We start from the raw sequence: 230,686 nt of genomic DNA, 5'->3' as shown, positions 1-230,686 counted from the left end.
CGCGACTTTACCTTCACCAGCCTGTCGGACGCCGTATAGTTTTTACTTAAACACAGAGACGCAGAGGCCACAGAGGAATGATAAAATCTGTGGCCTCTGTGCCGCACCGGCGGACCGCTCTGTGTTGAAACACCTACCACCATGAATCGTCGAAACTTTAACCAACTCTTAGGCATGGGAACGGCCGGTATTATCCTGCCGAGCCTCCCTGCTTTCTCCCGAACGGTCGCTCCGGAAGCCTTCCTGGAATCGGGCGTAGACGTGGCTACCAAGAAGCGGCTGGCCGATGCGGCTTTGAACGCGGCCAAAAGTAAGGGGGCTACCTACACCGACGTCCGCATCGGCCGGTACCTGAACCAGTTCGTTATTACGCGCGAAGACAAAGTTCAGAACATCGTCAATACTGAATCCTACGGCGTGGGCGTTCGGGTAATTGCCAACGGCTGCTGGGGCTTTGCCGCCGTGGTAGACGCGAAAAATGAAGCCGACACGGCCAAAGCGGCCGAAAAAGCGGTGGCTATTGCCAAAGCCAACGCCAAGCTCATGAAAGAGCCCGTCCAGTTAGCTCCGCAGAAAGGCTACGGTGAGGTAAGCTGGAAAGCACCCATTACCAAGAATGCGTTTGAAGTACCGATTCAGGAGAAGGTGGATCTGCTCATGTCGGTGAACAGTGCCGCGCTGAAGAACGGAGCGAATTTCGTCAACTCCGTCCTCTTCATGGTCAATGAGCAGAAGTACTTTGCTTCGACCGACGGCACCTACGCCGATCAGGACATTCACCGCATCTGGCCCATTTTTAACGTCACTGCCATCGACGCCAAGACCGGCAAGTTCGAAACCCGCCAGGCACTAAGCGCACCAGTCGGCATGGGCTACGAATACCTGCAAACGAATCCGGCCGATAAAGTAACGGGCATTACGACCCGCTACAACAAAGGCTACGACATGATCGAGGACGTGACGGCAGCGGCCAAACAAGCCCGCGCCAAACACACGGCCAAATCGGTCGAAGCGGGCAAATACGATCTGGTGCTCGACCCCTCCCACCTTTGGTTGACCATCCACGAGTCGGTGGGCCACCCGCTCGAACTCGACCGTGTGCTGGGCTACGAGGCTAACTTTGCCGGAACGAGCTTTGCCACCCTCGATAAGTGGAAAACTAAAAACTTCAATTACGGCAGCAAGCAGGTCAATCTGGTGGCCGACAAAACCCAGGTGGGTTCACTGGGTGCCGTGGGCTACGATGACGAAGGCGTGAAGACTAAGAAATGGGATCTGGTAAAAGACGGCACCCTGGTGAACTACCAGGCCATTCGGGATCAGGTCCACATTATCGGAGAGAACGAATCCCAGGGCTGCTGCTACGCTGATAGCTGGAGTTCAGTGCAATTCCAGCGCATGGCCAATGTCTCACTGGAAGCGGGCAAAACCCCACTGTCTGTTCAGAACATGATCAAGGATGTCAAGAAAGGCATTTACATCATCGGCGACGGCTCGTTCTCGATCGATCAGCAGCGCTACAACTTCCAGTTCGGCGGGCAGTTGTTCTACGAGATCAAAGACGGGCAGATTGCCGGCATGCTCAAAGACGTAGCCTATCAATCGAATACCCAGGAATTCTGGAACTCGTGCGTGGCCGTTTGCGACCAGAGCGATTACCGGTTGGGTGGCTCTTTCTTCGACGGCAAAGGGCAACCCCCGCAATCGAGCGCGGTGTCGCACGGCAGCGCTACTACCCGCTTCAACGGGGTCAACGTCATCAATACAGCTAGAAAAATATAGTCATTCAATGGTCATTCGATTGCCATTCGTAGTCATTTGTCGCTTTACCTACCAATCATACGGTTTTAAATGACAACTATATGACTATAAATGACAACCAAATGACTATCAGAAATGCCCCAAAACCATGGCTATCATCCTTACCGAAGCAGAAGCGAAAGCCCTGCTCACCAAAGTTTTAAGCTACTCTAAAGCCGACGAATGCGAGGTCAACCTGCTCGGCGAAGAGCGCGGAAATCTGCGATATGCCCGCAATGAAGTGTCGACCAGCGGTTCATTAATCAATCAGAACATACAGGTTCAGTCGGCGTTTGGCAAGAAAGTCGGCATCGCCACCATTGACGAATTCGATGATGCGTCGATTGAAAAAGTGGTGCGCCGATCGGAAGAACTGGCGAAACTGGCACCCGAAAATCCGGAATATGTCAGCGTACTCGAACCGCAGCAATACCTGAAATCAAGCGGTTTTTTCGATTCGACAGCGAAAATCACACCAGATACTCGGGCGGACGCCGTTGCGAAAAGCCTGCAGCTTTCGCGGGAGAAAAACCTGGTGGCCGCCGGTTTTTTGCAGGACAATTATGGTTACCGCGCCATGATGAACTCGAAAGGGTTGTTTGCCTATTACCCTAGCACCAATGTCAATTTCTCCCTGACCGTCCGTACGAATGACGGTAAAGGCTCGGGCTACGTCGCTCGCGGCTACAGCGATTTTACAAAGCTGGACACAGCAGCCGCAACCCGTATCGCCATCCAGAAAGCGCAGGGGTCGGCGGAAGCCCGCGCCATCGAACCAGGTAAATACACCGTGATCCTGGAACCGACGGCGGCTGTGGTGTTGCTCGAAAATATTTTCTTCGACATGGACGCCCGCTCGGCCGACGAAGGCCGGTCGTATTTCAGCAAGGCGGGTGGCAAATCGCGCATTGGCGATAAGATCGTCGATGAGCGGGTTACAATTTACTCCGATCCTACCAATGCCGAACTGCCAGCGTCACCCTGGTCGGGCGACGGTCGGCCGCAGGAAAAAACCATGTGGATTGAGAAAGGGGTAGTCAAAAACCTGTCTTATTCGCGTTACTGGGCGCAGAAGCAGGGTAAAAAAGCGATACCAAGCCCGAATAATGCCATTATGGCGGGCGGAAATACATCGCTGGAAGACATGATCAAGACCACCCAGCGAGGAATTCTGGTCACGAAGCTCTGGTACATTCGTACGGTCGATCCGCAGACGATTCTACTCACGGGACTGACCCGCGATGGGACCTTCTACATCGAAAACGGAAAAATCAAGCACCCGGTGAAGAACTTCCGCTTCAACGAAAGCCCGATCATCATGCTCAACAACCTTGAAGCGCTGGGCAAGCCGGAACGGGTCGTCAGCACCGAAACCGATCAGAATTATTTGATTCCACCGATGAAGATTCGCGAGTTCACCTTCACGAGCTTATCAGACGCGGTGTAACCGACAGGCGAACCAGGCATACAGTATGGTCATTATTCGGAAAGGTGCTTATACGGATAAGAACGCGATTATCGAGTTGCACCGAACCGTTGCCCGGAGAAGTCAGGGGATTGCCCGAACTGAATCGGAAATAACGGATCAGTACGTCGACGATCTGTTGAAAACGACGGACAGTCAGGGGCTTATGCTGGTTGCGCTTACGCCGGAGAACCAGCTCATCGCCGAAATCCATGCCGCTGCCTATGGTCTCCGTATTTTCGACCATATCCTGACAGGCCTGACAATCGCAGTGCATCCGGATTACCAGAGAAAAGGAATCGGGAAATTGCTTTTTCAGGCCTTCTTAGAGGAAGTACAACGCAGTTTCCCTGAAATCAGCCGGGTTGAACTGGAGTCCAGAGCGTCGAACCAGAAATCACTTGGTTTGTATCGAAGTCTGGGGTTTGTTCAGGAAGGGTGCATGAAGAACAAAACCCGTAATGCCGACGGTTCTTATGAAGACAGCCTGCTCATGGCCTGGACCAAACCGGGTTTTGTTCCGAATACAACGGGGTAATGCGCGATACTTCAGCCACATTCGACAAAAAGACAAACCTCGAAGCCTTACAGACCCTGCTGGCTAAGCCTGTTTAACGCTTAGCCGGTTATAACCCAGTATGATTACCATTACCGAAGCGACAGCTACCGATCTACCCATCATTCAGGACATTGCCCGCCGGACATGGCCCGACACGTTCGGTGAAATTCTGTCCCCTTCGCAGATTGACTACATGCTGGAGATGATGTACAGTACGGAGGCTCTGACGGCACAAATAGCCAGCAAAGGACACGTTTTTCTTCTGGCTCAGGAAACCGACAGCCGGAACTACCTGGGCTACATTTCCTACGAACTGAATTACAAAGGAGAACCGCTGACCAAAATCCATAAGATTTACTTACTGCCCGCCAGCCAGGGGAAAGGCGTGGGTCGTTTGCTGATCGAGCGGGTAGCGGAGGTAGCTACCCAACACGCCAACGTGCGACTAGGCTTAAACGTAAACCGATATAATAAAGCCATTCAGTTTTACGAACGAATTGGATTTTCTGTCGTCGGTACGGAAGACATCGATATTGGCGATGGGTTTCTTATGGAAGATTTTATTATGGAAAAACGGCTAAATACCTAGCTACATAGCGGAGAAAACCGTATTTTTAAGGTTAAAACGTATGCATTTCGATGGGTAGACACATGTATGGAAGGAGTATAAAATTAACCATCGATAGTACTATTTAAGGAGCTGGATTTGGAGAACGCCATCCAGTATCTGTTCATTTTTACTCAGCAAACGCACTTGAAACCTTTCTTTTTCACGCGTATTCAGTACACTTCCGGCGACTGGGATACCGACCAGCGGATGCCTTCCAACCTGATGCATTCGCTGGTCGAGTATACGACGCTGCCGGTCGATCAGAAGGAAAAGGTAGTGCAACTGAGTAGCCCTGATTTGTTTAAAAGCCCATTCTGCTACCTCAGTGGGCACAAGCTGGTGGAGTTCTCGACTCAGGAACGCGACCACTTCAAACGGTACGTCCAGAACGGCGGTTTCGTGTTCGTCGACGACTGCAACCACGACGTCGATGGTCTGTTCGCCAAGTCGTTCGAACAGGAAATGGGCCGCACTTTCGGTCCTAAAGCCTTACAGAAAATACCCAACACGCACCCAATTTACACTTGTTTTTTCAAGTTCGAAGAAGGGCCACCGACCACTTCCTTTGAGCTGAACGGCTGGGGCGACGACCTGGTACACGATTACCTCAAAGCGGTCCTCGTCAACGGGCGAATCGGGGTTTTGTATAGCAACAAAGATTACGGCTGCGAGTGGGACTACGACTTCCGCAACAAACGCTTTCTGGCCGAAGACAATACCAAGTTTGGCGTCAACATTGTTACGTACGCGCTGACGGCTTAGTAATGAATAATGTAAAATGAATAATGAATAACGCAGTTTCCGTCTGACTGTCAAATCGTTATGAAGCTATTCTACATTTTACATTATCCATTATTCATTTTCCATTACTCATTCGATACAACCTTTGGAATCAACAGACTTAACCCATTACAAAAAGCTGGTTGCCAAACTGCCCCAGCTACGGAGCGAAATCGGTAAGGTGATCATCGGGCAGCAGGAAGCCATCAACGAGGTGCTCATTGCGCTACTGGCCGGTGGACACTGCCTGCTGGAAGGAGTGCCTGGCCTGGCCAAAACCCTCATGGTCAAGACGATGTCGGACGCCCTAGCCATGCGCTTCAAGCGGATTCAGTTCACGCCCGACCTCATGCCCGGCGATATCGTTGGAACGGAGATTCTGGAAGACGACCATGAAACCGGCCATAAGGTGTTTGTCTTCAACCGGGGTCCCTTGTTTGCCAACGTCGTGCTGGCCGATGAGATCAACCGGACCCCGCCCAAAACCCAGGCGGCCATGCTCGAAGCCATGCAGGAGTATAAGGTCACGTATAATGGCACGGATTATGCCCTGCCTAAGCCATTCCTGATCATTGCTACCCAAAACCCGATCGAACAGGCAGGTACCTATCCCCTTCCCGAAGCGCAGCTGGACCGATTTCTGCTGTACATCAAGCTCAGCTATCCGTCGGAACACGAAGAGCTGAACGTTCTGAAAAGCACCACCGGTTCGTCGCGCCCGGAACTAAAAACGGTACTTTCAGACGACGAAATTTTGCAACTTCAGACGCTGACGCGGCAGGTACACATCAGCGACGAGCTGATCAGTTACATCAACAAGCTCGTACGCTCCACCCGACCGGCCGATACTCCTTCGGCTTTTGTCAAGCAGTGGTGTCAGTGGGGGGCCGGACCGCGCGCCGGCCAGGCGCTGGTGCTGTGCGCCAAAGCCCGCTCGGTGCTGAACGAGCGGTTTTCGGTGATTCCGGAAGATATTCAGGCGCTGGCCTATCCGATTCTGCGTCACCGGATTGCGCTGAATTTTCGCGCTGAATCCGAAGGCATCACGACGGATCGGGTCATTCAGGAACTACTCAAAGCCATTCGCTAACCCCGTAAATTCCAAAGCGATCAGGCTCTCTGAGTTCGCTGCCCCGTACCGACGGACCGCTCTGTGTTCATAAAAAACGTCCTATGCTTACCAACGATCTCATTAAGCTCAATAACCTGCAACTGGCCGGGAAACTGGTCAGCGATGAACTGATGCTGGGGGTTCAGCTTAGCCGACGGTCGGGCATCGGAACGGAGTTTGAGCAGTTTAGGCACTATACGCCCGGCGACGACCCGAAGCGAATCGACTGGAAGCTTTTCGCCAAAACCAGTCATTACCTGGTGCGCGAATCGGCCACCGAGAGTAACCAGCAAATTCGGTTTCTGCTCGATCTGTCGGGGTCGATGAATTACGCCGAAGCGGGCGTCAGCCGATTACAATACGCCAAAATCCTGCTCGCGTCGCTGGCTTACCTGGGCAACCGGCAGGGCGATCAGCAGAGCTTCTACACCCTGCACAAGGGGTTGGTTCAAACCGAAGTTCCGGCGGGAAAACAGGCCTTTCAGAAAATCGTCGCTACACTTGACCGGGCACAGGCTTCGGGAGCATGGGACCGGCAGGCTGCTTCCGTTCCGGAGTTTGGCCGCAAGCAGAGCGAAATGCTCATTATGGCTTCCGATTTCCTGCAGGTCAACGATGAGTGGGTGGACCTGATTCAGCGTATTGCCAGTCCCCGGCGCGAAATTGTGCTGTTCCAGATTCTGGGCGATCAGGAGCTGGATTTTTCGATGAGTGGCTTCTACCGGTTTCAGGACCTGGAAACGGGCCGCGAAATCGAGCTCCAGGCCGACGCCATTCGCGACACGGTGCGGGAGCGGTCTTCGGCTTACCTCACGGCGCTGGAAGAAAGCCTGCGGATTCCACACGTACGGCTAATTCGAACCCGCCTGAGTGAACCGATTGGATTAGTACTGAAAGAATTTTTGCTGAGTTGATATGCAGTTTATCGAGCCAGTTTACTTGTGGGGCGTGTTGGCCATTGTCATTCCGGTGGTCGTTCACTTCTGGCACCAGAAGCAGGGAAAACCCCTGCCCTGGGCGGCTACGCAATGGCTCACCGAAAAACAACAGCAGCAAAGCCGCGGCTTCCGGTTCGACAATCTACCGCTGCTCCTGGTTCGGTGTCTGCTGCTGATTCTGTTAGCGCTATTGCTGGCCCAGCCCATCCTGAATGCGCTCACGAAAGCGCCGGTCATTCAGAAAGTACACCTGGTGCAACCCAACGCGTCGGTTGCCAGTAACTTTCGATTCGAACTGACCGAAGCACAAAAAAAAGGCGAACGGGTCGCCTGGGCCGATGCGCAACTGGAGCCCGTGGGCGAACAACTTAGCCCCTCGCAAACAGCTACTGCGTTTGGGCCACTGGGGTTACAAACCGCCATTAATCAACTGGATGCAAAAAATACAGACCTGCATCTATACGTCACTTCCAGCCCGGACTTAGCCACCGTGCCCGCCATTACGGTTCCTGAACGTTTTCATCTGCATCCATTCGTCGATTCGACGCGCCAGCCGCGGGCGTTTTTGCGCATCAAGGACAACAAAAAGTTATTCATCAACCGCACCGGAAAACTGACGAGTAGTTCTGTTCTCGACCCAACGCTTCGTTTCCAATCGGCGGCAGTGGCATCGGGGCCGTTTCCTACGCTGCTTTCGTACCGAAATGAGCGGGAGCGTCAGACCGTAAAAGCGGCTCTGGCGGCTCTGATGGATGTGTATGCGCTCGATCTGACCCTGGACGAAAACCCGGTTCCGAACCGGCAATATCGCTGGGTATTGACCGATCACTTACCCAAAAATCCATCTTCGCAAACCCTCTACGTGGTTTCGGGCGTCGAGCAGCCCACGGCTGGGTCCAACGTCATTTTCACGAACGAAACGCTGACTCCGCAAACGTCCGAACGAACCGAGACCGGGCAGCTGCCCGAATGGCTGGGCGAACAACTGCTTCGGTATTACGGCCTCGACACGAACGCGCAACCGTTGAGCCAACAGGATTTGAAGGCACTTTTTATCACCTCGGCCAAGTCAGGAACACCCCAGCAAGCTAGTCTGCATGATGCGTTGTTGCTGGGGTTTATCGTTATTCTAGTACTCGAACGCTGGCTTGCTTTGACTAAAAACGCATGAATGAACTGAAACGCCTGGTCTCGTCGGTCACGTACCAACTGTACGCCAATGCCGTGCTGCGCTGTCTGCTGTTGGCGGCATCGGCGTACCTGCTCACGGCAACATTTACGGGCCCGTCCGTCTGGGCTGGGCTGCTGGGTGCCGTCGGCTTTGCGGCTGGTGTCATGGTCAGCAAACTTTACCAGAACAAGGAACCGCAGGCCATCCGGCTAATTCACCAGACTGTTGGTGATGTGGAATACAGCCTGCCGCTGCTGACCAAACCCCAGCTTAACCTGGCCGAGCAACTGCAGCTCGACCGGCTGAATGAGCATATCCAGGGCGTACGCATACCGGTAGTGCTCTGGTCGAAAGTTGGCTTCTATAGTTTACTTTTGCTGGCAGCGCTGGGCATTCATTACGGATACCCTTTATTGCAGAAAGACGCTCCCGACAGCCCGAAAGAACGCGGATTTCTGTCGACATTTACAACCGAACCAAAGCCCGTAGCGCCCGCTTTTCGTTCGGCCGAACTGCGCGTTCAGCCGCCTGCTTACACGCAGTTGCCGGTGGTCAACTCCACCAATTTAAATGCATCAGCCATCGTTGGGTCGGCGCTCACCTGGCAGGTCCGATTCAGCGATAACCGACAATTATCCGTACGGCTCGTGAGCAGCCGGGGGCAGGAAATTCCCTTCCAACAGACGGGCCAAGACTTTACGTATCAGGATCGGCTGATCAACTCGGGTCTGTACTCGATCAAAGCCTACTGGCGAACGGCTGCCAAACGCGATTCGCTGGTGTACCAGTCTGATTTTTACCGGCTCGAAGCCCGCCCGGACCTGGCTCCTAAAATTGAGCCCGAATCGAAAGAACTCTACCGGTTTCATTACCTGAACGATCCGAAAGCACTGAACATAGCTGCTAAAGTTTCAGATGACTTTCGCATAACACAAGCGTTTATTGTGGCAACTGTGGCGCGTGGATCGGGCGAAAACGTGAAGTTCCGGGAAATAAAAATGCCGCTGGATCAGCGCAATTTCAAGGAAGCCCGGCTGACCAAAACGCTGGACCTGAAGGCGCTGCAATTTGCGCCTGGCGACGAGTTGTACTACTATTGGGCCGCGTTCGACAACCGCCAGCCAGAGCCAAATTTCACCAAGTCGGACACGTATTTTGTGGTGTATAAAGACACGACCCAGGTCGAAGAAAGCGAACTGGCGACGATGGCCGTCAACATCATGCCGGAATATTTCCGCAGCCAGCGGCAGATCATTATCGACACCGAAAAGCTGATCGCGAATCGGAAGAAGCTGGCCGCCCATCCCTTCAAGAGTCAATCCAACGAAATTGGCTTCGACCAGAAGGCGCTGCGGTTGCGGTATGGTCAGTTTCTGGGCGAAGAATTCGAAAAAAACATCGGTGGAGGAGAGCCGATTCCGACGAACAGCGAAGGGGCCGTCGTATCGGGCATGGCTGCGATTCAGGCATACATGCACAAACACGACGAAGGAGAAGGCGAACATACGCCGGCCGCAGCGCCGGTACAGACGCACTCCGCCGACGACGGACACAACCACGGCGGTGGCGGTAAGTCGGACGATAAAGACCCGCTGGCGGCCCTGATGGAACAGTACGTCCATAACCACGACGATGCCGAAACGAACACGTTTCATGAACAATCGACGCGGTCGCTGCTGAAGATGGCGCTGGAGAACATGTGGCAATCGGAACTTCACCTGCGGATGTACGAGCCCGAAAAAGCGCTGCCTTATGAGCAGGAAGCCTTGAAATACCTGAAACTGTCGCAGCAGAAAGCCCGGTCATATGTCAAAAAAACCGGCTTCGATCCGCCCCAGACAAAAGAAAAAGAAACCCGGCTGACCGGTGAGCTGAAGAATGTAACGACTTCGTTTGACCAGACGCGGGCGTACAGCCAGCAACGAATCGAAGCACTGGTTGCCGAAACGCTCGGTTATCTGGACCTGCCCACGCTCAGCAGCCGCCAGCGGCTAACCGTACAGCAGCTTGGCAGTGTCCTGGCCAACAACGTCGTCAACAGCGGTCTGCAGAATTGGTCGGTGCTGGCCAGCCTGCAAAAGCTGGCCATTGGCAAACCGTTAGCCGCACAGGAAAAAACGCAGCTTAAGACAAAATTATACGCGCTGACGAATGCGTCGGAGCAGACTGGCCCATCCTATGCCGGTGATCGCACGCTGCAACAGGCTTTCTGGCGGAAACTGAAGTAGCTTTTGATCGATTCGTATGCACGCTACCCTCGACTGGACAAACAGAATCAACTGGCTCATTGCCTTCCTTTTACTGGTTTTACTAATTGGTCAGCTCTGGCTCATCGTTCGAAACCAAACCCTGGCCCCAGCCCGAAAAGCACTGCGGGCCGCTCTGAACCTGGCTCTCTGGCTGGTGCTGGTGGGCTATTTCCTACAACTTCGATGGTCTGTCGATCGACCGGCTACGCACGTCTTGCTGGTAGCAGACGATGTTCCATCGGCGTTTGTGAATCAGGTGAAAGATAGCCTTCGTCTGCAGGAGAGCTTTACTAGGCGGACGATCAAGCCCGGCTACGACTCGATAACCCTGGTCGGGCAGCGCTTTCCGACCGAAACCCTGACCCAGCTCAGCAATACCAGCCTGCAGTGGGTACCTTACGCGCAACCCGATCAGCTACAGGCCATTCGCTGGAAGGGCATCGTGCGGCAAGGCGAGTTTCAACGCGTAACCGGACGGATTCTGGCGTCGAAAGACGAGACGCTTCGGCTTCGCTTTGGCAACAAGACCCTGGACAGTATGGCGCTTCGGGCGGGCGACAATGCTTTCACTCTTCGGTTTCCGGCGTTTACCCAAGGACGGAGCGAAGCCGAACTGGCTCTGGGGTCAACAACGCTGGATACGATCCATTTTTTCACCCGGCGAACCAATCCGCTTACGGTCCAGTTTGTCCTCAACAACCCTGATTTCGAGAGCAAAACCCTGGCCGACTGGCTGGGCAAACATGGACATACGGTCGAGATATCGGCTACACTTTCTAAAGAGATTAGCAGCAATACCCGTATCAACAAGGCAGGAAAATCAGTCGGTAAGGTGGTTCCGGATTTGATCGTTACCGAACCGGTCAACGCCAATAATGTAGCGATCCGAAAGGCCATCGCCGACGGAAAAGCAGTGTTGTTCATCAACCTGACAACTCCGGAAACCGACTGCCGCCTGATCAACCAGGCCATTGGCAGCCGCTGGCAGGTTCGCAAAACATCGAATGAAGCGACGACTCCGGTAGGAATCGGATTGACGGCATTACCATATCGATTCGCGGAAAATCTAAATCAATTTGCGGTGCCAGGTTACCCGATCGCCATTCAGCAAACCACCGGGCGGGTGGGTGTCAGTTTGCTGAGCGAGACCTACCCGCTGGCGCTCAGTGGCGACAGCATCACCTATAACCGCATCTGGATGTCGGTGCTGGCCCGTTTGTCGCACGCAGACCGGAATACGGTACAGACCAGCGCTCCTGTTTACAACGGCATTCAGCAGGCTATATACCTGAACAACCCGACGACGCGGGTGCGAACCTTGCAGGTCGGGTCTGACACGCTTCCGGTTGTGTACTCCCCCATCAACGACCGGCGGGCAGCGGGCACGTTTACTTTTGGCCCGTCGGGCTGGCAACCCCTGGCCGACTCGCTGGCTTTGTACATCGACGGTTCCAGCAGTCCGCTGCATAGCCGTCAGCTTGTCGACCAATTCGTTCTGGCTCACGCAAAGTCGCACATCCTACCGAACAAGTCTGAACGACCAATTACGACTCAGATACCCGACTGGGCCTGGCTCTTGCTACTCCTGAGTTGCTTCACCGCGCTCTGGGTCGAGCCAAAATTTTAAAGATCAGGGTGTTACCAGACTTTACTGCCCTACCAGCGACAGCAACAGTTCGGGTTCGTTGGTGGTGATGTAATCGACGTGCTGCCCCAGCAACCAGCTCAGATCGGCTTTATCGTTTACGGTCCAGACGTTGGTCGTCAGTTTCAGATTCCGGGCTTCCTGAATCCAGGCTTCGTTCTTTTTGATAATGCTCTGGTGATAATCGAACCCATTCAGGTGATCGGCGGCCAGTTGCTCGGGGGTTTTATCGCCGTTCAGGTACGAAACGGCCGCTTCGGGGCTCAGTTCTTTCGCTTTTTTACAGACGTCGTAATCGAAAGCGATGTAGTCGACCCAGGCCTGCGCTTTCAAGTGATGAACCATCTTTAGTACCCGTTCGGTCAGCGCCAGCGAGCGCTCTTTGCCCAGCTTCGATGTTTTTATTTCCAGGATCAGCCGCGTTTTCGTTTGTTTCATCCCTTCCTGCAGGTAGGCTTCCAGCGTCGGCAGCGGTTCGCCGTTGCTCAGTTTGAGCTTTGCCAGTTCGGCCGCGGGGGTCTTCTCGATCATCTGCCCCTGCACCGCTGGGTCATGGTTGACAAACAGCACTGAATCGGCCGACATATGCACGTCGAACTCGCTACCCATACAGCCTAACTTAACCGCATTCTGGAGTGAAGCAATGGAGTTTTCACTGGTTCCCGACTGTTTCCAGGCACCCCGGTGCGCTATGACCTGGTTGCGGATGAACTGGTCTTTCACCACCCGAAACGTATCCCGCTTTACGCCGTTGGCGCTCTTACCTTCCACGATTACCTCATACCAGGGCTTGTCGGTACGGGCCGCTTCGGCTTTGATGGACAATCGGTTAGCTTTGTCGATAGAAAACAGGCTGGCACTGGCTCCCTGCAGCGTATAGGCTTTAACGGGCGTTTTGGCCTGCAGCGTACCAATGGTCAACTGCGTCGGCGTGTAGGTATAGCCGGTGAGCGAAAAGGGCGAAACTTGAGCCATGGCAGGCATAATTCCGAAAAGAGATAGAACGGCAGATGCCACGATGTTCGATTTCATAAACAGATTCTACGGGAAGTTCTTTCGGCAAAGGTAAACGTCTGCCTTACTCGCGGTGCATCCTGTAGCATTCATAAAAGATTGTTAATATACGTCTCTACTGAGTCGCCAGGGCATTGGCCACTTCGATGGGCAGATCCGATTCCAGCACACTAGCGCCATCTTTGATAATGGCCCGATAGGCGGCTGCCCGCTTTTCGGGCGTATCCAGCTTGTCGTAGGTTGGCGCCGACGAAATCATGCACATCACCCCTTTCTCGTGCAGCAACCGGTACATTTCCTGATTTTCGGGTTTGATGTCCGGACCGATGTACGCAATCATCTGGCGCCAGGGTATCCCGGCTTTTTCGTACTCGGCCATGGCCTGCGGTGTTTTCACAAACGCCGAGAACATCCGGTCTTTGTTGTCATCGTAATAGTAGCGGGCCTGCTCCGCCGTATGGACGGTGAGCATGACAAACGCATCGGCTTTGTGCTTTCGGATGATGGCCGCAATCATCGGAAACGGTACGTCTTTTTTATCGAGATTCAATACGGTTTTTCCGCGCGCCCACTCGATGGCTTCGCCCAGGGTCGGAATCCGGTGGTCGGTTACGTTTCCCTGCGCGTCTTTCAGACGTAGCGTTTGTAGCTCCGCCCAGGTATGATCTGACACTTTTCCGTGCCCGGTTGTCGTGCGATCCAGGGTTTCGTCGTGCATCAGCACAATCACGCTGTCTTTGGTCAGGCGGGGGTCGGTTTCGTAGAAAGCGGGCGTATGCTTCAGGGTGTTTTCGAATGTTGCCAGCGAATTTTCGGGAAAGCCCGGTACCATACCACCCCGGTGCCCGCTGATAATCGGCTTTTTCCGGGCCGACCACTGAAAAAATTCGTGCAGATCCCGCACTGTTTTAATCGGTAAGCGGTGCAGTTCCTGCCCGTATACGACCGGCGAAAAACTGCCTAAAACCAGCACCAGAATCGTTTCTGCAAGCCCAAAGCACATTGTCCTCATACCAGGAGAAGGAAGTGCTGCATCCACTATACTTATGGCAGCATATAAACAAATCGTTATGATTCGATAAAGCTGGAGTCATTCGGTAGTCATATGGTGGTCATTGAAGTTGCCATTTGTTGTCACTGACGTTTTGATGCTAATGACAACGAATGACTACTTTAATGACCACCATATGACGAATCAACTAGGCAATTTCAATCGTTTGTTCCGGCCGGTTCGCTTCGGGCCTTTTGGGCAACGTTACAATGAGGACACCGTTCTCCTGCCGGGCCGAGACAGCTGACACGTCGATTCTATCGTTGAGCTGAACGACCCGCTCGAATGATTTTACCGGGTACTCCTGCCGAACGAACTGGGGTTCTTCGGTCAGCGACCGGGTTCCGCTGATGTGCAGCAGACCGTCGGCAACCGAAACGGTGATGTTTTCCTTCTCGAAGCCCAGCGCATATACATGTATTTCAACGGTTTCGCCTTTGTCGACAATGTTTACCGGGACGTTGTATTTCGGACGACGGAACGGTCCGGCTCCCCGCCAGAATTTTTCGTAAAAAGAAGCCCGGTGCTGATGATGGTCAGGTCCGTAGCCTGCGTGGTGATTTCTGAACATGGTGATTAATTTTAGTGATTGTTTACTGAAAACTATTGGTGTCCGGTTTTACGGGCGACTGGCCCGCCCGTCGGTCCGTGGATTGGTCTCCGCAGCCACCATTCCCGTACCAGCCGTGCGGCCCATAATGGCCATGATGACGATAATAGCCATACCCAACCCAGTGGCGGCTGAACGATCGGGGACCTACGAAAGCCATCAGGCTACCGAAGGTGAGGGCCGCCGTCAGCAGAACGACCCAGGGATTGACGCGTCTTTGCATGTGTGCTATCGATTAAATAGTAGTACTGGTTTGATCCGACGGGCTCTCCGGGGCTTTACGGCCTGGGTTGACACCACAGTGGTCATAGTCGTAGCGTTGCCGGAAGGCAGCGTATTCGTCATCGCTCATCTGCCGAATTCGGTCGGCAAAAGCGGGCATGTAACCGAAACCGCGGCTGCGGCCCCAGCCACCGCGTCGGAAGCGCCCACCGCCAAAGAGCCGAAATAAGGCACTGACGATCAGCAGAAAGACAATCAGCCGGAGTAGAAAGAACGGCATGATAAATAAGGCGGCACCAACCAGCAGTCCGGCCAGTATCGATCGCAAAAGTGTGTTGTTCATTGTGCGTTTATTTGTTGTTCTGATGAGGATGACGCGCCAGTTGAGATATTACTTTACGGATGTCTAAAATTTTTCATTCAGGAAAGTTGGGCCTATGGCTCGAATCGCTAAACACCAGGGGGTAAACCTGTTGTTATACTCCAGGTACCTTATTCCCAAACGCTATGCAAGCAGCAATCATCAACCAGTACGGAACCAGTCAGGAATTACACGTGTCGGACGTACCCAAGCCCGAAGTCGACACGCACGACGTGCTCATTCATGTTCACGCTGCGGGCATCAATCCCATGGATACCAAAGTCCGATCGGGCGCTATGAAGTTGATTTTATCGGGCGCTTTCCCGAAAACCCTCGGGGGCGAGTGCGCGGGGGTAGTGCTGGAAGTGGGCCTGATGGTTACCGACCTGAAGGTGGGCGACCGCGTAGTGGCTTCGCTGGGGGTAACGGGTGGCGGGTATGCAGATTATGCCGTAGCCAAACGAAAAAACGTCATCAAACTGCCTGGCGGCATTCCCTTTGTGCAGGCTGCGGCTCTGCCTGTAGCGGGCCTGACAGCCTTGCAGGCCTTACGGGATAAGGGCCACCTTCGCCCCAGCGACAAAGTGCTCATCAATGGGGCAGCGGGCGGGGTCGGCACATTCGCCATCCAGATTGCCCAACTGCTGGGTGGTCAGGTAACAGCGGTCTGTAGCGCTCAAAATGCAGCGCTGGTTCGCGAGTTGGGTGCCGAACACGTGATTGATCATCGAACAGTCGATTTTACGCACCAACCCGAAAAATACGACCTTATTTTCGACGCGGTGGGGAAGAGCAGCTTCGACGCCTGCCGCCCGGTATTGACCGAAGCGGGTGTTTACGTAACCACCGTTCCCTCACCAAAACAAATCCTGGAACAGGTCGTCACCATCTTTACCTCGCAAAAAGCGGAGTCTCTGATCACCAGTTTTAATCAGGAAGATATGGCCTGGCTGCTCAAACGAATGGGCGATGGCCGGCTGAAAACGATTGTCGACCGGACGTATACTTTGAATGAACTACCACAGGCGCATGCCTACAGCGAGTCGGGGCAAGCAAAAGGTAAGCTGATGCTGAAGCTGATTGAAGATGAATAGGTTATGAAGGCGTCTTAGGTCGCTTTTTGTTCGGCTGACAAAACTTGCTATAAGCGTAACCCGACTAATATATTGGTGTTTCGCTCCCTTGCTAACCCTGTATGACACCCTTGGGGTCACATAGCTATAGAAGATTGTAGACTATAAATATATGGCCCTAACGGGGTCATACACGAAAGTTGTATCTGTACCTCATGGATCGCCCACAAACGCACTTCCTGGTTGATAATTTATAGGGACCTCATCGGCCAAAGTCCGATCGATGGCCGGGTAACCCAAGGCCAGTGACAGCCTGACAGATATCATCGACGGTATGAAATAGCTCGACGCCCGCATAGGCACTGAATGCATCGGCCCGAGTGTAACCCCATCCCACGACCCCACAGGCGATAGCGGCTTCGTTGGCCGCCAGGATATCCCGTATTTCATCGCCGATGCACAGGGTTTCGTCGGAGCGGGCACCGCTTTTGGTCATGGCTTTTTTGAACTTATGCTGTTTCCCGAACAACGAAGTCCCGCATCCGTAATACGTGATGAGAGCGGCATTGTCGGGGCCGAGAACCCGGCGAATGTTCGCTTCGGAATTTGAACTCACAATGGCTAGCCGAACACCCTGCCTCGACAGTTGTTCAAGCAGCTCCGCAATTCCGTCGAACAACCGAATCTGGTCGATATCGCGGGCCATCAGGCGAATGAAGGAATTGGCAATGAGGGGTATTTTCCAGGCGGGCAGCTTCGCGTGCTTCATCATCTGACGGGCATCCAGCCCCCGAAGCCGGTCGACATCTTCCGGATCGATACGCGGAAAGTTGTACGTCTCGGCCAGGATGTTGACCGTACTCAGAAAGTAAGGAAAGGAATCGGCCAGCGTGCCGTCGAAATCAAAAATGACCAGTTTGTACTTCATCGCGAAGTCAGTTTATTTACTCATGTGCTGTCCACGGGATGAACGGCGAAAGCAAGGCGTCTGTTTCGACAGCAATATCGGCATAAATAAAGGTATCGCGGATTTCCATCCGCGATACCTCAACTGTCGTGTCGGCGCCATTTACGCCACTCGTCTTTAAATTTCGACCGTTCTTCGTCCGTCATCTGGTGCCATTTACTACGCCAGTTAGGTCCCGCCCCGTATGAAGGAGGCCCCCCGCGCGGCCCAAACCGGAAACCACCGAACAGAATGCGCGCTAATATCAGCAGACCCATTGCCTGCCAGAGGGTTACGGTACGGACGCCGGTAACGACCACGAGTACGTTGTTCCAGAGCCAGTATACCACGTATGATACGGCCAGCAACGCCAGCAGTATAAACAGAGGAAAGAAGCCAAATCGTCTTCGCCGGAAGGGTGGTCTCATGGTGTTACAGGTTATCGAGTTCGTTATATAGTTTTTGCAGGCGTTTCCGCAGGTGCTGAACGGCGTAGCGCTTACGGGAAATGATCGTTTTCAGATTCTCGCCGGTCTGATCCGCAATTTCCTGTAAGGTTCGGTCTTCGAGCTCGTTCTGTACGAAGACCATGCGCTGATTCTCGGGTAGTTCGTCCAGCGCCCGCATCAGCTCCTCCCAGAACAGGTCTTTAAAAAACTGATCTTCGGGCGTCTGTACGTCGGCCAGCAAAATGTCCCGAAAGTTCGTATCACCGTCGTCTTCTTCCGGTGTCATCAGATCGGACAGCGTATCTTCTTTTTTCCGGCGATACGAATCGGTGATGCGATTGCGGGCCACCTGAAACAACCAGCCACTCATGCTTTCGATGCCGTCGAGGTCAACCACCCGGCTGAGCTGGTACCAGACATCCTGCAAAATATCTTCGGCATCTTCGTCGGACTTCACCTGCCCACGAATAAACCGCGACAGTCGATTTCCGTACTGTTTTACCGTCTCAATGATATTTCGCCTTGGGGTGTCGGCCATATCGCACAAACTACCGCTGGCGGCTAAACGTTCGTCCCGTCATCTGTCGTTACGGTTTTGCCCGTCGGTCCAGCTCACGCAGTACGTCGGCCAGGGTCCGGAAGCGGTTGGCATCGCCAATGAAACCCAGCCCGGCCATGATCAGAGCGTACCCACCTGTACTTACCCAAAACCAGGATTTATCTTTAGCATCCCGGCGCTTGTCGCCCTGCAATAATACGGCTAATCCACTGCCCAGCAGCATAGCCCCGCCCCCACCAAACAGCCAGTACTTAGCCATTAAGTCCTTTTTACGTTTGTGTTTCATCCTGTTTTTTCGGTTATGATTCAATTGGTAATGAAACCCATGTTGACAACCGCAGGTTTACAAAAAAGCGGTATCTTTCTCCCTACTAATTCATTGCCCCGGCTCTTCTAAACGGTAGCGTCGGTAGCCAGAACCACTTCAGGCCGTAATAGGTAAACCAACCCTCATGATGTGAAAAATTGTTCAGTGTTCATCGGCCTGCTCATTGCCCTGTCGTGTTGCAGCAAAAAGCCGCCGGAGCCGCTTATCGACCCAACCGTTCAGACAGTCAATGACATTCTCTATGCAGCGGATAACGTGTCTGTCTGGGAAGCTTCTACAACGGCAGACGTTACAATTACCTATACGTCATTAGACACGACTGCTACGCCAGCCTCAATCGACTGGCCGATCAGTGCGTTATACGCGGAAGGTGACAGTGTCCGATTTTCCTGGGTAACAACGAACTTCCCCGCCCTGATCAAGGTGGAAAAGCGCTGGGTAGCCGGTCTGCAGAAGTGGCAGGCTACCAGCACGTTGATCATCGATCCGAACACGACACCCGCCCAGTTACTACTCAACGCATCGGTAACCTTTCTAAAAGAGAACAAGGCCATTTCCCGAAAAGCACTCCTGTTTTTCAGGACTCAGACAGCGACCTTCGACCTGTTCCGGGTGAATTTTGGCATGAGCAAGGATGAGGTAAAAGCCAACGAACTCTCCCGGCTGGGCCTTGGTAATACAGGCACCGGCGTGTGGTATGAACCCTCACCGTCTCTGGGCGTTCTCAGCAAAAGCAGCCATCTGGCGGGCGGTGGCTATACACTCTATGCGTTTGATAATGGGAAGCTCAAAACCGTATCCGAAACAGCCGCTCAGGAAACCCTTACAGAGCCCCTGCGCCGATTAGCGGTCGAATTAAAAATACCCGAATCGATTACAAACGGCCCGTTGACGAAGGAATATGTGTGGAATAACGGGAAACTGAAATTTTCCTTAACCAGCAAAGAAATCGACCTGGGATCGGGCGTCAAGAAATATGTGCTGTTGACTTACGAAAAAGCATAAAAGCGTGGGTTCCAGCGGATGCACTTTGATAACGCGGCCGGTTGCAGCCAGGGAAACGCGCTTTTCTCCGACACCGCCTAAAACCTTATCCAGTCAAACAAAGTATTTATCACGGGGTCCGGCCTGAAACCGCCTGGGCATCTGCTGAGGGAGTAGCCCCGGATCAGACGCGGCCGGTTGCCACCGCTATCCTGGGCAACCATGCGATCGAGTTCGGCTAGGCGGTCTTCATCGATTCAGTCTTTACTGGTATTATGAAGACCCAATTTCCTCCATTTTTTGCTCGGGCTTCGATTTCTGGCGGCTTTTTTTATCTTTACTGTCGTGAGTACCCGGGCGCGTTTGTGGCCCTGTTAGCCATTTTGCTGAACTATTCCCAAAACTAAACTGTATGCCCATATTCACCCTTGGTATCGAAGAAGAGTTTCAAACGATTGACCCCGGTTCGGGCGAGTTGCGGTCCCACATGTCGAAGATTGTGGATGGTGGCCAGATTGTTCTGCACGAGCGCGTCAAAGCCGAAATGCACCAGTCGGTCGTTGAAGTCGGAACGAATATTTGCAACAACATTCAGGATGCCCGCCAGGAAGTGACCTACCTGCGCAAGATGATCATCGAGCTGGCCGATAATCAGAACCTGAAAATCGCGGCAGCCGGTACGCATCCGTTTTCCGACTGGCAGGACCAGCTCATTACCCCCAACGAGCGTTACGACCGGCTGATCGATGAATTGCGCGACGTGGCCCGCTCGAACCTGATTTTCGGGCTACACGTTCACGTAGGCATCGAAAGCCGCAACGAAGGCATTCAGATCATGAATGCAGTCCGGTACTTCCTGCCGCACATTTATGCTCTGTCGACCAACTCGCCCTTTTGGCGGGGCCGGAATACGGGCTTTAAATCGTACCGGTCGAAAGTGTTCGATAAGTTTCCACGGACAGGTATCCCGGATTACTTCGCGTCGGCGACCGAATACGACGAATACATCAACCTACTGGTAAAAACCGGTTGCATCGACAACGGTAAGAAAATCTGGTGGGACATTCGGCTGCACCCGTTCTTCGACACCATCGAATTCCGGATCTGCGATGTGCCGATGCGCGTCGACGAAACCATTTGCCTGGCCGCTATCATGCAGGCGCTCGTGGCCAAAATTTACAAACTACATAAGCAAAATCTGAACTTCCGACCCTACCGCCGTATTCTGATCAACGAGAATAAGTGGCGGGCCGCCCGCTATGGTATTGAAGGAAAACTGATCGATTTCGGTAAGCAGGAAGAAGTTCCGACGCACCACCTTATTCACGAACTGCTGAATTTTATCGACGATGTGGTCGATGATCTGGGTAGCCGGGCCGAGTGCGAATACGTACTGAAAATTCTGGAAATGGGCACGGGAGCCGATCGGCAACTGGCCGTTTTTCAGCAACATAACGATCTGAAACGGGTGGTCGATTACATTGTGCAGGAAACTTCTTTAGGAATCGTGTAGTTCAGAATAGAGCGGTTGGCAAGCCGCTATTTCTGTTAAGACCACGGCCTTACCGCTGTTTTACACCTATGAGCTTAGTAAAAATTGCCGTTCTGGACATGAATAACGGGCATCCCAACGAAGGTATGCGCTGCATTCTGCAACTGATTCGGAACGTACAAGGCAACGATCCAGCCGAATTGGCATTCGATGTTTTTAACGTTCGGGCTGAAAACGAACTCCCCGGCCTGGGCTACGATATTTATATTTCTTCGGGTGGCCCCGGTAGTCCGATGGCGTCGGATGACGCCTGGGAACAGCCGTATTTCGCGCTTATCGACCAGCTTTTTGCCTGGAATCGGCAGAACGAGCGTAAAAAATTCGTGTTTCTGATTTGCCATTCGTTTCAACTAACGGTACGGCATCTGGAACTGGCTGTACTCAGCAGACGAAAATCGACGTCGTTTGGGATTTTCCCGGTGCATAAAACCGACGACGGCTGTTCGGACTCCCTACTGAACCGCTTGCCCGATCCGTTCTACGCCGTCGATTCGCGGGATTATCAGATTACCGAACCCGATATGAACCAGATGAACAAGCTGGGCGCAACGATTCTGTGTCTGGAAAAAATTCGTCCCCACGTGCCGCTCGACCGGGCGATTATGGCCATTCGGTTTTCGCCTGAAGTTATCGGTACGCAGTTTCATCCCGAAGCTGACAATGAGGGCATGCTGCGGTATTTCAAGAAAGACGAAAAACGGGATCAGATCGTCCGGAATTTTGGCAAAGCCAAGTACGACGACATGGTCGCTTATTTGCAGGACCCCAATAAAATTGCCCTGACCGAATCCGTTATTCTGCCGGGTTTTCTGAGGCAGGCCATCGCAGCATTGTCGCCGTCGGAACAAGTTGTTGAACAAAATTAATTTTCAGACAGGATTAGCAGGATGAACAGGAGCCGACCTTAGTTATGTTACCGAAACAATCCGGCTCATCCTGCTAATCCTGTCGTAAGAAACTCATGATCCAGCCCGTTCGTCAAACCTACAACCAAGCTTTTAGCCCGGAACGCTACCGGGCTTTTTTGGATAAAATCAACACTGATCTGCCCGATCAGTTAGACTTCCGGGTGGCTGAAACGCCGGTTTTTGTTCCAAAAGTTCTGACCGATAAGCTGTTGCAGGCCTGCGATGACATCATTCAGGTCATTACCCGCCCTGATTTCAAGGCGTTGACCGACCAGGCGATTCCGGCCGGGCAGCGGGTTCCGAACGAAGACGCACATACTCAGTTTCTAGCCATCGATTTTGCGGTCTGTAAAGATGCGTCGAACGGTCCGTCGCAGGGCGAACTAGTACCACAGCTGATTGAATTACAGGGTTTTCCATCGCTGTACGGGTTTCAGCCCTACGTTGCTGATTTGTTCCGGTCGATGTACCCGATTCCGGAAGGTCTTTCTCATTTGTTCAGTGATGATACGAATGCCGATTACCTGGAACGCCTGCGCGAACTACTGGTTGGCGATTGCAACCCGGAGGAAGTGATTCTGCTGGAAATTTATCCGGAAAAGCAGAAAACCCGGATCGACTTTGTGCTGACGGAGAAGTATACAGGTGTAGCGCCGGTATGTCTGACCAAAATCCGGAAAGAGGGCCGGTCGTTGTATTACGAGAAAGACGGGCGGCAGATTCGGATCAAGCGGATTTACAACCGGCTGATTTTCGACGACTTACAGAATTTTCCAGATCTTAGGACATCTTTTCACCTGACGGATGATGTCGACGTGGAATGGGTCGGTCATCCCAACTGGTTTTTCCGGATCAGCAAGTATACGCTGCCGTTGCTCCAGAGCCCGTACGTACCCGCCAGTTACTACCTGTCTGAGTTGACCGAGTACCCGGCCGACCTGGAAAACTACGTGCTGAAACCACTGTTCTCCTTTGCGGGAAGCGGGGTTAAATTGAACATTACGACCGCCGATCTCGACGCCATTCCAACCAACGAGCGGGGTGCTTATCTGTTACAGCGCAAGGTGAAATACGAGCCGGTTATTCAGTCGCCCGATGGGCTGGTAAAATGTGAGATTCGCATGCTGTTTATCTGGCCGAAAGCCGATGCCAGACCCACGCTGATCACGAATCTGAGCCGCTTGAGCCGGGGCGAAATGATCGGTGTGAACTTCAACAAAAATAAAGACTGGGTAGGCGGCTCCGTCTGTTTTTTCGAGAAATAGTGTTACTAGTTGATGTTACCGATAACTAAGTTGATAGCCTGTTCTAATTCAAATAGTTAGATAGACACAAGATTTTAATTACATTAACCGTATAATAGAAAGCCATGACATAAATCTACAAATGAGCCATGTTTCCCTGGATATATTACACTATTTCAGTAGGGTTGCTGATTGTGCTTATCCTTCAATGCCAGTCGGTTAGGCCGACAGTAGATACTAAAAATTGGTTTCGGTCAGATGCTTTTTTTGTGGGTCTGGCTCTCGTTGCGCTCACGTTTATGCGGTTGCCGAGTTTACTCGACAACTCCGAATTGAATCCCGATGAAGGCCAGCTAGTTACGCAAGCCATTACGCTAACGCGTGACCCCGTTTTTGGGCGCTCGATCGATGGCACCTCGATCGGCCCTATAAATAGTTACTTGTTATTAATACCTCATCTGTTCGGTTTCCCAATCGATTATACCGATGCACACCTGACCAGCCTTTTACTGATTGCGCTGGCGCTCCTTATTTTTTACGCCGGGCTCAAGCAGTTGTTTTCTCCGTTTGTGAGTCGGGCGACACTACTGATTCTGGTCGTTTTTTTTGCCTGGACAACCGAGAACGATTACCTGCACTACAGCAGTGAGCTGAGTTCGCTACCGATCATTACGACCTGCTTCTACCTGGCCATCCGGATCATCCAGTCGGCTCCGCTCCGAGTTCCTGCCCTTTGGTATCTGAGCTTGGGGTTTTTGGCTGGCCTTATCCCCTATTGCAAGCTGCAGACCCTACCGGTGGTGGGGAGTATAATGGCGGTTGTCACGCTGTATTTGTTTAAGACATACGGCCAGCGGGCCATTCGGCCGGTTGGGCTGATGACTATGTCATTTTTAGTACCTACGCTGCTGGTCTTCGGTCTGGCTTATGGGTTTGGGGTGGAACGATACTTTATCGATTACTACTTCATTGGTAACCTGACTACCTATTCGCAGCTCTACGCCGATTCTCCCCTGGTCCATCGAAATTTCCTGAAAAAGCTGATCGGGTTCCCCATTTTTTCCATTCACCACCCCGACTTTGCGCTGTTCATCCTGTTCAACGGGCTTGCCCTTGTACTGGCTTCGCTATTTACCCGGTGGGCGCTGATGAACCGGCCCCGGGCGCTGGCCATGCCCTCCTGGACGGTTTCGCTGATTCTTGTTACTGCGCTGAGTGCTTTATGGTCGATCATTACCCCCGGTACCGAATTTGGTCACCATCTACTGCTGCTGGTATTTCCGTTCGGCTGGGTAATGGGCTTATGTCTGCAATCCATGCGAACCAGCATACCGGTTCGTTCGCAGGTTCGTTTATCGCTCCTTTTGCTGAGCCTGTTCATTGTCGACATTACATTGTCGAACCATGTGCTGCTGGCCCATATCAAACAGTTTGCGCACCGGTCGGCTACCATGCCTGTCGCTTCGGCCAGTCAGCCCGATCCGACCAGTTTACAGATCCGGAACCCGCCCGTTTTCTGGTTTCCGGCCCGGGTGCGCGTGACGCTGTCGCCGGTAGCTCAGGTGATCAGACGCTATACGACCGATTCCGATAAAATGGCCGTATGGGGCTGGAACTGCCAGTATTATGTCGAAACCCGGCTGGCCCAGGGTGTTAGCGAGAACCACACCCAGCGCAGCATCATCCCGAACCGTATGCGCGATCAGTACTTGAACCGGTATGCTCTCGAATTGCGAAAGAACAAGCCCGCGGTCTTTCTCGATGCCGTCGGTCCAGCCAGTCAGGTACTCAACAAACCCGATCAGCAGCACGAACATTTTGCGTGCGTCGACCACGTGATCAAAAACGACTATGCACTGGTAGCTTCCATCGACAGCGTACGCATCTATATTCGCCGGGATCGCCTAACTTCACAGCGGCTTTTGCCTTCCGAACGGCTTGAGCCCGCTTTATGACTCTTGACAACAATCCATTTGATCTTACCGGCAAAGTAGCCATCATAACCGGAGCCAGTAAAGGCATCGGCGAAGCAATCGCCCGGCTGTTTGCCCGCTTCGGAGCCAGCGTTATCGTCAGCAGCCGAAAACAGGATGCCTGCAGCGCGCTGGCCGATGACATCCGGGCGCAGGGCGGAGAAGCTACGGGCATTGCCGCCCACGTGGGCGATCCGGACCAGTTACAGAGACTGGTCGATCAGAGCCTTGCAACCTACGGCGGCATCGATATTCTGGTCAATAACGCAGCCTCCAACCCCATCTTCGGTCCCTCGCTCGACTGCGACGGTGGGGCTTTCGATAAAATCATGCAGGCGAACGTGAAAGCCCCATTTGAATTGAGCAAGCTGTGCTATCCCAGCATGAAAGCGCGTGGTGGCGGCAGTATAATCATGATGAGCAGCATTGCCGGCCACACCCCCGATCCTGGGCTGGGCATTTATAGTGTCAGCAAAGCTTCTCTGAATATGCTTACTAAAGTGCTGGCCAAGGAATGGGGACCCGACGGCATTCGGGTGAACGCCATCTGTCCGGGGCTGATCAAGACCAAGTTCAGCCAGGCCTTGTGGCAGAACGAAGCAATCCTGGATCACTTCACCAAACGATTACCCATTGCCCGGATGGGCACAACTGACGAGATCAGCCCGCTGGCCCTTTTTCTGGCCTCTGATGCTTCGTCGTACAGCACCGGCAGTTTGTTCTATGCCGACGGTGGAACCATTATTTAATCTTCCTTTCTATGTCTCCCGTTGACACCCGCGAAGTTTGGCTCAGAGGTCCCTTACCCAATATGCCTCCCTTGTTGCAACCCGTCGCTCATGCGCTCCTGCAGGCCCGCAACGAAGTTCAGACGCTCCTGCAGGACTTTCCCGAAGTAGCCCTCTGGGAGCGCTTACCCGATCGCAATGGCGTTCGGCTGGCGTCGGTTGGTTTTCATTTGCAGCACCTCACGGGTGTGCTGGACCGGACGTTCACCTATGCGCGGGGCGAAGCCCTTTCACCTGACCAGTTCAGCGCTTTGGCCGCCGAAGGGAAGGCTGAGTTGTCCTCATCAACCGTTTCGGAACTCGTCCAGCAGTTTCATGAGCAAGTTGACCGGGCGCTCACGCAATTGCAGCATACCGACGAGCAAACCCTGACAGAGTTCCGGGGTGTTGGTCGGGCGCAGTTCCCCTCGACAGTGATTGGCTTACTGGTTCACGCGGCTGAGCATACCATGCGGCACGTAGGCCAGTTGACCGTAACGGCACGGCTTTCAGCAAACCAGACCTCCTGAATTGACACTTCGAGTATTTTACAGTTGCAGGAACGGCGTCCAGTCTTAGTCTACCAGTTACTTTCATTGATGTTCAACAACACCAGGAGAATTTTACGAACAGGTATAATACTGATCGCTTTTTTGGTCTTAAGCAATTTCAGCGTCACGTTTCGGCGATTCGTTATCGGCTGGTTACCGGGCGAAAATATCTACAGGTTCGAGTACACCACGAAGAATGGCGAATTTAAAATGCGCGAAGATTTGTCCTGGAAAGGACTGACAATGTATTCGAAAGTTGAGCATCGCTTTAACCGCTATAAACAATGCTATCCGACAACAACCGACACTATTCTTTATAGAACCTTTAAGAAAAACGGGTGGCAGTTCTGGAACTGGCTGGCCTTCTTCATACACCCCAGATATAAGTTGCTTTATATCGATCCGGATAAAGTACCCGTTGCGGCCAATAAACTCCCACCAACAGTCTGTCCGGGAGAATTTGACTAAGCCATTGGCAACTTTGTTGTCCTATATGTCACTCTGATTACTGCCATCTGCTTTGTTGCTGATGTTACCCGGAAGCGATGGTCTATTCGCCTGCCGATTACCCAGGCAATCGCATCACCCGATTGCAACACGGCGGTCTGTTCACGCTCGGGGCGGCTTAGTTTCAGATCGTTCAACAAATCGCTGATTAATTTATGTCCTGATAAACCCAGCGGCCGAAAACGGTCACCCTGCTGCCAGGGGCGGATGATCAGCGGGAACGTTAATTTCTCCGCATCCAGACAGGCTACGTTCGGATCGGTTTCGGGATGAAATGGATCGGGTTTGGTCATAAGCTGCGCCGACAGGGTAAACTGACCGGCCACCTCCAGCGGAGCCTCTGGCCATTCGTTCAGTTGAATTTCGTAGGCCGATTTTGTGCGTAAGGGCATCAGGAGTAATCCATCACGTTCGTGGGTAATCTGGTGCGTAGGCGACCGAAATAACTGGCCCGTCGGTTGCGTCAGCGCCTGAATCATCTGCCCGGTCTGGTCGGCGGTAAAACCCAGTGGTTTTAACCATTCGAACAACTGAAAGGCTGGCTCCGGTTGCCCCAGCAGCCTGACCGTGGGCAACAGCGTCTGTTCGCCGGTTACCTCCACCAGATTCTGCCAGCTTCGTTCCAGTTCAGTGCGCAACAGGGTTTCAGTAGCCCGCAATCGCTCTACGGTTCGCAGCAGGGTTTGCCAAAAGCCCGGATTCAGGACCGTCAGGACCGGTACCACATGATGACGGATTCGGTTGCGTGCATACTTGTCTTCGGCGTTCGATCGATCTTCCCGGTAGGTTAAGTTTCTCGATTCGGCATACTCGGCCAGCTGGCTGCGTGTCGCGAACAGCAGCGGCCGGACGATACCGTTGTGGCTGGGCGCAATACCGTGCAGGCCTGCAATGCCCGTACCACGTGTCAGGTTCAGCAGCATGGTTTCGAGTACGTCGTTCAGGTGATGCGCGGTAGCAACGCAGGTATACGAGTGCTGTTGCAGTAGCTGGGCGAACCAATCGTATCGAAGCTCACGGGCCACCATTTGAATGGATAAGCCCCGCTCGACAGCCAGTGCAGCAGTGTCGAAGCGAATTACATGGAACGGAACCCCGTACTGCTTTGCCTTGTTTTCCACAAAAAGAGCGTCGGCATCGGATTCGGCATCGCGCAGACCGAAATTGACGTGGCCGATGGCAAAGGGCTGGCCCAGCTGATGGAACAGCTCAGCCATAACAACCGAATCCAGGCCACCGCTAACGGCCAGCAGCACCCGGTCGGTCGGTCTGAACAATTGGTTATCGTTAATAAATCCTAAAAAATCCCGTTCTACCATCTGGTCTGGGTCTTAAGACCGTAGTTTTGTCCGTATGATTCGTTTGATTACCCGTGTGCGGGGCGTGTTTATTTTTAGTTGTTTGGTTCTGCTGTCGACGGGCTTGCTGGCACAGGTCGGCACGCCGTCGCCCAGTCGTCCGCTCCCCGCCGGTGGGGTCTCCGACAAAGTCGAACTATTTCATGCCGACAGTCTGGTGGTTCTCAACGTGCCGGGGCAGGTCGTGCGAAAGTTACACAATAACGTCAGGCTTCGCCACAAAGGGGTGTTGATGTATTGTAACCTGGCCATTCAGAACGTTACGACCAACATCATCGAAGCTTACGGAAACGTCCGACTGGTTCAGGGAGACACGATTACGGTGCGGGGCGATACCATGTTTTATTACGGGAACACCCGGCAGGCCAACCTGCGGGGTCACGTCGTGATGAAAGATCGGAAGATGACCCTGACTACGGCTCAGCTCGATTACGACATGTTGTCCGGAATCGCGCATTATCCGGTTCCTGGCCGCATCGTCGATAAAGAAAATACCCTGACCAGCCGGGAAGGGTATTACGACACGCGCACCAAATTATTCACATTCCGGCAGGATGTTCGCCTGGTCAATCCTAAGGGCACACTCACGGCTGATTCTTTACTTTACAACTCGATCACGCGCCTGGCTACCTTCCAGGGGCCAACGCGCATCAAAAATAAAGACGGGGTATTGACGGCAGTGGCCGGTCAGTACAACACAGTGTCGGGCGTGTCGAATTTTGAACGACGGGCGACGGTCGAAACCCCTAAATACCGTCTGACCGGCGATTCCCTTTATTACGATAACCTGTCGGAGCTGGGCATTGCGAAAGGCAAGGTGATCATGATCGCCAAAGACCGTAAAGCCGTCATTACGGGCGACCATGTACGCTACAACGGAAAAGCGGGTATCTCACGGGTGACGGGCCATGCCGTAGCCAAAAGCCTTGCTAACGAAGCCACGAACGACACGCTTTACCTACGCGCCGACACCCTGTTTTCATTCGATAACAAACTGACCAATACCCGTCGGTTTTTGGGTCAGAAAAACGTATTTGTCTACAAATCGGACCTGCAAAGTAAATGCGACTCGCTGATTTATGACACGGCGGACTCGACAATTTACTTCTACAAGAAACCTATAGTCTGGAGTCAGAACAAGTACCAGATGGAAGCCGATTCGATACGGGCCCGCATGAAGAACAACCGGATTCATACGCTTTACATGAAGACCAAATCCTTTGTTATTTCGCTCGATACGCTCAAGAATTTCAATCAGATAAAAGGCAGGACGATTACGGCTTATTTCGCGACTAAACTGGTCAAACCGGATAGTATTTCAGAAGAATCCGGGCGTTCCGCGAAACTTCAGGCCGGTAAACCCGTCTCAGTATCAGCAACGATTCCAGGGAGTGGTTCGGCAGTTGCAACGAATCCCCCCCCGCAACGCGTAAAGGATCAAAAAAGTACATTGCCAACGTCAACGACGGCTCCGGTTATGGAACAGACCGTTCTGGATCGGGTCATTGTCGAGGGGAACGGACAAAGTCTATATTACGCGCTTGACGAGAAAAACAAAATGATTGGCCTGAACCACGTCGAATCCAGTCGGATGAACATCGATTTTGCTGATAACAAAGTCGGCCAGATTCGGTTTTATGGCCATCCGGATTCGCAGTTGATTCCGCCCAAAGAAATTACCAGCGATGTCCAGGAACTAGACGGATTTCGCTGGCGTGAAGTGGAGAAGCCAACCAAAGGGCAGGTACTCTGGCTCGAAACACCACCTGCGGAACGGCCTCTTGCCAAAAAAACACAAAAAAATAAGTCTACAGTTAAACCATTGGCTAAAAAACTCGTTCAAAGAAGTATTAAATAACCCTTTTAACAATTTTTTAGACAATCGTCCGTTGACTTTGTCTTTTAAGATGAATAGGTTTGTGGTGAAAACGTGTGTACCTGAATAGAATTTCATGAAACAAATTATACTTTTTAGTGTATTGACGGGCTTGCTACTGGTAACGGCCCCGCTCCGAGCGCAGGTCGCTCAGCGGGATTCGGATGCCAGAAAGGGAAGCCGGCTCGAACTGGGTCGAACGTCATCGACACGAAAAACCACCTCATCCGGGCTCCCGTCGCAACGATTTTCGATGACTCAGGAAGCCGGATTATCGGGTCTCGACCGGTCGATGTCCCTGAACAAAAACACGGCCATCAACGCTCATTACCGGTCGCTGCTGATGAACCCCTCGGCCGCTAAACCGACAGCCAGAGCGGCCTCGGCCGAAAGTGCACCGGTGGCAGCCAGTGATCTGCGGCCAGCCGCTGTCCCGGAAGTGAAAGAAGAGAGCTTATTGTATACCAGCGAAAAGATCTGGGTATCAAACGCTTACCCGAACCCCGCTGACGATTTTGCTGAACTGGACTATCAGTTTACCGGGCCTGTTAACGAAGCCAAGCTTACCTTATTGAATGTACTGGGAGCGCCCGTAGCCGCGCATGAACTGGACCGGAACGAGCGTAAGGTTCGAATTGCCACCCGGCATCTCGATATGGGGTATTATTTATACCAACTTTCTGTTGACGGCAAAAAAGTGGCCACAAAACGATTGCTGGTTCGTCACCAATAGTAGCTGGCTGCATTTGTTAAAATACCCTAAATAAGGGGTAGTCCTTTATAAAATTCAGCACTACAGCAGGCTGCGTCGTCGTTACAACGGTGTAGCCTGTATTTTTTTTGTATCTTTGTAACGATATGCAACACCGTCGTACCCTCACGATTCTGCTGGGAATTTCAATCGCGTTTCTGCTTGGCGCGTGTGGTTCCTTTTCGAAACTCCAGAAAAGTGGAACGGATGATGAAAAATATAAAGCAGCGGTTCAGTATTACAAAAAAGAGGACTGGTATCATGCTGGCCTACTCTTCGAAGAGCTGATTCCGGTGCTCAAGGGAAGCACGGAGTCCGAAATGGCGCAGTTTTATTATGCCTACACGCAGTATCAGCAGCAGCAATACCTGCTAAGCTCTACTCTGTTCAAGAAATTTTACGAAACCTTTGCCCGTTCGGACTACGCGCAGGAGGCTATGTATATGTATGCCTACTCGCTGTACAAAGACACGCCTGCTTTCAATCTGGACCAGTCGAATACCCTAACGGCAACGTCGGCTTTGCAGGACTTTATCAATCTGTACCCAGACAGCAAGTATAAAGATGAGGCCACCAAGCTGATTCTGGACCTACGGTCGAAACTGGAGCGGAAAGCGTATGAGAAAGCGAAGCTGTACTTCAAGACCAGCGGCTTTAACATTGCCTCCTATAAGTCGGCGGTCATCTCGATCAATAACTTCCAGAGAGATTTTCCGGATTCGGGTTACAATGAAGAGCTAGCCTTCCTGAAAGTCGATGCTGAATTCAGCCTTGCTCAGAACAGTCTGGAATCCAAGCAGAAGGAACGTTATCAGGAAGCAATCAGTTATCATCAGGCGTTTGTTGACAAGTATCCCAATAGCCAATACCTGAAGCAGTCGGAAAAAATGTACGACACTAGCCAGAAGGAGATTGAGCGGCTGGATAATCTGGAGAAGGAACGCGAGAAAGAAAAAGAAAAACTCAAGAGTGCTCCCGCCAAAGTTACGGCGGCCAATAAATAATATTCATCCGTTGATACCCAGTCATTCGTACGCAACGATCAACTGCTGACTCAAGACTATCGACTAAATTATGGCAACCAATCAATCGATCATTACCCGCAACAACGACAAAATTGCGGCTCAAACCGGTAACCTCTACGAATCTGTTTCGATTATTTCGAAGAGAGCCCGGCAGATTGCATCGAAAAACAAAGAAGAACTAAGCAACAAATTGTCGGAGTTCGTTTCGGCGGTAGATAACCTCGAAGAAGTATTCGAAAACCGCGAGCAGATTGAAATTTCAAAATTTTACGAGCGGATGCCAAAACCGACTTCCATTGCCACCGACGAGTTTCTGGAAGGTAAGGTGTTCTGGCGTTACAATGACGAAGAAGCGCAGCAATAAGCCCTTCGCTTCACGTATGTTATTCATGACCGCACGGTAATCTATCGTGCGGTTTTAATGTTTTTGATTAGTTGACAGTCGTAACCGAGTAGTAAATTGACTACTAATCACTATCGACTAACCTACTCCTATGTCTGTAGCGGGCAAACGAATTCTTTTAGGCGTAACGGGTAGTATTTCTGCCTATAAATCGGCCTTGCTGGTCCGACTGCTGATAAAAGCGGGAGCCGAAGTGCAGGTCGTCATGACCGAATCGGCGCAGGCTTTCCTTACACCTCTAACCCTGGCGACCCTCTCAAAGCGACCTGTTCTCTCCAGTTTCGTTTCGGCGGAGACAGGCAGCTGGAATAATCATGTCGAGTTAGGGCTGTGGGCCGATGCTCTCGTCATTGCGCCTGCCACCGCACACACCCTCGCCCGTTGCGCAACCGGCCTGTGCGATGACCTTCTATCGGCTGTTTATTTATCGGCCCGCTGTCCGGTGTTTTTCGCGCCGGCCATGGACGTCGATATGTACCAGCATCCAACAACGGTCGAGAATTTACGCCGTCTCGAATCGATAGGTAACTACCTGATTCGCGCCGAGCACGGCGAACTGGCCAGTGGTTTAGTCGGCGAAGGTCGTCTGGCTGAACCCGAGCATATCATGCAGGTGCTTGAGAAATTTTGGTCGACCACCTCAGAGCGCACTGCGCTGAACGGAAAGCGAATATTGATAACCGCAGGCCCGACGCAGGAGCCTATCGACCCGGTCCGGTATATTAGCAATCATTCGACGGGTAAAATGGGCTATGCGCTGGCGAAGGCTTTTGCCGATGCTGGTGCCCACGTGACTCTGGTGAGTGGGCCTACGACCTTACCCCTACCCGCTCCGACCGTCCATCGGGTTGATGTCCGTTCGGCTCAGGACATGTTCTCAGCCGTACAAAGCGTTTTCTCCACTGCCGACATTGCCGTATGGAGTGCCGCCGTGGCAGATTACACCCCCGCTCATCCTGCCGCCCACAAGATCAAAAAAAAAGAAAGTACGTTTGCCCTTGAGTTGACTAAAACGCCCGACATTGCCGCCACGATGGGAGCTCAGAAACGCCCGGAGCAATGGCTGATGGGCTTTGCACTCGAAACCAATAACGAACGCGATAACGCTCTGGGCAAACTGCACGCTAAAAATTTAGACTGGATTGTTTTAAATTCACTTCGTGATGCCGGAGCCGGTTTCGGGCACGATACCAATAAGATCACCGTTATTGATAAAGACGAACAAATCCATGAATTTGGGTTAAAACCCAAGACGGAAGTCGCTCAGGATTTGGTAAATTTGATTGCCGATTCGGTCCTCCGTCCAGACCGTCGCCGGTCTTAATTTCCTTAGCCGGGAGTACCTCTGCTAACCCGCAGATTCCCAGAGACAGCACCCATGAAAGCGCTTTATATTTTCTTATTCGTCAGTGGCCTCTTCGCTTCGGCGCAAGCTCAGGAGCTGAACTGCCAGGTGACGGTCAACTCTGATCAGTTGTTTGCGCAGCAAAAAACTGATTTTTCGTACGTAAACCAACTAAAGGGCATCATTACCGAGTTCATGAACAACCGGCGCTGGAGCAACGACCAGTTTACGGTAGCCGAGCGGATCAACTGCTCCATGAACATCAACCTGATCAAATCACTCACACAGGGTGCTTTTGAAGCAACGGCGCAGATTGTCGTAACGCGACCAGTGTATGGAACAAATTACGAAAGCACCATTTTCAGTTACGTCGATCGGTCCTTTAATTTTGTTTATTTGCCCACTACCCCCGTTTACTTCCGGGATAACCAATACTCAGACGATCTGACGTCGCTGCTGGCTTTTTATGCCAATGTTATCCTGGCGGTCGATTATGATTCGTTCAGTAAGCAGGGGGGCAGCCAATTTATTCAGCGCGCTTACAGCATCACGAATCTGGCTCAGCAAGGATCGCCTAATGCGGCCTGGCAGACCGGGGGCGACCGCCGGAATCGATACTGGCTGGTCGAGAATCTACAGAATCAGCAGTTGATCCCGTTCCGCGATGGCATGTACACCTACCACCGTCAGGGTCTGGATGTTTTTGCGGCCAATCCGGTGCAGGTGCGTAAACAAACCCTGACGTTGCTGAACACCATTCGTACCATTGGGCTTCAATTGCCCAACTCAGTCCTGATAAATTCGTTCTTCGACGCCAAATCGCAGGAATTATACAATATTCTATACGAAGGTACGCCCAACGAGCGCAAGCAAGCCTTCGATTTACTTTCGTACTTAGATCCGGCCAAAACCGAAAACTATCGAAAACTAATCCTTGATGGCCAGTAGAGAATACCCAATTGTCTGTTGACAGGAGATGCTCTGGCTATTCCATGCCGACTAACAACCAGCTACTATCTACTACAAACTGATCCCTGATTTTGCTGTCGCATCTACTCATAAAAAATTACGCACTGATCGACGAACTGGAACTCATGCCCGACCGTGAACTCAACATCATCACGGGCGAAACGGGAGCCGGAAAGTCTATCATGTTAGGCGCTATCGGTCTGTTGCTGGGCAACCGGGCCGATACGCGGGTCTTATACAATCCCGAACGTAAATGTGTCATCGAAGGAACCTTTGGTGTAGCGGGTTACATCATTGAACAGATTTTCGAAGACGAAGAATTAGATTACGCCAGCACCTGCATCGTGCGTCGGGAAATTAGCGTCAGCGGAAAATCGCGGGCCTTCGTCAACGATACGCCGGTGAATCTGGAGACCCTCCGCCGGGTAACGAGCCAGTTGATGGACATTCACTCGCAGCACGATTCGGTCCTGCTGGGTTCGAACGAATATCAGCTGGAAATTGTCGATACCTACGCGCAGAACGACTCGCTGCTACGTATCTATCATGCTGATTTTCAGAACTACCGCGCCAAAAAATCGTTATACGATCAGTTGCTGGCCGAGGCTGCCTCAATGCGGAAAGAGTTCGATTATAACAATTTCCTTTACGAAGAACTGGTTAAAGCCCAGCTTCAGCCCGACGAGCAGGAGTCGCTCGAACAGGAGCTGACCATTCTCGAAAATGCCGAAGAAATTAAAGAGCGGCTGCAACTGGCCTATGAATACTTAGACAATACCGAACAATCGGTCATCGACTTTCTAAAAGGAACCGTCAGCAACCTGGCCTACATCAGTAAGCTGTCCAACCAGTATGAGCAGTTACAGCAGCGCGCTCAAAGCAGCCTGATCGAGTTGCGCGACCTGGCCGATGAGATCAGTACCGAGCAGGATCGGGTCGAGGTTGACGACACGCGGGCCGAAACGATTCGGGAACGACTGAACCTGTTATACCAGCTTCAGACCAAACATCAGGTCAAGGACATCGCCGGGTTGATCGGGCTACGGGACGAGCTGAGTCAGAAAGTTAGCCGGGTCCTGAACCTGGACGACGCGCTGGCCGATGCTAAAGCCCAGGCCGAAGCCGCCCGCGGTCAGTTACAGATTAGTGCCGAAGCGTTGTCAGAATCGCGGCTCATCGTACTGTCGAACATCGAGACGGAGATCGGTAACCTACTGCACGACCTGGGTATGCCGAATGCCTCCCTGAAAATAGCGGCCGAGAAAGCAAAACCCACACCAACGGGTATCGACACAATTTCGTTTTTGTTCAGCGCCAACAAGGGTATCAAACCCCAGCAGTTGAAAAACGTGGCGTCTGGCGGTGAGTTTTCGCGGCTGATGATGGCCATCAAGTACATTCTGGCCAGCAAACGCTCGTTGCCAACCATTATTTTCGACGAAATCGACACTGGAGTTTCTGGTGAAATTGCGATCAAAATGGGGAACATGATGCGCGATATGGCCCATAGCCACCAGATTATTGCTATCACGCACCTGCATCAGATAGCCGGTCAGGGAACGGCGCATTATTTTGTGTACAAAGATCACTCGGCCGATAAAACCGTCAGCCGGATCAAGAAGCTCACCCTGGACGAACGTATCCATGAGATTGCCCAGATGATCGGCGGAAAGAACCCGTCGGCCAGCGCTCTCAAAAACGCCCGCGAAATTTTGAAACAACGCCCGGCAACTGTAAAATCGACCTAAGCAGAAAGTCCGCAAGGCTTTCAGTCAGGTTGCTAATCTTAGCCATTTTTTCACTATACTCTATGCGCAGACTTGTACTTGTAGTTACAGGCTTATTTCTTCTCAGCGGTCTCTTCCCGGGCTGTACGTCCGACCAGGATACCGTTAAGGAAGCCGAAAATGAAGTGTTCGATATTCACGACGAGGTAATGCCCAAAGCGGGCCAGATCATGAAGCTGCAAAAGCAGTTGAAACAGCGCATCAGCTCGCTGGACAGCCTTAAAGCCAGTGGTTCGGCGGCCACCGATCTGCGTTCTGGTGAAGACAAAGAACAGGCGTTGCGTTTAAGCCGCGACCTGACCATCGCCGACAGTCTGATGATGGCCTGGATGACCCATTACAACGGGGACACGCTGGCTAAACTCTCGTCGGAGGAAGCGTTGAAATACCTGGCCGCCCAAAAAGATCAAATCTCAGATGTCAAAACAAGAATCAATACCAGCATTGAACAGGCCAAACAGTTTCTGGGTAAAAATTAGCGGATTTACACTACTGACTACGCTGATCCTTTTTTTCTGGAACTGCGGTCAGCATCCGGATAAACTTCCCATTCTGGGTCAGCGGGAGTTGGTGACCAAACAGGTCGGTGGCAAAACCGTTACCGACTCGGTCTACCAGTCGATTCCCGATTTCAAATTTGTCAGTCAGTACGGCGACACGGTTACGGCAAAAACCCTCGACAACAAAATTTACGTCGCTGATTTCTTCTTTACGAGCTGCCCTACCATCTGCCCAAAAATGAAGGTGCAGTTGAAACGGGTTTACGAGAAGTTCAAAGGGAATCCCAACGTGATGCTGCTGTCGCACACCATCGACCCGGCGCACGATTCGGTGGCGGTGTTGAAGGAATTTGCGGACAACCTGGGGCTAACGGGTCGGCAATGGCTGTTCGTGACTGGCGATCGGGAGAAAATCTACGACATCGGCGAGAAGAGCTACATGGTAACAGCCCAGGCCGACGAGTCGGCACCGGGGGGCGTCGTTCATAGCGGAGCGTTTATCCTGGTCGATAAAGCCAAACACATCCGGGGTATCTACGACGGAACCACCGAAGCCGGCGTCGACAAGTTGATGAACGATATGGAACGGCTGCTGGCCGAGTACCAATCATGAGGTATACGCTCCAACGGCTCCTGCTTTTTTCCGTCTTTCTTTCGTCACTGGCTTGTCAGACTGAAGAGGAGATCAAGCGGCAGCGCTACATCACGGAGGGCATTCTGGTGTACAAGAACAACTGCGCCAACTGTCATCAGGAAAAAGGAGAAGGCCTTTCGGCGCTTTATCCGCCCATTGCCAAGTCCGACTTTTTAAAGCACAAAAACACGGTGATCTGCCTGATTCGGTACGGCCAGCAGGGCCCAATCGTCGTAAACGGAAGGCCATACAACCGGCCCATGCCCCCGCAACCCCAACTGAGCGACCTGGAAGTCGCCGAGCTGGTTACGTACATCTACAACGAGTGGGGCAACGAAAAGAAACTGACCGGCGTCAAAGAAGTAACGCCGGTTCTGGAAGCCTGTAAAAAATAAATGGGGAGCGGTCTAAAGGCCTCCTTCCACGTTAAATACGCCCGTCGGCTTACGGATAGAATATTGGGTAAAGTCCTGATTGGCGTCCAGACCCATTCCGTAAAGTTTTTCGCCCGTCGCTTCGCTTAAAACAGTCACCTGCTTGTCTGTGTAAACTTTCTTGGTCACCGGATTCCAGGTCAGCTCAGGTGTCAGCAGTTTTTCCTGTTTTTGCTTATTGACTACCACCACATGGCCCATCACCGTATACAAGTCTTTGGCCTTGTTGTACCGGCCCGAATCGGAACGGAGGGTTGTGGCTTCTTCGCCAGTAGGGCCGTAAAAAACGATGTTGACAGGCTTGGGGTAGGTGCGGTTTTCGTTGCTATAGCGCAGTTGCTTAGCCGTTGTCAGACGAACCTTGATCACTGCTGCTTCGCTGTAGAGCAGTTTCACATCATTGATTTCTTCGATTGGACCGGCATAAGGCTCTACTTTTTTAACCTGTTTGGCTTGTTCGCAGGCAACGAAAAAAAGTGATGAATGAAGCATGATGAGTGATGAATAAATAATAGACTGCAACCGTCCGGTCATTTTCCACCGACGCTCTTCCTTAGTATTCACCATACACTCTTCACTCTTCATTCGATTTAATTTAATCGACGACTTGCTTACGGAACCACCAGTCATTGAGTGAGAACCCTAAGGCCATTCGTACATATTGCTCACGAATCTGTGTACCTGTCAGCACGCCCCGCTGACCACCGACGACAGACAGGGTTACGTGATTGACCAGATACGAACCCAGCGGCAACGACAATCCTATACTTCCGTTGATATCGTTGATCTGCGTCCCGTTTACCAGATACGGCATGCGATTATACTGAAATCCAGCCCGGTAAGTGATCAAATCCCGGTACCGGTTTGAATTGATTTTGGGCGTGTACTCGACGCCGGCGGCAATGTTTATCCCATCCCTGAGGCTGCCAGAAGCATTGTCGGACGTACGGTACTGGCTCCACTGCTGGAATCCAACATCAACACCTACTAGGAGGGTATTGTTCTTTTCCACACTTATTCCGAAGTTCACCTGATGCGGTAACGTAGCCTTACCACTCGAATTCAGCCGTAGTGTATCGGCGACGGCCCCGAGATACGATTTCTGATAAATATCCGTCTGCGTACCCTTAATCCGGGTTTGCGGATCGAAGGTAGCCCCAAGATTCAGCGTCCACGTGTCATTGATTTTAGGACGCCAGGCGGCTCCGAGCTTCCAGACAACATCGCTATAGTTTATCCGGTTCAGGTGCCCGACACCCACATCCTGACTGCTGTTGGTATTCACAAGCGCATTCGACGAGTAAGTGATATTCCCGAACAGAAAGGAAGCTTCTATGCCAGCGTAGAGGTTTTTCGTAACCCGAACCCCGTTCGAAAAACTGGCCTTGTTTAAGCCGCCCCGACCGGTATAGCTGTACTCCGCTTTATACGGTGAGCCAGGGATGGCTGTTTCCTGCTGGGTCGTGTAATTTACATACGAGTAGGGTTTCAGGCTGATGGCCATGTTCCAGCGTGAGTTAGCCGGAAAGGCCAGTGCCAGATAGCCCAGATTGACCGCCGTTGCCCGCTGGCTTTGCAGACTGTTGCTGATGTACTGGCTGAGGCTTTTAGTTTCCCCGATCAGGCCCACCTCAAAGACCGTAAACCGCGTACGACGAGCCAGCAAAGCGGGGTTTTGCAGGTTCATATAAAATGAGCTGGCATTGCTGATGCCTACCCCGCCCATCCCCAGGTTGGTTACATTTCCCTGGCTGTACAGCTCACCGATGCCCAAAGCTGAATAAGGTGAATTACCTAATCCCTGCGCCAGTACCATTGGCGACGTCGCGGCCATGGCCAGCAAACTATGCGTTAACGTCTGGCGTATCCGCTTGTAAATTCTCAACATTATAGCGTAAAATTCGATTCAATCCAGTCAGCACCAATTCGGGCACTGCAAATATCGGGGGTTTCAAACGACTTTCAAAGGCGGGCATGTCGCCACCGCAGGCTAACACCACCACGTCGGGCTTCTGCTGACGATACACATCGATCAGGCCGTTCATTTCAAACAACAATCCATTCATTACCCCGCTCTGCAAGGCCTGCTGCGTATTCGTTGCCGTTAGCGTAGGCCACTCAACCGGTGCTTCGACCCAAGGCAGCCGGGCCGTCTGCTCATGCATAGCCCGGAACCGCATCCGCAATCCGGGGGAAATCGATCCACCCCGAAACACCGCATCTTTATCCACAATGTCCGCTGTCAGGCACGTACCCAGATCGAGCACCAGGCAATCCTGCCCCGGAAACATCGCCGTTGCACCGACCGCAGCCGCTACCCGATCGGCCCCGAGCGTACTGGGCGTATCGTAGGCCTTACGTATGGGCACAAGCGTTTGGCTGTCCAGCAAACGAACGTCAGTGGCAACCTGGACCAGCAGGGTGCGTATTTCTTCAGCTGGCTGACTCGTAGACGACACCAGTACATAGCCAACCGTTCGGTTCCTGAGAGCCTCCAGCAGAGCCTGAGTCGACCGATAGCGGTTCACTTCAACTAGCGAGGGCCCATTGAACCACCCCACTTTCAAACTGGTGTTTCCCCAATCAATGACCAGATTCAGATCTTCTGATGGTTGGGTATATATAGAGTCGGTTCCCATGGGCTATACGATGCTGTCAACGTCGATCGAATCGACAAAATTTGCAATTCTCCGTTGTTTTAAGGATTTTTAACGACGGAACTTTCGTGAGTGCGAAAATCGGCGCCGGATGCTTTGAACTTAGCTGCCGTTGACCCGTCAATAAATTTTATCCACGTGCTGGAAACATTTGATACCAATTAACGTTCTCTTGACAATACCGGATCAATCTACTACCTTTGCTACCATCAATCTGGCGGTAGGTAGTATTTTCAGAAAAGCAGCCTAAAGCTACGGCCGACCGTCGCAATAGCAAACTTTCCGTTTCCAAACGTTTTGATAACCCCCACGTCTGGTCCCACCAGGCATGTCTGTTTGGATTAGGTATTTCATCCCAGTTCATACGTTTGACTTATTTTCGTCGCATAACTACTTGCAGTCTGTCGAAGTAAATTTGATTGATCAATCTGTGGCCCCACTGTCAGGCTTATCTGGGCTTGTATATCTCCCTATCAAAACCGCCGTTTCTAATTTCAACAATCCCCAAGTTCCATCCTTACCGCACCAGCGGTCATTTTAAGGTTTATTGCTAACCTGACCTGTATGTTTAAGAAAGAAGATCTAGATGCGAAGCTTGTTGCGGAGCTTCAACCCATTGCCGAACAATTCGGCATTCGTAATATTGGTAAGTACACGAAAGAAAAACTGGTTTACGAAATATTAAAGCAGCAGTCCGAACAACCGGGAGCCACCGAAACGGCACCCGTTGAAGAAGCGCCCAAACGCGCCCGCCGGACGAAAGCCGCTCCTGCCTCTGAAGCGGCCGAACCCAGCCAGCCCACTGTCGGTACGACCACGACGGCCGAAACGAACACGCCTACCCGCCCGCGTACCCGTCGGGAGACGGCACCAGTCAGTCCGGCTGAAACGCCAGCTTCCGTTACCGCGAGCAATGCAGACGCTGCTGTAGAAGCCCAGCCAACGGAGCCCGTTCCGGTGGTAGCGCCCGCCGACGTACCCTCCGCCCCGCCGACCAGCGAGGCAACGTCGGAAAGCAAGCGGGAAAACTCGTCAAGCCAACCCATTCGAAACCGCAATGAGAATGGGCGCGAACGGTATGATACCAACACGAATAACCCGAATAATCCGTCGCCGACCGATCGGACGAACCGGCCGAATAATCTCCGCAACGATCGGCCACAACGCCAGGACCTGACCCAGCAACGCAGCCCCCGCCCCGAAGGGAATCAGGCCGGGCCCCGCGACGCACGGCAACGGATCGATACCAACCGGGACCGTCCGAACCGCGATAATGGAACCGGATCAGGAGGCCAGCGGGATAATCTGCAACGGCGCGACCAGCGTCCTCGAACCCAACGGGTCATTACCGACGAGACAGGCCTGAACTATGGTGGCCAAACGGAAGACGAGTTTCTGACGCCAACGGTCATTACGGAAGACTCCGCTCCGAATACGCAGTCGGTCACCGAATCGACCGATGTAATCCCTCAGACTGCCGTTACCCCGACTGACCTGCCGAATGGTACGCAGGCGGAGCAACAACCACAGCCGGATACCGGTCAGGCAGCTCAGCCCCAAATCCAGAGCCCGTCTCGCGAGGCTCAGGAATACCAGAACCGCATCCGTCGGCAGTATAATCAGCACATTCGTGAATTCGACGGCATCATCGACAACGAGGGTGTACTGGAAATTATGCAGGATGGCGGTTATGGCTTTCTACGATCGGCCGATTATAACTACCTGGCCAGTCCCGACGATATTTATGTGTCGCCTTCGCAGATCAAATTATTTGGTTTGAAAACTGGCGATACGGTTCGGGGAGCCATCCGTCCGCCGAAAGAAGGAGAAAAATATTTTGCCCTGCTTCGTGTGTCGACCGTCAATGGGAAAACCACGGAAGAGATTCGCGACCGGATTCCGTTCGAATACCTGACTCCGCTCTTCCCCGATGAGCAACTGCACCTGAGCAACCGGCCCGAAAACTATTCATCCCGTGTGCTGGACCTGTTTGCCCCAATTGGTAAAGGTCAGCGGGGTATGATCGTAGCGCAACCCAAGACGGGTAAAACGGTGCTGCTGAAAGAGATTGCCAACGCCATCACCAAAAACCACCCCGAAGTATACCTGATCGTTCTGCTGATCGATGAACGCCCGGAAGAGGTGACCGACATGGCCCGCAGCGTGAACGCGGAAGTAATTTCCTCGACATTCGACGAGCAGGCCGACCGGCACGTGAAGGTATCCAGTATGGTGCTCGAAAAAGCCAAGCGGATGGTCGAATGCGGCCACGACGTAGTGATTCTGCTTGATTCGATCACGCGGCTGGCGCGGGCCTACAACACGGTGGTACCCTCCTCGGGTAAGATCCTCTCCGGGGGTGTCGACGCCAACGCGCTACACCGACCCAAACGTTTCTTCGGGGCGGCACGCAACGTGGAAAATGGTGGCTCGCTGACGATCATCGCTACGGCTCTGATCGATACGGGGTCGAAAATGGATGAGGTAATCTTCGAGGAATTCAAAGGTACGGGCAACATGGAACTTCAGCTCGACCGTAAGCTGGCTAACAAACGCGTTTACCCAGCCGTCGATGTACTATCGTCCGGTACGCGTCGGGAAGACCTGCTCCTGGATAAAGAAACCCTGCAGCGTGTCTGGATTCTGCGCAAGCACATGGCCGACATGAACCCGATGGAAACCATGGACTTCCTGCTGGATCGCATGAAAGGCACCCGGACCAACGAAGAGTTTTTGATCTCGATGAACCGGTAGTACTTAGTCATTAAACACAGAGCCACAGAGCGCACAGAGTTTTCTCCGTGTTCTCTGTGGCTCTGTGTTTAAATCCAGTAACTTGCATAAAAGTCAGAAATAGTATGAGAGATCTGATTCAGTATGCCATTCCGGGATTCGTGATTCTGCTGGTAGCCGAAGTACTTGTGACAGCCAGGCAACAAAAAGACTATTACGACGCCAAAGATACCGCCAGTAGCCTGTCGATGGGGATCGGCAACGTCATCATCGGTTTCGTGGGGAAAGCGATTGTGTTTGGGGCTTATTCGCTCGTGTATCAGTTTCGCCTGTTCACCATCGACATGACCCAGTGGTGGGCGATTTTGTTTTTTGCCGACGATTTCAGCTACTATTGGTTTCACCGGATCAGCCACAGCAGTCGCTATTTCTGGGCTTCGCATGTGGTGCACCACTCCTCCATGAAATACAACCTGGGAACGGCGCTACGGCAAACCTGGACAGGCAATCTTTCGGGTGCGTTTATTTTCTGGATCTGGATGCCCCTGATCGGGTTTTCGCCCGTGGCGGTGATGACTATGCAATCCATCAGCCTGCTCTATCAGTTCTGGATACACACCGAACTCATTGACAGGCTCCCCGCTCCCATCGAATTTATCTTCAACACGCCCTCTCACCACCGGGTACATCACGGCTCGGACCTGGCGTATCTGGATAAGAACCACGCGGGTATACTGATCATCTGGGATCGGTTGTTCGGCACCTTCGAGCCCGAACGCAAGCGGCCTACGTATGGTCTGACGACCAACATCAATTCCCACAACCCCGTCAGAATTGCGTTCCATGAGTGGACGTCCATTGGCCAGGACATCCGCCGGGCCGGATCTATACGCAACGCGCTGGGGTATCTGTTTGGGCCTCCCGGCTGGAGCCACGACGGATCTAGAAAAACGACCCGGCAATTACGCGCACAGCAGCAACTTCAGGTACCGCAGCTTCAGGAGCATAAATAGCAGTAAATCAGCTGTTTAGAGCTAGAAAAACTACTTCAAACATGCTTCTTTCCTGTCCGTTTTTTGTCCGCATGACACCCTGCCACGGCCTCTTTTAGGGAACAAAAGCCGTTTATTTAGTTTTAAAAGTTAAACCTGTCGGCAAATTAGTGCTCTAACCCACACGATGCGAACGACAGTTCGTACGGGCTGGAGGTGAATTTTCTGGCGGGTTAAATAGTCTCGCTTTCAAAACAGTTTTCATTTTAACGATCAATTGTTATGAACACTATCTTAAAAAGTTGGCTATTCATTTGTTTGTTTTTCGGGTCTGTGGCCTATGCCGACGCGCAGGTTTACGTGCGCCGACGACCACCTCATCCGCGGGTTATCATCGCGCGCCCGCCGGCTCCCCGGTATGTGCGGCTTGCCCCTACGTGGCGCCCTTACCGGCCTGCTTATCGCTGGCATACCAACTACCGGGTGGTTACTCCCCGGCCACGCGCCATTTGGGTGCCTGGCCACTGGATAGCGCGCCGACATGGTAATGTCTGGCAACCCGGTTACTGGCGCTAGAATCAGTAAATAGAAATGATGCAAAACGGGGCCGGTTATTAAGCCGACCCCGTTTTGTTTAGGAATGATGCGGTACTTTTACCGTTTTCGACTCATGACGGGCCAGCTCTTTGCGCGCCCGTCGACTATGGATCAACTCGTACGTGACAGGCAGAATCAACAGCGAGAGCACCGTACAGGTCATCAGACCGCCGATCATCACCGTAGCCAGCGGTTTCTGGGTTTCGGAGCCAATGCCGGTCGACAGGGCAGCGGGCAGAAGACCCAGCGAGGCCATCAGCGCCGTCATCACCACCGGTCGGACCCTTGTCAGCGCCCCTTCCCGGATGGCCTCGCTGATGGGCAGCTTGTTGTGCAGGTTTTCCTTGAATCGGTTGATCAGAATGACCCCGTCCTGCACCGATACGCCGAACAGACAGATAAACCCTACCCCCGCCGATATGCTGAAGTTAATTCCGGTCAGCCAGAGGGCCAGCATACCCCCGATCAGGGCGAAGGGAACGTTCAGAATGATCAGGGCGGCATCCAGGGCGCTGCCAAACGTAAAGAGCAGAATCAGGAAGATGATCGTGATGCTGATGGGCACCACGATGGCCAGTTGCCGCTCGGCCCGCGTCTGGTTCTCGAACTCGCCCGCCCAGCGCATCTGAAATCCTTCAGGCAGTTTCACCTGGTCGCCTACACGCTTCTGGGCATCGGCAATGGTGCTGCCCAGGTCGCGGTCGCGCACCGAAAATTTGATGGCGATGAACCGGGCGTTGTTTTCACGGTAGACAAACGCCGGGCCGGAGCGGGTGCCGATTTCGGCCAGCTCTTTCAGCGGAATTTTACTACCCGACCGCGTCGGCACCATCAGATTCTCGATCAATTCGGGCGAGTAACGAAAGCGCTCGTCGTAGCGCACCTTGATATCGAAATGGCGTTCGCCTTCGTAATACTGGGTCACGGCTTTACCACCGATGGCCGTTTCGATCACCGACTGAGCAACGTCTGTAGGTACGTTATAGAGCGCCAGTTTCTGCGGATCGAGCTGGATTCGAAACTCCGGCTGACCCAGATTTCGGAAGACCCCGAGGTCGCTTACGCCCGGCACCTGTTTCATAACGTTGAATACTTTGGTCGCTTCTTTATCCAGTACATTCAGGTCCTGACCAATGATCTTGATTGCCATAGACCCTTTGACCCCCGATACAGCTTCTTCAACGTTGTCGGAAATGGGCTGCGAAAAATTAAAAGAAACCCCTTTAAAGCGGGCCAGTTTCCGCTGCATTTGCTCAACGAGTTCATCCTTTGTGACATCCCGTTTCCACTCTTCCTTGGGGTATAGATCAACAAAGAACTCGTTGTTGAAAAAACCGGTCGGGTCGGTGCCGTCGTTCGGGCGTCCGGTTTGCGAAATAACCCCGCGCACCTCCGGAAACTCTTGGAAAATAGCCCGGAATTTGCGGGTGTACGCGTAACTCTCGTCCAGCGAAACCGAGTAAGGTAAGCTCGCCCGCACGTAGATGGACCCTTCGTTCAGTTGCGGGAGAAACTCGGAACCGATGTGAAACAGGAAGAGGTAAACGGCAAGACCCAGGGAGCCAAGGGCAATGCCCATAATGGAACGGGGTTGCCGAATGGCCCAGTTCAATGCCGGTACGTAGGCCCGTTCGAGACCGCTGACTACGGGGTTATGCCGTTCGCGCACCTGCTTGTTGAGCAACAGGCTACACAACAGCGGAATCAAGGTCAGGCTCACGATCAGCGAACCTGTCAGCGCAAAACCGATGGTCCAGGCCAGCGGACTGAACAATTTCCCTTCGACCTTTTGGAAGGTAAAAATGGGCAGCAGAGCCGTGATGATGATAATTTTAGACGTAAAGATCGACTTACCCAGTTCCGTTGCATTCTGGGCAATCCAGCTCAGCTTCGACCGGCTGTTAAATTTCATCATCCCCATTTGCTCGGCCCGGTGCGCCAGCATCACAAACAAGCCCTCGACCATCACCACGGCGCCGTCGATGATAATTCCGAAGTCGAGCGCTCCGATGCTGAGCAGGTTCGCCGTCATACCTTTCAGCCGCAGGCAGATAAAAGCAAACAGCAGCGCCAGCGGAATCACGATGGCTACGGTAAGCGTCGTTCGCCAGTCGGCCAGGAAGATCAGCAGAATGAGCGTGACCAGGAAAATACCCGTCAGCACGTTTTCGCCCACCGTGTGCAGGGTGTAATTATTTAGTGTCGTGCGGTCATAGAAGGTTTTGATCTTGACGTCTTTGGGCAGAATCTGATTATTCAGCTCGTCGATTTTCGCCTTCAGGGCCGGAATCACATCGTTCGGATTCTCGCCCTTGCGCATCACCACGATACATTCCACCACGTCGTCCTGCCGGTCTCGCCCGACAATACCCAGGCGGGGCTGAAATCCTTCTTTCACCGTAGCCACATCCCGCACTTTGATCGGCACGCCGTTGACGTTGTCGATGATGATTCCCGCTACGTCCTCCGGCTTGGTCAGCAGGCCGATCCCTCGTACCACCAGCGACTGATTGCCCTGTTTGATGACGTCGCCCCCGACATTGATGTTACTCGACTGAATGGCCTGATCGACGTCGATTGCCGTAAAACCGTAGTTGGCCAGCAGCGTTGGGTTCAGATCGACCTCAATGGTTTTTACCTTTCCCCCAAAACTCACCACGTCGGCAATACCCGGTACGCTCTTGATCTGACGTTCGATGACCCAGTCCTGCAGGGTTTTCAGCTCGGTGATGTCTTTGGTTTTGCTCTCCAGTGTGAAGCGATAAATCTCGCCGGTCGGTCCGTACGGCGGTTCCACTTCGGCACTGACGCCGTCGGGCAGGTCGACAGCCGCAATCCGGTTGGCCACATTGGTCTGGGCCGTAAAGTTGTCGACCCCGTCCTCGAAGATCATCGTAACGACCGACAGGCCAAACAAAGATACCGACCGCAGCGTGCTTTTGCGCGGCACCGAGTTCAGTTCGGTTTCGAGCGGCAGGGTGACGAATCGTTCTACTTCTTCGGCCGAACGGCCCGGCCACTGCGTAATAACAATGACGTTGGTGTTCGTTACGTCCGGGAAGGTTTCGACGGGGGTGTTCAGGAAAGCGACGACTCCGCCCACAATAATGATCCCGATACCGAAAAAGACGGCAAAGCGGTTGACCAGCGCGAAGGTGATGATGCTGCGGATGAATTTGTTCATGAGCGGTGAAGAATGGATAATGAATAATGTAAAATGGATAATGAGCCCCTACCTACATCGACTTTTCGCAGGCATTATCCATTGTTCATTATCCATTACTCATTCACAAGATTAGTCCGTTAAATCGTTGTATAACAACAAACTACCTTCCGTTACGACGATATCGCCGGGCTTGAGGTTCCCTCCTTCCACAAAGGCATAGCGGGTCGTATTTTTCAGGACTTTTACCTCCCGAACCTCGTATTTATCCTTACCCGTCTGGACAATGACGTAGTAGTGATCGCGGTCGAAGACCACCGCTTTCTGCGACACCGCCAGGGCTTTTTCCCCGCCCGTCGCGCTCGTATTGGGCAGGTGCACGTGTACCGTTGCGAACATATCCGGTCGCAACAGCCCGTCTTTATTGTTCAGCACAATCCGTACTTTCAGCACCCTCGCCTGTTCATCCAGCACGCTGCTTACGTTGCTGATGAGGCCCTTGAAGATCTTGTCCGGGTAAGCCAACACCTGAATATCGACCGATTGCCCCTGTTTTATTTCAGGGATATCCTGCTCGTACACGTTAGCCAGCACCCAGATTTGCTGCAGGCTCGAAATGGTATACAGTGGATTCTGGTTATCGGCCCGCAGGTCCTGACCGGTATTGACGTTTTTCTCGACGATGTACCCCGCAATCGGTGCTTTGACCGAAAAATAAGGTTGTCCGGTACCGGCGGTGCTGCCTCCGTAAACCCGCAGAATATTCGCCGATTTACTCAGTTCGTCTTCGGCTTTTTTGACGTTGTTTTTGGCGGTCAGAAAATCCGTCTCCGACGCAAACCCCGATTTATACTGCGCCGACACGTTTTTATACTGCTGTTGCGCCACTTCCAGATCCGACTTATCTGCCTGGTAATCATTTGTATAAGTCGAAATATCGCCCGACCGAATCAGCGCCAGGTCCTGTCCTTTCTGCACGTAAGCGCCCAGCGAAGCCGTCGTTTTCTCGACATTCCCGCTCACCAGCGGAAACACCCGCACGACATTATCCTGGTCGAAGGTAACCGTGCCGTTTAGCGTCAGTTCATCTTCCGGATTCATGCGCCGAACCGAGTCGGTCAAATAACTGCTCGATGAATCAGCGCTGGAGGTAGGCGCTTTGGCACTTTCTTCGTTTTTGTGACCACAGGCGGCCAGTGCCAGCCCCATGACCACCGTACAGATTACCGGTCTCATGAATCAGAAGAATCGCGTGTTTGTCGTGTAGTTCAGCAATTGCTGGGTATTGAAAACATTGTTCAGCAGGTTGATATTATTGAGCTGCGCCTGCTGGTAGGTCCGGATTTTGTCCAGGTAATCGAGCAGCCCAATCGTGCGGGCGTTGTAGGCTTTGGTGGCTTCTACGGAAATATTCTGAATTCGATCCAGGTAGCCTTCGGGTCGGGCCGCCAGTTGCTCGTAGTAGGTATTGAGCTTGTCGTAGGCGTTCAGTACATCACTCTGGACAATGGTCTGCTGGTTTTCCAGGCCACTCGTCACGCTTTTCAGAGTTGTTTCTGCCGCCCGGATAGCGCCCTGATTCCGGTTCCGGATCGGTAGGTCCATCGACGCCTGGAAACCAAGAAAGTTTATGTACGCATTCCCGTATTTCTCGTATAACAGCCCGGTAGTCAGATCGGGCGTCCGGCGGGATTTTTCGAGGGCCAGGCTGCGTTCTGCGTTGTTGATCTGCTCCTGCGACAGCCCAATATCGGGCCGGTTAGCCTGCGCCGAATCGAGTGCGCTGGCCAGGGCCGGCACGGTAGTCCGGAGCGGAGGGAGCTCGGTCGGTAAAATAAATCGGTTGGCGGGCTGGCGCAGCAATACCCGAAGGGTGGCCTGTTCATCGGCGATTTGTGTGCGGTAATTCGCACTGTTGGCCTGTAAATCACGGATGGCTACTTCGAGCCGGGTAACTTCGTAAGGGGCTACCCCCCCGGTGCGAAGCGCAATCCGGTACGACTCAATCAACCGCTGCTGCCGGCTCAGCTCATCGTCGAATAACCGAAGCACCTGCAGGTCGTAATACAGATTGGCATAGGTCGTATACAACTGATAATGCAGCGTCCGCATGATATCGCGAAACGCCAGCCGGGCCAGCGATCGGTTGCTCTCGGCCAGCGCCACCAGCTTACTACGCTTGCCCGCCAGCAGAATCACCTGCTGCAACTGAACGGCGTAATAGCCGCTGTTGAAGACGCCCGCGTCGATATCGGCCTGGGAGGGTCGGCCAAACGGCAGGACTTTATGCGTTTGAGGGTTATAGAGGTTGCCCTGAAACCACAGATTGGGGTTTGGGCGAAGACCCGCCTGCGTAATCGACGCGTCGGCAATGTCGATCTGGTAGCGCTGGGCCAGCAGTTGAAAATTACGCTCCACAAACTGTTGTTCGAGTTGCGGCAGGCTCTGCCGTAGTGTGTCGACGGCGGGGAGCGCGGGGGCAGATGGCGTTTGGGCGGACACGAGTGAAAATCTACTCAGGCAACTTAGTCCAACACCAATGATACAGAGGGCGGTGAATCGAAAACAAGACATAATTTAGGGCGGGATAAGCTTAAATCCGGCTGATTTGGCGGCAAATAGCCATGTGGCTGTTAAGGCGTTGTTAAACCATCATTAATTATCGCTTAAAAAAGAAACCCGGCAGCATACTGAAGCAATGTTACCAATTGACCGGGTATAAATACTCATAAACAGCAAATAAATTTTAAAGGAGATTTAATTCAACTTTAAACCCGATTTAAAGTCCGTCCGGGACATTTGCTACGAGCACTAATCCGGTTGGGTATCGGCATATGAAAATATTACTTATTCAAAGCGACCATTCGTATCTCGATTTACTACACGAAACCTTGGGCGAACGCCATTACAACATGAAAATGGCAACCGACGGGTACACGGGTCTGGCCATGGCCCTCCATGCCCGCTTCGACCTCATCCTGATGGATACTCAGCTGCCGCGCATGGATGGCTTCGACGTAGTCAGGCGGCTGCGCCAGGAAAACGACTCGACCCCGGTCATGCTTCTGTCGAGTCAGCGCACCCCGGCCGATACAGCCAAGGGCCTCTACGCGGGAGCCGACGATTATGTGGTGCGCCCGTGTGATCTCGACGAACTGCTGGCTCGTATTTACGCCCTGCATCGTCGACGAACGGGCGGCTTCAATGCGCCTACGGTTCTGAGTGTCGATAATCTGGAGCTTAATCTGGCCGAAAAAGCCGCCTATCGGGCCAGCAGACGCATCAGCCTGACCGCCCGTGAGTTTCAGCTGCTCGAATTTCTGGTGGAAAATGCCGGACGCGTGGTCACGAAAGCGCAGATTCTCGAAAAAGTATGGGACAGTAACAAAGCCTGTAATACGAACAAGGTAGAAGTGTATATCAATTTTTTACGCAAGAAAATAGATCGGGAATTCGACCATAAACTAATCCATACGGCTATGGGGGTGGGGTATCTGCTCAAAGCAGGTTTATAAAAACAGCCTGTTCGCCTAGCACTATGCCACGGTCATCGGTACCGCATAAACAAACCGTGGTTCGTCGCAGCGGTTGCACGGTACTAAGCGAATATCCTGAAAACACATGCTTCATTTTCCGGATTATAGTAGGCATGGTACATGCGCTACGACCTTTAGGCTGGTGTTTACTGACTTTTTACCTGATCGGAACGACCGCTCAGGCCCAGCAGGACAACAACAATAATTACCTCGACTCGCTCCAGAACTGGAGCCTTCATTTTCAGTTCACCACCATCGTTCAGGGCCATACACGCTTCAACGGCGCAGGCTACGACGGTCGCAACACCCTGAGCGAACAGCCCGATACGGCCTTATCGGTGACTACAACCCTGTTTTTGGGCCGACGCCTGTGGCGGGGAGCCGCCGTTTACCTCAATCCCGAACTGGCGGGTGGACGCGGGGTCGGGCACCGCGACAGCCAGGATCCCGACAATGAAGACCTTTACGCACCAGCGGTCGGTATCGCAGGTTTTCCAAACGGCGAAACCTTCCGCATCGGCAGTGCACGTCCGGCGCTGTACCTCGCCCGGTTTTACATCGAACAGGTTATCCCGCTGGGCAAGAGCGCCCGCAACGAAGCGGAATCGGAAGCTAACCAGATCAGAGACTCCATTCCGGCTTCGCGTCTGGTAATCACGGCGGGCAAATTCTCCATTGCCGACATCTTCGACAACAACGCCTACGCCCACGACCCACGCAGCCAGTTTTCCAACTGGTCGCTGATGAACATGGGGGCCTGGGACTATCCGGCCAACACCCGCGGGTATACCTGGAGCCTGGCCGTCGAATACATCCGGCCTACCTACGCCATACGGGCCGCGGCTTCGCTGATGCCTATTGCGGCCAATGGCAACGTGCTGGACTGGAACGCAACCAAAGCCAATGCGCTGACGCTGGAGCTGGAACACAAGTTCAGGCTGTTGCGCCGGGCAGGCACGGTCCGTTTACTGGCTTTCCGGAATGTAACGAAAGCTCCGACCTACGTGTCGGCAACGCAGTTATTACAGGCCAACGCGTATCCGGCCGATCCCCCTTACATTTCTACCGGAACCACCTATGGCGGGGTCAAATACGGCTTCGGCCTGAATGCCGAACAGCCACTTGGCGACGTAGGTGGCCTTTTCGGCCGGGTAAGCTGGAACGACGGCCAAACGGCGACCTGGGCGTTCACAGAAATTGACCGTAGCGTTACCCTGGGCATTTACATCGGCGGTACGCGCTGGAAACGCCCCAACGACGTGATCGGTGTTGCCGGTGCGAAAAATGGCATTTCGGCCGAACATGCGGCTTTTCTGAATGCAGGTGGGATCGGCTTCATCCTGGGCGATGGCCGCTTGCCGAACTATAAATCCGAGAACATCCTGGAAGTTTTTTACAAAGCCCGGCTGGCCCATACGCTCTACCTGACGGCCGATTATCAACTAGTGCAACATCCGGGTTATAACGGCGACCGGGGTTCCGTAAACCTACTCGCTCTGCGAACCCATGTTGAGTTTTAGTAGTCATTGGTCATTAAGTGGTCATTGGTAGTTATTGGTTGTCAGTCAATCGTCCTCGTTACGACCAGTACCTATCAATGACCACTTAATGACCACGAATGACTATCAATGACCACTGACAACTAAAATCTATTTTTCTGGTTAGTAGAGCATTATGATTGCCGTTGGCCTGCTTACATTCCTGTTACTGACGCCCCGACTCGATTCGATTCCGTCGGCCGATACCCTACAATTCAAACGGGCTAAAATCAGACCGACCTTCAACCTCGATTTTCGCGACTCGTTTCTCGAACGCCAGCACGTAAATATCTGGGGGCTCAACGCCGGGATCGAGCTGGGAGAAAAGCGCCATCAGCTGACGCTGGGTTATTACTGGATCAGTTACGCCACCTACCTGAAGCTGATCGACTGGCGACGCGATGCCGCCCGACGCATCAACCTAAACTATTACACCCGGACCGACCTGTGGTTTATGAACCTGATGTACTGGTGGAATATTACCAACAACAAACGCTGGCTCATCAGTGTCCCGGCCGAGATTGGGGGCGGTGTGGCCTACGCTTTACCGACCCGGCTCAGTACCGAAACCGTCATCGACCGGACGAAGCGTAGCTTTCTGGTTCCGGTTCAGCTCGGTGCTTACGCCCAGTGGCGGGGCACACGCTGGGTGGGTCTGAGCGCGCAGATCGGCTACCGGATCTCGGTCTTCCAGACGGCCATCAATCAGAATTTCAACGGGAGTTACTACAGCATTGGCGTAACTGTCTATCCAGCGCTGTTGACGGACGTGTGGCGGTGGGTGCGAAAAAAAGACCGAATTTCGCCCCTGCATCCGCCCCAACCGCGCGTTCCATGAGCCATCCGAAAAAGCCTGCTCTCTCCAAATTATCGCTGCACCAGATTATCATGCTGGTCCTGTCGGTCTACGTCGTTCTGGCCCTGCTGGTTCGCGAGCTTGTTCCCATCGATAGCCAGGGGTATGAGTTGCTCAATCAGATCGATACGGGGATTTGTCTTTATTTTCTGTATGATTTTTTTCTGCGACTCTACCGGGCACCCAACAAACTGGCCTTTCTGCGCTGGGGCTGGATCGATCTGCTTGCCAGTATCCCGGCGTTCGACTGGTTCCGGCTGGGGCAGTTGGTCCGGGTATTCCGGATTCTACGGATGGTCCGTTCGTTCCGGTCTATCCGCGATTTCCTCAACCACCTCTTTCGGGACCGGGCCAATGGCACCCTGGCCGTAGTGCTGCTCAGCTCGGTACTATTGATGATCTTCGGGGCCATTGCCATTCTCTACGCCGAGCGGGTACCTGAGGCAAATATCAAAACCCCTTCCGACGCGCTCTGGTGGGCTTTCGTCACCATCACGACGGTAGGCTACGGCGACCGGTTTCCGATCACGACCTTCGGCCGGCTTATTGCGGCCGTTCTGATGGTGGCCGGAGTAGGCCTGTTCGGTACGTTTACGGGCTACGTAGCGAATTTCTTCGTGGAAGATGAGCAGGAGCAAACCGACAATGACCTGCAAATCCTGATCGGCGAAGTACGACAACTCCGCCAGAAAATTGAAGAAATGGAGCAGAAGATGATGAATGAGAAATGATGAAGCTTTCAACGCTGAGGTGTACTCGTTTGACCGTTAAATGAGTGACGTTGTCATTCCGACGAAGGAGGAATCTTGAGGGTTACTTTAACTCAAGATTCCTCCTTCGTCGGAATGACAAATCCATCCGCTGATCCGCCATGGCCTTTATTAAAAACGGAAGACAATCGGCGCTGTAGCATCCGTCGATTCACTTTTCGTTTGCCAGACTGGCAGGTAAATCGTATAAGAGCCAGGTTTTATTTTTGATGAAGGGCGATTTTTGTCGGATCAGGCTTATAAAATCCATGATACCCAGCGGTTCGTTGCCGTTGGCGTGAATGAGGACCAGACTCCCTTGTTTCGGCGACTGATTCTTGGCTAACCAGGCATCGCTGCCGATGGGAAGCAGTCCGAACGACAGAATCCGATCGAAGACCGCCTTATCGGAAACCAATCCCGGAAACCGGAAGAAAATGGCCGGCGTCAGGCCATTTTTGAGCATGGCCTGCTCATTCAGGAGTACCTCGTCGCTGAGGTTAGTGTTGGCTTCGAGCAGAAAATTGGTCGAGAGTGGGAGCCGGGGATTGTACCGGTGGTGATACGAATGATTCACCCACGTGATCGCCAGTTCGCCCCGGCTGACCAGATTTTTCAGATACGTAAGGTCCTGCGTATGATTTTCCATCCAAAGCCCCGTAATCGTAATGGTTACAGGAATCGGCTTTTCTGCCGGCTCAAACGCCTGAACCAGTTGTTCGAACACTGAGCGGGTCAGCGGCTTGGTCGACGGGCACAGGTCGATGGTTAGGCTGAAGCCCCGTTCGGTCGTGTCGGTCCGTTCGATACCCGCGTCCTGCAGATTGGCGTCACGCTGCTGCTCCGCCCGTAAAGCTCGTCCGTACGGCGTCTGCCGAACCTGCTGCATCACGTCTGGCCAGGACAAGGGCCGGACCCCATCCTTCAGCAGCGCGACCACCGAGGTTTCGAGCGTTTCCGGATTCAGCACCAGGTAGCGCGTCTGGGTTTGCTGCTGCCATTGGCGAAGCACCACCTGCTGGGGCCGGCGGGTGGTCAGCCCAAACCACACCCGATACCCGGCCAGTTGACCGAATGCGTCATGACCCAACCCGAGAACCAGGCTGGCAATAACTAAAAAACGGTTCATCCGGCAGCTTAGAAATCATTCGGGTTATAAGCGGTCGATACAACCCGGTTCCAGGCGGGGTGACGTTTGAGGTAGACATCCACAAACGGGCAGAGCGGCACGATTTTGAGGTTGTTCGCTTCGATGTACGCTAAAGCGCCCTCGACCAGTTTCGAACCGATTCCGTGCCCTTCGAGGCTTGGGTCGACTTCGGTATGCACGAGCGCGAGGGTATCGTCGTCGACGTGTTCGTAGACCAGAATGGACAGTTTGCCGTCAGTTTCTAATTCGAAGCGTTGGCGGTGGGTGTTGTTGTGAACGAGCGCGTTGTTCATGAACGATGGTATAAAAAAGCGAAAACCGGTCGGCCAGCATTACCGCCCGGAAAATGGATGGGTTAGAACCAGTAAACAAAAAAAGCGCGACTTGTTCACTTGAACAAACGTAATTTGCAAACAGACATCCATCGTCCTGCCATGAACCGACTTGACCGTCTTACTGCCATTCTGATCCACCTGCAAACCAAACGGGTCGTGCGGGCGCAGGAACTGGCCGACCGCTTTGGAATCAGCCTGCGAACCGTATACCGCGATGTGCGGTCGCTGGAAGAAGCCGGTGTGCCCATCGGAGCCGAAGCGGGAATCGGTTATTTCCTGACCGACTATCATCTGCCACCGGTTATGTTTACCAACGCCGAAGCCAGTTCGTTGCTGCTGGGCAGCAAGCTCATTGCCAAATGGGCCGATGAGTCGGTGCGGACGGCCTTCGAGTCGGCGCTATTCAAAATAAAGTCGGTCATGAAGCGGGCCGATCAGGAACATCTGGACGATCTGGATGCGCATATTCAGGTGGCCGACCCGGTGCACCGACAGCCTTATTCCGATGGCTTATTGACTCACATCCAGTACGCCATTGCGCAGAATCATGTGCTGCTGCTTCAGTATCATTCGCAATATAACGACGCCGAAACCGAGCGCGAAGTCGAGCCGGTGGGTCTGCATCATTACCGCATGGGCTGGCACCTGATCGCATTTTGCCGTACCCGACAGGATTACCGCGACTTTCGGGTCGACCGCATCCGGCAGTTGACCGACACAGGTCAGCGGTTTGCCCGACCGGAGCGGCTGTCGCTGCAGGAATATCTCGACCGGATTGGTGAAGACTGGAATCTGGCCGAAGCCATTCTGGTATTTCCCAAATCCGTTACCCGATTCATGCAGGAGCAACGGCACAGCTATGGCTTTCAGCGCGAAGAGGACCTGGGCGATCGTGTCCGTATGGTTTTCCAGACGCCTTACCTCGAAGGTCTGGCCCGCTGGCTGCTGATGTTCGGCAAGGCGGTCACGATTGAAGAGCCCGTCGAACTCCACAACATGATGCAGGCGCTGGCCCACGAAATCCAGTCGCATTACGCACCCTATGCCGTAGAGCGGCAATCCTGAACGGCCTGCTTTCAGGGTAATTAGAACACCTGCTGACAGGCTGTTGTCAGTTGTCTGGTCGACCTTTGCCCAAAACCAACGAATAAGTATGACTGAGCTAATTGTCAGAAACCGTATTAGTCTCGATTCTCCGGTTGCAAGCGTATGGGATGCATTGACCAATCCGGAACAAACCCAAAAATACATGTTTGGCTGCAAAGCGCTTTCGGACTGGACAGTAGGCAGTCCGCTACTCTGGACAGGCTCCTGGGAAGGGCAGGACATGGTTTTTGTGAAAGGCACGATTACGGCGATCACGCCCGAAGCGTTCCTGGCCTACACCACCTTCGACCCGAATTCCGCGCTCGAAGACATTCCTGAAAATTACGTGACGGTTACGTATACCTTGACTCCACAGGGAAATCAAACCATACTGGACGTTACCCAGGGCGATTTCGCTACGGTAGCCGATGGCGAAAAGCGGTACACCGAAACTTACAATAACGGCGAAGGCTGGAACCCGATTCTGGTCGAAATCAAAAAACTGGTCGAAAATCCGTAGCTGGTATTTTTAAACACAGAGCCACGGAGTACACAGAGTTTAATAGAAATCCTCTGTGTGCTCCGTGGCTCTGTGTTTAAATCCAAGTTATTTAAACGCCGGGATACCCGTAATATCGGCGCCCAGAATCAGCAGTTGAATGTCGTGCGTGCCTTCGTAAGTGCTCACCGATTCGAGATTCATCAGATGGCGCATGATCGGGTACTCCCCTGAAATACCCATGGCGCCCAGAATCTGGCGGGCGTCCGACGCTACCCGCTGGGCCATTTCGACGTTATTCCGTTTCGCCAGCGAGATCTGCGCATTCGAGGCCCGGTCTTCGTTTTTCAGCATGCCGAGCCGCCAGCACAACAGTTGGGCCTGAGTGATACCCGTCAGCATTTCGGCCAGTTTTTTCTGGATGAGCTGAAAACTGGCGATGGGCTTGTTGAACTGTATACGCTCCAGGGCATACCGACGGGCTACTTCGTAACATTCCATGGCGGCACCCAACGCACCCCAGCAGATACCGTAGCGGGCCTGTTCGAGGCATTTCAGCGCACTTTTCAGTCCGTAAGCTTCAGGCAGGATATTCTCCTTGGGCACCTGCACATCCTGAAATATCAGTTCGCCAGTACTGCTGGTGCGCAATGACCATTTGTTTTTTATTTCATTGGTCGAAAAGCCGTCCATACCCCGCTCGACAATCAGCCCCCGAATTTTGCCCTGTTCATTGCGGGCCCACACGACGGCGATATCAGCAATGGGTGCGTTGGTAATCCAGAGCTTCGAGCCATTCAGCAGGTAATAGTCGCTGCGTTCGATAAAATTGCTTTCCATACCGCCGGGGTCCGACCCGTGGTTGGCTTCGGTCAGACCAAAGCAGCCGATCAGTTCCCCTTTTGCCAGGCGGGGCAGGTATTTTTTCTTTTGTTCTTCGCTGCCGAAAGCCCAGATGGGATACATAACCAGTGAACTCTGCACCGACACGCACGAGCGCATGCCCGAATCGCCCCGTTCGATTTCCTGGGTCATCAGGCCATACGAAATCTGATCCAGCCCTCCCCCACCGTATTCAGTCGGGATGGTGGCGCCAAAAACGCCGATCTGACCAAATTTCGGAATCAACTGCGTTGGAAATTCGGCCCGCTGGGCGTACTCCTCCACAATAGGTGTAATCTCGCGTTTTACAAAGTTGCGCACAGCCGACCGAACAAGCTTGTGTTCGGCCGTCAACAAATCGTCAATACAGTAGAAATCCGGCGACTCGAACGAGTCGACCTTGTTTCGGGGCGAAGTTAGGGTTGCAGCTTGCATACAGCTTCAACTCCAAAACGGGCTCCTTGTTACCAATAAGCGGCTTTTTTATTAATGTAAGGCGTTTTGTTGAGCGTACTGGCGGAGGACCGACCGAATCGACTGACGAGCTGGAATCTGGCTTTAGCCCATTGCGCTTATCGATACACCCGTACGTAGTCGACTTCCATGCGTTGGGGCCAGATGGTCTCGTCGACGCCTTTCTGACCACCCCAGTTGCCGCCAACGGCCAGATTCAGGATCAGGTAAAAGGGCTGATCGAACGGCCATTGGGCTTTGGTATCACCTAAAACAGTCTTCTGAACGCTGTAGTACTGCTGGTCATCGACAAAAAAGTCGATCCGGTCGGCGGTCCACTCGATGGCATAGCGGTGAAAATCGGCCGTGACGTTCTTGATCGTAACCGCTTTCCCTTTCTCGGTCTTTTTTGCATGGTTATACGCTTCGGTATGAACCGTACCGTGAATGACTCCTTCATCGAAGCCCACGTGCTCCATGATGTCGATTTCACCACAGAGGGGCCAGCCGGCCGTTGGAATATTCTTGCCCAGCATCCAGATGGCAGGCCAGGTGCCCACGCCTTTTGGCAGTTTCGCCCGGGCTTCGATACGACCGTACGTCCAGTCGGCTTTCCCACGCGTAAACAACCGGGCGGAAGTGTAGCGGTTACCCTGATAGGTTTCTTTACGGGCTTCGATAATCAGCTTTCCGTTCTCGATGCGGGCATTTTCGGGTCGCCGGGCCGTATAATATTCCAGTTCGTTATTACCCCAGCCGTTCCCGCCGACCTCATACGCCCATTTGGTCGAATCGGGCAGGCCTGCGTTGTCGAACTCGTCGGACCAGACCAGCTTGCGCGTCGGGGGGCGGGACGATGAAACAGCCTCCGGCGAAGAGCCGGCCAGCCAAACCACCAGGTATAAGGCCTCTATTAGTAGCAGGGTTTTCATAGGAGTACGGGGTTCTGTTTATCGCTTACTGAACCGGAAAGGCCCATTTCAGAAAATCCGGCATAACAGCACTCCAGGTTTGCTGGTTGTGCTGGCCGCCTACGATCTCCACATACCGAATGTCCCGTTCGCGCTGATATCCTTTTCTAACCAGCTCACCGATCAAGTCGGTCGTGTCGTCGATCGAGTCGATGATGCCATTGTTGTTGCGGTCGCTGGTTTCATCGTCGGTGCCCGTCTCGAACCAGAATTTCAGGTTGGCGCTGTAAGCTCCTTTCCGAACCAGGTCGTGCATAATCCGGTCGGTCTCGTCGCGGTAGCCATCTTCCGTGCTTTTGCTCCGCCACCAGAACGACCCCGAAAACACACCCGCCCGGCCAAAGCGGTCCGGATGGTGAAACACAATATCGAAGGCCGACAAACCACCTAACGAAAAGCCGGCGAAGGCCGTATTCGCCGGTTCAGCGCTAATGCGGTAGTGGGTCCTGATGTACGGCAGCAGTTCGGTAAAGACAAAGTCGGTATACAGGCCGGCTTTACTGCCCCGATTCATATAATCGGCCTGAGCTGCCGTGCCATACTCCTGAATCCGATCGCCCGCGTGGATCGCCACCAGCACAAACGGCTGAATGACTTGATGGGCATACAGCGAATCCAGGATTTCCGTCATGCGCAGCCGGGGTAAGTCCTGGCCGTCGTTCAGATACAGCACGGGGTAGACGCGGTTCGAGGTTGCATAATCAGCGGGCAGAATGATATCCAGCCGCACGGAGCGTTTTAGCGGAACGGAGTATAACGAATCATCGCGCCGGACCACGACGGTAGGCGGTTCGGCAGAAACAGAGGCCAGTAATGAGTCAGCCATATAGGTTAAAAACAGGAGAAGCAACGGTGTCATCAAGTTGCAAAATAGGGATTTTTTAGCCGTAGCTCCGCACAGGCATTGCCGTTGCCAGCTATTTCCTCTATTTTCAACCGAATTTTGACCGTTCTCTTCAACTACAGACAGTCGTGCAGGAAGATTATCGAAAATGGTACTCGCACCACCTGGGTCGCGATATCGAGATGCTGGTTTATGGCAACTGGGGCTACCCGGTATTGCTGTTTCCAACCTCCATGGGGCATTATTACGAATACAAAACCTTCGGCCTGACCGAGACCGCCCGCTGGTTTGTGGAGACAGGCCGGGTGAAACTTTACTGCATCGACAGCATCGACCGCGACAGCTGGTATGCCAAACACCTGCACCCAGGTACCCGCATCTGGAATCATGTTCTCTACGACCGTTTTCTGCACGAAGAGTTGGTGCCCGGTATTCAACGGGAGTGCAACGTCCGCAAAGTCGGCGTATCGGGTGCTTCGTTCGGCGGGTATCACGCTCTGAACTTCGCGTTCCGGCATCCCGAGCAGGTAGGCCATCTGATGACCATGGGCGCAGCCTTCGACATCCGGACATTTCTGAATGGGTATTACGACGATAACGTGTATTTCAACAACCCGCCCGACTTTCTGCCCAACGCGCAGAACGACGAGTTTTACCACATCAACATCGTGCTGGGAACGTCGGAATACGATTTTTGCAAAGATGCCAATTACCAGATGTCAGCTATTTTGAACCGCAAAGGCATCCGTCATCAACTCGATGTAACGCCCTGGGGCAACCATGACTGGCCCGTCTGGAAAGACCAGTTTCCGCGCTACTTAAGCCAGATTTAAGCAGTTAACTAATGAGGTGGCGTAGTTGACCCGAACGGTATCCTATCGAGAGCCTCAGGATCGGCTTGCTTTCTTAGCAACGAGCCTGTTTAGGCTTTTCAACTTGATACCTATTTAACTCACTCACTTTTCAAAACCTAAACAGCTTTAACGTAATCCGGGCGCTCCCCGAACGCCGGGATAGCGGCCAACCCCATTCTTCATGGACGTACTCGATCGGCTCCGTACCCATCTGATTCAGGTTCCTGCACAATTGGGGGCTTTATCTGAGGCAGAACTGACGCAGAAGATACCGGACAAATGGTCGAAAAAAGAAATACTGGGGCATCTGATCGACTCGGCCATCAACAACCTCAAGCGATTTACCGATGCGCAGTTCATGCCCGAACCGTACCGGCTCCAGCGCTATTCACAGGATCGATTGGTCATCGTCAATCGCTATCAGGATTTGCCGCTGGATCACCTGCTGACGCTCTGGACAAGCCTAAACAGGCAAATCGTCTACGTAGCTGAGGCTATCCCCGCCGAAACCCTGCGTCGACCGATCGATCCGGGCGATGCACCGACGCAATCGTTGGCGTGGCTGATCGAAGATTACGTGCTTCATCTGGAGCACCACCTGAAAACGCTGCGGTAATCACAGACCAGGCTCTTTTTCACCTTCCTCTTCCTGTCATTTCATCCGACGGTTTTACCCGTTGATAACCCGGTTTTGCCGGTTGGTACGACACGCCCTTCTCTCCGGGCGAAGCAGATGCCACCTTTGCATCACCAGACCGGCAGGTGCCGGTCGAGCATCTTCCTCTTTTTAACTAAACATTCTGGAACACACCATGAAAACATTCGTACTGTTTCGTCGTTCGGCCCTGCTGGCGCTGTTATTTGCGGTTTCTCTATCGGCCTGTAAAAAATCCAACTCCGATCCGGCCCCCGATCTGGCCAGCCGCGTAGCCGGTACGTACACTTACTCCGAATTCGTGACCGGTGGCAAATCATATCCGGCCAGCGGCACCAACCTGAAAGGCACCATCACGGTAACCCGCCAGACTGCATCGACGGTAGACATGAAAATGAACCTCACGCTGAAATCGACCGGCGATGTGTTTGCCGACGACGCTGCCAGCAGCGTGAACGTGACCGAAGCCAGCGGGGGTAACATCGAGCTGACTTACCAGGGTACGGTCATTGCCCGCGTTAACAGCAACAAAATCAGCGTCGATGGCGAAGATCCGCAGTCGGGTACGTTCACGATCAATGCCACGAAATAGCCCACGCTGGGCCATCCGGAGGCCAATCCGCAACTTCATCAGCAAGACTTGAACCGCGGAATTTTAAACTAAAAAAGGCCGTCCCTACCGAACTTCTGTTTGGTAGGGACGGCCTTTTTTAATTAAAGCCAGGTATCACGGGTTTAACCCGTTTTTTGTGAGCCTAAACCGGGTTAAAACCCGTGATAACCACGGCTCCGTTGTATCGAACAAACCAGCGATCATTAGCATGTAACACAAAAACGTTGCCCCGAAGCAGAGCTTCAGCGTTACAGTGTAGTGCCGAAACTCTGCTTCGGCCGGGTCATGTTATTGCTTTTGGTAAAACGAAAAACCGCAACACGAGTCACTTACACTACTGGTTATAAGCAGGACAAGAATTCTGCATACTCAGGCCCGGACGGGCTTCAGGAGAGGTAGGATAACGGTAAAATGCTCGTCGTCGGATAAGACGATGGGGTCGGTTTGGGCCAGCAGCCGGTATTTGGCGGCAATATTCGATAAGCCCACCTGATTGGAAGCGATCCGCCCACCGGTTCGGCGCTGGCGGTTGTTACGCACCTGAAGCTGCTCGCCGTCGGTCGTGCCAATCTCGATCAGCAGGGGTTTGCCCGCGTGAATGACGTTGTGCTTGACGGCATTTTCGACCAGCATCTGAAGCGTCAGCGGGGGTAACTGATACTGACGGGCGTCCGGCGGTACGTTTACTTCGAGTTCGATGCCGGCACCGTAGCGGGTTTTGAGCAGGTGATAATAGGAATCGATGAAGGCCAGTTCCGTGTCGAGGGTTGTCAGGACATCCTCGTTGGTTTGCAACAGATACCGGTACACCTTCGCCATCTCATCGACAAACTGCTCGGCTTTTTTGGGTTCGTCATCAATAAGCGACGACAATGAGTTGAGGCTGTTGAAGAGAAAATGCGGATTCACCTGGTTTCTCAGACTTTCGAGCTGGCTCTGGATATTGATTTTCTCCAGCTGTTCTTTTTCGAGCGTGTTTTCCCGCCACTTTTTCATCGAATACGTACTCTCGTCGATACCCACCGACAGCAGGTTCGCCACGATGTTCACCAGTGCAATGCGGCCCAATGACAGCCCACTCTCGGCGTAGCTGTAACCGAACAGATGAAAATAATTGTAAGCGCCGATGGTGCCAAAGACAAAACAGGGCGTAACGAGCATAAACAGGGCCAGCAACCGCCAGACACGCGGCCAGGTCTGACCTAGATTAGGATACCGGCTGACGATCTTCTGCGTGAACAGATCCAGCGTCAACAGGCAGCTGCCCGCGATGGTCAGGTTCAGGAGAGTAGCCGGGAAGAAAACCCAGGCCTCCGTCCAGTAGCGCGTGCCAATGACCCAGTACGTCAGCAGCGGAATAAACCACGGAAACAGCAGCAGAAAATGCCACTGAGTCTGCGGTCGGATGCGCGGTAGTCGTCGGTATAGGTCAGCAGCAAACTGCTTCATCACGTTAGTGTATGGTTCAGGTCGAAAGCGTCGGCAAATTGCGCCCGCTTTCCGTTAACTCAACTCGTCAGTGTCTCCAAGTGTCTTTTTCGCCGATTGTTTTGTACAAACCCGCGTAAGAGTTGTTCACGTTATCCACCAGTCACGGCCGTTCGTAAACAGCGTCCGCCGATCCGTACATTCCCGGCATTATCGCCTTCCCGATCGATACCGGTGGTTGTTGTACCATCTTCAGGTCTGCCGGATGCGCTGGCTTACCAGCAGGGGCAGCCATACCCGAAAATGGGTTGCGGTCTCCGTAACCTGAATAGCTTCCTGGCTCAGCAGTTCGTACTTCTTCGTCAGGGTCGCCAGATTCGCCTGCGCCGTTTCGACTTTAACGACTTTCCGCTGGAGGTTGTTTTCGACCAGAAGCGTTCCCTGGGGGGTTGTCTGAATACGAATTAGCAGCGGCTTGGCGGCCGACATACCATTGTGTTTCATGGCGTTATCGATCAGAATCTGAATACTCAACGGCGGCAGCGCATAATCCAGATAAGCCGGATCGATGGCCTGCGTAATCGACAGGCTGGCACCGTAGCGGGTGTGCAGCAGGTTGCTGTAGCTGGTTATGAACGTCAGTTCCGTTTGCAGACTGACCAGCTCGTGCGGATTGGCCTGCAGCAGATAGCGGTATACTTTCGACAGCTCGTCTACGAACTGCCCCGCCAGTTGTTTGTTTTCGCTGATGAGCGACGAGAGCGACGTCAGGCTGTTGAACAGAAAATGCGGGTTGATCTGGGTTTTCAGGGCATCGAGCTGATGCTGATACGTTTCTCGCCGAAGGTGCTCGGTGGCTGTCTGATCTTTGTGCCACTGCTGATAGGCATAAGACAGGCTGAGGACTGTGCAGAACGAGAAATCGAACAACAGCGTCAGAATCATGACGGGGCGAATGAGCGTCCAGGTAAACGCCGTACCGAAAGCCGGAATCAGGCTGTACACAAATACGTCGAACATAACCGCCAGCGCCGACAAGCTACTCAGAACAACCAGCACCGCCAGCGTTCGCTGGGTCGACTGTTCGACGTCGGGGTAATGGCTCATGGCCCAGCGCACCGCTTTGGCAATAACCCAGGTCGAGAGCAGGTACAGGATGATCAGCAGGCCAGTTCCGCTTACCAGCAGCCGCCCATCGGAAAAATAAGCCGGCCCGATGAAGTAGTAATTGCAGATCGGAATCAGAACAGGAATGAACAGCACATGATACCAAAGCTCCCACTTCGAGAAACTGGTGGTCAGACGTTGGTAAATGGCGCGAACCATAGGTATCGGTACGGAAAGCAGTCAAGTGGTGGTTTGAGCGCCTAAATTACGCAGTTTTGGCCAATTACGGCTCGAAGTAACTGATTTACAAAGCGATCGTTGACGGTACCGCCCAGCATCGGACGGGGCAACGGACAGTTCATACGGCATTTTTCTCAATTCATACACCATTTTTTACAGTTGATGCAGGTCTGACCTACCGATTCGTAGGGCACCGGCCAATTTTGAGGGTTCATTCCATGATACCCCTACGTACGCACTGGTCACCGCTCAGCACCCTGGATAACTACCGCCCCCGCTTCTTCCTCCGGCGCGACTGGCGCTGGCACGTGCTGCTGGTTCCGGTGTTGTTTCCACTGGCCAACTATTACTTTATCGGAGCCTCGTATTTCACTGACCTGAAGTCGTTTCTGGCCGGCACTTTCCTTGCTTCCGGGCTCTATGCGCTGTCGGTTCTGCTGCTGACGTTTACGGTGCAGTGGGCCATTCGGCATTTTCCGGGCATGCAGCAAACCGTGGCACGCACGCTGACCATGCTGGCCTGTATGGGCAGCCTGACCATCGCACTTGGGGTAACGTATGTCTGGGTATACAGCCTGTTTCCAATAACGGGGGTTCGGTTCAGCTGGCTGGTCGTACGGCCCATCTGGGTGGTCGGTCTGATTTCCGACGCTTTTTTATGCGTATCGCTCGGGCTGTTCTATACCTACGGACAATGGAAACTGGAACTACAGGAAGATGAACAACTTCAGCGGCAGGCGCTCCAGAGCCAGTACGACAAGCTGAAAGGCCAGTTGAACCCGCATTTTCTCTTCAATGCGCTCAACTCGCTGTCGGTGCTGATCGGCGAAGAACCCAAACAGGCCGAACAGTTTGTCGACAAAATGGCGCGGGTTTACCGCTACATGCTGCAAAGCGGCCGGTCGCCGGAGCGGGTACGGGATGGCTACGAGCCAGCCGCAGCAACCCGCGAACACAACGAACTGGTTACGGTGCAGGCAGAACTGGAGTTTATCAATCTCTACGCCGATTTGTTACAGGTTCGCTATCAGCAAAGCCTGCGGATCGATCGGCTGATCGACTGCAACAACCTTTATCTGAACCATTACCTGCTGCCGCTCAGCCTGTTGACGCTGGTCGACAATGCCGTCAAGCACAATACCATGTCGACGAGTAAGCCCCTGGTGATCAGTATCGAGATTACCGCCGGCGGCTGGCTCCAGGTCACCAATACCCGCCAGTTGAAAACCATCCGGCTCGAAACCATCCGGGCGGGGCTGGTTAGTCTGATGGCTCGCTACGATCTGGTCAGTCAGCGGGCGGTGGTCGTGGAAGCAACGGATACGTATTTCCGGGTGGCGCTCCCTTTACTCACCCAGGCCGCCTGATCGTGGCACGGCTCGCCGGACCAGCGCGAAACCCGGTTTCAATTAAGTTTATTATTTACGCAACTCACCGCTTCGATCCCGCAATTGATACAACCCAACCGGCCAAATATACCATAAGACCGCTATCTTTATCACCCATAGCGCCACGCTACCGACGAGACGACCATCCATGAAACGAATTGTATTTGACCAGATTTGCCATTACCTGCGCATCACCACGCGCGGGGGCTGGTCGTACGTTCTGTCGATGCCCTGGTTTGTTCCGTCTATCAGTTATCTGCTCATCGGAGCCCCTTATCTGCACCACTGGGACACGTTTGTGATGGCCACGCTATTGGTCTGGGCGCTGGCTACCATTGCGTTCATCGTGCAGGACTGGGCCGCCCATGCCATTGCTCAGGCCTACCCCGAACTACGCCAGACGATGATCCGGGCGGGCATGACCGTATTGGCTTTCGTGGGGCTGTCGGGTCTGTTTCTGACACTTTACGCCTGGCTTTTTATGCAGTTTCACTTGTTTGCGTCTCAGCTTCGGCCCGACGCCGTGCTGCGGGTATATAGCTTCGATCTAATCGCGATCATCCTGCTGATGGGCGTCTATGAAACGTCTTATTCGCTGAGCCGGTGGCAACAGCACCAGGTCAACAAGGAAAAGCTCAAGAAAGAAAACCTGCAGGGAAAGCTCCAGGGCCTGAAGAGTCAGGTAAATCCGCATTTTCTGTTCAACAGCCTCAACTCGCTCTCATCGCTGATTGCCGACGAGCCCAAACGGGCCGAACAGTTTGTCGATCAGATGGCGAAAGTGTACCGGTATATGCTCCAGACGAACCGAACCTCAGGCGATGAATCGTCGGCGGACGATAGCGACGAACTGACGACCCTCGATGTCGAGCTGGCCTTTATCGACTCCTATTACCACCTGCTGAAAACCCGGCATGGAGCAGGTCTGCACCTGAGCGTTCGGGTGGAAGATCAGTATCGCCAGCACCGGATACCACCCCTGACATTGCAGTTACTGGTCGAAAATGCCGTCAAACACAACGTCATTCTGGCCAGCCGTCCGCTGTGCATCGACATCATGACCACCGTGGATGGTCAGTTGCTGGTCAGCAATAACATCCAGAAAAAAACCGTCCGGTCGGACCTGGCCCGGGTCGAGTCCACGCAGGTTGGATTGCCTAACATCCGGGCGAAGTACCAGTTACTGGCTCAGACCGAACCCATCATCAACCCCGGACCCGATTCGTTTACTGTCATTTTACCTCTCCTCCAAAAAGCCCTGATCAACGCATGAACGCTCTGATTGTCGAAGATGAAGAATTAGCGGTACGCAAGCTCCAGAAGTTACTCCACGAAGTATCGCCTACGCTCCAGGTCATGGGCGTAACGGCCAGTATTGAAGATACCGTAAGCTGGCTCGAAAACAACCGGTCTACGGGGCAGCCCGACCCGGACCTGATTTTCCTGGATATCGAGCTGGCCGACGGCCAGAGTTTTGAGATTTTCGAGCGTACGCCCGTTCGCAGCACGGTTATTTTCACTACCTCCTACGACGAGTACGCGCTGCAGGCCTTTAAAGTCAACAGCATCGACTACCTGCTCAAACCCGTGCAACGCGAAGATCTGCAACGAAGCCTGCAAAAATACGAAGACCTGCGCGGCCAGTCGGTCGAAGCACCCGAGTTCAAGATCGAGAAACTCCTGCAACAGCTGCAGGGTCAGGCTCCACGCAACTACCGGCAGCGGTTTCTGGTCCGTCAGGGCCAGCGCATGCTTTCTGTCGAGGTGGGCGACATTGCGTATTTTTACACCGACGAGCGCTATAGTTTCTTTGCCATGCACTCGGGGCAGAAATTTCTGGTCGACTACACCCTCGACGAACTCGCCGACGCCCTGGACCCCAACCGTTTTTTCCGCATCAACCGGGGGGTTCTGGTAACGCATCAGGCCGTCGAACAGATTCAGCCCTACTTCGGCAACCGACTGGCGCTGAGCCTTCGCCCGGTTTTCGATAAAGAAGCTCTCGTCAGCCGCGAGAAGGTCAGCGACTTCAAACAGTGGATGGGGAAATAACTACGTTATTGCAGAATATCGGGAATCTCCGTATTTTTGAGCAATGCATTTGTCAACGGACCCACTGTCCTTGTCAATAGCTTCACCCCCAGGTCCTGTAGCTCAGTTGGATAGAGCATCTGCCTTCTAAGCAGACGGTCAAGCGTTCGAGTCGCTTCGGGATCACGTTAAAAGCAAAGAGTTACACTAGCGATCAGTGTAACTCTTTTTTATTACTGTCCCTTTTATAACCGTGGCTGTCATCGAACAGGCTGACCTTGCCGAAGCTGACTGTTGGGCCAATACGTTAAGCCAGGTTGGTCAGCAGGTTCACGAGCTCATGCTGCAGAAAAGGTTTTCGGAGAAAGCCTTTGAACCCAACCGTTTTTACCCGCTCCAGGGTCTCCTCGCTGTCATCGGCCGACAGAGCAATGAGCGGTACACCCGGCTGAAGGACCTGCAGGCGCTGGGCCAGTTCATATCCGTCCAGGTCGGGCATGTATAAATCCAGGAGCATACCGCTATAGGCCGTATGGCGAGCGGCTTCGAGTGCTTCGAGCGGTGAATTGAAGACCGCGACCTGGCCGCCCTGTTTGGCAATAAAATGGGCTAACACTTTGGTGTTCATCGGGCTGTCGTCTACCGCCAGTAGCTGGCCATTGGTCCACGACTTCGGTTTCGCCAGGCTTTCCGCATCGGCTTCATGCCTGGGCAGACTGACACGGAAACTAAAGCAGGACCCCTGCCCTTCCTGACTCTGAACCTCCAGTTGACCGCCCATCAAATCGAGTAGCTGACGGGTTATCGCCAGCCCTAAGCCGCTCCCGCCGTAAAGCCTCGTCGTAGAAGCCGACACCTGCGTGTATTCGTTGAAAAGCAAGGCCAGCGAGGTCTGGGGAATACCGATGCCGGTGTCGGTGACGTCTACCTGGAACGTAACAGCCGATGCGGCTTCAGATACGACCTGCACCCGCACACCCACTTCGCCCTGGGATGTAAATTTAAGCCCGTTGCTGATCAGATTGAGCAGCACCTGCAACAGCCGGGTGGCGTCTCCCTGCAATCGGCGCGGTAGCTTTTCATCGATCTGGACCGTGAGCTGAAGGTTTTTCTGGTGAGCTTGCCAGATCTGAATATCGACGGCCTGCTGAATCAAGTCCTGCAACGAGAAGGGAATTGCTTCCAGCTCCACTTTACCCGCCTGTAACTTACTGTAATCGAGTATGTTGTTTACCAGACTGACCAGCGTACGCCCAATAATCTGGAGCCGGTTCAGATTGGGCTGCTGATCCGAACGCGGCTGTTGATCGAGCAAAAGCTGGGTGTAACCCTCCAGAGCGTGCAGGGGCGTCCTAATCTCGTGGCTCATGGTCGCCAGCAGATGCGCTTTCTGACGAGCCAGTTCTTCGGCCTGCGCCCTCGCCCGGAGAAGTTTATTGTTGGTTCGGCGGAGTTCCATCAACAACACTACCTGGTCGGCCAGCGCCTGCAGGGTAATCTGTTGAGACCGGTTCAGCTGACGGGGTTGATGATCGATTACGCAGATGGACCCGATGGCAAACCCATCGGACGAGATCAGGGGCACACCCGCGTAAAAAATGATATATGGCTGGCCGGTTACGGCCGGATTGTCCCAGAAACGATCATCCTGGGTGGTGTCCTCAATGATTAAGGGGTGGTTGAAATTGATCGTATGCGCACACAGAGAAACTTCGCGGGGAATGGATTCTACCGCCAGTCCATAATACGATTTGACCCATTGCCGCTGCTGATCGATCAGGCTCACCATCGCGATGGGGGTTCCGCACAGTTGAGAAGCAATATGAGACACCCGGTCGTATTCGACTTCCTGGGGCGTATCCAGTAATTCATACTGGCTCAGTGACTCAAGTCGCTCGTGTTCATTAGCGGGGATTGGCGCAATAAGCATCGTATAACAAAACAAATAATGAATTTACCTTTCGAAAGTACGCCAATTATTGCTTATTCGTATACAATATTGCTATTTAACGCATCATTTTAGAAAAAATATACACAGTATTGCACTCTACGGAAAGGTCGCTACTTTCTAGGCCTCTGCACACGAATCCGCAGGCACTTACCGTTCAGACATAGCATGACCTGCAACTTGCCCTATGAAGATCCTTTTGGTAGAAGATGAACTACCATTACAAAAATCGGTGCGGGAGTATCTGGAAAGTGAAGGATACACCGTCACTACGGCGGACACCTATGCGCAGGCAACCGAAAAAGCGCATGACTATGACTACGATTGCGTCGTTGTCGATCTGATGCTGCCGGGTGGGCACGGGTTCGATCTGGTCCGCATCCTGAAAAAGCGGCAATCCGTGGCTGGCATCATCGTCGTAACGGCCAAAGATACCCTGGCCGATAAAGTAGCAGGCCTCGAGATCGGGGCCGATGATTACCTGACCAAACCATTTCATTTGCCCGAGCTAAACGCCCGCATTCGGGCCGTGCTGCGTCGGCGGCTGTTTGGCGGCCAGGAGCAGCTGAAAGCCGGGGAGATCATGCTGTGGCCGAATCAGCAGCGGGTGAGCATCCACAATACCGATCTTAAACTGACGGGTAAAGAATACGAGTTACTCCTGTTTCTGGTGATCAACGCCGAGCGGGTGCTGTCTAAATCAGCCATTGCCGAACACGTGTGGGGCGACGCGATGGATGCGGCCGACTCGCACGAGTTCCTCTACACGCACATAAAAAACCTGCGCCGGAAATTGCTGGCGGCCGGTTGCCCCGACTACATCCAGACCCGCTACGGAACCGGTTACCTGTTCTCGACCCAAACGGTATGAGTTTGCTCGGTCAAACAGCGCGCTACCTGCTGCTGGTCGCCTGCGGCATTGCCCTGATCGGGTCGGTTGCCTTTTATGAACTCATCCACCAGAAAATTCAGTATGAAGTCGATGAAATTCTGCTGAATGAAGTGCAGAAAACCGGGCAACGGCTTCAGACACAGCCCATAGGTACGATCGTAGACTGGGACGACAATCCGCATATCGAGCGTATTGCCGGGCCTGTTCCGGCTCAATTCAGCGACATAGTGCTAAACGATTCGTTAACCGATAACCAGCCGGTTGCCGTACGCCAGTACCAGGCATCGGTAATGGCCAACGGCCGGTGGTACCTGGTCCGGTATCGGCAACCGTACCTGGAATTCAGCGAACTGACCCAGCATTTATCCATCGGTGTCATTATCGGCTTTTTACTGCTGATGGGCCTGTCGGTAGCGGTTGGTCTGGGCTTTGCCCGCCGGTTGTGGCACCCTTTCTATGCAACCCTCGACCAGCTCAGCAACGTTCAGCTCGACGGGCCCGTTGCTCCTTCCTTTCCCGACGATCGCATCCGCGAGTTCGCCTTACTCAACCGGTCGCTGGGGGAGTTGACGACCAAATTGCGGGCGCAGTTTACGGTCCAGAAGCAGTTTACCGAAAATGCCTCCCACGAGCTCCAGACCCCTTTAGCCATTGCCACTGCCGAGCTGGATTTATTGCTTCAGTCGCCCAGGCTGGGTCAGGAAGATCATTTGCATCTGCAGCGGGCTACCGATGCGCTGAATCGCTTAAGTCAGCTCAACCGGTCGCTGCTGCTGCTGATGCAGGTCGAAAACAACCAGTTTGCCATTGACGAACAACTCGACATCAGTACCCTGGTCAGGCAGTGCACCGATGAGTTTACGCCGTTCTTTGCGCACAAACGACTGGCCGTTACCCAGTCCATCACGCCGGCCGTCAGGCTTCGCATGAACCGGCAACTGGCGGGTGTTCTGCTGACGAATCTGCTGAAAAATACCGCCCGGCACACCCCCGTCGGTGGTAATGTAAACGTTTCTCTCACGCCCGATGCCCTGGTCATTGCCAACACGGGGCAGCCACTGCCTTTTGCGGCTGATGAGTTGTTCAACCGCTTTGTCAAAGACCCTACCCACTCCGATTCGCTCGGTTTGGGGCTTGCCCTCGTGAAACAGATCTGTGATCGATACGGTTTGCCGTTGCAGTATCGGTACGACTCCGCCCGGCAACTGCACACTTTTCAGGTCGGTCTTCGGCCCCTGCCTGGTCGTTAGTCTTCAGATTTCCTTAATTCCTCGTGCCGTATTTGCCCCCAAATACAGCATGTGATGAAAACATTTATTATTGGCCTGGTATCGATCTTGCTGGCCGCTTCAGCTTTCGGCCAGAGCAGGCGCATCGTTCGCGTCGAAGACAGCTTAACCCACGCTCCCGTTATCGGCGCTACCATCCGAACGCCATCGTCCGGCAAACCCATTCTCGGTGCCGTCACCGATGCCGACGGCGTCGCCACGATGCCCGTCCTGCCCGGCAGCGTTACGACCCTGACGGTCAGCGCAATCGGGTATGAAACCGAAACGTTTTCCATTACGACTGGCAGCGATACCCTTGTTTTTCGGCTTCATAGTCAGGATGAGTCGCTGGACGAGGTAACCGTCACGTCTACCCGCACAAATTCGCGTATCGACGATCTGCCCATCAAGGTGGAGGTGCTAGGACAGGAAGACATGGACGAAGAAAGCGCCGTCGTGCCGGGAAACGTCAGCAGTATCCTGGGCGATATTTCCATCATTCACGTACAGCGCACCTCGGCCGTCAACGGCAATCAGGCCATCCGAATGCAGGGACTCGATCCGAAATACACCCAGATTCTGCGCGACGGATTGCCGCTCTACGAAGGTTTTTCGGGAAACCTCGGGGTGTTGCAGATCCCTCCGCTGGACCTGAAGCAGATCGAAGTCGTAAAAGGCTCTGTGTCGACGCTCTACGGGGGCGGAGCGATTGGCGGCATGATCAACATCGTCTCGAAAACGCCCACGTCCGACACGCCCGAATTCACAGCCTTGCTCAATCACTCGAATCTGAAAGAAACCAACCTGAATGCGTACTATTCGCAGCGGTACGGCAAAACCGGGCTGACGCTCTTTAGTGGCTATACCGACCAGCAGGCTGTCGACGTGACCGGCGACGGCTTTACCGACAGTCCACAGATCCGGCAGTTCAATTTTCACCCCCGCTTTTTCTGGAATCCATCGGCAGCTACCAAATTTGACGTCGGCTATGCCCTGACGACCGAACACCGCGAAGGCGGTTACCTGCCGGCTCTGGAAGGCAATGCCGTGCCCAATGGCTACCGGAACCTGACAGACCTGCAGCGCCATACCGTCGATTTCAACACCAGCCACCAGACCTCGACGTCAAATACGTTGACGATCAAAGGCGCGTTGAGTACGTTTCACCGGCAGAATACCGACTACCAGAAGCTATCCGATGGACGACAATCGTCGGTTTATCTGGAAGCTAACGACCTGGTTCGGTTCGGAAAACACCAGCTGATCGGCGGGGCGAACCTGACGATCGACGCTTTCCGCAAGAATCCTGACAGTACCCGCCTGGTCGATTACACCTATTCGACGGTCGGCGCGTTTGTTCAGGACGACTGGCAAGTGGGCGGGAACGTGGCGTTTCAGGCCGGGCTGCGTTTCGACCATCATAACACCTTCGGTAACTTTTTCCTACCCCGGCTATCGGTAAAAATTAAACCGTCGGATCCGTGGACGGTACGTCTGAGCGTGGGTACGGGCTATAAAACCCCTAATCTGTTTGTCAACCAAACGCCGGGAGCCCTGAACGTAAGTTTGATTTTTCCGCGCCTGCTGCCCATCGATGTGGCCACGGTGAAAGCGGAGCGGTCGGTGGGTGCGAACGTGGACATCGCCTATTCGAAGAACTTCGAGAGCGGCTTTTCGGTGCAGGTCGATCAGGCCTTTTATTATACCTACGTTCATTCGCCGGTCGTATCGGCCTTCGCCAGCCTGTCGAGCAATCTGGGCGCGTATACGCAACTGATCAACGCCCCCTACAACCTGTTCAGCCTGGGCACGGACACCTACGTGCGGCTCGAATACAAAGCCTACGAACTCTATTTTGGCTATAACCACACCCTCGCCCGACGCGACGGTCCCACCGACCAGACCTACCTGCCGCTGGCTCCGCAGGACAAATTCTCGACTACGCTGGCCTGGGAGAATGACCATTTTCGGTTTGGCATCGAAAGTAGCTATGTGGGTACGCAATATCTTTATGACAACCAGAAAGTGGCCAATTACTGGTTCTTCGCCGGGGCGGCCGAATACCATTACAACGATCACTGGCGGCTGGTACTGAACGGCGAGAATCTGTTCAATATCCGGCAGGCCAACTACGAAACCGTCGTGCTTGGCGCCAATCGTGTCGTACAGCCCACGTTTCGTCCGGTCTGGGCTCCGCTCGAAGGCCGAATCGTGAACGTGGCGGTAAAGTTCACCTTGTGAGCGATAACGGTTCTAGTTTTACAATCAGGAGCTGATGTATTATTTCGATGCAGATCAACGGCAGGTTAGCGGATGAGGTGTTCACTCATTTCGGCCCCTGGCCAGTTTCCGCATTTTATTGATTACCCACTACAAGCATCTCTAAAGGCTGAAAGCCATTGCCTGCTCATACCGCGTTGTGAACGCGTTGCCTGGAGTCAGCGCCCTTCGCGGGCGAATAAAAAAAGCCAGTTTAACGACTGGCTTTTTTTTATGACTTGTGTATATCCTGGCTATACGCTTCGCCCCTGAATCAGGCGTAGAATAATCATGATGACAGCGATGACCAGTAAAACGTGAATGATGCCGCCCAGGCCAAAACTGTTGAAGCCCAGGAAACCCAGCAGCCAGATGATGATCAGCACCACGGCTATTGTATACAGAAGATTACCCATGATTGTGTTAGTTTAATTAGGTTCTGTTACGAAGAACCCTTTATATATCAATATGTTTGGACCGGTTGATCAATTTTACTGACCAGCCCGGTTTTCTTTACTTCCGTTTGGCATCCCCGAAAAATCGGACGAGATCAGTTACATGAACGATCGGTCAACTCGCTTCAGAATTGCTTCAGAATTATGAAATACATTTAAAGCCCGAAAATTCATGGGTATAAACTCGTACACTTCGTTTCATATTACCCCTGATTAATTAACATCAGAAGACTCAAAGTTGTCGAGTATCATTATCCGTACCAGGTGAGAGGTTGCTTTTTTTCGCTTTAAACAACCACTTAGCTATTTATGCCAGGTCGAAGACCAGGGTGCTCTATGATAACTCAACGAAAAGAAAACAGCGAATTTCGCATACCCGGCTATCGACAGATGCCGCATCCGCAACGGTTGATCGTTCGCCTGGAAGGCAACGGCAATTATACGGTCGTTCATTTTGGCGATAGCCAGAAACCCGTGCTGGTCAGCCAGACACTGAAGTATTTCGAGTCGCGTCTGCCGACGTTCATCCGCGTCAGTAAATCGACTCTGATCAATCCGGAAAAAATAACCCAGATAACCCGGCTGAACGCTAAAACGCTGTACATTCAACTATCCGATCGGGTTATTATCCTCGTATCCCGTCGTCGTGTTGCGGCCGTAACCATCCGGCTGGTGGCCCACGGTTCGCTCATTACCGACTAATTTTTCTCCTCCTCAACCCAGCAGATTCGGCCGGGGGCTACACGGTTTGTACCTTTTCTTTACTTAACTTAACATACTCCGGCGGGTGTCATGCCCGCTGCGGATTTAGGCAATTTACTCATGGATGATGACAAGCGGAACCGACAGAAACGCTCTTTTCCTCTACTCGTGGTGGAAACGAATGAAGATCATCAGCTAGTTATCCAATACAGTTTACTGCACAGCATGCCCCAGGCCGAAGCGGTTTATACCTCGACTGCCGAAGAAACCCTGCGCTATCTGCGCATTGCCAGCATCACCCGGCTCAATTTCCCGCGTGTCGTACTTCTGGACCTTTTCATGCCGGCCCCGGAAACAGGCTTTCAACTACTGGCGGAAATCCGGCAAACCTACCCCCGGCTGCCCATCATCGTATTGAGCGGGTCGCAGGAAGAAGACCTGATCCGACAGGCGTATGAACTGGGAGCCAGTTCGTACCTGAGCAAACCCACGAGTCTGGACGCCTGGGAACGCTGCTTCCTGGTCTTCAATCTGTACTGGTCCGGCACAGTCACCCTACCCCCGAAGTAGGAAAAGCGGCCAACAGGCATATCATGACATCGAAGACAATGTTCCGAGCGAATTAGCGATCGAAAAGCGGACGCCTTCCAACCGATCGGAGCCAATTGCGGTCCTGACAGAAACGAACGTTCCGGAATGAGACAGGCACTGACATTGGGCTGGTTACTACTGCTATTAGGCTGCAACGGCCCGGGTATCGAAGCGGGCGAAGTAGCGGCCACGCTAACGGGCGAAGTGATCATCGATAACTGGTCGAAGTACTGTAGCAGCGGGGGGCAGCAGATTTCGATCGACAACCATGGGTATCTGATCAGCCATCCCATACCCGACGCCTTCACCCACTCCTACCCCCTATCGGTCTGGGTCCGCTACGAACCCGCCCCACCTGACACCTGTGCCCCCGCGGTGGATCGGGTTAGGATTTTGACAATACGAAAGCAGTAAAAGCCAACGGATCAGCCTACCGAATTGCCTGGTTCTCGTAAACGCGGTAGTTCAATGCACCGGCTATAATTTTTCGTAGGTGATGCAAACGTGGCGTTTAGTACCTGTGGGTAATTGAAAATCTTTACTGTGCAACGTGAGTTTTACTTTTCCTTTTTTCCAGGTATACTCTTTGGCCAGCTCCTCCCCTTTTATAGCATTGTTGTACCGGGTCTGTATCGTTTCCGGAATTTTATACTTCAAAGCCACTTTTTTGAACCGATCATCGTAGTAGCCTGACGACGATATTTCAGAAATAGCCTTGAGGCCGTGCTTATCGAACTCGTAGAACGTACCGTCCAGATTTGAACTGGTGGCTATAGCGCTCAGGGTCGGCGTAAAGTCCGTCCATCCACTTATGTTGGTAGCTACCAGCCGCCCCATTTCATTCTTTTTGACTTCCTCCCGGCTCATTCCAAAATTTACCCGAAACAGATCGAACGTATAGTTCGTATGAGCTATGGTCAATACCGTTTGCCGGGTGACCGATTTCTTGCTGTTTAAAAACGTAACGGACGCCGTCAGGGTCACGGGGGTAGGCGCTTTCGACGGGTTGAAATAGAGCGTACTCGTGCCCAGCCACTTTTGCATAGTGGCATACCACCCTTTTTCTACTTTCACCACCGGTGAGATATGGGGCGTAGACCAGGTAAACCGTACACTGTCCCCCTCATCGTACAGCGCATGAATGGGCCAGGCGAGCACCGTAAGGGTTGAGCCAGTATCTAAGGACGTGTAGAAAGTACCGGTGTTAAAAGTTCTGGAAGACTCCCAAAGCGATACGTTGTCGTCAGCCAGTTGAATACCCCCGATCGACGTAGGCGGATTAGGGTCGACATTGCCCTGGCTGGGCCTTTTGCCGCAACTGAACAAAGTTATGGAGAGAAAAACCGCCAATAACAACTTTTCCACAGCAAATCACAATTTTGTTACCCATAACCTAATTTATTTAACAAAATAAGTGAATTTTGCGGATAGCGCCCTCTTATCACTGATGATTTTCAACGTTTACGGCATTGTGGTTCTACTCTATCGTCCAAAATAGTAATAGTCTATTAGAATACGTTGTGGGGATAGCGTCAGGCAACTAAAGAACCATCTCCGACCGAATATATTTAGGATTAGGAATGGATGATTTGTTATACTAACAGACGTAATTACATACAATCGATGTATCTAATTTAAGAGCGCGTTTGGGATTGAGAAAGGGTAAGGGTCGTGATTACCTCATATAGACCAAGCGTTGACTGGATGAGACATCGATTTTGACAAACTTCACATCTAGAATTGGTCCGAGGTTTTGGGCCATTAGTCAAGCGGTGGTTTGTTGAACATAGTATCCGTATAGCAATTTCTTTCGACGCATTGTCAAGAATTATAAGTACACGGTATCTTCTGAGGTGAGTTGGCCCTATTTAGCCATCATTCAAATCATGCTACAGGGCCTTTTACTGCTTGAACAAAGATAATTCCCCGACACACTCTTATATTATTTGCCACAAAGATTCTTGGCAAAAAACATTAAATAAAACTGCTTAAAGCAACTCCATTATTTTCGCTATAACGGCAAGGCTTTTATGTATTCTAAGAAAGGTGAGTTTTCCTTAATATATGTTTCTGAAAGGAATGCACAAGGTAAAGAGAGTGAATAGTTTAACAGATCTTTATAGAGACATGTTAAATACTCAATTAGAATAAACGGTATACTAATCTTATATCCATTATGAACAACATTGCTACGAAGCCTAAATATTTTACCTACATGGAACTGAGACTCTGTTTTATCAACGGGTATATTATATGCTTGTGCAAGTGCATTTCTTAGTGGTTTGAGGCTTGTTTGCCCTTCCAAAATAAGCGCTTCAACAGCAATCCACAAACTTATTAATTTATTGACATTCGATCCCTCGATGCAGCCGAGAAACCAGGTTAGTGAAAGTTCTATTCTATTAAACAGGCTGAGGTTTATTGTTTCTAATTTTTTCAGAGTATGATATGTCTCACCTACAGACCATAATGTTTTTGAATCTATTTTAGGAATTAAATTGGTAACGCTTATAGTAAATGCTAGTGTATGGCTATAGGATTGGTCTTTATAAGTTAGCTCAAGAGGTTCAGAGAGCACTACTTTTTCAATCGAGTACATTCCTAGCTCAGCTAAGAATATTGCTGGTATTGGCGTTACATCAAATTTTTCCCAATTCTGCTCATTAGCTTTCTCTAGCCTGTGCATCAATAGAAGATAGTACCCCTCCTCTGATTGATGATTTATATTTGCTTCTTGCAATGAGCTATCAGCAGAAAGAGTAATTCCTTGATCATATTTTGATTTAAATTGGTAGTCTAACGAGCCGTATATAATTGTCATATTGATATCGCCGATGCCATACATGGCATAACCAATATTTTCTATTTGCTGAAAGTCTTTTAACCCTTGTTCTAAGGCGTATTTAAATTTTATCTTACATATAGAAACACCAACATAAATTCTGTGCTTAAGCCAGTCTTGTGGCAAGAATTGATAGTATTGAACTTTGTGTTCTTTAATATTGAAAGTAATATACATTGTATGATAAAGCAAGGACAGTTAAGCAGTGAATTATTTAATATATAATCCTTGAACGTACTGTAAACACTCTTTTACTATTTGAAATAACATTTTCCCAGCTTGTATATTGATCAAACAACAAAAGCGGGAAACGCTATGAGCATTTCCCGCTTTTGTGTGTAAAAATGTGTTCAAATCTCGTAATCATTTGATTTACAGACTTGATTGTGGAGACGGAGGGATTTGAACCGCCTACCACTGGGGCCGAAAAACCGCGTTCAAAGGCGTTAAATGGCCTTTTTTGAGTGACAAGCACTTGTCACTTTGTCACTTCTTTAGGCTTATTCTTTGTCACTCATTTGGGTTATACTGATAGTCAATAGGTTAATACCGGGTAGATTAACAAAAAGACTATTCTTACTTCTTATACACATAGACAGGGTTACTTATTCTTACCTGGTTCCCAGTTTGAACCCGTCAGCTTGCCACCCTTCACTCCGAGATTTTCGGCTAATGTACTTTGGCTTACACCTTTACTCTTTTTATGTTCTTGTAATCTTTCGGAGAAAGAGCTCACATTCTATTCCTCTTTATTTCTCTCCTGCGTCAGTTGCTTATTGGCCAAGCGCAACGTTTCAACGTATTCTTCGATTGGGACAGTTATATATCCTGGCTTTGGTTCTTCAACTGCCGGAGGCTTAGTATTTTCTCCGTCAACGAGATATCCAACAGTCGTTCCAAGCACTTCAGCGATTTTTCGTATATCGCTTAGGGTTGGCTCGTTCTTACCTAGCTCCCAGTTCGAAATCGTTTGTTTCCCGCTTCTCACGCCCAGTTTTTCGGCCAGATCTTCCTGGCTTAGCCCCTTTGCTTTACGTAATTCTTTAAGCGTTTGTCCAAACGGATTACTAATCATAAAATTATTATTACAAAAAACGCTTGACAATGGTAAAATTATTACTACATTTGTCATGTAATGATTTGACATGTTAGTTTATTGTATGTAAAAATATGTCGACCAAGTCCCAAAAACAAGCGCCCCCACCGGCTATAGGTCCCCCTATCGGACTACAGGTTTTTTCGAAAGATTACTGGCACGGGCGGTTCAAACAAGCCTTCACCGAATGGGAAGATTTAGCCGAACTGGCCGATACGCTTGGTGAGCACGATCCGGAATACGCCCGGGCGGCTGGCACTCTATTTCTACAACGAATTCAGGCTGGCCGGGCCAAGGCGGAGGTGATCAGTAAGGCGGTCCTCCTGATGGAGCAGCTCCGGCCACCCAAAGCCAGGAAGTCACTGCTATCCCGTCAGAAGATCAACGTCGATTAATCCTCATCCCATTATGGCAGCCCATTCGTTTTCGCCCGGCGCGATCGTTCAGCTTAACTCCGGTGGCCCCCAAATGACCGTGCTGGCCTGCTTTAGCCGAGATGATGTCCCCTGGACGTGTTGTAGCTGGTTCGTTGGTCAACTCGAGCACACAGCGGGCTTTCCAGCGGCTATGCTTCGGCCCCTTAGACCTTTTTTAGATTCAGCGGTCACCCCACTTCGAGCAAACGGTCAGGATTCGGGTCAAATGGAAAAAGCGGCTTATCCTACTGATTTAGCTGAATCCAAGTCGGTCGATGTGCCGTTTCATGGGCCCAATTTTTCCGAGACTCTGTATACGCTGGAGCGCCAGCTCGAGCAGATCTGCGTCAGCAAGCTGCTGGGCCTGTGTTATCTGGACGACGACCGGCGGCTCATTCAACTGATCGACGATGATCCGGCCCTGCGGGAAGCCATCGAGGACTACTACTCGGGCCGCATCCACCAAATGCAGCGGTGGGTAGCTACCGACGAAACGAGCCAGCCAGCAGCTCTTCACTAGCCATTCTTTTTTACTTCTGTATCAATAGTTTCTATGAACAACGCACAACCAACCAAACGGCCCATCGACAAACTAGTCGAGCAGCTCCAGGAGCAGGGCGAAGTCCAGCTCACAGACGAAGGTACCTCCCACGGTACCCAGCGTAAATACCAGATCGAGCTGGTCGGCAAGTTTCAGCGACTAAACTGTCTGTTCGGCCAGAAAGACCTCGAGGTCATTGATTTGGTGACCAAACGATCGGGGAGCGTATGCCGCACGAGCATCAGCGTAAAAACAGCCATCAGCTAAACTCTGACCGACGATGCTCACGCTGCTCACCCGCCTGTTGCCCCCGCCCGCTATGGTTACCAACCCGCAGCGGCTTAAGAACCTGTTTCGCCAGGTGGTTATCACCTTGGAGAATCACCGCGGCCCGCTCTTGGAGATCCACTGGCTGCTCAAAAAGGAGATCTGTATGACGGCTCAGCCCCAGGCCGCGGCCCGCTACCCCTTTACGCCCTACGAGCTGATGGTGCTGCAACTGATGTTGCCCGGGGGCGATCCTCAAGCCGAGATGACCGGCGAGCAGATCGTTTTGAATCACCGTCAGTATATGCTGCTCCAGCGCTATCTGGGTCACCACCTGCTCAAGATGTCGACGCCGATTCCACTGGAGAGTGACCTGCTGGATGCGGACCGCATTTGCCCGCTGTACTACGGCTACCCTACCGAGTGGATCCAGCGAAGTTTTGTGAGCCTGGTCGCCGCGCTGGATAATCGGACTAACCTTCTAACCTGGCCGGATCTATGCAAACTATAAGCGATTTCCTGACTCTCAACGCGCCCTACGGCTACACGGCCCTGGTGGCGATCCTGCTGGGCTTCGCCGGGGTGATGATCATCGATCAGCTCTGGCCGGATCCTAAACTGCTCTCAACCTGTCCCAGACCGATGAGCCAAACCGAGCAAGTGCAGCACATTCTGGCCACAGGCCAGCTCGACGAGTCGACCGAAACGCCGGTGCTGGAAGCGGCCCAGGCCACCCTTTGCATACTGATCCGAGATTTCTCCGGACCAGGCTGGGGACCGGTGGGTCTATCCGCTCACGCCCGCTACGTGGCCATCGCCGATCGGGTGCAGCTTATCTTAAACAGCCGCCGGGGATCGGACGGCATAACGCCCATAACTGTATGATGCCCATCGAGAGTCAAGCCGAATTTGATCGGCAAATCGAGCGGGAGAAGGACACCAATGCGTTTCCTCAGGACATTGGCGAAGGCATGCCCCAATTTGGACTAACCAAGCGGGAATATTTTGCCGCCAAAGCGCTGCAAGGGCTGTTAACACAGTCCGGGGCCTTGCAAGGCAACACGGTATGGGTGACGGCGTTAGCTGTGACGTACGCCGATACGCTTATCCGCCAACTTAATCGGGTCAATCCGATCGCCGACTCCGGATAAGCCATGCCTATCGATCACAGGCGCTACCCGCCCTACTGGAAGCAGCTCAGCACCTACGTGCGCTTCGAGCGGGCGGGTGGTCGCTGCGAAAACTGCGGGGCTACGCACGGCGAGCCGCACCCCGTGACGGGAAAGAAAGTCAAGCTCCAGTGCGCGCATTTAAACCGCACGCCGGAGCGAACCAAAGAGTCGGAGCTGATGGCCCTTTGCGCTCGTTGCCATTTCGCTTATGACCGAGCCGACAACCAGGCAAAACGCCTGTACGGTCGGAATTATAAACAGCAGCAGTTGGATGTCTTTGGACAAAACAGCCCATCTCCAGTGGAAACGGGCTGTGGGTAATCGATATCAATAGTGACTATGCGTCACGTGGCTGCAAGATACAACAAAAATTAGGAAGGGCTCTTGAGCTCATAACGATATCCGCTGCTTACCAACATTCGCAGCGGGTTGGCTGGGACTGGTTCTCATTGGCCCAGCTAATGGTGTGGATAGAAGCGGAGCTTGCGGACCGGATTCGGTCCGCAAGCCTACCATGGGGTAGTTCAGAGGTAGAACACTGGCCGATGCCGGACTTACGGGAGCGGTAAGTCAGGACTAGACGGAAGTGGGTGGTTCGAATCCATCTCCCATGACAACTGGGCAGGGTGCCCGGCTCCGGCAAGCCACCGGATAATCAACGGGCTGCCAATGGTTGAATTGAAGAGGATAAGCCGGGTAAAGCCGGGGGCACTGCTCCCGGCCTTCTTCCCCAAACACGCATTAACGTATGAGTCAATTAGATGAGCTCCCCGTTTATGATTACCAGCAGGAGCCCCACTGGATCGCTAAAGGCTGGATCGCCCAAAAGGCGTACTATGTAAGTCATCCGGATCTGGGAAGTATCGAGCAGAGCGCCTACTGGCCCTACTGTGAGCAGGTGATTTACTCCCACGTGTACAAACAAAATGGCAACGTGGCCGACCGGCGGCAGCGGCTGCTAATTACCATCGGATTCATCACCTCCAGCGCTATTCAGCACGGTCGTTTCAGCGTATGGTCGGAGTATAGCTTTAAAAACACTCGACTGGTCTTAACCAGTATTAACCTTAAAATTCTGGTGGATGGCCGTAGCCAGATAACCTACCATATGTACCTACCCCTTACCCCCGATGAAATAGAAAGTTACCGCCCGGCCGACGTCCAGCCTTAACCCTGCAGCAAGGCCCACCAGAGCCCGCCCGGATCGTGCCCGGATACTGCAGCCACGGTGCCGACAGTGCACCGAGTTTAGTCGCAAATCGCTCGTTATCATGAATCGAAATACTCACAACATCCCCCCCTAGGTCGAGCATGACCATATAGCCCTGGATGCCCATTCGAGTTGCAAATCGAGTGGCGATCGCCTACGCGCATCCCGTACCCGCTACGCCCCCGAAAAAAACAGATTCGGCGGTTGACCGGGAGAACTATAGCCTTTCCGGAATATCCTTTTTTTAGCCCCGACTTTGCAGTTATTCGGTTAGGGTAGAGCTATATAAAAAAGTTAATCTGGTTAATCCACGGTCTCTAAAGTTGATCAACCTTGGTTAACAGGTTAACAGGTTAACAAGTTAGGGCGCTCGCGAAAAAAACGAGTCCCCCCGCCCTTGACGAGCCGCGCCCTACCCTGCCCACCCCTGCGCTTCTAGTGGCCTCCATGTTTCAAACCTCCAATTTTATGTCTTCGATTCCGCCAAATACCATCCCCCGCCGACCCCTAAGCGAGGTCAAATTCCAGGCTGACCCCATCAACAGCACCTTCCGCTGGGAGCTATACCTGACCCCGGGCAAACCCGGCAACCGGGTGGCCCTGATGGATGGCTATTCCAAGGGGCTGGGCTTTGAGAATACCAACAAAGTCGAGCTGCTCTACAAAAAGCTGATCAACCCCATTCTGCCCTATCTCTCGCGCTGCGATAGGATCGTTATCTGCGAGCAGGACAAAGGCCTGCCCAAGGCCTACCACCCGGTGCTGATCGATCTATACCCCCATGATTTTGCGGCTTACGAGTGGGTGAAGGATTCAGCCTTTCTGATGGATTATCTCAAGCGTTACTACAACGAGTTTATCCACACGGGCAAGCTGCCCCCGCTCGAGGATCGGCGCAAGAACGCCCGCCAGGCGGTATATTTCGCCGATTTGGATCATAGTAAGCATACTTTCAGAACCCTTCAGGAGCTCAAGGATTTCTGCGCGGAGAGAAAGCAGAAGTATTCCAATGAGTGCATGGTAGCCTGGTACTACAAGCATGCCGAGTTTCAGCCCGAGCTTTTCGACGTGGACAACACGGCCGATCTGCAGCACATCATCCACACGGCCAAAACGGGCGAAGAGGCCCAGCGCGCCATCGACTCGATGCATGCCAAATTCACCCGCGACAGCAATCCATAGTCATGGATATGAAGCCAACACCCAAAGCGCACCAATTGCGGTGGTGGCAGTAGATTCTTTAAACGGTGAGCCGTCGAACGAGGTTTTATGTAGCGTACCCTTAAAACGCTAATAGCGATGAACGATATTCATAACAAGTTCGAAGAAGAGCGGCTCGACATCGAAAAGCAACTGACCCAGATTCACGACGAGATTCATTCGGCGACCTCCCTCAATCTGGAGCCCGAACGGATCGAGCATTTGCAGGCATCGCTTAGCGGGCTCATCAGTCGTTGTCATGAACTGGATAAGCTGGCCGAATTTGATACGACAATCGTTTCGGATCAGGAGGACGACTCCGGCTCCGGAGAAGAGGTCAAATCAGACAAAATCAATACCCTGGTGAGTGAATGCAAAGCGTATATGATTCGCATTAATACCCTGAAGGATGGAAATCAATAGACGGCTCGTAAGCTAGCCGATTATTCCGGTTAGACGGGCAGCGCTTCTTTGTCATTCTATGGACCAAATGCAAACGTGAGTGCTTCATCGGGTGGCTTCGTTCTGCAAATGAGCGTTTCCAATATTGCGTGTGGTACAACAGGCGGCACATCTGGCACTTTTTTCATTACCAACTGCGGAGGTGGCTACTTTGCTGTCGTTAATAATCCAGCCAGCGATCAGGTTTCGGCATTGTTTGACGCAGCTGACAATGACCAGCAACTACCCGATATGCTTCGGCTGTCCAGTAAAAAAAAGGGTACTGTTAAAGAAGGTAAAGTTCGGGGTCACTATTCAAGCCAATCCGTAAAGGATGGTTTACGGATTGATCTTGACGTGCATTACCTATCACGAGGCACGTATTATCTGCAAGGAATATACAATTCGGAAAAAACGGAATCAATTAGAGTTTTACTGCAATGAAAAATCCTTCATTTAGTCACACGATAACGATATGGTGCATGGCTGTTCTCCTGATCCTAAAAGGCACGGTCGTCTTAGGACAGCCTACTGTCGGCGTTAAAGTAGGCCTTAAAGCGGGCTACAATCTGGCTAACTTTATTGAACCCCAAACCGGTAGTCCGGACCATTTTCTGCCCGGATACACCATTGGCTTAGCCCTCGAAAAAGGCGTCTTTCAGCCCCTTCGGTTGTCGGTAGCTATTGATTTATTATACTCTAAACAGGGTAATCAAACGCCCGTTCAAGGAGCTACTGTGTACCCAATCTTTGATAAGATAATTTATCGACATGATTATGTGTCTTTACCGATCAAAATAAAGTACAAACTTAAACAGCTACCGTTTAGCATTGGCGCAGGAATACAAATAGGTTATCTTATCCATGATGTCAGAGAGTTTCACGTTCCACCGGGTTATCCTGCCGTCAATGGCAGCGGTCCCTATTCGGATCCATTTTTGAAGAAGTTCGATTTGGGTTGGTTAGCTTCAATTAGCTATCCCGTCGGTGACCATATTCAGATTGAAGCTAAATACTACCGCAGTATCAATGATTTAAATAAAGGCTTAAGTGGGCCCGATCCGTTGACGGGACAGACTGTCTTGCAAAGTCGCCTTTACAATCAATTAATCACGGGTAGTCTCAGTTACTATTTTAACTGACAAAAAAATGTCCGGTCATGTTGACCGGACATTTTTTTAAATGCATAGGCTTTTGTATTTATAGTACTACATTGAACGGTAAGTTTAATAAAAGGCAGTAGTAAAGACCCCATTGCCTCATCTGGCAGTGTTTGAAGAGAGGATTACGTTTACTAACTCTCAACTCCCATTTTCTAGCTCACAGACTTTTCCAACAGCCACTGCAATTATGTTAACTTAATCGGTTAACTATATAATGTCTGGCCTTTGCCATAAAAGTAAAATTGCATCATAAACTCATCCTCAAGACGGGAAATGAGATGTTGATTCAAGAGACGCCAATTTGAGATTAATAAACGAAGAAAGGTACGACCGCGACTAAAGCGGTTACCCCTTCTTGTGAAATGGGCCTTTTTCTAAGAATAGAAATGGGTAGTCACAATAGCCGGCTCTTTGAAAAAAAGCCCGACCGAATACGGGGATTCTCCCGTTGCTTACAGTTGGTTAATCAGTCATTTTTGGGCAATCTAACCTTTATAATTATGTATATGTTCAAAATAAACATTCTTCAACTGGGTCTACTTATCGGACTAGCCTCCTGTGGTCAATCGACTGAAAGCTCTAAAAAGGAAAATCCCCAAACATCCCCTGGGTCTGAATTGGAAGCAGAGCCCAACGCTGCTAAAATACCAGCGGTTCTCCTTACACTGGATGAAGCGAAGATTAATTACAAGTCATACTCAGATAAAGTAAAAGCCAGAGTTTTACCCCAACATAAATGCAATAAGGAAACAAGGCCATTGAAGTATATTCGTATACCGAAGGGACACATTGAGGAACATATCCAAATTGCCGAATCACAACTGCCTGAACCAAACAGTAACTATGCTGGTATACGGATCTATCCCTATCTAGATTTAACGAATGTTCCTGGCACACCTAAAACCTATCGATACCTACTATGCTATACAACCCTAATCGATGGCGATTCAACCAGGCATCGGGATAAAAAAGACAATTTCTATCTAATCTCAATACCTGTCGATTTTGATTGGTGTAAGCTGTGGTCAACCACCATTGGCAAGAAACTACACCCTACTACCGTGGAGATAAAGTCTGCGCATCACACGTGTGAACCCGATTGCCCACCAGGAGACCAGGCCCTGCTTAGCTTTTAATCATTTATGTCACTTATCGCCTTTTCGTTTTCTGATCTAACCACGGTTGGGCTCGCCCTTTGCTTTTTAATTGGCCTCTTTTTCTACCAGCGTATAGTCAATCCAGCTATACGCTGGTTAATTATTTACTCAGGTGTTGCCCTTCTTCCTGATCTTTATTATCTAATTGCTACTGATCCTGAGGGACTATATATGCGTATCTTTTACTGCATCATGTTTCCTTTGGAATATGCTTTATACGTCAACATTTTTTATCCCGTCTACAACGACTCTTCTAGACTAAGTCTACTATTAATCACCTCTATAGCTGGCATTCTCTTCTACGCAACACTTATTGTACTGACTAGGATTGGCGAGCGTACCGCTGCCCAAGATATTTTTTGGGTAACTAGCATCGCCAGCCTGCTACTAGCTCTTTTATATTTTCAGAGGATTATACGAAGCGGCCAAATCGTCCAGTTAAACCAAGAGCCGCTTTTCTGGATTGCTACAGGTATTTTGTTTTTCTATACCGGAAATCTGATCGCCACCGGCTTTTATCACCGGCTTTTGGTGCATTCGAAAACACTGGCTAGAAATCTCTACTACCTAAACTACCTACTTAATATCATTCGCTATATTTTGTACAGCATAGCCTTCTACGTAGCTGCCTCCACCGAAGTCCAACGCGATGAACGATAGTTTCCTACTTCTGGCCGTCATCAGCACCGTTGTTTTTTTACTACTGGCTTTCTTCGTTGTCAGCTTTTCCCTTTTGTTTCAACGACGACAGCAACAAAATCTTCGGGAAAAGCTCGAGTTAAAAGCAGCCTACGAAGAGGAGTTGCTAAAAGCCCAACTGGAAGTACAGGACCAGACCATGAAGCACCTGGGGGAAGAGCTTCATGACAACATTGGCCAGCTGTTAGCCGTCACCAAGTTATATCTCGTATCGTTGGAAGATTTGACTCAGCAGGGTGAAGCGTTCGAACTTGCCCAAAATACCACTGGAGTCGTTGACCGGATCATCCAGGATGTACGGGCATTGACAAAGAGTCTGGATAGTAACTTCCTTCAGGAATTTGGCTTGGTCGATACCCTCGCTGTCGATATTGATCGGATTCAAAAAGCTGGCCGGGTCTCAATTGAGTTAAGTACGAATGGGGCAATCGTTTCCCTGGGAACCCGTCGTGAAATTGTGATCTATCGAATCATCCAGGAAATGCTCTCCAATGCCCTTAAGCATTCCCGCGCTAAACATATTCAGGTTGATCTCGACTATCAACCCACCTTAGTCTCCCTCCGCTTTCAGGACGATGGGGTTGGCTTTAATTATGAAGCCAAAATAAACGGCAACCTGAGCCAATCCGGGGCTGGCCTTCGTAACATCGAACGTCGGGCCAAGCTCATTGGGGGTTCGTGTTCGTTTCAATCGGCGCCAGGCAAGGGAACGACTGTACAGATTCTTCTTCCGGTTCCCTAAGAGTCGTCATCACGGATGTGGTACATATGTGTGTTACCGACCAGCCCACTTTCGGATTTCATCGGCCCGATCGGCTCAACTGTGGAGAAAGTGCACGGTTCATTGAAATACTTACCGTCGGGTAACTAGCTGATAACCACAATTACCATTTTGGCAGGTAGATGATCAGCTAAAAGCTGGATCGAGTTGGCCAGAACGATTGACTATCCTCAACTCTTCATTTATAGCTAATTATTAGCGAAGTGAGCAAATCTCACTTCATGTTGATAAGCCGTTTTACGCAAAATCCGTCGTATACAAACGGTTTTTGCTACCCTTGGCTCGGCAGCGGTACACTTGTTAAGGAAACGAGTTTCCAAGAGTACCCTATTCGCTGCATCAGCAAGGTTTGCCGAGTTTTCTGAAACCAAGGATTCATCCTAGCGCTGTACTTCACTGAGCAAGTAACGGTATAGTAGTCACTGGACATCGGTGTAAATTGCCAATCCCCATACTCGACTCGATCCGCTCGTTTTAAGGTTGAATCAGGACTGGTTTGGATAAACTCTTCTACTTTAGTAAGACCCTCATAAGCTGTGGCTTGCATACCATCCTTTGTTGCTCGGAAAAATAGTATCCGCGTATAAGGTAGAGGAGCAACAAACGAAGTCAGCCAGTTGTGATTGGGATTTTTAGCTGCAAAATTGAATCGAACGATTGACCTTTTGATTGCTTCCTCATCGTCAGAATTTTGAGCGAAGCTGGTTAAACTACAGGCTAGAAAACCAATTAGTAAGAAGCGTTGCATATTAAGTAAAGGGGTTAGACGTAAAATAGCCGTATCAATAAGTGGCTTGTTTAGTGCTAAACGTTTGAAAACGAGTTTACTATATATGAATTCGCCAGTAGATTAGCACACGCAAATGAGGGAAGTATGAGTTGTTAAATAAGTACCGTGGCTATCACAAAAGAAAAATTGTGTTTTACACGTCAGGTGGCTAACTCAGCCCTATAACTAGTCGTACGATAACCTTCATTTTGATGGCGTATAATTTGTTGACAGTCAAGTGAGTATTTTGACAGCTGACGATCATCTTTCTATTGCTTCTCAGCTTCTTTACCCATTGATCTACAAAAATGCCATGATGACTGGATTCTATCGCTTCTTGATCGCTACACTACTCAATGGCGCCCTGCCCGGCAAACAATACTGGTCCGTTTACTCACCGTCAACTCACAGCCAAGGCCATTCGATCTTTCAATTCGATCAGTTCAAGAAAGGGACGGTTATGTTTAGGAATCGAACCAGCCGCCAGGTACTGCTGAATTACAACCTCATGCAGGGTCAGTTGCAGTTCATCCATGACAATGGCGATACGCTCCTGTTCACAAATAAATACTTGATTGATAAAGTCGTAATTGATCATCAGGTGTTCGTAGTAGGAGTTACCGACCAGGATCATGATCTTGAACTTGTAAATCTGTACTCGGCTGCCAGTCTCGCGAAACTCACCAAGCTTGTGGCAGGCGGTAGTTCATCGTCGTCCTCGAATCAACAATTTAAAGCCAGTTCCTCCTCAACGCCCAGTTCGCTTTTGGTCAGCAGTCAACCCGGCGAGTTTCAATGGCAAAACACAACTCTACCACTAGACTGGCATCGAAAGACGGTTTATTATTTGATTGATGCCAATGGGCGGTCTTACCCGGCAAGTCAAAAAAGCCTCCACCGCCTTTATCAGCGGCAATGGTCAACAGTACGTGCTTACCTCAAAGCACATTCTATCGATTATTCGGATCTGGAAGATATAAGCCACTTGTTAGCTTTTCTTGATGGGAAGGATTGATTGGGGTTTTTGCAACCGCCACCCTAGCTATAGAACAAAACTTGAAATAATACAAATAATATAGTGATCGGCAAGTTGCGTCTTTTTTCTAAAACAGAACGATTAAAATGTCTCCTAGCATTGACCCTTTCATTTTAAATCAGTTTAAAGCAATATCACTTTTTACTGAATGCGGCAAACCGTTTAAAGGCGAAACACCACCTTTTAACTTTGAGCAAATAACTGATGTAGAGACTGTCAATAAAAATTTAATTTCTAGTAATTGGGAGAACTTTATGCTCGAAGGTAAAAATGTCCTGAACTACTATCTGCAGAATTTTTTTCGTAACAAAGAACAGGAAAAGGAAGCCTTACGCTGGAATCAGATAGTTGATCATTACAAAGAACAACTATCTGATTTAGAAAATTTTACAAAGGGATACCTTGAAGCGTCTGGACTTAATAAAATTATGCTCCATGACATTAATTGGATAGTTCTTAATATGTGTATGGAGAATCATTATCGAAAGCTAGATCCGAAAATTCCTATTCTATTTTTGAATATGTTACCCATTTATACTGCTGGTCATATTCCCTGTGGTTGGCAGGGTGATGTCAAACGGAAAACCGACAGGAAAGCAATGAATATCTCGGAAGGTGTTCTTTTTATCTACTGAATGATCAGCTTACTTTCTCAAGCTCGTAAAGGTGAAAAGTACAAATTTTTCTACTAATTAAATTGTACTTTTTCAACCCCTAATCTATAACTATACATAAAGAGAATAAAGTTAGAATCTCGAAAACTAAGGGCTTCGCTGTATACCGAATTAATACAAGGAGCTATTGAGTTAGTAAAGCCTCAATCTCTTCTTTGGCACCGCCACTGGGACGACGGCAATTGTTCTTGACGATCTTACCTTCTTGATTGATAAGTACGTAATGGGGATACGACTTCACATTATACGTAGTCAGGAGCGTATTTTCCCAGGACTTGTTGGCATACAAGTTCACCGTTTGTAAGTGGTACAACTGACTTACCTTGATCCAGTCGGGGCGTGAGCTCTTGACACAGATATTGACTATTTTAACCGGCTTACCCGTAAAGTACTTAACGAGCTCGTTTTCTAGGGGCATTTCTTGACGACAGGGAGCACATCCTGTAAACCAAAAACTTAAGTAGATTACTTGACCTCGGAAGTCTTTTAGGTAAGTCAAGGAATCGGCTGGATTATCCAGGGCAAAATTAGGCGCTAGCTGATTGGGTTTAAGTGTGTAAGCCTCCCGATAAAAGCTTTTAACCTGGTCAATCCATCGTTTGTTGGTGAACTTAGGATAGTACTTGGCTACCAACTGTTCGCCCCTGGTCGGAAGTCCTGCTAGATATTCACTCAGCAGCCGAGCCATAAAGATGTCCCAAGATAATCCTGACAGATAAGTGGACGCTAGATTTGGGAGGTAGTTAGCGGCTTGCTTGACCCGTTTCTGTTGAAAGTACAGATAAAAAAAGTAATCCGTGAGAAAGTGCTGGTAGTCGACCAAATGCGCTGCTGAAGGATCGTTGAGCAGACTGGGTGTAATAAACTGATAGAAATTCTTCGGTGCTGCATTGGCACTATCTACCTTAATAAATCGTCGGTAGGTGACGGCATTGGTTCGATAGGCTGCATCACTGTAGAGGATCTGTTGCCTTTCTTTCTGGACAAACCAGCTAGGTAGCGAATGCCGTTTGAGATAGTTATTCAGATAGGCCCGCTCTACTTGCAAAAGAGAATCCATCTTTTGCTGGTATACAGCCAAGGTAGGCGTTTCGTTGGCTAGACGCGCTCGACTAGAGGGCAGTACTACTTTCAACTCTCGTGCCTGATCAAAGTAGTACTGATTGATTGACGCGTAGCGTCCCTTGAACTGATACGCTTGCCAAGGGTTAGGGTGGCTTAGATCCAGTGAAAGAAATAAGGTATCATCAGGGACTAGATAGATGGTAGCGCCAAAGTTATCGATCGCGAAGTACCCTTTTTGGGGCGAAGCAATTTCATAGCTGATGCATTTCTCATGGGTTCCAGTCAGTAAAGAATCGTCAAGGCTAAATTCGCCCATATATGGGAGAACATTGTCTGAATATGTTACTAGCGATCTTACTTTGTGGTTCGTATGGTAACTGATCTTTAAGACCGCTTTGCTACGGGGTTTGATTGTGAAGTCAGGTGTCGGTTGGGCTGAACAACAGGTAATAAGCCAATAGCAAAGGATACATAGCAGTGGTTTCATGGCTATTCATTAAAGATTTAGCAATATAGCTCGATTAATAGCTCTCTTACTCACACTGGTTCTTAAAGAGTTATGTATTTTTGTTGTATAAGTGCTGCGATTAGGGTCCGCCGTTACGACCGTCCGCGGTTGCGGTTGAAAAAGTCCAAAATCTACGGCCTCTAGTCATCAAATGAGCCTTTTATGATTAATTTTTGACTTGAAACCGGATGGTTGTTGCGGGAAATCGAGTATACTAAAGACTTTTACAATAGCCATGTAGATTATACTTTAGATCTGATTGGTAATATATGCCTCTGTATGCTTATAAATGGAAAATTTATAGTCCCAAGATTATATCTCATCACTGGGACCGATTGTAGAAATAAAGTATGTCGTATAAGCTTTTGTATACTCATGAGCTTATTATTGTATAGATGTGGAAAGCCAGAGGCAACGCCTGCTCAGGTGACGTTCAATGAAAACGTTTCCTTTAACGGTTGGGGCAGTGGAGGACCTTATTACACTTCCACTCGAAATCACCACTATAAGCTGACTATTGATGGATCAAACAACGAAGTTGTGATCCAGTTGGCTTCGTCTACATTAGACTTAACTTATTTTATATACTCGGAAGCTCAATATCATTCCGAAAATGCTCTTCCTGATATTAATTATACTATTGACGGACAAAAGCAGCAACAGATAGTCTTAAAGAACCAACCTGTAGGCAACTATTTTCTAGTTGTAGGAACATCCCAAATAGGTGATTTAGGGGATTACTCTCTGACTATTGATGGTATTAATATAAGGCCTTCGAAGATTTCTTTTGAATTTTTAGAGAGTTCACATCAGATATGGTCTGATGAGGGTAGCGGAGGATCGGCCATGGGAAACTACAAATCTGTTGAATTCCTGTCGGAGCTAAATCCACGATATATATTTACAGTTAATCAAACAGATTCTTGGGTAGATATAGAGCTGATAGGAGAAAAAGGGGATGTCAACGGAGCTTTATATGACCAGCAGGGCAAACAGCTTTATACTTATGGAGAACGCCATGCAGTGCCAGCTGTACATAGTATACATCATTTGAGAGCCGGGACTTACACTTTACTTGTTGGAAGTTACTACAAAAGTAATTTAGGCACATTTACACTTCGATTAAGCGGGCACACAAGCAATTTGAACAGAAAAGCGACACCCCTGTCTTCGTTCAATGATAGGTGGACACAAGATGGATCATTTGACTATTTCCAAACAAAGTCAACGGGCAAATCCCATCTCTATCAAGTCGATCTTGAAGCTGATTCAACCATACTTGATATAGTCTTAACATCTGGTCAAGACGTTTCTACTAACCTATTTTTAGTCGATCAAAACAGAAAATATTTAAGTGATGATCAAGCTGCTTCCAAAGCATCAATCATAGCTAGCTTAGGAAAAGGTCGTTACTATGTATTAGTCACTACAACTACAGGACTAGGGGGACTATCAGAAATTCCCTACAGGCTTTCTATCTATGGCTATGTAAAGGAAATCAAGAGCTTGTAATGTTTTTATGGAACACTTTTTAAAAAGTAGCGCCAATATGATCTAACCGCTGGTTGGGACACGTAGTCAGAAGTAAGTGCGGATGAACGGTTATCCAATCTCCGGAAGTGGTTGGAAAGGTACAAAAAAAGAACTTCAATTGGGGATCAGCAGAAGCCCTTTTCGATTGGAAAAGCGGAGCAAGTACAATTGTATTAAAATACGATCAATAGTTTTTATTGGAATTCGTCTGTCGAAGAAAAATAGAATAACATAAAATCAGTGGCTGTTGCAAAAGTCCGAATGAAGTCAAATGAACCTGATTTACGGGTTTGTTCAGGGTCATTCGCTAGCTAAAAATTAGCTGTTTATAAAGCAAGTTCGCGTTTGTCTCGACTTTTGCAACAGCCACCCAGATTATACAACAAAAGAAAGCCGCCTAAAACTATGAGCTTTTCAGCATTTTCCCTGTTTTATGGTATTATACTCTGGCTGGTTTTTGGCCAAAAGACGCTGCTCCGTCAGCTAAGCGATAGAAAACAAAAAAGTCCTTTCTGGAAAGGGTTATTCAATTACAGATACGCGCTACTATCGCTTGTGCTCAATATCGTTTTAGAGTTGGCTTTTATTCTGTACAAAGTAGTAAGCAGTTAACATATTGCCACTTATACAACAAGAATGTGTTGGAAAAATTTAAATGAAGTATGATATACTCTTGTCTAGTCTTATGGAGCTTCCTATTTAGAATTTATAGTATCTCAACTGTCAATATTTCAGGTAAGTATTATAGAAAGGAGGCTGACTTAACTTACCGAATTGAATTAGAAGCAGACTATAGTTTCTTCTATTGTAAAAACTATGATGGGTGCATAGAGTATTCACGTGGCAAATGGACTGTCAATGAAGATACGCTGCTGTTAAGATCGGGTGAGCCACCAAGGATTGTAGAACAATCATTAATGCGTGGTCAGTATCTCTCTTTTACTAAACGGCTATTGATCAAGAAAAATGAATTATTAGTGATAGAAGGAAGCGAGCGTTTATATAAAGTAGAAAAATATAAAAAAGATAGATAACTCGTATGGAACGTTAATTCAATATTTCTATATAAAATCGAATAACATAATCGGAGTTATACAACGACTCTTGAAAAAATGCCAGTGGTGACATACTATGTCACCACTGGCATTTTTGTATTTGGCTAATTTATTTAACTGATACTAATAACTCCTTTATAGAGGTAGCAGCATTTAATCTGTCAAGTAATACTTGTTTTGTTCTACCCCAAAAAAGCCGAGTTGCGCCAGGCGAGTTTAGCTTATCTAGTATAAATTGCTTAATATCTTCAAAATCATATCGTTGAGTCTCCTCAAGAGTGTATTTTATTTTGATAGATGTGCCCTTAAAGAAAGGATGAAACCCCCACAGTCCTCTGTATCCTGTTTTCTCCACGTCTTGAATTTTATACCCTTTGCCAAGGGAGTCTATCAGCTGAGTTTTTTTAAAGACTCTTTTTTTTAGCAGTTCTCCGGAAGTGTAATGTATTTCCTTCTTAGAATCGAAGTAATACAGCATACTCTTACCTTCGGAAAACATAATTATAGGGAATTCCACGTCATCCATGAAAGTTGATCTATTTCAAGAGTCGTTGTATAACTCATTTTATGTTATGTAAATCAGGCAAGAATTCCCTGTTTGAAAATACTCTCTGTTACTGAGAATAAATCAATTCTGATGGCCAACCTTCAGGCGGATTCATTGCTAGACTATCAGCGACTGGAGTTTTCCAATCGACTTTAAAAATTGAGTCGCTCTGACAGCTTACATTAACGAAATATTTCTTACCTATATGATACCCACTTGGGTCGTAAATGGGTTGGTAAAAACTAGTTATAACTCTATTCTTATAATGGAATTGAATCGTTCCAAATTTTCCAGTTTTCTTATACTGTGTATCGATTAGCCTAGCTACTGCTACCTTATAGCATTTTGAAATGACATGACGGTTATATAAATCCCTAATAGTAATATACAATATCATTCCAATGACAAAAGCCAATGCCAATAGGTTAGGCCAAGTCCATCCATTTAGCATTTTTTTCATTGCTTGTTATGGCCATTCTAATTTGTTGTATAAGTGCCGTTATGTTAATCAACATACTTATATATCTTTCTCGTGACCTAAATCGGCAACTTTACAACCCGTTCGGGTAATGATTAATAACCCAAAATTATCTGATCCACAAGAGCTCGCTTGGTTGCCTGATTTATCATAGCGTATACACTCTAAATTGGTAATTTCCCCTTTATTATTTCGACTAACGACTTTTACCTCGGCTTTTACTCCATATTGCTGGAGGGCTTGGCGCTCAGTCTTCTTGATCTGACGATCAGATGATGTTCTTGTGACTTTAACAAGTGGTTCATCGAGGTTATTTAGATTTGTGGTGAACCATGTCAATAGCAAAACGATAGCGATCTTCATCTTATTTAGGGTTTAAACTGTTGTATAATCTCCTATATGTTAAGCGAATATAGCTAAATACTTACTTTTCAAGTTGTTGCCAACACTATGAGTAAGTAACATAACTGCTGCTAAGGCTTATAGACTTAGATCTGTTCACTGATGAAACACTCGGTTGCTTTCTTCGCTACTATCAGCTTGAATGCTCTGACGCTGGCCGTTGCCCTGGCGGCTATAAGTAATCACTTTGTGGGTTGGCTAGAAGCCGGGGTAATTCTGAGTGGGCTGTTGCTTCAAGGCCTACTTTGCTGGACTGGACCAGCCAGAGTGAATTGGCTAGTACAGCACAGCATTGTAGGGCGATTAGCTGTACTTGGCGGTATTACGTTGTTAGTTCTGGCTACCTCACCCCATCGAAGTGTGCAGAATCTAAGTTTGTTATTGGGTACTTACACCTTGCTCTCAACCTTACTAAGCCGGAGTTCTAAGCTTGGTTTGTGGAAACAAAAGTGAGGGGTAAAGGCGCTTTTTTCTCGAAGCGACTAAAGAGTATTTTCTTGGAAAAGTTTCTTAACATAAAAACTCTTATACAACTTGACTAGAAAAGTACAATTTATTATCTACTTATTTTCTTCCCCGTCAAACCATAGTTTGGGGGTGGTGGCCGTCTCATACCAGTAGGCGCGAAGTTGCTCGGCATAGGCCTTCCAGTCTGAGTAACTAAACGGCTTCAGGGTGAAGGCACTGGCTCCTCGCCCATACGCTTCTGCTTTAACCGTCTGGTCTTGGCCAGCGGACAGAATCACAACAGGCAGTAAACGCCCCTGCGGATGCCCCCGCAGCAAGCTCAGAAAATCAAGCCCACTCAGCTCACTTCGTAGATCGATATCCAGTAGCACCAAGCGGGGACCCCGGCCAAACAAGCCTTCTAGGTAAGCAGCCGCTTCAGTGAAGCTATTCACCACGGCTAGTTCGGCCTCTGGAAAGCCTAGGCTGATCGCCCGACGAAAGATATCGGATATAACCGGGTCATCATCGACCAGTAGAAGCGGAAACGGAAGCGTCATTTATCGTTGAAAAAGACAAAAATACACGTTAGAGTAAGGTAAACGGCTAATTCGTTTCCGCTAATCGTTGAAGCACCGACTCGATTCGACGGCGAGCCACCGAGAATACTACATCAGGACCTAACTCAATCGATAGCGATTTAGCTCCCTTTTTATGGACCCGGCTAATGAAGCGAGGATTGATCAGGACCGCTTTACTAACACGCACAAAGTGGGGCAGTTGCTGCTCAAAGTATTTTAAGGTTTTGCTCACTAAGAGCGGATTCAAGCTATCCTGTAAATAGATGAGTGTGTAATTACCACGGCCCTCCAGGTAGATTAGATCGAACAGATCTTGAATGTGCCGATAGGCTGGAATTAAGCCTTTGTTGGAGGTGTCTGGGGGTGATGAGTTGGTCAACGTAAACTATGCCAGGCCAATGAGTTGTGCCCTGTATGGGTGAGATTCAAATCACTGCAAATGGTTTAATGGTCAGTAGTCGATTGATAATCAATTTATTTTACAGACCTATTCCTAAACCACGCTTGCGGCTCTGCCCGTGTTGAATGCCAACTTCCCGTTGGGGATCAATTCCATCTTTTTAGCCTGTAGCGGCTAGTTGAGCGCCTTCATCGGTTTATTTCCCTTAATGAATGACCGTTAAACTACCGCTGTGCTGACTTACCTGGCCACTAGCCGACTCCAGCATCAGTTGATAGGCATACACGCCCGTTTGTACCAACTCGCCCTTATAGCGGCCGTCCCAATTCATCAGCTTCTCTAAAGGCGATTTGAGTTCCTGATGAAAAAGGAGTTGACCCCATCGGTTGTAAATACTTACTTGACGAACTCGGCCTAGACAGGGGTCCACGATGACCTGGAACGAATCATTGAGGCCATCGCCATTTGGCGTAAAGCTCGTGGGGACATCGAGTGAGCACGCCAATACATCCACGTGTAAGGGATAGATCATCTGACAATCCGTGTTAAGAATGCGCACCGATAGTTGATAGAGTGTCGGGCCAATGGGACTGGCCCAGGTAAGCGGGCAGGTTGGACAGGATAATCCCGTTTCGGGTAACCAGTGATAGCTGTACTGGGTACCGATGGGTGGGTTCACCCCTAGTAGAAGGCTATCGCCTTGCCGCATCACCGTATCATGGGGCGGGATGAGATCGATTTGTCTGATTTCCAGATGAGTTGTAACCAAACTATCACACAGCGGGGCTGGCCGGACAAGCCGGGTGAGATAGGTGCCGGATTGTGTATACACACGATCCCCAACTACCAGCTGACTACCAGCACAAAGCGTGACTTGTTGAGTGGAACTGGGCGTCGGCAGGACGCTTAGTTCGGTAATCAGCAGGCTATCACAACCCCAAGGCCGATGAAACACCTGACGATAAGTACCCGGCTGGGTGTAGAGTGAGTCTCCGATCCGATACGACTCACCAGCGCAGAGACGTACCTGCTGAATGGTAGGAATCTGAACTTGCTCGACTTGGTAATCTAATCGTACGTTCGTTTGACAAGTGGGATTGAGCGCCGATCGGGATGTCACATCAACCCAGTATGGCGTACCCAGTTTGGGGCTTACCAAGATGGTCTCGGTGGTATCCCCTGTACTCCACCGATACTGATCAAAACCGGCCGGAGCGGCCAAGCGAATCTGACTACCCTGCGGACCACAGATGGATGAAGCCGAAAGGGTGGTTGATAAACACTGGGCATCAAAGTAAGCATAGCCGAAATGTCCACCCTCGGTACAGTCATGAGCGGTCACCTCCAATTGGAGCGTCTGCCCGACATAAGCCCGTAAATCCAGTACATGGCTTGTCCAGTTGCGATACATAAGCCGCTCGGAGGGCTCATCCGACGGTTGATAAACAAAGCCAGCGGTTTGATTGGTGGCCACGGCCTCATAGTAGCCGCAAGGAAGGGTGTCTCCGGACGGGCTGCGCACCAGTAGACTAAAGCCGGGTTGCTGCTCGGGCCGGTGATTGGGGTTCTGGAGCACAACGGCCAGTTGGTAGCGTAGTAAAGGCTTGTCGGCGGGCACCACGAAGCTGGTTCGTAGCTGATCGACATAGCCCCCCGCTTCCAGATCGCCAATGCGAACTGAGTGCTGACTGCCGGGTGCCACCACCGGTATCCGTTCTCGAACATTGGGATCAAACCCATCGCCAGTACTGGTGATGGTATGGCCGTATTTGCCGTTCTCTGGGTGCAGGCTCCCTAGTGCCATTTTGTAGGTGAGGGGGAAAATATAGGGCGATACTTCACCGGTCCAACGCTGCCAGCCCTCAAAACTTCCTGCTTCAAAGCCAATCGTTTGGCAGTCTACCCCCTGGCCGTAACTGGCTAAGGGTAAGCTTAGAGCAAGCCAACTAACGACCAGAAGCCGAATCATAACGCTGATTTTTGTAGAAAACGCTTAACTAGAAAAAACAGTATAGGACGCTATTTTGGAGCTACCTTTTCAAATTCGCTTTCCAGGCTTGGGCGTATTTTTATCCAGCTCATCAACGCTTTGCTGGCCGTGTCCAGCTCGCGCATAGCCGGCATTTCCTGTTGATGTGACTGCACCTAGAATACTAGCCCTGCACCCATCACTATCAGCAGACTAAATACCATTTGGGCAGATTGCTAGCGGGTAAACTCGATTCGGTTCGCCCGCGCATTGGCTTGGCTGCGACTGACTCGATTCGGTGAGCTGCTGCGTTCCGCTTTGTCATGTTACTACTACAGCGCCAATCCTTCCGGTATGATAAAACGGTCGGTTTATCACTCTGCTGAAGATGCTTACGAATCCGCTCCTTTTGGCGTAGAATTGGTTTGATAATCTGGTACGAATAATCTAAGTTTGATAAACTCGTTGGAAAGCTCCAAAATCAAACTAGATGGCCATCATTGCCTATGCCCGCGTTTCCAAAGATGAACAGAATGCCGATCTGCAGCTGGATGACCTGAAGCAGCACGGTTACGATCAGCTCTATTCTGAAAAAGTGTCCGGTGCTAAGAAACAGCGACCCGAATTCGATCAGTTGTTGAAATCGCTCCGAAGCGGTGATCTGCTGATCGTATGGGATATCGACCGGATGGGACGCGATACGGTCGAGATGATTCAGACCATCGATAAGATCATTGCCCTGAAAGTGGGTTTCAAATCCCTTTCTCAATCCTTCATCGATACGACGACTGAGAGTGGCGTGTTTATCTTCAAGCTCTTTGCTCTATTGGCCGAGCAGGAGCGTAATCGCCTGGTCAGACGAACCAACGCAGGCCTGGCTGCTGCGCGCGCTCGTGGCCGAATCGGCGGTCGACCAAAGGGCTTATCAGCGACGGCCGATATGAAGGCCAATGCCGCAAAGACGCTGTACCTGGACGGCAATGGCCCTGGCGTCATCATGAAGCAGCTGGGCATTAAATCCAAGCAGACCCTCTACCGATGGCTTCGGCTCAAAGGAGTTGCCATCGGGCAAGTGGTATAATGGCAATGGGTTAATTCCGGCCAGTGAACGTTTAAAAAGCTTATTGATCAGTAGATCAGTCGACCATCCACATTACTGCAGTAATCACAGTAGTTGTAATGTATTTTATCGGTAAAAGCAATCATGTTTAGATACATAAGTCCTGAAGCGGCTGGGTGGTTGGGTAAGCAAACGATCGCGGACACGTCAAACCATCCCATAATTGTTCACAAGTTGGATTTTGAATTCGACGGCTGGATGGGCGATGATATTCTGGCAACGGTTGCCTGTTACATCGTTACGGAACGACTAAAGCAGGCCATCGAAAAGCAGGCGTTAACAGGGGTTGTCTTCGACGATGTCATCATCTCAAAAAGTAAGACGTTCAATAAGCGTTATCCTGAGCCGCAATTACCAACATTTTACTGGTTGAAAGCGGTCGGCGTACCCCGAGAAGATGATTTTGGGCTTATCGACGATTACCAGCTGTTGATCTCCCATGAAGCGTTTATGCTCTTAAAGGAATTTAATATTAAGTACGCTAAATTTCAGAATGATGATGTATAGGCTGCTTATCTATTGGTGAATTGATATTGATTCGACCCGGTGCAACCACACGTTAGAGCGTTACTATGCTCAGCTAACGTGAGTAATCATTCATCTCCAAACCTATAGGCGGCTAGATAAATAGTTTGTAATAGATCATTCAAACTTTCTCAAATAGGAGGAGAACTCCATACCAAGGACGAACGAGAGTAGGCAGAGACCAATAACGATATAGAGCATAGTAAAGATATTGAGCTAGATAATAAGAAGTAAAGTTAAGTACGCTAGCCAAGGAACTGGATCGATTCATTGTAGCAGAGTATTCTGCTTTTATAGATAGGGTCGGTATATTTTTATAATACAAATACTGCAATCCATTGATGGCCAAAAGAATTGCACCATCGGCATAAGTCAATATCTCCCCGTTTATAAGCTAATCATCTAGTCGATTGCGCTAAACTCAATTACCCCGCCAGTCTATTTAGCCAACGGCATGGCTTCTTTGCCTAACCACACATCAATCAGTTGACTACTAAGTCCGCAGGCGTTGATGGGTACATCTGAAGCGGTATCTAGTTAGCTCAATAAGCCATCTTACTCGATCCCGCTAGCGTGGTGAACCAGACGTACAAATGGCACCCCTATCATATATGCATGGGGTGGGGTACCCTGCAATTGCACTGCGCCGGTAGTGCGTGGCGGGGTCTGGAAACCCAGAAAAGACGATATTTTAAAGTTTTTCACCGGTCGAGGCCTATAAACCAGTCAGTTAGGCCAAAAAAGTTGAAAAATGGGGCAAAATTTTTCTCGCAGATTTGTCACGCTTATTCGTGCAATTCGGCTGATGGCCAACACATTAAGTACCAAAAACACCAAAAATACAAATTGAACGGTTTTTGAGCGATTTTATGAATTGCACACCCAATGTTGGTGCAATTCATAAAATACTGGGGGCGCAGTAAGCTAAAACTAGGCTTTATAAGGTCGCTGCAGAAATGATCAAGCCACTAGGGCAATTGCACTTAATAGCGCACATACCACTGTTTCTCCTGGGCGACAGTGAAGCCGCATTTTATCAGGAGTTCTTCCTGGATCTGCATCGATAGAGCTTGCTGTTTAAACCGGTGGCGAAGCTGGCGACGGTACTCCATGGAATAGCCACTCTTCAGGAAGTGCTCCAAGTAGTCATCACTCGTCAGCAGAAGCCGAATCGCCTGGCGGGTTGTTAGTTTTGCCATAAACTGTTGTAAAATAGATGCCGTCAGTAGAAAATCCGCCTCCGTTGGACTAGTTAAGGCTACACTAATACTAGGTAAATAGCCCCCCATGTTTTTGGATCAACTCTTTCGTTTTCCGCTCACTGTGCTTATAGAATAGGGTGGCTTCTCGTCCCGACGGCCCAATGATATCGCGCTGAATGTAGTTCCTAAATAGGACATAAAGCTTGTTGTTGTGGGCGTACCAGCTGTCAAATATCTTGTATAATTCTTGATCGGTGAAGGTTGTATAATACAAGCCATACTCGTCGGTTTCCTCGTGCGTGGTGACGGTACCGAGTTTAAGTTCTTCGCCCGTATCGTCTATACTCCGTTGGAATTCGCTGGTAACCAGCTGAAGTTTTCGTTGTAAGGATTCGATGTAATCCTGCATCAGATCACGCGTGCGTTCCAGGGCTTGCAATTTCAGGGATGATTCCTTGGCTTGATGAATGGTAAGAGGATTTGGCTGCGATCCGTTTTCTTCTCCCCAGTTGAGTAATTCGGCCAGAGAGACCCCCAGGGCTTTGGCGATTTTTTCAATTAACTCGAAGGACAACTTCTCGCCCCGGTTTTCCATGCGATTATAATTGGACCGTTCCATGCCAATCGTATCCGCCACCTCCGTTTGACTGATCCCTTTCTCCAGGCGGATCAGCTTAATGCGAAAGGACACTTTATCGGTGGTCTGAATGGATGGGGCTTTGCTGGGCCGCGGGCGATTGGCTTTGTCCATGTGTCAAATTTTAAACGTTTGTGCAAAAATGAGTCATTACCGGGTAGAATACACTACCGTTTATTCATAAATCGACAAGCGATCTTCTATATATCTATCCTAGATTTCAGTAAAACGTATACATCTAGAGGTATTTTTGGCTAAATCGTTACTCGTTTTTGTTGCTTTTGTTATTCATAATCATATTTTTGTGATGATTTATCCAATATAGTATCAAAACGAATAATTAGCAATGATCACAGCATCCTCCCCACCCGTTCAACGGCTGATTACCCGTTTTGAGACCAAAACAAACCTTTCGTTCAGGCCCAGAAAGGCCTTTTTCAGTGCCATCCAGATTAACGCGCATCGCTTTGCCCTGTTTACCAAGGGCCAGAAACGGCCGGACGCCGAAGAAATCAAAAAGCTGGTTGCCTTCTTCGGTCAGTTTTTTCCCGTCAAGGCGGAAGATCTTCTCTCCTAATCGATCCCCTACTACACCGATGGATAAAAGCATTCGATCAGCGCTTCGACAAAAAGCCGCCGAGGCCGCCAACGGCTTTGTGGCCCTAAAATGCCACGTGAATTTTTTCGCCTACAAAAGCGAGCGTCTGGATAAGCGCAAACAAAGGATCAGGCCGGTAAAAAGTAGGTATATCCGCTTCCGGGTGGCGATTGCCGGTATGCGCTCATCAGAACGATCGACGAGCATTCGGGTGGCTAACCCACACGATTTTGATCCTCAAACCCTGCTCATCAACGGAGATCCCATTAGCTCGGCCCGGCTGGTGGCGCTCAAAGCCGATGTAGAGCGAATTTTTAACGAACGACTGTATCTGAAGCGGTCGCTTAACCCCATCCACATTGCCGATATGGCCCTGGGTCTGTGTGGCCACGAGGATGAGCACTTGTATACCACAGCCGTTAATGCTCAGGGGGTCAAAGTCGCTGTGCGCGGGGCTAAGCCCGTAGCGCCTAATGTGCTGGGCGCCATTCAGCATTACCTTGACCAAAAAGCCCTGCTGGTCGGCAACGGCATCGCCCCCGTGAGCCTGCAGCGCTACCGGCAATACGGCGTCCTGCTGAGTGAGTTTATTAGCCAGACCTATGGGAAACATACCGCCCTGGACGAGCTGACACCGGCCGTGGAGTATGATCTGCTGGGCTTTTTGAAAGGGGCCCGCAAGTATGTGCACAACTACGCGGCCAAGATCATCCACTTTTTTAAGTCCATTCTCACCTACGCCCATGCCCACCGCTGGGTCGATCGGAACGTGCTGGCGGGCCTGCGGCTCACCCGCCAGCGCAGAGAGGTGAAAACCTTAACGATTAGCGACGTAGAGAAGCTGCAGGCAGGGGAGTTTGCCGAGCCCACGTTAAACCGGGTCCGCGACATTTTTCTCTTCTGTTGCTATACGGGGCTGGCCTACACCGACGTGAAGTCCCTGGCTCCCGAGCACATCGTGGAGGTGGACGGGGTGGAGTGTATCCTCAAGGAGCGGAATAAATCGGGAGTACCCTCGTTTATTCCCCTGTTTCCCGAAGCCATAGCCATTCTCAACAAATACACCGATGACGAATGGCTTCGGGTAAGCAACAAGCTGTTACCCGTGATTTCAAACCCCAAGATGAATGCCTCGCTCAAGCTCATCGGTAACATTCTGGGGATTAAGGAGTCGCTGCATACCCATCTGGCCCGCAAAACCTTCACCTTACTGGCCGAAGAAAAGGGCTTCGATCTGGGCCATATGGCGACCATGCTGGGCCACACGCGCACGAACATGACCGAGCAGCACTACTACAAACGTAGGCGAGATCCGGTGCTCAAAACGTTTAAACAGCTTTATCGGAACGTCGACATCCAACGCCTGGCGAGTTGATGCCTACAAGGGTCGACCTGGGTTTGGCTGGCCTCCCCTTTTGCTCATGCGCTTTAAGGGTCAAACCAAACTACCAAAAGTAGGCGTTTTGATAGTGGCTTCACGCTAATCATCTCCCTGCGCAGAACAATCATTCTGACGCGCATACAACACTTGAACCATTTTTCTCGTCGGATCAACAGCCGGCGGAATCAATCCAGCGTTTATGACCCAAGACAATAAAACGATCCTATTGGATTTCGACGGGTATTCCCATTACCTGGTGCCTTATGGTAACCGGGTTATTCCCAAAGATAAGCCGGTGGATCCTAACTACCGCGTGATCAAAACGGACTATGTGCACCTGCAAGTTACGGTAGCGGACATGGAGCCGACCATTCTGCATGACTCGTTTGCCTACGGCGAAATCGTCGATTGGTCTGGGCTAAAGGCCTTGACCGGCGGCGTATATGCGGCGGCCATGTTGAACTCGGACGGCCGGCAGATCGCGCAGATCGTGGTCGGTCGGCTCAAAGACTCCCCCACCCAGAGTCTAACGCTTTGGTCCGATCGGCCTGGTCATATACCTAAAAAAGTGCTACCCATCAAAAACATCGCGTTCTTATTTCGGCTGACCTGGAGCGCTCCCCGGGAGTTGTATTGGATTATCCCTCGCTAAGCCGGTGACTCCATTCCGAAGACTATCCTATCCGTTGACCCATTTCCATCCTAGCCATGAGCAACGCTAATCAACCCATCGATACTGCATATCTGCCGGTCACCAGCGGAGAAATCTGGGTAGTTGACCCCCTATCGTCTCAAGCGGTCAACGTACACGCATTTTTGAAAGCGTTGCATGCGTTTGAGCCGGAACGGGATGCCCCCTTGAATCAAGGAGCGCTGGACTCGCTCAAGCGCGTGCTTCGTTTTTTAAGCACCGCTGTTTATGATCAATGCTCCACTGACCCTGTAGAACTAGCCAACATTTTTAATGATCTGTGGCGCTTGTGGGATATGTTTGACGCAACGAGTGATCGTACCCCTTCGGCATGATCCGTTAAGCACTTGTCCGATGGCTCAATGGTAGATTTAGTACCGTGGGCACGCTACCGGCGTGGCTAAGCTAACCTGTGGGTAGTGGTAGCGGAAAATAATTCCCCCAGAGGATCGATTCACCAGGTAAGCTCCCAATCTCGAATAATTACCGGCTACACACCGACTACGCTCGGGTGTCTCGGTGAGTGAAACGGCTTTCCAGGTGAGCTTCGAGAGTCGGGCCTACTTCAGCAAATGTTTTCAGGAGCTCTACCAGGTGAGCCCCAGTGCGATGATGACCCAAGGTTGATCAGGCATCTTTTCCTCTTATTTTCTGGTGATTTGGCCCAAAATGAATCATTCGTTATCGTATTTGGATCATTTGTTATCGTCCGATGGGGTACTGGCTGCCTACTTTTGGCCTGGTCATCGACGGGGACTATCCTCCTTTTTTATAAGAGAAATTCAGCCCAACCAACATGCCCACCCGTAGCGTAAAAGACGCGGGCGCGTCATCGGATTGCCGGGTGTTGTGCACATTTTTTTCCTCTAATCACGTATGAAACTACCTTTCCGGCTTACGTCCTCCGCTCTTCAGCGACTCGTTTATTCGACTACCTCTCTGCTCGTGGGGCTGACAGGCTGGTTCTTCTCTCAGCCAGTGCTGGCTCAAAATGTCTTCTCAACCTCCGGCCCAGGCCTCTACACCTACACCGTTCCCATGGGTGGCCCCTACCAAATTCGCGTAACGGCCCGGGGCGCGGACGGGGGCGGGAGAGTGAACTATGGGGGTGTCGGGGCCGTTGTGGGCGAGACCTTTACCGTGCAGAGTGGCGATGTCCTGACGCTGATCGTTGGCCAAAAAGGAGCGTTGGTCTTCACCGATGCCGTTCCTAGTAATGGTGGGGGCGGGGGTGGGTCGGCGGTCGTGCTGACCCATAATGGAACGCGCACTCTATTAGTAGCCGCCGGGGGCGGGGGTGGGTCCGGGACTTTTAGAGCAATTGCTACTCTTCGGGGCGGGGATGGGCAGGGTATAGGGCCAAGCACCGGTGGTGCAGGCGGGACTTCCAACTCTGCTTACAGTAGTGCGGGAGGTGGGGGCGGATTGGCAGGCCCAGGTGGGGCTGGTGGTCGTTCTAGGGAAACAGGTTTACCGGGTGGTGAGGGTGGGGGTGCCGCCAGTTTGACGACAATCAGTCCCGGAGGGACGTATCGCGATTTGGAGAATGGGTATGGGGGAAGTGGGTTTGGTGGCGGGGGGGGCGTGGGTGGCTATGATTCGAGTTTTCCTAATCCGGTTGGGGGGGGTGGGGGTGGCTATGGAGGAGGAAAAGGGGGAGAAGTTTTTATGACCCCTGTCGGCGATTTTGGTATTACTAGTTCTACTGGTGGATACTCGTATACGAGTACTACGGGCAGTGCTCCCACCATAAGCTCTGGCACCGCGGGCGATTACGGTTCGACCGTGGACGGTTTAGTGACCATTGCCTATCTCAATCATACCGCTTCGGCAGCCTTTTCTACGGGTAACCAAAGTATCTGTCCGGGCGGTTCGACCACCCTACAGGGTACGGTGAGTGCGCTGGGCAGTTGGACGCTGGTACTCAGTGATGGCACGGTGAGCACGGGCAGCGGGTCCAGCTTCTCCATACCCGTCAGCCCGGTTACCTCCACGACCTACACCATTGCCTCACTCACCGATCAAACCCTTGTCAAGGTCACCGACCTGACGAGTAAAGTCAGTGTCACCGTCAACCCCCTACCCACGGTGAGTTTGACCAATAACGGTCCTCTTTCTTGTACCCTGACGAGTGTAACGCTGACCGCAACGGGTAATGCGTCGTCCTATACTTTCGCTAGCGGGGGGACTATTTTGCCCGGTAACCCCACCAGCAATACCCGGATGGTGACCAGTCCAGGTGATTATACGGTCCGGGTGACGGGGGCCAATAGCTGTACTAACTCGGCCTTTACGACTGTCAGCCAACGGATGCTAATCCCGTCAGGGGCGGTATTACTCAACGACGGTCCCCTATCGTGTGCCAAACCTACTGTGACCCTAATCGGAGCGAGGGTTACTCCTACGCCAATTGCATCGTATACGTTTACCTTTGGCAACACGGTCTTACCCGGCGACCCTGCCAGTAACAGCCGGACCGTCAGTCAGCCAGGGCAATACCAGGTCCGGGTAACCGATACCAATGGCTGCACCAGCGTAGCCGGAACAGTCGTCGATCAGGCATCCCAGTCACCCCCATCGGTAGAACTAACCAATAATGGACCGCTGAGCTGCACCAGCACCAGTGTGCAGATTTTAGCTACCAGTACGGCTTCGACCTATAGATTCTATTATAATGGTGTGCTCATGGACGACGAGGTGCGCCGAAAATTCCGCAATGTGAGTCAGCCGGGCGTTTACACCGTTGAGGTGACAGATGGTAATCTCTGTACGGGCACAGCCTCCACCACCGTAAGTCAACTGCTGACCCCACTAACGGTGAATCTAACCAACAACGGCCCCCTTAGCTGTGCGCAGCCCAGCGTGACGCTGACGGCCTCAGGAGGCAGCTCCTATACCTTTACCAATGGCAACACCCTCCTGCCCGGCGACCCCAGCAGTAACACCCGCATCGTGACCAGTCCGGGCAACTATTCAGTGGTAGCCGCCCTGAACAGTTGCACTAATGTAGCCGCCACTACCGTTACTCAGGTGGGCCTTACCGTCAGGAATCCGGCTACTATCTCGCTGGTGGTTGACCAGGTGGTTAATCAAGCCTTCACCGCGTCGGGTGGCCCGAGTCCCTACAGTTTCAGTGTGGCCAGCGGCAGCCTGCCCCCGGGGCTGAGTCTGGCCACCAGCGGCCAGCTGACGGGCAGTCCCAGCCAGGTGGGTAGTTTTACGGCCGTCATTCAGGCCACGAATGCGGCTGGCTGCTTCGGGCTGGGGGATCCCTTTATAGTCAATGTGGCTCCCTTCAGCATCACCACTCAACCTCCAGCCAGCCTATCGGTCTGTGCGGGTAGTCCCGTCAGTGTGAGTGTGGGCGTTTTAGGTCACCCCACCGCCTATCAGTGGTACAAAGACAATGTCCCCGTTGCGGGTCAGATCTCATCTACGCTTACGCTGGCCTCGGCCAACCTTCTGGATGCGGGTAGTTATGGAGTGGTGATCACGGGGGGAGGACTCAGTCTAACCAGTACCGCCGTTAGTCTGACCGTTCGGTCCAGTGTGCCCGCCCGGTTGTATGTCAACGCCAGCGCCACGGGCGCCAACACGGGCCTGGACTGGGCCAATGCCTTTACCGACCTGCAATCGGCCCTCAGCGCGGGTACCTTCTGTGGGAATAATCTTAGGGAGATCTGGGTGGCCGGGGGCGTTTATAAACCCACCCCCACGGGTGACCGCACGATCGCTTTTCGGATGCTGTCCGGGGTAGCGATCTACGGGGGGTTTGTGGGGAATGAAACCACCCTCGCCCAGCGTCCTTCGGTCAATCCCAACCTCGGTGGGGCATCACAGCCCAGCAGCAGCACTCTGAGTGGGGATATCGGTCAGCCGGGTAACGCCCTGGATAATAGCCTGGGGGTCATTGCTGGAAGCGATCTGGCCCCCACCACCGTGCTGGATGGCTTTGTCATCACCGCTGGCCGGGCTGAGGCTACTGATGTGCCTATCGGGGGAGGGCTGACGAACTACGCCTATAGTGGCAACAGTAGCCCCACACTGCGCAACCTGTTCTTTACCAACAACTATGCGACTAGTCTGGGCGGAGCCATCGTAAATTATGGGGCGGGTGGTGCGGCCAGTCCGACCATCAGTAACTGCCGCTTTGAACAGAACACGGCGGGTAACGGGGGAGCCATCGCCACCGCTTCGTCCAGCGGCAACAGCGTTCCGGTGATCACCAACTGTTACTTTGCGGGCAATAGCGCTACCCAGTGGGGCGGAGCCATCGCTAATGTTGCGCAGGGAGGGAGCCTGAATGTGGTACTCACCAACTGCGCTTTTCTGAGCAATAGCGCTACCCAGGGTGGCTCCCTTTGGCAAGCCACAGCAGCGGCGAGTGTCCTCAATGCCCTCATTACCAACTGCTCGTTTTCGGGCAACCGGGCGGGAGAGGGTGGCGCTCTTTATAATTCGACCTCCGTACCGGGGGGGGCTCCGGCTGGCGGCCCCATCGGGCTAACGTTGGCCAACAGTGTGCTGTTTGACAACGGCGGAGCCAGCACCTTTTCGAACACGGGGAATGTGACCCTGTCGGCCCGCTATAACCTGCTAGAGGCTTCGGTCACGGGCTATAGCGACGGGGGCAATAACCGGACCACAACCAGCTCGCCCTTCGCCAGTCCCACCAGCCTGCTTTTAGGAGCGGGCTCACCGGCCATCAATGCCGGTGACAACGGGGCCTACCAGACGGCGAATGGTCCTTCCACCGACCTGGCCGGTAACGCCCGGATTCAGCAGACCACCATCGACATGGGCGCTTACGAGAACGCGGCTCAGACGCCCTGCCCACCCGTGGTCTTCACCTCACCGCTGGCGTCGGGCTCGGCTGTCTGCGTAGGCGGAAGCGGGCAGGTAACGGCTACGCTCAGTGGGGTACCCACCGCTTACCAGTGGTACAAAGATGGCGCTTTGCTGGCCAGCCAGACTAGCGCTACGCTGAGTTTGACCGGTCTTCAGCTGAGCGATGCGGGTCGCTACGTGCTGGTAGTAACCGACGGCTGCAATCCCGCAGCCCCCACCAGCCTGACGTCGACGGCCTTCAGCCTGACGGTGACGGCTGCTCCTACGGTCAGCGTCTCCGCATCCTCCACGACCGCCCTGGTTGGTCAGGCGCTCAGCCTGAGCGCCAGCGGAGCCTCCACCTACCAGTGGGCCGCCCCCCCAGGGGCCACCCTGAGCCTGCCCACCACCGCCCCCACTGTCTCGGCCACGCTGACCAGTGCCGGCCGGCAAACCTTCACCCTCACCGCCAGCCAGGGCAGCTGTAGCCAGACGCGCACACTGGCCGTGACGGCCATCCAACTGCCCGACTTGACGCTAGTGCTCTATGCCCGGCCCTCGACGCTGACGGGCAGTACGCCCATCAGTGTGGTGGTCGATGTGTTTGAACTCAATGGGCTGCCTACTACGGCTCCGCTCACCCTGAAAATCGCCAAAGATGCCAAAGTCATGCTGAACTTCGATGCGGGTCTTAGTAGTGTGGGCGGCAAGCCAGTGCAGAACAGTCAGTGGACGTTTGGGGGGCTCTCAGGTGGGTTCTACACCCTGACCAGCAGTGGGGTGCTGAGCGGCAACAGCTTGTCGGTGGGCTTGACGGGGGTGTTGTCGGCAGGGGGTTCAACGGGGGTGGTGACGGTGAGTGCGATGGTGGTGGGGGGCGCGGAGGCTAGCCTGGACAACAACACCGATGCCGATAAGATCGAGTATTTTCAGCAGTGATGAACTTAACAGCCCAGTTAGCCTATGACTGAGATCAGCAACCAAGTGCGTTAGATGAAGGGGTCTTTCTCCGCCTAGTCATCGATCCAATAGTCCGGTCAGCGGGTGGCCTTAAGGCCGCCCGCTGACCGGACTATTGGATCGATGACTAGGCGGAGAGAATTTTCAACCAAATTAATACCATCAAATTAATTCCATGACAAAGCCTGATACCCTAACACTACCGGGTCTTGCTCCGATGGCCCTGAACCTGGTAGTTTACCTGCAAGGAGCCGGCAACTACACAATCGTTCATCTGCTCACGGGTCAGCGTTTTATGCTAGCGAGCACCCTGCGTAAGTTGCAAGCACGTACCGGTTTCTTACGAATCCATAAATCGTTTTTAGTCAATCCATCCCACATCCTAAGCCTTACGAAAGGTCCAGCCCGGCAAGTTAAAACCATTCAACTACAGAATGGACTCAGGCTGGTGGTTTCCAGAGGCCAGTATGAGCATGTATGTAGGCAACTCTATACTCTGCAAGCCAATGAGTTAGTATGATTTTTAGCTCTAAGTCGCCGGTTAGGCTGACCACTCCTTACTTGTCTGAAAAAGTCATCCCAACGAATTACTGAATAACTAGCTAACCTTGTTAGTGCTCAGAGCTATGAATGGCTTTAAGAAGAATCGGCAGGTTATCTTTGGCTGGCTTTGCTAGTCTACTTAGCCGGTCACCCATCGGTTTCAGAATGTCTTAATCTGATTTTATATGGACTGAACCCAAGCCCCCACAACGGCGGTCCAGTAAAAAGAATGCTCCGCCCGCGCCCCCGGAAACAGAATCTTAGAACAATCAAAAGCCTGCCCTACTTACAGGGTCAGGCTTTTTTTATAGCTTTGCCCTGCTCTATTGTCAAGTATGTCTTCAGGGGAATGGTACCACCACGGCGAGTGGGCGGTACTGTTCCCCCGTACTTGTTTACTATAATGGTTCAAGTTATTTCCTGAAGACAGGCAATAGAGCAACGGGTCAGAGCAGTGCCGCCCTTTCGAGAGTCCTTATAAAGACGAAAGAAGAAATTCAGGCTCGTATTGAGGAGCTGCAGGCCGATTCTCCCTGGGCGCTGTTTGAAGATCCTACCCGGGTGAGGGCTCAGATCGAAATACTGGAGTGGGTGCTGCAGGTGTCGTTTTCTGCTTAAGTCTGACTCAGGATCTGCTTCCGGTACCGCTTCACGCTGGATAAGCTGATATCAGTTAGTGATAGAATCTCAGTCACCGACAGCCCCCGTTCGACGGCCTTTTTTACTTTGGCGTATTTCTCCTCGTCGACGCCCGCTGGCCGGCCCATGTGCTTGCCGGTTGCTTTGGCCAAAAGCCGACCCGCCTGGGTTTTCTCCAGAATACTTTCCCGGTCGTACTCGGCCAGAGCGGCAAAGATCTGCAGCACAAGCTTACCGGCCGGCGTGCTGCTGTCGACACCCAGATCCAGCGCTTTGAAGTGAATGCCCTGCCGGGCAAAATCACCCAACAAACTGATCAGATGATCCCGGCTTCGTCCCAGTCGGAAAAACCGTGCCACCATCACCGTGTCGCCAGGCCTGAGGTGATTAAGCAACCGATCGAGCGCCGGGCGGCTGGTTGCTACTCCAGTAATTTTATCCTGAAAGATTTCATCGCACCCGGCCTTATGAAGGGCGTCGAGCTGGGTATCCAGGTTCTGCTCGATCGTCGAGACACGGGCGTACCCAAAGAGTTTATTCACGGCTCAAAAAGTCGGTTTCATAAAGATACAACCGGATTTGTTTCTGAACCCACTTTTTGGCCTATGTTTTTGGCTCAATCCGGAGCGAGTTGTCTTCGGACTTGGCCAGCTCAGAAAGGTACAACTTTCTGGACCGCCCCGGCCGTTAACCATTGATAATATCGAACGTTATAGTAGACACTAAAAGGTCCCGTTGCGACTGCTAATAGGTAATAATTTAGGGCAAGTTGAGCCCTTAATGGAAGCCGTACCCGAAATCATCTAATTCGTTTTGAAACGTCGTTGCCTTTTCTAAAAGTGTCAACTAGGCCCCGTCGTAAACGACACAAAATTCCTTAAAATCAAAGCTTTTACCATTAACTCAAAATATCAACTAATACGTAGCTAATCCATTTAGTATCAGGCTATAATGTTAAATATCTTCCTACACAATGAATTGTTTTTTGCTTATCCCTCTTACTACCATGACACATTTTCTACTTACTCTCCTGCTGGGCATAAGCCTCATCTACCAAAGCCAAATCACCCTGGCTCAACCACTTTCAAGTGAATCGGGTCGCCAAGATGCACCCGCGATTGTCATAGATGGCTTAAAAGCATTTCAAGCCAACGGATCACAGGCAGCCATGAGCGTCTGGCTTAAGGATTCGCCAATTAGTGACAACGTTACCTCGACGGGTCCAATATTGCTTGCACTTCGGGATCTGGATACTAAATATGGAAAGGTTACGGGCTACGAAGTAATAAAAACCATCGCCGTTGGCACGCGCGTACGCCGGGTTTACACGGCTATCTTTTATGAGCGAGGGCCGGTTTTTGCTTACTTTGACTGCTATCAACGGGGCGGTGGCTGGAACATTCCTGTCTTTATCCTTAATCCTCGCCTGTCGGAGGTGCTTCCGGCTAGCATGCTTACTGGTCAATAAGCTATACTGTTGGTCTTGATTAGAGCACGGCTCTTCGCCTTCAATTAAATACAGCAACCGTTCACAAAAACGTCCGTATAAAATAAGGACAAGACACTGACTATCCCCATCAGTTATTGACAGAGAACAGCCAGAGCTGCCTGTAGGAACGTTCGGGTTTGATATAAAATCAAGTTTCCTACCTCAAATTTACGCGCATTGACAAGCCCGCAATGCTCAGCTAAAACGCAGCCTGCGCTCTGACCAACCCGCTTCAATCCCAATCACTGCCGACGGCAATCAGCTAATCTGACCCATCACCTCACAGCAGGCCACCGTGGGCTGAGCCGCAAAATACAGCTCCAGCTGCTGAAACACCGTCTGGCAGGCATGGCTGCTTTGGGCCCCCTGACAGCAGTCTACACTCACCCACAAACTCACCACCAGACACCGATCCTGGCCCGGCTCAGTCAAAAACTGGGCCTCGATAAAACCCGGCTGATGGGCCAGAATCGGACGGAGTGAGGTCTCAAACAAGTGGCTGACTTCCGGCAGGCTGCCTGCCCGTAACGACAGCCATACCAACCAGCCATAACTCAGACAGTAACCCGACATATAAAGAACATAAACCTGCCCGGCCGCCCGGCTCATGGTCCCGGCGGACGGGCAGGTGGGCCTTACTGCTGAAAATACTCGATCTTGTCGGCGTCAGTGTTGTTGTCCAGGCGGGCCTCTTCGCCCCCCACCACCGTCGCACTCACCGTCACCACCCCCGTCGAGGACCCTGCCGACAGCGTGCCTGTCAAGCCCACCGACAAGCTCGTGCCGCTCAGCACCCCACTGCTGGTCAGGGTGTAGAACCCGCCACTGGGACCACTCAGCTGCCACTGGCTGTTCTGCACCGGCATACCCCCCACACTGCTCTGACCCGTATCCAGGCTTAGATTGACCCTGGCATCTTTGGATATCTTCAGGGTCAGCGGAGCCGTGGTGGGAATCCCATTGAGTTCAAACACATCGACCACCACACTGATGGGCTTGCTGCCCGTCAGCGTCGACGGACGCGCGTAGAGCACCGCTGTCAGGTCGGGCAGTTGGATGGCCGTCACGGCCACGGTGGTCGTCTGGCTACAACTGCCCTGACTAACCGTGACGGTAAAGGTTTGCAGGCCGGCACTGGCCAGCGTGGCCGAGACGGTGGCAGCGGTGGCGGGCGAGGTGAGGGTAGCGCCCGGGGGGGCGGTCCACAGATAACTAGTTCCTCCACTGGCCGTCAGGCTAATCACATCGCCCACCAGGGCCGTCGTGGAGGACGCAAAGGCACTGGCCGTGGGCGGAGCAGTCACCGTCAGGGCGGTGGTGGCCGTGGCGACTTGTCCCTGGCTGCTGACCGTCAGGGTGAAGCTCTGCACGCCCGAGCCGCTGGCCGTCAGGCTCCGACTAAAGGTGGGGGTGGTGCCCGATCCGCTGAGGGTGGAGCTGCCGTTGGAGAGGGTGTAGCTGTAGCTGGTAGTGAGATTGCCCACGCTGGCCGTCACCGAGAGGGCTTGGCCCGCACAGACGGGATTGGGACTAGCCGACAGACCCGATAGGGTGAGAGGAAGGGGCCCGTTGAGCCGCACACTCACGCTGGCGCTGTTAGAATTAGCCGTCAACAGGTCCAGATCCCCATCTCCATCCACATCCCCCAACGCCACGCTAGAGGGACCACTGCCTACCTCCGGGTTGGGGTTGGCGGCCGGGGGGGTGAAGCTGCCCGACCCGTTGTTGAGCCGGACACTCACCGTGTTGGTGCCCCCATTAGTGGTCACCAGGTCCAGATCACCATCCCCATCCACATCCCCTACCGCCACACTGTAGGGACGACTGCCTACGCCAGGCTCCGGATTAGTGGCCGGGGGGGTGAAGTTACCCGACCCGTTGTTGAGCCGTACACTCACCGTGTTGCTGTTAAAATTAGCCGTCAACAGGTCCAGATCGCCATCCCCATCCACATCCCCTAACGCCACGCTGACGGGACCACTGCCGACCCCCGGGTTAGGGTTGGTGGCCGGGGGCGTGAAGCTACCCGACCCATCGTTGAGCCGTACACTCACGCTGCCCCCATTAGCGGTTACCAAGTCCAGGTCGCCGTCTCCATCCACATCCCCCAACGCCACACTGTAGGGACCACTGCCTACGCCAGGTTCCGGATTGATGGCCGGGGGGGTGAAGCTGCCCGACCCGTTGTTGAGCCGTACACTCACGCTGGCGCTGCTATAATTAGCGGTCACCAGGTCCAGATCGCCGTCTCCATCCACATCCCCTACCGCCACACTGTAGGGACGACTGCCTACGCCAGGCTCCGGATTAGTGGCCGGGGGGGTGAAGTTACCCGACCCGTTGTTGAGCCGTACACTCACCGTGTTGCTGTTAAAATTAGCCGTCAACAGGTCCAGATCCCCATCCCCATCCACATCCCCCAACACCACACTGCGGGGATAACTCCCTACGCCAGGCTCCGGGTTGGTGGCCGGGGGCGTGAAGCTACCCGACCCGTTGTTGAGCCGTACACTCACCGCGTAGACATTCTCATTAGCGGTCAACAGGTCCAGATCCCCATCCCCATCCACATCCCCGACCGCCACGCTATAGGGCGTGCCGCCCACCCCAGGCTCCTGGTTGGTAGCGGGGGGAGTGAAGTAGCCCTGGCCCGTACCCAACACCCCGGTGGTGAACTGGAAGACCTGACGAGGAGCCGTATTCCCCCCCGTACTCTGGATGGCCGTTGTGCTGGTGACAAACACGGTCTCCCCCGGCTTGAAGTTGGTCGTCGGGTTGAAGCTCAGCCGGTTGGAGCTGCCGCCCGTCAGGCCCGCTACGCTGGCGGTGCCCCCCTGCCCGTGGCGCAACAAACCGCCCCGCTGGGCGCTGAACACCCGCACGCCCCCCAGCGTGGCGGCATTGTTGCTGAGCAGCTGATTGAAGAGCAGGTTCACCCCGGATTGCACCGGCGCATAGCGTTCGTTGGGGTTGGGGGCTGATCCAGTACGGGTGAGGCATTGATTAACCGTCACGGTGGTGGTGGCCGTGGCGCGCTGGTCGGGGGTGGCCACCGTCAGGGTGAAGGTCTGTACCCCTGAGTCCCTGGCTGGCAGGGGCTGCGTAAAGGCCGTGCCGGTGGCCGTGCCGCTGAGGGTGCTGCTGCCGTTCGAGAGGGTGTAGCTGTAGCTGGTAGTGAAATTGCCCACACTAGCCTGGAAGGAAACCGATTGCCCCGCACAGATGGGGTTAGGGCTGGCCGATAGCCCCGACAGGGTGACGCATTGGCTGACCGTCACGCTGGTGGTGGCCGTGGCACGCTGGTCGGGCGTGGCCACCGTCAGGGAGAAGGTCTGCACGCCCGAGCCGCTGGCGGTCAGAGATTGACTGAAGGCCGAACTGGTGGCCGTACCACTGGTGGTGCTGCTGCCATTGGTGAGCGTGTAGCTGTAGCTGCCGCTGAGCTTACCCACACTTGCCTGAAAGGCGATGGGTTGGCCCGCACAGGAGGGACTGGGGCTGGCTGATAGCCCCGACAGGGTGACGCATTGACTAAGGGTCACGCTGGTGGTAGCCGTAGCGACTTGCCCCTGGCTATTGATCTTCAGGGTGACGGGCTGCACACCCGGGCTACCCACCGTCAGGCTCTGACTAAAGGTTGACGTAGTGCCCGTGCCGCTGATGGTAGTGCTGCCGCTGGTCAACGTATAGCTGTAGCTGCTACTGCTGAGCTTACCCAGACTAGCCTGAAACGTGACGGGCTGGCCCGCACAGGCGGGACTGGAGCTGGCCACCAGCCCCGTGATGGTGGGCGGAGGGAAAGGCCCGTTGAGCCGTACACTCACCGTGTTGAGGTTGTCAATAGCGGCTAGCATGTCCAGATCGCCATCTCCATCTACATCCCCCAGCACCCCACTATAGGCCACGTCAGATGTATTCACCTCGGAGTTAGTGATTGACGCCGAGAAGCTGCCCAACCCGTTGTTGAGCAGTATACTCACCCTGGGGCCATTAGCGGCTATAATGTCCAGACTCCCATCCCCATCTACATCCCCCAGCGACACGCTAATAGGGGTTTCCCTTACCCTGGGGTTTGGATTGACCGCCGGAGGGGAGAAATTACCCGACCCGTCGTTGAGCAGTACACTGACGGTTCTCGCACCGTCGATTGCGTCAGAGTTAGCGACGATAAAGTCCAGATCGCCATCCCTATCCACATCCCCCAGCGCGATACTTTGAGGACCGGCCAGCCCGGGCACCCCCGAATTGGTGTCCAGTCGGATGAAATTGCCCGACCCATCATTGAGCCGTAAACTCACGCCATTGCCAAACTCATTAGCGGTCAACAGGTCCAGATCCCCGTCCCCATCCACATCCCCCAGCGCGATGCTTTGGGGACCACTCCCCACACTCACCTCGGGGTTGAGAGCCGGAGGAGTGAAGGTACCCGATCCATCATTAAGCCGCACACTCACGGTATAGCTTTCTCCGACGTCATTTTGATCTTTGGCGATGAGCAGGTCCAGATCCCCATCCCCATCTATATCTCCCAGTGCCACATCTTGAGGTCGGTCCGAAAAACTCAACTCCGAATTGTTAGGATGGGGGCTGAAGCTGCCCGACCCGTCATTGAGCCGCACACTTACGGTTTCGTTAGTAAAATTAGCCGTCACAAAGTCCAAATCGCCATCTCCATCCACATCCCCCAGGATTACGCGGATGGGTCTATTGAATCGAGTAGTCCCCACGCCCACGTTCACCTCAGCGTTGGTGGGATGGGGGGTGAAATTACCCGATCCGTTATTGAGCCGCACACTCACACTGCGGTTGTCCCGATTAGCGGTGAGCATATCCAGATCACTATCTCCATCCAAGTCGCCTACCGCAATGCTTCGAGGGCCATCGCCCACGCTCACCTCAGCGTTGGTGGCCGGCACTGTGAAATAGCCCCGGCCCGTACCCCCCACCCGGGTGGTGAACTGGTGGACCTGACCCCGGCTCAGCCGGGCACCACTGGTGCTCCGGATGTCGGTGGTGGCGGTGACAAACACCGTCTCGCCGGGGCGAAAGTTGGTCGACGGGTTGAAGGTGAACGTGCTGCCGCTCACGCTGGCATTGCCCCCCTGACTGTTGCGCAGCAAACCGCCCCGCTGGGTGCTGAACACCCGCAGCCCCCCCGTGGTAAGGTCATCATTGCTGAGCGTCTGATTGAAGGTCAGGGTCAGGTTGGTGTTCGTAACGGCCGTGTTGGTGTTGGCAGAAGGACTCCGCTGGGCAATGGTTAGACTCTGGCCGGATGCCAGCTGGACCAGGGGCCACAAAGCCAGCAGCAGCCCCAGTCGGTAGTAGTTGTGGTTCATACGCGTAGATTACTTGATTGAGTAAGCTCCCGGCGGACGCTATACCCCAGGGCATCGGCCGCCACCCGAGCAGCCGACTCAGACCCGTGTTTTTCTCTTCCGGGACTGGCTCAAAAGTAGGGCGTGAGTACCCCGTCAGACGATAACAAATGATCCAAATACGATAACAAATGGTTCATCCTGGGCCAAATCAACAGAAAAGGCGCAAAAAGGCCCTCGATTTAGCCTTGCGCAGCCACCTCACTGGGGCTCACCTGGTAGCGCTCCCGAAAGCACTTGCTAAAATAGGCCGCACGCTCGAAGCCCACCTGATAGGCCGTCTCACGCACCGAGACGCCCGGGCGCAGCCGCTGAGCCGCTTGTTTGAGCCGGTAGTTGCGCAGCCGCTCGTGGGCGGTTAGTCCCGTCAGGGCTTTGACTTTGCGGAACAGGGCCGTGCGGCTCATGCCCAGTTCACGCATCAACTGGTCGAGGCCAAAGCCCATATCGCTCAGCTTGGCATCGAACAGGATGTATAAGCAAATCAGAAATGGGTCGGTCGATTCGGGGGTTAGCGGGGACGGACGCCGGGTCGGGATTCTGCAGACTGGCCTGCAACCACTCCCGTTGCCGCTGTTTACGCACCCGCAGTTCGGTAATCTGAAAGAGCGTTGCAGAACCCGAAGCCAGCCAGGGTATCATCAGGTCACAGATCACGATGTTCGGCAATAGCCCTGTTGCTTGGTAAGTCGGTAACGGCAAGTGGCTATAAGGTGTACTTTATAGGTATTTGTATGATCTATTCATCGATACTCGTTGCTGAAAAGGCAATCATCTTTACTCATTGAACAAGTCATCGTAAGTTATCCGACCCGGTCAGAAAAACGTCCGTTTTTCCGACCGGGTCGGATTTTAAAAACCCATGTTGGCGGTTAGTCGATTTCGTGCACAAATGGATTTGTAAACATGCAGCTCTTAACTTGAAGCGTGAAAGAGCAAGAGCTGCGCGAGCCCAACAGGGGCGTACTCAATTTTATTCGAGAGAACAAACCCATCCGGTGGGATGAGCCGCTCGAGCTCTGGTACCGTCTCCAGGACTACGAAGCCCAGGAGACGATCGTCGACATCGCCATTCGCGAGCACATGCCGATTTGGGCCGCCGAGCAAACCTTCTTTTCGGCGATCGGCAAGGCGGATGACAGTTGAGGTTTCGGGTTTTTAGTATACCCTCACTAAAAAAAGAGGGTGGGCCATTTGGCTCCAGGTGATTTTACTATCGTGACTCATCCTTCCCCTCTTCGCCATATTACAGTTTATTGCCCAGGCGGTTCTTTACACCGCTGTTGTCACGCTTACTGAACGGCTACTGGATTGGCCGATCCGTTTTTTTTTATCAGTGGCTTGAAAGCCTGCTGCTCAAGAGCCCGCTAAAAGTGGTACCGTAAACTCCGCAAACGGATGTTGTAAGAAAATAAGCCCGGCTGGAAGGACCAGCCGGGCGCATTGGTTTAATTCACCTACTGATCCACCAGCAGCGAAAACGCATCCCCCAACCGGTGCAGATCCCTATACAGATTCGCCAGATCGTGCGGATCAGTTATATAAGGATCATGCACTGTTACATTGAGTAGCCGAAGAGTTCGGGCTATGGTTTGAAGAGCGCCCTCGACGAGGGAGGTGCCAGGCGGAGCGTCCAGTTGAGACAGCTCTTTTAAAAAGGGCTCAATATAAACGAGCCGGTCTTGGCAGTCTGGGTGAGTAACCCAGCCAGGTTCATTTACCATTGTTTACCGCTGAAGTGGATATGTTAGGTTATTGTCTCCTATTCCACTCAATAAAAGAGACTTCCCCTTAACTAACTCCACCAAAGTTTGATTAATGCAACTTAATATTTATTTATTTTAGTATTTAATATATAAAACAAAAGAAAACTACTAGGATCTAGTATTCATACATTTTTAATAATTGGTTAAAAAACAGCCTGTTGGATTACAGAACTGGGAATTTATGAATCTTATCGTCGTCAGCTAGCCGCACGCCCAAATCCCGTAAATATTCGATGGTCTGCTTAATGGTTTTGTGACGGGCCTGCTGGCGCACGAGCTCGATGTCTTTGGTAGCTGTCCACAAAGCGATCGCGCCGGTATGCTTCCAGGAATACATGTCGTGGCCCGATCGGAGCAGATTCATTTTCTCCATGACCTTGACGTGCCGACGGTAAAAGAATTTAGGGCCCACCATCTCGGGACCCGGCTCACCGGCCGCCGAAAAGACAAAGTAGTGGCCAGGGTAATCCCGGATCTTAGCCTGTTGGATCAGCTGCTCGAGCGGCAGGGGAATCTCGACGTATTCGCCCTGGTTGGTTTTGGCCGTTTCACCCGTGACGTAAATCGAGCGGATCCTGACGTCTCTCACCCGCAGCCGGCGCAGCTCCTCGTGGGGGCGCATCAAGGTGTAGTACATCCACCGGCAGAAGGTAAATAAATACTGGAGCTCGGGCTCCTGGCAGATCTCGCGGTACTGGGCCTGCTGGGAAAGTGAATAGGATTGGTGCTTGTTTTGAACCTGGGGCAGCACGCCGATATCAGGATCCTCGAAGGGGTTACCCGACTTCTTTAATTTCTTGGATTTGTCAAGCTTGATGAAGTGGTTAAAAAACGTGGTGGCCGCTCCCTTGATGTTGTTACGGGTCCGGTTGGAAAGCCCCTCGACGATGACCAGCTCGTTTAAAAATTCGGCCGCGTCGGCTGGCTCAAAGTTTCCCAGCGTCGTTTTGCCCCGCCGGTGGCGCTCTAGATAACGCTGGAGCGCTAGCACGGCCGTGCGGTACGATTTAAACGTATTATAAGCCAGCGCTTTTCTGGAAAAGTCAATGTACATCTGAACGGCCGTGCTCACTAGCAAGCTCGGACTAACGACGACTTCGACGGGGGTTTTCTCGTAATTATCCCGTCTGAGATGGGCGGGTTTGGTGCCTAGATACGCTTTGCCTGCCGTTTGCCAGAGCTCGGCGATCACCGCTTCGGCCCGGGCCAAACGTTCAGAAATGGTCGGATCAGCCAGCATCACCCGCTTACGGACCAGCCGGTTTTCGTCGAAGTGCCAAAGCCAGTAGTTGACGCTCCAGGGCTTGGATAGATCATTGTCTTTGGGTTTGTAGAGCCGGGGCTCGCCCCAGGGCAGATTTTCAGGGTCGATTTCAGAATTCACGGAATAGTACAAAATATTTTGTCACAGGATTGTCATTTTTATGCATGACAATTAAAAAAGGCCTGTAAATCGCTGATTTACAGGCCTTTATGCAGTGGAGACGGAGGGATTTGAACCCTCGTCCAGTCAAGGAAACCGTCGTGCTTTCTACATGCTTAGGTATACTTGGGATTGTCGGGAATCGGCCCGGTGTATACCAGACCAAGCGTCATCCGTAGGTGCTAGTGTCTTACTCGGCCGTTAACACCATTAACCGAGCCAGCGCTGCGAGTCGATGCCTCCTGATCCAGCCAGCAGCACGTAGGCCGGGGAGACAATGGCTATTGCTTAATCCTCCGGATTAGGCAGCCATGGCGTAGTTATACTCGCCAGTTATTGTTTTGACGATTTGTTCGGGTCGGGAAATTCCGTCAACTCCCGGCATGCTTACCCGCGACCTCAGCAAGCTGTCAATTCCGGTCGTCCCCAAATTGACACTCCTAAAGAGCGTGTGCAATTAAGGTAACCCAGTCCCTCACTTTTTAGTTCGAAACAAGGCAATAATTCACATTATTCACAAAATCTTTATAACTTAAAGCTTTTAAAACGAGTTACTTCGCTATGCACCCCTACCGGGGTCAGCCTGGCTTCGACCGATGACTATTACGCCTTTTGAAACGAATCTGTATCAGCACCTGGCCCCGTTTTTTATGGGGCACGAGTACACCTTGCTGAGCGAAAAAAAACAGTTTCGCCGGATTACGCAAAGCGGCTTTCAGAATGTCATTCTCTCATCGGTGTTTTATAGCAACGACACCATGCTCGACGTGAACTTCGGCTGCCGCAACGAACAGGTCGAACAGATCGCTCAGCAATTCCTGAACAACCTCCCCGATCTGCGGGCCGATGCCAACACGCTGATCGTTTCCATCAGTCGGTTCAGTGGCTCGCAGCACCCGCGCTACAAAATTCATTCAGACGATGAACTGGCGGACGTCTGCGAAAAAATCGAGCGGTTTTTCGATCAGCAAGGGTTCGATTTTCTGGCATCGGCGTCGGTCCTACCTACGCTCGACCGGCTCCTGAACGAATTTCCGTCTCAGCCCTGTCCGTACGTATATAATCAGACCCACCGTTGTTACAAAGGACTCATTGCGGCCCGGTTGAATCACAATCCCCATTTCGATGGATTGATCGACCGCTACCGGCACCTGCTTTTCCGCCAGACGCAGAACCCCTACGAGCAGATTCACTTTGAGCGCCTGATCGCCTATCTGCAACACTACTCGGCCAATTGACTAACAAGTCGGTACTACAAGTACCAGACAGCGCTATGGCTTCACAAAGGCGGCAATGGCCGTTGGCAGGCCAGGCGTGAGCGGCAACAGCGGATCGTTGTAGGTCTTGAAATTCGCCGTTTGGTCGAGCCCGTCGACATCTTTCAGAATGTGGTTCATCCGGTCGAATACCACTAGCCTGGCGTTCGGGCAGGCCGCTTTCAGTCGTTCGGCATCGGTCATCGATACCTGTAAATCGTTCTTTCCCTGAATGATCAGCACCGGTCCGGCGTAATCTTTAATGACAATCGCGGGGTCGTATTTCATCCAGGATATCAGGGCGGGCTGGGCTTTGGGCGAAAGTTGAGCGCGCAGAATCGGATTCTTTGGGTGTACGGTCTGCCCCGCCTTCAGGGAGTCCAGCGCCTGATCGACTTCGGCCTGCAGTGCAATCGGGTTCCCGGCCATTCGCCCCTGTGCTTTCATCACCTCGGCAATGTTGCGGCCCGCGCCCTCGATCGACACAAAGCCACTGGCATTGGTTCGTTCGGCGGCCAGCAAGCCAACCAGCGAACCTTCCGAATGCCCCGCTACGATCACTTTAGAAAACCGTTTGTCGGCCTGCAATAGCCGAATAAACCCTACGGCATCCGAAACGTAATGATCGAATACGAATTCTTCGGGTTTCAGCGCCGTAGCGGCCGCGTTCAGGTTCGTACCGGAGCCGCGTTTGTCGTAGCGCGCCACGGCAATACCTTTACTGACCAGGCTGTCGGACAGCATTCTGAACGCATTCGATTTCAACCCGTATGGGCTATTACAATCGCGGTCGGTTGGGCCCGAACCGGCAATGATCAGCACCACGGGTATCGCTTTGCTTTTCAGTGGGGGCACGGTCAGGGTGCCTTCGAGCGTCAGGTCAACGCCCGCCGGAACGGCAATTTTGTACTGGATATCTTCGTGTGTCTGCCCGAAAGCAGTCAGGTAAAGGGCGGCAATAAGCCCGCTGGAAAGTAGGAAACGTTTCATAATAGGGAGGTGTACTGATAAGCATAAGACATTGAACAGAGCTTTCCGTGGGTGCCTGACGAGCGTGCTACGGTTTCCGATGCGCAGAACCGTAGGGCGACCGCCGGCCACGAACGAAATACCCGACTGTATTATCCATTGAGCGGGTGCGCTTTTTCCTGCTGATAGGAGATGTACGAATAAATTACCGGAATCAGCGCGGTCGCGAGCATAACCGTTACGACGCTACCGACCCGGTAAGGTATCGGCACTACCAGAGCGAGTATGGCCGCTACCAATCCGCCGAATACCATCAGCCGACCGCCAAGCCGGTGGGTTTTGCGCCAGACCACCTCGCTGGCGAGTGTCCACGGGGTGCGTATACCGACAAACCAGTTGGGCCTGACCGTCGTGAGGTAATTCCCGATTCCGGCCAGCATAAGTCCGGTGATGGCCAGCAGCAGCCCCAGCGACTCCGGCTGGTTTTTCTGGTGAGCGGCCATATACCAGACCCAGCCCACAATGGCCGCGACAGTCAGGGTAATCACATACCGCAGCCTGACAAAATTTACCGACTGCAGCCGCCCTTTGGGGTCGATGGCGGGTAAAAAGCGCAGGAGTACATAGCTCATCACCGACACCACACCCAGCAGCAAAGCGACCGTTTCTTTAGGCATCCAGCCATCCGGGTTTCCGGTCAGGGTGTAATGGATGGCTACTTCCGTCGGCAACTGCTGCCAGATCAGCGCAGCATACGCAAAGGGGGTCAGTAAGGTACCAATCATCAGCATTTCGGGAGCGTAAGACTCTGTTTTCATGGCGGTAAAATTGTTTAATGGGTTGGTTCGGTTTTTTTCGGTTCAGGGGGGGTAGCCTCGGTTTTCTGAAAGCTCATGAGCCAGGCCAGCAACTCATCGAGTACGGTGGTGTTTAGGGTATAGTTGATAAACTGCCCCTGCTTCGTCGCTTCGACTAACCCGGCCTGCCGCAATAAATCGAGGTGGTGCGAAATGCTGGGCTTTGTCATGTCGAATCGGTCGGCAATCTCACCGGCGTTCAGATCACCTTTCCGCAACAGGTCCAGTATCTGCCGACGCGTCGGATCGTTCAGGGCTTTAAAGAGGGTGTTCATCAATAAACTATTAAATTGTTAGACAAATATCTAATTAATCATTTAGACAACTATCTAATCGTTAATGAATGGTAAATTTAAGGAATAAAGGGTATTATAACTTGATGAGTGGCAAACAGTGGTTTCATCAATGAGATATATCCTCCTTCAGATCGTCCCTTCCTCAACAGCGCATCCTACTTTTCTGTCATCCCGACGCAGGAGGGATCTTAATGATTTCCTACACTCTGGTAAGGACATGTTGAGATCCCTCCTGACGTCGGGATGACAGAGAAAACCATAAAATTCTAAATCCGATCCGCTGGTATGACCCCGTCGGGGTCAACTGTTTATAGAAAATCGAATTCACTATAACTATGTGACCCCGACGGGGTCATACCAGCGGATCGGCCCGTTTCTTCTTATCATTGGCAGAAATACAACAGATTGAAACCAATTGGCCCGGGGGCGGTTTGGCCTACAAACCCTCACGAATGGATATCTACCTGATCCGCCACACAGAAGTGGCCGTTGGCCGACAAATTGCCTATGGCCAGACCGACGTCGACCTGACCGACACGTACGACGAACAACTAACCCGGTTGCGCAACCACCTGCCCGATGGCCTGCTACTCCCCCACCCATCGGTGATTTTTTCGTCGCCCCTGACCCGCTGCCGACGGTTGGCCACCGACCTGGCGTCGGCCCTGACCGCCGGTAGTCAGATCGAAACGGCCCCCGGCCAGACCAGGGTTGTCGATGAACAGCCGCCGTCGATCCGGTTCGATGACCGCCTGAAAGAGTACTTTTTCGGCGACTGGGAAATGGTCCCCTGGGCCGATATTCCTGCCGACCAGTTGAGCACTTGGCGAACCGATTTCGTTTCGGTACGAACGCCCAACGGCGAGAATTTTCGGGATGTTTCCGAACGGGTGCAGGCTTTCTGGCAGGAGCAGATTGTACCGCTTTCCAAGTCGGAGCCCCACCAGACCGTGTTCATTGTTTCGCACGGCGGGGTTATTCGGGCTTTGCTGTGTCTGTTTATGGAGTTACCTTTGTCGAATGCTTACCGACTCAACCTTGATTACGGGGCCGTGTCGAAGCTGACCCTGACGAGTTCGTCCTATACAGTTCAGTACATTAACCGTTGATTGTACACCATGAAACCGCTCCAGATTCGCCTGACCACGCTCACCGCCATTGTGCTGGCGACCGCCTTATTTCGTTTAGTGCCGCACTGGTACAACTTTACGCCCGTTGCTGCGCTGGCACTTTTCGGAGCCGCAGCTTTCGAACGCAAATGGCTCGGGCTGGCCGTTCCGCTGGCGGCTATGCTGCTGAGCGATACGCTGATCGGTTTCCACGGGAGCATGGGCGCCGTTTACTTTAGTTTTGCCCTGACCTGGCTGCTTGGGCTGTGGGCCCTGACCGGTCGGTCGGCTCGTCCAACGGCTGGCCGGATCGCACTGGCGTCCATCGCTTCGTCGGTGCTGTTTTTCCTGATCACCAACTTTGCGGTCTGGTATGGCAGTTCGTATTATCCACAAACTCCAGCAGGTCTGATGAGTTGCTATGCCGCTGGCTTAGCGTTTTATAACGGAACGTCCTTTTTCCTGAACGGCCTGCTGGGCGACCTGTTTTTCAGTGGTATCCTGTTCGGTGGTTATTATCTGCTCCAGCAACAATTTGTGGTACTTCGCCCGGCCCGTCGCTAAAGCTATCTAATACAGCCTATACACAAACGATCCCGTAATGAGCAACGTCATTACGGGATCGTTTGTGTATAGGCTTGGGTGTTTCCGGGCGGTGCGATTTGCGCTGGAAGCGTGCCACGGGTATTCGTACCGTCATCAGCAACCGTGGTATGCATCCAGCGCAAATCGTACCGCCTGCTTATTAAAAACTGGTGTATTTCCGGGTAATCAGTTCGGCCACCAGCCCGGTCCATCCCGTCTGGTGGCTGGCCCCTACCCCGCGCCCAGTGTCGCCATCGAAATATTCGTAGAAGAGCACGTAGTCTCGGAAATGGGGGTCCTGGTATTTGGTGTGCTGGCCGAAAGCCGGTCGTCGTCCGGCATCGTCTATCGTAAACAGGCTGATCAGGCGGTTCATCAGTTCATGCGCCACGGCTTTCAGGGTCATCTGCTGGCCCGACCCCACCGGGCATTCGACCGTGAAGTCATCACCGAAATAATGATAAAACCGGTCCAGGCTTTCGACGAGCAGGTAATTGATGGGCATCCAGACTGGTCCGCGCCAGTTGCTATTACCACCAAACATATCGCTGTCGCTTTCGGCCGGGGTATACGTCAGGCGGAAGGTGGTGTTTTCCAGGGTAAACTCATACGGATGATCGCGGTAGACTTGCGAGACGGCCCGAACCCCGTGTGGACTCAGAAACTCGGACTCATCGAGCATTTTCGTCAGCAGCGACCTCAGCCGGAAGCCCCGTAACAAACTGAGCAACCGTTTCTGGTCGATGCCTTTTTCGGTGTACCGCGATACCTGGTGGTATAGATCCGGGCGATGCCCCTGAAACCAGATCATCCGGTTCAGAAAAGCCGGATTGGCTTGCATCAATTCATCGTTCAGGATCTCAACCGCAAACATAGGAATCAAACCTACGATCGTTCGGACGCGCAGCTGGTGAATACTGCCGTCGCTCATCCGGAGCTGATCGTAGAAAAATCCTTCCTCTTCGTTCCACAACCCCAGGTTGTTCTGCCCAATGTTGGTGATGGCCCCGGCGATGTAGAGAAAGTGATCGAAGAACTTGGTAGCCAGCTCGTCGTAGACGCAGTCGTGGCGGGCCAGTTCGAGGGCGATCCGCATCATGTTGAGCGCGTACATGGCCATCCAGCTTGTGCCATCGGCCTGCTCCAGGTGGCTACCGTCGGGAAATACGGTGTTCCGGTCGAAGACGCCGATGTTGTCCAGCCCCAGAAATCCGCCTTCGAAAATATTATTCCCCGATTCGTCTTTGCGGTTGACCCACCAGGTAAAATTGAGCATCATTTTATGGAAAATACCCCGCAGGAACGGCAGATCCCCTTCGGCATTGGGGTTGCGCTTGATCTCCTGGTGGTAAATGCGCCACGCTGCCCAGGCCTGTACGGGCGGATTCACGTCCGAGAAATTCCATTCGTAAGCTGGTAGCTGCCCGTTCGGGTGCATGTACCATTCGTTCGTCAGCAACATAAGCTGCTGTTTGGCGAAAGCCGGATCGATCTGCGCCAGGGTGATGCAGTGAAAAGCCCAGTCCCAGGCGGCATACCACGGATACTCCCACTTGTCGGGCATAGAAATAACGCCCGCGTTGATCAGTTGCAGCCAGGTATGGTTCCGTCCTTTCATCCGCTCGGGCGGTGGCGGGGGAGCGTTGGGGTCGCCCGCCAGCCAGCGCGACACGTCGTAGTAATAGAATTGCTTACTCCAGAGCATCCCCGCAAAGGCCTGTCGCTGAATCAGTTTTTCGTCGGGCGTAGCCTGGCGGGGCTGAATGACCTGGTAAAACGCGTCGGCTTCGGCCTGCCGTTTCTCAAAAATAGCCTCGAACGTATGGAACGGCCTGGTGATTCCCGTGGCTTCGAGCCGCAGGCGGATCGTTGCCGACTCGCCCGCGCCGATGTTCAGGGTATAATGGGCGGTTGCTTTCGTGCCTGTCTGACGCGGATTGACGGTAGGCTTACCATGCAGCAGGTAGTCGTTGATGCCATCTTTTGGATACGGCGATCCAGTATGCGTATTGTAGAGCCGGGCCAGGTTGGTTTCATTCTCGCAGAACAGCCACTCGGGTGCGCCATCGGCGTGTAGCACATATCGCCCCAGGGCCGAATCTTCAACGGATACCATATGGTGCGACAGCCGCACGAGCGTCGGCCGATAGGTCGGTACGGCGTCCGTATCAGTGCCAAATACCCACGTATTCCGGAACCACAGCGTCGGGAGCAGGTGCAGACCGGCCGGTTCCGGCCCCCGGTTGTGCACCGTTACCTGCATCAGAATATCCTGCGGCCCTTCTTTCGCGTATTCAATACATACATCGAAATAGCGGTCGTCGTCGAAGATACCCGTGTCGAGCAGTTCGAATTCGGGGTCCTGCCGCGTCCGGCGACCATTTTCCTGCACCAGCCAGTCGTACGGATAAGCCGCCTGCGGGTATTTATACAGCATGCGCTGGTACGAATGCGTCGGGGTATTGTCGAGGTAATAATACAATTCCTTGACATCTTCGCCGTGGTTTCCTTCCGCGTTCGTCAGGCCGAAAAAGCGTTCCTTCAGGATCGGATCGTTGCCGTTCCAGAGCGCCAGGGCCAGACACAGTTGTTGTTTATCATCGCAGATTCCTCCGATTCCCTCTTCGCCCCAGCGGTAGGTATAACTGCGGGCCATGTCGTGGGTGGTATAATTCCAGGCATCGCCGTTGGAGCTGTAATCTTCGCGCACGGTCCCCCATTGCCGGTCGGATACGTACGGCCCCCACTGTCGCCAGGCAGGGTCTTCTAATCGCTTTTGTTCAGCAGTCATAGGGTGTAATGAACAATGGATAATGTAGAATGAATAATGCACAATGAGCAGGGAATAACGGGGAGTTTGGTCCCGTCACTCATTATTCATTGTGCATTATCCATTATTCATTCTACCTTATCCATTACCAGCGAATCCTTCGAACACGGTCATGCCGCCGTCGATGAAAATGCTGGCTCCGGTGATATAGTCCGATAAGTCGGACGCCAGAAAAACGGCCAGGTTACCGATGTCCTGCGGCTGGCCAATGCGGTTGTAGGGAATCAGGGTCATCAGGCTGTTCAGCGCCTGCGGGGTTTCCCAGGCGGACCGGTTGATGGGCGTTTGAATAGCCCCCGGACAGATGCTGTTCACCCGGATTCGGTGATCTCCGTATTCCTGCGCCAGCGACTGCATCAGCATTTTGACCCCGCCTTTCGACGTAGCGTAGTTTACGTGCCCGGCCCAGGGAATCAGTTCATGGACCGAACTCATGCAGATAATCTTGCCGGTGGCAACGGACACTTCCGGTCGGGGGCCCCGGCGCAGGAATTCGCGAATGGCTTCGCGGGCGCACAGAAACTGGCCCGTCAGGTTTACGTTGATCACGGTGTTCCACTGATCGAGGGTCATTTCGTGGAATTTGGCATCGCGCTGTAGCCCGGCGTTGTTGATCAATATATCGACCGTACCAAATTGGCTCACCACATCGGCAAACATTTTGATGACATCGTCTTCTTTGCTGACGTCGGCCTGCGCTATAATCCCCGTACCGCCCGCGTCAGTAACTTCTTTCAGCACCGCTTCGGCAGCAGCCTTCGTCGCTTCGACGGGATAATTGATAACAACCGTTGCGCCCACTGCCGCCAGCGACTTAGCGACTCCGGCTCCGATGCCGCTGCTGGCACCAGTAATGATCGCAATTTGCCCTTTTAATACCTGATCCATGAATTTTCCAATTCGTTTTTTAGTGTAAGCTTTTTTGTACGCGTTTGTTTGCGGCTTTTAAGGGATCACTACGCGATATACAGGCGCTACCTGCTCATAAAGCAACAGACTACCCATAAATTAATTGCTTGTTAATCCGTGGTCCTGCCGTCGGAAGCCGGGCCTAGGTTGCTGACGATAAGGCCGCGTCTGCCAAATTGCCCGAAGTAAGCCCTGTCAGAAGCCACCGTCGACACCCGCTATTTTTACGGAATTGGATTATGGACATGAAAAGTAGGTACGCAAATCGGCAAAGTCCTATTCTTTAGAAATATTAGAAAAATACAATTCATAAGTAATTTAAAGGGACTTATTGTACTTTTTCAATAATCGCCCTATTCTACCAATAGCAAATTGTCTTTTTAAAAGAATATTAGTCGTAAACGGCTCAGGAGAGCCGCTACCTATTGCATTAAACCCAGATCAGCCCACACCTTTGTAGCGTTAAAACTAAATATTTCAAACCAATGAAACAGTTCCGTTTATCAATTGCTGTCCTGCTATCAGCATGGAGTCTGGCAGGCATGGGAGATGCCAAAGCCGACAATGGATCGGGAATGGGTGGTGTGAAAGTTGAGAAGTCCGAACAAAAGAAAGTGCGCGTCTATACACAACCCGGCGCTTCCGTTGACGTGGCCATTATCGATGCCGACGGTAACGTACTCTACCGGGGTCTGATCTCGAAACACACCAAAGGCGCAACGTCGTTCAACCTGAACAACCTGCCCGACGGTCAGTACTACCTGACGGCTGGTAACAACGCCTGGTGGATGTCGCAACCCCTGACGATCAAGTCGAACGCGGTGAACATCGACCCCCGGAACCTGAAACAGGTAGCCGAACCGACGCTGACGGCTTACGAAAAAAACAAGATCGAAGTGGTGCTGCCCGCTAAGAATCTCGAAGAAGCCAACGTAGCGATCTACGATGCGCAGAACGTACTGGTTCAGACCGATACGTTCAAAGGCTCGACCCGTCGTTTCGATCTGTCGTCGCTGCCCGACGGTGCCTACACCTTCGTGGTTGGCCCGAATCAGAAACAGTTTGTTACCCGTGTCGACATTCGTCACTAAGTCGATACGACCTGAAGTACTCAGCCTGCTGGGCTGATCATTGAATACAACCTCAACTTTAATGTGGCCGGTCTTTTCGGACAAGCCCGACCCATCATTCAACGCTCCGCCCGCCCGCTTCTTCGGAACCGGGCGGGCTTTTTTTATCCCGTCGATGACATTTCCTGGTCAGTATTTCAGCTTGTCGGATCAGGACCGCTTCGCCAGCAGAGCGATGATTTCTTCAGAATTGCCTACTTCACCCAGGCGGGGAAAAATATAGGTGAAGCTATTGTCGTGAACACTCGCTATGGTATCGGTGATGGTATCCTGGGCAAAAGCAAGGTTATACCCTCGTTCGCTGGCGGCCCGGGCCGTACTCTCGACGCCCCGGCTGGTAGCGACTCCTGATAGCACAATCCCCGTTACGTTGCGCTTCGTTAGTTCTTCATCCAGTGGCGTGTCATAAAAAGCGCCCCAGGAATGCTTGGTGATAAAAATATCGTCAGGCCGGGTTTCAATGTCCGGAGCTAGTGCCAGCAAATCGGGCGAAACACCTGCGCCGACGGTGGATTGGTTATTCCGGCGTATGGCTTTATCGGGAGCGGCAGGCTGCACCGTAACGATCACAATGGGTAGATTCGCTCTTCGGAATGCCGTGATCAGTTTGACCGTGCTGGCTAAAAGAGTAGCCGCAGGCGTCAGCAGTGGATACTGAAGCACCGCCTTTTGAAAATCAATTAAAACCAGCGCCGTATTCGGATCGAGTGCGGTTATCATGGTTAGCCAGGTTTACGTGAGACATGACGAAATAAGACTATTGGCTACTCAAACCAACCCTGGATGGCTTTCTGCGACCGGTAGAGCAGCCGCGGGTATTGGTATGTCCGGTACGGGTTTGCGCGAATTCGTTTTTCGCAGAAAGCGCAGATGCAGTAAACCGATCAGCAAGGCCAGTATACCCTCCCCCAGGACGGTGTTCTGCACACCCGAGTAGTGCGACACACTGCCGACAAGCAGACTACCCAGCGGCAACATGGCGGTGTAAGCCATCACGAAAAGGCTAATGACCCGACCCCGCATGGCAGGCGCGACCGTGGTCTGAATCAGCGTGTTGCTGATCGTCACCTGCGACATCATCCCGAAAGCCCCAATGACAATAAAAAACAGCGCCAGTGGATACCAGGTCGTATGGGAAAACAGGATCAGCCCAGTGCCGAAAACGAAGGTATTGACAGCCAGTATTTTGCTGAGGTTAGCGCCGGGTTTCAACGACGCTAAAAAGATGGCACCGATAAAGGCCCCAAATCCAATGGCACTATCGATGAGCCCAAACGTAGACGCCGTACCCTGAAAGACATCTTTCGCATAAACGGGCATGAGTGTCGTGAAGGGCAGAACAAACAGACTCACCAGCGCCAGCATACCAATGATGAACCGGATGGAAGGCGTTTCCCTGACGTACCGAAACCCGTCGCTCAGTTCACTCAGCATGTTTTTAGCGTGCTTTTTCCGTTCGTAAACCGGTAGCCTCATCAGCATGAGCGATCCAATAACCGCCAGGAAGCTGCCGGCATTCAGACCGAAACATACCACTTCGCCAAACTTTTCGATCGCCACACCGGCTACGGCCGGTCCAACGAATTTAGACAGATTGACCATGGATGAATTCAAGGCCAGCGCATTCGGCAAATCCTTTTTGTCGTCGACCATCTCGTATACCAGCGACTGACGGGCTGGGACATCGAATCCATTGATAATGCCCAGCAATACACTCAGGCCGATGATCGCCCAGACGGCGTCGTTTTTAAAGTACACCACCAGCGTAAGCAAAATGGCCTGCCCCATCGATAAAATCTGTGTCGTCAGCAGAACCCGATACCGGTTATACCGATCCGATACGACCCCACCCAGCGACGTAAATACGGCCGAAGGAAACATCGTAGCGAATACGCTAACCCCCAGCATAACCTTGGAATGCGTCTGTGCATAGATCACCCAGCTGACGGCGGTCTTCTGCATCCAGGTACCCAGCAACGAAATCGATTGCCCGGCGAAAAAAAGTTTGTAATTACGGCTCCTGAAAGCCCGAAATGTAGTCAGATTCATAACGTTGGTTTGAGGCTGTTTAGGATTTCGCAGCTGATGTGTGCTCAACCCTTCAGACTGCTTTTTTCAAAATCTTAAGCAGGTTATTCTTGCGCTCCCCGCCAGAAACAGCGTATCTGCCATCAATACTTGGGAGACTACGGTTTCAGCTTATCCACAAAATGAATGCTGCCCATCAGCGACATCGCCACAATGCCTAAAAACAGCGCGAGCATCGACAGTTTGTGCTGCGGTGATGCCTTACTTGCCCGGAGCAGCACGTAACCTACCAGCAGATTGAAACAGGCCCACAACACGTTGACGGTTGGCGATGAAAGACCCTTACCCGGCGGATTGGCAAACGGCGACGGAAACGGGTCACCCGAAATACCATGCACATAATGAGGAACGACGTTGGCCAGGAAGAACCCCGCAGCAAACGCAGCCAGATACTGATACCATTTCATAGTTTAAGAAGTAAGGAGTGTGTAGTTGGGCATGAGTGATCTTTCGTAGCGCAGACGGTCGGCCGCATTACTTTTTTAATCAAAATCGACCAGTTTGGTCAATGGTCCCAGCGCCTGCCGTAGCACAGCCTGATCGTCGGTCGTGCAGGTTTCCCGTATAGCTTTGCTCAGCCATTCGTCGGCTTCATTTCTAACCGAATGCAAAAACGCCTGTCCCGCTTCCGACAACGAAATACTGACTTTACGCCTGTCAGTCTCCAGCGGTTGACGAACAATATAGCCCAGTTCGGCCAGGTGATTTAGTATCTGCGACATCGACTGCGTGGTCACTTTCTCCATCCGGGCGATTTCGCTGGGTAGCAGAGCCCCCTGCTTATCCAACAGCTTAATCACGGCGCGTTCGGTAAGCGAAATCTTACCGTGAGTTGCCGATTCACTCCGTAGTTTCTTGATGAGTCGGGTCAGGATGGTCCGCAAATCGGTGGCTAGTTGGGTTTCGACCTGATGTGAAAGCATACTTATAAGGTAAACTTGTTAATTTACTTTACAAATTTACGATAGTTTTTCGGTTTCACAGGCAGCATCGAAAAAAATTTGCTGAACGATGGCTTGTGGCTTTCCTCCGATGACAGGCGAACCTATACCGAAATCAGGACAACTAACTGCATGTCACCAAAAACCGTCCAATTGTTTGATAAACAACCGGTTAAACGAAATAACTATAGCAGATATGGCAAAAACTATATTTTTTATCAGTTATCCACCTTATAGAATGGGTAACTATAGGAAAGTTCTTAGCTGTTATTATAATTATTTTAGGTCGTGAATAATGGAGAGTCCTGTAGACGCTTATTGTTTTCATCATAGGTTGACAAAGAAATGCTTTCCACGCCCTGCCGGAAAGCATTTTTGTTTCCGTACAAATGATAGGTTGCTACCCAAAGCCACTCAGGCAATCCCTGGTTTATTATAACGATACGTATGGCTGCATTTCGGTTCCGGCTGATCCTTGTTTTCCTGTTTCTTACCCAGTTCGTCTACGCTCAAACCGTCGTTCCGCTCTACACGGGTGCTGTTCCGAACGCTCGCCAGGTGCCAGACCCCGAACGCAGCAATGCCAACCAGGACGCTTTCAGCGTAGCCAACCCAACCCTGACGGTTTATCCGGCGCCTACTCCCAACGGCACGGCGGTTATCGTTTGTCCGGGTGGCGGCTACGGTACGCTCGTGATGAAGCGCGAAGGCTATGAAGTGGCTGAAATCTTCAACAAAATGGGCGTGACGGCCTTCGTTCTAAAGTACCGGTTACCGAGCGACAACACCATGGTCGACAAGTCGATTGGCCCCTTGCAGGATGCACAGCAGGCCGTTAGACTGGTTCGGCAGCGGGCCGCCGAGTGGCACGTGGATCCCGCCAAGATCGGGATGATGGGTTTTTCGGCCGGTGGCCATCTGGTCGCTACCGCCGGTACCCACAGTAACCGTCCCGTTATCGATAACAAAGAGAACCTCAGCCTGCGCCCCGACTTCCTGATTCTGGTTTATCCGGTTATCAGCCTGAACGATAGCCTGGGGCATGGTGGCACACGTAAAAATCTACTAGGCCCTTCACCTTCAACCGAGCAAATACAACTGTATTCCAATGAGTTGCATGTCAGCAAGCAAACTCCTCCCACCTTTCTGCTGCATGCCGGCGACGACCGGCTGGTGCCCGTTGAAAACAGCCTGGTGTTCTACGAAGCCTTACATCGGCATGGGGTGCCGGCGGGTATGCATATTTATCCCAAAGGTGATCACGGGTTTCTGAAAGCGCCACCGCGTGATGAATGGATGGGACTATGCCAACGCTGGATGCAAAGCAACGGCTGGCTCCCGAAGTGAGTAGCCCATTCGTTAGTACATGCTGGTCTTGCCGGATGCTGGCCCGATGGCGGCTACAAAACTGCGGCAGTAAGTTAGGCTTTCCGATCACTTATGTCGAAGCAAACTGTGTTTGACAGGGCTGATGCTTAGATCTGTCAATGCACCCTATCTCTACCATGCAGAATAAAAAAAACGTTAGTAAGCTTCTCAGTCTGGCGCTTCGCCACAATCCGGCGGTACTCGGTCTCACTCTTGACGAGGGCGGCTGGGCTTCGGTTGAGCAGCTCCTGTCCAGCCTGAAACATACGCAAAACGATCCGTTGCTGAACATGGCTTACCTGGAGGAACTTGTAGCCACCAATGATAAGCAGCGCTTCGCCTTCAATGAGGACCGGACGCGTATCCGCGCCAGCCAGGGCCATTCGATCCTGATCGACCTGGGGCTGCTTCGTCAGCAACCACCCGATGTACTTTACCACGGAACCGATACACGGGATGTGCCTTCCATTCTGGCCGAAGGCATCAGGAAAATGAGCCGACAGCATGTGCACCTCAGCCTGGATATGAAAACAGCCCAGATTGTCGGTGCCCGGCACGGTAAACCCAGTCTTTTGCGGATTGATGCCAAAAGCATGCACGAACGGGGAAATGCTTTCTACCGCTCGGCCAACGGTGTCTGGTTAACCGATTACGTAGCTCCGGACTTTCTCCAATTACTCGAACCTGAAACCCGCTAAACCATCTGTATGTTGCTCAGCCGTACCTTTTTGTGGCTATTGTGCCTCAGCCTAAGCGCGATCGCCCGTGCTCAGCTGCCACCCATTTTCGAGCCGGGTCGCGCCCAGAATGCCCAATCCGAAGCGACCGTCCGGCGGTTTCTGCCACCCGTCAGGATGCTGTGGCAAACGGGTACTATCACTCATGTCGAGCAACTCCTGAAACCCGGCAATGGCCAAGCCGACCTGTCAGGAAAAGGCGTCTGCTCGCTGAAAAGCGACGCTACCGGCAAACCGGGAATCCTGTTGGATTTTGGCCGGGAGCTGCACGGGGGTCTGCAAATCGTAACGGGCCAGTGGAGCGTCAGTAAGCCCATCACCGTCCGGATTCGGTTTGGCGAGTCGGCCAGCGAGGCTATGGCCGATATCGAGCCGAAACAGAACGCAACCAACGACCACGCCATCCGGGATATGACCGTTCAGGTGCCCTGGCTGGGGAAACTGGAAATCGGCAATACGGGCTTCCGGTTTGTCCGGATCGATTTAATCGACGCTAATACGGAACTACTGCTCAAGGAAGTGCGCGCCATCTTTACGTTCCGTGATATTCCCTACCTGGGTTCGTTTCGTAGCAGCGACGAGTTGTTGAACAAAATCTGGGCCACAGGTGCCTACACGGTACACCTCAACATGCAGGATTACCTCTGGGACGGCATCAAGCGCGACCGACTGGTCTGGGTAGGCGACATGCACCCCGAAGTGTCGACCATCAACGCCGTGTTCGGGTATAACGACGTGGTGCCCAAAAGCCTCGATCTGGCGCGCGACATTACCCCCCTGCCCGGCTGGATGAACGGCATCAGTACTTATTCGATGTGGTGGATTCTCATTCAGCGCGACTGGTACATGCAGCATGGCAACCTGACTTACCTGAAACAGCAGCAGTCGTACCTCACGGGTTTACTCCAACAGCTCATCCAGAAAATTGACGAGAAAAACAGCGAGAAACTCGACGGTACCCGGTTTCTGGACTGGCCTTCCAGCGAAAACGCCAAAGGCATCCACGCCGGTCTGCAGTCGATGATGGTACTCTCGCTCAGTGCCGGGGCCGACCTGTGCCGCATCCTGAACGAGCCCGAAACGGCCCGAAAATGTGATGTGGCGCTGACCCGCCTGAAGCAGTACGTACCCGACCCCAATGGGTCGAAGCAGGGAGCAGCGCTTCTGGCGCTGGCCAACCTGGTGCCCGCCGAAAAAGCCAATACCGACGTGCTGGCGGTTGAGGGAGCCCATAATTTCTCGACCTTCTACGGGTATTATATGCTCCAGGCCAAAGCCAAAGCGGGCGATTATAAGGGTGCACTGGCGAACATCCGCGAGTTCTGGGGCGGCATGCTGGCACTGGGGGCTACCACGTTCTGGGAAGATTTCAACCTGAACTGGGTCCAGAATGCGGGGCGTATCGACGAGCTGGTGCCGGAAGGAAAAAAAGACATTCACGGCGATTGCGGGGCCTACTGTTACGTCGGTTTCCGGCATAGTCTGGCACACGGCTGGGCCTCGGGACCAACACCCTGGCTGACGGAGCATGTGCTCGGGATTCGGGTGGTCGAGCCGGGTTGCCGAGCCATCAAACTCGAGCCCCACCTGGAAGACCTCAGCTTTGCCGAAGGTACATTTCCAACCCCTTACGGCGTCGTGAAGGTGAAGCATACTAAATTGCCCAACGGTAAGATTCAGTCGGAGGTCAGTGGCCCCAAGGAAGTCCGCATTATCCGGTAAATAAATAGCCGTGCCCCCGATTCAGGAAGAGGCACGGCTCCGAAAAACTGGTATGGATAAAAAGACTTAATTCAGGTTGGTGGTGAGTTGCTGATGGTGCAGGTACTGATTCAGCGTCGAAGTTACCCGACGGCGCGCAATAGCCAGGGTACGGCCGCCCTGCAGTTCGATGGATGCATCATCGCCAAAATTGATGGTACGTACGTGCGCCAGATTCACCACGTGTGACTTATGAATCCGGGCAAACGACGACCCCGTCAGTTCGGCCTCGAACATCTTGAGCGTTTTCGCCATAAGGTAACGTCGTTTGTCACGGGTATGAATATACGTATAGTTGCCGGAGCCTTCCAGCCAGATGATGTCTTCGGTTGCCACCAGAATCGATCTGTTGTGGCAAACGAGCGTAATGCGCTGCTTCAGACGTGGGAGCTTGGCTGCACTGGCCGCAACAACGGCGGTAGACTGGGGTTGAGTGAGCGAGGTCATTGGCTGATAAGGTAAAGGTGAACCTGTTGAATGATGATAACAAACGTACGGATGCCCACGCGTCGGTTCAATAATTGTCCGTTGAACGGTATATTAGGCCGTATGAACCGTACAAAAAGGAGCGTTAACCGTAAGGATCTGTTCACACCTGCGGTACGTCATTCGGCGGCTTTACCACTTCCCCGGCGCTCATCGCCCGATTTATGCCTCCACCAATCCAGACCAACCGGTTTATTTTCTTTCCTCTCCTATGACGCTTCCAGAGAACGAATGGCCCCAAATGTGTCGGTTTGGTTTAATGGAAAATTAATCGATAAAAAGCCATTTCCGGTTTTCGGGGGTTTATAAGGAAACCAGTTACTCGACACCATGAAACGCTTATCTGCCTTTGTACCCCTCTGGCTGCTGGGTTTATCGGCCATAGCCCAGACGCAACCGGCCACAACGACGCCCCCCGCCGTGGTCTCGGCCATCGAGAACATTACCGCCAAACACTTTCAACCCGACACGGCCTACGCTGCCCTGTCGACCGAAGACGCGACCCTGCTGGCCAAGGAACCCATCGCCAACTGGGGGCTGGCGCAGGAATCCGGCGGCATGACCTACTACAACCTGATCGTGGGTACCCGGTCGTATCAACTGATCATTGTCAGACCACCCAAATCGTCTTATCCGCTGGCAACCCTGCTGCGCTTTGAAAATCCGAAGTCGAAACCCGAACCGATTGCCCGCGGAACCCTCCGGCCTAAAGAGGAAGAGAAGCCTAAACAACGTGACTAGGTAATACCGAATCTCCAGATTCGGCCGAGAAGCAGCGCACAGCCCAATCTGGAGATTTGGTACTACCTGGTCAGGGCTCTCCGGTAGATGCTGCCCGTTATGATCGTTTCGCGCTGGTGATCGCGTCCTTAAAGGCTGCCAGTATCCGGTCGTTGCTCTGCGTCAGCAGGCTCTCATTTACCATCAGTTTCATGGCGCCATTGGGGTTCACGCCCGGCAGACCAATATTATGCTTTGTCCATAATACCTCGCCGAACTTCTTCATGTCGACCGTCGGAGCCCATTGGGCATTGTAGATATTCGTGCCGTTTTCGATGGACGTGATCTTCAGCTCCGGTAAGCCATTCAGTTGCGCAAACAACTGGTTGGCCTGGGTGACCGTGCGTTTCAGCCGATCGTCCAGCCCAGTCAGGTGATGCAGTGCCATAGCCGCGTTGGCCCAGTTCATAAACACCACCCCGCCGTGAATCTTGGTCAGGTGTTCCATCCGGTCGATAATCGCTTTGGGTCCGCACAGCACCGCTCCACCAGCCGCGCCGAGGTATTTGTACAGCGAGATGTACACGGTATCGAAATGCGATGCGTATTCCGTAACGGACGTACCCGAATAGGCAGCCGCCAGGTAGATTCGAGCGCCATCCAGGTGCGTTTTATAGCCTTTTTCCCGACAGAAGGCCGTTATTTTTTTGATCTCGCCGATGGGCACATACTGCCCGTCGCAGCGCCGAACGGGGTTTTCGATCGAAACGGCGCCGATACCGCTTTTAAAAACCTCGCCCTGCACCGACTGCTCAATCCCCTGCTGAAGTGCTTCCAGGGTAAAATACGCTTTTCCCGGGGCCAGTGGCATCAGTCGCTTCCCGAAGACCGACTGGGCGGCATCGGCCTCATCCCGGTATACGTGGCTGGTATCCTGCACAAAAACCTTGGTGTTTTCACCGCTCAATACTGAGAGCGCCAGTTGATTGGCCAGCGTACCGGAAGGCATCAGCATAGCCGCTTCCTTACCGGTTATGGCCGCAAATGTTTTCGTCAGTTCGTCGACGCTGCCGCCTTTGCCGTAAAAATCCCACTCGATGGGTTTGGCCTGATTGATTTCCTGCAATTTGGCCATAAAAGCCGTCGGCGAGTACATGGGTCCGTCGCCCGCAAAGCGTACCCGCTCGGGTTCGACGGGAGCCGCAGTTGCGGAGAAATCACCGAAATTCGATAGGGCTGGCGCGGCAGACAGGCCAGATACACGCAGGAAATCTCGTCGGGTAAACATGCTGTTGGTACGGATTGATGAAGGGGTATTGTCGTCTACCGCAAGGTACGCAACGATTAGGATAAAGTTTGCTGTAGCGGTTTAGGGCGATTTCTTTGCCGTTACGATAATGACACGAAAAGGTGTGCAATTGAGCAGCGTTATGTTGACTACTTCGGTATGACCCCTACGGGGTCAAATAGTTATAGGAAATCGGATCTCTATAAACATTTGACCCCGTAGGGGTCATACCGAGCGGTTATCCTTCATTCAACATTGAGCATCGGTAACCGGTCACAAATTACGGTTGGTGAACGAAGATCACGAACCCATTAGCCGGTAAGGTAACCGTAATGGTGCCCTCCGACGATAGCAGCGTAGCTCCGCCATTTCCAACATTGGCCCCGCCAAAATTAGCCGAATCGCTGTTAAACACCTCTCTCCAGCCGCCGTTCGGGAGTCGGTACGCATCGACGGCAAGCCGGTAACCTGGATATGCCTGGTTGTTCCAGCTGGCAACGACCAGCACCTGTTCGTCGCCCTGCCACCGCTTGAAGGCAATGACCCGGGTACTATTAATCGCATGCAGGATGTCGATATTTTTGGTGCGAATCGACGGCAGACGACGGCTCAGACTGATGAGGTCCTGATAAAACCGGAACATGTGCGCACCGACGCCTATGCGGTCGCCAAGCAGGTCTTCTTTGTTGTCGATAAAGGTATCGTAGCGGTAGGGCTTCTGCGCGCCAATTTCTTCGCCCATGAAGAACATCGGCGTTCCGGCAGACAGCAGCGACAACCCAAACGACAGCCGCGAACGCATTTCGGCCCAAAACCGGTTCGCCCCGTCCAGCGATGCGCCATTGACCGCTACGTTCATGGTCCGGGCGGTTCCGGCGGCATTACCGGCTTCATCGTGCGACTCATGAAAAACAACCTTATTCTGTTTACTCTGGGCTAGGTTCAGCGCAAACTGGTCGATAGCCAGCGGATCGTTGTACCCGTATCCGGCTTTCTTCAGGATACCATTGGCATTGTCGGCATCGCCAATCAGCGAATGGTAAAAAGCGGCAAACCAGGTTGCATCGAACCCCAGCCCACCGGCTGCGGGCACTTTCGTGACGGCATCCCAGCCCGTATGGTCTTCGGCAATCAGCATGACGGACGGATGGATCATTTTCAGGGTCCGGCTCCACTCGCGCAGCAGCTTTTGCCCGAACAGATTCGCGCGCCCAACGGAATTTCCATTGGCATGCAGCCGGTTATCGCGGTGAATAGCCTGCGTTAGATCGACCCGCAGGCCGTCTACGTGCATTTCTTCGACCAGAAAGGCCGCGCTGCTGATGAACTGCTGCCGAACTACCTCCTCCCAGAAACGGGGGGTCCATCCGCTCGATCCGTTATCCAGGTAGCCACCATCCGGAGACGGATAATCCGTTGACCGGCCTTCGTACCAGTAATAGATATTATCTTCTGGTTGTATCGAATCATACGCCCACTCGGCCCGGTCGGCATTGCCGTCAAAATGATTGTATACCACATCCTGAATGACCGCCATACCCCGATTATGACATTCGCGGACGAAATGCCGGTACTGATCGCGGCCACCGGCGCTGGACTCGATTACGAAATGGTGCGTATCGCCATAGCCCCAGGCTATATTTCCCGAAAACTCGGCCATGGGCAGTAACTCGACGGCATTGACGCCCAAAGCCATCAGGTAATCCAGCAGTTGAATGGCATCGGCCAATGTACCGGGGGTCTTTCTGCCGAATCCCAGCGCACCAATGTGCAGTTCATAGATGATCAGGTCCTCGACGCGGGTTGGCAGCGGGCGGTTTCCGGTGAACTCATGCGCCCAGAAATCGCTGGCGGGTATTCGGATGGGCGGCTGCCCAGGCGCGGGATCGAAGTCCGGACGAATGGTATCCGGGTCGGTAATCACACTGCAACTGACGGTGCCGTCCAGCGTGGCGATGGTGCCGTCCCAGCTGGCGTCGGTTGCAGGGTTGATGCCTCCGCAACCGATCTGGCTACGCGAGAAAATATCGGTTCGGTATACTTTTTTGTTCTGCGCATTGGTGATCTCGAACATATACGGCAACCCCTCGTAGGCGCTGAAATCCGGCAACACTTTGCTCGTCCAGATGCCCTCCGTTGTCTTTGCCAGCGGAATTTTCGGTCTATGGGGATCGATCCCTTTGCCGGTAGTACTGATGTAGCCCGAATCGGGCTGGCCAAACACAACCTGTATTTTCCGGGCATTGGGTGCCCACACGGAAAATTGCAGACCCGGTTTCGTACCGGGAGCCGACAGGATTTTATTGGCCCCCAGCCGACGCCCGTAGGTAAAATAATAGCGTTCAATCTGGGTTGTGACCGCATCGGTCAGCTGAAACGAGCGGTACCGCTCGACCGAGAGTGCATCCTGAATTTCGGTCGGAACGCCCCACAAATTAGGTCCGCCGGGACCATCCAGGAAAACGCCCCAGCGGTAGATCGTTCCGTCCGATTGGTTGTCCAACTGCACCGTTGCCTGAAAAGCCGGACAGCCATCCTCAGCCGTCACCGGAACCATGGGGGTTTCGGTCCATTGTCCGGAATAAGCGCCAGTGGCATCCCAGCTACCCAGCAGCCGGACGTTGGTGAAGAGCGGACTTTTCAGCCCGGTCAAATAAAGAAAGGTAACCGATTGACGTGCCATCAGTTGAAGAGATTGTGGAGTTGGGAGCAGGTCGGAGACGCCCTCAGATAGCCCCGATTCCACAGTCGTACGAATCAGGCTGACCTGAAACAAACGTATTGATCCACAAGTCCTTTTCCAACGTCTTTTGAGTAAACGGAACGGATATCGATCGGCGACATGCGCCCCGGTTTACCGAGCCGTTAACGATGACACCACTGAGGGTTGGCCCAACCGGCTTTGGTCGGTTGAGCCAGGTGTTTATCGTTTCAGCAGCTTAAACGCTATGTCACGCCCCTGCCCCTGCAGAATGGCTAGGTTGACCCAGTGGAAGGCTAACTGTTCGATCGCCGTAAAGCGATCATTGCCGCCCAGATCGTAACATTCCGCAAAGCCTATTTCTTTCGCCAACTGGCTGGCAATGGCTTTCCCACGCTGACTATCGCCAGCCATAAACATATCGGCCCTTTCTTCGTGGTAGGTCGGGTCGAGCATATTTTCGATACCAGTCGTATTAAAGCACTTCACGACGTCCTGAGTGGATGTGTTCGCCAGAATGACGTCGGCAGTATTGGTAAAATCGACGGCGTCCAGACCCGGCACTATATTCATGGTATCGATAATGATTTTACCGGTCGTATCGCCCAGTTCCTGCGCCACCTCCACGGCTTTCGAGGCAGGCGTGGCCAGCACGATCACTTCAGCCTGAGCCGCAGCCCGGTCGGGCGACGTAAACCGGTCTTCCCCGATTTTCGTGGCCAGGTGGATCGATTTTTCGGAAAGGGGGAAACGAGCCCCCACCACTACGGTGTGACCCACTTCGATAAAGCGTTGAGCCAGTGCTCCGCCTACATTACCGGAGCCAATGATGGCAATGATCATGATGATTGATGGATTAAGGTTGAAAATCTGCTGGTTACTACTGAACCAACCCTGGCGTGTGTATTTTGTTCTGCCGGCTCGGATGCCCGTGGTTTTGTCTGCGTTTCCGATATACGGCCAGTTTTTGCCCGAACAACGTCACCGCCGAGTCAGCTGAACGCTTCATTGGGCAGGATTTTAAATTCTAACGGGTATCTCCGGCCACTATAAATACCTGACCAAACCTATGCCAAGTCGTCTCTGCTGGAGTAACCGGTGTTATTTTCCCCCATCGGCCACCCCTGGCGAGAGATGGCCGGGGAGCGTGGCTTCGTTTTTCTCAATACGTGGCGCGTCCGCCGGAGATGTCGTAAATAAATCCCGTCGAGAAGCTGTTCTCGGCCGATACGATAAAACAGGCCATAGCCGCCACTTCGTCCACCTGACCCAGACGACCCATCGGGATTTTGGCAGTCATGTAGGCCAGCTGCTCGGGTGAGGTATTGTCGTTCATGGCCGTCCTGATCACGGCGGGCGCTAATCCATTGATCGAAATTCCGGCGGTTGCGTACTCCTTGGCGATGGCTTTTACCAGGCCGATCACCCCCGCCTTACTGACCGAATAGCCCACCATTCCCGGGTTACCTTCTTTCCCGGCGATGGACGCTACCAGCAATATCCGCCCGTAGTTTCGGCTGGCCATAGCCGCCACCGCGTATTTGGTGATCAGGAAACTCCCCAGCAGGTTTACAGCGCACACGTTCTCGAAATCGGCGGTGGTGTAGGCGGTGATGTTGGTACTGGTTGGACCGACAATCCCGGCGGAATTGACGACGACATCCAGCTTGCCAAAATCAGCGACCACTTGTTCGATGGCGTCCTTCACCTGATTTTCCTGCGAAACGTCGACGGCGTACGTCCGTACCGTACCGCCGTATTTCGTGAGTTCATGAGCGGTCTGTCCGGCTAATTCGGCATTCCGGTCGAACAGCGCTACCGAAGCGCCTTCGGCTATCAGGCGCTGGGCAATGGCTTTACCCAGGCCATCGGCTCCCCCCGTTACCAGGGCCACCTGCCGAACAAAGCGGTCAGGAAAATACGTCGATTCAGGCATAGAATTGTGGATGGTCATAACTTGTCATTCTTTGCCAGGGGTGGTCGATGATGTACCACAATGACCATGACTGACAAGTAAGGACGACTAATGACTATGTTTTATTTTTTCTCGAAAATCAGCTGATCTCCGGTGGTCACTCCGGTCGTGTCGCCCCGGTCGATCTTGCCGACCAGGAAGATGTAAGAACAGGCTCCGATAAAACTCAGGCTACCGATAAAGACCAGCGCCGGCGCAAAATTTCCATTCTGGGCCAGATAGCCAATAGCAATCGGAACCACGATCGACGCCAGGTTACCCATAAAATTGAATACGCCCCCCGTCAGGCCGATTAAATGCCTGGGCGACAGGATCGAGACGAACACCCACGAAATCAGGGCCATCCCAATGCCGAAAAAGGCGAGCGACAGAAAAAAAATAATCAACGCGGTATCGTTTGTGTAGTTTGGTCCGATAATACTGATCGAGATCAGCATGCCGAGGATGATCGGCGTTTTCCGGGCTACTGCGATGGATTTTCCCTGCTGAACTAACCTGTCCGACAGAAAGCCCGACAGCAAAATACCTGCACAGGCGGCCAGAAAGGGAATCATGGACAGATAGCCTGTCTTGACGTAACCCAGCCCCCGATAGTCGACCAGGTATTTCGGAAACCAGGTCAGAAAAAACCAGAGGGTGGCATTTACGGCGAACTGACCGATATAAACGCCCCACAGCGTCCGACGGGAAAAGACCTGGCGGAGGTTTTCCCACGTCCAGATGTTAGCCTGTACCGCCCCCGCTGGCTTGGCCCGAAACAGTCCCCCGCCTTCTTCGATGTAATCCCGTTCCGCCTGGTTCACCCGCGTGTGTTCGAGTGGGTCGCGGTACAGAAGATACCAGACAATTCCCCAGATAAGCCCAACTACACCCGTGCCAACAAACAAGCCTTTCCAGCCAGCATACGCCTGAATCTGTACCAAAACCGGCGTCAGAAAAGCAAGGCCAATAAACTGTCCTGACACGTACATAGCCGTGGCCGAAGCCCGCTCGTGATCAGGAAACCAGTTGGTTACCACCCGGTTATTGATCGGATAAGAAGGTGCTTCAAACGTACCCGTCGCCAGACGAAGCGCAAACAGCGAACCCATGCCGCGAACAAACGCCTGTGCGATAGTTGCCAGAGACCAGGTAATTAAGCAGAAGGCGTAGAGAATTCGCGGCCCAAACCGATCGGCAATCAGCCCGCCCGGAATCTGTAAAGCAGCATAAGCCCAGCCGAAGGCCGAAAAAATGTAGCCCAGCTGAACCGACGAAAGGTTCAGGTCTTTGCCCAGAGCGGGCGCAGCCACCGCAATGTTGGCGCGGTCCAGGTAATTGATGGCGACATTGACAAAGACGAGGGCTAACATTCCGTAGCGCACTCGGGTTCGTTTGGGTTTCTCAGTCGAGGGATTCATGGAGAAAGGGTAGGTTAGCGTCTGGATCAGGGCAACATCGATACGCTCAGGGCGTACAAGCCTATCGGGCCGTCCAGCCGCCATCGACGGTCAGCATCGAACCAACCATGAAGCTGCCCGCGTCGCTGGCCAGATAAATGGCGGCTCCCTGAATTTCGCGCAGGTGCCCCCAACGACCGAGGGCCGTAGCGCCGACCACAAACTTTTTGCCCTCGTCGGTATCGGCGATGGGCAGGTTCATTTCGGTCAGAAACGGACCCGGACAAATGGCATTGACATTGATGTTGAACGGTGCCAGCTCCAGCGCCAGGGCACGGGTCATCTGCACCACCGCCCCTTTGCTGGCCGTGTACGGGGTCCGGTTTGACAGCCCGACCAGGCCCAGCGTGCTGGCCAGGTTGATGATGCTGCCACGCCCCGCCTGTTTCATGTAAGGGGTCACCGCACGCGAACAGAGCCACGTACCGTTTACGTTCACGTCCTGCACTTTTCGAAATTCATCGTATGTCAGCTCGTCGATGGCCCCGCGAATGTTGATGCCCGCGCTGTTGATCAGGATATCGATGCGGCCGAAGGCATCCATAGCGGCTTGTGCCATCGCTTCCGACTGCTCCTGGCTGGTGATGTCGGCCGCATACGCAATGGCCTTTATCCCAAAATCTTCACTCAGTTCATTGGCAGCCCGGATACCTTCGTCGGCGTTTCGGTTAACCAGCATGACATTGGCCCCCGCCGAGGCTAATCCCGCTGCCATGGCCAATCCCAGTCCTTTGGAGCCCCCGGTAATGATGGCTGCTTTTCCACTCAAATCAAATTGCCGGACACCCGGAAGGAGTTCTTTACTCATGCTGCTTAGTTTGTCATCCCGACGCAGGAGGGATCTTATAGTTAATGATTCTCAAGATCCCTCCTGCGTCGGGATGACAAAATCTAATTGTCAGATAAGTCCTAGTTTCTTTTTGCTGTAATCCAGGCAGGCCAGGATGTTATCTTCTTCGGCCGCCAGCTTGTTTTCCGCGCTCAGGGGTGTAGTCCGGGGAAGACCCGCTTTATACGGATGCTGCTTCACCATGCGCAACGTACGGGCCAGATCGGCCCCTGACACGTCCGTAAATGTCGGCCAGTAATCGTTGGTCAGACACGGTACTTCGAGCGGATCACGGGTAATCATTTCCAGGTTGAAGGTAACCGCCGGATTATGTTTTTTGCACAGGTCGATCATCTTGGGTAAATCGCAGATACCTTGGCCCAGCGGCACTTCCGATAGCAGAAACCCATCGGCATATTCTCCGACGGCCATGTCTTTCACGTGCGTGGTAAACACGTACGGCGACAGCGTCTGCACGACTTCCATGGGGTCTTCCAGCAGCGAAATACTGTTACCGAAATCCAGCGTTACCCCAATCCATTCGCTGTTCAGTTGTTTAAGCATGGCCACCAGCTCCGGCGCCCGCCAGTCTTTGTGGTTTTCGACGGCCAGTTTCACTTTGTGTTTGCGCAGCACGGGTTCGGTCAGGCGTAGCGAAGCCAGCGCGTTTTTCTTCAGTTCCTGGAAAGCCTCCGCCGAGTGGTAGGCCTCATAGCGCCGACCCGCCGAACAGACCGTCCGCAGTACCGTCGCTCCGGCTTCTTTGGCGTTGATCACGTCCTGCTCGAATTTCGGCACCTCGGCGGCCGTCTTCGGTATGCTGATGGAGCCTTCCAGGTAAAGCCCCGACTGCTCACGCTTTTCCCGCACTTTTTTGGCAAAATCAGCCGACCAGCCGTTGACGACTACCTGAGCGCCACCGGCGCCGATCTGCCGGCAGTGATCCAGCAGATCGATGGCATTCGCAAAACCGGGGTATTTCTGGCTGTCGACTTTAGAGTTCCAGCGGCTTCCGTACGAATGAACGACAATCCCCATTGGAACGTCTTTTATCCACGTTGGAAGCTCCGGCAAGGAAAGCGCTACGGCACCAGTTGAGGCCCGCTGCAAAAAATCACGTCTGTCCATTGGGTTAGGGTAGTTATAGTCATTCGAGGGTCATTCGGTGGTCATTCACAATCGTCATTTATGGTCATTAACAGTCAATGATAGTCATCTACGGCTGATCGCTGACGACCAAATGACTATTAATGACCCTAAATAACTACCGAATGACGGGTTCTCACTTCGGCGTATCCACTTTGGCTTCGAGCATGTATTTGTTCAGCTCCCTGGCAGTCCAGGGTACCACCCGCCCCTGCGACGTTACCCGCGTTGTGCCGATAAGCCGCTTGTTGATCGGGCCGGCATTGTTGCCCCATTCGTTGCGGATGTACGTCAGAATGGCGGTCAGCGAGGCATCGTCCATGGTCGAATGGGCGGGCATGACAGGTAGAATTTCGGGTTGGTCGTAGACCTTTTTGTTGATTTCGACCGGCCCTTCCATGCCGTGCAACAGAATCAGTGCCAGGCGCTTTTCGTCGCCCGTGACCCATTCGGAACCAATGAGCGGGGGCGCAAACCGGGCCATACCGGCCCCGTCGGTTCCGTGACAGCCCGAGCAGGTGTTCAGGTAAAGCTGACGACCCGACGCAAAGAGTTTCTGTTCTTCTTCATTCAGCAAACTCTTTTTCTGCGTCGCGCTCTTGGCCGCCACGTGGCCCGGCCATTCAAACAGAGAGGCCAGCGCCGACAGCCGCGCCGGGTCGATGGCGCTGTTGGCCTGCGTTAGCAGTTTAGGCGCTGCGGCTAGTTTTACGGGCTTGAGCTTGCGGTTGCTGCTGGCAAACGACATGCCATTCAGCACGGCCTTCTGTTGCCAGGTCAGCGTTTCCTTACCGCTGTCGAGCATCGCCAGCATCGCAGTCAGTTCAGTTGGGCTCTGCTTCTGAACGATGGCCGTTGTCAGTTGCTCGACAAATATTTCCTTGGCCGGTTCGGCGGTTTGCCAGGTCGGTTCTTTCAGCAGCCGTTGCAAAAACGCAAACTCCTGATCCTGGAGGCTGCTCAGAACCGCATCCCGAATCAGGGGCAACGAACCCTGCTGACCCACAATACCCGCCAGCAGAGGCTGCGCTGCGTTCTGGTCGAGAACATTCGCCGATAAAGCCATTTGTAGTTGCTGCTGAATGGTCGCTTTTTTCCAGTTGCTGAGCAGTTGCGCGCCCAGTTTGGTCCGAACCGCTTTATCCGTTCTGGCAAACGGCTCCAGCAGCCGTAAGGCCGTCGAGCTGATCAGCGAACCCGGATCATTGACCAAAGGCAGAAGCAGCGTAGGCGTCGTCAGTTTCAGACCATCCAAGGCCCATAACGCCTGAAAACGCCCCAGCGAATCGCGCCCTTTTGTGACCAGATCGACCAGCGCGGGACCGATTTTTTTGTCGGCCCGCTCTACGAGCAGTCGTTGCGCCATATCGCGGTGCCATCCATCCGGATTCGACAGTTCAGCGACCAGCTCCTGCGACGAAGCCCTGGAAAGCTTCTTCGGTGTCTGAGCCTGCCAGTTTTCGGGAACGATGCGCCAGATACGGCCGCGGTTAATGGGTTTTTCCAGGCCACGGGCCAGCGTCTGCTCTTTCAGATACGGCGTCACGTAGGCTTCGTGCTGGATGAGTCCGCGGTACATATCGGCTATGTACAGCGCTCCGTCGGGCCCGGTAGCCAGGTTGACCGGCCGGAATCGCTCATCCGTCGACGCCAGGAATTCGGTGCCGGGATGCGGATCACGGGCAGCTATCAGTACTCCTTTCTCTTCGACAACATTCCGTTTGATCAGGTTACCAGCGGGTTCGCAAACGAATACATTGCCGTAGTAGTCCGTGGGTAACGCTTTGCCCCGGTAAGCCAGCGGAGAGCAGGCCGCCGTAAATTCCTGCAGTCGTCCTTCCTTGTTCAGGGTTCCGGGTATGTAGCCGCGGTTTACTGCGGGCGTGGGCCGGATCGGATACACCCGCCGGTCGAGGGTAAGCCCGTAGTCGATGCCGGAGGTGGCTTTGTGGTGTTTGTTGCGGGACAGATAGTTTGGCGGCACCAGATCGCCATGCAGTTGCGACCAGTTGTAGTTGTAAACCAGGCGGCCTTTGTCGTCGTGGCTGATGCCCCACTGGCCCCGAAACTCGGTGCTGTCTTTCTGCCAGACACCGGCCACTTCCCGGTAACGGAAACGCGACTTGGCATTGTAGTACCAGTTGTCCATACTGCGCCAGAGACCGTTGGGCGCGTGTTCGGGCAAACCACCCGCCGAGTATTTCGGGTCGACTACCGTTTTGGTGTCTGCCTTAAGGTCGCCGTTGAGGTCTTTGGTCATCCACAGCGCGCCATTTTCGGCGATGAGTGCTCCGCCGGGTACCAGCGCAATGGCGCGGGGCATAATCAGGCTGTCGAGGTAAATTTTGCTGACGTCCATCTGACCGTCGCCGTTGGTGTCTTCCAGAATCGAGACGCGGCCCACGGGCTGGTTTTCGCCTTCTCCACTAACGTTCGGCATGAACCCACGCATCTCGACCACCCAGAGCCGACCGTCGGCATCGAAGGTCATCACTACCGGATCTTCCACCATCGGTTCGGCGGCTACCAGCTGGATTTTCAGGCCGGGTTCGAGCTGAAAGGTAGTGCGTTCTTCGGCGGGCGTTCGTACAGGCGAAGGCTCGTCTTTCCAGGTCGTTTTAACGTTGGTTGTAAAGCTTAGCAGACACAGAAAGCCTAACCCAAACAAGCAGCTGTACTGAATGTGCTTATTCATAAGTCATCACACTTGGCATTGTTACCAGAAAAAGCATTATTAATCAGATACTACTTGTACCAACGTTTTTGTTTTGTCTTTTTTAATAGAAGGAGAAGTAAATTGTCTTTTATGGTCTTCGACATGCCTTGTTCGTGATTAACAAGGTTTACTGGTACGCCAGCCCGGTGGCCAGCCCGGTGGTACGCCAGCCCGGTGGTACGTCAGCCAGACCGCCATCCATCAATCCCACGTCAGCTTGAGCAGCGACACGCCCTGGCGGGGTAGGTCGAATTTCAGAGTGGCTTCGCCGTTTTTTACCGATATCCATTCCGGCGAGGTGAGCAGTTGTAGCTGACCGGCTTTCTCCAACTCAGCGATCTGCTCTGCCGTCGGTGTTTTCGGCGAACCCATCTTTTTCCAGGCTTCGTACGAGTTACTGAACTGCTTATCGATGCGGTAATGCTGAAGCAGCACTTTCTGATTGGGCAAGCCCTGTACTTTTACCGAGACAGGCGCATCGGGTGCGGGCAGATTGTCGTCGTGGTAATGCCAGACCATCACCGCTGCCGACTTTGCGTCTTTGCTGGCCAGGGCATTGATGTCGGCTTCGGCCCGCACGCTTTCATCGCGAATACGCTTATAATCGTAGGCTAGCCCGCTTTTTACTGCCACACGATTTGCGGGCATCATGCCAAACATGCGAAACACGTTCAGCACGGGTTTATCGACGCCATTGGTAGCCAGATCGCGGAAACCCCGAAACCAGGGCTGATCTTCGAACTCGAACGCCCAGGTAACGGCTCCCGCCAGATTTACCCCGCGCGACGCGGCCAGGTCATACTTTCGGGCAAACGAAGCGGCCGTGTAGCTGGAATACATGGTGCCATTGCGGTAAGCATTCTGCGGATGCAGATCCTCCGAACAGGCCGCGCAGCCTTCCGGGTCCGATTCGCCAATGATGATGGGCAGGTTTTTCAGGCTGGGGTACGAGGCCACGATCTCGAAGCCTTTGTCGATATCCCGTAGTTGCGTGCCCATGTTCATCTGCACCGCACCGTTGACCACTTTGGGTGCTCCTTTGGCGTGAAAGGTGAGAAAATCGATGGGGGTACCGGTCTGACCCGTTACGTAGTTTTTGCCACTGACGACGTGATCCAGAAACGCCCGGAAAAATTTGGCGGATACGTCCCAGTTGGGGCCGGTCACTTCAGGACCGCCGATTTTCGCCGTGGGCAGCGCCCGCTTCACCGCATCGGCAGTGTAGTCGTACAGTTTGATGTATTCTTCGGTCGTCCCCTTCCAGTAACTGATATTCGGTTCGTTCCAGAGTTCCCAGTACCAGCTTTCGACCTCCTGCTGACCGTATCGGCTGACGGAATGTTTGACCCACTGATAGACCAGCTCGGCCCATTTCTTGTAGTCTTTCGGTGGATAGGCCCAGCCGGTGTAGATATCGTTGTAATCGTCGCCGGGTTTCCAGTAATGCCGGTACGGCTGGGGTTTGGTCGAGAGGGCTTCCGGCATGAACCCGATCTGGGCGATGGGTTTCATGCCCCGCTCAATGTAGGTATCGAAAATCTTATCGACGATCGTCCAGTTGTAAATCGGATTGCCCTTTTTGTCTTCGGTGTAGGCGTTGGTCGAACCCCATTTGAGAGCCGCTGTGCCATCGCCTGTTACGAGCAGGCTATGCGCCCGCACATTGACCGGCACTTTACTCAGCTGCGAAATTTCGGTGAGCAGTTTCCGCCCATCTTTCATATAGGTGTAGTTCGGTTCGTCGTAGCCAAACCACGCCCAGATGGGTTTCAGTGGCCCTTTTTCTTCCGTCAGATCGACCTGAATGGACACCGGTTTAGGCGTGTTGGGCTGCGCCTGGCAGTGGAAGGATGTTGGTAAACTGAGAAGGCAAGCTGTGAGAACCGTAAGCGCCAGGTGGCTTTTGCCGTGAATCATATAAGCTGTTTTTAGGGAATGCGACGCAGCCATAGCACAAGCAGGAGAAGGCCCGAAACTACTTTTCAGCTGGATTATGATAGCCTGATGAATTTGTCCACAGAGGTATAGAGAGCACGGAGCTTCCATCGGCAGTACTCTTTGTGCTCTCTGTGCCTCTGTGGACAAGCTATCAATCGAAGGGCAAACTATAGAAAACCTGTCATAAATTATTTAGCACGTATACACTCAGCATCGCTTAAAACAAACTACGTTTTTTCGGGAAAAAGTAGTACTTCTGGTGCATGAACTGGTATAAATGAATAGCCACCGCGTTTAATTAGAACGAACGAATTACGTACGCATGAAATCTCTTCCCGTTGTTGACCTGCTGGTGATCGCCCTGTATCTGGTCGGTATGGTAGCCGTCGGCGTTTATTTTTCCCGAAAAAACCAGCGTTCCGGCCACCAGACCGCCGACCAGTTTACGACCGCATCCGGCAAAATTCCGGGCTGGGCCATCGGCATGTCGATCTACGCCACATTTCTGAGCAGCAACACCTTTCTGGGCGTTCCGGGCAAAGCCTTCGGGAGCAACTGGAATTCCTTTGTTTTCAGCTTATCGATGCCCCTGGCGGCCTGGGTAGCTACCCGCTTTTTCGTGCCGTTCTACCGACATACCGGCGAGGTATCGGCTTATACGCATCTCGAACACCGCTTCGGGCCCTGGGCCCGCACCTACGCCGTGGTTTGCTTTCTGCTGACCCAGCTGGCGCGGATGGGTTCCATTTTTTTCGGTATTGCGCTGAGCCTGCAGGCGCTGACTGGTTATCCGATGCAGACGATCATGGTCATTGTCGGCACCTGCATTATCATCTACACCGTACTGGGTGGTATGGAGGCCGTCATCTGGACCGAAGTCGTGCAGGGAGTAATCAAGACCGCCGGGGCGTTGCTCATTTTGTATCTGATCGTTCAGGGCATGGCCGGCGGTGTCGACCGTATCATCGCCATTGGCGAGGCCGATCATAAATTCGGTCTGGGAAGTTTGGCCCCCGATTTCACGCAATCGACGTTCTGGGTGGTGTTGCTATACGGCTTTTTCATCAACCTGAACAATTTCGGTATGGATCAGAACTACGTACAGCGCTACCATACGACCACCTCGACGCGGGAAGCCAGCCGCTCCATCTGGCTGTGTGTGTACCTGTACGTTCCGGCTTCGCTCCTGTTTTTTATTATTGGCTCCTGCCTATACGCCTATTACCAGACCAACCCCGATCTGCTGAACGCCGTACGGATGCAGGTCGCCACCGAACGCCTGCCGGGCGGTAGCGCGGGCGCAATCCGGCAACTGGCCGCTACGCTTAGCCCGGCCGATATTGGTGACAAAGTCATGCCACATTTTATGGTCAATAAAGTGCCCGCGGGGCTGGTAGGGTTGATTGTGGCGGCTATTTTATCGGCGGCCATGAGTACCATCAGCTCGGGCATGAACGCGTCGGCCACGGTATTTTCGGTCGATATCTACCAGCGCTATTTTAAGCCGGAGCTTTCCCCCAGTCAGGCCATGCGGATTCTGTACATCGCCACAACGACTTTCGGGCTGCTCGGCATGGGTACGGGAATTGCTATGATTGGGATCAAAAGTGTGCTGGATGTTTGGTGGTTGCTGTCGGGTATCTTTGCCGGGGGTATGCTGGGGCTGTTTTTACTGGGCATGATCTCCCGCTCCACACGCAATGCCGAAGCCCTGACGGCTACGATTGTTGGCCTGGTCGTCATTCTCTGGATGACATTCTCGGCTCAGCTTCCTGACACCTACGCGGCTCTCCGCAGTCCCTTTCACCCCAGCATGATCATTGTGGTGGGTACGCTCACGATCTTTCTGGTAGGTTTATTACTGACCCGGTTACGCCGGGGGAAGCAGCAAGAAATTGATTTAAAATCGGGCGCGAAGATTGGCATGTAAAACGCATTGATTTCCTCAATGGTGTATCATCGAGGCACTAATAACGGCAGACATTTTAGCATCTTTTCCTACATTTGACTTATGAGAACAGCAAATAGTAGTCATACGATGATTAACGGCTATGTTGGCCTCCTGGCTAATTTGAGTACTGAGGATAAACTCGATCTCATCGCCCAACTGACGACGTCCGTCAAAGCTGATTTAGGCAAGAAAAGATCTATGTTCAAGGCAGCCTTTGGAGCGCTGGAGTCCGATAAATCAGCGGAAGAGATTATCAATGAAATTCGTACGAGCAGAGTGTTCAACAGAACGATTGAATCATTTTGAAAAAGTACCTGATCGACTCAAACATTGCTATTTTTTACATGAAGGGAAAGTTCACCCTCAACAAAAAGTTTGATAAAGTAACGCCGGATCGCTGCTTTATTTCCGAAATAACCCTGGCCGAACTTAAGTTTGGCATTGCCAACAGCGAACATCCCGAAAAGAACCGCACTATATTGGACAATTTTCTGACCGGAGTTCAGATCTTACCTATCTTCTACTCTCTGGATTTATACGCTACAGAAAAAGCGCGGCTCAGAAAATTAGGCACCCCGGTCGACGATTTTGATCTGCTGATTGGCGTCACTTCTGTTGCTCATGACTTAATTATGGTCATTAATAATATCAGTCATTTTAAGCGAATAAACGGAATTAAACTGGAAGACTGGACAATCGCCTGAATCTACTACGAACAGCGTCATTTCCGTACTGACTATCTTTTATCATGTCCTCGATTAACAACACCCAACCCTCGCTGCCCCACGGCTTTATCCCGGTTATGCTCACGCCCTTTCTCGATTCAGGGGAAGTCGATTACCCCGGTCTGGCACGGCTGACGGATTTTTACCTGGAAGCCGGGGCCACGGGTCTGTTTGCCAACTGCCTCTCCAGCGAGATGTATGAACTTACCGAAACCGAACGGCTGGCCGTTACCAAACAGGTCGTCGAGCAGACAGCGGGGCGCGTACCGGTGGTAGCCACGGGTACCTTCGGCGGACCAATGACTCAGCAGGCCGATTTCATTAAGAAAATCTACGACACCGGTATACAGGCCGTCATCGCCACGACCTGTCAGATCGCTCTTCCCGAAGATTCCGACGCCGTTTTCCTCGATCATCTGCACCAGCTGATGAACCAGACGGACCGAATTCCGCTGGGTTTATACGAGTGCCCGGTTCCGTATAAGCGGCTGATCAGTAGCCAGCTGCTGGCCAGCATTCTGCCCACAGGACGCATTATTTATCACAAAGATACGAGCCTCGATGCGGACGAAGTCGTCCGGCGGCTGGCAGTGGCTGAAGGCTATGAATTTGGGTTATACGACGCCTACATGGTCAATGCCGTATCGTCGCTGAAAGCCGGAGCGGCTGGGCTCTCCTGCATTCAGGGAAATTACGTACCGGAACTGATCGTGTGGCTCTGCGACCATTACAATGACGAAGACCGCCAGGCCGATGTCGATCGGGTGCAACAATGGCTGGTCGATTCGATGGATTTGCTGCACACGGCTTACCCTACAGCGGCCAAATATGCGCTACAGAAGCGTGGCTTGCCGATCTCGCTCTACACCCGCCGTGCCGTCGACCCGCTGACGACCGACGTTCAGCAGCAACTGGACACCCTGCTCGAAACCGCCAGCCAGTTGCAGGATGAGCTGGGAATAAAGGAAGTGGTGTAGCGAGACAGGGTAAACTAAACGCCAAATTTGTCATCCCGACGCCAGCAGGGATCTTGAGGGTTAGTATGCTTCAAGATCCCTCCTGACGTCGGGATGACAAAAAAAACAGGTGTGCCACGGTTCGGAACCGTGGCACACCTGTTTTTCCCTGAAACGTTTTTGCACGCTTATTTCCGGCTGGCAATGGCCTGCCCGTCACGGATTTCCTCGGTTGCTTTTTTGACGATGGTCATGCCGGGTTTCACGTCGCCGAACACTTCGACCAGGCTATCCAGCACGTTTCCTTTCTGGACCGATACCCACTGTGCCCGGTCGGCATTCACTTTGATCACAAACATTTTTTCGCTTGAACTCACCACCGATGTCGTTGGTACGAACATGGTTTTGCCCGTCCGTTCGATTGGCATCGTCACTTCGGCGTACATGCCCGCTTTCAGCTCGTGGTTCGGATTGGCGACGTCGAATTCCGCCATCATCGCCCGGTTGGCTTCGACCAGGCTCTCGGCCGAACGGGCCAGTTTCGCATTGAAACTCCGATTTGGCATGGCGTTGACCGTGAACGAAACCGAACTTTTCGGTGCCAGCTGATTCGCGAACGATTCCGGAATGGCGACCGTCAGGCGCAGGGTTCGGCTGTCTTCCAGTACAAACAGCGGTTTGCCGCTGTCGCCCGCCCCGACCAGCGCTCCGGGGCTGATGTTCCGTTCGATAACCATACCGTCGAACGGGGCCGTAATAGTCAGGTACTGCCGTAACTCACTTTTGGCCTGGTAATTCGATCTTGCGGCCTGCACGGTTCCGCGGGCCATCGCCACCAGAGCGCTGTCCGACTGCATGCGGGCCTGCGCCTGATCGAGTTCGTTCAGTGACACGGCCCCTTCCATTTTGGCCGTTTGCTGCAGCCGGTTATAGGTGAGTCGACTGGCGCGGGCGCGGGCCATCTGCTCCACCAGATTCGCTTCCTGCGCCTGTACCTGGGCCTGGGCCTGACTGAGTTCCGAAAGCACTTCGGGTGCATCGAGCCGGGCTAACACCTGCCCTTTCCGAACGACAGTGCCCCGGTCGACCGAAATAGCCCGTACAAAGCCTTTTACTTTGGCGTACATGCTCACCCGGTTCCAGGGTTTCAGTTCGCCCGGTAGCGATACACGCTTGCTGGGTTGAAGTTCCTGCACGGCAGTCACCTCCACCTGCTGAACGTCGGGCTCTTTAGTCGTATTGGTTTTGTTATCACTACTCGCCGTCGAACAGGCCGTTACGGCAACGGCTATGGAGACGGATCCGATATGGACCAAAAACGGTTTCATGTTGAACGATCGATTATGGCTGGGCGAATTCATGACTGTTTCGGTTGAAAGTTAGAGTTACAGGCTGTGGCTCAGTTCCTGCTGGTTCTGATGATAAAATTTACTCTCCGGATCTTCAGGATCGAGCGAGACCGACTGGGTCGTCGCTTTGCCCTGAAGCTGCGTAAACACACAGGGCAGGATCAGCAGCGAAGCCAGCGTCGACATGATCAGCCCTCCGATAACCGCCTGTCCCAGCGGGGCAATCTGGTCTCCGCCTTCGCCCAGCCCCGAGGCCATCGGCACCATCCCGGCAATCATGGCGATACTGGTCATGAGAATCGGGCGAATCCGGCTGTTGGCAGCCAGCACGGCGGCTTTGCGCGTGTGCCCGATTTCCAGGCGCAGGTTTTCCGCATTGGTCACCATCAGAATTGAGTTGGCAACCGACACCCCCACCGACATGATCAGTCCCATGTACGATTGCAGGTTCAGCGTGGCCCCACAGGCCAGCAACATCAGCAGCGCCCCGGCAACCACCGCCGGAATAGCTGCCAGAATCACCAGCGACAATTTAAACGACTGATAATTAGCCGCCAGCAGCAGGAAAATAATCACGATAGCCACCAGCAGCCCCGTTTGCAGACTGCTCAGCGTATCGGTCAGCAGGTTGGTTTGTCCACCCATCTCGACGATAACCCCGCGTGGCGGTTCGCCGGCTTCCTTGATCGCCTGTTCGACCGCTTTCTGCGCCGAGCCCAGGTCTTTCTTTTGCAAATTTGCCGTTACGGTAACGAGGTTGTTGGGACCCGCCCGGTCGTATTCGCCGGGGGCCGTTCCTTCCGTAAACGTAGCGACGTCCGACAGCACCGGGTGCATTTCGCCACTCTTCAGAGGGATGTTACCGATGTCGTTGGCGCTGCTCATCTGATATTCCGGAATCTGTACCTGCACCTGATAGGCCAGTCCTTTCGATTCGTCGAGCCAGAGGTTCTTATCCGTAAACCGGCTCGACGACGTAGCCGCTACCATCGAGCGGGCCACCTGCGTGGAGGTCACGCCCAATTGCCCGGCGCGTTCGCGATTCATCGTCACCTTGAGCACTGGGTACGACAGCGGCTGGGCAATCTGTACGTCGCGCAGAAAATCGATCTTCGCCATCCGCTCCCGGATCTTGTTGGCAAACCGTCCCGCTTCGGCCAGGTTCTTGGCCGCTACGGTCACCTCGATGGGTGTCGATGCGCCTTGGCTCATGATTTTTTCGGTCAGCTCGATCGGCTCGAAGGAGATGCTGGCGTTCGGTAAAGCTTTGGCAATTCGCGCACGCAGTTCTTCTTTGAGATCATCCATCTTCACCGGATGCTCTTCATTGAGCGACACCTGCAGCACCGCTTCGTGCGGACCGCTGTTGAACACGAAGATATTCGACGTACCGTAGCTGGACGGCACTGTGCCGACGTAAGCCGACGAAATGTCGACATTCTCGGCTCCGACGGCATCCTTGATGATATTCAGCACTTTCAGGGTTGCCATTTCGGTCCGCTCCACCCGCGTGCCGTCGGGAATCCGCAGGCGCATCTGAAACTGATGACTGTTGCCATGCGGGAGGATATCCGTGCCGATGACCATGAAACAGACGACGATCAAGGCTAGGCTTCCGACCAGGTAACTGCTTACGACGAGGCCACGCCGATTCAGAATTTTTTCGAGGACAGCCGAATAGCGCTGCCTGAATTTGTCGAAACCCTTCGCATGGGCAACCGGGCGTTCGTCTTCGATCATGTGGCGCTCCTGCGCGTCGAGCGCCAGCGTTGGCGCTTCGTGTGCCGGATGGCTTTTCAGCAGCCAGTTGGCCATGACGGGTACCAACGTCTGCGAGAGCAGAAACGACGCAATCATGGCAAAACCAACGGAAAGCGACAGCGGCAGGAACATCGAGCGCGGCACACCACTCATCACGAAAGCGGGCGCGAATACGGCCAGAATCGCCAGCAGGATCAGGAATTCCGGGAAGACGATTTCCTTACAGGCATCCCAGATGGCAACGGCCTTGGGTTTGCCCATCTCCAGATGCTGGTGAATGTTCTCGATGGTCACCGTCGCCTGGTCGACCAGAATCCCGATGGCCAGCGCCAGGCCCGACAGGGTCATGATGTTGATCGTCTGCCCGAACAGGTTGAGCATAATCACCGCCGACAGGATTGAAATCGGGATAGTCAGCACCACGATGATCACGCTTCGCCAGTCGCGCAGGAAGAGCAGCACCATCAGCCCCGTCAGCACGGCGCCCAGAATCCCTTCTGACACCAGGCTTTTGAGAGCGTTGGTCACGTAGACCGACTGGTCGAATTCGTACGAGATTTTGACGTCTTCGGGCACGGCCGCCTGCAATTCGGGCAGGGCTTTGCGGATGTTGTTGACTACGTCGAGCGTCGACGCATCCGACTTTTTCACTACCGGAATATACACCGCCCGGCGACCGTTGACCAGCGCGTAGCTTACCGTCACGTCGGCCCCATCTTCGACCGTACCGATGTCGCGCACAAATACCGTTGGTCCGGAACCTACCCGGATCGGAATATTCAGAAAATCTTCGGGCCGTTTCACCAGCGAGTTCACTGGGGTCATCAGGGCTTTATCGCCGATGCGGATGTTACCGGCGGGCGACGGCTGGTTGTTGATCACGATCGACTTGATCACCTCTTCGGGCGTCAGTTGATAGCTGCGTACCCGCTGCGGATCGACTTTGATAATCACGGTCCGCTGGTTTCCACCGAACGGCGGAGGACTGGACACACCCTGAATCCGGGAGAACATCGGCCGCACGCGTGAGGATGCGTAATCCTGAATTTCGTTCAGCGACCGAGTCGGGCTTTCGAACACCAGTTGCCCTACTGGTACCGAACTGGCATCGAAGCGGACAACCTGGGGCGGCACGGTTCCTTCAGGCATGTACGCTTTGGCCCGCGACACGTTATTGGCGACCTCCGCAGCCGCCTGTGCCATGTCGGTGCCTGGATAAAATGACAGCTTAATGAGCGACAGCCCCTGAATGGTTTTTACGTCGATATCGCGGATACCGGACACGTACAGGAAGTGATCCTGATAGCGTGTGGCTATGAACCCATCCATCTGGTCGGGTGCCATCCCGCCATAAGGCTGCACCACGTAGATGGTAGGCAGATCCAGATTTGGGAAAATATCCACCGGGATCGTGAACAGCGACATCACCGAGAAAAAGAGGAGACCCATGACCGCTACGACCACCGAAATGGGTTTCCGCAGCGCAGAACGAATGATGTTGTACATGACTTATACAGTTGTCATTTAATGGTCATTCTATTGTCATTCGTCGTCATTTATCGTCACTGATTTCACAAATAATGACCATTGAATGACAATAGAATGACAACCAAATGATTTATTTTACCTGATTCATAAACAAGGACAAATCGCCGTCGGCAGCCGCTTTGAGGAGCAGAAACCGCCATACGTTACTGACGGCCACGTAACCGTCGACTTCGGCCCGGTTGAGCGTCACGACGCTTTGCAGCAGGGTTGGTAAATCGGTCAGGCCATTGGCGTAGCGCGATTTGGCCTGGTTATAGGCTTGCCGGGCCGCGTGCAGTTGGATGGGTGCCTGACGAGCCTGCTCCAGCGCGACCTGGTACTGCGTTTCGGCTTCCTGATACTGCCGGCTGATCTGAAGCCGCTGCGTGTTGAACAACTGCCGCGACCGCTCGACCAGATACTGATCGGCATGGTAGTCGTGGGTCGACCGCAACAGGTTGGTGATGTTCCAGCGGGCCACTACGCCGAACAGGTAGTTGCCCACCTGATAGCCCAGCCCATTGAGTTGATTGCTCTGCAAGAGATCGCCCTGGTTGGCAAAGCCCGAACCACGCGCATTGCCCACGCCCACGAGCGAAATCACCGGCATACCCGACCGCTGCGTGGCTAAGCTCCGGGCCGCCGACAGATTGATCTGCGACTGGAACAGGCGTAAAGTCGGGTTTTTGGGCGACAGCGAATCCGACAGGAACGAGCTGGTGGGCAACGACGTGTAGAACCGCATGCTGTCGACCTGTGTGTTGTTCTGAAGCTGACCGATCAGTTCCGAGAGCCGGAGCCGCTGCACCTGCTCGCGCTGCTGACTTTCGAGCAGCAGAATCCGGGCGCGTACCGCTTCGGCCGTCGCCAGCGAACTATCGACGCCGGCCCGCATCCCCGACTGAACCCCCGCATCGACGACCCGCTTGAACGTCTGCGCCCGCTCCAGGTTACTTTGTTGAATCTGCACCAGTTTCTGGTTGATCAGCAGGAGCAGGTACGCATCGATGGTGCGGACCTGGTGCTGAAAGACTTCATTCTCGTAGTCGGCCTGCGAGCGTTGCAGGTCGGCCCTGGCCACCCCAATGTTGGCTTTGACCCGCCCGAACGAAATGGCCCGCCACTCGATGGAAGCGCTGGTATAGCTCCCGAAACTCGCCTGCGACACGGCGACCGGACGCACCCCGCCCGAGGTAGAAATGTTGGTGCCTTCGTTCGGGAAAAATGAGTTGTTAAGGCTGTTGCTGGTGGCGTAGCTGTACTGATCCTGCAGGATCATGTTCGGCAGCAACTCGGTTCGGCTAGCCTGCAACCGGCGTTCGGCGCTGCTGACCTCTGCCTGCTTCGACTTCAGGAACGGATACTGCCGGACACTCTGATCGATGACCTGATTTAGCGTCAGCGTCTGTCCAATGGCCTGCGTCGTCAGCAGCCCCGTTCCCAGCAGGAGCACCCAGGCCGTTTTCCGGGGCCGGTTCCCCCGCGTTGCCATCGGCTGTCCGACGTACTGATTTCGTGTGTGCTTCATCCACTCTTCCCCGACCGGCCTTTTGCCCTTTTCCGGTCAGGTGTCTGCAAAACACGATCTCAATTCTGGAAACATTTGGGAAACCTCCGATTTGACGAAGATTCAGCTGGTTTTCTACCGATTAGTAAAACTGCTTCCACCTATGAGCTGGGGGTTGGTAGATTAGGGTAAATTTATTGATCCGTAGATCAGTAGATGCATCGGCAAACGACAATTTGGAGAGAAGTTCACTTCTACAAAAACCATATGGCAAAATCGAGTGCAGCAAAAATAGGCCTCAAACCCGGTGGGCGGGCGCTTTTCGTCAATGTGCCGGTAGAGGTTGTCGAAGCGATGGAACTCCCAGCGCTTGCCGTTCAGTCAACGGCTGAAGGCTCCTTCGATTACATTCATCTCTTTGTCACGAGCCAGCAGGAGATGCACGAGCACTTCGCCGGGCTTAAAAATCACCTGAACCCAACGGGTATGCTGTGGGTGTCGTAGCCGAAGGCTGACCAGCGGGGTATTGACCTAACGTTAACTAACGTGATCGAAATAGGCTACACGTACGTACTCGTAGAAAGCAAAGCCATCAGTGTCGACGCCACCTGGTCGGCGTTGACGTTTACTCATCCTAAAGAAGGTAAAATCTATCAAAACAGCTACGGAACGCTGAAGTTGTAGAGCTGGCTTACAACCAGATCTGTTGATATGTACTCACAAAGGCAGTAAATTTGGTCAAACAAACGCTCATGGATACAACCGCTTTAAAACAAGAAATCAATCAGATCGTCGATCATTTACCCGAGAATCTGTTAGTAGAGCTTTTAGATCATCTCCGCAAAGTGGACAACCTGCCAACTCCTGCTACAGAACGAGCCTTGCATCTGAGACGGATTCTCCAGGAGGACCGCCAACTCCTGAAGAAATTAGCGCAATGATTGAGCTAGAAGAGGCTCTGTCCATTCATCAGATATTAATTGAAGAATTTGGTGGTTTAACAGGTATTCGTGATGAAGGACTACTTCGGTCGGCTTTGGCGAGACCTTTCAGTGGGTTTGAGACAACCGAATTTTATCCGAAGGCTGAACAGTAAGCTGCCGCTATTTTGGAGAGTATAGTAACAAATCACCCTTTCATAGATGGCAACAAGCGGACTGGATATGTCCTGATGCGTTTGCTTTTATTAGAAAGTGGAAGGGATATTCTGGCAGACCAAGAAGAGAAATATGCCTTTGTAATTGATTTTGCCACCAGCAAATTTACGTTTGAGCAGATTGTAGTATGGATTCAGCAGCACATGAAGTAATATAACCTTTATGCAACTCCTTCCCATCCACCCTACCCTCGCCGAAAATGATCGGTTCTCGACTCTTCCGGATGTCGAGCCTGCGCTGTCGATGACGGTTGAGTTTTTTGAGAGAATCGGCTATACGCTGCCGTGGGTTGGCTACTTCGTCCAGCAGGACGACAAGCTGGTAGGATCGGCGGGTTTTAAAGGAAAACCGAAAGGTGGCCGGGTGGAAATCGCATACGGCGTTTTTCCACCATACCAGCACCAGGGCATCGGCACCGAAATCTGTCGGCAGTTGGTACTCCTGGCCCGGCAAACCGATCCGAACGTTACGATTACGGCCCGAACCCTGCCCGAAGAAAATTACTCCACCCACATCCTGACCAAAAACGGTTTTGTTCTGCTCGGCACCGTCTGGGACGATGAAGACGGCGACGTGTGGGAATGGGAATACAGGGGGAGTTGATGCCCCTTACTTACGCGCTATCTGCGCCCGGATGCGACTCAGCGATGGCCCTTTGATACCGAGGTAGGACGAAATATGGCCCAGCGACACACGATTCAGAATGTCCGGCTGGTTAGCGAGTAAATCCAGGTACCGCTCTTCGGCCGTCTGCGTCAGCAAGCTTTCCGACCGACTCTGGTTGATCATAAAATACTGCTCGGCCAGGAGCCGCCCGAAGCGTTCCCACCCGTGCGATTGCGCATAAAGCTGTTGCAGATGTTCGTAGTCGATCACCAGCAATTCGGCATCCTCCAGCGCTTCGATCAGGTACGGGCAGGTCGTCTGCGTCAGCAAGCCTTTCAGTGAGGTCATGAACGCATGCTCGGGAATAAAATACAGGTTGTGCTCAAGCTCGGTTTTCGGATCGACGTAATATACCCGAAACAATCCTTTCAGGATAAAGCCCACCTGCCGACAAACCGAGTTTCGGAAATTAAAATAGTCGTGCTTCGCCATTGTCCGGCTCTGCCAAAATCCGTCGGAAAGTTGGAGATCGGGGTCGGAAAGCTGCGCAAACTGCTGTAACTGATGGTGTAAACGATCGTGTTGACTAGAATCCATGCGCTGAAATTACGACCTATGCGAATCGGTTGGCGACCACGCTAACCGGTCAGATGAGCAAAAGTGGGAAACAATTCGGGGTAAATCTTACTTTTTCAGGTGATAAGATCGCTTTTTAACATAGGTGAAAACGGAGATGTTCTCACCTGATTACCTTTGAGCCATCAAACCAAACCACTAACAAATCTAATTCATACACCCATGAAAATTTCACGCAATGCATCCGCACACTGGGCCGGAACCGGCAAAGATGGTAAAGGTACTTTAACCACGGCCAGCACGGTGCTGAACGAGACCCAGTATTCGTTCAATACTCGCTTTGCCGATGGCGTAGGCACCAACCCCGAAGAACTGGTGGCGGCTGCTCATGCCGGCTGCTTTGCCATGCAGCTGGCGTTCAACATCCAGGGTGCTGGCTTTGCCGCCGATTCGCTGGACGTAACTTGCACGATCACCCTGGAAGACAGCGGCATTACCAGCTCGAAACTGAAACTTAACGCCAGCGTACCGGGCCTCGACAAAGCCAAATTCGACGAACTGGTCGATCACGCCGAGCACAACTGCCCCATTTCGAAGCTGTTCAACACCAGCATCAGCGTCGACGCTACCCTGGCTTAATTCAGCCTCTTAGCTTCAGTAAGTCTACCCCTAAATCCACGAAAATGAGTGGGTTTAGGGGTAAATTGCTTTTGTATAACCCATACTATAAGCCGCCATTCCAAAACAATTTGCCTGATGTCTTTTTGTCATCCTGACGCCAGGAAGGATCTTAAGGTAATCTGGCTTTACGGTTAGGAAACATTAAGATCCTTCCTGACGTCAGGATGACAAAAAGACGTCCGAATGACAAAAAACGCAAATCCAGCCTACTCCATTCCCACTGTTTTAATGGCGAATTAATCGCTACTCTATTGCTTTTCTGACCATTGCCCTCCTCTTCACCCTTATATTTTTGCCTAAATTATTGAAATGATAATATCCTATATATTACCGAGAAAATGATACAGATATCAGCCCCGAATTTCAGCTTACTTTGAACTTGATAATACAATCTGATCATCGATCAATCCTAGTGCTAACGTTTTTAACGAACAGGACGCAAGGATTTGTTCACTATACAGCAACTCATCCCATGAAAAAGCTGACGGTCTCTATTGCCTTTTCCGCTGCGCTGCTGATGCAGTACACGGCCCTGGCGCAGTACCCTACCATTCCGGCCGATGTCCAGAAGGAAAGCGACGATCTGCTTAAGGAAGCCCGGCGGCAGTCGGATATTGCCTGGGTCAAAGCCCTGCCCATTATCGAGAAGGAAGCTAAAGCAGGCAAACCCTACATTCCCTGGGCGGCCCGTCCGGTCGATTTGCCGCAGGCCAGCATTCCGGCCTTTCCGGGTGCCGAAGGCGGTGGAGCCTATACGTTTGGCGGTCGGGGTGGTAAGGTGATCGTGGTAACGAGTCTGGACGATCGAGGTCCGGGTACATTGCGCGAAGCCTGCGAACAGGGAGGAGCCCGTACAATCGTTTTCAATGTGGCGGGGATTATCAGACTAAAAAGTCCGCTAATTATCAGAGCGCCATACATTACCATTGCGGGCCAGACAGCGCCGGGCGATGGCATTTGTGTAGCGGGCGAATCGGTCTGGATCAATACGCACGACGTCGTGATCCGGTTCATGCGCTTCCGCCGGGGCGAAACGGCTGTCGGTCGGCGCGACGATTCGATTGGCGGCAACCCAATCGGCAACATCATGATCGATCACGTGTCGGCCAGTTGGGGGCTGGACGAAAACATGTCGATGTACCGCCATATGTATAACGACAGCACCGGCAAGACCATCGAAGAAAAGCTACCGACGGTAAACATCACCATTCAGAACTCGATTTTTTCGGAAGCGCTCGATACCTGGAACCATGCATTCGGCAGCACCCTGGGCGGTGAAAACTGCACGTTTATGCGCAACCTCTGGGCCGACAACGCAGGTCGGAATCCGTCGATTGGCTGGAACGGCATTTTCAACTTTACCAACAACGTTATCTTCAACTGGGTACACCGCTCGATCGACGGGGGCGATTACACCGCAATGTACAATATTATCAACAACTACTTCAAACCCGGTCCCGAAACCCCGAAAAATTCGCCCCTGAGCTACCGGATTCTGAAACCCGAATCGGGCCGGAGCAAACTGCCGTACCGGGTCTATGGCCGCGCTTACGTCAACGGTAACATCGTGGAAGGTAACGACAAGGTCACTAAAGACAACTGGGCCGGTGGTGTTCAGGTCGAGGACCAGCCAGACGCCGGTCAGTACACGGCCAACATCAAATGGAATCAGCCGCTGCCGATGCCGAAACTGACGATTCTACCCGCCAAACAAGCTTATGAGTATGTGCTGGCGAATGCGGGAGCCACCCTTCCCCGACGTGATCCGGTCGATACGCGTGTGACCGAACAGGCCCGTACGGGAAAGATTGTTTACAAAGAAGGCGTAAAACTCCCCGAAACGCAGTTTAAACACCGCCGGTTACCGATCGACTCGTACAAAAATGGCATCATCACCGATCCGATTCAGGTGGGTGGGTATCCGGACTATAAAGGAACACCTTATGTCGATTCGGATAAAGATGGCATGCCCGACAGTTGGGAAACCAAAAATGGCCTGAACCCAAAAGATCCGTCGGACGCCAGCCAGGACAAAAACAAGGATGGCTATACCAACATCGAAGATTTCCTGAACAGCGTCGTATCAGTTCAGCAGGTAGCCCCCCGAACGTAATCGCTTTTCGGTCAGTACGTTTCTTTGTCATTCCGACGAAGGAGGAATCTTAAACTTCCTTTACCTGAGAGTGAGGATACTGGAAGATCCCTCCTTCGTCGGAATGACAGAAAAACAGCTAGTTCACCTCAGTCATTTATACCTGTGTTTAAGCCTCCGCTCTTTCTGCTGCTTTCTCTGTTTATCGCTTTTGGGCGGGCTGGAGACGCGTATGCGCAAAAGAACAAGCCGGTTCCGCCCAAACCCGTAGCGTTGGGTGCAGACGGGCACCTGGTTTATATCCCTGATGAGCTGGGCAACCGCATCCCCGATTTTTCGTACTGTGGCTATAAAGCGGGTGAACAGGCAATCCCCACCGTCGACGTCAGCGTTACCGTACCCCTCCGCAAAGGCGACGCCACCCACCGCATCCAGGCCGCAATCGATTATGTGGCTTCGTTACCGATGAATGTCAACGGGTTTCGGGGCGCGGTTTTGCTGGATAAAGGCGTGTATGAAGTAGCGGGAAGCCTGCGAATTTCAGCCTCAGGGGTTGTGCTGCGGGGCAGCGGCATGGGCACGGGCGGCACGACGATTCTCGGCACAGGTGTCAGCCGTGATAACCTGATTACTATTTTCGGTAAAAACGATCGGCAGACTGCTGCCGCCGTTCCCATTACAGACGCCTACGTGCCGGTCAATGCCCGGACACTTCACGTAGCGAAATCGACCGATTGGAAGGTCGGTGATGTTGTCCAGATTCGGCGACCCTCTACCAAAGAGTGGATTCAGAAACTAGGCACGGGTACGTTCGGCGGGGGACTTTCGGCGCTTGGCTGGAAACCCGGTCAACGAGATCTCTACTGGGATCGGCAAATTACCGCTGTAAATGGCTCCGAAATTACCCTCGACGCGCCCATCACAACGGCCCTAGATTCAGCCTACGGGGGCGGCACGCTGGCCGGGTATACCTGGCCTGGCCGGATCGCGCAGGCAGGTGTCGAAAATCTTCAGCTAGCCTCTGCCTTCGATAAAACCAATCCGAAAGACGAAGCGCACCGCTGGATGGCCATCGTCCTCGAAAATGTGCAGGACGCCTGGGTTCGGCAGGTGGTTTTTCGTCATTTTGCCGGTTCAGCCGTGCAGGTGCAGGAAACCGCCAAACGGATCACGATCGAAGATTGCCAGTCCCTGGAACCGGTTTCGGAAATCGGCGGTGAACGCCGGAACACGTTTTTCGTTCGTGGTCAGCAGGTGCTGGGTCAGCGGTTGTACGCCGAGTCGGGCTATCACGATTTTGCGGTTGGTTTTTGCAGCGCCGGACCGAATGCCTTCGTGCAGTGCGAATCGCATCTGCCGTTCAGCTTCAGCGGCAGCATCGACAGTTGGGCGTCGGGTGTCCTGTTCGACATCGTGAACATCGACGGCAATGCGCTTCGGTTTGCCAACCGCGGGCAGGACGAACAGGGCGCGGGCTGGAATGCCGCCAACAGTGTGTTGTGGCAATGCACCGCTGCCCATGTGGATTGCTACCAGCCACCCACGGCGCAAAACTGGGCGTTCGGCACCTGGGCGCAGTTTGCCGGAGATGGCTACTGGGACAATTCCAACGAACACATTCAGCCCCGAAGCCTGTATTACGCCCAGCTCAAAGACCGCCTGGGCGAACCCGTGGCGAGCCGGACGATGCTGTTGCCCGTCGAGTCTGAAGCATCGAGCAGCCCCAAAGTGGACGTAGCGATGGCCCTGACCAAACAGGCCGTTACCCCAGCCCCAACCTTATACGATTTTATCACGGCGGCATCGAAGCGCCAGCCGATTCCGACTACGGCAACCGCTAAATCCATCGATGCGATTGGTTTACCGAAAGAACCCACGCTGACGAAGGCCGAACCGATGCAACTTCAGCATGGCAGGCTGGTTCGCGGAGCCCGGCTGGTGACGGGTCGTCGGCAGGAAGTACCCTGGTGGAACGGCAGCGCCCGTCCGTACGGCTTAACGAACGCAAAACCCCACATCACCCGCTTTGTGCCGGGTATGACGGGCCAGGGGCTAACCGACAACCTGGACGCTATGACCGACTCGCTGAAGGCCGATAACATCGTGGCCATCGACCACAACTACGGGCTGTGGTACGATCGTCGGCGCGATGACCACGAGCGGATTCGTCGGATGGATGGCGAGGTATGGCCCCCGTTCTACGAACTGCCGTTTGCCCGCAGCGGGAAAGAAACTGCCTGGGATGGCCTCAGCAAGTACGATCTGACAAAATACAACCCCTGGTACTGGAACCGACTGAAGCAGTTTGCCGACCTCGCCGACCAGAAAGGGCTGACGCTCATCCACGAGAATTATTTCCAGCACAACATCATCGAAGCGGGTGCGCACTACGCCGATTTCCCCTGGCGACCCGCCAACAACATCAACAATACCGGTTTTCCGGAACCGGTCCCCTACGCGGGTGATAAGCGGATTTTCATGGCCGAACAGTTTTACGATGTCTCGCACCCGGTTCGGCGGGCGCTACACCGGGCCTATATCCGCAAATGCCTGGACAATTTCGTGGGAAATACGGGCGTCATTCAGTTGATCGGCGCTGAGTTTACCGGCCCGCTGCCTTTCGTGCAGTTCTGGATCGATACCATCGGCGAATGGGAAAAGGAAACTGGTAAGAAAGTTACCGTGGGTCTGAGCACGACCAAAGACGTGCAGGACGCGATTCTGGCCGACGCCAAACGTGCTTCGCTAATCGATCTGGTCGACATTCGCTACTGGCATTACCAGGCCAACGGCACCGTCTACGCACCCGCCGGTGGGCAGAACCTGGCTCCGCGACAGCACGCCCGGCTGACTCCTCCGAAAAAAACTTCGTTCGGGCAGGTGTACCGCGCCGTGAGCGAATACCGGCAGAAATACCCCGAAAAAGCAGTCACCTATGCCGCCGACAGCCACGACGTGATGGGATGGGCCGTCCTGATGGCGGGTGGTTCGATGCCAAACGTTCCGGCGGTTAGCGACCCGGAATTCCTGGCCGACGCGACCCAGATGCAACCGCTTGAGTTACCGCAGAAACCGGCCAGTCAATGGGCGCTGGGCAATGACAAGATCGGCTACATCGTCTACAGCGAAGCCACAAATCCGGTTCAGTTGGACCTAACAAAAGCAGCCGGTTCCTTTTCGGTTCAGTACGTCGATCCCAAAACGGGGCAGATCACCAAATCGAAAGAAGGCATTAAAGGAGGCAGCCTGGTCAGCCTGAAAAAGCAGTCGGACGGCGAAGAGGTGATCTGGGTGAAAAAAAGTAAAGAATTATGAGCGTTATTAGCCGATATAAAGCCGCTTCAAAAATGGCCTTTTGTCATTTCGAAAGCCGAGGAATGCTGAAGGTTGACTTGATTAAAGGTTCCTCGATTCGCGGAATGACAAAGAGTCCGCAGCGGATTGGCTTCCGGGCAATGAGCTTGCTGACCGGTCTGCTGCTCTGCCTCGCTCAAACCCAGGCACAGGATACCGTTCGCTACGTGGGTCAGACGCTGGCTAATGTCGATTACCACCACGGGCAGCTGAGCCCGGCGGTGGGGGTGCATAATATTCAGGTGTTTCGGGCCAACCGGGAGCATCCGGAGCTGGCTGGCGGCACCAACTGGACCTACAACCACGCGCCCATGCTGGCGTACTGGAACAATACGTTCTACCTCCAATACCTCAGCAATCCGGTCGGCGAACACGAACCGCCGGGCCAGACGCTGCTGCTTACGTCGAAAGATGGCCGTTCCTGGTCGAAGCCAACGATACTGTTTCCGCCCTACAAACTGCCCGATGGCTGGAAAAAAACCGGTCGGCCGGAGGTTGCCAAAGACCTGTATGCGGTGATGCACCAGCGTATGGGCTTTTTCGTCGCCAAAAGCGGTCGCTTGCTGACGCTGGCCTTCTACGGCATCGTGATGGGACCGAAAGACGATCCGAACGACGGCAACGGCATCGGACGGGCGGTGCGCGAAATTTACCCCGACGGCAGATTTGGCCCGATCTATTTCATCCGAAACAATTCGTCCTGGGACAAAACAAAATCAGCGTACCCGTTCTACACCAGTTCAAAAGACAAGGGGTTCGTCGAAGCCTGTAACGAGCTGCTGGCCAATCCGCTGATGATGCAGCAATGGGTAGAAGAAGCCGACCGGAACGACCCGCTGGTTCCGCTCAAAAAAGACATCAAAGCGTTCAGTTACTACCACCTGCCCGACAATCGGGTCGTCGGCCTCTGGAAACACGCCCTGACGACCATCAGCAACGACGGCGGCAAAACCTGGCAGTACAATCCGCTCCGGGCACCGGGTTTTGTGAACAGCAACGCCAAAATCTGGGGGCAAAAAACTCCGGACGGGCAGTACGCAACGGTCTATAACCCGTCGGAATTTCGCTGGCCGCTGGCCGTTTCGACCAGCAAAGACGGGCTGAATTATACCAACCTGCTGCTGGTCAACGGCGAAATTACGGCTATGCGGTACGGGGGTGCGTATAAGTCCTACGGCCCGCAGTACGTGCGCGGGATCGAGGAAGGTAACGGCACCCCACCCGACGGCAACCTGTGGGTGACCTACAGCATGAACAAAGAAGACATCTGGGTGTCCAGCATTCCGGTGCCGATTACCGATGAAGTAAAAAACCATCCGAACGAAGTCTTTGCGCTGCTCCCGGCGGGCGACGAACTGAAATACTGGAACCTCTACAGCCCGCTCTTTGCCACGGCAAAAATTGAGTCGGCAGGAGGCACGAAGGCGCTGGTGTTGCGCGACAAGGACCCGTTCGATTACGCCAAAGCTGAGCGCGTGATTCCCGACTCGAAAAAGCTCGTCGTCGACTTTACGGTGGTGCCGCAGCAGGCGAATAAAGGCACTTTACAGATTGAATTTCAGGATGCACACGGTAATGCGGCCGTTCGCCTGATGTTCGATGCCGACAGCCTGTTCAAAGCCAAAGTCGGTTACCGCGACTCGAACATCCAGAAGTACGAAGCCGGTAAGCAGTACGACGTACGCATCGAGCTGGACCGTGACAAGCGCATGTTTACCGCCTACGTCAACGGCCAGCCGAAGGGGACAAAGTTATTTTTTGCGCCCGTGGCTTCGTTTCGACGGGTGGTTTTCCGTACCGGCGGAGTCCGTCGATTCCCGGACGCCGACACCCCCACCGACCAGAATTACGATCTACCCAAAGGCGGTGAACTGGAGGCTACGGAAGCCGTATTTGTGATCAAGTCATTCAAAACGAGTGCGCTAACCAAAGTAGCGGAATAATTTTTTGTCATCCTGATAAGACACAACAAGAAAAACACACAATGCTCAGATACACCCTCATCGCCGTTGCCCTTCTTCTCTCGCTCTACGCGAAAGCGGAGATTGTGTTGCCCCGTATTTTCGGGCATAACATGGTCCTGCAACAGGGGAAGCCGGTGGTGATCTGGGGGAAAGCGTCGGCGGGCGAGACCGTAAGGGTACAGTTTTCGAATCAGCAGCAAACCACGTCGGCCGACGCATCGGGGCAGTGGCGGGTTACCCTAAAACCACTCAGCGTATCAGCGACCCCGTCGGAGCTGGTCATTGCCGGAACGAATACAATCCGGCTGCAGAATATTCTGGTGGGCGAAGTCTGGCTGTGTTCGGGTCAGTCGAACATGGAATACACCATGCGGAAAAACAGTAAGGTGAGCCCTTCGCTGGCAACTCAGTCGGTGGACGGCCACAATCCGGTCGAGGAGCTGAACTACGCCGACAACCCGCAGATCCGTGTTTTTCTGGTCAACCGGAAAGAGCTGAGTAAGCCCGATTCGCTGCACCGCGGGTGGAACATGGCGCAGGATTCGGCCCTGCGGTCGTTTTCGGCACCAGCCTATTTCTTTGCCAAAGAACTCTTCAAACACCTGAACGTACCGATCGGGGTAATTTCGTCGGCGGTTCCCGGCAGCCGGATCGAACCGTGGATTTCGGAAGCCGCTTTCCGGCAGGACGGCTACTATGGTACTCAGAAAATCGAGGGTGAGCCGGGGAAATTCTACGAGCCTATGATTCGGCCACTGGTTCCGTTTGCGGTAAAGGGGTTTCTGTGGTACCAGGGCGAATCCAACTGTTTTCTGAAGGAAACGCTCACGTATGCGCACAAGATGAAAACCCTGATTACCAGCTGGCGCAACGCGTGGACCGATCAAAGTTTGCCGTTCTATTACGTCTCCCTGGCACCGTTCAGGTATTCCGAATCGAAAGGGAAAGTCGTGCTGACACGCGAAACCCTGCCCGAATTCCGGGAAGCGCAGGAACTGGTTCTGGCCTTACCCCGAACGGGCATGATCGTCACCACCGATCTGGCCAGCGACCTGTCGGATATTCACCCGCCGTTCAAATGGGAGATCGGCCGACGGTTAGCGCTGCTGGCCTTAGCGACGGACTACGGAAAAGATATCGTTGCGGAAGGACCGGTTTTCGAGAAAATGAAACTAAAAGGACAGACCATCGCCCTGACGTTTACGAAAATGGGCAGCAGTTTGATCAGCCATGACGGGCAACCGCTTCATGACTTCACGATTGCGGGAGCGGATGGCGTTTTCGTACCGGCTCAGGCCCGAATCGATGGCAAACACGTGCTGGTTTCGGCGGCTTCGGTTCCGCATCCGGTAGCAGTTCGCTTTGCCTGGAACGAAGCCGCACAGCCCAATCTGTTCAACAAAGAAGGCTTACCGGCCCACCCATTTCGCACCGATAATCCACTAAAAGCCAACGATTTACTGAGCAAACCGGCTATTACTCATTCGGCAGGCATACATTCAGGAACCTCAAGTGCTCAATAACATGAAAACAAACCTAACCCTTTTTCTGGTCATAGCCGCGCTACTGGCTACTGCACCAGCCTTCAGCCAGGAGCAGCCGTCAAGACCAGCTACCGACGCCACGGCCAACGCGGATGCGGAGCAGGAGAAAAAAGCTGCGGAGTGGGTATCCTCACTGAACCTGACCGATGCCGATAAAGTAAAGCGCCTGACCGACATAGTGGCGACACACCTGAAATCGGTTCGCGACTGGCACAATGCGCACCCGGTCAGCACGGTTCCCGCGGGTATCAATCCGCTCTCTGGCAAGCTGCTGTCAGAGCTGGACCGGCAACTCATCGCCGACTCGGCCATTCCTGCGTCGGTTCATCAGGCGCTGATGGCCGGTCTGCAGAAAGACCTCGACAAAACTCAGGTCGATGCGATTCTGGACAAATACACCATTGGCAAGGTCGCCTTTACGATGAACGGTTACCGGGCCATCGTTCCGAACATTACGCCCACTGAAGAAAGTACGATTCAGGGGTTTCTTGAGCAAGCACGGGAACAAGCGGTCGATTACAAAAGCATGAAAGAGATCTCGGCCATTTTCGAGATCTACAAAACCAAATCGGAGCAGTACCTCAACGCCAACGGTCGCAACTGGCGCGAAATGTATAACACCTATACAGCCGCCATCAAGGCCAAAAAAGCAGCGGAGAAGAAGCAGAGCACGAATTAGGAGGATTGAAGTAACGAGGCCGACCACCAGCGTTACTTCAATGACCAGACATAAAACAGACATGAAACACAGAATCTTACATATCGTCCTGCTTAGTCTCAGCCTGACCGGCCCCGCTTCCGCTCAGTTGGCGAAATGGCAGTCGGGCTTGCTGGCAGATGAGTTTGTGGTCGATAATCCGCCGTTTCCCGAAAGCCACGCGGTTACCCTTGCCGAGACACCAACCGGACTGGTATCGGCCTGGTTTGGCGGTACTAAAGAGCGCAATCCGGACGTGTGCATCTGGGTCAGTCGGCAGGAAAAAGGCAAGTGGCTGGCTCCGCAGAACGTCGCTAATGGCATCGTCAACGATACGCTACGATATGCCTGCTGGAATCCGGTGCTGTACCAGGCTCCCAAAGGCGACCTGCTGCTGTTTTACAAGATTGGACCGAGTCCGGCGAAATGGAAAGGCTGGCTCAAAACCTCGTCCGATGGTGGGCGAACCTGGTCGGCGGCCAAAGCCTTGCCCGACGGATTTATCGGTCCGGTCAAAAACAAGCCGGTGTTACTCGCCAACGGCAATCTGTTCTGTCCGTCGAGCACGGAAGGTGATGGTTGGAAGCTGCATTTCGAGGTAACGCCGGATTTCGGGAAAACCTGGCGAAAGATCGGGCCCATCAATGACGGTAGAACCCTGAACGCCATCCAGCCCAGCATACTCACGTACGGCAACGGCAAGCTCCAGATTCTGGCCCGCAGCAAAGACCGGGCGCTCGAAGAATCCTGGTCGACCGACAACGGCGAAACCTGGTCGCCGTTAGCGAAGACATCGTTGCCCAACAACAATTCGGGCACCGATGCCGTGACCCTGAAAGACGGACAACAACTGCTGGTGTATAACCATGTACTGCCGCCGGGCAATCTGGCCAAAGGACCACGCACCCCGCTAAACCTGGCGGTGTCGAAGGACGGCAAAAACTGGTCGGCAGCTTTGATTCTGGAAGATTCGCCCATTAGCCAGTATTCGTATCCGTCCATCATCCAGACCGCCGATGGGCTGGTGCATGTGATTTATACCTGGCGTCGGCAGAAGATCAAACATGCGGTGATCGACCCAAAGAAGCTAACCTTAAAACCCATCGAAAACGGTATCTGGCCCCAACTGGCGGGCTATACCGCACCCATAGCCAAAGAAATCACGAAAGACTGAACCCATTTTCTGTCATCTGGACAAGATCAGGATGGCAAACGAGTCGACAAAAATGACACAAAACGTAACGATACATTTTCCCGGCAAACTGGTCTTTGGCAAAGGCACACTTGGCAAACTGGCCGACGAGATCGTGCGGCTATCGCCCCGGCGTGTTTTGCTGCTGACGATCAGTCCGCTGCTGGACTCCCTGAACGATCTCGTTGACAATCTGGAACGCCAGTCGGTACAGGTTCAACTTGATACCCGCATCGTTCAGGAACCCTCGTTCAGCGACTTCGAAGCCCTGATGCAGACCGTTACGCCTTTCAACCCCGACGTGGTCGTAGGCATCGGTGGGGGTAGTGTGCTGGACGTGGCCAAACTGGTAGCGGCTCAGCTCGAAAACCCGCAGACTCTCCCGGACATGCTCGGAATCGGTAACCTGAGCGGTCGTCGGAAGGGGCTCATCTGCGTACCGACGACCTCGGGAACGGGAAGCGAAGCCTCGCCCAACGCGATCCTGGTCGACGACGCCGACAACCAGAAGAAAGGCATCATCAGTCCGTTTCTGGTGCCGGATATCGTGTACGTCGATCCGCTGCTGACGCTCAGCATACCGCCGTCCGTTACGGCCGCTACGGGTATCGATGCGCTCACGCATTGCCTGGAAGCCTACACCAACAAGTTCGCTCAACCCTTCATCGATATGTACGCCTTTGAAGGAATGCGCCTGATTGCCAGTCACATCGTACGGGCCGTACAGGATGGTTCGGACGAAGAAGCCCGGACGCAGGTGGCGATGGGGAGTCTGCTGGGTGGATTCTGTCTGGGGCCCGTCAACACGGCGGGGGTGCACGCGCTGTCGTATCCGCTGGGTAGCCTGTTTCATCTGGCGCACGGGCTTTCCAATGCGTTGCTGCTGCCGTACGTGATGGAATTCAACATTCCGGCGTCGATAGAGCGGTACGCGCAGGTAGCCGTGGCGCTGGGCTGCGAACCCGGACCTGACTTCGCCGAGACAGCCGCGCGGGGGGTAGAAAAAGTAAACGAACTGATTCGCGACTGTGGCATTCCAGCCCGGTTGCGGGACCTGAATATTCCGAAGGAAGTCATTCCACAAATGGCCGAAGACGCGCTGAAAGTTACCCGATTGTTAAAAAACAACCCGCGGGAGATCACGCTCGACGACGCCATTGCCATCTATACAGCCGCTTATTGAATAGGCCATTAGAGAGTCACTTATTGTCCTTGGCAGTCATTGATGGAAACGCTCACAAACAGGCCCTTACAACAACGAACGAACAATGACTACGAATGACGCGAATGACAATGAATGACTACTCAATGACCGCTTAGACAAGTAATTCATACTATGAATATGAAAAAGAAATACCAGGGTGTTGTCGTTCCGCTGGTTACGCCCCTGACGGAACGGTTTACCTTAGATAAAGCCGCTGTCGAAAAGATCATCCTTCATCTTCAGGCCAGTGAGGCCATGCCGTTCGTGCTGGGCACAACGGGCGAATCGACGTCGTTGCCCATGTCGGTGAAACAGGCTTTTGTCAAAGAAGCCGCTCGCCTGAAAACCGGCGATTCGATGCTTTACGCGGGCATTTCGGGCAACTGCCTGGAAGAGTCCGTCGATTTTGCCAATGCCTGCTTCGATATGGGTGTCGATGCGGTAGCGGCTACCCTTCCCAGCTATTATGCTCTGTCGGAAAGCCAGATGAAGCGGTATTTTGAGCAGTTGGCCGACCAGTTGAACGGACCGCTGATCATCTACAACATCTTCGCCACGACCCGCATGTCGATTCCGCTGCCCATCATCGATGAGCTGAGCTATCACCCGCGGATTGTGGGGCTCAAAGACTCCGAGCGCAGCACTGAACGCCTGCACGAAGCCCTGAATTTATGGGCGAACCGGCCCGATTTCAGCCATTTCATGGGTTGGGCGGCCCGGTCGGCGGAGGCACTGCTACACGGCAGCGATGGGCTGGTTCCGAGCACGGGAAACCTCTTTCCGGCTATTTACCGCGATATGATGAAAGCGGTACAGAACGGCGATGACGAGAAAGCCTACGCCTGCCAGAACCAGTCCGACGTGTTTGGGCACCTCTACCAGTCGGGCCGGACGCTGGGCGAGTCGTTGTGGGCGCTGAAAGTGCTGATGCAGGAATACGACCTGTGCGGCACCAGCGTGATGCCCCCACTACAACCGCTCTCCGCGCAGGAAGAAACCGGGCTGAAAGCAGCCTTTGCCGAATTGCTCGGAAAAGAAGAAATCCAACTCTAACCCCAACGCAGATGGTCGGCAGAGCAGCCGTGTAAACCGCCATTCCCAACGCCTAATCAGCGGGCCCGGCCCGCGCCACAACTATGCATAAAGACGACAAACCGATCATCGGCATAACCATGGGCGACCCGGCCAGCATCGGACCCGAAATCGCCGTAAAAGCCTTGCTGAACCCGGTTATTTACAACATCTGCAACCCCGTGCTCGTTGGCGACGCGGGTGTTTTTAGGGACATCACGACCCGGCTCCAGTTAAACGCGGTTATTCGCCCCATTCAATCCATCCGGAACGCCCTTTTTCAGTTGGGCACCATCGATGTGTACGATCTGGCTAACGTCGACCTTAGCCAGCTGAAGTTCGGCGAAATCTCGGCGATGGCGGGCGAAGCGGCTTTTACGTCGGTGAAAACCGTGATCGACCTGGCGCTGGCCGACGAGCTCGATGCGACCGTAACGGGGCCGATCAACAAAAAATCGATCAACGAAGCGGGGCATCATTTTGCGGGGCATACCGAAATCTACGCGCACTACACAAACACGAAAAAATACGGCATGCTGCTCGTGGAAGACCAGTTGAAAGTCATTCACGTTTCTACGCACGTATCGCTCCGGCAAGCCTGCGATCTGGTCAAAAAAGACCGGATTCTGGAAGTCATCGAACTGCTCCACAGCGGATTGATCTCACTCGGCGAAACGAACCTGAAAATTGGCGTGGCGGGTCTGAACCCCCACGCGGGCGACTCGGGTCTGTTCGGCACCGAAGACGATCAGGAGATTTTACCCGCCGTCGAAGAAGCCAGACGCCGGGGCTTCAACGTCGAAGGACCGGTGCCCGCCGATACGCTGTTTTCCAAAGCGGCAACGGGCTACTACGGTGGGGTCGTAGCCATGTACCACGATCAGGGCCATATTCCGTTCAAGCTGACGGGCTTCAAATGGAACGCGGCCAAGCAGCAAATGGACAGCGTCAAAGGCGTCAACATCACGATGGGCTTACCGATCATCCGCACGTCGGTGGATCACGGAACGGCGTTTGAAATTGCCGGAAAAGGCGTCGCCAGCCCCGATGCCATGCTGCTGGCCATCGAGTCGGCGGTACAACTGGCGAAAAACCGAAAGCTGCAACTGGCAACAAGCTAACCACAACCGTACCCATGCCAGCGAGCCACCGGAGTAATGATTATTTTTGTCATCCCGACCGGTCCGCCGGTGCAACAGAAGGGATACCAAAACGATGATAGCCGTTATTGCCGACGATTTTACGGGCGCTGCCGAACTGGGTGGCATTGGGTTGACCTACGGGCTGGCCGTGGAGCTGGCGATGGGCATCAACCCCGACGCAACTGCCGATCTGATTGTGGTAGCGACCGACGCCCGATCGGTTCCGGAAGCCGAAGCCGTTGCCGAGATGACCGAAGTCAGTCAGGCATTACGGGCCATGAACCCGCGGTTAATTTTTAAAAAAATCGATTCGGTCCTGCGCGGACACGTCATTGCCGAAACCAAAGCGCAGCTGGCCGTGCTGGGTCTGGAGAAAGCACTGCTGGTTCCTGCCAATCCGGCGCTGGGTAGAATCCTGATCGATGGACATTATTACGTGCAGGGTGAGCTGATTCACAAAACCCATTTTTCGGAAGATCCGGAATTCCCGATCACCGATTCGAACGTGCAAAACCGGTTCGCCGGCGACACCATTCCGGTAACGGTGCAGCCGCCATCCAGCGCGTTACTGGCGCAGGGCATTACCATTGGCGAAGTTGGCAAACAGGCCGACTTCAACAGCTGGATCGATCGCCTGGACGAGCAGACTTTAGTGGGTGGTGGCGCTGGTTTTTTTACGGCCCTTCTGGATTCGATCTACGGCGACAAACGGACAGCCAACCCGGCAACGAACCTGGGCGAACACCGGCTGTATGTGTGCGGCACGGCATTCGGAAAGAGCGTCAAACTGGTAAAGAAAGCCGCGATAGCCGGTCATGCGGTCAACTACATGCCCGGCGACCTGATGCAGGCCAGCAGCCCGGAAGCGCCTGAACTGACCCGTTGGGTAACCGATATTCTGGGTTGCTTTCAGCGGCACAATCAGGTGATCATCGCCATCGATTCCGACCGGGCGGTCTACACCCCCGGACTGGCTGTTCATCTACGAACCGTGATGGGCAACGTCGTCAGTCAGGTACTCAAGCGGATGTCGGTGGATGAACTGATCATCGAAGGCGGCTCGACAGCAGCAGCCGTACTCCGGGCGATCGGAGTTACCCGGCTGGCTCCGGTGCAGGAGCTGGGTGCTGGCGTCGTGCGAAGTGTAGCCATCGGGAAACGAGAATTGCACATTACCGTAAAACCCGGAAGCTACCGCTGGCCCCCGGATTTGTGGACGTTTTAATTGCCGTAATGCGGGTGGGAACCCGCAAGTGATAATCGGATACTGCGGGTTCCCACCCGCGCTACGGCATGACCACCTATTTATTCCTAAACTGAATGTCGAACCCAACCCTCAGCGTCATCGATTACCTGATAATCGGTACCGTTTTGATTATCAACCTATTCTTCGGTTTGCGGTACGCCAAAAACCAGCGCACAACCGAAACGTACTTTGCAGCCCGGGGCCGGGTGCCGGCCTGGGCGATCGGCATGTCGCTGCTGGCTACGCTGATCAGCAGCGTGACGTTTCTGGGCTATCCCAGTGAAGGCTACTCGTCGAACTGGATTCTGCTGGTACAGGGGCTGATGGTGCCGGTCGTGCTGCTCGGCACCATCTGGTTTATCGTACCGCTGTACCGGAAAGTGATCGGCCTGAGCACCTACGAATATTTCGAAAAACGGTTCGGCTCGTTGGCGCGCTACTACAGTTCTACCGCCTTCGTTCTCCGGCAGTTCTCGTCTATGGGAACGGTCTTCTTTCTGCTGTCCGTGGCCCTGACCAACATGACCGGAGCCGATACGTTTTACATCATCGTCGTGGTTGGCCTAATCATCATTACGGTCAATCTGCTCGGCGGTATCGAAGCCGTTATCTGGCTGGATGTGTTTCAGGGATTCATGCTCTTTGCCAGCGGAATCTTGTGCGTCGTTGTCATCGTCTTTTCGGTGAATGGTGGGCTGCCCGAAATTTTCAGCGTTGCCTCGGCCAACAACCGAACGGGCTTTGGGCCGTACGATCTGGACTTTACGAAGCTGACGTTCGTGGTGATGGTCATCAACGGCATGTTCTACGCCATCCAGAAATACGGCACCGACCAGACCGTCGTGCAGCGGTATCTGACCGCCAAAACTGACAAAGCCGCCATCAAAGCGTCGATTCTGGGGATTTCGCTGACCGTGCCGGTCTGGGCGCTGTTCATGTTCATCGGTACGGCGCTGTTCGTCTATTACAAACAGCAACCCCTGCCCCCCAACCTGCGGCCGGATGCGATTTTTCCGTATTTTATCATGACCAGATTCCCGACCGGTGTGGTTGGGTTTATTCTGGCGGCTATGATCTCGGCAGCCATCTGTAGCCTCAGCGCCGACCTGAACTCCCTGGCGGCCGTCGGTCTGGAAGATTTTTATAAGAAGTTCCGCCCCGCCCGCACCGACCGGGAGTACCTGACCGTCAGCAAAACCATCGTCGTGCTTTCCGGCCTGATTGCCATCGGTATCGGTGCCATCTACTTACGGGCTGGGAATGAAGGGGTTCTGGGAATTGTCTTTACCCTGTACGCCATCTTTTCGGGCGGTATCGTCGGTATTTTCCTGTTGGGCATTTTCAGCGCCCGGGCCAACCGGCAGGGCGTCAACATTGCCATCGTGGTGTGTGTGCTGTTTACGGCCTATGCCTTTCTGACCTCTACCCAGATCGGTTACGGTAACGACAAAAAGCTCCTGCTCGACCTCGGCGCTTACAACTTCACCCACCACAAGCTGATGCTGGGCGTTTACAGCCACCTGATCGTGATTGGTGTTGGCTATCTGGCCAGCTTATTTTTCCCGAAGCCCCAACTCGACCAGAACTTATTGTACAGTGGCTGGCGCAATGCCTCGAAATCGGGGGCTACCGACAACGATTTACCCGGTGGGTCTCCGCGTAAACTCGAAACGTTTGGCAAGCTGGGTGCGGTGTTCCTGTTGCTGGGTTTTGCCACGACAGCCTCCGCGCAGACCTCCGACGATCAGTTCAAAAAGCCGCTGAAAGACGTTATCCGGGAAATCGAAACGCGTTATTCAGTCAAAATCCGTTACCCCGAAGACCTGGTCCGCGATAAGTACGTGACTTTCGCCGACTGGCGGTTTCGCCCCAGCGACGTGGAAAAAACGATGACGAATATTCTGTCATCGCAGGACATTACCTTCGCCAAAGAAGGCGACCGGAAATACAAGCTTCAGCCATTTCAGTACCATCTGAAAACACCGGAAGAAGGCAAACAGCAACTCGACTACCTGGCTACCCTGTATCAGGATGTTGCCAGTTGGGAAAAACGCAAAGCCGAACTACGCGCCTGCATGCGGGAAGCGCTGAAGCTGTCGCACCTGCCTGCCAAACCGAACAGCGCGCCTATCATCACAAACAAGCGAACCTACGACGGCTATTCGGTAGAGAACGTGGCGATCGAAACCCTGCCGGGCCTGTACGTAACCGGCTCGCTCTACAAACCCCTGACGACTAAAGCGCTGATGCCGGTCATCCTGAATCCGGACGGGCATTTTGGCGATGGCCGCTACCGGGCCGATAGCCAGTACCGGTGCGCCATGCAGGCTCGGATGGGTGCCATGGCGTTCAGTTACGACCTGTTTGCCTGGGGTGAATCAGCGTTGCAATTCAAACCGGAAGATCACCGCCGGAGCCTGGCTCAGACGATTCAGATTCTCAACGGCATGCGGATTCTGGACTGGCTGCTGACGATCAAGAACGCCGATCCGAAGCGGGTTGCCATCAGTGGCGGTTCGGGCGGGGGCAGCCAAACCATGCTCCTGACGGCGTTGGATGACCGGATTACCCTCAGTGTACCCGTAGTGATGCTGTCGTCGTACCACAGTGGCGGGTGTCCGTGCGAAAGTGGCATGGGCGTGCACCTGTGCGGCAACGGCACCAACAACGTGGAGATTGCCGCTATGGCTGCGCCCAGACCACAGTTGGCCATCACCGACGGCAAAGACTGGACCCAGCACGTACCCGACACCGAATTTCCGTTTCTGCAACGGATTTACGGTTTCTACGGCAAGACCGACGCGGTCAAAAATGTACATCTGCCGCAGGAAGGTCACGATTACGGCAAAAGCAAACGGCTGGCGCTGTATGATTTCCTCGCTCAGCACTTCGCGCTCGATCTGAAAAAAGTGCAGGACAAAGCCGGGGCTATCGACGAATCCAGATGCACGATCGAGCCGTACCCGTCAATGTACGTTTTTGGCGAGAAAGGCGAAAAACTACCCGCCAACGCTATCCGCAAGTTCGGGGATCTGGAAAAACTCGTGCAGTAACCGCTGGCTGTAATGCCGAAACGCTGGCTTAGGCCGTGTTCAGTTCGTTTTCCTACCGAAGCCGGAGCTTCGGCGCTACACAAAACTAACCATGCCCCTTACCCGCCGACTATTCCTAACGTCCAGTGCCTTGCTGTCTGCCAGCTTTTTTCTACCCGATGAATGGGCCGTTGCGTCGACGGCCAAAAAGCAATCCTACAAAATCGCCGTGGTGGATTTGATGATCCTGAAGCGGCAAAAGCTTGGGGCATTTCAACTAACCAAAGAAATCGGGGCCGACGGGCTGGAAGTAGACATGGGCGGGCTGGGTCAGCGCGACACCTTCGACAATCAACTGGCGAATCCCGACATCCGGCAGCAGTTTCTAGCCAAAGCGAAGGAACTGAACCTTCAGATTTGTTCGCTGGCGATGACGGGTTTTTATGCTCAGTCGTTTGCCACTCGCCCCACTTACCAGCGGATGATTCAGGATTGTTTCGATACGATGAAGGCCATGCAGGTCAAGGTTGCTTTTCTGCCGCTCGGCATCCAGGGCGATCTAGCGAAGAACCCGGAGATTCGTCCGGCCATTGTCGAGCGGCTGAAGGTGGTGGGTACCATGGCGAAACAAGCGGGCGTCGTGGTTGGGATTGAAACCTCGCTGGATGCCAAAGGCGAGGTAGCGCTACTGGATGAAATCGGCTCTAAACACATTCAGAGTTATTTCAACTTCTCTAACCCGCTCAAAGCCGGGCGCGACCTGCACGACGAGTTGCGCATCCTGGGCAAAAAGCGCATCTGCCAGATTCACTGCACCGACGAGGATGGCGTCTGGCTTCAGAATAACCCCCGCATCGATCTTAAAAAAGTAAAGCAAACCCTGGACGATATGGGCTGGCGCGGCTGGCTGGTCATCGAACGCTCCCGCGACGCCAGCGACCCGCGCAACGTCAGAAAGAACTTCGGGGCCAACACGGCTTACCTGAAATCGATCTTTCAAGGTGATATTTAAACACAGAGCGTGCCGCCGGTGCGGCACGCTCTGTGTTTATAGCAATAAAGCTACAGGGTTACTTTCTGAATGGTCCCGTCGAAGGTCTGGGCAATGTAATACGTGTTCGGACCACTGCGCTTAACTGAATTCGGGAAATTTAATCCACTCACTAAGGTCGTATTTCCCTGAGCCGTCGACCGTACGATTGACCCCGAATTATCGTCGAATCCCTGGCCGTTCCAGATGCCATACTGAACGGCAACCGGCTGCTGATCAGGGCCCAGTTCAATATCCGTCAGTGTCGTCAGCCCCGTCTGGTAAGTCGATTCATGTCCCAGCAGGTCATACTGGTAAATGGGTGCCTGGCCGGTGGGAAAGGGGTAACCCGTAAAATTGCTAACCAGGAATTTCTGCCCATCGAACACAATGCCCGTCGGTACGGCTTCCAGCGTATCGCTCCCCGGATGAATAATCGGAGGAATGGTGGCAAAAACGCTGAACTGTTTCGAGCTGGCACTCCGGCGAATGATGGCGTTGGCGCCCGCATCCACAATAAACAGGTCTCCGTCGGGTCCGACCGTTAGATTGAATACATCCGATTCGCCCGTATCATCCTGAAAATCATACGCTTTCACAAACGAGCCAATGTCTTCGTACGCCAGATTGCTGGCCAGCAGCGGTGCATCACCCGGCTTAAAAGTCGAAATGTCGAACTGATATAGCCGCCCTTCGGGTCCGTGTAAGAGCCATAGGGTGTTTCCCTGAAGAAGGATGTGATTGAGTCCAAACACCGCTCCCTCCGGACTCACACTCGACGTAAATCCTGTTACGACGGGGTATTTTGTGCCGTCGGTCGTGATGAGTGTCAGTTGTCCATCGTTGGCGGTGCCGCTGCCAGCTTCCGTCACCCAAAGCTGGCCTTTGGCATCTGCTTCCAGACCTAACGGCGCTACTAAACCCGACGCAACAGGAGTAACCCGGGGCCCATCGGGGTGATCCACGAGTATATTCTGGCAACCAAACATACTACTGGTAACAACAATGAGCAGAAGGAAGGAAATTAGGCGAGACATACGTATAAAGGGAGTTAAGTGATTGGGTGATAGAATTGATTTATGTAGTCAAAGTGGCTTTATTCGGCTTTTTTACTCGGACATATTTACATCCTTTCGTAATTCTTTATACATCAGGTTGTTCATCAAGGTAGTCTCGATCCCAGTAATTCGTTTTCCGTAGTCCGGTTTTAGTTGACTGAGCGGGCCGTCCGCCGTTCGGCCAGCAGGCTAACATGCTACAATCTTCAGAAAAAATAATAGACACAGATAGACTTTTAAGCGGATAGATTTGTACTCTGATTCGTTCTATTCCTTAGTAGTCTGCTGCAATGACCGTTCGCTCTGTCCGGATTATACTCTTTTGCCTTCTATCCACACCCCTGTTTGCACAGCCTGCGCGGGTCTCCGACGTGCAGATGCAGCGCATTTACGACGAAGTCAAAACGCCGTTTAAATACGGACTAGTGATGACGCCCACCGATAATGCACAAAAAATGGACTGCCCGACGATCTTTCGGAAGGGAACCCAGTGGTATATGACCTACCTGATCTACGACGGACGCGGCTATCAGACCTGGCTGGCCCAGAGCAAAGACCTCCTGAACTGGAACACGCTCGGCCGAATTCTCTCCTTTTCGGATAGCACGACCCGAGACTGGGACGCCAATCAGAAAGCGGGTTACAACGCCTTGCAGCAGTACGAGTGGGGCGGCTCCTACGAACTGGAAACCTATCAGCACAACTACTGGATGTCGTACATCGGTGGCCCGGCAAAGGGTTATGAAGCCGGTGACCTGTCGATTGGAATTGCCTACACCAGTCAGGACCCTACGAAAGCGCACGAGTGGCAGCGCAAGTCGGCGCCTGTGCTGACGGCTAAAGACCCGGACACCCGCTGGTGGGAAAACCGAAAGCTGTTCAAAAGTTCGATCATCCACGATCCGAAAAAGCAAACGGGACATCCGTTCGTGATGTATTACAACGCCAACGGCGACACCTCGGGTGTTCCGAAAACCCGTTGGTTCGAGCGCATCGGCATGGCCGTTTCCGACGATATGCTGAACTGGCAACGCTTCCGTAAGGAGCCGGTGCTCATGCATTCGGCAGGTATTACGGGCGATGCGGTCATTCAGAAAATGGGCGACCTGTACGTGATGTTTTATTTCGGCGCGTTCTGGTCCGATCGGCCGGGGGCGTTCAACCGGTTTGCCGTTTCGACGGATCTGGTAAACTGGACCGACTGGACCGGTCCGAACCTGGTCGAACCGTCTGAACCGTACGACAACCTGTATGCGCACAAATCCTTCGTGGTCAAGCACAAGGGCGTGGTTTATCACTTCTACTGCGCCGTCAACAAGCAGGATCAGCGGGGTATTGCCGTCGCCACGTCGGTCGATTTAGGAAAAAGCCAGAAGCAGTTCGTGCCTGCCGATAAGAAACCATGATGGACATCTATTTCCGTTTCGACAGGATTGGACTGGTTGTAATGCGGACGGTCGGCCGTAGCCGTGGAAACCCGCGTTACAATCAGCCAATTACAAAATTGAAAAAATCCTGTCGAAAACTTTTTGCGCTGGTTCTACTCCTCATTACCTCGCCCCTACTGGCCCAGAAGAACCCGCGAACTGTGCTGGATTTCAACAAAAGCTGGCGATTTTCGCTGGGCGATGAAGCCCATGCGAAAGATGCTGCCTTCAACGACGCGGGCTGGCGGACACTCAACCTCCCGCACGACTGGAGCATCGAAGGGCAGTTTAGCGAACACCACCTGAGCACGACGCAGGAAGGCGCCTTACCCACCGGCATTGGCTGGTACCGCAAAACCTTTACTGTACCGGTCTCAGCTAAAGGAAAGCCCGTTTTCATCGAGTTCGACGGGGTGTACCGCAACAGCGAGGTCTGGATCAACGGTCATTCGCTGGGCGTTCGGCCATACGGCTACAGTTCGTTTCGGTATGATCTGACGAAATACCTGAACGGTAGTCCGGCGAAAAATGTCCTGGCCGTTCGGGTCGATAATTTGGCGCAACCTAACTCGCGCTGGTATTCGGGCTCGGGTATTTACCGGAATGTGCGACTGGTCATCACCTCGCCCATTGCTGTGGCACACTGGGGCACGTTTGTTACGACGCCTACGGTCACACAGCAGCAGGCTACGGTTTCGCTGCAAACCAGCCTTCGCAACGCGGTTGGGAAACCGCAAATAGTGAAAGTCGTCAGCACAATTCTTGATGCGTCGGGCCACGAGGTTGCTTCGCAAACGCTCACAACCGTTCGGCTCACGGATTCGCTCACCACGGTTATTCAACCGTTTACGCTTGCAAACCCAACGCTCTGGTCGGTCGAGAAGCCGTACTTATACAAAATCGTCACCCGAATTTATAGCCCGAATCGGCTGGAAGACCAGTATGAGACGCCCCTGGGCATTCGCTCGTTCAGGTTCGACGCGGCAACGGGGTTCTCGCTGAACGGTCAGCCGATGAAAATCCGGGGTGTTTGCCTGCACCACGATCTGGGGGCGCTGGGGGCCGCCGTCAACCGTCGCGCCCTGCAACGCCAGCTGGAACTGCTGAAAGCGATGGGCTGCAACGGCATCCGAACCGCGCATAACCCGCCCGCTCCCGAGTTGCTCGACCTCTGCGACCAGATGGGTTTTATCGTCATGGACGAAGCCTTCGACATGTGGAAGAAAAAGAAGACGAAGCAGGATTACGGCCTGAACTGGGATGCCTGGCACAAAGCCGATCTGGAAGCCATAGTTCGTCGCGACCGCAACCACCCGTCGATCTTTATGTGGAGCATCGGCAATGAAATCCGCGAACAGTTCGATTCAACAGGGCTCACCATCACAAAAGAACTGGCCGATATCGTCAAAAACCTGGATACAACCCGTCCGGTTACGTCGGCCCTGACGGAGAATATTCCGGAGAAAAATTTCATTTATCGCTCCGGTGCGCTGGACCTGCTGGGGTTCAACTACAAACACGAAGCCTACGCGGGTTTTCCGAAATCCTTTCCGAATCAGCCCGTTATCGCTTCCGAAACCGGTTCGTCGCTGCAAACGCGCGGGCATTACGACATGCCTTCCGACTCGGTGCGGATGTGGGGCAAAGGCGGACCCGCTAAATTCACCGACGGCAACCCCGACTGGACGGCTTCGGCCTACGACAACGAAGCAGCTTACTGGGGATCGACCCACGAGCAAACCTGGAAAGAGGTCAAAAGACTGCCGCACATGGCCGGGCTGTTCATCTGGACCGGCTTCGATTACCTGGGCGAACCCCACCCCTACCCGTGGCCCGCGCGAAGTTCGTATTTCGGTATTCTCGACCTGGCGGGCTTTCCCAAAGACGTTTATTACCTGTACCAGTCCGAGTGGACCAACACGCCGGTGCTGCACATTTTCCCGCACTGGAACTGGCCGAAAGGCAAAACCGTGGATGTATGGGCGTATTTCAATCAGGCCGACGAAGTAGAACTGTTTTTGAATGACAAATCACTGGGTATTCGGAAGAAAACCGGCGACGACCTACACGTAATGTGGCGCGTTCCCTACGAACCCGGTACGCTGAAAGCCATCTCCCGCAAAGCCGGGAAAACAATCCTGACCCGAACCGTTTCGACCGCCGGAAAACCCGCCCGAATTCAGCTAATTGCCGACCGGAATACGCTCCGAGCCGATGGGACCGACCTATCGTTCGTTACGGTCAATGTGCTGGATGAACAGGGTCACCTCATCCCCGACGCCAGTCACCTGATCACCTTCACTCTTCAGGGCGAAGGTACGCTGGCGGGGGTCGACAACGGCTATCAGGCCAGCCTCGAACCATTCAAAGCCAGTTACCGCAAAGCCTACAATGGGAAATGTCTCGCCATTATCCAGACAACGGAAAAGGCCGGAAAGATCATCCTGAAAGCGACGTCGGAAGGCTTACAGAACGCCGAAATCGAGTTGAATAGCCGATAGCGCAGACGGTCGGCTGCAGCCGTAGAAACCCGCACAACGACCAGCCACGCTACAGGCTAACATCCTACAATTCCTTGTGAAAATAGCATATTATACAGTGGTTTATTGCAATTAATTTTGACTCTACCATTGATTGCTTTCCGGCATGCGCTACCGAGTCGTATTCCTTTGTCCACTTTTTTCAGTTCTTGTTCAGGCGCAGGTGGTGGTTCAGGCTTTGGGAAGCCGTCATCAAAAACCTAAAGCCTTCGCCTGTAAGTACTGAAGTAAACGTATGTTGTGCCATCTATTTTGTCATGCTGACGGAGGAAGCATCTTAAAGCATCATCACTCGCAGGTAAGGATATTTTAAGATGCTTCCTCTGTCAGCATGACAAAAAATAACCCAATGTATTTTTGGCAACCTACTCATGATGAAAAAACAGTGGCGCTTTTTACTCGCAATTGGGCTTTTACAGACGACGCTTTGCCTGGCTCAGCCAGCGCCCGTACTGTCGACGGACAAGCTAAAAAACTACGTTGCTTATTTCAATTCGATCGACGAGGAAGCGGTTAAAAATTACGTTCCCAACGACCAGTCGTTCGACTGGCTTTCGCAGAATATCCCCCTGTTCGACTGCCCGGATTCGACGTTGCAGGAAATTTATTACTACCGCTGGTGGGCGTTTCGGAAACACCTGAAAGAAACTCCGGAAGGTTATGTGTTCACGGAATTCATCACGAAGGTGAACCACGCCGGTAAGTACAACGCCATCAGCAGCGCGCTGGGTCACCACATCTACGAAGGCCGCTGGCTACGCAACCCGAAGTACATCGACGATTACATTTCGTTCTGGCTCTACGTCGACCCTAAACACACCGCCCCGCGATTTCATGGCTTCAGCAGTTGGGTCGATGATGCGGTGTATCATCGGTACCTCGTCAACCTCGACAAGCCATTTATTCAGAAAAACCTGCCGGCCCTAGATGCCGACTACCGCAAGTGGCAGCAGGAAAAACAGTTGCCCAGCGGCTTGTTCTGGCAGTTCGACGTTAAAGACGCTATGGAAGAGTCGATCAGCGGCTCACGGAAGGAAAAAAACCGGCGGCCATCGATCAACGCATACATGTACGGCAACGCCAATGCGCTGGCGGCTATGGCTGGTCTGACGAAGAACGACACGCTCCGTCGTCGGTATGCGCAACAGGCCGCTGAACTTAAAAAACTTACTCTCGACAGCCTGTGGAACCAGGAGGCTGGTTTCTTCGAAGTGAAGCTGGAGAAAGGTGGGTTTTCGAATGCGCGCGAAGCCATCGGCTTCATTCCCTGGTATTTCAACCTGCCCGACGACAAACCCGAGTACGCCCGGCAGTGGGATCAGTTGACGGATACCACCGGTTTCGATGCGCCCTGGGGCATTACCACCGCCGAGCGCCGACATCCGCTGTTTCGCACCCACGGATCAGGGCACGGTTGCGAGTGGGACGGTCCCGTCTGGCCGTTCGCGACCACGCAAACCCTGAAAGGCCTGTCGAATCTGCTCACGGATTACAAAAATCAGGGCCGCATGACTAAGTCGGTTTTCTACAACGAGCTGCTGAAATACGCCCGGTCGCACGTCATGAACGGCAAAATCTACCTGGGTGAGTACCAGGACGAAAAAACGGGTGAATGGCTGAAAGGCGACAATCCGCGGAGCAAATTCTACAACCATTCCGGCTTTGGGGATCTGATCATCAGCGATTTAATTGGTCTCAAACCCCGCGCCGACAACGTGCTGGAGATTCACCCGCTCCTGCCCGACGGCCAGTGGGACTGGTTCTGCCTGGATAACGTTCTTTATCACGGCAAAACCCTGACGATCCTGTATGACAAAACCGGAATGCATTACGGCAAAGGCAAGGGTTTCCGGGTCTTTTCAAACGGCAAAGAGGTAATCCGGGCCGATAAGCCAAAGCCGGTGACGGCGAAGAATTTTTAGGCTTGTTTTGTCATACCGACCAAGTCCGTCGGTACGGCAGGAAGGATGACAAAAAACAGTACCCTTATTACTGTAACGTCACCACAGCCACTCAGGCTACGGCTGCTTTCGCCAGCACTGATTTCGACTTGTTCAGGTATTGACGCTTGTATTCAAGCGGAGTCAGGCCGGTAACTTTTTTGAAATGCCGGTAGAAATTCGAGACGTTGTTGAACCCGCAGTCGAAGCAGATCACTTCCGTCGGGGTTTTGTCTTCGATCAGCGCGCGGCAGGCATGGCTGATCCGGATCTCGATCAGAAAGTCATAATACGTTTTATTCGTCATCAGCTTGAAATACCGGCAAAACGACGTCACGCTCAGGTTGCTGATGGCCGAAATTTCTTCCAGGGTAATATCTTTTTTATAGTTCGTCAGCGTATAGCTACACACCGTGTTCAGGCGCAGCGAATCGGTTTCGTTGGATTGATAAAATACCGCCTGCCCATTGACAATCGATTCGTATTCATCCGTCTCAGCCAGGGTCTTTAATATCGAGAGCAGGATAATGATTTTATCCAGATTCGTGGCCTCGATTGCCCGGTGCATCAACTCCGCTAATTTCGCATTCGTTTTTCCATTGATAACCATACCACTTTTCGCTTTTTCGAAAAGTTTGGGAATTAAATAGGCTTCGGGCAGTTTCAGTAAATCTTCACCCAGACAATCGGGCAAAAACTGGATGACAATAACCTCGATGTTCAACTCCGGGTCATTGTAAAAATACTCTTCATTACTCCGCCACGTATGGGGTAAATTTTCGCCCACCAGCACAATTTCTCCGGGCGAAAAATTACTAATTTTATCCCCAATAAACCGCACACCTTCTCCTTTAATAATGTAATGCAGTTCAAGTTCCGGATGGTAATGCCAGATATTTTTAAAATGCGGTAAAACGTTGTGGCGGACAGTAAAGGAACTCTCCAGTTTCGACGTTACTTTACGAAATAACGGTTTCATTTTTGTAGACAGGAAATAAGGCGTATAGAAACTTTTCAACAAAACGCGGTTGTCGGATACCTACGTATAGCGGCAGATCGAGCCCGCAACTGACGGATACCGGGCTACGCTTCGTTTTTCCCTTCCAGTAAGGTCAGACAGCACCTAAGTGGTGTTTTTCGCTCACTACGTGGCTATAAAGGCTGTTTTCCGATAGTCTGGCACAATTCCAGTACAAACTTAAACGAAACGACGGAAATAATTCATATCCGGGCTATGATAATTTCCTACAATAAGTTGGCAAAAAAATGCAGTCCTGCCCATAAATCACGCTATATTTTTGTACAGTATTGTAGAAAAGTATTGTTAATTCTGGTTTTTACCGCGATAGACCAAGGCTTTTCTGACGAACTTTCTCCTCCAGCAGTACCCATTGTTAGCTTTATTAACTCGGTCTTACCCTATGCATGCGATCGTAAAAAACCTTCTGTTCGGTAGCCTGATGCTGCTCTGCGGTTTATCCACCGTATTGGGACAGGAATCCCCTCAAACAAGCGAAGAAGCCGCGTATACACGGGTGCTGAATGAGCGGGCCGCTAAGATCGTCGCTACGCTGGGCATCACAGACAGGAAGGTGTCTGAGCGCGTTCAGCAGGACATCGTTCAGCAGTATCGGAGCCTCAATGCGATTCATGACAAAAAGAAAGAAGCGCTGGGCAAACTGACGGAAAAAGCCCCGAAAGAAGCGATCGAAAATGAAGCCGGTACAGCCTTAAAAAAACTACACGAAAACTACCTGACGACCCTGGCCCACGATCTGACTCCGCAACAAATCGAGCAGGTAAAAGATGGGATGACCTACGGAGTTTTACCCATTACGTATAAGGGCTATCAGGCCATGCTTCCTGAGCTGACCGAATCACAGAAAGAACAAATTTTATCTTACCTGACCGAAGCACGCGAACGAGCGATGGACGAAGGGTCGTCGAAGGAAAAACACGCTATGTTCGGCAAATACAAAGGCCGAATTAATAACTACCTGTCCAGCGCCGGAATCGATATGAAAAAAGCGAGCAAAGACTGGGAAGAACGCATTGCCCGGGAGGCCGAAAAAACAAAAAAATAAGCCTAAAAAAAGCCATTCCGGACTTGGCCAAATACGAATAGCAACCCATCATATTTTTTATATCCTTAAATCACACGTTGCCTTAATCGACCCCATATGATAACGTATTTACGACTACAGAACCTGTTCGCCAGCACCATCAGGCTGGTATACGCGCTGATCCTGGGAGGGCTCACCGGCGAGGTCTGTCTGGCAGAAGCGGGAAACCGGCTGCCCGCGACAGCGTCTCCGCTGCTGGCCCCACTGCAGAACATCACTGGCACGGTCAAAGATGCCAAGGGAGAAGCCGTTCCGGGCGTAAACGTACTCATTAAAGGCACTAAAACCGGAACCGTTACGGACATCAAAGGCACCTTCCGGCTCAACCTGCCGACTGGCAACGAGACGCTGATTTTCAGCTACATCGGGTTTAAGACTCTGGAGATCTCAGTGAAAGGGCAAACGGCGCTGACGGTGCAACTGGAAGAAGATGCGGCTGCCCTGAACGAAGTGGTGGTGGTAGGCTACGGCGTCCAGAAAAAAGTAAGCCTGACCGGTGCCGTCGCTACGGTAGATATGAAAGCGGTACAGGACCTGCCCGTCAACAACCTGTCGGCCGTGCTGACGGGCCAGTTACCGGGCGTGGGGGTGTCGGGAGGAACCAGCCGCCCCGGCGATAACGCGACCATCACCGTTCGCAACCCGGTCATTCTGTCGAAAGACGGGGGTACGCTGCAACCCCTCTACGTGATCGACAACGTCGTGCGTTCGGCCGATGATTTCAACGCGCTCGACGTATCGGAAGTGGAGGCTATTTCGGTGCTGAAAGATGCGGCTGCCGCTATTTACGGCGCCCGGTCCAACCAGGGGGTTGTGGTGGTGACGACCAAACGGGGGAAAGCCGGTGCGCCCAAATTCAGCTACAGCGGCTCGACGGGGATCTCGAACGCTCGCCTGCCCCAAATGATGAACGGGGTTCAGCAGGCCACTTACCTCAACGACCTGAACTATGCCGCCGGAAAACCGGCCACCGATCCGCTGATCTACACGCCCGACGAACTGGCTTATTTCAAAGACAATAACACCGACTGGCTCCGGACGGCCTGGAAACCTTCGACCGTGGTTCGCCACGCCCTGAACGTGAGCGGGGGTAACGAGAAGGCAACGTATTTTGCGGGGGCCTCCTACAACGCCCAGGATGCCAACTTCGATAACATCAATACTAATAAATGGACGTTCCGGGCCAGTGCCGACATGCAGGTGACGCGAGGCCTGAAAGCCGCTCTGTCGCTGAGCAGCTACATCGGTAACAAACGCATGTACTTTCTGAAGCAGGGGGGCGAAAACCCGGAGAACGACATGAAAAGCTTGCTTTATACGCCCCAGTTCGCCCCGCCTTCTATCGATGGACTGCCCGTGCTGCTGTCGAATTCATCCAACACGAACACCATCGATGCGTTTAACTTCTTTGCGGTTCAGAACTCGAACAACTACACCCAGACCAAAACCACGGGGCTAAACATCACCGCCAATCTGGACTACGAAATTCCGTTCGTGAAAGGGTTAAAAGCCCGGGTGCTTTACAGCCGAACCTTCGACAACAGCTTCGGCAAGCAGTACGGCACCAAATACAACGTCTACAGCTTCTCGATGCTGGGCGACCACAAGCATATTTACGGGGGCGACGTCATCAAAACCACCTCGCTTAACAACGGCGACCGGGTTCGGATCAATCCGGGGTACATCGACACCTACCAGTTCAATGGCTACCTGAATTACGACCGTCAGTTCGGTAAACACCAGGTAACGGCCATTGCGTTCTTCGAGCAGGCCGAAACCCACGCCGACAACGTGCAGGCCATGGCCGAAGGCGTCATCATCGGTGGGCTGGATAACATGCGTTACGCCATCGGCACCCAGACTACCTCCGAGACGGAGTCGGAAACGGGCTTTTTATCGTATGCGGGTCGGGTCAATTACAATTACGCCAACAAATACCTGTTCGAAACGGCCATCCGGTACGATGCCTCGACCAACTTCGCGCCCGAATACCGCTGGGGGTTGTTCCCATCCTTCTCGCTCGGCTGGGTAATGTCGGAGGAGCCCTTTTTCCGAAACAACGTTCGCTGGGTCGACTTTCTGAAGATTCGCGGTTCGCTGGGTCTGTTGGGTGGTGATGCCACCAGAGCCTACAACTGGCTGACCAGCTATTCGATTCAGCAGGGTAAGGGAGCCGTCTTCGGTGGTAATGCCGACCGGCCGCTGGTGGTAACCCCCAACAACGCCATGGCCAACCGCCAGGCTCGCTGGGACGACAATACGAAATACAACATCGGGCTGGATGCCCAGTTCCTGAAAAACCGCCTGTCATTTACCGTCGACGCGTTTTACGACCATCGCTACAACATGCTGACGAGCCTGACCTCGTCGGTACCGCTGCTGGTCGGCGCAACGCTCCCGTCGGAAAACTACGCGACTATCGACGGCTTCGGTACGGAGATTTCGCTGGGCTGGAACGACAAGATCGGTAGCGACTGGTCGTATAAAGTCAATACCTTCTTTACCTGGAACGATAACAAACAGGTGCTGGTCGATGTCGACAAAGGCAAAATTGGTACGTACCTGGACCCGACCGGCCGATCGAGCGATATGGGCGTGCTGGGTTACCACTACCTCGGCATGTTTAGAACTCAGCAGGATGTGGATCAGTATCTGGAGAAAAACCCTGGCTATACCCTCTTCGGGGCCGCTCCGAAACCCGGCATGCTGTATTACCAGGATGTCAGAGGACCGAAAGATGCGTCGGGCCAGTATACGGCACCAGACGGTAAAATCACGGATGCCGACATGGATTACCTGACCCGGAAAGCGAGCAATCACTTCGGTCTCGGGTTCAACTTCCAGGCTTCGTACAAAAACTTCTCAGTGGCCGCCGTGATTTCCGGTTCGTTCGGCGGGCAGGGCATGGTGGAGGGAACCGCCCGGGCACAAGGCACGCTGACGGCAAACCGGCCGGTGTTCTGGAGCGATCACTGGACGCCCGACAACCCGAATGCCGCTTACCCCAGCCCATATTACAAAGACACGTACACCGTCGATTCGAACTACTGGTTCACCAGTTCGACCCAGCTCTCCGTCCGGAACCTCAACCTGTCGTATGGTCTGCCGACGGCGGTTGCCAGTAAATTAAGATTGAGCAATGTGCGGGTTTATCTGGTAGCAACGAATCCGCTGAACCTCTACAATCCGTACAGCTGGAAATCGAATCTGGGGAACTTCGATTCCTATCCGGTGCTCCGTTCGTTCTCACTGGGCCTAAACCTTGGTTTGTAAATCCATCCGATCACATGAAACGTACCCATAAAATACTCGTCGCCCTCTGTTCATCGCTTGTGCTGACAAGCTGCATGAATGTGCTGGACAAAACTGATTTGGGGTCGACTCCGGGCTCGCTGATTTTCAAAGATTCGGTACTGACCCAGATGAACCTCGATTACATCTACGACCAGAACCTGCCCACGCCCATCGGCAGTCTCGGGCCCGAACCCACCGGCATCAGCGGCTTGTCCGATGAATCGTTTGCCGAGAGTAAAATCCTGCAGGGAGCCCTTCAGATCAATGAGATCGGCGATTTCGGTACGGCGCTGAGCGCCACCAACAACTACGGCAAGCTTCGGGTCATCAATATGTTCCTGAGCGATGTCAATGCGGGGTCACTGCCCCAGCTGACCAAAAACAAGCTCCGGTCGCAGGCTCAGTTTTTCCGGGCCTGGCGCTACTTCGATCTGCTCCGGCTTTATGGTGGTGTGCCGCTGGTGCTAAACCCGCTGGCCGCGGTGGGTGTCGAAGCCAAACAGGCCGATTATCTGCCCCGGAACACGACGGCCGAAACTTTTGCGCAGATTGTGAAAGATCTGGATTCGACCATCGCTTCGGTGCCGGGCCGCTGGGCTTCGGCCAACGACTGGGGCCGGATCACGAAAGGCACGGCGGCCGCGTTTAAAGGTCGGGTGCTGCTGTATGCTGCCAGCCCGCAGTTCAATCCAACCGATGACGTAACGAAATGGCAGACTTCGTACGATGCCAACAAGCAGGCCTACGATCTGCTGACGGCCAACGGCTACGGCCTGCATGCGTCGTTCGATCAGTTGTGGTTTCAGGAAGTGAACAACCCTGAAGCAGTTTTTTTGACGGGCTACAACACCGCCACGGGCACGAACACGGCGAAAAGCAATGGCTACGACAACGCCACCCGCCCATCGTATGCCGGCACCGGTGGCGGTTCGAACCAGCCGTCGTGGGAGATGGTCAAAGCCTTCCCGATGCTGGACGGCAAAAAGCCGGGCGAATCAACCAAATACACCTATTCGGATCAGCTGTTTTATAAAAATCGCGATCCTCGTTTCGACAAGACCATCGCTTACAACGGCGCCAACTGGCCCCTGAACGGCAACACAGCCTATAAAGTCTGGACCTACTACGCGGGCGGTAAAACCGTCGAATCGAAAGCGTCCAACACCGGATTCTATACCCGCAAAGCCATCAACCCGACGGTCAGTACGGGCGATGCGCAGTACTCGGGTACCGACTGGATCGAAATCCGGTTTGCTGAAGTGCTGCTCAACCTGGCCGAAAGCGCAACGGGAGTCAATAAACTGGACGAAGCCTACACGCAGCTGAAAGCCATTCGCAAGCGGGCGGGTATCGAAGCCGGAACGGATGGGCTGTACGGACTGAAAGCCAACATGACCCGCGCCGAGATGTTCGACGCGATTCTGTACGAGCGCCAGATCGAGTTTGCCTTCGAAGGAAAGCGGTTCTGGGACCTGCGTCGCTGGAAGCTGATCGAAAAAACCCTGAACGGCGTCCGGCGCACAGGGGTTACGATCAACCTGAAAACCACAGGCGTTCCGGCTGATTTCGCGACCACCCGCGACAACCTCAATCTGGACGACCTGTATAAAAACTACTTCACAATCGCCTTCAAGCAACTGGACACGAAATACGCCATTGCCTGGAAACCAGAATATTATTTCTTCGCCATTCCGCAGTCGGCCATTGACAACAACCCCAAACTGATTCAGAACAACACCTGGGGCGGGGCATTCGATCCATTGAAATAAAGTCCGTAGCGCGGACGACCGGCCGCGCTACAATCCACGCAAGAATAAGTATAGGGTAGAATAGGTTGGTAGTTAGTAAACGTACTGAAATGCAGACGCCCAGCGATTTTCGCCTGTTCTTCGGTATCTTTCGGTACGTTTTTCCTTAGGGCTTTGGCCGATCGACTGGCCAAAGCTTTTTCTGCATTCATATTTATGAACACATTAGTCTGCACGACCCCCGGTCAGTTCGATTACCAGCAGGGCATCCGCCCGACGCTGGCGCCCGATCAGGCCATTATCCGGATCAAACGAATCGGCATTTGTGGCACCGATCTGCACGCCTACGAAGGCACCCAGCCCTTTTTTTCCTACCCACGAATTCTCGGCCACGAGCTGGCCGGCGAACTCGTCGAAGCGGATGGAGCCCCTGATTTTTCGCCGGGAGAAGTCGTTACGTTCATTCCTTATTTCAACTGCGGCACCTGTATAGCCTGCCGGTCGGGCAAACCCAACTGTTGCGTAAACCTCCGGGTAAGTGGGGTTCATATCGACGGGGGCATGGTCGAATACTTATCGGTTCCGGCCTACTCGCTGGTCCACGGCGACGGCCTGAGTGAAGATGCCCTGGCGTTGGTCGAGCCGCTGGCGATCGGTGCCCACGGCGTTCGGCGGGCTGCGGTTCAGCCCGGTGAGTTTGTACTGGTGATCGGTGCCGGCCCCATTGGCCTCGGCGTAATGGAGTTTGCCCGCATTGCCGGAGGTAAGGTCATCGCCCTGGACATCAACGAAAGTCGGCTGGCTTTTTGTCAGCATAAACTGGGGGTCGCTCATACGATCAATGCGCTGGCTCCGGACGTGACGGATCAGCTTCGGGAAATTACCAACGGGGATATGCCCACGGTGGTCATCGATGCGACGGGTAGTCTGCGCGCGATAAACAACAGCTTTCAGTACATGGCCCATGGGGCACGCTACGTGCTGGTTGGGCTTCAGAAAGGCGAAATCAGTGTCAGCCATCCCGAATTTCACAAGCGCGAAGCCACGCTGATGAGCAGCCGTAACGCCACCCGCCAGGACTTCGAGCATGTCATTGCCAGCATGAAACAGGGACTGGTCGACCCGACTACCTACATCACCCACCGGGTCGCCTTCGGGCAGGTACGGGATACGTTTGCCAGCTGGCTCGATCCGGCAACGGGCGTTATCAAAGCGATGGTGGAGTTGAGCTGATGCGGCCCGGACGCTGATAAATAGGAGATTCTGTCATTCCGACGCAGGAGGAATCTTGATCCATCCTGACGTTTAAGATTCCTCCTGCGTCGGAATGACAGAATCGTCCGCTGACCAGCCTCGATAAGCCTAACTCAGGAACGGGCAAATCTGGAAGGTTAACCACTGACTAAACCAACAGGCCCGGACGTTCAGAACGTCCGGGCCTGTCTGTACCATTTATACGCTCAGGATCAGGCGACCGATGGAGACGACTGTTTTACGGGAAAGTCGCGCCCGTCTTCCTGCAAAGTTTGTAAGGCTGTCGCCTTTGCTTTTTTGTGATAGAACACGTACGAACCAATACCCACCGCCACAAAGACCAGCATCGGCGCCCAGTCGCTGACAGCTTTACCACTACTTGCGACGGAATACGTAGCGCCCAGTAGATCGTAGAGTAAGCCGGCATAGGCCCATTCCTTAAGCCGGGGAAAGCCCGGTACCAGAATGGCCACCACGCCCAGTAATTTGGCCCAGCCCAGAAACGGAATCAGATACGCCGGGTAGCCAATTTCCTTGAATCCCTGTACGGCCATCGGCACGACCAGAATATCGGGAATGGCCGATCCCAGCATTACGAAGGCAAATAAACCCGTCAGAATCCAGTACGTGATGGTTGTCTTTTTCATGGCATCAGGCTTTGTGTTTACAGAACTGGTTGGTGTTACATCGCTGTCGTTCAGCGGATCGATGGTATAAATGTACGACCGTTTACGGGCCCAGGGCGGGGGTAATCACGGCAACCTGAGGGGTCGATTGCGTCATTATTCCAGACGCATACTTACCGAAAAACCAGATTCTAGCTGACCCGGTCTTTTTTGGAGAAATCAGTCATCATTACCGGATAGGTAAACAAAAACGATTTTACCGAATGCATTAGGCCTGACTGACGACGCCCGACGCTTCCACCCTTTATCCATTATTCCAGGCATCAGGAAGCCGGCAGGGCGGTCAGATGCAACATGGCTTTCGCCTGCTGATTCAGGTCTTCCAGTATTTGGGTATGGATGAGTAATTTCTGGCAACTCTCGTCGCTATCCAACGAGTCGATAGGTTCCTCTTTCTCGATATCCAGGAGTAGCTTCTCCAGTTCTTCCTGCATTCGGGTAAGCAGGGTTATCAATTGGTCGACGGGGCATTGCCCGATATACATGGCTGCTCGCTTCAGTCGTACCTCCCAGGCCCTGTGTGTTTCAATGCAAGTAACGATCTGGTTATAACTCAACTGAAGGGTAGAAACCGCGGCCAACCAATTCTGTATTATATATTCGGACTTCAAAACGTTTACAAAAGTTTCCAATTTACCGTCGAGCTTTCATTCCGTTTAACAAAATGAAGTATTTACAGGATCTAAGTTAAACAAAAATTAAAATCGATAACGTATCTTTTTCTATTTTTTACGTAAGTCACTGAACCATAAATAGCTTTTTTTTAAAACCGCCAGACACCCCTCCGGGGCCAGAAGAGTGGGTAAGGAGTCTCTGAGCAAGGGCATAGGCGGGGCCGTTTTATCCTGATTATCAGCCTATACCCTTCATCGCTATACAATCACGTTCAAACTACCATCCAGCTTATACGTTTTCCCTTTTTCGGTTGTCAACTGTACTTGTTTATCGCCATAGCGCAATACGCACGGCTGACCGGCTCTGGAGGTAACCGTAACCCCGCTCAGACGACCATTTTGCCAGCGAATGTCCAGCACAAAACCACCCTGCGCACAGATGCCGTGAATGTATCCGGTCGGAAGGTCGGAAGGCAGCGCCGGGAGCAGATCGATCGTTTTGCCCTGGCTCTGCAGCAGCATTTCGGCAATGCCACTGGCCCCGCCGAAGTTACCATCGATCTGAAAGGGTGGGTGCGCGTCGAACAGGTTCGGGTACGACCCACCCCCCGTCGTGCCTTCGGGTGAAATAGCCGGTCTGAACAGCAACCGAAGCATATTGTAGGCATGGTCTCCGTCGCGAAACCTAGCCCAGAAATTAATTTTCCAGGCCAGGCTCCAGCCCGTCCCTTCGTCGCCCCGTTCGAGCAGCGATTGCCGGGCGGCTTTCATCAGGTCGGGGGTGTCGTCCCAGGTGATATCCGTGCCGGGATGAACACCCCAGAGGTGCGATACGTGCCGGTGATGGTCGGCCGGATCATCGATGTCCTGCAGCCACTCCTGCAACTGGCCGTGCCGACCGATCTGATTGGGGGCGATCTGGCTGTACATGGTTTTCAGCGTATCGCGAAAGGCCACGTCGGTTCCCAGCACCTGGCTGGCCGCGATGCAGTTTTTGAACAGATCACGAATAATCTGGTGGTCCATAGTCGGTCCTGCCACCAGTCCGCCATGTTCGGGAGAATTGGAGGGTGTGCTGATGAGCCAGCCGGTTTTAGGGTCTTTCACCAGGAAATCCACGAAAAACTGAGCCGCTTCTTTCATGATCGGATACCCCCGTTTTTGCAGAAAGGCCCGATCCTGAGAATAGCGGTAATGCGCCCAGAGGTGGTGCGACAACCACGCGCCCCCGCTCACCCAGATGCCATGATTCGACGCGTTGATGGGGGCCGTACCACGCCAGAGATCGGTGTTGTGGTGCAGTACCCAACCCCGGGCGTTGTAGTGTGCTTTCGCCGTTTTTCGCCCCGACTCCACCAGCTCTTCGATCGCCGAAAACAGGGATTCATGGCAGGCCGAGAGGTTGAGCGGTTCGGCGGGCCAGTAGTTCATTTCGAGGTTGATGTTCGTGGTGTATTTACTACCCCAAGGGGGTGTCAGCAGATCGTTCCATATACCCTGCAGGTTGGCAGGTTGTGCCCGTGCGCCAGCCTGGCCCGGTCGCGAACTCGAAATGAGCAGATACCGACCGTATTGCAGGTACAGCGCCACCAGATCCGGATCATGCGCTTTTTCGAAGCGCTGCAGCCGTTCGTCGGTCGGGTATTGCTCGCTGGCCGAGTGTCCCAGATCGAGTGATAGGGTGTTGAAATATGTTTGGTACTCGTTGATGTGGGCGGCTTTGATGACCTCGAAGCGTTTGGTTCGGACGGCCTGCAAAGGGCGCTGGCTCATCACGGCCGGGTCGCCGGAAACATCGTCGTAACGCTTGAAGTTAGTTCCCGCCGTCAGGTACAGCGTCGCTTCGTCGGCCCCGGAAATAATGAGCTTATCACCCGAAACGATTATTTTTCCGTTCCGGGTCTGGATGTGTAACAGACTCTCTCCCCGCAAAGCGCCATCCCGCACCTGAACCGACAGCGCGATTGTCTGATTATCGATTTGACGTACGTCGCTTCCTTTGTGCGGACTATCCAGCGTTGCTTGGAAGGCAATATGCCCGGGTTCACTGGCGGTCAGATGAACGGCAATGACCTGATTGGGCGCACTAGCTAGGTATTCCCGGGTGTAGCGCACGCCTGACGCGGTGTAGGTAACGCGGGACAGCGCTTTGGCCAGATCCAGCTCGAAGCGGTAATGACTAGCCGTCCCCTGCCCACTAAACCGCATCCGGAGGTTACCGAACGGCTGATAATCGGCCTGGTAGTGGGGCGAAGCCGGGGGCGCATCGTCCTGAACCCAGTACCGAAACGGCTGGTTCAGCGGCACCCCGTCGGTTGGCTGCTGGCCGTCGGGATAAACCACGAACGTCGGCTGGCTCGTTTTAACTCCAATGAATCCACCCTTGTCGAACAGATTGATGACCTGGATCGCCAGTTGGTTTTTGCCGACGTGCAGTTTAGCCGCTGAGATTTTATACCGCCGGTTTTTCGTGATGCCTTCCGACGTACCGATCAGTTCGCCGTTCAGGTACGTAAAGTCCTGATCGCGGATACGACCCATGTCGAGCACGACGTCTTTCCCGGACCAGGCTTGCGGCAGATCGAACGAGGTACGAAACCAGACGGCTCCGTCTAACCCTTCCAGGCCTGCCTGACGTGGCCCGGCTTTTTCCCAGCCCTCGGCGGTGGGCACTGCCATCGTTTTCCAGGAGCTATCGTCGAATGAAGCGGTTGTCGGGTTCGCTTTCAGGTGATTCAGATCACGGACACGGGTAAACCAGGCTTCTTTTTTCGAAAGGTAATCGTTCTCGTGACTCTGCTGGCCCATGAATTTCTCCTGCGCCAGCTTTTCGGCTTCAGCCTGTTTTCCATCGGCCAGCAGTCGACGAATCTGAGGCAGGTATTTGGCTGCTCCTTCGCGCTGATACTCACGCGGCTGGCCCGTCCAGAGGGTTTGTTCGTTAAACTGAATCTGGTCTTCCTGAATGCCACCATAGACCATGCCGCCCAGCCGCCCGTTTCCGATCGGCAGCGCTTCGACCCACTGTCTGGCCGGCTGTTTGTACCAGAGTGTCAACGGTTGCCGGGCGGGGGGCTGCGCCTGCGCGGTCAGCGCGATCAGTAATGACAGGATCGATAAGCGTATCATGGTTGGTAAAGACTATTTATAAGGTTCGGCTGTGGCAGAGCATCGTTTTCAGTTGAGTGAACACTGGTTCGCCAGCCCGGCCGCGGTACTAATGACCGGCTACATCAGTGAAAAACAAGATACAAACCCACCATCGTTATGGCCAGTCCGATCCAGGCAATCCAGACCCGCCGGGTAGGTTGCCCGACACTATCGTTTCCGGCCGAATCAGCGACGTAAACCGACGGATTTTTATCCAAAAGTGAAATGAACACCGCCAGGATCAGCAGGGTCGCGAAAATAGAAAACGATAGCAGCAGGTAGTGCGGCCAGAACATGTACCGGTCGGGCGGGAATATCCATAAATACAAAACCCCTACCCCCAGACTAAAAGCCGAGCCCACCGATAGAATAGAGTTGACCGCTGTGCGGGTCGTCCGCTTCCAGAAAACCGTCAGCAAAAACACCACCGATAAGGGCGGGGCAATGAAGCCCAGCACCGACTGGAACACATCGAACAGGTTGAGGCCTTCGATGCTGTCGATGGCCAGCGCCATCAGCACGGCAAACAGGCACCCGGCGATTACCGTCATCCGTCCGACGCGGATAAGTTGTTGAGTACTGGCCGCCGGATTGATTTTGCGCGCGTATATATCCATAGTAAACACTGTACTGAGTGAATTCAGCGAGGAGCCGATCGTACCGACCAGCACCGCAATCAGCACCACAATCACCAGGCCGTTCATGCCCGGCGGAAACAGGTTCGTCACCATGGTCATGTAGGCTTCGGCGGGGTCTTTCAGATTCGGGAACAGGATAAAACATAGTATTCCCGGAAGAATGAACAGCGGCAGCGACAGGATTTTGAGCCAGCCAATGAAGTTAACCCCCAGTTGGCCCTGCTCCAGATTCCGGGCCCCCAGCACCGACTGCACCATGGCCTGGTCGGTGCAAAAAAAGGCAATAGCAGCCACCGGATACCCCAGCACAATAGCGGGCCAGGGATATTTTGGGTCGTTGGCCGGATGAATCAGGCTCCAGTAATCGGCGGGCGCTTTCTGATAGAGCGCTTCCAGCCCTCCTACTTTGTTGATGCCCAGAATCGTCAGCGTGATCGACACCGCAATGAGCAGCAGCATCTGAAACACGTTGACGCGGGCGATGGCTTTGAGTCCGCCCGTGTAGGCAAACAACCCGGCAAACAGCACCAGCACTACGACCGACTGCCCCATCGGTATACCCAGAATCTGCCGAACCAGAAACCCACCCGCAAATAGCCCCAGCGACAGCCACGAAATGAGCATCTTGATGAGCGCATACCAGGCCAGAATCGTCTGCGTCGACTCACCGTAGCGCTTCCCCATAAATTCAGGCATGGTCGTTACGTGGGCGGCCAGGTATTTTGGCGCGAATACAATGGCCAGCAGAAACAGAAATACGAACGCGTACCAGTCGAAATTGATGGCCACGATGCCCGTGCTGTAGCCGATACTGGCAAAGGCCAGCAGCATAGACGGCCCAACGTTGGTGCCCCACATGTTGAAGCCAATGCTCGCCCAGCCCAGCGATTTGTTCGCCAGAAACAGCGTTTCGTTAGCCTGCCCCTGTCTCGGTCGGCTGGCCCGATACCCGATCACCACCAGGATAATCAGATACGCCAGCACGATGCCGTAGTCTAAAGCGGTTAAGCGATCGATGATGTTATTCATAAAAACCCAGGTTTAGAAAAGCACATCCATTGCCCATCTTTTGAGAACCGATCCACAAATCCCTATCTTCGTTAGGTGAAAAAACAACTGACTCCCGGTCTTGCTTTTGATGTTGACAGACTCACGAACTCGATTGAGAACGTCCTTACTGGAGAGGTTTTTGACACAGAAATTGTCAGACTGGCAAGCCTGGACATCAGACAGATCAGGCGAATGGATTGGTTGTTTAACTGGCACAAAGAACTCAGGGATACGACTAAAGAAGTTTATAAATTAACGACAGTAAATAACCCTGCCATCATTCAGGGACTTGTTAGCATCGAAGACAAGCAGGACCACATTTTTATGCACTTAATTGAGAGTTCTGCGTTTAATAAAGGGAAAGACAAGGTTTATTTTGGTGTTCCGGGAAACCTCGTAGCCTATGCCTGTAAAGTTTCGATTAACAGAGGCTATGAAGGCTTCGTCGCTTTTGATGCAAAATCAGAGTTGATTAAACACTATCAGGATACACTTCAGGCTACGCATTTCCGTGGATTGAGGATGTTCATCGAGACAAAGGCGGCATTAAGACTTATTGCACATTATTTTAAGAACGAAGGCAATGGGATTGATTAAAGAACCAAAAGAAATCGATATGTCGACTAAGTCTGAACCATGGACTGAAAACGAACTTGCCGAGTTCAGAGCGCTCATGCAACAGATTAAGACCAGAAACGCCCGGCGAAAAGCGCGGACTGGCGTGACAGATAATGTAAAATGAATAATGAACAATGTAAAATGAGGGACGCGAGCCCCTAAGCCGCTCCATTATCCATTGTTCATTTTACATTTTACATTATCCATTATTCGTTCCCTCTCTACAGCCCATACTCGCTCAGCACCTCCCGCACCTTCACGGGCTGGCCGGTTTGCAGGGATTTATCCATCGCCTGAAGCAGCGCTACCGTGCCGATGCCTTCCCGGATGTCGGGGTAAGCTGTCTGGCCCGCTTCGAGGCAGGTCGCGAAATAATCGAGGTAGTTCTGGTACTCGCCGGCGTGGTGGCTTTTGCCTTCGAACCGGAAGTAATGCTTTAGTTTGTGCTCCCAGGTCTGCACGATTTCGTCGCCGGTGTTGGTCGTAATGGCGTAGCGTAGGTCCATATAATCGGCCTGGCTACAGCCCTCCGTACCCCGCAGAATACAACTCATCTCCGAGTCGCGTACAACGGGCTGGACCGGCCCCGTATACGCCCCACTCACGCGGGCAATGCGTCCGTCCGTGGCCTTGAAAATGAAGTGCATGGTATCGGCGTTTTTCAGTCCGCCTTTCTGACCGTTGCTGCTCAGCATGCCATACCCCATCACCTCTTCGATATCGGGCAGATACCACCGAATGAAATCGACCGGGTGACTCAGGCCGCCGTACAGCCATTTGAACGCGTTCTCCAGCGACCAGCCTTTGGCCAGGAACCAACGGTGGTCGGCATGGTAATACCCTTCGATGGTAATCAGTTCACCGATCAGGCCGGCTTCAAAATCGGCGCGTTGCTTTTTCATCGGCTCGAAAAAGCGGGAACTCTGCCCAACAAACACCTTTTTGCCCGTCTGTTCGCTGATGTCGATCAGTTCTTTTGCTTTCGACAGGTCGTCGATAAACGGCTTGGTGCAGACTACGTGCTTGCCGTGTTGCATGGCCAGTTTGGTGTGCTGAGCATGTAGGTGATCGGGCGTGTAGATGGCAATAACATCGATCGATGGGTCGTCGAGCAGTTCCTGGTATTGGGTCGTGTACGCCTGAAAATCGAACTCTTTAGCGCGCTGCTGGCAAAGCTCCAGCTTCTGGTCGCAGATCTTCACCAGTTCGTAATGCGGACTCGACAAAGCCGCCGACATAGTGCTTCGCCCTTCCCCTAAGCCTAAAATTCCTAATCGTAACATAGTTTATTGTAATGATGTTTTTGTCATGCTGACGGAGGAAGCATCTTAAAATGTCCTTGTTGATGTATAAGGCTGCTTCAAGATGCTTCCTCCGTCAGCATGACAGAAAAAATTAGTCAATCCCCTGTAATTCCACCCACACCTCGCCGGGCTTCTTACCCGGAATCCCTTCCTGATATTTCTTCATAAGGGCGTTCCATTCATCGACGCGCGGGTTGTTCTCGGTCGTTTTGGGGTTGAGTTTGTCCAGTCTTTCGCCTTTCGGAATGCTGATTACCAGCATGAGTTGCCGCCCATTTCGGTACAGCAGCAACTGCTGAAACTGGGCATTACAAAAGCCCTTCGAGACCTCCGGCCACTTTTCAAATTGAGTGGCATGGTAGGCCAGGTATTCGTTCTGAAGCCGAGGATCGGCCACCAGATTCGCCGTCAGGATCGTGTGCGTCCACTCGTCGGCCGTTGGACCGCTCTCGCACTGGCTGCGGTTGAATTCGTAAAATGGATCGTAATAGGTGTTGACCGTTGCGCCCGGAAACGCCGACCGCAATCGCCCGCTCAGCACCGACACGTCCTGCACCTTATCGAAAATAACGTAGTGGTTTTTCCACTGATAGAGCGCTTCCGGACGGACCTTGTTCCGGGCCAGCACGTCCTTCAGCCGCTGGCCGTCGACCGGGTCTTTTCCGGATGAAATCAGCTCGACGATGACTGGATTTTCCTTATTGATCAGCCACTTCTGATCGGCCCCAACCTTTTCGTTGAGCAAATCGCGGAACGGTGCCTGAATGCCCGCTTTCGTTCGGATGCTGTCGGCCACCTGCGGACCGTTGTGCTCCCAGACGTTGTTCGGGCCGTTGGCGTTTTGCAGGTATTTTTCCGACGGCGTCCAGTTGTCTCTGATCGTGAAATACGAAGATCCTTCGTCGGTATAGAGGTAAAACCAGTGCACGGGCAGGTGGGCGTACGGCGCTTTGTAGACGCTGTCGATGTCGTTTTCCACGATCATCGAACCCGGTTGCGCCGACAGCGTGTAAATGGCCGCGGCATCGTACAGGTGTTTGGCAAAATGATGAATCTTATTGGCCACCACTTTATTATTGCGCATGGCGTTGATGGTGCGCGTCCAGCCCCAGCCCATGCTGATGCCGCTATACGACACCTCACTAATCTCGTTGTGTTCGATGGCGATGCCCCGAACGTAGCCCGCTCCAATACCAACGCAACCCCAGTCTTCGTTCGTCACGTTTGTAATCAGGTTGTTGCTGATGGTCAGGTTACTGCACACTTGCCGATCATCGATAGGGTTGTAGGGCCGGTGAATTTCCGTCGCTTCGTCGGCAAACACTCCGGCCATGATCCCCGTCCCGCCAATGTCTTTAAACAGATTTCCCTGGATCACATTCTCCCGCACCCCTCTGTGGTAATCCAGTCCGGTGGCGGCCATGTGCTCGAAGCGGCAATGCTCGAAGCCCGTGTGAGTGGCAAAATTCACCTCTACACCCGCTGCCGGGCGCCCTACCCACGCCTGGTTTTCGAGCGACTTTTTATCGGGCGTACCCGGCACTTTCAGCTTGTAGGCATCCAGCATGTATAAACCCGCCTGGTGCGGCACGTGTCCCTGCTGCGACGGCCGCAGCCAGCTCGTGTGCTGAAACGCAATGCTTTTGACCAGTATGTTCGCTACCGGACTGTCGACGGTTCCGGTTATGCGTACGAGGGTTTCGAGCGCGGGTACAATGACCTGGGCGGTGGCGAGGGTTTCGCCGGACCGGGGGATGTAGTACATTTTTCCGGCTTTCGCGTCCAGAAACCATTCGCCGGGCTGGTTCAGAAATTGAATGGCATTCGACAGAAAAAACGCTGAATTACCCGTTTCTTTGGAAATCCAGGGCGCAGGCCACGGGTGTTCGGATTGAATCCGGCTTTCGGGCTGGTGAAACCAGAGCTTTGCACTGTCGCCCTGCACTTCGATGCGTTTGACACGCAGGTTGGCAATGGCCCACCACTGATGGATGGTCATTTCCATTCCGGCGGCTTTCGACAAGTCCCCGAACCTGGGAGCCGGAATCCAGCAGGTCTGTTCGGCTTTGTTCCACGATAGAATCCGGTTCATCAGCGGATAGGGCGTGTCTTTGGCGCGGGTTGCTTTCGCGCCGTTCACCCACAGTTGCCGACATTCGAGCAGCCGCCCGCCTACCGTTGGTGCATCGGCGACCCAGACCCGCCCAACTGCTTCTTTGGGCAGTCCTGCTACCGTTCCCTTTAGCTTTTGCCAGCCAGTGATGGCAATTCCACCGCTCAGAATGGGTTTTGCACCCGGTGCCGCTTCAATGACCGTCGGGCTGGTCGGCGTTCCCGAATCTTCCGGCCGGATAAACACGGGCTCACTCAGCGCATAGATACCGTCTTTCAGGTAGATATGTGCTCCATTGGCCAGGCTGGGATCAGCCAGCCGACGCAGTTCGCGCACTTTTCGAAGCGCCAGTTGCAAACTCGCCAGGGGTTTTTCGGCCGTGCCCGCGTTCGCATCCGATCCGTCCGGCGCTATCCATACCTCCGCCTGCTGCGCCTGGAGAAGCGACGGAATGAAGAAGAATATCAGCAGGCAAATTCGTTTCATATACTAGTTAGTACCATTATTCTTTGTCATTCGGACCGTAGGGACCGGGCCGAATGACAGAAAGCGGAATCATCGCCCCGAAAAGTCAAAGAACAGCGTCAGTTCGTTGGCGCGGGCGGGTTCTTTTTCGTAATCGTAAAAGGCGTATTTCTGGCCCATCGGCCCGGTGGTTTCGTTACGCTGGGTTTTGGTGCCGATGCTGGGAATGCCCTGCATGAACGAAAGATCGCCCGACGGAAAAATCGGTTCGTAATTGTGCCACTGGTCGGTTTTCCAGGCGGGGGTGAACAGCCGGAAGAACACGTCCTCGTTTTCGGTTGCAACGATAAACGGATTATCGGCTTCGAACCGGCACCAGTACATATTGGCGTGATAGCCTTTGAATTCGGGATAAACCAGCGGTTGTTCACCGGTTTCGGTGTTGTTGTAGGCTTTGCTCCAGACGCCCAGCGTACTACCCTTCAGCCGGTTTTTCCAGACGCGGTATGGGCCTTTTCCCATCCACTTGACCGCTTTCATTTTGTCTTCGGGGAACGAGAAATTGACCCCGTTCATAAAGGTGAAATAGGCACTGGGAAAATACCGCACCCGCATTTTCACCCAACCCGACGGATAAACGGTCCATTGCAGGGTATTGTAAGCTGTTTTCCGGTCGAAGGTCGATTCGATGACGATATTTTTCCCCTCGCTTCGTTGGGTGAAGTTGCTGAAGTTCGTAACGGCTTCCTCCAAAATCGGTCCGTTCGTCAGTAAAATGTTTCCTTTGGTATTCGAAACCTGACGCAGCACGCCGTTTCGCTTGCTGATCGATAGTTGAATCCCATTCGCCGAAACGGTGTAGAGCGAATCGGTTTCCGTCAACGTTGCTGCGCTGGCACCGTCGGTTTTAACCATGGTGGCAGCAAACTTAGCGGGCAGTGTAATCGGAAAGCTCCAGGTAAACAGTTCACGTTTGAAGGGGTCCGTTACCGTTATATACAAGAGATCATAGTTCGTCCAGTCGGCGGGCAGATTCGCTTTCAATACGCCTTTTTCCAGCGGTTTCAGGTTTGGAGCGACAACCGAAAACGGTCTGCCAGCTCCATACGACCCGGCAACTTTGACCAGTTTCCCACTAAACGAGCATTGAGCGGTGTTGGTAAAATGATACCGGTTTTCGATCGGAAACGTACCATCGAACGTGGGCGTTATTTCCCGGCGCTCCAGCCGGATCGACGACCAGACTTCCTTGATGGTAAAAAAGCTGCCTTCTTTCTGCCGGTACGGCCCGACAATCCCATCAGCTCCGCGGTTGCCATCGGTGTCGATGGCGCCGTTGCGATCCGTCCGGACAACCCCCTGATCGGCAAAATCCCAGAGAAAACCACCGGCCGCCAGCGGTTCGTGCCACATGGCTTCCCAGTAATCGTCCAGCCCCGCGCCGTGGCCGCCGTCGTACATACCGTGCAGGAATTCGGTGGGCAGAACGATCGAATGACCGAGGTTATAGTTGCCGATGCCGTAATTGAATTCGCGGTAATGCTGGGTATCGAAGCCGTTGAAATCCTCCCAGGCATGAATGACGTGCCGTTTCTGAATGTCTTCCTGTGCAAACAGCGGATCGAGGTCGCGGTTGTGGCCGCCTTCGTTGCCGTTGATCCAGAGAATCACCGACGGGTGGTTGACGTCGTGCGGGATGAGTTCTTTCAGTAGTTTGGTGCCCGTGGCGGTGTCGTAATGGCCGTGCCAGCCCGCTAGCTCGTCGAATACGAATAGCCCCAGCGAATCGCAGACATCCAGAAAATGATCGTCGGGTGGGTAGTGCGACATCCGAACGGCGTTCATGTTCATGTCTTTCATCAGGTTCACGTCCAGAATACTCACCGCTTTGCTGAGCGACCGCCCCGTGGATGGCCAGAACGAGTGGCGATTTACACCTTTGAGCTTGATTTTGGTCCCGTTGACGTAAATTCCATCCCGCAGCCGCACCTCGATGGTCCGGAAACCGAACGGCTGAATGACTTTATGAACCGGCTTCCCGGCCTGCAGTAGACTGACTTCGACCTTGTACCGGTTCGGAGTTTCCGACGTCCACAACTGCGGGTTCGGAATGGTTTTCGTCAGCGTAACAGCCTCGCTCCCTGCGCTAATTTTGGCGCCGAACGAGGTACCCAATTTCTGTCCCGACAGGGTGAAAATCTGCGCCGAAATCTCGGTGGCGTTACCGCTTGCATTGACCTGGATCTGAGCTGTAAATGAGCCGGTCGCTTTTGCATCGATGGCCACATGGGTGATGTGCTCAGCGGGTAGAATTTCCAGATAGACCGGTCGGAAAATGCCGCCAAAAATCCAGAAATCGCCTTTCCGCTCCGCTTCGTTGACCGACGCATTGGCCGAATGTTTTGACACCGTCGCTTCCAGCTGATTCGCCGAACCGTAGTTGAGCAAACTGGACACGTCGTATTTGAATGCGTAATACGAACCCTGATGCGTCGGCCCGGCGGATTTACCGTTCAGTTTCACCTCAGCATCGGTCATCACCCCTTCAAAAACCAGATTGACGCGCTTGCCTTTCCACGACGCCGGTGCCTGAAATTCGTGTTTGTATAGACCTTGCTCCTTCCCCCGGGCGCTGTCTTTGGCGAAACCGTAATTGTATTTTCCGAACCCCTGCAACTCCCAGTTCGACGGCACCGGGATGGTGGTCCACTTACCCGAATTCCGTCCGGCTGTGCAGTAAAATTGCCAGGGCACGGTGTGGTCGCTCCCGGTCCCCGACAGGTAATGTTTCTCAGTCTGCTGCGCTTTGACAAGCTGAGCCAGTAAACCGAAGATTCCGAAAGCGATTAAGAAAATACGATTCATCAATTGTTTATTTCTGCTAATTTTTCTGTCATTCCTTCTGTCGTCGGAATGACAAAATCACTTCAACAACCCTTTCAAAACTTTCTTCTTTACCCTGAAAATCGTTCCGTGCTTATGCCCTTCAGGAACTGAGATCTCTGACTTCACATCCGTAAAGGTTTTAAAATCATGGGTTTTCATGGCTCCGTAGCTCTTGTCCTGGTACGAGTCGAAATAAATCAGCCAGTCGTCGCCCACTTTCGCGACGGACGGGCCTTCGGTGAATTTTTTGGTAAACGGAGCCGATACGTTCGTGAACGGTCCGGTAGCGCTGTTGCCAAACGCCACTTTGAGGTTCCGTTCGGGCCGGGTATTGTCTTTCAGCACCAGCACATACTCCGCCGGTTTCCGCTTCACGATGACGGCATCGATCACGCTGAATGTCGGATCGAGAAAGAGCTTGGTGGGCGCAAACGTTTTGAAATCCTTCGTAGTTGTATAATACATACGGTGGTTGTTTTTTTCCTCCTCCACACCCCGCTCGAAGCGGTTCGGGATGGTAGATGCCCAGATGATGACAAACTGGTCGGCTTCGTCGTCGTAGAACAGCTCGGGTGCCCACACGTTTACCGTCGTCGGTTCGTGCTCCATCACCGGAATGGCCCGCTGGGCCGACCAGTGGATCAGGTCGTTGGAGCTGGCATAGCCGAAGCCTTTGTCGTCTTTCCAGCTGCTGGTCCAGACCAGATGAAACGTGCCGTCTTTCCCCTGCGCAATCGACGGATCGCGCATAACTTTCTGATTACCAACCTCAGGCTTCAGGAATGTTCGGTTCAGGTCGGTCCATTTATAGCCGTCGTAACTGTACAGAAACCGGAGCCCTTCGTTGGCCGGTTCATGAAACGAGCTGAACATATACACGCTCTTCGAGCAGGAACTGAACGCGATGGCCAGGAGGAACAGGAGACAAAAACGCTTCATTTTTTCTGAAGAATTAAGACCCAGTCGTTGCCATTTTTAGGCTCAGCGGGTGGATTGAATTCCTGAACGCCTTTGTTCGCTATATCGCCGATAGCGGTCGTTTTGCCGTCGCGCGGACTGTACCATGAGGCCGTTATGACATCGCCCGGCAGCTTGCCCATATTCAGCCGGATGTTCCGCCCCGTGTAGGTGTACACCAGTGCGTAGTCCGGACCACGGCTGGCGACCAGGTAGTCGTAACGCTGGCCCTGGTTGGCAATGAGCGACTGATCGGGCAGGCGGTCGAAGAACGAATATTTCAGCAGCAGGTTTTTCAGGTGAATCATCTGCCCGGCACCGGGCGCGTCGAGGGCTTTCTCCCAGGGGTCGATCGGCCCAAACGACGTTTTTTTGTCGCCGGACTTATACATCTGCATGATCGAATTATGCCCGTAGGTATAGCCGAACGCGCCCGCCAGCACCGACCAGTAGCCATACCGGCGCACGTCATCGGCGGTCCAGCGGGGATCGTCCGGGTTGTGCAGTCCATGCGGGATCTGTTCGTACGAAGGCTCACCATCGATCACGGGCTTAGTCGGTTTGCGGGCTAAATCAGCCTGAATATACCGCCAGTTGTCTTCGCCATAATGCCATTTGTCTTTCGCCGACGTATCCTGTGCGTACGATTTATGCCCCGACTGCACCATGTTGAAATCCAGCCAGGGTTCGTTGTGGAACCACTCCGACGACGATGCCCGACCGCGCGGGTGGAAGGTAATCAGGTGGGTCGAATCGAGCTGGTCAATGGTTCGGCCGATGGTTTTCCAGACCTCCAGCGAGTCACTTCCTTTAATATCGCCCCCGTCGAGCCAGATGATGTTCGGGCGGTTTTTGTACCGGTTGGCGATAAACTCGGCGTAAGTTTTCGCCCGTCCCTGATTGACGAATTTGCTTTTTACGGTATTACCCCACATGGGAACCAGCGCCATGTAAATGCCCTTTTCCGCGGCTTTATCGACCACAAAATCGACGTGATCCCAAAAATCGTACTGAGTCGAATCACTGAGCGAAGCGCCCTCGGTGGTCAGCGGAGTCGCGATGTTTTTGCCAACCAGCGCCGAATCGCCGTAGACGTTGACCGCCGAGAGTGTATGCAGCACCATTACCTGCACGACGTTGAACCCTTTCTGTTTCCGATTTTCGAGGTATTTCTCCGCTTCTTCCCGCGTCAGGCGCGTAAACAACAACCAGCCTGTATCGCCGAGCCAGAAAAAGGGTTTCTTGTCGCCAATCGTCAGGAACCGGCCATTTTCGGAAACGGCAAGCCGGTTCGAATCAGGCTCGTTTCCAGGCTTTTTCGCCGTAGTGCAGGCAACAATCAGGGCAGCGAGAAAGGCAAGCGGAAAAGCTCGTTTCAGGATCAGGTTTAGCATTTACAAAGAATGCGTTTTTTCGAAACGACACTCTGTATGATTTTTTCGACGGTTTGTATGATTTTATCAACCAGGCGGTTTTAGAATGAGCGTCGCTTCGATAGTTTTTGACAGGATTAACAAGATTTGCCGAGGCAAAAAAGCCTGCTAATCCTGTAAAAAAACTCTTTTTCAATACCCTGGGTTTTGGGTGATGGCTTCGTTCTGCGTGTGTACGATCTGCGGAATCGGCCACAGCAACTTGGTCTGCGAGATGGCTTTGCCTTTAGCGCTCAGCACCGGAATAGCCCGGTTCGTGCGCTTAAGGTCGAACCAGCGGTTAAACTCGATGGCCAGCTCAACCCGGCGCTCGTGTTCAATCGCCAGGTCGAGCGTTGCGTACTTAGCCGTGGGGTAAGCGGCATCGCCAAACTTGGGCAGCTTTGCCCGGCTCCGAACGAGGTTCAGGTAAGTAGCGTCGCCCGTCGCTTCGGAAAGCAGCAGCAGCGCATCGGCATACCGCAACACCATGAAATTATTATTGGCCAGCGGATTACCGCCTACCTGCGTCGCTTTCGTATCCGTCCATTTGATCGTGTATTTCTGGTTGATGAACGTACCGGCATTGTTGTATCCCAGCGCAAAGGAGGCTTCCCGGCGCGGATCGCCCGTTTCGTATTCGTTATACAGGTCGTCGGTCACCTGGTTCATACCGCCCCCGTAAAAGCCAAGGAAGTTGTTGTTCGGATAGAACGTCTGGTAATAGCGGCTGTACGGTGCCGAGGCATTGCCACCCAGGTACTGAATCTCGAAAATAGATTCTTTGGTGTTCTTGACACTCGGTCCCCACAGGTCCGTGTAATTCGGCAGCAGCGAATACTGGTTGCTGTTATACACTTCCTTCAGTACGGTAGCGGCCGACGCTTTGTCGCCCAGCGTCAGGTACACTTTACCCAGCAGGGTCTGAGCCGCTCCTTTCGATGCCCGGCCCGGTATCGTAATGGCCGAGGCTAGTGGTAGTTTTTCGGCCGCGTACAGGAGATCTTTTTTAATCTGGTCATACACAGTACTTACGGGCGAACGCAGCACGTTGTAGCTCTCCTCACCGGTGAGGGGCGTGGTCACAAGGGGCAAATCGCCCCAGAGCTGCACCATGTTAAAATAGTACAGGGCCCGCAGGAACATCATCTGCGCTTTGACGCCTTCTTTATACGTAGCATTCAGGTTGGCCCCTTCGATGCGGTCCAGCACGATGTTGGCGTTGAAAATGGCTTTGTAGCAATCCTGCCAGAACTGATACACCATCGTGTTGGCCGTAGCCAGGCTGTAGTCTTTGAACTGCCATTTGTCGGCCTGAATCCCCGAAATATTGAATACAATGGCATTGTCGCTCATCTGCTCATTGGCATACGACACCGGCCCCTCTGGATGATAAACCGTGTATAGCGATGCATAGGCCCCGTTGACCGCCAGTTCAAAATCGTCCGTGGTTTTGAAGTTGTCGGCCGTGGCGTTGGAGAGCGGTTTCAGGTCCAGAAAGGACTCTTTGCAACTGCTGGACAAAAGCCCGATGCAGAGGATGGTTATGGTGAATTTTATAGCGTTCATTTTATGTAAGGCGGGTGGAAACCCGCGATTTCTAATTCATGTTTGCGGGTTTCCACCGCACGGGCGGCCCCGCGCAACGGCGGACCGTCCGCCTTAAAAATCTACTTTTAAACCGACCGTGACCACACGGGGAAGGGGGTAGGAACCGTAATCGACACCGATGAACGCCCCGTTGGGTGCATTGCCCGATGCGTTCAGGCCGTTACTACCACTGGAGTAGTTGCTGGCTCCGTAAGTCGTGTTCTCAGGGTCGTAATTCGTGTATTTGCTCCACAGGTACACGTTATCCGCATTGACGTACACGCGGGCGGTCCGGAAGGGAGTTTTGCTGGTAATTGCAGTCGGCAGCGTATACGAAATCCGGATGTTTTTCAACCGCGTAAACGACGCATCTTCGACCCACAGGCTGTGAAACTGATCCTGCAGACCCGTCAGGCCCAGGGTAGCCCGGAAGTGCGTGCCGTCGCCAGGATCGGCTTCCGACCGCCAGCGGTTATCGACACTCGCGAACATGTTCCGGCCGTTGTTCCAGAAGCCCAGGTACCGGAAATTCTGATTGACGATTTCGCCCCCGTACGTTCCCTGAAACAGAAACGACAGATCGAAACCTTTGAACGAAATGGTGTTGGTAATTCCGGCCGTGAAATCAGGCTGGAAATTACCCAGGGTTGTCCGGTCGTCCGGCGTAATCTTGCCGTCGCCGTTTACGTCCCGGATAATCGGATCACCGGGTTTGGTGGTGCTGTAATGCGGAGCCGCATCGACAGCCGCCTGGTTCTTAAACACGCCATCTACTTTATAGCCGTAGAAATTGGAAATCGGCTGGCCCACTTCGGTTTTCACCGCCACCACGTAGTCGGTGTAAATGATCGGCGCGTTGCCCGGTCCGAGTTGCAGGACTTTATTGCGGTTGATGCTGAAGTTGAAATCGGTGGTCCAGACGACCTTACCGGTCATATTTTTCGTATTCAGGTTCAGTTCGATCCCCCGGTTCTGCATCCGGCCGATGTTGGTCAGTTGGGTCGAGAAGCCGGAAATGTCGGGGACGGGAACGTTCAGCAGCATGTCGCGCGTGATGGAGTTGTAAAACTCGGCCGACAGCCCGATCCGATCGTTCAGCATCCGCAGGTCGAGGCCGATGTTCAACTGGCCGGTCCGTTCCCATTTCAGGTTGGTGTTGGCGATGTTGGCGATGGTCAGACCCGACGCCAGCGATGAACCCGATACGTAGTTGCTGGACGACAGCAGACTGATGGCCCCGTAGTTCGGGATCTGGTTGTTTCCGGCAATTCCGTAGCTGGCCCGCAGCTTCAGGTTCGACACGAACTTGACATCTTTCATAAACGGCTCGTCGGAGATCATCCAGCCCGCCGACACCGACGGAAAATACCCCCAGCGCGTGTCCGTTCCGAAGCGCGAGCTACCGTCCCGCCGAATGGCTGCTGTGAAGAAATATTTGTTCTGGAAATTATACTGCGCCCGCGCCAGGTACGAAATCATCGCCCATTCCGACGCGGTGCTGGAGCCACTCGTGACCACCCCTGCATTCAGGGTCTCGACCAGATCGTTCGGGAAGCTGCCCGACGTGACGGTAGCAAACTCATCGCGCTGCTTCTGGACCGAATACCCAGCCAGCACATTCAGGCTGTGGTCGCCAAACTGTTTGTCGTAGGTCAGGGTGTTTTCCGAGAGCCAGTTCAGCATGTACGACGTCTGCACGTTTCCTTCGGCAGGCAACAGGCCGGAATAGCCATAGCCCTGATTTTTAACCCGGTACGAGTTCAGGCGTGTATTAAACAGGTTGCCGCTGATGCTCGTCCGGAATTTCAGATCTGGAATAACATAATATTCGGCGAAAGCTGTTCCAAGGGTGTTGAACGACTTGTTCTGCTTGTGGTAGAAGCGCGTGAGCGAATACGGATGCCAGAGGTTCAGGTCGTTGTAAGCGATGTATTTGCTCCAGACCGAGTTTGGATCGCGGTAGCCCAGGTTGCCGTTTTCGTTATAGACCGGAAAGATCGGATCGCTCTGAATGGCCAGGCTGATCACGTCGCTTTTCCCCTGTGTGCCTTCGGTGCGGTCGAAAATGGTCGTCGCGCCCAGGTTCATGCCCAGCGAAAATTTATCCGATACTTTGTGCTTGATGTTGGTCCGGAGCGCCAGACGTTTGTAGTAATTTTCATCCAGCACCGCCTGCTGGTCCAGATAAGCGCCCGAAAACAAAAACTGGGTTTTCTCCGTGCCACCCGACACCGACAGTTGCGCATTGTGCGACGGGGCCACCCGGAACATGACGTCCTGCCAGTCGGTACCATTGCCGAACTGCTGCGGGTTATTAATAAAATCATCTGGAATCCGATACGTCGACGGACGAGCGCTGTTGGGGTCGGAAGCTTTGTTGACCGCAGGGTTCAGATCGACCCAGGCGTTGTTGTGGGCATCGATGTAGTACCCGATCCACTGCTGGGCATTCATCATCGGTACTTTGCGCGTCACGGTCTGGATCCCGTATTCGTAACCCGCGCTGATGTTCGTTTTGCCCACCTTACCCAGCTTGGTCGTCACCAAAACAACCCCGTTGGCTCCCCGCGAGCCGTAAATAGCGGCCGAAGAAGCATCTTTCAGCACGTCGACCGACTCAATGTCCTGTGGGTTGATCAGGTTCAGGTTGAAATTTTCGAGCGGTACTCCGTCGACCACGAACAGCGGAGTCGTTCCCGCCGTAATGGAGCTAACCCCCCGAATCCGGATGATCGGCGAAACGCCCGGCGCACCCTGCGACTGCGTGATGTTTACCCCGGCAATTTTACCCGCCAGCGACTGCGTGACGTTACTAAACGACCGGTCTTTAAATTCGTTGAACCCAACCGAAGCGACTGCGCCCGTAATGGCCCGTTTGCTCTGCGTACCGTACCCAACCACGACGACCTCGTTGAGGGTTTTGTTCGACGGGGCCATCGACACGTCGATGACCGATCGGTTGTTGACCGGAATCTCCTGCGTTTCGAAGCTGATAGAACTGACTACCAGGGTAGCGTTGCCATCAGCCGCGATCGAGTAAGCGCCGTTCTGGTCGGAGATGGTTCCGGTCTTGGCCGATTTTACCAGCACCGAAGCGCCGGGCAGCGGTTTTCCGGTTTCGTCGGTGATTTTACCGGTGATCGTTGCCAACCCATTTTGCCCGAACAGCGGAGCAAAAGAAAAACAAAATAAAGCAAATGCCAGACTAAGTCGGCCCGCTCGTCGTACGGTTAAAATTTGGTGCATAGCTGTAGGCTTATCCGTAAAATAGTCAATCCAATCTTCTTAAATTGCCATAAATTGCCGAACGAAAGTAAGCTGCCGGCACAGAGGAACTTTCCTATACTTTCCTATAATTTGTTTCGTTTTCTTTCTTTTATTTTCTTTTTCCAATAAAGGCCCTTCGAATATGCCACTATAGACTGCGTTTGGCTTTTCTTCTCTGGTTCCGTAATCACACTCCAATTTTTCGCCGTGAAGTATACAACGGAACTTCCTTCCGTGTGTGATAGCTGTAAATCAACCACCACGAAATGCAGCTTTCCTGGTTTTCCTGCATCCTTACGCTGATCAATTCTTCTAACTTCTTGATAAAAAATGGGTAACGCGCGGGCTGCCTGGCTGGATTATTTACGTTCATTTGTTACCCTGCTGGTCGTCGCTCATCATGCCGCGCTGGCGTACCCGACCTTCGCCCATTTCGACCCAACGCATTACATCTACTCAACGGCTCCTGTTGTCGATACCAGCCGCTGGGCAGCAATGGACATTTTTAATGGGTTTAATGATGTGTTTTTCATGGCCCTGATGTTTTTTATCAGCGGCCTGTTTGTGTATCGGGGGCTCACGAAAAAAGGACCGAACGTTTATTTGGCGGACCGGTTGATTCGGCTAGGAACACCATTCGTTTTTGCTGAACTGCTGCTCATTCCGCTGGCCTACCTGCCTTCGTTTTATCTGGCCACCCACTCCACCGACCTGACTGCGTTCATTCGGGATTATATCCTGACTCAGCAATGGCCCGTTGGCCCACCCTGGTTTATCTGGCTCTTGCTGGCTTTCGACGGTCTTTCCGCCCTGATTTTCAGGCTATCGACAACATTTTTTCCATCCTTTGGTGCCTGGTTGATCCAGCTAAGCCATCGCCCTGCCCGCTTATGCGCAGCCGTTTACGGGCTGATAGCTCTCAGCCTGATTCCACTAAGCCTGTGGGTTGGTCAGTATACCTGGGTTGGCAATTGGGGCCCTTTCGATTTTCAGCTTAATCGGGTGCTGTTTTATTTTTTGTTTTTCGTTCTGGGTGTCAGCCTCGGCACGACCGACTGGCAAGCAGCGCTGTTTAAAGACCACAAATTACTGGCGGTCGACTGGAGCTTCTGGGTGCTGTTGAGCCTCGGCTGTTATGTATTCCTAGTGCTGATTTCTAGGGCCGGTGCCGACTGGGTGACACAAGGAAAGCTGACTGGTATGCAGGGTTATTTTCTCTACGATCTGGCTTTTGTAACCAGTTGTCTGGCCAGCATCTGCGCCTGTCTGGCAGTCTTCCGGCAGAAAATTACCCACCCCTTCGGCAACTGGGTGTCTCTATCGGCAAATGCGTATGGCATTTATCTCATCCATTATGGGTTTGTCACCTGGCTTCAGTTTGCCCTTTTACCAGTCAATCTACCGGTTGTGATGAAGTTCATCCTTGTATTTTTGGGAGCACTTGGCCTAAGCTGGTTAGGTAGCAGTCTGATCAGACGTAGCCCCCTGCTGGCCAGTATCCTCTAACCTTATTTTGTTTTCTATGGATTTGTTGTAATTAGGAAGTATAACAGCAGAAAACTTTCTTTTCCTTACTTTTGGATTACGTAGAAACGAAACCAGGACCATGCTGCCGAATCAACGTCGGGATAAGATACTTGAATTACTGAAGGAAGATGGTTCCGCCAAGGTCATCGACCTGTCCCGAATCTTCAAAGTCACGGAAGTCACGATTCGGCAGGATCTTGATAAGCTGGAGAAAGATGGGCTGGTAACGAAAGAACATGGCGGAGCATACCTGAAGAACGTGGAAACCCAGGTCCGAAACTTTTCGCTGGGGAACCAGGAAAACATCGACAAAAAGGAGCTCATCGCCAGCAAGTGCCTGGAGTTTATCGAAAGTGGCGATAGTATTATTCTGGATTCGGGTTCGACCACGACCGAAATTGCCAAAAAGCTTCGCGGTCACAAGAACCTGACCGTCATCACCAACGCCCTGAACATCGCCATGATCCTGGGGGCCGAACCCGGCATCGAACTCATCGTAACCGGGGGCGAATTCAAACCCCCTACCCTGTCGCTGACGGGCCAGAAAGCCGCCGATTTTTTCAAGGGGATCAACGTGCAGAAGCTCTTCTTAGCCACGGCGGGCATCTCCCTGAAGTCGGGCCTGACCTACCCAAGTCTCAGTGATCTGGTCGTCAAAAAAGCCATGATCGATGCCGCCGACACCACTTACCTCGTCGCCGATTCTACGAAGATGGGCAAGAGTGCCTTCGCCAGCCTGGGGGCCCTGTCGCTGATCGATTACATCATTACCGACGCGGGTATCGAAGAGAAGCATAAACAGGTCTTTCACGACAACGAAATCGAGTTGATCGTTGCTACGTAGGAAGGCAGGAGACTACGTTAACTTCCCTAATAGTTATTTTATTCGCAGAGACTACCTTTTTAGCAAATTTTTGTTTTGTAACAAAACAAGGTATACTTTTATACCCATACCATGCATTTACCGTTTAAGTGAAAGAACAGTTAATTTTTAACATTCGGATGCAGTTAGCGGCTTTACGCCAATTGCTTCGCGATCGATCAGATGAAATGACTGACGTTGAAAAGAATCTAGTTCTAGACCAGATCATTAAACTCACAAACCTCCTGAACGAGCTTGAAAAAGACGCTTAAGGACTATCTTAACTCATTTAACCAAATGGAAACTCAAACAAATTCTGTATCGCAGGAAGTCGCCGATCTGTTAGCAACAGGGAACGCACTTATTACGCAAGCCGAACATTTTTTGCTTGAAAAAAACGGCAGAAAATACTCTCTGGATGAATGGCTTACACCTGCTGAATACGCTAAGCGGTTTCACCTAAGAACAACCATGGTCGTCAGCAATTGGATTCGCCGGGGAATTATTCCGGCGGAAAACATCTTGCACATTCCTGAACTAAACGGTTTGAAGCTCATCAAAGCTGTACCCTATCAGGAATAGTCCCGCATACGTTCAGTACCACTTGGAACAAGCCTGATTTTCTGAGCGGTATAGAAAGCAGGCATTCGAGCGATTGAAGCATCGTGAATTTATCGAAATGATCTGCCTTGCCGCTTCATCCCCTGGCCGTTGGCAGTATGACTATTTGAGAATTGGCAAGGTCAGCTAATTGGTCAGGTTGTTTACTCAAACAGCCAGTCGATAGTCTTCTTGTTGCCAGCCAGACCCGCGTCCGAAATCGGGATTTCCTGGTTGCCGTCCATAAAACCGAGCAGCAGACAGGCGCCCCTACCCAGATTCAGCGTGTGCTGACCGGGTTTGAACGAATAAGCATGCACGTTCGCCGGAGGAAATCCATCGACCAGTACCGCGTTGGAAATTTTGATTTCCGACTGGCCGTAATCGTTGGCGCTGGCGTCGGTTTCGAGCTCGGGCGCAGGTAGGTATTTCGGATTCTTGCCGGCAAAGAAGCCCACCAAAAGTTTTACCGGCCGGGTGGTCGAAAACGTCAGGCTGGTACGCTCCGATTGCAGTTTCGCTTTGGCAAACCGTAGCCCTTTCAGTTGGGTCAGTTCAGGAGCCAGATCGCGAATCGTTACCGCCGTGTCGGCAAAAACACGCTGCCCCTTCTCAAGCGCATACGTTTCTGCCTGTGGACTTTGCAGCGTAACCGTCGCGGGTTTCAGCGGTACGGGCTGTCTGGCCACGGCGTTGCCGGCCGACTTCAGCGAGTCGATCACCTGTTTGAACCGGTTCAGTTCTTTCTGGTACACCGGCAGCATTTCCTCCCAGGTTTTGTAGGTTCCATTGACGCCCCGCATCGGAATCTTGCGCTGCTGAGTCTGCATGCTGTTGGCGTATAGGTAGGTGTCTTTCGTCAGGTCGACCAGATTCGCGTAGTGCTTCACACTGCTTTCGAGTAAGGGAACCGCTTTCTCCAGATCCTGGACGTTTTTGGAGTATTTATACCGCAGCACAGCCAGCGCAGCCCGGGCTTTCTGGGCGTAAAAATTAGCCAGCGCATCCTGACAATACACGTCGTTTTTCAGCCGCGCAAACTCCGCCTTGTCTTTCGTGACCGATCCAGCGGCCCTATCGATGGCCACCACCGCCTGTTTGCCGTGTTCTACGACTTCGTCGGCAACCTGAACGGGCGTTTCACCGATGTGCTTTTGGTGCTTCGATTCTTTCTCAGCGTACTCTATGATCATCTCCCCCTCCGGCGCTTCCGACTCATACATGAGCGTAAACAACCCATAGCGGAACGGATTGATGAGCTGGGTCATCAACATACCCAGCGTCAGTGTCTGGCGGTTACCGTCGGTGATGCCGTACCGGCGCAGCAGTTTAGGTTCAATTTCGCCCGCCTGTTCGTAGGCATCCAGCACGTCTTTTCCCTTGTCGGTAGGCAGACCGAACTTTTCGCCCAGCCGCTTACTCCAGAACGCCACTTCATCGGCGCGGGGCCGCCCGGCTTTCCAGGCGTAGCGCCCCCAGGTTTTGTACCAGATCCAGTCGCGGTCGAGCTGGAGCA

203 protein-coding genes, 2 tRNA genes and 1 other RNA gene (2 of these 206 only partly in view) are annotated in these 230,686 nt (G+C 52.9%); 124 read left to right on the top strand and 82 right to left on the bottom strand.

Features of this window, described 5'->3' with window-relative positions; genetic code table 11:
* The 11 genes from ACYVC2_RS10535 to ACYVC2_RS10485 all read left to right on the top strand — a co-directional run.
* On the top strand, window positions 1-39 hold the 3' end of the coding sequence (locus ACYVC2_RS10535; RefSeq protein ID WP_461102276.1) for a TldD/PmbA family protein. The gene continues 1,320 nt to the left of window position 1, outside the view; 39 of the gene's 1,359 nt are visible here — the last part of the coding sequence; its start codon lies off the left edge, out of view; the stop codon is at window positions 37-39.
* Between the two features lie 102 nt (window positions 40-141).
* On the top strand, window positions 142-1,782 hold the full coding sequence (locus ACYVC2_RS10530) for a TldD/PmbA family protein (RefSeq protein ID WP_461102274.1): 1,641 nt from the start codon (window positions 142-144) through the stop codon (window positions 1,780-1,782).
* Between the two features lie 127 nt (window positions 1,783-1,909).
* A complete protein-coding gene (locus ACYVC2_RS10525; RefSeq protein WP_461102273.1) occupies window positions 1,910-3,247 on the top strand; it encodes a TldD/PmbA family protein in 1,338 nt (445 codons plus the stop codon).
* Between the two features lie 25 nt (window positions 3,248-3,272).
* Window positions 3,273-3,803, top strand: a complete 531-nt coding sequence (locus ACYVC2_RS10520; RefSeq protein WP_461102271.1) for a GNAT family N-acetyltransferase — start codon at window positions 3,273-3,275, stop codon at window positions 3,801-3,803.
* Between the two features lie 100 nt (window positions 3,804-3,903).
* Window positions 3,904-4,413 carry a GNAT family N-acetyltransferase gene (locus ACYVC2_RS10515; RefSeq protein ID WP_461102269.1) on the top strand — a complete coding sequence of 170 codons (510 nt, stop codon included), beginning with the start codon at window positions 3,904-3,906 and terminating at the stop codon, window positions 4,411-4,413.
* A gap of 165 nt (window positions 4,414-4,578) precedes the next feature.
* The gene (locus ACYVC2_RS10510; protein ID WP_461102267.1) at window positions 4,579-5,196 is read left to right on the top strand and encodes a DUF4159 domain-containing protein; all 618 of its coding nucleotides are present in this window, start codon (window positions 4,579-4,581) and stop codon (window positions 5,194-5,196) included.
* 124 nt (window positions 5,197-5,320) lie between these two features.
* Window positions 5,321-6,304 carry an AAA family ATPase gene (locus tag ACYVC2_RS10505; protein WP_461102265.1) on the top strand — a complete coding sequence of 328 codons (984 nt, stop codon included), beginning with the start codon at window positions 5,321-5,323 and terminating at the stop codon, window positions 6,302-6,304.
* An 83-nt stretch (window positions 6,305-6,387) separates the two neighbouring features.
* Window positions 6,388-7,239 carry a DUF58 domain-containing protein gene (locus ACYVC2_RS10500; protein WP_461102263.1) on the top strand — a complete coding sequence of 284 codons (852 nt, stop codon included), beginning with the start codon at window positions 6,388-6,390 and terminating at the stop codon, window positions 7,237-7,239.
* A 1-nt stretch (window position 7,240) separates the two neighbouring features.
* Window positions 7,241-8,434 (top strand): BatA domain-containing protein, encoded by a 1,194-nt coding sequence (locus ACYVC2_RS10495; protein WP_461102261.1) that lies wholly within the window; start codon window positions 7,241-7,243, stop codon window positions 8,432-8,434.
* On the top strand, window positions 8,431-10,662 hold the full coding sequence (locus tag ACYVC2_RS10490; protein WP_461102260.1) for a hypothetical protein: 2,232 nt from the start codon (window positions 8,431-8,433) through the stop codon (window positions 10,660-10,662). The genes ACYVC2_RS10495 and ACYVC2_RS10490 overlap by 4 nt, the downstream gene beginning before the upstream one ends.
* A 16-nt stretch (window positions 10,663-10,678) precedes the next feature.
* Window positions 10,679-12,310: a hypothetical protein gene (locus ACYVC2_RS10485; RefSeq protein WP_461102259.1), complete on the top strand. Its 1,632-nt coding sequence runs from the start codon at window positions 10,679-10,681 to the stop codon at window positions 12,308-12,310.
* Window positions 12,311-12,331: 21 nt separating this feature from the next.
* On the opposite strand, the gene ACYVC2_RS10480 is transcribed toward ACYVC2_RS10485, so the two are convergent.
* From ACYVC2_RS10480 to ACYVC2_RS10460, 5 genes are all read right to left on the bottom strand, one after another.
* Window positions 12,332-13,360: a glycerophosphodiester phosphodiesterase gene (locus ACYVC2_RS10480; protein WP_461102258.1), complete on the bottom strand. Its 1,029-nt coding sequence runs from the start codon at window positions 13,358-13,360 to the stop codon at window positions 12,332-12,334.
* 97 nt (window positions 13,361-13,457) lie between these two features.
* Complete coding sequence (locus tag ACYVC2_RS10475; protein ID WP_461102257.1) at window positions 13,458-14,345, bottom strand: glycerophosphodiester phosphodiesterase family protein; 888 nt, start codon at window positions 14,343-14,345, stop codon at window positions 13,458-13,460.
* Between the two features lie 196 nt (window positions 14,346-14,541).
* A complete protein-coding gene (locus ACYVC2_RS10470; RefSeq protein WP_461102256.1) occupies window positions 14,542-14,964 on the bottom strand; it encodes an Hsp20/alpha crystallin family protein in 423 nt (140 codons plus the stop codon).
* A gap of 22 nt (window positions 14,965-14,986) precedes the next feature.
* On the bottom strand, window positions 14,987-15,226 hold the full coding sequence (locus ACYVC2_RS10465; protein ID WP_461102255.1) for a hypothetical protein: 240 nt from the start codon (window positions 15,224-15,226) through the stop codon (window positions 14,987-14,989).
* A gap of 12 nt (window positions 15,227-15,238) precedes the next feature.
* Window positions 15,239-15,568, bottom strand: a complete 330-nt coding sequence (locus ACYVC2_RS10460; RefSeq protein ID WP_461102254.1) for a hypothetical protein — start codon at window positions 15,566-15,568, stop codon at window positions 15,239-15,241.
* 164 nt (window positions 15,569-15,732) lie between these two features.
* Here ACYVC2_RS10460 and ACYVC2_RS10455 point away from each other — a divergent pair, with 164 nt between their 5' ends.
* Window positions 15,733-16,680: an NAD(P)-dependent alcohol dehydrogenase gene (locus tag ACYVC2_RS10455; RefSeq protein ID WP_461102253.1), complete on the top strand. Its 948-nt coding sequence runs from the start codon at window positions 15,733-15,735 to the stop codon at window positions 16,678-16,680.
* Window positions 16,681-16,921: 241 nt separating this feature from the next.
* Here the strand turns inward: ACYVC2_RS10455 and ACYVC2_RS10450 are convergent, their stop codons facing one another.
* The 4 genes from ACYVC2_RS10450 to ACYVC2_RS10435 all read right to left on the bottom strand — a co-directional run bounded on the left by ACYVC2_RS10450 (window position 16,922) and on the right by ACYVC2_RS10435 (window position 18,899).
* The gene (locus tag ACYVC2_RS10450; protein ID WP_461102252.1) at window positions 16,922-17,587 is read right to left on the bottom strand and encodes an HAD hydrolase-like protein; all 666 of its coding nucleotides are present in this window, start codon (window positions 17,585-17,587) and stop codon (window positions 16,922-16,924) included.
* A 119-nt stretch (window positions 17,588-17,706) separates the two neighbouring features.
* Window positions 17,707-18,033 carry a hypothetical protein gene (locus ACYVC2_RS10445; protein ID WP_461102251.1) on the bottom strand — a complete coding sequence of 109 codons (327 nt, stop codon included), beginning with the start codon at window positions 18,031-18,033 and terminating at the stop codon, window positions 17,707-17,709.
* A 4-nt stretch (window positions 18,034-18,037) separates the two neighbouring features.
* Window positions 18,038-18,592 carry an RNA polymerase sigma factor gene (locus ACYVC2_RS10440; protein ID WP_461102250.1) on the bottom strand — a complete coding sequence of 185 codons (555 nt, stop codon included), beginning with the start codon at window positions 18,590-18,592 and terminating at the stop codon, window positions 18,038-18,040.
* A 49-nt stretch (window positions 18,593-18,641) separates the two neighbouring features.
* Window positions 18,642-18,899, bottom strand: a complete 258-nt coding sequence (locus ACYVC2_RS10435; RefSeq protein WP_461102249.1) for a hypothetical protein — start codon at window positions 18,897-18,899, stop codon at window positions 18,642-18,644.
* 171 nt (window positions 18,900-19,070) lie between these two features.
* On the opposite strand from ACYVC2_RS10435, the gene ACYVC2_RS10430 reads away from it, so the two are divergent.
* The 8 genes from ACYVC2_RS10430 (at window position 19,071) to ACYVC2_RS10395 (ending at window position 27,388) form a co-directional block, all read left to right on the top strand.
* Window positions 19,071-19,946, top strand: coding sequence for a hypothetical protein (locus tag ACYVC2_RS10430; protein WP_461102248.1), 876 nt, complete (start codon window positions 19,071-19,073; stop codon window positions 19,944-19,946).
* 391 nt (window positions 19,947-20,337) lie between these two features.
* Window positions 20,338-21,438: a carboxylate-amine ligase gene (locus ACYVC2_RS10425; RefSeq protein ID WP_461102247.1), complete on the top strand. Its 1,101-nt coding sequence runs from the start codon at window positions 20,338-20,340 to the stop codon at window positions 21,436-21,438.
* Between the two features lie 68 nt (window positions 21,439-21,506).
* Window positions 21,507-22,343 (top strand): type 1 glutamine amidotransferase, encoded by an 837-nt coding sequence (locus tag ACYVC2_RS10420; protein ID WP_461102246.1) that lies wholly within the window; start codon window positions 21,507-21,509, stop codon window positions 22,341-22,343.
* Window positions 22,344-22,438: 95 nt separating this feature from the next.
* Window positions 22,439-23,650 (top strand): hypothetical protein, encoded by a 1,212-nt coding sequence (locus ACYVC2_RS10415; protein WP_461102245.1) that lies wholly within the window; start codon window positions 22,439-22,441, stop codon window positions 23,648-23,650.
* Window positions 23,651-23,778: 128 nt separating this feature from the next.
* Window positions 23,779-25,584, top strand: a complete 1,806-nt coding sequence (locus ACYVC2_RS10410) for a hypothetical protein (protein WP_461102244.1) — start codon at window positions 23,779-23,781, stop codon at window positions 25,582-25,584.
* Window positions 25,581-26,351, top strand: coding sequence for a glucose 1-dehydrogenase (locus ACYVC2_RS10405; RefSeq protein WP_461102243.1), 771 nt, complete (start codon window positions 25,581-25,583; stop codon window positions 26,349-26,351). The genes ACYVC2_RS10410 and ACYVC2_RS10405 overlap by 4 nt, the downstream gene beginning before the upstream one ends.
* Window positions 26,352-26,362: 11 nt before the next feature.
* Window positions 26,363-26,899: a DinB family protein gene (locus ACYVC2_RS10400; RefSeq protein ID WP_461102242.1), complete on the top strand. Its 537-nt coding sequence runs from the start codon at window positions 26,363-26,365 to the stop codon at window positions 26,897-26,899.
* Window positions 26,900-27,022: 123 nt separating this feature from the next.
* Window positions 27,023-27,388 carry a hypothetical protein gene (locus ACYVC2_RS10395; protein WP_461102241.1) on the top strand — a complete coding sequence of 122 codons (366 nt, stop codon included), beginning with the start codon at window positions 27,023-27,025 and terminating at the stop codon, window positions 27,386-27,388.
* On the opposite strand, the gene tilS is transcribed toward ACYVC2_RS10395, so the two are convergent.
* Window positions 27,385-28,746, bottom strand: coding sequence for a tRNA lysidine(34) synthetase TilS (gene tilS / locus ACYVC2_RS10390; RefSeq protein WP_461102240.1), 1,362 nt, complete (start codon window positions 28,744-28,746; stop codon window positions 27,385-27,387). The genes ACYVC2_RS10395 and tilS overlap by 4 nt on opposite strands.
* A gap of 34 nt (window positions 28,747-28,780) precedes the next feature.
* On the opposite strand from tilS, the gene ACYVC2_RS10385 reads away from it, so the two are divergent.
* The 10 genes from ACYVC2_RS10385 to ACYVC2_RS10340 all read left to right on the top strand — a co-directional run bounded on the left by ACYVC2_RS10385 (window position 28,781) and on the right by ACYVC2_RS10340 (window position 38,470).
* Window positions 28,781-30,643 (top strand): OstA-like protein, encoded by a 1,863-nt coding sequence (locus ACYVC2_RS10385; protein ID WP_461102239.1) that lies wholly within the window; start codon window positions 28,781-28,783, stop codon window positions 30,641-30,643.
* A 94-nt stretch (window positions 30,644-30,737) separates the two neighbouring features.
* A complete protein-coding gene (locus ACYVC2_RS10380) occupies window positions 30,738-31,394 on the top strand; it encodes a T9SS type A sorting domain-containing protein (protein WP_461102237.1) in 657 nt (218 codons plus the stop codon).
* Between the two features lie 125 nt (window positions 31,395-31,519).
* Complete coding sequence (locus ACYVC2_RS10375; RefSeq protein WP_461102236.1) at window positions 31,520-32,416, top strand: outer membrane protein assembly factor BamD; 897 nt, start codon at window positions 31,520-31,522, stop codon at window positions 32,414-32,416.
* A gap of 70 nt (window positions 32,417-32,486) precedes the next feature.
* Complete coding sequence (locus ACYVC2_RS10370; protein WP_461102235.1) at window positions 32,487-32,801, top strand: DNA-directed RNA polymerase subunit omega; 315 nt, start codon at window positions 32,487-32,489, stop codon at window positions 32,799-32,801.
* A 130-nt stretch (window positions 32,802-32,931) separates the two neighbouring features.
* Entirely contained in the window at window positions 32,932-34,164 is a 1,233-nt protein-coding gene (gene coaBC / locus ACYVC2_RS10365; protein WP_461102234.1) for a bifunctional phosphopantothenoylcysteine decarboxylase/phosphopantothenate--cysteine ligase CoaBC, read from the top strand.
* Window positions 34,165-34,218: 54 nt separating this feature from the next.
* Complete coding sequence (gene porD / locus ACYVC2_RS10360; RefSeq protein WP_461102233.1) at window positions 34,219-35,133, top strand: type IX secretion system protein PorD; 915 nt, start codon at window positions 34,219-34,221, stop codon at window positions 35,131-35,133.
* A 92-nt stretch (window positions 35,134-35,225) separates the two neighbouring features.
* The gene (gene recN, locus ACYVC2_RS10355; RefSeq protein ID WP_461102232.1) at window positions 35,226-36,902 is read left to right on the top strand and encodes a DNA repair protein RecN; all 1,677 of its coding nucleotides are present in this window, start codon (window positions 35,226-35,228) and stop codon (window positions 36,900-36,902) included.
* 62 nt (window positions 36,903-36,964) lie between these two features.
* Window positions 36,965-37,420: a BAR domain-containing protein gene (locus tag ACYVC2_RS10350; protein WP_461102231.1), complete on the top strand. Its 456-nt coding sequence runs from the start codon at window positions 36,965-36,967 to the stop codon at window positions 37,418-37,420.
* A complete protein-coding gene (locus ACYVC2_RS10345) occupies window positions 37,416-38,054 on the top strand; it encodes an SCO family protein (RefSeq protein ID WP_461102342.1) in 639 nt (212 codons plus the stop codon). The genes ACYVC2_RS10350 and ACYVC2_RS10345 overlap by 5 nt, the downstream gene beginning before the upstream one ends.
* Window positions 38,051-38,470 (top strand): c-type cytochrome, encoded by a 420-nt coding sequence (locus ACYVC2_RS10340; RefSeq protein ID WP_461102230.1) that lies wholly within the window; start codon window positions 38,051-38,053, stop codon window positions 38,468-38,470. Before ACYVC2_RS10345 ends, ACYVC2_RS10340 begins: the two co-directional genes overlap by 4 nt.
* A gap of 12 nt (window positions 38,471-38,482) precedes the next feature.
* Here ACYVC2_RS10340 and lptC read toward each other — a convergent pair whose 3' ends face one another.
* The 3 genes from lptC to ACYVC2_RS10325 are packed head-to-tail and all read right to left on the bottom strand — an operon-like array spanning window position 38,483 to window position 41,148.
* Window positions 38,483-39,076 carry an LPS export ABC transporter periplasmic protein LptC gene (gene lptC / locus ACYVC2_RS10335; protein ID WP_461102229.1) on the bottom strand — a complete coding sequence of 198 codons (594 nt, stop codon included), beginning with the start codon at window positions 39,074-39,076 and terminating at the stop codon, window positions 38,483-38,485.
* A 28-nt stretch (window positions 39,077-39,104) separates the two neighbouring features.
* Entirely contained in the window at window positions 39,105-40,343 is a 1,239-nt protein-coding gene (locus ACYVC2_RS10330) for an OmpP1/FadL family transporter (RefSeq protein ID WP_461102228.1), read from the bottom strand.
* 10 nt (window positions 40,344-40,353) lie between these two features.
* On the bottom strand, window positions 40,354-41,148 hold the full coding sequence (locus ACYVC2_RS10325; protein WP_461102227.1) for a type III pantothenate kinase: 795 nt from the start codon (window positions 41,146-41,148) through the stop codon (window positions 40,354-40,356).
* Between the two features lie 582 nt (window positions 41,149-41,730).
* Here ACYVC2_RS10325 and rho point away from each other — a divergent pair.
* From rho to ACYVC2_RS10310, 3 genes are all read left to right on the top strand, one after another.
* Window positions 41,731-43,920 carry a transcription termination factor Rho gene (rho, locus tag ACYVC2_RS10320; protein ID WP_461102226.1) on the top strand — a complete coding sequence of 730 codons (2,190 nt, stop codon included), beginning with the start codon at window positions 41,731-41,733 and terminating at the stop codon, window positions 43,918-43,920.
* 104 nt (window positions 43,921-44,024) lie between these two features.
* A complete protein-coding gene (locus tag ACYVC2_RS10315; protein WP_461102225.1) occupies window positions 44,025-44,912 on the top strand; it encodes a sterol desaturase family protein in 888 nt (295 codons plus the stop codon).
* A 261-nt stretch (window positions 44,913-45,173) separates the two neighbouring features.
* Window positions 45,174-45,467, top strand: coding sequence for a hypothetical protein (locus ACYVC2_RS10310; RefSeq protein ID WP_461102224.1), 294 nt, complete (start codon window positions 45,174-45,176; stop codon window positions 45,465-45,467).
* Between the two features lie 58 nt (window positions 45,468-45,525).
* On the opposite strand, the gene ACYVC2_RS10305 is transcribed toward ACYVC2_RS10310, so the two are convergent.
* The 3 genes from ACYVC2_RS10305 to ACYVC2_RS10295 all read right to left on the bottom strand — a co-directional run bounded on the left by ACYVC2_RS10305 (window position 45,526) and on the right by ACYVC2_RS10295 (window position 51,225).
* Entirely contained in the window at window positions 45,526-48,672 is a 3,147-nt protein-coding gene (locus tag ACYVC2_RS10305) for an efflux RND transporter permease subunit (RefSeq protein ID WP_461102223.1), read from the bottom strand.
* A gap of 111 nt (window positions 48,673-48,783) precedes the next feature.
* Window positions 48,784-49,887 (bottom strand): efflux RND transporter periplasmic adaptor subunit, encoded by a 1,104-nt coding sequence (locus ACYVC2_RS10300; protein WP_461102222.1) that lies wholly within the window; start codon window positions 49,885-49,887, stop codon window positions 48,784-48,786.
* 3 nt (window positions 49,888-49,890) lie between these two features.
* Window positions 49,891-51,225, bottom strand: coding sequence for a TolC family protein (locus ACYVC2_RS10295; protein ID WP_461102221.1), 1,335 nt, complete (start codon window positions 51,223-51,225; stop codon window positions 49,891-49,893).
* Window positions 51,226-51,485: 260 nt separating this feature from the next.
* On the opposite strand from ACYVC2_RS10295, the gene ACYVC2_RS10290 reads away from it, so the two are divergent.
* The 4 genes from ACYVC2_RS10290 (at window position 51,486) to ACYVC2_RS10275 (ending at window position 55,312) form a co-directional block, all read left to right on the top strand.
* Window positions 51,486-52,166 (top strand): response regulator transcription factor, encoded by a 681-nt coding sequence (locus ACYVC2_RS10290; RefSeq protein ID WP_461102220.1) that lies wholly within the window; start codon window positions 51,486-51,488, stop codon window positions 52,164-52,166.
* 134 nt (window positions 52,167-52,300) lie between these two features.
* On the top strand, window positions 52,301-53,707 hold the full coding sequence (locus ACYVC2_RS10285) for a carbohydrate porin (protein ID WP_461102219.1): 1,407 nt from the start codon (window positions 52,301-52,303) through the stop codon (window positions 53,705-53,707).
* Between the two features lie 154 nt (window positions 53,708-53,861).
* On the top strand, window positions 53,862-54,563 hold the full coding sequence (locus ACYVC2_RS10280) for a hypothetical protein (protein ID WP_461102218.1): 702 nt from the start codon (window positions 53,862-53,864) through the stop codon (window positions 54,561-54,563).
* A complete protein-coding gene (locus tag ACYVC2_RS10275; protein ID WP_461102217.1) occupies window positions 54,560-55,312 on the top strand; it encodes a potassium channel family protein in 753 nt (250 codons plus the stop codon). Before ACYVC2_RS10280 ends, ACYVC2_RS10275 begins: the two co-directional genes overlap by 4 nt.
* Before the next feature lie 190 nt (window positions 55,313-55,502).
* Here the strand turns inward: ACYVC2_RS10275 and ACYVC2_RS10270 are convergent, their stop codons facing one another.
* Window positions 55,503-56,459 (bottom strand): polysaccharide deacetylase family protein, encoded by a 957-nt coding sequence (locus ACYVC2_RS10270; protein ID WP_461102216.1) that lies wholly within the window; start codon window positions 56,457-56,459, stop codon window positions 55,503-55,505.
* A gap of 8 nt (window positions 56,460-56,467) precedes the next feature.
* Window positions 56,468-56,773 (bottom strand): GNAT family N-acetyltransferase, encoded by a 306-nt coding sequence (locus ACYVC2_RS10265; RefSeq protein ID WP_461102215.1) that lies wholly within the window; start codon window positions 56,771-56,773, stop codon window positions 56,468-56,470.
* Window positions 56,774-56,914: 141 nt separating this feature from the next.
* Between ACYVC2_RS10265 and ACYVC2_RS10260 the strand changes: the two genes are divergently transcribed.
* Both ACYVC2_RS10260 and ACYVC2_RS10255 read left to right on the top strand, forming a co-directional pair.
* Window positions 56,915-57,880: a helix-turn-helix transcriptional regulator gene (locus ACYVC2_RS10260; RefSeq protein WP_461102214.1), complete on the top strand. Its 966-nt coding sequence runs from the start codon at window positions 56,915-56,917 to the stop codon at window positions 57,878-57,880.
* Window positions 57,881-57,968: 88 nt separating this feature from the next.
* Entirely contained in the window at window positions 57,969-58,421 is a 453-nt protein-coding gene (locus ACYVC2_RS10255; protein ID WP_461102213.1) for an SRPBCC domain-containing protein, read from the top strand.
* An 87-nt stretch (window positions 58,422-58,508) separates the two neighbouring features.
* Here ACYVC2_RS10255 and ACYVC2_RS10250 read toward each other — a convergent pair whose 3' ends face one another.
* The 3 genes from ACYVC2_RS10250 to ACYVC2_RS10240 form a co-directional block, all read right to left on the bottom strand.
* Entirely contained in the window at window positions 58,509-59,717 is a 1,209-nt protein-coding gene (locus tag ACYVC2_RS10250) for an acyl-CoA dehydrogenase family protein (RefSeq protein WP_461102212.1), read from the bottom strand.
* Between the two features lie 137 nt (window positions 59,718-59,854).
* Window positions 59,855-60,667, bottom strand: coding sequence for a glycoside hydrolase family 16 protein (locus ACYVC2_RS10245; protein ID WP_461102211.1), 813 nt, complete (start codon window positions 60,665-60,667; stop codon window positions 59,855-59,857).
* Window positions 60,668-60,692: 25 nt separating this feature from the next.
* Window positions 60,693-61,532: an alpha/beta hydrolase gene (locus tag ACYVC2_RS10240; RefSeq protein ID WP_461102210.1), complete on the bottom strand. Its 840-nt coding sequence runs from the start codon at window positions 61,530-61,532 to the stop codon at window positions 60,693-60,695.
* Between the two features lie 146 nt (window positions 61,533-61,678).
* Between ACYVC2_RS10240 and ACYVC2_RS10235 the strand changes: the two genes are divergently transcribed.
* From ACYVC2_RS10235 to ACYVC2_RS10225, 3 genes are all read left to right on the top strand, one after another.
* Entirely contained in the window at window positions 61,679-62,383 is a 705-nt protein-coding gene (locus ACYVC2_RS10235) for an esterase family protein (RefSeq protein ID WP_461102209.1), read from the top strand.
* A gap of 202 nt (window positions 62,384-62,585) precedes the next feature.
* The gene (locus tag ACYVC2_RS10230) at window positions 62,586-63,020 is read left to right on the top strand and encodes a DinB family protein (protein ID WP_461102208.1); all 435 of its coding nucleotides are present in this window, start codon (window positions 62,586-62,588) and stop codon (window positions 63,018-63,020) included.
* A gap of 196 nt (window positions 63,021-63,216) precedes the next feature.
* Window positions 63,217-63,651, top strand: a complete 435-nt coding sequence (locus tag ACYVC2_RS10225) for a hypothetical protein (RefSeq protein ID WP_461102207.1) — start codon at window positions 63,217-63,219, stop codon at window positions 63,649-63,651.
* 390 nt (window positions 63,652-64,041) lie between these two features.
* Here ACYVC2_RS10225 and ACYVC2_RS10220 read toward each other — a convergent pair whose 3' ends face one another.
* Both ACYVC2_RS10220 and ACYVC2_RS10215 read right to left on the bottom strand, forming a co-directional pair.
* Entirely contained in the window at window positions 64,042-65,121 is a 1,080-nt protein-coding gene (locus ACYVC2_RS10220) for a sensor histidine kinase (RefSeq protein ID WP_461102206.1), read from the bottom strand.
* Between the two features lie 231 nt (window positions 65,122-65,352).
* Window positions 65,353-66,426, bottom strand: a complete 1,074-nt coding sequence (locus ACYVC2_RS10215; RefSeq protein ID WP_461102205.1) for a sensor histidine kinase — start codon at window positions 66,424-66,426, stop codon at window positions 65,353-65,355.
* A 239-nt stretch (window positions 66,427-66,665) separates the two neighbouring features.
* Between ACYVC2_RS10215 and ACYVC2_RS10210 the strand changes: the two genes are divergently transcribed.
* The 4 genes from ACYVC2_RS10210 to ACYVC2_RS10195 all read left to right on the top strand — a co-directional run bounded on the left by ACYVC2_RS10210 (window position 66,666) and on the right by ACYVC2_RS10195 (window position 70,052).
* Window positions 66,666-67,814 (top strand): sensor histidine kinase, encoded by a 1,149-nt coding sequence (locus ACYVC2_RS10210; RefSeq protein WP_461102204.1) that lies wholly within the window; start codon window positions 66,666-66,668, stop codon window positions 67,812-67,814.
* Between the two features lie 169 nt (window positions 67,815-67,983).
* Window positions 67,984-69,108, top strand: a complete 1,125-nt coding sequence (locus ACYVC2_RS10205) for a sensor histidine kinase (RefSeq protein ID WP_461102203.1) — start codon at window positions 67,984-67,986, stop codon at window positions 69,106-69,108.
* Complete coding sequence (locus ACYVC2_RS10200) at window positions 69,105-69,887, top strand: LytR/AlgR family response regulator transcription factor (RefSeq protein ID WP_461102202.1); 783 nt, start codon at window positions 69,105-69,107, stop codon at window positions 69,885-69,887. The genes ACYVC2_RS10205 and ACYVC2_RS10200 overlap by 4 nt, the downstream gene beginning before the upstream one ends.
* A gap of 91 nt (window positions 69,888-69,978) precedes the next feature.
* A tRNA-Arg gene (locus ACYVC2_RS10195) sits at window positions 69,979-70,052 on the top strand.
* 121 nt (window positions 70,053-70,173) lie between these two features.
* On the opposite strand, the gene ACYVC2_RS10190 is transcribed toward ACYVC2_RS10195, so the two are convergent.
* Entirely contained in the window at window positions 70,174-71,796 is a 1,623-nt protein-coding gene (locus tag ACYVC2_RS10190) for a GAF domain-containing hybrid sensor histidine kinase/response regulator (RefSeq protein ID WP_461102201.1), read from the bottom strand.
* Between the two features lie 205 nt (window positions 71,797-72,001).
* On the opposite strand from ACYVC2_RS10190, the gene ACYVC2_RS10185 reads away from it, so the two are divergent.
* The 3 genes from ACYVC2_RS10185 to ACYVC2_RS10175 are packed head-to-tail and all read left to right on the top strand — an operon-like array spanning window position 72,002 to window position 76,215.
* The gene (locus ACYVC2_RS10185) at window positions 72,002-72,685 is read left to right on the top strand and encodes a response regulator transcription factor (protein WP_461102200.1); all 684 of its coding nucleotides are present in this window, start codon (window positions 72,002-72,004) and stop codon (window positions 72,683-72,685) included.
* The gene (locus tag ACYVC2_RS10180; protein ID WP_461102199.1) at window positions 72,682-73,956 is read left to right on the top strand and encodes a sensor histidine kinase; all 1,275 of its coding nucleotides are present in this window, start codon (window positions 72,682-72,684) and stop codon (window positions 73,954-73,956) included. The genes ACYVC2_RS10185 and ACYVC2_RS10180 overlap by 4 nt, the downstream gene beginning before the upstream one ends.
* Before the next feature lie 54 nt (window positions 73,957-74,010).
* Window positions 74,011-76,215 (top strand): TonB-dependent receptor, encoded by a 2,205-nt coding sequence (locus ACYVC2_RS10175; RefSeq protein ID WP_461102198.1) that lies wholly within the window; start codon window positions 74,011-74,013, stop codon window positions 76,213-76,215.
* Between the two features lie 272 nt (window positions 76,216-76,487).
* Here the strand turns inward: ACYVC2_RS10175 and ACYVC2_RS10170 are convergent, their stop codons facing one another.
* Window positions 76,488-76,649, bottom strand: a complete 162-nt coding sequence (locus tag ACYVC2_RS10170) for a lmo0937 family membrane protein (RefSeq protein WP_381501511.1) — start codon at window positions 76,647-76,649, stop codon at window positions 76,488-76,490.
* A gap of 375 nt (window positions 76,650-77,024) precedes the next feature.
* On the opposite strand from ACYVC2_RS10170, the gene ACYVC2_RS10165 reads away from it, so the two are divergent.
* The 3 genes from ACYVC2_RS10165 (at window position 77,025) to ACYVC2_RS10155 (ending at window position 78,395) form a co-directional block, all read left to right on the top strand.
* Window positions 77,025-77,390 (top strand): LytR/AlgR family response regulator transcription factor, encoded by a 366-nt coding sequence (locus ACYVC2_RS10165; protein ID WP_461102197.1) that lies wholly within the window; start codon window positions 77,025-77,027, stop codon window positions 77,388-77,390.
* A gap of 120 nt (window positions 77,391-77,510) precedes the next feature.
* Entirely contained in the window at window positions 77,511-77,960 is a 450-nt protein-coding gene (locus ACYVC2_RS10160) for a response regulator (RefSeq protein ID WP_461102196.1), read from the top strand.
* A 126-nt stretch (window positions 77,961-78,086) separates the two neighbouring features.
* Window positions 78,087-78,395, top strand: a complete 309-nt coding sequence (locus tag ACYVC2_RS10155) for a hypothetical protein (protein WP_461102195.1) — start codon at window positions 78,087-78,089, stop codon at window positions 78,393-78,395.
* A gap of 63 nt (window positions 78,396-78,458) precedes the next feature.
* Here the strand turns inward: ACYVC2_RS10155 and ACYVC2_RS10150 are convergent, their stop codons facing one another.
* The 3 genes from ACYVC2_RS10150 to ACYVC2_RS10140 form a co-directional block, all read right to left on the bottom strand.
* A complete protein-coding gene (locus ACYVC2_RS10150) occupies window positions 78,459-79,346 on the bottom strand; it encodes a hypothetical protein (RefSeq protein ID WP_461102194.1) in 888 nt (295 codons plus the stop codon).
* A 646-nt stretch (window positions 79,347-79,992) separates the two neighbouring features.
* A complete protein-coding gene (locus ACYVC2_RS10145; protein ID WP_461102193.1) occupies window positions 79,993-81,000 on the bottom strand; it encodes a hypothetical protein in 1,008 nt (335 codons plus the stop codon).
* Between the two features lie 562 nt (window positions 81,001-81,562).
* Complete coding sequence (locus ACYVC2_RS10140; RefSeq protein ID WP_461102192.1) at window positions 81,563-81,955, bottom strand: helix-turn-helix domain-containing protein; 393 nt, start codon at window positions 81,953-81,955, stop codon at window positions 81,563-81,565.
* Window positions 81,956-81,993: 38 nt separating this feature from the next.
* Here ACYVC2_RS10140 and ACYVC2_RS10135 point away from each other — a divergent pair, with 38 nt between their 5' ends.
* From ACYVC2_RS10135 to ACYVC2_RS10065, 15 genes are all read left to right on the top strand, one after another.
* The gene (locus ACYVC2_RS10135; protein WP_461102191.1) at window positions 81,994-82,314 is read left to right on the top strand and encodes a hypothetical protein; all 321 of its coding nucleotides are present in this window, start codon (window positions 81,994-81,996) and stop codon (window positions 82,312-82,314) included.
* A gap of 13 nt (window positions 82,315-82,327) precedes the next feature.
* Complete coding sequence (locus ACYVC2_RS10130; protein ID WP_461102190.1) at window positions 82,328-82,855, top strand: DUF2158 domain-containing protein; 528 nt, start codon at window positions 82,328-82,330, stop codon at window positions 82,853-82,855.
* A gap of 33 nt (window positions 82,856-82,888) precedes the next feature.
* Complete coding sequence (locus tag ACYVC2_RS10125; RefSeq protein ID WP_461102189.1) at window positions 82,889-83,143, top strand: hypothetical protein; 255 nt, start codon at window positions 82,889-82,891, stop codon at window positions 83,141-83,143.
* A 13-nt stretch (window positions 83,144-83,156) separates the two neighbouring features.
* Complete coding sequence (locus ACYVC2_RS10120) at window positions 83,157-83,654, top strand: hypothetical protein (RefSeq protein ID WP_461102188.1); 498 nt, start codon at window positions 83,157-83,159, stop codon at window positions 83,652-83,654.
* A complete protein-coding gene (locus tag ACYVC2_RS10115; RefSeq protein WP_461102187.1) occupies window positions 83,642-84,028 on the top strand; it encodes a hypothetical protein in 387 nt (128 codons plus the stop codon). Before ACYVC2_RS10120 ends, ACYVC2_RS10115 begins: the two co-directional genes overlap by 13 nt.
* Window positions 84,025-84,294: a hypothetical protein gene (locus tag ACYVC2_RS10110; RefSeq protein WP_461102186.1), complete on the top strand. Its 270-nt coding sequence runs from the start codon at window positions 84,025-84,027 to the stop codon at window positions 84,292-84,294. The genes ACYVC2_RS10115 and ACYVC2_RS10110 overlap by 4 nt, the downstream gene beginning before the upstream one ends.
* A 3-nt stretch (window positions 84,295-84,297) precedes the next feature.
* A complete protein-coding gene (locus tag ACYVC2_RS10105; protein WP_461102185.1) occupies window positions 84,298-84,636 on the top strand; it encodes a hypothetical protein in 339 nt (112 codons plus the stop codon).
* Window positions 84,637-84,828: 192 nt separating this feature from the next.
* Window positions 84,829-84,929 (top strand) — tRNA-OTHER (locus ACYVC2_RS10100).
* Window positions 84,930-85,063: 134 nt separating this feature from the next.
* The gene (locus ACYVC2_RS10095) at window positions 85,064-85,486 is read left to right on the top strand and encodes a hypothetical protein (protein ID WP_461102184.1); all 423 of its coding nucleotides are present in this window, start codon (window positions 85,064-85,066) and stop codon (window positions 85,484-85,486) included.
* A 507-nt stretch (window positions 85,487-85,993) separates the two neighbouring features.
* Window positions 85,994-86,707, top strand: coding sequence for a hypothetical protein (locus ACYVC2_RS10090; RefSeq protein WP_461102183.1), 714 nt, complete (start codon window positions 85,994-85,996; stop codon window positions 86,705-86,707).
* Between the two features lie 117 nt (window positions 86,708-86,824).
* Window positions 86,825-87,148 (top strand): hypothetical protein, encoded by a 324-nt coding sequence (locus tag ACYVC2_RS10085; protein ID WP_461102182.1) that lies wholly within the window; start codon window positions 86,825-86,827, stop codon window positions 87,146-87,148.
* Window positions 87,149-87,223: 75 nt separating this feature from the next.
* A complete protein-coding gene (locus ACYVC2_RS10080; protein ID WP_461102181.1) occupies window positions 87,224-87,610 on the top strand; it encodes a hypothetical protein in 387 nt (128 codons plus the stop codon).
* A gap of 38 nt (window positions 87,611-87,648) precedes the next feature.
* A complete protein-coding gene (locus ACYVC2_RS10075) occupies window positions 87,649-88,308 on the top strand; it encodes a porin family protein (RefSeq protein WP_461102180.1) in 660 nt (219 codons plus the stop codon).
* A 1,163-nt stretch (window positions 88,309-89,471) separates the two neighbouring features.
* Window positions 89,472-90,146: a hypothetical protein gene (locus ACYVC2_RS10070; RefSeq protein ID WP_461102179.1), complete on the top strand. Its 675-nt coding sequence runs from the start codon at window positions 89,472-89,474 to the stop codon at window positions 90,144-90,146.
* Entirely contained in the window at window positions 90,136-90,927 is a 792-nt protein-coding gene (locus ACYVC2_RS10065; RefSeq protein WP_461102178.1) for a sensor histidine kinase, read from the top strand. The genes ACYVC2_RS10070 and ACYVC2_RS10065 overlap by 11 nt, the downstream gene beginning before the upstream one ends.
* 310 nt (window positions 90,928-91,237) lie before the next feature.
* On the opposite strand, the gene ACYVC2_RS10060 is transcribed toward ACYVC2_RS10065, so the two are convergent.
* Window positions 91,238-91,714, bottom strand: a complete 477-nt coding sequence (locus tag ACYVC2_RS10060; protein WP_461102177.1) for a hypothetical protein — start codon at window positions 91,712-91,714, stop codon at window positions 91,238-91,240.
* A gap of 259 nt (window positions 91,715-91,973) precedes the next feature.
* Here ACYVC2_RS10060 and ACYVC2_RS10055 point away from each other — a divergent pair, with 259 nt between their 5' ends.
* On the top strand, window positions 91,974-92,750 hold the full coding sequence (locus tag ACYVC2_RS10055; protein ID WP_461102176.1) for a hypothetical protein: 777 nt from the start codon (window positions 91,974-91,976) through the stop codon (window positions 92,748-92,750).
* Window positions 92,751-92,857: 107 nt separating this feature from the next.
* Window positions 92,858-93,406: a hypothetical protein gene (locus ACYVC2_RS10050; protein ID WP_461102175.1), complete on the top strand. Its 549-nt coding sequence runs from the start codon at window positions 92,858-92,860 to the stop codon at window positions 93,404-93,406.
* Window positions 93,407-93,569: 163 nt separating this feature from the next.
* On the opposite strand, the gene ACYVC2_RS10045 is transcribed toward ACYVC2_RS10050, so the two are convergent.
* A complete protein-coding gene (locus ACYVC2_RS10045) occupies window positions 93,570-94,826 on the bottom strand; it encodes a TlpA family protein disulfide reductase (protein ID WP_461102174.1) in 1,257 nt (418 codons plus the stop codon).
* 567 nt (window positions 94,827-95,393) lie between these two features.
* Between ACYVC2_RS10045 and ACYVC2_RS10040 the strand changes: the two genes are divergently transcribed.
* A complete protein-coding gene (locus ACYVC2_RS10040; protein ID WP_461102173.1) occupies window positions 95,394-96,530 on the top strand; it encodes a hypothetical protein in 1,137 nt (378 codons plus the stop codon).
* A 1,185-nt stretch (window positions 96,531-97,715) separates the two neighbouring features.
* On the opposite strand, the gene ACYVC2_RS10035 is transcribed toward ACYVC2_RS10040, so the two are convergent.
* From ACYVC2_RS10035 to ACYVC2_RS10010, 6 genes are all read right to left on the bottom strand, one after another.
* A complete protein-coding gene (locus ACYVC2_RS10035) occupies window positions 97,716-98,132 on the bottom strand; it encodes a hypothetical protein (protein WP_461102172.1) in 417 nt (138 codons plus the stop codon).
* Between the two features lie 88 nt (window positions 98,133-98,220).
* Window positions 98,221-98,613: a hypothetical protein gene (locus ACYVC2_RS10030; protein WP_461102171.1), complete on the bottom strand. Its 393-nt coding sequence runs from the start codon at window positions 98,611-98,613 to the stop codon at window positions 98,221-98,223.
* A gap of 57 nt (window positions 98,614-98,670) precedes the next feature.
* Window positions 98,671-98,994 (bottom strand): hypothetical protein, encoded by a 324-nt coding sequence (locus ACYVC2_RS10025; protein WP_461102170.1) that lies wholly within the window; start codon window positions 98,992-98,994, stop codon window positions 98,671-98,673.
* A gap of 599 nt (window positions 98,995-99,593) precedes the next feature.
* On the bottom strand, window positions 99,594-100,040 hold the full coding sequence (locus tag ACYVC2_RS10020; protein ID WP_461102169.1) for a response regulator: 447 nt from the start codon (window positions 100,038-100,040) through the stop codon (window positions 99,594-99,596).
* A gap of 46 nt (window positions 100,041-100,086) precedes the next feature.
* The gene (locus ACYVC2_RS10015) at window positions 100,087-100,440 is read right to left on the bottom strand and encodes a LytTR family transcriptional regulator DNA-binding domain-containing protein (protein ID WP_461102168.1); all 354 of its coding nucleotides are present in this window, start codon (window positions 100,438-100,440) and stop codon (window positions 100,087-100,089) included.
* A 226-nt stretch (window positions 100,441-100,666) separates the two neighbouring features.
* A complete protein-coding gene (locus tag ACYVC2_RS10010; RefSeq protein ID WP_461102167.1) occupies window positions 100,667-102,430 on the bottom strand; it encodes a T9SS type B sorting domain-containing protein in 1,764 nt (587 codons plus the stop codon).
* Between the two features lie 490 nt (window positions 102,431-102,920).
* Between ACYVC2_RS10010 and ACYVC2_RS10005 the strand changes: the two genes are divergently transcribed.
* Window positions 102,921-103,511, top strand: a complete 591-nt coding sequence (locus ACYVC2_RS10005; RefSeq protein ID WP_461102166.1) for a recombinase family protein — start codon at window positions 102,921-102,923, stop codon at window positions 103,509-103,511.
* A gap of 123 nt (window positions 103,512-103,634) precedes the next feature.
* Complete coding sequence (locus ACYVC2_RS10000; protein WP_461102165.1) at window positions 103,635-104,057, top strand: hypothetical protein; 423 nt, start codon at window positions 103,635-103,637, stop codon at window positions 104,055-104,057.
* A gap of 1,001 nt (window positions 104,058-105,058) precedes the next feature.
* On the opposite strand, the gene ACYVC2_RS09995 is transcribed toward ACYVC2_RS10000, so the two are convergent.
* Complete coding sequence (locus ACYVC2_RS09995; protein ID WP_461102164.1) at window positions 105,059-105,274, bottom strand: hypothetical protein; 216 nt, start codon at window positions 105,272-105,274, stop codon at window positions 105,059-105,061.
* Between the two features lie 70 nt (window positions 105,275-105,344).
* Window positions 105,345-106,028 carry a helix-turn-helix domain-containing protein gene (locus ACYVC2_RS09990; protein WP_461102163.1) on the bottom strand — a complete coding sequence of 228 codons (684 nt, stop codon included), beginning with the start codon at window positions 106,026-106,028 and terminating at the stop codon, window positions 105,345-105,347.
* A gap of 232 nt (window positions 106,029-106,260) precedes the next feature.
* Between ACYVC2_RS09990 and ACYVC2_RS09985 the strand changes: the two genes are divergently transcribed.
* The 7 genes from ACYVC2_RS09985 to ACYVC2_RS09955 all read left to right on the top strand — a co-directional run bounded on the left by ACYVC2_RS09985 (window position 106,261) and on the right by ACYVC2_RS09955 (window position 114,891).
* Complete coding sequence (locus ACYVC2_RS09985) at window positions 106,261-106,491, top strand: hypothetical protein (protein ID WP_461102162.1); 231 nt, start codon at window positions 106,261-106,263, stop codon at window positions 106,489-106,491.
* Between the two features lie 19 nt (window positions 106,492-106,510).
* On the top strand, window positions 106,511-107,887 hold the full coding sequence (locus ACYVC2_RS09980) for a site-specific integrase (RefSeq protein WP_461102161.1): 1,377 nt from the start codon (window positions 106,511-106,513) through the stop codon (window positions 107,885-107,887).
* A 205-nt stretch (window positions 107,888-108,092) separates the two neighbouring features.
* On the top strand, window positions 108,093-108,545 hold the full coding sequence (locus tag ACYVC2_RS09975; protein ID WP_461102160.1) for a hypothetical protein: 453 nt from the start codon (window positions 108,093-108,095) through the stop codon (window positions 108,543-108,545).
* A 56-nt stretch (window positions 108,546-108,601) separates the two neighbouring features.
* Entirely contained in the window at window positions 108,602-108,919 is a 318-nt protein-coding gene (locus ACYVC2_RS09970; RefSeq protein ID WP_461102159.1) for a hypothetical protein, read from the top strand.
* A gap of 184 nt (window positions 108,920-109,103) precedes the next feature.
* Window positions 109,104-109,211 (top strand): AraC family transcriptional regulator, encoded by a 108-nt coding sequence (locus ACYVC2_RS09965; protein ID WP_461102158.1) that lies wholly within the window; start codon window positions 109,104-109,106, stop codon window positions 109,209-109,211.
* Window positions 109,212-109,460: 249 nt separating this feature from the next.
* Entirely contained in the window at window positions 109,461-114,350 is a 4,890-nt protein-coding gene (locus ACYVC2_RS09960) for a beta strand repeat-containing protein (RefSeq protein ID WP_461102157.1), read from the top strand.
* Between the two features lie 196 nt (window positions 114,351-114,546).
* Window positions 114,547-114,891 carry a LytR/AlgR family response regulator transcription factor gene (locus ACYVC2_RS09955; RefSeq protein WP_461102156.1) on the top strand — a complete coding sequence of 115 codons (345 nt, stop codon included), beginning with the start codon at window positions 114,547-114,549 and terminating at the stop codon, window positions 114,889-114,891.
* Window positions 114,892-115,528: 637 nt separating this feature from the next.
* Here ACYVC2_RS09955 and ACYVC2_RS09950 read toward each other — a convergent pair.
* Window positions 115,529-116,095: a recombinase family protein gene (locus ACYVC2_RS09950; RefSeq protein WP_461102155.1), complete on the bottom strand. Its 567-nt coding sequence runs from the start codon at window positions 116,093-116,095 to the stop codon at window positions 115,529-115,531.
* Window positions 116,096-116,559: 464 nt separating this feature from the next.
* Between ACYVC2_RS09950 and ACYVC2_RS09945 the strand changes: the two genes are divergently transcribed.
* Window positions 116,560-117,021: a hypothetical protein gene (locus tag ACYVC2_RS09945; protein ID WP_461102154.1), complete on the top strand. Its 462-nt coding sequence runs from the start codon at window positions 116,560-116,562 to the stop codon at window positions 117,019-117,021.
* A 279-nt stretch (window positions 117,022-117,300) separates the two neighbouring features.
* Here ACYVC2_RS09945 and ACYVC2_RS09940 read toward each other — a convergent pair whose 3' ends face one another.
* The 3 genes from ACYVC2_RS09940 to ACYVC2_RS09930 form a co-directional block, all read right to left on the bottom strand.
* The gene (locus ACYVC2_RS09940; protein ID WP_461102153.1) at window positions 117,301-117,651 is read right to left on the bottom strand and encodes an antibiotic biosynthesis monooxygenase; all 351 of its coding nucleotides are present in this window, start codon (window positions 117,649-117,651) and stop codon (window positions 117,301-117,303) included.
* Window positions 117,652-117,677: 26 nt separating this feature from the next.
* Complete coding sequence (locus tag ACYVC2_RS09935; protein ID WP_461102152.1) at window positions 117,678-122,381, bottom strand: beta strand repeat-containing protein; 4,704 nt, start codon at window positions 122,379-122,381, stop codon at window positions 117,678-117,680.
* Between the two features lie 221 nt (window positions 122,382-122,602).
* Complete coding sequence (locus ACYVC2_RS09930; RefSeq protein ID WP_461102151.1) at window positions 122,603-122,866, bottom strand: helix-turn-helix transcriptional regulator; 264 nt, start codon at window positions 122,864-122,866, stop codon at window positions 122,603-122,605.
* A gap of 25 nt (window positions 122,867-122,891) precedes the next feature.
* On the opposite strand from ACYVC2_RS09930, the gene ACYVC2_RS09925 reads away from it, so the two are divergent.
* Window positions 122,892-123,092 (top strand): hypothetical protein, encoded by a 201-nt coding sequence (locus tag ACYVC2_RS09925; protein ID WP_461102150.1) that lies wholly within the window; start codon window positions 122,892-122,894, stop codon window positions 123,090-123,092.
* Window positions 123,093-123,347: 255 nt separating this feature from the next.
* Window positions 123,348-123,566, top strand: coding sequence for a hypothetical protein (locus ACYVC2_RS09920; protein ID WP_461102149.1), 219 nt, complete (start codon window positions 123,348-123,350; stop codon window positions 123,564-123,566).
* 311 nt (window positions 123,567-123,877) lie between these two features.
* On the opposite strand, the gene ACYVC2_RS09915 is transcribed toward ACYVC2_RS09920, so the two are convergent.
* The 3 genes from ACYVC2_RS09915 to ssrA all read right to left on the bottom strand — a co-directional run bounded on the left by ACYVC2_RS09915 (window position 123,878) and on the right by ssrA (window position 126,037).
* Entirely contained in the window at window positions 123,878-124,144 is a 267-nt protein-coding gene (locus tag ACYVC2_RS09915) for a hypothetical protein (protein ID WP_461102148.1), read from the bottom strand.
* Between the two features lie 205 nt (window positions 124,145-124,349).
* Window positions 124,350-125,570: a hypothetical protein gene (locus ACYVC2_RS09910; RefSeq protein ID WP_461102147.1), complete on the bottom strand. Its 1,221-nt coding sequence runs from the start codon at window positions 125,568-125,570 to the stop codon at window positions 124,350-124,352.
* 92 nt (window positions 125,571-125,662) lie between these two features.
* Window positions 125,663-126,037: a transfer-messenger RNA gene (gene ssrA, locus ACYVC2_RS09905) on the bottom strand.
* 168 nt (window positions 126,038-126,205) lie between these two features.
* Here ssrA and ACYVC2_RS09900 point away from each other — a divergent pair.
* Window positions 126,206-126,847, top strand: a complete 642-nt coding sequence (locus tag ACYVC2_RS09900; protein WP_461102146.1) for a hypothetical protein — start codon at window positions 126,206-126,208, stop codon at window positions 126,845-126,847.
* 33 nt (window positions 126,848-126,880) lie between these two features.
* On the opposite strand, the gene ACYVC2_RS09895 is transcribed toward ACYVC2_RS09900, so the two are convergent.
* The 3 genes from ACYVC2_RS09895 to ACYVC2_RS09885 all read right to left on the bottom strand — a co-directional run bounded on the left by ACYVC2_RS09895 (window position 126,881) and on the right by ACYVC2_RS09885 (window position 128,966).
* The gene (locus ACYVC2_RS09895; protein ID WP_461102145.1) at window positions 126,881-127,855 is read right to left on the bottom strand and encodes an alpha/beta hydrolase family protein; all 975 of its coding nucleotides are present in this window, start codon (window positions 127,853-127,855) and stop codon (window positions 126,881-126,883) included.
* Between the two features lie 131 nt (window positions 127,856-127,986).
* On the bottom strand, window positions 127,987-128,652 hold the full coding sequence (locus tag ACYVC2_RS09890) for an SdpI family protein (protein ID WP_461102144.1): 666 nt from the start codon (window positions 128,650-128,652) through the stop codon (window positions 127,987-127,989).
* Between the two features lie 14 nt (window positions 128,653-128,666).
* A complete protein-coding gene (locus tag ACYVC2_RS09885; protein WP_461102143.1) occupies window positions 128,667-128,966 on the bottom strand; it encodes an autorepressor SdpR family transcription factor in 300 nt (99 codons plus the stop codon).
* A 473-nt stretch (window positions 128,967-129,439) separates the two neighbouring features.
* On the opposite strand from ACYVC2_RS09885, the gene cobC reads away from it, so the two are divergent.
* Both cobC and ACYVC2_RS09875 read left to right on the top strand, forming a co-directional pair.
* A complete protein-coding gene (gene cobC / locus ACYVC2_RS09880; protein WP_461102142.1) occupies window positions 129,440-130,096 on the top strand; it encodes an alpha-ribazole phosphatase family protein in 657 nt (218 codons plus the stop codon).
* Between the two features lie 9 nt (window positions 130,097-130,105).
* A complete protein-coding gene (locus ACYVC2_RS09875; protein WP_461102140.1) occupies window positions 130,106-130,660 on the top strand; it encodes a DUF6580 family putative transport protein in 555 nt (184 codons plus the stop codon).
* A 181-nt stretch (window positions 130,661-130,841) separates the two neighbouring features.
* Here ACYVC2_RS09875 and ACYVC2_RS09870 read toward each other — a convergent pair whose 3' ends face one another.
* Together ACYVC2_RS09870 and ACYVC2_RS09865 are read right to left on the bottom strand one after the other, a co-directional pair.
* The gene (locus ACYVC2_RS09870) at window positions 130,842-133,472 is read right to left on the bottom strand and encodes an MGH1-like glycoside hydrolase domain-containing protein (protein WP_461102139.1); all 2,631 of its coding nucleotides are present in this window, start codon (window positions 133,470-133,472) and stop codon (window positions 130,842-130,844) included.
* 117 nt (window positions 133,473-133,589) lie between these two features.
* A complete protein-coding gene (locus tag ACYVC2_RS09865) occupies window positions 133,590-134,399 on the bottom strand; it encodes an SDR family oxidoreductase (protein ID WP_461102138.1) in 810 nt (269 codons plus the stop codon).
* Between the two features lie 506 nt (window positions 134,400-134,905).
* Here ACYVC2_RS09865 and ACYVC2_RS09860 point away from each other — a divergent pair.
* A complete protein-coding gene (locus ACYVC2_RS09860) occupies window positions 134,906-135,511 on the top strand; it encodes a T9SS C-terminal target domain-containing protein (protein ID WP_461102137.1) in 606 nt (201 codons plus the stop codon).
* A 189-nt stretch (window positions 135,512-135,700) separates the two neighbouring features.
* Here ACYVC2_RS09860 and ACYVC2_RS09855 read toward each other — a convergent pair whose 3' ends face one another.
* From ACYVC2_RS09855 to ACYVC2_RS09840, 4 genes are all read right to left on the bottom strand, one after another.
* Entirely contained in the window at window positions 135,701-136,270 is a 570-nt protein-coding gene (locus ACYVC2_RS09855; protein ID WP_461102136.1) for an isochorismatase family protein, read from the bottom strand.
* Window positions 136,271-136,318: 48 nt separating this feature from the next.
* Window positions 136,319-137,599 carry an MFS transporter gene (locus ACYVC2_RS09850; RefSeq protein WP_461102135.1) on the bottom strand — a complete coding sequence of 427 codons (1,281 nt, stop codon included), beginning with the start codon at window positions 137,597-137,599 and terminating at the stop codon, window positions 136,319-136,321.
* Between the two features lie 137 nt (window positions 137,600-137,736).
* Window positions 137,737-138,045: a hypothetical protein gene (locus tag ACYVC2_RS09845; RefSeq protein ID WP_461102134.1), complete on the bottom strand. Its 309-nt coding sequence runs from the start codon at window positions 138,043-138,045 to the stop codon at window positions 137,737-137,739.
* A 75-nt stretch (window positions 138,046-138,120) separates the two neighbouring features.
* Window positions 138,121-138,561 (bottom strand): MarR family winged helix-turn-helix transcriptional regulator, encoded by a 441-nt coding sequence (locus tag ACYVC2_RS09840; protein ID WP_461102133.1) that lies wholly within the window; start codon window positions 138,559-138,561, stop codon window positions 138,121-138,123.
* 465 nt (window positions 138,562-139,026) lie between these two features.
* Between ACYVC2_RS09840 and ACYVC2_RS09835 the strand changes: the two genes are divergently transcribed.
* The 3 genes from ACYVC2_RS09835 (at window position 139,027) to ACYVC2_RS09825 (ending at window position 142,406) form a co-directional block, all read left to right on the top strand.
* Window positions 139,027-139,926 (top strand): alpha/beta hydrolase, encoded by a 900-nt coding sequence (locus ACYVC2_RS09835; RefSeq protein ID WP_461102132.1) that lies wholly within the window; start codon window positions 139,027-139,029, stop codon window positions 139,924-139,926.
* A gap of 158 nt (window positions 139,927-140,084) precedes the next feature.
* Window positions 140,085-140,645 (top strand): RNA 2'-phosphotransferase, encoded by a 561-nt coding sequence (locus tag ACYVC2_RS09830; RefSeq protein ID WP_461102131.1) that lies wholly within the window; start codon window positions 140,085-140,087, stop codon window positions 140,643-140,645.
* A 9-nt stretch (window positions 140,646-140,654) separates the two neighbouring features.
* Window positions 140,655-142,406 (top strand): alpha-L-rhamnosidase-related protein, encoded by a 1,752-nt coding sequence (locus ACYVC2_RS09825; protein ID WP_461102130.1) that lies wholly within the window; start codon window positions 140,655-140,657, stop codon window positions 142,404-142,406.
* 66 nt (window positions 142,407-142,472) lie between these two features.
* Here ACYVC2_RS09825 and ACYVC2_RS09820 read toward each other — a convergent pair whose 3' ends face one another.
* Window positions 142,473-142,892 (bottom strand): LytR/AlgR family response regulator transcription factor, encoded by a 420-nt coding sequence (locus tag ACYVC2_RS09820; RefSeq protein ID WP_461102129.1) that lies wholly within the window; start codon window positions 142,890-142,892, stop codon window positions 142,473-142,475.
* A gap of 369 nt (window positions 142,893-143,261) precedes the next feature.
* Here ACYVC2_RS09820 and ACYVC2_RS09815 point away from each other — a divergent pair, with 369 nt between their 5' ends.
* Window positions 143,262-143,672 (top strand): hypothetical protein, encoded by a 411-nt coding sequence (locus ACYVC2_RS09815; RefSeq protein ID WP_461102128.1) that lies wholly within the window; start codon window positions 143,262-143,264, stop codon window positions 143,670-143,672.
* Window positions 143,673-143,769: 97 nt separating this feature from the next.
* On the opposite strand, the gene ACYVC2_RS09810 is transcribed toward ACYVC2_RS09815, so the two are convergent.
* The 9 genes from ACYVC2_RS09810 to ACYVC2_RS09770 all read right to left on the bottom strand — a co-directional run bounded on the left by ACYVC2_RS09810 (window position 143,770) and on the right by ACYVC2_RS09770 (window position 157,662).
* Window positions 143,770-144,939, bottom strand: coding sequence for a threonine aldolase family protein (locus tag ACYVC2_RS09810; RefSeq protein WP_461102127.1), 1,170 nt, complete (start codon window positions 144,937-144,939; stop codon window positions 143,770-143,772).
* Between the two features lie 280 nt (window positions 144,940-145,219).
* Window positions 145,220-147,622 carry an alpha-amylase family glycosyl hydrolase gene (locus tag ACYVC2_RS09805; protein WP_461102126.1) on the bottom strand — a complete coding sequence of 801 codons (2,403 nt, stop codon included), beginning with the start codon at window positions 147,620-147,622 and terminating at the stop codon, window positions 145,220-145,222.
* Window positions 147,623-147,862: 240 nt separating this feature from the next.
* The gene (locus tag ACYVC2_RS09800) at window positions 147,863-148,567 is read right to left on the bottom strand and encodes an NADPH-dependent F420 reductase (RefSeq protein ID WP_461102340.1); all 705 of its coding nucleotides are present in this window, start codon (window positions 148,565-148,567) and stop codon (window positions 147,863-147,865) included.
* Window positions 148,568-148,802: 235 nt separating this feature from the next.
* Entirely contained in the window at window positions 148,803-149,594 is a 792-nt protein-coding gene (locus ACYVC2_RS09795) for an SDR family NAD(P)-dependent oxidoreductase (RefSeq protein ID WP_461102125.1), read from the bottom strand.
* Window positions 149,595-149,677: 83 nt separating this feature from the next.
* A complete protein-coding gene (locus tag ACYVC2_RS09790) occupies window positions 149,678-151,015 on the bottom strand; it encodes an MFS transporter (RefSeq protein ID WP_461102124.1) in 1,338 nt (445 codons plus the stop codon).
* A gap of 61 nt (window positions 151,016-151,076) precedes the next feature.
* The gene (locus tag ACYVC2_RS09785; RefSeq protein WP_461102123.1) at window positions 151,077-151,862 is read right to left on the bottom strand and encodes an SDR family NAD(P)-dependent oxidoreductase; all 786 of its coding nucleotides are present in this window, start codon (window positions 151,860-151,862) and stop codon (window positions 151,077-151,079) included.
* A 90-nt stretch (window positions 151,863-151,952) separates the two neighbouring features.
* Window positions 151,953-153,011, bottom strand: a complete 1,059-nt coding sequence (locus ACYVC2_RS09780; protein ID WP_461102122.1) for a sugar phosphate isomerase/epimerase family protein — start codon at window positions 153,009-153,011, stop codon at window positions 151,953-151,955.
* A 154-nt stretch (window positions 153,012-153,165) separates the two neighbouring features.
* On the bottom strand, window positions 153,166-155,724 hold the full coding sequence (locus ACYVC2_RS09775) for a DUF7133 domain-containing protein (RefSeq protein ID WP_461102121.1): 2,559 nt from the start codon (window positions 155,722-155,724) through the stop codon (window positions 153,166-153,168).
* A 222-nt stretch (window positions 155,725-155,946) separates the two neighbouring features.
* Window positions 155,947-157,662 (bottom strand): GH39 family glycosyl hydrolase, encoded by a 1,716-nt coding sequence (locus ACYVC2_RS09770; protein ID WP_461102120.1) that lies wholly within the window; start codon window positions 157,660-157,662, stop codon window positions 155,947-155,949.
* A gap of 343 nt (window positions 157,663-158,005) precedes the next feature.
* Between ACYVC2_RS09770 and ACYVC2_RS09765 the strand changes: the two genes are divergently transcribed.
* The 4 genes from ACYVC2_RS09765 (at window position 158,006) to ACYVC2_RS09750 (ending at window position 161,336) form a co-directional block, all read left to right on the top strand.
* Window positions 158,006-159,613: a sodium:solute symporter family protein gene (locus tag ACYVC2_RS09765; RefSeq protein ID WP_461102119.1), complete on the top strand. Its 1,608-nt coding sequence runs from the start codon at window positions 158,006-158,008 to the stop codon at window positions 159,611-159,613.
* 81 nt (window positions 159,614-159,694) lie between these two features.
* Window positions 159,695-159,940 carry a hypothetical protein gene (locus tag ACYVC2_RS09760; RefSeq protein ID WP_461102118.1) on the top strand — a complete coding sequence of 82 codons (246 nt, stop codon included), beginning with the start codon at window positions 159,695-159,697 and terminating at the stop codon, window positions 159,938-159,940.
* Entirely contained in the window at window positions 159,937-160,338 is a 402-nt protein-coding gene (locus ACYVC2_RS09755) for a PIN domain-containing protein (protein WP_461102117.1), read from the top strand. Before ACYVC2_RS09760 ends, ACYVC2_RS09755 begins: the two co-directional genes overlap by 4 nt.
* A gap of 44 nt (window positions 160,339-160,382) precedes the next feature.
* On the top strand, window positions 160,383-161,336 hold the full coding sequence (locus tag ACYVC2_RS09750; RefSeq protein ID WP_461102116.1) for a dihydrodipicolinate synthase family protein: 954 nt from the start codon (window positions 160,383-160,385) through the stop codon (window positions 161,334-161,336).
* Window positions 161,337-161,503: 167 nt separating this feature from the next.
* Here the strand turns inward: ACYVC2_RS09750 and ACYVC2_RS09745 are convergent, their stop codons facing one another.
* The 3 genes from ACYVC2_RS09745 to ACYVC2_RS09735 all read right to left on the bottom strand — a co-directional run bounded on the left by ACYVC2_RS09745 (window position 161,504) and on the right by ACYVC2_RS09735 (window position 167,480).
* Window positions 161,504-162,643 (bottom strand): efflux RND transporter periplasmic adaptor subunit, encoded by a 1,140-nt coding sequence (locus ACYVC2_RS09745; protein ID WP_461102115.1) that lies wholly within the window; start codon window positions 162,641-162,643, stop codon window positions 161,504-161,506.
* Between the two features lie 57 nt (window positions 162,644-162,700).
* Window positions 162,701-165,931 (bottom strand): efflux RND transporter permease subunit, encoded by a 3,231-nt coding sequence (locus ACYVC2_RS09740; protein ID WP_461102114.1) that lies wholly within the window; start codon window positions 165,929-165,931, stop codon window positions 162,701-162,703.
* Window positions 165,932-166,043: 112 nt separating this feature from the next.
* Window positions 166,044-167,480 carry a TolC family protein gene (locus ACYVC2_RS09735; protein ID WP_461102113.1) on the bottom strand — a complete coding sequence of 479 codons (1,437 nt, stop codon included), beginning with the start codon at window positions 167,478-167,480 and terminating at the stop codon, window positions 166,044-166,046.
* Window positions 167,481-167,726: 246 nt separating this feature from the next.
* On the opposite strand from ACYVC2_RS09735, the gene ACYVC2_RS09730 reads away from it, so the two are divergent.
* From ACYVC2_RS09730 to ACYVC2_RS09705, 6 genes are all read left to right on the top strand, one after another.
* Window positions 167,727-167,963, top strand: a complete 237-nt coding sequence (locus tag ACYVC2_RS09730; protein WP_461102112.1) for a hypothetical protein — start codon at window positions 167,727-167,729, stop codon at window positions 167,961-167,963.
* A 42-nt stretch (window positions 167,964-168,005) separates the two neighbouring features.
* Entirely contained in the window at window positions 168,006-168,143 is a 138-nt protein-coding gene (locus ACYVC2_RS09725; protein WP_461102111.1) for a hypothetical protein, read from the top strand.
* A 68-nt stretch (window positions 168,144-168,211) separates the two neighbouring features.
* Window positions 168,212-168,400, top strand: a complete 189-nt coding sequence (locus ACYVC2_RS09720) for a hypothetical protein (RefSeq protein WP_461102110.1) — start codon at window positions 168,212-168,214, stop codon at window positions 168,398-168,400.
* Window positions 168,397-168,555: a hypothetical protein gene (locus tag ACYVC2_RS09715; protein WP_461102109.1), complete on the top strand. Its 159-nt coding sequence runs from the start codon at window positions 168,397-168,399 to the stop codon at window positions 168,553-168,555. The genes ACYVC2_RS09720 and ACYVC2_RS09715 overlap by 4 nt, the downstream gene beginning before the upstream one ends.
* Before the next feature lie 12 nt (window positions 168,556-168,567).
* Window positions 168,568-168,768 carry a type II toxin-antitoxin system death-on-curing family toxin gene (locus tag ACYVC2_RS09710; RefSeq protein WP_461102108.1) on the top strand — a complete coding sequence of 67 codons (201 nt, stop codon included), beginning with the start codon at window positions 168,568-168,570 and terminating at the stop codon, window positions 168,766-168,768.
* A 10-nt stretch (window positions 168,769-168,778) separates the two neighbouring features.
* Window positions 168,779-169,219, top strand: coding sequence for a GNAT family N-acetyltransferase (locus tag ACYVC2_RS09705; protein WP_461102107.1), 441 nt, complete (start codon window positions 168,779-168,781; stop codon window positions 169,217-169,219).
* A 6-nt stretch (window positions 169,220-169,225) separates the two neighbouring features.
* Here ACYVC2_RS09705 and ACYVC2_RS09700 read toward each other — a convergent pair whose 3' ends face one another.
* A complete protein-coding gene (locus ACYVC2_RS09700; protein WP_461102106.1) occupies window positions 169,226-169,819 on the bottom strand; it encodes a Crp/Fnr family transcriptional regulator in 594 nt (197 codons plus the stop codon).
* A gap of 201 nt (window positions 169,820-170,020) precedes the next feature.
* On the opposite strand from ACYVC2_RS09700, the gene ACYVC2_RS09695 reads away from it, so the two are divergent.
* The 13 genes from ACYVC2_RS09695 to ACYVC2_RS09635 all read left to right on the top strand — a co-directional run bounded on the left by ACYVC2_RS09695 (window position 170,021) and on the right by ACYVC2_RS09635 (window position 190,029).
* Entirely contained in the window at window positions 170,021-170,437 is a 417-nt protein-coding gene (locus ACYVC2_RS09695; RefSeq protein ID WP_461102105.1) for an OsmC family protein, read from the top strand.
* A gap of 514 nt (window positions 170,438-170,951) precedes the next feature.
* Complete coding sequence (locus ACYVC2_RS09690; RefSeq protein WP_461102104.1) at window positions 170,952-172,592, top strand: pectate lyase family protein; 1,641 nt, start codon at window positions 170,952-170,954, stop codon at window positions 172,590-172,592.
* A 144-nt stretch (window positions 172,593-172,736) separates the two neighbouring features.
* Entirely contained in the window at window positions 172,737-175,886 is a 3,150-nt protein-coding gene (locus ACYVC2_RS09685) for a DUF6298 domain-containing protein (protein WP_461102103.1), read from the top strand.
* 104 nt (window positions 175,887-175,990) lie between these two features.
* Window positions 175,991-177,868, top strand: coding sequence for an exo-alpha-sialidase (locus ACYVC2_RS09680; RefSeq protein WP_461102102.1), 1,878 nt, complete (start codon window positions 175,991-175,993; stop codon window positions 177,866-177,868).
* A gap of 41 nt (window positions 177,869-177,909) precedes the next feature.
* A complete protein-coding gene (locus tag ACYVC2_RS09675; protein ID WP_461102101.1) occupies window positions 177,910-179,412 on the top strand; it encodes a sialate O-acetylesterase in 1,503 nt (500 codons plus the stop codon).
* 1 nt (window position 179,413) lies between these two features.
* On the top strand, window positions 179,414-180,112 hold the full coding sequence (locus ACYVC2_RS09670; RefSeq protein ID WP_461102100.1) for a DUF3826 domain-containing protein: 699 nt from the start codon (window positions 179,414-179,416) through the stop codon (window positions 180,110-180,112).
* 61 nt (window positions 180,113-180,173) lie between these two features.
* Window positions 180,174-181,304, top strand: a complete 1,131-nt coding sequence (locus ACYVC2_RS09665; RefSeq protein WP_461102099.1) for a sialidase family protein — start codon at window positions 180,174-180,176, stop codon at window positions 181,302-181,304.
* A 52-nt stretch (window positions 181,305-181,356) separates the two neighbouring features.
* On the top strand, window positions 181,357-182,505 hold the full coding sequence (locus ACYVC2_RS09660) for an iron-containing alcohol dehydrogenase (RefSeq protein ID WP_461102098.1): 1,149 nt from the start codon (window positions 181,357-181,359) through the stop codon (window positions 182,503-182,505).
* A gap of 159 nt (window positions 182,506-182,664) precedes the next feature.
* Window positions 182,665-183,579 (top strand): dihydrodipicolinate synthase family protein, encoded by a 915-nt coding sequence (locus tag ACYVC2_RS09655; RefSeq protein WP_461102097.1) that lies wholly within the window; start codon window positions 182,665-182,667, stop codon window positions 183,577-183,579.
* A gap of 83 nt (window positions 183,580-183,662) precedes the next feature.
* Window positions 183,663-184,718: a 4-hydroxythreonine-4-phosphate dehydrogenase PdxA gene (gene pdxA / locus ACYVC2_RS09650; protein ID WP_461102096.1), complete on the top strand. Its 1,056-nt coding sequence runs from the start codon at window positions 183,663-183,665 to the stop codon at window positions 184,716-184,718.
* Between the two features lie 94 nt (window positions 184,719-184,812).
* Complete coding sequence (locus tag ACYVC2_RS09645) at window positions 184,813-185,964, top strand: four-carbon acid sugar kinase family protein (protein ID WP_461102095.1); 1,152 nt, start codon at window positions 184,813-184,815, stop codon at window positions 185,962-185,964.
* A gap of 95 nt (window positions 185,965-186,059) precedes the next feature.
* Window positions 186,060-189,038, top strand: coding sequence for a sodium:solute symporter family transporter (locus tag ACYVC2_RS09640; RefSeq protein WP_461102094.1), 2,979 nt, complete (start codon window positions 186,060-186,062; stop codon window positions 189,036-189,038).
* A 91-nt stretch (window positions 189,039-189,129) separates the two neighbouring features.
* Window positions 189,130-190,029: a sugar phosphate isomerase/epimerase family protein gene (locus ACYVC2_RS09635; protein WP_461102093.1), complete on the top strand. Its 900-nt coding sequence runs from the start codon at window positions 189,130-189,132 to the stop codon at window positions 190,027-190,029.
* A gap of 50 nt (window positions 190,030-190,079) precedes the next feature.
* On the opposite strand, the gene ACYVC2_RS09630 is transcribed toward ACYVC2_RS09635, so the two are convergent.
* The gene (locus ACYVC2_RS09630) at window positions 190,080-191,084 is read right to left on the bottom strand and encodes a ScyD/ScyE family protein (protein ID WP_461102092.1); all 1,005 of its coding nucleotides are present in this window, start codon (window positions 191,082-191,084) and stop codon (window positions 190,080-190,082) included.
* 311 nt (window positions 191,085-191,395) lie between these two features.
* On the opposite strand from ACYVC2_RS09630, the gene ACYVC2_RS09625 reads away from it, so the two are divergent.
* From ACYVC2_RS09625 to ACYVC2_RS09615, 3 genes are all read left to right on the top strand, one after another.
* Complete coding sequence (locus ACYVC2_RS09625) at window positions 191,396-192,511, top strand: glycoside hydrolase family protein (protein ID WP_461102091.1); 1,116 nt, start codon at window positions 191,396-191,398, stop codon at window positions 192,509-192,511.
* 98 nt (window positions 192,512-192,609) lie between these two features.
* Window positions 192,610-195,033, top strand: coding sequence for a beta-galactosidase GalB (galB, locus tag ACYVC2_RS09620; RefSeq protein WP_461102090.1), 2,424 nt, complete (start codon window positions 192,610-192,612; stop codon window positions 195,031-195,033).
* A gap of 410 nt (window positions 195,034-195,443) precedes the next feature.
* The gene (locus ACYVC2_RS09615; protein ID WP_461102089.1) at window positions 195,444-196,994 is read left to right on the top strand and encodes an MGH1-like glycoside hydrolase domain-containing protein; all 1,551 of its coding nucleotides are present in this window, start codon (window positions 195,444-195,446) and stop codon (window positions 196,992-196,994) included.
* Between the two features lie 91 nt (window positions 196,995-197,085).
* On the opposite strand, the gene ACYVC2_RS09610 is transcribed toward ACYVC2_RS09615, so the two are convergent.
* The gene (locus ACYVC2_RS09610) at window positions 197,086-197,991 is read right to left on the bottom strand and encodes an AraC family transcriptional regulator (protein WP_461102088.1); all 906 of its coding nucleotides are present in this window, start codon (window positions 197,989-197,991) and stop codon (window positions 197,086-197,088) included.
* A gap of 442 nt (window positions 197,992-198,433) precedes the next feature.
* Between ACYVC2_RS09610 and ACYVC2_RS09605 the strand changes: the two genes are divergently transcribed.
* From ACYVC2_RS09605 to ACYVC2_RS09590, 4 genes are all read left to right on the top strand, one after another.
* Entirely contained in the window at window positions 198,434-199,096 is a 663-nt protein-coding gene (locus ACYVC2_RS09605) for a DUF3826 domain-containing protein (protein WP_461102087.1), read from the top strand.
* 96 nt (window positions 199,097-199,192) lie between these two features.
* On the top strand, window positions 199,193-202,408 hold the full coding sequence (locus ACYVC2_RS09600) for a SusC/RagA family TonB-linked outer membrane protein (protein WP_461102086.1): 3,216 nt from the start codon (window positions 199,193-199,195) through the stop codon (window positions 202,406-202,408).
* 14 nt (window positions 202,409-202,422) lie between these two features.
* Window positions 202,423-204,198, top strand: coding sequence for a RagB/SusD family nutrient uptake outer membrane protein (locus ACYVC2_RS09595; RefSeq protein ID WP_461102085.1), 1,776 nt, complete (start codon window positions 202,423-202,425; stop codon window positions 204,196-204,198).
* Between the two features lie 195 nt (window positions 204,199-204,393).
* Entirely contained in the window at window positions 204,394-205,410 is a 1,017-nt protein-coding gene (locus ACYVC2_RS09590; protein WP_461102084.1) for a zinc-binding alcohol dehydrogenase family protein, read from the top strand.
* A gap of 233 nt (window positions 205,411-205,643) precedes the next feature.
* Here the strand turns inward: ACYVC2_RS09590 and ACYVC2_RS09585 are convergent, their stop codons facing one another.
* The 4 genes from ACYVC2_RS09585 to ACYVC2_RS09570 form a co-directional block, all read right to left on the bottom strand.
* A complete protein-coding gene (locus tag ACYVC2_RS09585) occupies window positions 205,644-206,078 on the bottom strand; it encodes a DoxX family protein (protein WP_461102083.1) in 435 nt (144 codons plus the stop codon).
* A gap of 302 nt (window positions 206,079-206,380) precedes the next feature.
* On the bottom strand, window positions 206,381-206,602 hold the full coding sequence (locus ACYVC2_RS09580; RefSeq protein ID WP_461102082.1) for a hypothetical protein: 222 nt from the start codon (window positions 206,600-206,602) through the stop codon (window positions 206,381-206,383).
* Window positions 206,603-206,989: 387 nt separating this feature from the next.
* Complete coding sequence (locus tag ACYVC2_RS09575; protein WP_461102081.1) at window positions 206,990-209,860, bottom strand: glycoside hydrolase family 95 protein; 2,871 nt, start codon at window positions 209,858-209,860, stop codon at window positions 206,990-206,992.
* 104 nt (window positions 209,861-209,964) lie between these two features.
* Entirely contained in the window at window positions 209,965-211,548 is a 1,584-nt protein-coding gene (locus ACYVC2_RS09570; RefSeq protein WP_461102080.1) for a sodium:solute symporter family transporter, read from the bottom strand.
* Window positions 211,549-211,623: 75 nt separating this feature from the next.
* On the opposite strand from ACYVC2_RS09570, the gene ACYVC2_RS09565 reads away from it, so the two are divergent.
* The gene (locus ACYVC2_RS09565; protein WP_461102079.1) at window positions 211,624-212,166 is read left to right on the top strand and encodes a hypothetical protein; all 543 of its coding nucleotides are present in this window, start codon (window positions 211,624-211,626) and stop codon (window positions 212,164-212,166) included.
* A 242-nt stretch (window positions 212,167-212,408) separates the two neighbouring features.
* On the opposite strand, the gene ACYVC2_RS09560 is transcribed toward ACYVC2_RS09565, so the two are convergent.
* The 7 genes from ACYVC2_RS09560 to ACYVC2_RS09530 all read right to left on the bottom strand — a co-directional run bounded on the left by ACYVC2_RS09560 (window position 212,409) and on the right by ACYVC2_RS09530 (window position 226,160).
* The gene (locus ACYVC2_RS09560; protein ID WP_461102078.1) at window positions 212,409-213,470 is read right to left on the bottom strand and encodes a Gfo/Idh/MocA family protein; all 1,062 of its coding nucleotides are present in this window, start codon (window positions 213,468-213,470) and stop codon (window positions 212,409-212,411) included.
* A 112-nt stretch (window positions 213,471-213,582) separates the two neighbouring features.
* Window positions 213,583-216,090 carry an L-rhamnose mutarotase gene (locus tag ACYVC2_RS09555; protein WP_461102077.1) on the bottom strand — a complete coding sequence of 836 codons (2,508 nt, stop codon included), beginning with the start codon at window positions 216,088-216,090 and terminating at the stop codon, window positions 213,583-213,585.
* A 69-nt stretch (window positions 216,091-216,159) separates the two neighbouring features.
* Entirely contained in the window at window positions 216,160-218,934 is a 2,775-nt protein-coding gene (locus tag ACYVC2_RS09550; protein ID WP_461102076.1) for a glycoside hydrolase family 2 protein, read from the bottom strand.
* A gap of 57 nt (window positions 218,935-218,991) precedes the next feature.
* Window positions 218,992-219,894, bottom strand: coding sequence for a glycoside hydrolase family 43 protein (locus tag ACYVC2_RS09545; protein ID WP_461102075.1), 903 nt, complete (start codon window positions 219,892-219,894; stop codon window positions 218,992-218,994).
* Window positions 219,891-221,306, bottom strand: a complete 1,416-nt coding sequence (locus tag ACYVC2_RS09540; protein WP_461102074.1) for a glycoside hydrolase family 140 protein — start codon at window positions 221,304-221,306, stop codon at window positions 219,891-219,893. Before ACYVC2_RS09540 ends, ACYVC2_RS09545 begins: the two co-directional genes overlap by 4 nt.
* A gap of 171 nt (window positions 221,307-221,477) precedes the next feature.
* Window positions 221,478-222,893 carry a RagB/SusD family nutrient uptake outer membrane protein gene (locus ACYVC2_RS09535; protein WP_461102073.1) on the bottom strand — a complete coding sequence of 472 codons (1,416 nt, stop codon included), beginning with the start codon at window positions 222,891-222,893 and terminating at the stop codon, window positions 221,478-221,480.
* A 93-nt stretch (window positions 222,894-222,986) separates the two neighbouring features.
* Window positions 222,987-226,160, bottom strand: coding sequence for a SusC/RagA family TonB-linked outer membrane protein (locus ACYVC2_RS09530; RefSeq protein WP_461102072.1), 3,174 nt, complete (start codon window positions 226,158-226,160; stop codon window positions 222,987-222,989).
* A gap of 351 nt (window positions 226,161-226,511) precedes the next feature.
* On the opposite strand from ACYVC2_RS09530, the gene ACYVC2_RS09525 reads away from it, so the two are divergent.
* The 3 genes from ACYVC2_RS09525 (at window position 226,512) to ACYVC2_RS09515 (ending at window position 229,152) form a co-directional block, all read left to right on the top strand.
* Complete coding sequence (locus tag ACYVC2_RS09525; protein WP_461102071.1) at window positions 226,512-227,687, top strand: acyltransferase family protein; 1,176 nt, start codon at window positions 226,512-226,514, stop codon at window positions 227,685-227,687.
* A gap of 100 nt (window positions 227,688-227,787) precedes the next feature.
* A complete protein-coding gene (locus tag ACYVC2_RS09520; RefSeq protein WP_461102070.1) occupies window positions 227,788-228,552 on the top strand; it encodes a DeoR/GlpR family DNA-binding transcription regulator in 765 nt (254 codons plus the stop codon).
* Between the two features lie 273 nt (window positions 228,553-228,825).
* Entirely contained in the window at window positions 228,826-229,152 is a 327-nt protein-coding gene (locus ACYVC2_RS09515; RefSeq protein ID WP_461102069.1) for a hypothetical protein, read from the top strand.
* Window positions 229,153-229,334: 182 nt separating this feature from the next.
* Here the strand turns inward: ACYVC2_RS09515 and ACYVC2_RS09510 are convergent, their stop codons facing one another.
* Window positions 229,335-230,686, bottom strand: partial view of an alpha-d-galacturonidase gene (locus tag ACYVC2_RS09510; RefSeq protein WP_461102068.1) — the end only. It continues 1,408 nt past the right edge of the window; only the last 1,352 of its 2,760 coding nucleotides appear in the window; its start codon lies beyond the right edge, outside the window; it ends in the stop codon at window positions 229,335-229,337.

Source organism: Spirosoma koreense, from assembly GCF_054777875.1.
Note: the sequence above shows the minus strand (reverse complement) of the source record. Positions and strands in the feature narration are given on the sequence as shown.

Bases quoted from the DNA above. Each gene is read 5' to 3' on its own strand.
- ACYVC2_RS10530 (WP_461102274.1), top strand. From the start codon at position 142: ATGAATCGTCGAAACTTTAACCAACTCTTAGGCATGGGAACGGCCGGT.
- ACYVC2_RS10525 (WP_461102273.1), top strand. From the start codon at position 1,910: ATGGCTATCATCCTTACCGAAGCAGAAGCGAAAGCCCTGCTCACCAAA.
- ACYVC2_RS10520 (WP_461102271.1), top strand. From the start codon at position 3,273: ATGGTCATTATTCGGAAAGGTGCTTATACGGATAAGAACGCGATTATC.
- ACYVC2_RS10515 (WP_461102269.1), top strand. From the start codon at position 3,904: ATGATTACCATTACCGAAGCGACAGCTACCGATCTACCCATCATTCAG.
- ACYVC2_RS10500 (WP_461102263.1), top strand. From the start codon at position 6,388: ATGCTTACCAACGATCTCATTAAGCTCAATAACCTGCAACTGGCCGGG.
- ACYVC2_RS10495 (WP_461102261.1), top strand. From the start codon at position 7,241: ATGCAGTTTATCGAGCCAGTTTACTTGTGGGGCGTGTTGGCCATTGTC.
- ACYVC2_RS10490 (WP_461102260.1), top strand. From the start codon at position 8,431: ATGAATGAACTGAAACGCCTGGTCTCGTCGGTCACGTACCAACTGTAC.
- ACYVC2_RS10485 (WP_461102259.1), top strand. From the start codon at position 10,679: ATGCACGCTACCCTCGACTGGACAAACAGAATCAACTGGCTCATTGCC.
- ACYVC2_RS10480 (WP_461102258.1), bottom strand. From the start codon at position 13,360: ATGAAATCGAACATCGTGGCATCTGCCGTTCTATCTCTTTTCGGAATT.
- ACYVC2_RS10475 (WP_461102257.1), bottom strand. From the start codon at position 14,345: ATGTGCTTTGGGCTTGCAGAAACGATTCTGGTGCTGGTTTTAGGCAGT.
- ACYVC2_RS10470 (WP_461102256.1), bottom strand. From the start codon at position 14,964: ATGTTCAGAAATCACCACGCAGGCTACGGACCTGACCATCATCAGCAC.
- ACYVC2_RS10465 (WP_461102255.1), bottom strand. From the start codon at position 15,226: ATGCAAAGACGCGTCAATCCCTGGGTCGTTCTGCTGACGGCGGCCCTC.
- ACYVC2_RS10460 (WP_461102254.1), bottom strand. From the start codon at position 15,568: ATGAACAACACACTTTTGCGATCGATACTGGCCGGACTGCTGGTTGGT.
- ACYVC2_RS10455 (WP_461102253.1), top strand. From the start codon at position 15,733: ATGCAAGCAGCAATCATCAACCAGTACGGAACCAGTCAGGAATTACAC.
- ACYVC2_RS10450 (WP_461102252.1), bottom strand. From the start codon at position 17,587: ATGAAGTACAAACTGGTCATTTTTGATTTCGACGGCACGCTGGCCGAT.
- ACYVC2_RS10445 (WP_461102251.1), bottom strand. From the start codon at position 18,033: ATGAGACCACCCTTCCGGCGAAGACGATTTGGCTTCTTTCCTCTGTTT.
- ACYVC2_RS10440 (WP_461102250.1), bottom strand. From the start codon at position 18,592: ATGGCCGACACCCCAAGGCGAAATATCATTGAGACGGTAAAACAGTAC.
- ACYVC2_RS10435 (WP_461102249.1), bottom strand. From the start codon at position 18,899: ATGAAACACAAACGTAAAAAGGACTTAATGGCTAAGTACTGGCTGTTT.
- ACYVC2_RS10425 (WP_461102247.1), top strand. From the start codon at position 20,338: ATGCCCATATTCACCCTTGGTATCGAAGAAGAGTTTCAAACGATTGAC.
- ACYVC2_RS10420 (WP_461102246.1), top strand. From the start codon at position 21,507: ATGAGCTTAGTAAAAATTGCCGTTCTGGACATGAATAACGGGCATCCC.
- ACYVC2_RS10415 (WP_461102245.1), top strand. From the start codon at position 22,439: ATGATCCAGCCCGTTCGTCAAACCTACAACCAAGCTTTTAGCCCGGAA.
- ACYVC2_RS10410 (WP_461102244.1), top strand. From the start codon at position 23,779: ATGTTTCCCTGGATATATTACACTATTTCAGTAGGGTTGCTGATTGTG.
- ACYVC2_RS10405 (WP_461102243.1), top strand. From the start codon at position 25,581: ATGACTCTTGACAACAATCCATTTGATCTTACCGGCAAAGTAGCCATC.
- ACYVC2_RS10400 (WP_461102242.1), top strand. From the start codon at position 26,363: ATGTCTCCCGTTGACACCCGCGAAGTTTGGCTCAGAGGTCCCTTACCC.
- tilS (WP_461102240.1), bottom strand. From the start codon at position 28,746: ATGGTAGAACGGGATTTTTTAGGATTTATTAACGATAACCAATTGTTC.
- ACYVC2_RS10385 (WP_461102239.1), top strand. From the start codon at position 28,781: ATGATTCGTTTGATTACCCGTGTGCGGGGCGTGTTTATTTTTAGTTGT.
- ACYVC2_RS10380 (WP_461102237.1), top strand. From the start codon at position 30,738: ATGAAACAAATTATACTTTTTAGTGTATTGACGGGCTTGCTACTGGTA.
- ACYVC2_RS10375 (WP_461102236.1), top strand. From the start codon at position 31,520: ATGCAACACCGTCGTACCCTCACGATTCTGCTGGGAATTTCAATCGCG.
- ACYVC2_RS10370 (WP_461102235.1), top strand. From the start codon at position 32,487: ATGGCAACCAATCAATCGATCATTACCCGCAACAACGACAAAATTGCG.
- coaBC (WP_461102234.1), top strand. From the start codon at position 32,932: ATGTCTGTAGCGGGCAAACGAATTCTTTTAGGCGTAACGGGTAGTATT.
- porD (WP_461102233.1), top strand. From the start codon at position 34,219: ATGAAAGCGCTTTATATTTTCTTATTCGTCAGTGGCCTCTTCGCTTCG.
- ACYVC2_RS10350 (WP_461102231.1), top strand. From the start codon at position 36,965: ATGCGCAGACTTGTACTTGTAGTTACAGGCTTATTTCTTCTCAGCGGT.
- ACYVC2_RS10340 (WP_461102230.1), top strand. From the start codon at position 38,051: ATGAGGTATACGCTCCAACGGCTCCTGCTTTTTTCCGTCTTTCTTTCG.
- lptC (WP_461102229.1), bottom strand. From the start codon at position 39,076: ATGGTGAATACTAAGGAAGAGCGTCGGTGGAAAATGACCGGACGGTTG.
- ACYVC2_RS10330 (WP_461102228.1), bottom strand. From the start codon at position 40,343: ATGGCCGCGACGTCGCCAATGGTACTGGCGCAGGGATTAGGTAATTCA.
- ACYVC2_RS10325 (WP_461102227.1), bottom strand. From the start codon at position 41,148: ATGGGAACCGACTCTATATATACCCAACCATCAGAAGATCTGAATCTG.
- rho (WP_461102226.1), top strand. From the start codon at position 41,731: ATGTTTAAGAAAGAAGATCTAGATGCGAAGCTTGTTGCGGAGCTTCAA.
- ACYVC2_RS10315 (WP_461102225.1), top strand. From the start codon at position 44,025: ATGAGAGATCTGATTCAGTATGCCATTCCGGGATTCGTGATTCTGCTG.
- ACYVC2_RS10310 (WP_461102224.1), top strand. From the start codon at position 45,174: ATGAACACTATCTTAAAAAGTTGGCTATTCATTTGTTTGTTTTTCGGG.
- ACYVC2_RS10305 (WP_461102223.1), bottom strand. From the start codon at position 48,672: ATGAACAAATTCATCCGCAGCATCATCACCTTCGCGCTGGTCAACCGC.
- ACYVC2_RS10300 (WP_461102222.1), bottom strand. From the start codon at position 49,887: ATGAGACCGGTAATCTGTACGGTGGTCATGGGGCTGGCACTGGCCGCC.
- ACYVC2_RS10295 (WP_461102221.1), bottom strand. From the start codon at position 51,225: ATGTCTTGTTTTCGATTCACCGCCCTCTGTATCATTGGTGTTGGACTA.
- ACYVC2_RS10290 (WP_461102220.1), top strand. From the start codon at position 51,486: ATGAAAATATTACTTATTCAAAGCGACCATTCGTATCTCGATTTACTA.
- ACYVC2_RS10285 (WP_461102219.1), top strand. From the start codon at position 52,301: ATGGTACATGCGCTACGACCTTTAGGCTGGTGTTTACTGACTTTTTAC.
- ACYVC2_RS10280 (WP_461102218.1), top strand. From the start codon at position 53,862: ATGATTGCCGTTGGCCTGCTTACATTCCTGTTACTGACGCCCCGACTC.
- ACYVC2_RS10275 (WP_461102217.1), top strand. From the start codon at position 54,560: ATGAGCCATCCGAAAAAGCCTGCTCTCTCCAAATTATCGCTGCACCAG.
- ACYVC2_RS10270 (WP_461102216.1), bottom strand. From the start codon at position 56,459: ATGAACCGTTTTTTAGTTATTGCCAGCCTGGTTCTCGGGTTGGGTCAT.
- ACYVC2_RS10265 (WP_461102215.1), bottom strand. From the start codon at position 56,773: ATGAACAACGCGCTCGTTCACAACAACACCCACCGCCAACGCTTCGAA.
- ACYVC2_RS10260 (WP_461102214.1), top strand. From the start codon at position 56,915: ATGAACCGACTTGACCGTCTTACTGCCATTCTGATCCACCTGCAAACC.
- ACYVC2_RS10255 (WP_461102213.1), top strand. From the start codon at position 57,969: ATGACTGAGCTAATTGTCAGAAACCGTATTAGTCTCGATTCTCCGGTT.
- ACYVC2_RS10250 (WP_461102212.1), bottom strand. From the start codon at position 59,717: ATGCAAGCTGCAACCCTAACTTCGCCCCGAAACAAGGTCGACTCGTTC.
- ACYVC2_RS10245 (WP_461102211.1), bottom strand. From the start codon at position 60,667: ATGAAAACCCTGCTACTAATAGAGGCCTTATACCTGGTGGTTTGGCTG.
- ACYVC2_RS10240 (WP_461102210.1), bottom strand. From the start codon at position 61,532: ATGGCTGACTCATTACTGGCCTCTGTTTCTGCCGAACCGCCTACCGTC.
- ACYVC2_RS10230 (WP_461102208.1), top strand. From the start codon at position 62,586: ATGGACGTACTCGATCGGCTCCGTACCCATCTGATTCAGGTTCCTGCA.
- ACYVC2_RS10225 (WP_461102207.1), top strand. From the start codon at position 63,217: ATGAAAACATTCGTACTGTTTCGTCGTTCGGCCCTGCTGGCGCTGTTA.
- ACYVC2_RS10220 (WP_461102206.1), bottom strand. From the start codon at position 65,121: ATGAAGCAGTTTGCTGCTGACCTATACCGACGACTACCGCGCATCCGA.
- ACYVC2_RS10215 (WP_461102205.1), bottom strand. From the start codon at position 66,426: ATGGTTCGCGCCATTTACCAACGTCTGACCACCAGTTTCTCGAAGTGG.
- ACYVC2_RS10210 (WP_461102204.1), top strand. From the start codon at position 66,666: ATGATACCCCTACGTACGCACTGGTCACCGCTCAGCACCCTGGATAAC.
- ACYVC2_RS10205 (WP_461102203.1), top strand. From the start codon at position 67,984: ATGAAACGAATTGTATTTGACCAGATTTGCCATTACCTGCGCATCACC.
- ACYVC2_RS10200 (WP_461102202.1), top strand. From the start codon at position 69,105: ATGAACGCTCTGATTGTCGAAGATGAAGAATTAGCGGTACGCAAGCTC.
- ACYVC2_RS10190 (WP_461102201.1), bottom strand. From the start codon at position 71,796: ATGCTTATTGCGCCAATCCCCGCTAATGAACACGAGCGACTTGAGTCA.
- ACYVC2_RS10185 (WP_461102200.1), top strand. From the start codon at position 72,002: ATGAAGATCCTTTTGGTAGAAGATGAACTACCATTACAAAAATCGGTG.
- ACYVC2_RS10180 (WP_461102199.1), top strand. From the start codon at position 72,682: ATGAGTTTGCTCGGTCAAACAGCGCGCTACCTGCTGCTGGTCGCCTGC.
- ACYVC2_RS10175 (WP_461102198.1), top strand. From the start codon at position 74,011: ATGAAAACATTTATTATTGGCCTGGTATCGATCTTGCTGGCCGCTTCA.
- ACYVC2_RS10170 (WP_381501511.1), bottom strand. From the start codon at position 76,649: ATGGGTAATCTTCTGTATACAATAGCCGTGGTGCTGATCATCATCTGG.
- ACYVC2_RS10165 (WP_461102197.1), top strand. From the start codon at position 77,025: ATGATAACTCAACGAAAAGAAAACAGCGAATTTCGCATACCCGGCTAT.
- ACYVC2_RS10160 (WP_461102196.1), top strand. From the start codon at position 77,511: ATGGATGATGACAAGCGGAACCGACAGAAACGCTCTTTTCCTCTACTC.
- ACYVC2_RS10155 (WP_461102195.1), top strand. From the start codon at position 78,087: ATGAGACAGGCACTGACATTGGGCTGGTTACTACTGCTATTAGGCTGC.
- ACYVC2_RS10145 (WP_461102193.1), bottom strand. From the start codon at position 81,000: ATGTATATTACTTTCAATATTAAAGAACACAAAGTTCAATACTATCAA.
- ACYVC2_RS10140 (WP_461102192.1), bottom strand. From the start codon at position 81,955: ATGACAAATGTAGTAATAATTTTACCATTGTCAAGCGTTTTTTGTAAT.
- ACYVC2_RS10135 (WP_461102191.1), top strand. From the start codon at position 81,994: ATGTCGACCAAGTCCCAAAAACAAGCGCCCCCACCGGCTATAGGTCCC.
- ACYVC2_RS10130 (WP_461102190.1), top strand. From the start codon at position 82,328: ATGGCAGCCCATTCGTTTTCGCCCGGCGCGATCGTTCAGCTTAACTCC.
- ACYVC2_RS10125 (WP_461102189.1), top strand. From the start codon at position 82,889: ATGAACAACGCACAACCAACCAAACGGCCCATCGACAAACTAGTCGAG.
- ACYVC2_RS10120 (WP_461102188.1), top strand. From the start codon at position 83,157: ATGCTCACGCTGCTCACCCGCCTGTTGCCCCCGCCCGCTATGGTTACC.
- ACYVC2_RS10115 (WP_461102187.1), top strand. From the start codon at position 83,642: ATGCAAACTATAAGCGATTTCCTGACTCTCAACGCGCCCTACGGCTAC.
- ACYVC2_RS10110 (WP_461102186.1), top strand. From the start codon at position 84,025: ATGATGCCCATCGAGAGTCAAGCCGAATTTGATCGGCAAATCGAGCGG.
- ACYVC2_RS10105 (WP_461102185.1), top strand. From the start codon at position 84,298: ATGCCTATCGATCACAGGCGCTACCCGCCCTACTGGAAGCAGCTCAGC.
- ACYVC2_RS10095 (WP_461102184.1), top strand. From the start codon at position 85,064: ATGAGTCAATTAGATGAGCTCCCCGTTTATGATTACCAGCAGGAGCCC.
- ACYVC2_RS10090 (WP_461102183.1), top strand. From the start codon at position 85,994: ATGTCTTCGATTCCGCCAAATACCATCCCCCGCCGACCCCTAAGCGAG.
- ACYVC2_RS10085 (WP_461102182.1), top strand. From the start codon at position 86,825: ATGAACGATATTCATAACAAGTTCGAAGAAGAGCGGCTCGACATCGAA.
- ACYVC2_RS10075 (WP_461102180.1), top strand. From the start codon at position 87,649: ATGGCTGTTCTCCTGATCCTAAAAGGCACGGTCGTCTTAGGACAGCCT.
- ACYVC2_RS10070 (WP_461102179.1), top strand. From the start codon at position 89,472: ATGTCACTTATCGCCTTTTCGTTTTCTGATCTAACCACGGTTGGGCTC.
- ACYVC2_RS10065 (WP_461102178.1), top strand. From the start codon at position 90,136: ATGAACGATAGTTTCCTACTTCTGGCCGTCATCAGCACCGTTGTTTTT.
- ACYVC2_RS10060 (WP_461102177.1), bottom strand. From the start codon at position 91,714: ATGCAACGCTTCTTACTAATTGGTTTTCTAGCCTGTAGTTTAACCAGC.
- ACYVC2_RS10050 (WP_461102175.1), top strand. From the start codon at position 92,858: ATGTCTCCTAGCATTGACCCTTTCATTTTAAATCAGTTTAAAGCAATA.
- ACYVC2_RS10045 (WP_461102174.1), bottom strand. From the start codon at position 94,826: ATGGGCGAATTTAGCCTTGACGATTCTTTACTGACTGGAACCCATGAG.
- ACYVC2_RS10040 (WP_461102173.1), top strand. From the start codon at position 95,394: ATGAGCTTATTATTGTATAGATGTGGAAAGCCAGAGGCAACGCCTGCT.
- ACYVC2_RS10035 (WP_461102172.1), bottom strand. From the start codon at position 98,132: ATGGATGACGTGGAATTCCCTATAATTATGTTTTCCGAAGGTAAGAGT.
- ACYVC2_RS10030 (WP_461102171.1), bottom strand. From the start codon at position 98,613: ATGAAAAAAATGCTAAATGGATGGACTTGGCCTAACCTATTGGCATTG.
- ACYVC2_RS10025 (WP_461102170.1), bottom strand. From the start codon at position 98,994: ATGAAGATCGCTATCGTTTTGCTATTGACATGGTTCACCACAAATCTA.
- ACYVC2_RS10020 (WP_461102169.1), bottom strand. From the start codon at position 100,040: ATGACGCTTCCGTTTCCGCTTCTACTGGTCGATGATGACCCGGTTATA.
- ACYVC2_RS10010 (WP_461102167.1), bottom strand. From the start codon at position 102,430: ATGATTCGGCTTCTGGTCGTTAGTTGGCTTGCTCTAAGCTTACCCTTA.
- ACYVC2_RS10005 (WP_461102166.1), top strand. From the start codon at position 102,921: ATGGCCATCATTGCCTATGCCCGCGTTTCCAAAGATGAACAGAATGCC.
- ACYVC2_RS10000 (WP_461102165.1), top strand. From the start codon at position 103,635: ATGTTTAGATACATAAGTCCTGAAGCGGCTGGGTGGTTGGGTAAGCAA.
- ACYVC2_RS09995 (WP_461102164.1), bottom strand. From the start codon at position 105,274: ATGGCAAAACTAACAACCCGCCAGGCGATTCGGCTTCTGCTGACGAGT.
- ACYVC2_RS09990 (WP_461102163.1), bottom strand. From the start codon at position 106,028: ATGGACAAAGCCAATCGCCCGCGGCCCAGCAAAGCCCCATCCATTCAG.
- ACYVC2_RS09985 (WP_461102162.1), top strand. From the start codon at position 106,261: ATGATCACAGCATCCTCCCCACCCGTTCAACGGCTGATTACCCGTTTT.
- ACYVC2_RS09980 (WP_461102161.1), top strand. From the start codon at position 106,511: ATGGATAAAAGCATTCGATCAGCGCTTCGACAAAAAGCCGCCGAGGCC.
- ACYVC2_RS09975 (WP_461102160.1), top strand. From the start codon at position 108,093: ATGACCCAAGACAATAAAACGATCCTATTGGATTTCGACGGGTATTCC.
- ACYVC2_RS09970 (WP_461102159.1), top strand. From the start codon at position 108,602: ATGAGCAACGCTAATCAACCCATCGATACTGCATATCTGCCGGTCACC.
- ACYVC2_RS09960 (WP_461102157.1), top strand. From the start codon at position 109,461: ATGAAACTACCTTTCCGGCTTACGTCCTCCGCTCTTCAGCGACTCGTT.
- ACYVC2_RS09955 (WP_461102156.1), top strand. From the start codon at position 114,547: ATGACAAAGCCTGATACCCTAACACTACCGGGTCTTGCTCCGATGGCC.
- ACYVC2_RS09945 (WP_461102154.1), top strand. From the start codon at position 116,560: ATGACACATTTTCTACTTACTCTCCTGCTGGGCATAAGCCTCATCTAC.
- ACYVC2_RS09940 (WP_461102153.1), bottom strand. From the start codon at position 117,651: ATGAGCCGGGCGGCCGGGCAGGTTTATGTTCTTTATATGTCGGGTTAC.
- ACYVC2_RS09935 (WP_461102152.1), bottom strand. From the start codon at position 122,381: ATGAACCACAACTACTACCGACTGGGGCTGCTGCTGGCTTTGTGGCCC.
- ACYVC2_RS09930 (WP_461102151.1), bottom strand. From the start codon at position 122,866: ATGGGCTTTGGCCTCGACCAGTTGATGCGTGAACTGGGCATGAGCCGC.
- ACYVC2_RS09925 (WP_461102150.1), top strand. From the start codon at position 122,892: ATGTATAAGCAAATCAGAAATGGGTCGGTCGATTCGGGGGTTAGCGGG.
- ACYVC2_RS09915 (WP_461102148.1), bottom strand. From the start codon at position 124,144: ATGGTAAATGAACCTGGCTGGGTTACTCACCCAGACTGCCAAGACCGG.
- ACYVC2_RS09900 (WP_461102146.1), top strand. From the start codon at position 126,206: ATGACTATTACGCCTTTTGAAACGAATCTGTATCAGCACCTGGCCCCG.
- ACYVC2_RS09895 (WP_461102145.1), bottom strand. From the start codon at position 127,855: ATGAAACGTTTCCTACTTTCCAGCGGGCTTATTGCCGCCCTTTACCTG.
- ACYVC2_RS09890 (WP_461102144.1), bottom strand. From the start codon at position 128,652: ATGAAAACAGAGTCTTACGCTCCCGAAATGCTGATGATTGGTACCTTA.
- ACYVC2_RS09885 (WP_461102143.1), bottom strand. From the start codon at position 128,966: ATGAACACCCTCTTTAAAGCCCTGAACGATCCGACGCGTCGGCAGATA.
- cobC (WP_461102142.1), top strand. From the start codon at position 129,440: ATGGATATCTACCTGATCCGCCACACAGAAGTGGCCGTTGGCCGACAA.
- ACYVC2_RS09875 (WP_461102140.1), top strand. From the start codon at position 130,106: ATGAAACCGCTCCAGATTCGCCTGACCACGCTCACCGCCATTGTGCTG.
- ACYVC2_RS09870 (WP_461102139.1), bottom strand. From the start codon at position 133,472: ATGACTGCTGAACAAAAGCGATTAGAAGACCCTGCCTGGCGACAGTGG.
- ACYVC2_RS09865 (WP_461102138.1), bottom strand. From the start codon at position 134,399: ATGGATCAGGTATTAAAAGGGCAAATTGCGATCATTACTGGTGCCAGC.
- ACYVC2_RS09860 (WP_461102137.1), top strand. From the start codon at position 134,906: ATGAAACAGTTCCGTTTATCAATTGCTGTCCTGCTATCAGCATGGAGT.
- ACYVC2_RS09855 (WP_461102136.1), bottom strand. From the start codon at position 136,270: ATGATAACCGCACTCGATCCGAATACGGCGCTGGTTTTAATTGATTTT.
- ACYVC2_RS09850 (WP_461102135.1), bottom strand. From the start codon at position 137,599: ATGAATCTGACTACATTTCGGGCTTTCAGGAGCCGTAATTACAAACTT.
- ACYVC2_RS09845 (WP_461102134.1), bottom strand. From the start codon at position 138,045: ATGAAATGGTATCAGTATCTGGCTGCGTTTGCTGCGGGGTTCTTCCTG.
- ACYVC2_RS09840 (WP_461102133.1), bottom strand. From the start codon at position 138,561: ATGCTTTCACATCAGGTCGAAACCCAACTAGCCACCGATTTGCGGACC.
- ACYVC2_RS09835 (WP_461102132.1), top strand. From the start codon at position 139,027: ATGGCTGCATTTCGGTTCCGGCTGATCCTTGTTTTCCTGTTTCTTACC.
- ACYVC2_RS09830 (WP_461102131.1), top strand. From the start codon at position 140,085: ATGCAGAATAAAAAAAACGTTAGTAAGCTTCTCAGTCTGGCGCTTCGC.
- ACYVC2_RS09825 (WP_461102130.1), top strand. From the start codon at position 140,655: ATGTTGCTCAGCCGTACCTTTTTGTGGCTATTGTGCCTCAGCCTAAGC.
- ACYVC2_RS09820 (WP_461102129.1), bottom strand. From the start codon at position 142,892: ATGACCTCGCTCACTCAACCCCAGTCTACCGCCGTTGTTGCGGCCAGT.
- ACYVC2_RS09815 (WP_461102128.1), top strand. From the start codon at position 143,262: ATGAAACGCTTATCTGCCTTTGTACCCCTCTGGCTGCTGGGTTTATCG.
- ACYVC2_RS09810 (WP_461102127.1), bottom strand. From the start codon at position 144,939: ATGTTTACCCGACGAGATTTCCTGCGTGTATCTGGCCTGTCTGCCGCG.
- ACYVC2_RS09805 (WP_461102126.1), bottom strand. From the start codon at position 147,622: ATGGCACGTCAATCGGTTACCTTTCTTTATTTGACCGGGCTGAAAAGT.
- ACYVC2_RS09795 (WP_461102125.1), bottom strand. From the start codon at position 149,594: ATGACCATCCACAATTCTATGCCTGAATCGACGTATTTTCCTGACCGC.
- ACYVC2_RS09790 (WP_461102124.1), bottom strand. From the start codon at position 151,015: ATGAATCCCTCGACTGAGAAACCCAAACGAACCCGAGTGCGCTACGGA.
- ACYVC2_RS09785 (WP_461102123.1), bottom strand. From the start codon at position 151,862: ATGAGTAAAGAACTCCTTCCGGGTGTCCGGCAATTTGATTTGAGTGGA.
- ACYVC2_RS09780 (WP_461102122.1), bottom strand. From the start codon at position 153,011: ATGGACAGACGTGATTTTTTGCAGCGGGCCTCAACTGGTGCCGTAGCG.
- ACYVC2_RS09775 (WP_461102121.1), bottom strand. From the start codon at position 155,724: ATGAATAAGCACATTCAGTACAGCTGCTTGTTTGGGTTAGGCTTTCTG.
- ACYVC2_RS09770 (WP_461102120.1), bottom strand. From the start codon at position 157,662: ATGATTCACGGCAAAAGCCACCTGGCGCTTACGGTTCTCACAGCTTGC.
- ACYVC2_RS09765 (WP_461102119.1), top strand. From the start codon at position 158,006: ATGAAATCTCTTCCCGTTGTTGACCTGCTGGTGATCGCCCTGTATCTG.
- ACYVC2_RS09760 (WP_461102118.1), top strand. From the start codon at position 159,695: ATGAGAACAGCAAATAGTAGTCATACGATGATTAACGGCTATGTTGGC.
- ACYVC2_RS09750 (WP_461102116.1), top strand. From the start codon at position 160,383: ATGTCCTCGATTAACAACACCCAACCCTCGCTGCCCCACGGCTTTATC.
- ACYVC2_RS09745 (WP_461102115.1), bottom strand. From the start codon at position 162,643: ATGAAACCGTTTTTGGTCCATATCGGATCCGTCTCCATAGCCGTTGCC.
- ACYVC2_RS09740 (WP_461102114.1), bottom strand. From the start codon at position 165,931: ATGTACAACATCATTCGTTCTGCGCTGCGGAAACCCATTTCGGTGGTC.
- ACYVC2_RS09735 (WP_461102113.1), bottom strand. From the start codon at position 167,480: ATGAAGCACACACGAAATCAGTACGTCGGACAGCCGATGGCAACGCGG.
- ACYVC2_RS09730 (WP_461102112.1), top strand. From the start codon at position 167,727: ATGGCAAAATCGAGTGCAGCAAAAATAGGCCTCAAACCCGGTGGGCGG.
- ACYVC2_RS09720 (WP_461102110.1), top strand. From the start codon at position 168,212: ATGGATACAACCGCTTTAAAACAAGAAATCAATCAGATCGTCGATCAT.
- ACYVC2_RS09715 (WP_461102109.1), top strand. From the start codon at position 168,397: ATGATTGAGCTAGAAGAGGCTCTGTCCATTCATCAGATATTAATTGAA.
- ACYVC2_RS09705 (WP_461102107.1), top strand. From the start codon at position 168,779: ATGCAACTCCTTCCCATCCACCCTACCCTCGCCGAAAATGATCGGTTC.
- ACYVC2_RS09700 (WP_461102106.1), bottom strand. From the start codon at position 169,819: ATGGATTCTAGTCAACACGATCGTTTACACCATCAGTTACAGCAGTTT.
- ACYVC2_RS09695 (WP_461102105.1), top strand. From the start codon at position 170,021: ATGAAAATTTCACGCAATGCATCCGCACACTGGGCCGGAACCGGCAAA.
- ACYVC2_RS09690 (WP_461102104.1), top strand. From the start codon at position 170,952: ATGAAAAAGCTGACGGTCTCTATTGCCTTTTCCGCTGCGCTGCTGATG.
- ACYVC2_RS09680 (WP_461102102.1), top strand. From the start codon at position 175,991: ATGACAAAGAGTCCGCAGCGGATTGGCTTCCGGGCAATGAGCTTGCTG.
- ACYVC2_RS09675 (WP_461102101.1), top strand. From the start codon at position 177,910: ATGCTCAGATACACCCTCATCGCCGTTGCCCTTCTTCTCTCGCTCTAC.
- ACYVC2_RS09670 (WP_461102100.1), top strand. From the start codon at position 179,414: ATGAAAACAAACCTAACCCTTTTTCTGGTCATAGCCGCGCTACTGGCT.
- ACYVC2_RS09665 (WP_461102099.1), top strand. From the start codon at position 180,174: ATGAAACACAGAATCTTACATATCGTCCTGCTTAGTCTCAGCCTGACC.
- ACYVC2_RS09660 (WP_461102098.1), top strand. From the start codon at position 181,357: ATGACACAAAACGTAACGATACATTTTCCCGGCAAACTGGTCTTTGGC.
- ACYVC2_RS09655 (WP_461102097.1), top strand. From the start codon at position 182,665: ATGAAAAAGAAATACCAGGGTGTTGTCGTTCCGCTGGTTACGCCCCTG.
- pdxA (WP_461102096.1), top strand. From the start codon at position 183,663: ATGCATAAAGACGACAAACCGATCATCGGCATAACCATGGGCGACCCG.
- ACYVC2_RS09645 (WP_461102095.1), top strand. From the start codon at position 184,813: ATGATAGCCGTTATTGCCGACGATTTTACGGGCGCTGCCGAACTGGGT.
- ACYVC2_RS09640 (WP_461102094.1), top strand. From the start codon at position 186,060: ATGTCGAACCCAACCCTCAGCGTCATCGATTACCTGATAATCGGTACC.
- ACYVC2_RS09635 (WP_461102093.1), top strand. From the start codon at position 189,130: ATGCCCCTTACCCGCCGACTATTCCTAACGTCCAGTGCCTTGCTGTCT.
- ACYVC2_RS09630 (WP_461102092.1), bottom strand. From the start codon at position 191,084: ATGTCTCGCCTAATTTCCTTCCTTCTGCTCATTGTTGTTACCAGTAGT.
- ACYVC2_RS09625 (WP_461102091.1), top strand. From the start codon at position 191,396: ATGACCGTTCGCTCTGTCCGGATTATACTCTTTTGCCTTCTATCCACA.
- ACYVC2_RS09615 (WP_461102089.1), top strand. From the start codon at position 195,444: ATGATGAAAAAACAGTGGCGCTTTTTACTCGCAATTGGGCTTTTACAG.
- ACYVC2_RS09610 (WP_461102088.1), bottom strand. From the start codon at position 197,991: ATGAAACCGTTATTTCGTAAAGTAACGTCGAAACTGGAGAGTTCCTTT.
- ACYVC2_RS09605 (WP_461102087.1), top strand. From the start codon at position 198,434: ATGCATGCGATCGTAAAAAACCTTCTGTTCGGTAGCCTGATGCTGCTC.
- ACYVC2_RS09600 (WP_461102086.1), top strand. From the start codon at position 199,193: ATGATAACGTATTTACGACTACAGAACCTGTTCGCCAGCACCATCAGG.
- ACYVC2_RS09595 (WP_461102085.1), top strand. From the start codon at position 202,423: ATGAAACGTACCCATAAAATACTCGTCGCCCTCTGTTCATCGCTTGTG.
- ACYVC2_RS09590 (WP_461102084.1), top strand. From the start codon at position 204,394: ATGAACACATTAGTCTGCACGACCCCCGGTCAGTTCGATTACCAGCAG.
- ACYVC2_RS09585 (WP_461102083.1), bottom strand. From the start codon at position 206,078: ATGAAAAAGACAACCATCACGTACTGGATTCTGACGGGTTTATTTGCC.
- ACYVC2_RS09580 (WP_461102082.1), bottom strand. From the start codon at position 206,602: ATGTATATCGGGCAATGCCCCGTCGACCAATTGATAACCCTGCTTACC.
- ACYVC2_RS09575 (WP_461102081.1), bottom strand. From the start codon at position 209,860: ATGATACGCTTATCGATCCTGTCATTACTGATCGCGCTGACCGCGCAG.
- ACYVC2_RS09570 (WP_461102080.1), bottom strand. From the start codon at position 211,548: ATGAATAACATCATCGATCGCTTAACCGCTTTAGACTACGGCATCGTG.
- ACYVC2_RS09560 (WP_461102078.1), bottom strand. From the start codon at position 213,470: ATGTTACGATTAGGAATTTTAGGCTTAGGGGAAGGGCGAAGCACTATG.
- ACYVC2_RS09555 (WP_461102077.1), bottom strand. From the start codon at position 216,090: ATGAAACGAATTTGCCTGCTGATATTCTTCTTCATTCCGTCGCTTCTC.
- ACYVC2_RS09550 (WP_461102076.1), bottom strand. From the start codon at position 218,934: ATGAATCGTATTTTCTTAATCGCTTTCGGAATCTTCGGTTTACTGGCT.
- ACYVC2_RS09545 (WP_461102075.1), bottom strand. From the start codon at position 219,894: ATGAAGCGTTTTTGTCTCCTGTTCCTCCTGGCCATCGCGTTCAGTTCC.
- ACYVC2_RS09540 (WP_461102074.1), bottom strand. From the start codon at position 221,306: ATGCTAAACCTGATCCTGAAACGAGCTTTTCCGCTTGCCTTTCTCGCT.
- ACYVC2_RS09535 (WP_461102073.1), bottom strand. From the start codon at position 222,893: ATGAACGCTATAAAATTCACCATAACCATCCTCTGCATCGGGCTTTTG.
- ACYVC2_RS09530 (WP_461102072.1), bottom strand. From the start codon at position 226,160: ATGCACCAAATTTTAACCGTACGACGAGCGGGCCGACTTAGTCTGGCA.
- ACYVC2_RS09525 (WP_461102071.1), top strand. From the start codon at position 226,512: ATGGGTAACGCGCGGGCTGCCTGGCTGGATTATTTACGTTCATTTGTT.
- ACYVC2_RS09520 (WP_461102070.1), top strand. From the start codon at position 227,788: ATGCTGCCGAATCAACGTCGGGATAAGATACTTGAATTACTGAAGGAA.